This is a genomic window from Rhizobacter sp. SG703 (assembly GCF_012275445.1).
In the GTDB taxonomy this organism is placed as follows: domain Bacteria; phylum Pseudomonadota; class Gammaproteobacteria; order Burkholderiales; family Burkholderiaceae_C; genus Rhizobacter.
Map to the genome: position 1 here is coordinate 1 of NZ_JAAZQK010000009.1, position 228,812 is coordinate 228,812.

The following is a 228,812-nucleotide window of genomic DNA, read 5'->3' on the forward strand; positions in this document are numbered from 1 at the left end:
CGATTTGACCCGCAACTTGCAGGGTGCGCCCTGACTTCCAGACGACTGCTTTGCGGCAGTCAATCCAGTGCACTGAAGGACTGCAACGGGTCGATTGTGTGAGTTCGCGGACGCGCGGAGCGGACGTTCGGCCGAGCTTGGTCGACGCGGAACGCGAGCTGCTGCTTAGCCGGCTTTGCCGACGACACCTCACATCGTCTGCTTCATCGCAGCGAGCGGACATTCGAAGCTTCCGGCCGACCGGCAGCAACCGCTGCAAAGCGACCCTTCGGCCGGTCTCCTCGCATGCCGTCCGCGGTCAGCCGGTGCCTGTCGCTGACTTCGCCGCCTCAAGAATCAACCCCGCAATCTCCCGCGGATGGCTGATCAGCGACACGTGGCTCGACGCGATCTCGATCGTCTTCGCCTTCATCCGCGCCGCGACGAAGCGCTGCAACTCGGGCGACGTGGTGCGGTCCTGCGTCGACACCGCGTACCAGCTCGGCTTGCTGCGCCACGCGGCCGCCGTGGTGCGTGACGCGAAGAGCGTCTCCGAGATGCGCCCCTGCAGCGCGTACAGCACACGCGCCTTGTCGGCCGGCAAGTCCCCGGCGAAGTCGCGCACGAAGGCCTCTTCGCTCAGCTGCGCAAACCCGCCCGACTTGACGAGCCCGGCGCTGGCCGGCGGTGTCGGGAACCTGGCGGCCAGCGCGCCGTAGTCCTCGCCGGCATCGGGCGCCCGCGCGGCCACGTAGACCAGGCCGGCAACCTTCGGGTCGACGCCGGCCTCGCTGATCACCGTGCCGGCCCACGAATGGCCGACCAGCAGCGTCGGGCCGTCTTGCAGCGCGAGGATGCGCTGAGTCGCCGCGACGTCGTCGGCCAGCGAAGTCAATGGGTTCTGGACCGCGGTGGCGCGCAGCCCGGCGTGCTGCAGCAGCGCGATCACGTCGGACCAGCACGACCCGTCGGCATACGCGCCGTGCACGAGCACGACGTTGCGCACGGCCGGTGCGGCGGCGGGCGCGGTGTCGGCGACGGCAAGGCGGGCGGCGGCAGCAAGGCCGATGGTGGCGGCAACACGGGTGGAGAACTGGCGGCGGGTGAACATGCGGCGTCCCTGGAGTTGAATCCTGGTGCGTCGCAGGCAGGCTTCCGGTTCTTACACCGCTCGCACGCGCTCAGCCTTCGTCGAGGTCGGTGAACTTGTCGGGGTCGACCAGGTCGCGCAGCGGCACGCGCAGAGCGTCGGCGAGGCGGCCCATGTTGTCGATCGACACGTTGGTGGCCCCGCGCTCGAGGCTGCCCACATAAGGCCGACTGACCCCGGCCTCGAGACTCAACGCCTCCTGCGTCGTCTCCCGCAGCCGCCGCGCGCGACGCAGGTTCCGCGCGAACACTTCGCGTGCGGACAACTTGGCGGGCTGTTTTTTCATGCCCGCGAGCATCCGTGTTTGGACAACTTCTCTCCACACTCTATGCACAGTTAAAAGATAAGTTTGATATCCATTGTGAACGTCATCGTTTCTATATGGGTGACGATTCGCAACGAATGGAGATCCTTCCGATACCGAGCGTCGCTCAAGGAGCCGAGATGAGAGTCCTGGAAATCAACTGCATCACCATGTCGACCCCCCCTCCCAGCCACGACCTGATCACCCACATCGGCCACAGCCAGCGGAAATGGCGCTTCGACGTCGCGCAGGCGGTCCGCTGCATCGAGCGGGGCATCGAGCGCTACTACGTGGCCGACGCGTGGGGCCAGCCTTGGCTGTACCTCGACGTCGTTCGCGAGCCCGGTCAGCAGTCCCATCTGCGGGCTCGCACCGCGCGCGGCCTGTGGGTCGACCAGCTGCTGGCCTTGCCGCGCTGCGGGCTCGACTGCGGCGCCCCACCGGGCCGACCTCATCGAGATCAGCAAGCTCACGCGCCGTGCTCCCGCTGTCCCTGTCGCCTCGGCCGTTGACGCTTTTCGCCTACAGTCGGTCGCATGACCCTGCGCACCCACTACCCGCCCATCGAGCCGCTGGAATCGGGCTTCATGCCCGCCGGCAACCTGCACTCGCTCCATTGGGAACGCTGCGGCAATCCCGAGGGGATCCCGGTCATCTTCGTGCACGGCGGTCCCGGTGCCGGCACCTCGCCGAACGACCGGCGCTTCTTCGACCCCGCGCGCTACCACATCGTGCTGCTCGACCAGCGCGGCGCCGGCCAATCCACACCGTCCGGCGAATGCCGCGAGAACACCACGCCGCTGCTGATCGCCGACCTGGAGCGCCTGCGCGAGCGGCTCGGCATCGACCAGTGGCTGGTGTTCGGCGGCTCGTGGGGTTCGACGCTGTCGCTCGCCTACGCGCAAGCCCATCCCGAACGCTGCCTCGGCCTGATCCTGCGCGGCATCTGGCTCGCCAGCACCGAAGAACAGCAGTGGTGGCTGCACGGCATGCGGCAGTTCTTTCCGAAGGAGTGGGAGGCCTTCGCGCATGCCATCCCGCCGGCCGAGCGCGACGACCTGCTGGGCGCCTACCACCGCCGGCTCACCGATGCCGATCCGGTCGTCAGCGCCGCCGCGGCGCGGGCCTGGAGCCACTACGAAGGCGCCTGCCTGCGGCTGATCCCGTTGCCGGTCGAACCGCTGCGGCCCGACGATACGGTCTTCGAACTGAACCTCGCGCGGCTCGAAGCGCACTACTTCGTCAATGGCGCCTTCCTGACGCCGAACCAGCTGATCGCCGGCGTGCCGCGCATCGCGCACCTGCCGTGCACCATCGTGCACGGCCGCTACGACGTGATCTGCCCGGTGCGCTATGCCTTCGCGCTGGCCGATGCGTGGCCGTCGGCGAAACTCGTCGTCGTGCCCGATGCCGGGCATTCGTCGATGGAGCCGGGCATCACGTCGGCGCTGGTCGCCGCGACCGATGCCTTCGCCGACAGCCATGGCCGCCGATGAGCTGATCTGCGGCGACGAAGCCGTGCTGGCCATGCTCGACGGCTGGTTCGCCGGGCGCTCGGACGACTGGTGGGAAGGCTTCTATGCCGACCGCGACAAGCCGGTGCCGTTCTTCGGCGATGCGCCGGACGAATGCCTGGCGCAATGGGTCGACGAGCACGCCGCGGCCAGTGGGCGGGCCCTCGACATCGGCTGCGGCAACGGCCGCAACGCACGCTTTCTTGCCGCGCGAGGCTTCGACGTCGACGGCGTCGACTATGCGCAAGCCGCGATCGACTGGGCCACGCAGCGCGCGGCGGAGCTCGGCGTGGCGGTGCGCTGGCACTGCCGTTCGGTGTTCGACCTCGACCTGCCGGTGGGCGGCTTCGATCTCGCCTACGACTCCGGCTGCTTCCATCACCTGGCTCCGCACCGGCGGCACACGTACGTGAAGCGGGTCCGCGAGGCCCTTCGCCCCGGCGGCTGGTTCGGGCTGGTCTGCTTCCGCCCCGAGGGCGGCAGCGGGCTGACCGACGAGCAGGTCTACGAGCGCCGCTCGGTCGGCGGCGGCCTCGGCTACACCGAGGCGCAGTTGCGCGCGATCTGGTCTACCGGGCTGGAGGTGCACAGCACGCGACGCATGCTGAAGCCGCCGCCGGGCGCCGACGTCTTCGGCGAGGAGTTCCTGTCGGTGTTGTGGGCGCGCAAGCCGGTGGACGCCGCCGGCCGTTGATCAGGCCCGCGCCGGCTTGCCGGCCGCGCGCTGCTTGCGCGCCAGCGCCAGGTTCGACGTGACCAGCGCCGCCGCCAGCGTGACCAGCCACGAGAAGTACACCCACAGCAGGAACACCGGGAACGCCGCGAAGCTGCCGTACACCGTCTTGTAGGTCGGCAACTTCAGCACGTAGGCCGCGAAGCCGCGCTTGCCGAGCTCGAACGCGATGCCGGCGATCAGCCCGCCGATGGCCGCATCGCGCTTGCGCACGCGGGTGTTCGGCATGGTGTGGAAGAGGGCGGCCATCGCGATCGAGCCAATCAGTGCCGGCCCGAGCGTCAGGCCGAACTTGGCCCACGGCGGCAGCGTCTCGATCAGGCCGGCCGACGCGCTCACTGCATACGACGTGGCCCACAGGCTCACGCCGAGCAGCGGCGGGCCGGCCGCGATCACCAACAGGTACAGGCCGACGCGCTTCAGGAACGGGCGGTTCTTCTTGACCTTCCAGATCTGGTTCAGCGCGTTCTCCACCGTCAGCAGCAGCGCGACCGCGGTGACGACGAGGAACAGCGAGCCGACCAGCGTCAGCCCGCCGGCATTGGTCGCGAACTGCGCGAGGTAGCGCAACACAGTGCGCGAGATCTCGTCGGGCAGCAGGCTGCGCAGCAGGTGCTCCTCGATCGCGTCCTCGAGGCGCTTGAACATCGGGAAGCGGGTGAACAGCGCGAAGCACACCGCGAGGAAGGGCACGACCGACAGCACGGTCGTGAAGGTCAGGCTGCCGGCGATCTGCGGGATGCGCTCTGCGCGGGCGCGCTGGATCGTGAGGCGGGTGAGGGTGATCATCGGGCAGGCATTTTGCCTGCAGGACGGCACTCGGCCTCCGTTCGCACCGAGCCTGTCGAAGTGCTGCTCGCAGGCTTCGACAGGCTCAGCCCGAACGGAGCATGGGCGTCAGGCCGCCACCGGCGTGCGGATCAGGTGATCGAACGCCGACAACGCCGCCTTCGCGCCATCGCCCGCGGCGATGATGATCTGCTTGAACGGCACCGTCGTCGCGTCGCCGGCCGCGAACACGCCCGGCTGGTTGGTCGCGCCGCGTGCGTCGACGATGATCTCGCCGTGCTTGCTCAGCTCCAGCGTGCCCCTCAGGAACTCGGTGTTGGGCACCAGGCCGATCTGAACGAACACGCCGGCCAGTTCCACGCGGTGCTCGGTGCCGGTCGCGCGGTCCTTGTAGACGAGGCCGTTCACCTTCTGCCCGTCGCCGGTGATCTCGGTGGTCTGCGCGTTGGTGTGCACCGTCACGTTCGGCAGGCTGTGCAGCTTCTTCACCAGCACCGCATCGGCCTTCAGCGCGTCGGCGAACTCGACCACGGTGACGTGGGCCACCAGGCCGGCCAGGTCGATCGCCGCTTCGACGCCCGAGTTGCCGCCGCCGATCACCGCCACCGGCTTGCCCTTGAACAGCGGGCCGTCGCAGTGCGGGCAGTAGGCCACGCCCTTGTTCTTGTACTCGGCCTCGCCGGGCACGTTGACGTTGCGCCAGCGCGCGCCGGTCGACAGGATCACGCTGCGGCTCTTCAGCGCGGCGCCGTTCTCCAGCGTCACGGTGATCTCGCCGCCCGGTTGCGCGGCCGGCTCCAGCGCCGCGACGCGCTGGCCGTTCATGATGTCGACCTCGTAGACGCGGGCATGCGCTTCCAGAGCGGCCGCGAACTTCGGGCCTTGCGTCTCGAGGATCGACACGTAGTTCTCGATGCCCAGCGTGTCCAGCGTCTGGCCGCCGAAGCGCTCGGCGACGATGCCGGTGCGGATGCCCTTGCGCGCCGCATACACGGCCGCCGCCGCGCCGGCCGGGCCGCCGCCGACGATCAGCACGTCGAACGCATCCTTCTGGCCCAGCTTGGCCGCCACGCGCGCCGACGCGCCGGTGTCGACCTTGGTCAGGATCTCCGAGACCTCCATGCGGCCCGAGCCGAACACCTCGCCGTTCAGGTAGACGGTCGGCACGGCCATGATCTGGCGGCCTTCGACTTCGTCCTGGAACAGGCCACCGTCGATCGCGACGTGCTTGATGCGCGGGTTCAGCACCGCCATCAGGTTCAGCGCCTGCACCACGTCGGGGCAGTTGTGGCAGGTCAGCGACATGTAGGTCTCGAACACGAAATCGCCGCCGTCTTCGCGGGTCAGCGACTTGATCTGCTCGATCACCTCGGCCTCGACCTTCGGCGGATGGCCGCCGGCCTGCAGCAGCGCCAGCACCAGCGAGGTGAACTCGTGGCCCATCGGGATCGCGGCGAAGCGAACGCCCATGCCGGCACCGGCACGGCTGACGTTGAACGACGGACGGCGCGCATCGCTGCCGTCGAAGCGCACGCTGACCAGCTCGCTCAGGCCGGCGATCTCCTGCAGCAGCTCGCGCATCTCGGCCGAGGCCGGGCGGTCATCGAGCGACGCCACCAGTTCGACCGGCTGCGTCAGGCGTTGCAGGTAGCCCTTGAGCTGGGCCTGGAGGGTGGCGTCCAACATGTGATGGTCCTTCGCGTTGTTCGTGTTCGGGAAAAGCTCCGCCCGGGCGGCCCCGCCCGAAGGCGAGGCCGCAGGGCGGCCTGACAGGAGAAAGAGAGAAGTCTTAGATCTTGCCGACGAGGTCGAGCGACGGCGTCAGCGTGGCGGCGCCTTCGTTCCACTTGGCCGGGCAGACCTGGCCGGGGTTCTTCGCGACGTACTGCGCGGCCTTCAGCTTGCGCAGCGTTTCCTTCACGTCACGCGCGATCGCGTTGTCGTGCACTTCGACGGTCTTGATGATGCCATCGGGGTTGATGACGAAGGTGCCGCGCAGTGCCAGGCCTTCTTCCTCGATGTGCACGCCGAACGCGCGCGTCAGCTTGTGCGTCGGGTCGCCGATCAGCGGGAACTTGGCCTTGCCGACGGCCGGCGAGGTTTCGTGCCACACCTTGTGTGCGAAGTGGGTGTCGGTCGTGACGATGTAGACCTCGGTGCCCAGCTTCTGGAATTCGGCGTAGTTGTCGGCCGCGTCCTCGACTTCGGTCGGGCAGTTGAAGGTGAAGGCGGCCGGCATGAAGATCAGCGTCGACCACTTGCCCTTCAGGCTGGCTTCGGTGACCTCGATGAACTTGCCGTTGTGGAAAGCTTCAACCTTGAACGGCTGGACTTGGGTGTTGATCAGCGACATCGTGTGATTTCCTTGTGCTTGGTTGGAAGAAAAACGAACTGGCGAAACGCATTTTGGCCGCAGTGCAGCATTTGTGGGATTAATTGGATAGATCAAGTCGATGGTAAAAAACTATCGATCGACAAGGGTCGTTGAAGCTCAGAGTCGCATCGGGCTGACGACGTACTTGAAGCCGTCGCGCTGCGCAAAGGTGAACAGCACGGCGGACGCGGCGTCCTGCAGCGCGATCGTCACCATCTCGGCGTCGGTCTCGGCCAGCATCTCGGTCAGGTAGGTCACGTTGAAGCCGATCTCGATCGGCGCGCCGGCATAGTCGACGTCGAGGTCTTCGTCGGCTTCCTCGCGCTCGGCATTGGTCGACACGATGCGCATCGCGCCCGGCGCCACGCTGAGGCGGATGCCGCGGAACTTGTCGCTGGTCATCAGCGAGGCGCGCTGCAGGCTGTCGAGCAGCGCCGCGCGGCCGAGCGTGACGGCATGCGGGTTGGCCTTCGGGATCGTGCGCTCGAAGTCGGGGAAGCGGGCCTCGATCAGCTTCGTGACGAAGCGGATGCCGTTCAGGTCGAAGCTCGCCTGCGCCGGTGCGAGGCGGATTCCCACGGTCGATGCCTCATCGCCGTCGGCTTCGCGTTCCCGCAGGTGGCGCTGCAGCTCGTGCACCGCCTTGCGCGGCACGATCGCCTGCTGCGTCGGCAGGTCGGCGTCGACCGAGGCCTCGGCCAGCGCGAGCCGGTTGCCGTCGGTCGCGACGAGCCGGATGCGCCGCCCGTCGGTCGCGAGCAGCATGCCGTTGAAGAAGTAGCGGATGTCGTGCGTGGCCATCGCGAAGGCCACCTGGTCGACCAGCGACTTCAGCACCGCCTGCGGCAGGCGCAGCGTCGCGGTGGTGTGCGTGGCGCGCGCGACCAGCGGGAACTGCTCGGCCGGCAGCGTGTGCAGCATGAAGCGGCTGCGGCCGCCGTGCAGCCGCAGCCGGCCGGGTTCGGCGCTCATCGTGACGACCTGGTCCGCCGGCATCGCCCGCAGGATGTCGACCAGCTTGCGCGCCGACACCGTCGTCGCGAAGTCGCCGGCATCGCCTCCCAGCTCGACCTGGTGGCCGACCTCGATGTCGAGGTCCGACGTGGTGAGCGCGATCGACGTGCCGGTCTTGCGTATCAGCACGTTGGCGAGGATGGGCAGCGTGTGGCGCCGCTCGACGATGCCGCACACGGCCTGCAGCGCGGCCAGCAGCTTCGCCTGGGTGGCCTTCAGCACGATCATCGGCCGCCCCTCACGGCTGCGCCGGCTTGGCTTGGCCGAACAGCTGCGCCTGTTCGGCGGAGTGCTTGGCGGCGAAGCTGCGCATGAAGTCGCGCAGCACTTCCGAGGCGGCCAGCCCCTGCGACTGGCAGGCCTGCACGAAGGCATCGCGCAGCTCGCGCTCGATGCGGATCCGCATCCCGGCGTCTTTGGTGTTCATCGGCATCTCCGGATTTGGATACACATATGTGTATCCATCGTCCGGAAACTATACCGTGGATCAGAACGGCGCGGTTTCGGCCTCGCCCGCGCCGGCCCGCAACTGGGCCTGCAGGTCGGCGACCTGCAGCCGCAAGGCCGCGTTCTCGGCGGTCAGCGCGGCCACGCGCTGGCGCAGTGCATCGGGCGTGTCGTCGTCGCCGGCCGGCGCGGGAAGCGCCGCCGGCTGCGGCGCGGCCGGCGCGTCGTCGGCCGGAGCCCTGCGGCGCGCATCGCGCGCCCGCTTGGCAGCCTGCTTCAGCTCGTCCTTGCCGGCGGCTGCGGCCGCCACCTGCTCTTCGGCCGGAAGGCTGGCCACCGCCGCCGCGGCGTTGATCGAGATCGTGCCGGCCTTGATCGCCTCGACCAGCTCGGGCGCCGCCTGCTTGCGGATCTTCTCGATCAGCACGACCTGGTTGCTGCTGATGCGCGCCGCCTTCGCGAGCGCCTCGCGGGTGTCGAGTGCCGCGGCGTTGCCCGCCGGCGCGGGCGACGCGGTCTCGGCCGGTTCGGCCAGGCGGCGCGCGCGCTGCCCGGCGACGATCTCGCGCTTGCGCAGCGCGAGCACGCCGCGCTGGTAGTCCGACAGGCTGCGCCGGCCGAGGTGCTGGTCGATCATCCACAGGTGCACGTCTTCCAGCGACTGGAAGCGCGTGCTCTGCACCGTCTGGAACGGCAGCCCGTGCTTGCGGCAGATGCCGTAGCGGTTGTGCCCGTCGACCAGCATGTCGCCCCACAGCACCAGCGCATCGCGGCAGCCTTCGGCGAGGATGCTGCGTTCCAGCGCGTCGTGTTCGTCGGGCGTCAACGGGTCGATGTAGGCTTTGAGTTCTTCGTTGACGACGAGGTCCATGGGCGCGGGTTCGATCTGCTGCAAAAGGGGGCGCATTGTAGAGAGCCGCGACAATCGCCCGATGCTGCTCCGCATCCACCACGCCGCCATCATCTGCGCCGACTACCCGGTCTCGAAGCGCTTCTACACCGAGACGCTCGGGCTCGCGGTGATCGCCGAACACTTCCGCGCACAGCGCAACTCGTACAAGCTCGACCTGGCGCTGCCCGACGGCTCGCAGGTCGAGCTGTTCTCGTTCGACGGCGCGCCGCCGCGCCCGTCGTACCCCGAGGCGCGCGGGCTGCGCCACCTGGCGTTCGAGGTCGGCGACGTCGCTCAGTGCAAGGCGGTGCTCGAAGCCAGGGGCGTGGCGGTGGAAGACATCCGCGTCGACGAGTACACCGGCCGGCGCTTCGTGTTCTTCGCCGATCCGGACGGGCTGCCGCTGGAGCTGTACGAAGCCGCCGCCTGAGCTGCCCGCGGGTCGCCGCGAGTTGTGCGGCCCGGCCATTTCAGCGACAGTCCCGGATTACCCCATTTCCTATCGGAAGCCACTACCCGTGTCCACCTCCGCCACCCACGAGCGCGCCGCCAACGACCGCGCCTCACACGACCGCGCCTTCTTCGGCCACCCCGCCGGCCTCGGCTGGCTTGCCTTCTGCGAGCTCTGGGAACGTTTCTCGTACTACGGCATGCAGGCCCTGCTGGTGCTGTACCTCACCAACTACCTGTTCCTGCCGGAGAACATCGGCAACGTGGCCGGCATCGATGCGGTGCGCCACGCCATCGAAGGCGTCACCGGCCCGCGCTCGCCGCAGCAGCTCGCGTCGGCGGTATTCGGGCTCTACGCCGGCTTCGTCTACCTGACACCGCTGTTCGGCGGCCTGCTCGCCGACCGCGTACTCGGCCGCACGAAAACCGTCGTGACCGGCGCGGTGCTGATGGCCACCGGCCACTTCCTGATGGCCTTCGAGGCCAGCTTCTTCATCGCGCTGCTGTGCCTGCTGGTCGGCGTCGGCTGCTTCAAGGGCAACATCGCGGCGCAGGTCGGCGACCTGTACGCACCGGGCGACAAGCGGCGTGCGAGCGCGTTCCAGATCTTCATGCTGGCGGTGCAGATCGCGGTGATCCTCGCGCCGATCGTCTGCGGCACGCTCGGCGAGAAGGTGGCCTGGCACTGGGGCTTCGGCGCCGCCGGCGTCGGCATGGTGATCGGCCTGTTCGTCTACCTGGCGGGACGGCGCTACCTGCCGCCCGAGCCGCTGCGCGAGCGCCGTGCCGACAAGGCGGCTGCCGCGCCGCGCACCCCGATGACCGGTGCCGAGAAGGGGCGCCTCGTGCTGCTGATCGCGCTGATCCCGGTGCTGATGGGCACGGTGGTCGGCAACCAGCAGTACAACAACGCGTTCCCGCTGTGGTCGCAGAAGTACATGGACCTGGTGCTGTTCGGCTGGCAGGTGCCGGTGACCTGGCTGCAGGCGGTCGATGCGATCGCGAGCACCGCGACGATGATCGCGTCGATCGCGTTCTGGCGCTGGTGGGCGACGCGCCGCCGCGAGCCGGACGAGATCACGAAGATGGCTTTCGGCTCGCTGATCGCCGCGGCCGCGCCGGCGCTGCTGGTGATCGCCTCCGGCATCGTCGACCACTCGCACGAGAAGATCGGCTTCGGCTGGGCGATCGGCTACACGCTGCTGAACGACATCGGCTTCGCCAACGTGATGCCGGTCGGCCTGGCGCTGTACTCGCGCACGGCCCCGCACAAGTTCGAGGGGCTGATGATGGGCACCTACTACCTGCACCTGTTCCTCGCGAACATCTTCGTCGGCTGGCTGGCGGGCTTCCTCGAGACGATGCCGGGCCAGCAGTTCTGGGGCCTGCATGCGGCGCTCGTCGGCGGCGCCGGCGCGCTGCTGCTGGTCGTGAAGCTGGTGTTCGGCAAGCTGCTGGCGCCGACGGCCGCCGACAACGGGCAGGGCGCGTCGCCGGCCTCGAGCGGCGCGGTGCCGGCTCACTGAGCCGGCGGTTCCATCTCGAAGGCCGGCACCTGCCGGCCATCGATGTCGGTGAAGCCGTACTCCTGCGCCAGGTCGCCGACCCGCAGCACCTGGCCGCTGCGCCGCATCACCTGCGGGTCGCCTGCCAGCGCCGCGATCGCGCGGCCCAGGTAGCGCGGCGATTCGGTGCGCGCGAGGGCCGGCCGCTCGTGCCAGTGCGCCTCGTCGGTGTGGTGGCCGGCCAGCACGAACTCGGTGCGCATCCAGCCGGGCGACACCGCGACCGAGGCGACGCCATGCGGCCTCAGCTCCTCGGCGATGCCGAAGGCCAGCCGCGTCATGCCGGCCTTCGCGAGGTCGTAGAACAGGTTGCCGCGCAGGTAGCGGCCGCGGTCCCAGTAGGTGGTCGTGACGATCAGGCCGCGGCCTTGCCGCACCATCAGCGGCGCGGCATGCCGGCTCGACAGCAGGTGGTTGCGCACGCCGCGGTCGATCATCGAATCCCAGTGCGCGAGCGGGTGCGCCCAGAACGGCGCGTCGAACACGCCGTCGAAGCTCTCGTGGCCGCCCCAGGCGTTGTTGACCAGCAGGTCGATGCGGCCCTGCTCCTGCTGCACGCGGGCGAACAGCGCGGCCACCTCGCCGTCCTGCGTGTGGTCGCAGCGCATGGCAATGCCATGGCCGCCGAGCCGCGTCACCTCGTCGGCGGTGTCGTCGATGGAGCCGGGCAGCGCGCCCAGGTCCGACAGCCCGAGCAGCTGGCCGTAGGACTGCGCGGGTTGCGCGCGCGTGCTGCGCCCGGTCACGTAGACGGTGGCACCGGCGGCGCCCAGCTCGACCGCGCAGCCGCGCCCCGCACCGCGGCTCGCGCCGGTCACCACCGCCACGCGACCCTGCAGCGGGCGCGGGTTGCTGTCGTTCGTCATCGGGGTCTCCTGGTTGCGATGGCGCCGATCTTCGGCGGCGATCACGCGGCGGTCTTGGAAGATTCCGAAACGGCAAGCCGTCGGTACTCGGCCGGCGTGCAGCCGCACAGCGCACGGAACTCGTTGGCCAGGTGCGACTGGTCGAAGAAGCCGCCGTCGAGCGCCACCTCGGCCCAGCTGCGCTGCGGCTGCGCACGCAGCTCGCGCAGGCAGCGGTGCAGGCGCGCGAGCCGGCTCCAGCGGCGCGGCGAGAGCCCGAACTGCGCGTCGAAGAGCTGCTGCAGCCGGCGCTCGCCGAGCCCCACCCCGGCGGCGAGCGCCGGCACCGGCAGCCGCCCGCCGGCCTGCATCAACCGCTGCAGCGCGTGCACCGCCTGGCGCGGTGCGGCGGCGCCGGCCTCGCGCAGCCGCTGCAGCAGCGCCTGCTGCACGAGGCGCACGCGGCTCGCGTCGTCTTCCAGGTCGGCGAGGGCGGCCAAGGCCTCGCCACCGGCGCGCGGCCACAGCGCTTGAAGCGGCAGCGCCAGCCCGGCGATCTCGCCGACCGGCAGCCCGAGCAGCGCGGCCGCCGCCCCGTGGCGCAGCGTGACCGCGAGCCCGGCCATGCGGCCCGACAGGCGCAGCACCGCCGGCGCCGTCGACGGGCCGATCGCGAGCAGCGTCCGGCGCGCATCGGGGCCGGCCGCCGGTGCATCGCCCCACTGCACGACGAGGCGCACCGCACCGTCGGGAATCACGCGTTCGACGACCTCGGTGCCCGGCGCGAAGTGCTCGCGGTACAGCAGCATCTGGGCGACGAAGGGCCGCAGCGCGGGGGGCAGCGGCAGCGTGCGCAGGCTGGCCGCGGGCGTGCCGGATTCCGGGCCCTGGACGGGGTCTTCGTCGAGTCGAAGGAACAGGCGCTGGGCCAACGGTCGCCTCCATCACGGTGCGCAGCGTGCAGCATAGGGGCAACAGGGCCTACGATTCGCCGCATGGACCGCATCCCCCCGTCCCACCTGCAGGCACTCGCCGCCGCGCTGCTGCTCGCGCTCGGCAGCCCGGCGCGGTCGGCCGACGCGCTGCAGAACTGGTTCGACGACCCGTTCTTCCAGGTCAGCGCCGCGCTGCCCGACTGCCCGTTGCCGGCCGGCCCGTTCACCGACGAGGCCGACCGCCGGGTGCAGGCGCACCGCCGGCTCGAGAAGGGCACGACCTGCTGGCTCGCGAAGGAATGCGACCGGCCGAACGCCTACGCATACGACGCCGACATCGCCGCGGCGATCCGCGCGGCGTTCCAGCCGCCGGCCGGCGAACGCCCGCCGTTCCCCGACACGACGCTGTGGGTCACCGTGCAGGGGCGCGTCGTCTACCTCGAAGGCTGCGCGCGCGACGACGCCGACGCCGTCCGCCTCGAGACCTTCGTGCGCGCGCTGCCGCACGTGCAGCAGGCGACCGCGATCCTGCGCACCGATCCGGCGGCCCGCCCGCCGTACAAGACCCGGCCTGCGACACTCCCGCGTTGACACCATGAGCGCCGACGCCCCCACCTACACCATCGCCGTGCGCGAGCTGTGCGAGTTCACCGCCAAGCAGGGCGACCTCGACCTGCGCTTCACGCCCGGCCCGTCGGCGCAGGAGGGCATCGCCGGGCATGCGATGGTGGCGTCGCGCCGCGGCGGGCGCTACCAGTCAGAGGTCAGCCTGAGCGGCACGCACGGTGCGCTGCGGGTGCGCGGCCGTGCCGACGGCTACGACCCCGACAAAGGCCTGGTCGAAGAGATCAAGACGCACCGCGGCGACCTGGCGCGTCAACCGGCCAACCACCGCCACCTGCACTGGGCGCAGGCGAAGATCTACGGTGCCTTGCTGTGCCAGCGCTTCGAGCTGCAGAAGCTGCGCGTCGCGCTCGTCTATTACGACGTCGCCACGCAGCAGGAAACGGTGTTCAGCGAAGCCTGCAGCGCGGCCGAGCTGCAGCAGTTCTTCGAGCAGCAGTGCGAGCGCTTCCTGGCCTGGGCCGCGCAGCAGCTGGCGCACCGCGGCGCGCGCGATGCGGCGCTGCAGACCCTGCGCTTCCCGCATGCCGATTTCCGCCTCGGCCAGCGCCCGCTGGCCGAGGCGGTGTACCGCGCGGCCAGCAGCGGCCGCTGCCTGCTCGCGCAGGCGCCGACCGGCATCGGCAAGACCATCGGCACGGTGTTCCCGCTGCTGAAGGCCAGCCCGGCGCAGCGGCTGGACAAGCTGTTCTTCCTCGCTGCCAAGACGCCCGGCCGCGGCCTGGCGCTGGAGGCGCTGCGGCGCCTCACCGGCGCCGCCGACGCACCGCCGCTGCGGGTGGTGGAACTGGTCGCACGCGACAAGGCCTGCGAGCACCCCGACAAGGCCTGCCACGGCGATTCGTGCCCGCTGGCGCGCGGTTTCTACGACCGGCTGCCGGCGGCGCGCAGCGCGGCGCTCGACACGACAGGCCTGCTCGACCAATCCCGCGTGCGCGAGGTCGCACTGGCCCACCAGGTCTGCCCCTACTACCTGAGCCAGGAGCTGGTGCGCTGGGCCGACGTGGTGGTCGGCGACTACAACTACTGGTTCGACCTCGGCGCGATGCTGCACGGCCTGACGCTCGCGAACGAATGGCGGGTCGGCGTGCTGGTCGACGAGGCGCACAACCTGCTGGAGCGCGGCCGCAAGATGTATTCGGCCGAGCTGCAGCAGGCCGACGTGGCCGCGCTGCGCAGCAAGGCGCCGCCCGCGGTGAAGCCGGCGCTCGATCGCCTGTACCGCGCATGGAGCGCGCTCAACAAGGCGCAGGAGGCCGATTTCGCGGTGCACGAGAAACCGCCCGCGGCCTGGCGCGACGCGCTGCAGAACGCGATCGCGGCGCTGGGCGAGCACTTCGCCGACGGCCAGTCGCCGAACGACACGCCGCTGCTGCGCTTCTACTTCGACGCGCTGCACGTGATGCGCGTGCTGGAGCTGCTGGACGACCACTCGCAAGTCGACCTGGCGATCACCGAACGCCGCGCCACCCGCACCCGCTCGACGCTGTGCGTGCGCAACCTGATCCCGGCGCCGCACTTGCGCGGGCGCTTCGCGGCGGCGCACACCACGACGCTGTTCTCGGCCACGCTGACGCCGCCCGGTTTCCATGAAGACACGCTGGGGCTGCCGGAGCGCACCGCGTGGATCGATGTCGAATCGCCATTCGAGGCGCGGCAGTTGTCGGTGCGCATCGCGCGCCACATCTCGACGCGCTGGCAGCAGCGGGCGCAGTCGCTCGCGCCCATCGTCGCGCTGATCGCGCGGCAGTACGCGCAGGCGCCGGGCAACTACATGGCGTTCTTCAGCAGCTTCGACTACCTGCAGCAGGTGGCCGAGCTGCTGCACGCGACGCACCCCGGCGTGCCGCAGTGGTCGCAGTCGCGCGCGATGGACGAGGCGTCGCGCCAACAGTTCCTCGCGCGCTTCACCGAGCACGGGCAGGGCATCGGCTTCGCGGTGCTGGGCGGTGCGTTCGCCGAAGGCATCGACCTGCCGGGGCGCCGCCTGATCGGCGCCTTCGTCGCGACGCTCGGGCTGCCGCAGGTGAACCCGGTGAACGAATGCCTGCGAGAGCGGATGGAGCAGCGCTTCGGGGCCGGCTACGACTACGCGTACCTGTACCCGGGGCTGCAGAAGGTCGTGCAGGCGGCCGGGCGGGTGATCCGGACCACCAGCGACGAAGGCGTGGTGATCCTGATCGACGACCGTTTCGCCAGGCCGCAGGTGCGCGGCCTGCTGCCGGCGTGGTGGCACGTCGGCGTCGATGCGGCTGCCCCGCCGCAGCGCGACGAGGCCGAGGTCTGCTGAACCGCTCTTACTGAACCGTTTCCTTCGCCGCGGCCTTGGCCTTCTTGCCGTGGCTCTTCGCCTTGGCCTTGTGCACCTTCGCCTTGGTCTTGTGCACCGTGCTCGACGGCTCGTCGGTCACGGCGCCCTTGACGTTCTCGGTGCCTTGCTTGGCGGTCTCGGCGGTCGCCTTGGCGCCTTCCTTGACGGCGGTGCCGGCCTGCGCGAACGCGGTGCCGGCAGCGAACAGCATCGCGAGGATGGATATGAGTTTCTTCATCGGTGGCCTCCAGAGGTGGATGCGTATCATCGGCGCCCGCCGGCGACGGCCCTGTCGGACGCGTTCGCCTTGCGCTGTAGGACCACCGGCGTCCGGGATCACCCGGAACGCCAGGCCTGTAAGTTGCTTTACAGTCCGCGAAGTTTTCTGAAACCCAGTTTTCATGACCGTGACGCCCCCCGCCGCCCGTTCCGATGCCCCTGCCTGGGCGGGCCGATTCGCCAGCCTGCCGGTGCTGCAGCAGGTCGCCGCCGGCCTGCCGGCGATGCCGGCCGCGATGCAACGCATGGGCCAGGCCGTGCTGGCGCACCCTTTCAGGGCGGCCACGCTCAACATCGATGAATTCGCCGGCGAGGTCGCGGTGTCGATCGCGACCGCCAACCGCTTCGCCCGGGCGCTGAACTTCGCCGGCTACCCGCAATTCCGCGCCGAGCTGGCGCGCGGCTTCGAGGCCATCCTCGCGCCGGTCGAGAGCCTGCGCAGCAACCTGCGGCAGGCCACCGGCACGCAGCAGGCGATGGTGGCGTCGCTGCGCGAAACGCTGGCGAACCTCGAACACACGCTGCAGGCCTTGCAGCACCAGCCGTGCGAGCAGGCGGTGTCGCTGATCGCCGAGGCCGACCAGGTGCTGACGCTCGGCTGGGGCAGCAGCGCCTACCTGGCCGGCGTGCTGCAGCACGAGCTGGAGCCGCTGTGCTCGCGCGTCGGCAGCCTCGCGCAGGCCGGCGGGCCTTCGCATGCGGCGCGCCAGCTGGTCAAGCGCGGGCCGCGCGACCTGCTGATCGCGTTGGCCTTCCCGCGCTACGTCGAAGACACCATCGCGTTGACGCGGCTGGCGCGCGAGCGCGGCGTCAAGGTGCTCGCGCTGACCGACGAGCCGAGTTCGCCGCTGGTGCCGCTGGCCGACGTGACGCTGTATGCGCACGTCGACCGGCAGGTCGCGCCGACGTCCAATGCGACGGTGCTGGCATTGCTCGAAGCGCTGGTGGCCGCGCTCGCGCACCGCACCGAAGGCGCGGTGCAGCGCGCCGAGGAGATGGCTCGCGGCGTGCTGCCGTGGCTGCAGGTCGACCCGGGGAGGGTGCGATGAGTTTCTCCGTGACATCGCCGGTGATCGCGATCCATGGCGGCGCCGGCACCTTGTCGCGCGCGTCGATCTCCACCGAGCAGCATGCGGCCTACCGCGCCGCGCTCGACGAGATCCTGCGCAGCGCCCAGGCGATGCTCGCCGGTGGTGCGCCGGCGATCGACGTCGTCACCGAAGCGGTGCGGCAGCTCGAGGAATGCCCGCTGTTCAACGCCGGCCGCGGCGCGGTCTACACCGCCGACGGCCGCCACGAGCTCGACGCCTGCGTGATGCGCGGCAGCGACCTGGCCGCCGGCGCGGTGGCCGGCGTGCGCACGCTGCGCAACCCGATCCTCGCGGCGCGTGCGGTGATGGAGGCCGGCGGCCCGGTGCTGCTGATCGGCCCCGGGGCCGAGCAGTTCGCCGCCGAGCGCGGCTGCGAGACCGTCGCGCCCGAGTGGTTCGACACGCCGCACCGGCTGGCGCAGCTGCACGCGATGCAGGCCAGCGACCGCATCGCGCTGGACCACGACGTGCCAGGTCATGACGCACCCACCGTGCCCGCGCCGCTCGACGAACGCGACAAGTTCGGCACCGTCGGCGCTGTCGCGCTCGATGCGCACGGCCACCTGGCCGCGGCCACCTCGACCGGCGGCATGACCAACAAGCGCCCCGGCCGCGTCGGCGATTCGCCGCTGGTCGGCGCCGGCTGCTATGCCAACGACCGCACCGTCGCGGTGTCGTGCACCGGCGTCGGCGAGGCCTTCATGCGCGGGCTCGCGGCCTACGACGTGTCGGCGCTGGTCGAGTACGTCGGGCTGCCGCTGCGCTTTGCCGCACGCCGCGTCGTGATGGACAAGATGCCGCCGCTCGGCGGCCGCGGCGGGCTGATCGCCGTCGATGCGCGCGGCAACGTCGCGCTGCCGTTCAACACCGAAGGCATGTACCGCGGCTGGGCCCGGGTCGGCGAAGCGCCGGTGTCTGCCATCTATGCCGACGAAGCCGGCCCCGACCAATGACGACGACTCTTCCGCGCCGCGTGCTTGACGTGCGCAATCTCAGCGTCAGCTTCGCGATCGAAGGCGGGCGGCTGCAGGCGGTGCGCGCGCTCGATTTCCACGTCGATGCCGGCGAGACGCTGGCGATCGTCGGCGAATCGGGCTCCGGCAAATCGGTGTCGTCGCTCGCGCTGATGCGCCTGGTCGAGCACGGCGGCGGCCGCATCGACAGCGGCGAGATGTGGCTGACGCGGCGCGACGGCGAACGCGTCGACCTGGCGCAGGCCAATGCGCGCCGCATGCGCAGCCTGCGCGGCGCCGACCTCGCGATGGTGTTCCAGGAGCCGATGACCTCGCTGAACCCGGTGTTCACCGTCGGCCAGCAGGTGGCCGAGTCGATCCGCCTGCACCAGGGCCGCTCGCAGCGCGAGGCGATGGCCGAGGCGCTGCGCCTGTTCGACCTGGTGCGCATCCCCGAGGCGCGCGAGGTGCTGGGCCGGCATCCGCACCAGCTGTCGGGTGGCATGCGCCAGCGCGTGATGATCGCGATGGCGCTGGCGTGCCGGCCGACGCTGCTGATCGCCGACGAGCCGACCACCGCGCTCGACGTGACGATCCAGGCGCAGATCCTCGCGCTGATCCAGCAACTGCAGCACGAGCTGTCGATGGGCGTGATCTTCATCACCCACGACATGGGCGTGGTGGCCGAGATCGCCGACCGCGTGCTGGTGATGCGCCGCGGCGACAAGATCGAAGAAGGCGACTGCCGCGCGCTGTTCGCGCAGCCGCGGCAGCCGTACACGAAGGCGCTGCTGGCCGCGGTGCCGCAGCTCGGCGCGATGCAGGGGCAGGACCGGCCGGCGCGCTTCGCGTTGCCGGGCGACGAGGTGGTCGCCGCGACCCACCAGGTGACGATGCCCGACAGCGTGCGCACCGACCTGCCGCCGGTGCTGACGGTGCAGGGCCTGGTCACGCGCTTCCCGCTGCGCAGCGGCATCCTCGGCCGCGTGAAGCGCCAGGTGCATGCGGTCGAGCAGATCAGCTTCGAGCTGAAGGCCGGCGAGACGCTGGCGCTGGTCGGCGAATCGGGCTGCGGCAAGTCGACCACCGGCCGCTCGCTGGCGCGGCTGGTCGCGCCGCTGGCCGGCCGCGTCGAGGTGGCCGGGCGCGACATCGCGCCGCTCGAAGGCGCGGCCTTGCAGGCGCTGCGCCGCGACATCCAGTTCGTGTTCCAGGACCCGTACGCGTCGCTCGATCCGCGGTTGACCGTCGGCTACAGCGTGATGGAGCCGCTGCTGCTGCACAAGCTGATGCCGCGGGCCGATGCCGAGGCGCGCGTGCGCTGGCTGCTCGAGAAGGTCGGCCTGCCGGCCGAGGCGGCGAACCGCTACCCGCACGAATTCTCCGGCGGCCAGCGGCAGCGCATCGCGATCGCCCGCGCGCTGGCGCTGAACCCGAAGGTGGTGATCGCCGACGAGGCGGTGTCGGCGCTCGACGTCTCGATCCGCGCGCAGATCGTCAACCTGATGCTCGACCTGCAGCAGGAGTTCGGCATGGCCTACCTGTTCATCTCGCACGACATGGCGGTGGTGGAGCGCATCAGCCACCGCGTCGCGGTGATGTACCTCGGGCAGATCGTCGAGATCGGCCCGCGCCGCGAGGTGTTCGAGAATCCGCAGCATGCCTACACCCGCCGGCTGATGGCCGCGGTGCCGGTGGCCGACCCGACGCGGCGCCGCCGCCGCGAGCTGCTGTCCGACGAGATCGCGAGCCCGGTGCGCGCGCTCGGCGACGCGCCGCAGGTCGCGCCGCTGCACCAGGTCGGCCCCGGCCACTTCGTCGCCCGCCATGCGGTCGGCGGTGCCTTTTGAACTGCCTTTGAATCCCCCGTCGTACCAGCCAGGAGAACTCCGATGACATCGCACCACCGTTCCGCTCTCTCGAGAATCGCCGTCGCGCTCGCCGTCAGCGGCACCGCGCTGGCCGCGCATGCCGCGAAGGACATCACCGTCGCGGTCGCGTCGACCTTCACGACGACCGACCCGTACGACGCCAACGACACGCTGTCGCAAGCGGTCGCGAAGTCGTTCTACCAGGGCCTGTACGGCTTCGACAAGGACATGAAGATGGTGCCGGTGCTGGCCGACAGCTACACCGCCAGCAAGGACGGCCTCGTCTACACCGTCAAGCTGAAGAGCGGCATCAAGTTCCATGACAACACGCCGTTCAACGCCGAGGCGGTCAAGGCCACCTTCGACCGCGTGACGAATCCCGACAACAAGCTCAAGCGCTACAACCTCTACAAGAACATCGCGAAGACCGAGGCGGTCGATGCCACCACGGTGCGCTTCACGCTGAAGGAGCCGTTCTCGCCGTTCATCAACACGCTGGCGCACCCGTCGGGCGTGATCATCTCGCCGGCGGCGCTGGCGCAATACGGCAGCAAGGGCATCGCGCAGCATCCGGTAGGCACCGGCCCGTTCAAGTTCGTCGAGTGGAAAGCCACCGACTACCTGAAGGTCGAGAAGTTCGACGGCTACTGGAAGAAGGGCTGGCCGAAGGTCGACAGCATCACCTGGCGGCCGGTGGTCGACAACAACACGCGCGCCGCGGTGATGCAGACCAACGAGGCGCACTTCGCGTTCCCGGTGCCGCCGGAAGCGGTCGAGACGCTGTCGAAGAAGCCGAGCCTGGAGATCACCGCGTCGCCGTCGATCATCCAGCGCTACCTGTCGATGAACACGCAGCAGAAGCCGTTCGACAACCCGAAGGTGCGCGAGGCGATCAACTACGCGATCAACAAGGACGCTCTGATCAAGGTGGCGTTCTCCGGCTATGCGATTCCCGCGGAGGGCGTGCTGCCGCACGGCGTGGAATACGCCGCCAAGCTCGGCCCGTGGCCCTACGACCCGGCCAAGGCGCGCGCGCTGCTGAAGGAAGCCGGCTACCCGAACGGCTTCGAGACGACGCTGTGGTCGGCCTACAACCACACGACCGCGCAGAAGGTGATCCAGTTCGTGCAGCAGCAGCTGGCACAGGTGGGCATCAAGCTGCAGGTGCAGGCACTCGAAGCCGGCCAGCGCGTCGAGCGCGTCGAGAGCGCGCAGGACCCGGCGACCGCGCCGGTGCGCATGTACTACGTCGGCTGGTCGTCGTCGACCGGCGAGGCCGATTGGGCGATGCGCCCGCTGCTGGCGTCGGAGTCGTTCCCGCCGAAGCTGTTCAACACCGCGTACTACAAGAACGAGGTGGTCGACAGCGCGATCGCGAAGTCGCTGGTGACGACCGACAAGGCCGAGAAGGCGCGGCTGTACACCGACGCGCAGAAGCAGATCTGGAAGGACGCGCCCTGGGCCTTCCTGGTGACCGAGCGGCTGGTGTCGGTGCGGGCGAAGAACCTGTCGGGCTTCTACGTCATTCCCGATGGCAGCTTCAACTTCGACGATGTGGAACTGAAGTGAATCGTCCGGAAGAATCCCGGATCGGCATCCGGGCTACCTGAATGGCCGTCTACCTGCTCAAGCGGTTGCTGGGGCTGCTGCCGACGCTGCTGATCGTCGCGGTGCTGGTGTTCGCGTTCGTCCACCTGCTGCCCGGCGATCCGGCGCGGCTGGCGGCGGGCGTCGATGCCGGGCCCGAGACGGTCGAGCTGGTGCGGCGCGACCTCGGGCTCGACCTGCCGCTGCCGCAACAGTTCGTGCGCTTCTTCAGCCATGCGCTGCAGGGCGACTTCGGGCTGTCGATCCGCAGCAAGCGGCCGGTGTCGACCGAGATCGCCGAGCGCTTCGGCCCGACCTTCTTCCTGACGATCGCGGCGATGGGCTGGTCGGTGCTGCTCGGCCTGGTGCTGGGCGTGGCGTCGGCCGTCTGGCGCAACCGCTGGCCCGACCGGCTGGGCATGACGTTCGCGATCTCGGGCATCTCGTTCCCGTCGTTCGCGCTCGGCATGGTGCTGATGCAGCTGTTCTCGGTGCAGCTCGGCTGGCTGCCCACCGTCGGCGCCGACACCTGGAAGCACTACATCCTGCCGTCGCTGACGCTCGGCGCCGGCGTGGCCGCGGTGATGGCGCGCTTCACGCGCAGCTCGTTCATCGACATCCTGAAGGAAGACTACGTGCGCACCGCGCGGGCCAAGGGCCTGGGCGAGCTGCCGGTGGTGTTCAAGCACGGGCTGCGCAACGCACTGATCCCGGTCGTCACGATGATGGGCCTGCAGTTCGGCTTCCTGCTGGGCGGATCGATCGTCGTCGAGGTCGTCTTCAACTGGCCCGGCATGGGCCGGCTGCTGGTCGACGCGGTCGAGATGCGCGACTACCCGCTGATCCAGGCGCTGGTGCTGCTGTTCTCGCTCGAGTTCATCCTGATCAACCTGCTGGTCGACGTGCTCTACGCCGTGATCAACCCGACCATCCGCTTCCAGTGAACACACGCCAGTGAACACACCCGCCCCCGTCACTCCCGCGCCCACCGCCGATGCCGTGCGCACGCCGGCCTCCGAGTTCTGGCGCAAGTTCAAGCGCCAGAAGGTCGCGCTGGTGGCCGGCGTGTTCGTGCTGCTGCTGGTGCTGGTCGCGGCGCTCGCGCCGTGGATCGTGCCCTTCGATGCCGAGAACTTCTTCGACTACGACGCGCTGAACACGCCGCCGTCGGCGAAGCACTGGTTCGGCGTCGACTCGCTCGGGCGCGACATCTTCAGCCGCATCCTGATAGGAGCGCGCATCTCGCTGGCCGCCGGCTTCATCTCGGTGGCCGCCGGCGCGGTGATCGGCACGCTGCTCGGGCTGCTGGCCGGCTACTACCAGGGCTGGTGGGACCGCATCGTGATGCGCATGGCCGACGTGCTGTTCGCATTCCCCGGCATCCTGCTGGCCATCGGCATCGTCGCGATCCTCGGCAACGGCATGGTCAACGTGATCCTCGCGGTCGCGGTGTTCAGCGTGCCGGCCTTCGCGCGGCTGGTGCGCGGCAACGTGCTGTCGCTGAAGCACCAGACCTACATCGAGGCGGTGCGCTCCATCGGCGCATCGGACACCGTGATCATGGTGCGCCACCTGCTGCCCGGCACCGTGGCGTCGGTGGTGGTGTACCTGACGATGCGCATCGGCACGTCGATCATCACCGCGGCGAGCCTGTCCTTCCTCGGTCTCGGCGCGCAGCCGCCGACGCCGGAGTGGGGCGCGATGCTGAACGAAGCGCGCGCCGACATGCTGAACGCGCCGCACGTCGCGCTGTTCCCGAGCCTCGCGATCTTCGTCACCGTGCTGGCGTTCAACCTGCTGGGCGACGGCCTGCGCGACGCGCTGGACCCGAAACTGGACAAGTTCTGATGCGGCTGTCAGCGCTCGGCGCACCGCGCGTCGGCACGCTGCCTGCCGGGGCGCTCGATGCGATCACCGACGTGGCCGGCGTCGCGCTCGGCCATTGCACGCTGGACGGCGGCGCGACGCAGACCGGCGCCACCGTGCTGCTGCCGCAACCGGGCAACCTGTTCCTGCACAAGCTGCCGGCGGGGCTGGCGGTGATCAACGGCTTCGGCAAGAGCATCGGGCTGATGCAGGTGCAGGAGCTCGGCACGCTCGAATCGCCGATCGCGCTGGTCAGCACGCTGGCGGTCGGCACCGCGGCGACGGCGCTGGTGCGCGATGCGCTGGCGCGCAACGCCGAACTGGCGCGCAGCCTGCCGACGCTGAACCCGCTGGTGTTCGAATGCAACGACGGCTGGCTGAACGATGCGCGCACGCTGGCGCTGCAGGAGTCGCATGTGGCGCAGGCGCTGGCAGCGGCGCACGCGGCGCAGCAGGCCGGGCAGGGGAGCTTCGAACAAGGCAGTGTCGGCGCCGGGCGCGGCATGTCGTGCCATGGGTTGAAGGGCGGCATCGGCAGCGCGTCGCGCCGGGTGGCGTGGCAAGGGCGCGAGTCGACGGTGGGCGCGCTGGTGCTCGCGAACCACGGGCGGCCCGAGGCGCTGACGATCGCCGGCCGCCGCATCGGCGCGCCGTTGCAGGCGCGAATGGTTGCCGAAGCCGACGCCGGACCGGAGCGCGGCTCGATCATCGTGCTGCTCGCGACCGACGCACCGTTGGATGCGCGGCAACTGGGCCGCGTCGCGCGCCGCGCAGCGGCTGGCCTCGCGCGCACCGGCTCCGACTACGGGCATGGCAGCGGCGACATCGCGCTCGCGTTCAGCACCGCGTGGCGCGTGCCGCAACAAGCCGACGAGCCGATGCCGGCCGTCGCGATGCTGCACGAAGCGGCGCTCGACGGCGTGTTCCAGGCCGCGGCCGAAGCCACCGAGCAGGCCATCGTGCATGCGCTGTTCGCGGCCACCACGGTGCGCGGCCGCGATGGCCGCACGCGCCACGCATTGACCGAACTCGCGCCGGACTGGCCGGCGCTGATGGAGCAGACATGAAGACCCCGACGATCCTGGTGGCCGTGGACATCGAAGGCGTGGCCGGCGTGTGGCGGCCCGAGCAGACGCAGGCCGGCAACGGCGACTACGAACGCGCCCGGCGCTGGATGACGCAGGAGGCCGACGCGGCGGTGCGCGGCGCCTTCGCCGGCGGTGCCGGCACGGTGCTGGTGAACGATTCGCATGGCCATTTCGGCAACCTGCTGGCCGACGAGATCGACCCGCGGGCGCAGCTGATCCAGGGCAAGCCGCGCCAGCTCGGCATGATGGCCGGCGTCGACCAGGGCGTCGACGGCGTGCTGATGATCGGCTGGCATTCGCGCGCGAAGAGCCGCGGCGTGCTGGCCCACACGACGAGCAGCTTCGCGTTCGCGCGGGTCTGGCTGGGAGGATTGGAGCTTGGCGAGATCGGGCTGTATGCAGCCCTGGCCGGCGAGTTCGGCGTGCCGGTGCTGATGGCCAGCGGTTGCGACGTGATGGCGGCCGAGGCCGCCGCGCTGCTGCCCGGCACCGCCGCCACCGTCGTCAAGTGGTCCGAGGGTGCGCGCAGCGGCCGTTCGCTGTCGCCGGCGCAGTCGCGCGCGGCGATCGAAGCGGCTTCGCGCGAGGCGGTGCAGTCGCTGGCCACGAAGCCGCCTGCGCCGTGGCGGCTGCCGGGCGCGCCGACCTTGCGCGTGCAATGCCAGACGCCGGCGCTGGCCGATGCCTTCGCGCTGTGGCCCGCGGTGCGGCGCGAGGATGCCGAGACGATCTCGGTGGCCTGCGGCACGGTGCACGAGGCGGTGCGCAGCCTCAACGCGTTGTCGGTGATGGGGAACGCGCTGCGCTGAGCACGCCGGGGCCCGGCCGGTGCCGGGTTGACAGGCGGCGGACTGGTCTTTATATTTCCATTCGGTTATATAAAGACAAGGCTATGCGATGGGTTCTTCGACGGGTTCGGCGGCGGTTTCCGATTCGCTCGACCTGACCTTTGCCGCGCTGGCCGACCCGACGCGCCGCGCGATGCTGGCGCGGCTGGCGTCGGGCGAGGCAACCGTCAACGAACTGGCCGAGCCGTTCGCGCTGTCGCAGCCGGCGATCTCGAAGCACCTGAAGGTGCTGGAGCGCGCCGGGCTGATCAGCCGCAGCCGTGCCGCGCAGACACGGCCATGCCGGCTCGAAGCGGCACGGCTGCATGACGTCGCGCAGTGGGTCGCCAGCTACCGCTCGCTGTGGGAGGCAAGCTTCGACCGGCTCGATGCCTTGCTGCAGGCCACTGCAACACGTACCTCCACCCCGACACCCTCACCGAAAGGAAAACGCCATGTCCGCAAACCCTGACACGAGGAGCTTCGTGATCACCCGCGAGTTCCGCCAGCCGCGCGCCGCCGTCTGGAAGGCCTGGAGCGAGCAGGCGCAACTGCAGCAGTGGTGGGGTCCCGCCGGCTGCAGGATCGAGGTGTTCCGCTTCGAATTCAGGCCGGGCGGCTTCTTCCACTACGCGATGAATTTCGACGGCGCGCCGACGATGTGGGGCCGCTTCAACTACCGCGAGATCGTCGCCGGCGAGCGCCTGGTGTGGCTCAACTCGTTTGCGAACGCGCACGGCGGCATTGCGCGCGCACCGTTCAGCGCGGACTGTCCGATGGAGATCGAGAACGCGGTGACGTTCTCGGAGCAGGACGGCACCACGACCGTGCGCCTGCGGGCCACGCCATTCGGCGAGGAAGCGGCGGAGCGCCGGTTCTTCGACGAGCTGCGGCCATCGATGGAACAGGGCTATGGCGGCACGTTCGACCAGTTGGCGGCGCACCTGGGCTGATCGGAGAGCGTGGCGCGGGGCACGATTCCCCTCCCGTTCGGGCTGAGCCTGTCGAAGCCGGCGAGCCGCACGGCGTCTCGACAGGCTCAACGCGAACGGAAAGGGGGTGCATCGCACCAAGCCCTTGCTCGCGCCGATCCCCCGATCTCCCGATGCGGCATCATGCCAACCCAGCATGAACCCCACCGCCCCCACCCCCCAGCTCGCCACCCTGCCCAACGGCCTGCGCGCCATCGCGATCCCGATGCCGTGGCGGCAGACGGTCAGCCTGAGCGTCTTCATCCGCACCGGCAGCCTGCACGAATCGCGGCAGCTCAACGGCATCAGCCACGTCGTCGAGCACATGGCTTTCAAGGGCACGCAGTCGCGCGACTGCCAGCGCATCAACCTCGACGCCGAACGCCTCGGGGCCGAGGTCAATGCCCACACCGACAAGGACCACACCGCCTTCCACATCGAAGGCCTGCCGCGCGACGTGCCGGCCTTCGTCGGCCTGCTCGCCGACATCGTGCTGCACAGCACCTTCCCGGCCGACGAGCTGGAGCGCGAGCGCCAGGTCATCGAGCACGAGTTCACCGAGTTCGAGGAAGACCCGGCCGCGATGGCTTTCCAGCTGTTCGACCGCGCCTGCTACGGCATGCACCCGGCCGGCCAGCCGGTGATCGGCAACCGTGCCAACCTGAAGCGCTTCAGCCGCGACGACCTGCTGTCCTATGTGCAGCGCCAGTACACCGCGGCCAACGTGATCGTCGCCGCGGCCGGGCCGGTCGACGTCGATGCCTTCGTGCGCGCGGTCGATGCCGCATTTGCCGCGATGCCCGCCGGCGAGCCGAACGCGGTGCCGCATCCGGACTGGCACGGCGGCCTGAAGCTGCGCCGCATGTCGGGCAGCGCCCAGTGCCACACGGTGCTCGGCTTCGAGGCCCCGGCGCTCGCCGACGACAGCCATGTCGACAGCGTGCTGGCCGCCGCGCTGCTCGGCGAGGGCATGAGCTCGCCGCTGCTCGACGAGATCCGCGAGCGTCGCAGCCTGGCGTACTTCGCGTCCTGCTCGGCCGACATCCTGCCGTCGTCCGGCCAGTTCGTCATCGAGGCCGCGACCGCGCCGGCCCAGGCCGACGAGTTCCTCGAGGCCGTCGCCGACCTGCTGCGCCGCCAGGCCGACGGCACCGATGCGGTCGGCCTGGAGCGCGCCCGCAACCAGATCGCGGTGCGCACGCTGCGCGCGCTCGACCAGCCGACGCGCCGCATCGAATCGGCGGTGCAGGACGTCTTCACGTTCGGCCGGCTGCGCGACAGCGGCGAGTGGCTCGCCCGGCTGCAGGCCGCGTCGGCGCACGACGTGCGCGAGGTGTTCGCCCGCCTGCTGCGCGGCACCGCCGCCATCGCACTCGCCGGCAGCGTGCCGGTGCGCGCGCGCGAGCGGGCCAGCGCGCTGTTCAACCGCGAGACCGCGCACTGACGACGGTCGCGACCGGCTCGAAGCCGACCTCCAGCACGCGGCAGCCGTTCCACGCGCACAGGTCCCCGCTGCGGGCAGACTGCAACGCGAGCTTCTGCCCGGTGTCGTCGGCCACCAGGTGCCGGCCCTCGCGCGTGAAGCCGCTCGCGTTCGCCCAGCTGTAGAAGCCGATGCAGGCATCGGCACTGACCGCCATGTAGCGCGGGATGTCGCTCGCAGGCCGAGGGGCCCCGCACCAGCTCGTCGCCCGGTAATAGACGGCGCCGTTGTACGGGCAGGCCTGCAGCAGCAAGGCGCGCCGGATGTCGGGCACCAGCATGGCCCATTCGGAGGCGCTTTCGCCCAGCCATCCGACGTGCGCGCCGTCGCACCACAGCGACAGCCGGAACACCGTCGCGGTGGTCGGCACGGGCGCGGGCGGGTGCGTGTCGTGGGACATGTCGAGCACTGTGGTCGATTCGCCGGGGGGTGCGCTGAATTTGCGGCTGAATTGTCCTGAAACGCTCTGAAACGGCCTCAGGCCTGCCAATGCAGTGCCGATAACCGGGACGCAATTCACACGAATTGCGCCGCAAACGTTTCAACACCATTGAGACATCCACTCAATGATCAGGGAGTAAAAATGAATCTGTCGAACCTCCGCATCGGTTCGCGTCTCGCGCTGGCTTTCTCGGTCGTCATCGCGCTGCTGCTGGTCATCCTCGCGGTGGCCACCTCGGTCCTCAACGGGCTGAGTTCGGTGATGGACAGCGTGGTCGACGACCGCTACGCGCAGATCGCCCTCGCCAACAAGATCAAGACGGTGGGCGACCACGGCGCCGTGACGATCGGCCGCATCCTGCTGGCCGGCAATCCCGACCAATTGAAGAAGTACATGGACGAGTACGCCTCGATCCGTGCGGCGAACACGCAGAACCTCGCCGACTTCGAGAAGCTGCTGCACACCGACGAGGACAAGGCGCAATTCGAGGAGCAATCGAAGGCGCGCAAGGAGTACGGCGTGGTCGTGCGCAAGGTCTTCGATCTGATGGCTGCCGGCAAGCGCGACGACGCGATGGCCGTCTACCAGGACGAGATGGCCGCCCCGCAGGCGCGCTATTACGCGCTGATCGACAAGATGGTGGCCCGCCAGTCGCAGAGCATGCTCGACGACGTGGCGACCGCCAAGGGCAGCTCGCGCACCGCGAAGCTGCAGATGATCGGCGCCTCGATCCTGGCCGTGCTGCTCGGCCTGGGCACCGCCTGGACCATCACCCGCTCCATCACCCACCCTATCCAGAGGGCGATCGACCTCGCCGAATCGGTCGCCGCGGGCAACCTGACCTACCAGGTCGGGGTCCAGAGCAAGGATGAGGTGGGTCGGCTGATCACCGCGCTGCAGCACATGGTCGACAGCCTGCACCGCATCGTCTCCGAAGTGCGCACCGGCGCCGACACCATCTCGACCGCGGCGCACGAGGTGTCGCAGGGCAACACCGACCTGTCGGCCCGCACCGAGCAGCAGGCGAGCGCGCTGGAGCAGACGGCGTCGGCGATGGAGCAGCTCACGTCCGCCGTGAAGCTGAGCGCCGACAACGCGAGCCAGGCCAACCAGTCGGCGGTGTCGGCGTCGAGCGTCGCGACGCAGGGCGGCCAGGTGGTCGGCCAGGTCATCGACACGATGAGCACGATCTCGACCTCGTCGAAGAAGATCGCCGACATCATCGGCGTGATCGACGGCATCGCGTTCCAGACCAACATCCTCGCGCTGAACGCCGCGGTGGAAGCGGCGCGGGCCGGCGAGCAGGGCCGCGGCTTCGCGGTGGTGGCCAGCGAGGTGCGCAGCCTCGCGCAGCGCAGCGCGACGGCCGCCAAGGAGATCAAGTCGCTGATCGACGCGTCGGTGAGCCAGGTCGACGAAGGCAGCAAGATGGTCGAGCAGGCCGGCGTCACGATGAAGCAGGTCGTCAGCAGCATCAAGCGCGTCAGCGAGATCGTGGCCGAGATCAGTGCGTCGGCCCGCGAGCAGAGCATGGGCATCGAGCAGGTCAACAGCGCGATCCTGCAGATGGACGATTCCACGCAGCGCAATGCCGCGATGGTCGAGCAGGGCACGGCATCGGCCCGCGCGCTGCAGGACCAGGCGAAGCAACTGACGGACGTGGTCCGCTCGTTCGCCCTCTGACGGTCCGACGTTCCGGGATGTGCGAGACCGTGCCGCACGCGGCACGGGGGTGAGAGGAGACAGTCGATCGGACGGCAGGCGCCACCAGAGCGCCAACCCGTCCGCGTTCGCGCAGTTCACTCCATGGATCACTTCACCGCAGTTTCTGTCAGGGAGGACGGAATGTTGACCACTTCGCTTCACGAGGACGCACGCCTGCGTCCGGCCCGGCTCACGCCGGACATCCACCGCTTCGTCGAGGCGCACCGCGCGCACGGGCACCGCCATGCGGCGCTCGACCCGCTCGGCGTGTCGCGGCCGCTCGACGCGCGGGGCCTGTCGCTGCAGCGCTTCGGGCTGTCGCCGGCCGACGCGTTGACGCCCGATGGCACGCCGTGGCTGGGCGCGCGCGATGCACGCGAGCTCGACCAGCGCCTGAAGGCCGCGTACTGCGGGCCGCTCGCGCTCGACGCTTCGGCGGTGCGCGACGACGCGCGCCGCGCGTGGCTGCAGGCGCAGATGGAGGCCGTGCCGGTGCCTGTGCCGCCTGGCACCGGGCTGCTCGACCGGCTGATCCGGGTGCAGGCCTGGGAACACCACCTCGCGCGGCGCTTTCCGCATGCCAAGCGCTTCTCGCTCGAAGGCTGCGAGGCGCTGCTGCCGCTGCTCGACGCGCTGCTCGAACGCGCCGCGTCGCACGGCGTCGGCGAGGTGTTCATGGGCATGCCGCATCGCGGCCGCGTCAACGTGCTGGTCAACCTGCTGGGCTTGCCGGCCGCCGAGGCGATGGGCTACCTCGATCCGCAGGCGCGCGATCCGGAGCAGCACCTGGACCTGGTCTACCACCTGGGCGGCCGCCGCCGCATCGCGACGCGGCACGGCGAGATCGGGCTGACGCTCGCGCACAACCCGTCGCACCTGCAGAGCGTGTACCCGGTGGTGGCCGGCATGGCGCGCGCGAGCCAGGCGCGCCATGGCGACCGCCACGCGATGGCGATCGTGATGCACGGCGATGCCGCGTTCGCGGGGCAGGGCGTCGTGATGGAGACGCTGGCGCTGACGCAGAAGCACGGCTATTCGACCGGCGGGCTGGTGCACGTGATCATCAACAACCAGCTCGGCTTCACCGAACCGAACGCGATGGATGCGCAGGCCGCGCGCTACTGCACCGACGTGACGCGCATGGTCGATGCGCCGGTGCTGCGCGTGAATGCCGAGGCGCCGGAGCAGCTGCTGCGGGCTGCGCAGATCGCACTCGCGTACCGCGCTCAGTTCGGCGCCGACATCGTGATCGACCTGATCGGCTACCGCCGGCTCGGCCATTCGGAGCACGACGTGCCGGCGCTGACCAGCCCGGGCGTGTACCCGCTCGCCGAGCTGAAGCCGTCGGTCGTCGAGGTGCACGCTGCCGCGCTGGTGGCGGCCGGCATCGCGAGCGAGGCGGAGCTCGCGTCGCACATCGCCGCCGGGCGTGCCGTGGCGATCGAGGCGTTCTCCGGCAAGGCGCCTTCGGGCAGCACGCCCGCGGACCCGGCCCTGCGGGCTGCCGCAGCGCCGTCGCGCGCAGCCTGGTCGCGCGAGCGCCTGCAGGCCGCCGTGACCGCGATGACGACGCTCCCGGCGGGCTTCCAGCTGCATCCGGTGATCCACACGCTGGTGCAGAAGTGGTCGCATGCGGCGCTCGACGACGCGGCCCGCGTCGACTGGTGCTTCGCCGAGAACATGGCCTATGCCTCGCTGCTGGACGCCGGCACCGACGTGCGCGTGTCGGGCCTGGACGTGCGCCGCGGCACCTTCATGCACCGCCAGGCCGTCTGGCACAACCAGGCGGCGACCGGCCCCGGCACCTTCACGCCGCTGCAGCAGATCGATGCCGGTGGAGCGCGCTTCGATGTCGTCAACTCGGTGCTGTCGGAAGAGGCCGTGCTCGGCTTCGAGTACGGCTACAGCGTTCAGGATGCGGGCCGCGGGCTGACGATCTGGGAGGCGCAGTTCGGCGACTTCGTCAACGGCGCGCAGGTATACGTCGACCAATACATCAGCGCCGGCGAAGCGAAGTGGGGCTGCCGTTCGGCACTCGCGCTGCTGCTGCCGCACGGCTACGAAGGCGTCGGGCCGGAGCATTCGAACGCCTTCCTCGGCCGCTTCCTGCAGCTGTGCGGCGGCGACAACCTGCGGGTGGCCTGCCCGTCGACCTCGGCGCAATGGTTCCACCTGCTGCGCCGGCAGGCACTCGACGAACAGCCCAAGCCGCTGGTCGCGATGACGCCGAAGGCGGTGCTGTACGGCGAATCGGCGTCGCACTCGACGGTCGGCGAGCTGCTGTCCGGCGGCTTCGAGCCGGTGCTCGACGATGCGGAATGCGTCGATGCATCGCGGGTGACGCGGGTGCTGGTCTGCAGCGGCAAGCTGTACTACGACCTGCATTGCGCGCGCGTGGCGCAAGGCCTGGCCGACGTGGCGATCGTGCGGCTCGAGCAGCTGTACCCGTTCCCGCAGGCCGGGCTGCGCGCCGTGCTGCAGCGCTACCCGCAGCTGCGCGACCTCGTATGGGCGCAGGAAGAGACGCGCAACCAGGGCGCCTGGGCCTTCGTGCGCGACGACCTGGCCGAGGCCTGCCCGCCGGGCGTGGCCTTGCGCGAGGTGTCGCGCGCGGTGACGGCGGCGGGCGCGGTGTCGTCGCAGGCGGTGCACCATCGGCAGCAGCAGGCGCTGGTGGAGCGCGCGCTGGGGTAGCGGCACGCGTTACCCTGGGGGCTCCTCCACGAGCCCTGCGTCCCATGACCCCCTCGCTGCCGTACGCCGATCGACACTTCGCCGCCTTCCTGTTCGACATGGACGGCACGATCCTCAGTTCGATCGCGGCGGCCGAACGGGTCTGGGCCGCGTGGGCGGCACGGCACGGGCTCGATGTCGCCGCGTTCCTGCCGACCATCCATGGCCGGCGCGCGGTCGAGACGATCCGCCAGCTCGCGCTGCCCGGCGTCGACGTGCAGGCCGAGGCCGACGAGATCACGCGCCGGGAGATCGACGACGTGGCCGGCATCGAGGCGATCGCCGGCGCTGCCCGGTTCCTGGGCCGGCTGCCGCCCGACCGCTGGGCCATCGTCACGTCGGCCCCCCGCGCGCTCGCGCGGCGCCGCATCGAGGCCGCCGGCCTGCCGCTGCCGGCGGTGCTGGTCGCTTCCGAAGACGTGGCGAACGGCAAGCCGGCGCCCGATGCCTTCCGGCTCGCGGCCCAACGGCTGGGCGTGGCAGCCGTTGACTGCCTCGTCTTCGAGGACGCCCCCGCCGGCATCGCCGCGGCCGAGGCGGCGGGCGCCGCCATCGTCGTGATCACGGCCACGCACTCGCATCCAATCGAAACACCGCATCCGCGGCTTGCGGACTACGACGCGGTCACCACGACGCCCGGAGCAAGCGGCGCGATGCGTCTGGCGGCGCGCTGACGCCACGCCGACCCGCCGTTGCAGGCGGTGACAACCCCGGCGCCCGATCCAGGGTTTACCCGCAAATGACGCGCGCCGCATACCCCAAGAATCACGGACTGGAACCGTTTCCACTTCTACACCCCAGTCCGACCATGAAACTCCTTTCACGCTTTGCCCTGCTGCCGCTCGCGGCCCTCGTGCTGGCCGGCACTGCCGCCGCCCACAGCAGTTTCCTGAAGGTCGACGGCCGCCTGGTGCGCAACCAGAACGGCACCGGCGACCCGGTCTACCTGCGCGGCGTGAACCTCGGCGGCTGGCAGGTGCACGAGACCTGGATGTCGCCGCTGGCCGGCGCGAGCGACGACTACACGATGCGCAAGACGCTGAGCCAGCGCTTCGGCGATGCGGGCCGCGACGCGTTGATCAACGCCTACCAGGACAGCTACCTGCAGGAGAAGGACTTCAAGCTGCTGGGCGAGCTCGGCATGAGCGCGGTGCGCCTGCCGATCTACTACCTGAACCACATGAACGAGGACGGCAGCTGGAAGCGCGATGCCGCCGGCAAGATCGATTTCCGCCGCATCGAATGGGTGGTCGCGATGGCGAAGAAGTACCGTCTGTACGTGATCCTCGACCTGCACGGCGCGCCGGGCTCGCAGAACGGGGCCGACCACAGCGGACGCATCGGCGGCTCGGGCCAGCTGTGGAACAACACCAGCTTCCAGAACCAGTCGCTGGCGTTCTGGCGCGAGCTGGCCACGCGCTTTCGCAACGAGCCGACGGTGGCCGGCTACGACCTGCTGAACGAGCCGTCGCTGAACTACCCGAGCCCGGCGACGCGCCCGGTGCTCGACATGTACAACCGCTTCTACAACGAGATCCGCGCGGTCGACCCGAACCACATCGTGATCATGGAGGGCATCTGGGACTGGACCGCGATCACCCGGCCGTCGGACTACGGCTGGACCAACGTGATCTACGAGTTCCACTACTACAACTGGGGCAACGATTCGAACTACCAGGCGCAGGCGAGCTTCACCGACGGCAAGGTCGCGCAGGAGAAGCAGTACCTGTCGTACAACGTGCCGCACTACGTCGGCGAGTTCATGCTGTTCAACCTGCAGAGCAGCTGGGAGTACGCGCTGGGCAAGTACAACGCGGCCGGCTGGCACTGGACGAGCTGGACCTACAAGGGCACCAACGTCGGCAACTGGGCGCTCTACAACAGCACCGATGCCGGCGCCAACACGCCGAACGTCGCGACCGATTCGTACGCGACGATCGAATCGAAGTGGCGCAGCTGGGACGTCGAGAAGAACATGGCGCCCAACACGATGCTGACCGGCGTGTTCAAGGCCGCGCTGACCGGCAGGAACAGCCTGATCCGCAACCTGCCGTACGAAGGCAACTGGCGCGCGATCGACAAGCTCGAAGCCGAGCATTTCTATGCGCAGAGCGGCGTCAGCTTCGACGCGGCCGGCGTCGGCAGCTTCGATGCCGGCGACTGGCTGCGCTACATCGACGTCGACTTCGGCAGCGGCGTCGACCGGCTGAAGCTGCGGCTGGCGGTGGACGCGGCCTATGCCGGCAAGCAGATCGAGCTGCACCTCGACAGCCCGACCGGCGCGCAGGTCGGCACCGTCACGGTGCCGAACACCGGCGGCTGGACCACGTTCCAGGAGCTCACGACGCCGATCCAGCGCAGCAGCGGCGTGCACGACGTCTACCTGGTGGCGAAGGGCGGCGCCGGCGTCGCGAACCTCGACTGGCTGCAGTTCGAGGATTCGACGGGCACGAACACGCCCACCAACCCGCCGACGAATCCGCCAACGAACCCCCCGACCAACCCCACGACGGGCCCGGTCTCCGGCCAGACCTATGCGATCGTCGCGAAGCACAGCGGCCGCGCGCTCGATGTGCGCGACCGCGCAACCACCGATGGCGCGTTGCTGCAGCAGTGGAGCTACGGCGGCGGCAGCAACCAGCAGTGGGTCGTACAGAACAACGGCAATGGGCTGTGGCAGCTGCGCTCGGTGGCGAGCGGCAAGTGCGTCGACATCACCGGCGTCAGCACCGCGAACGGCGCGGCGGTGCAGCAATGGGCCTGCACGGGCGGTGCGAACCAGCTGTTCAAGCTCGAAGACCAGGGCGGCGGCTACTTCTACCTGCGCGCATCGCACAGCAACAAGTGCCTGGACGTGACGAACGTGTCGACGCTGGACGGCGCCGCGATCCAGCAGTGGGATTGCGGCGGGGACAACGCCCGCTGGACGTTCCGCCAGCCCTGAACCGGCTTTGCCGGGCCGCTGGGAGGCGCCCCTTGGGGGCGAAGCGACTGGGGGCCCTATTTCACCTGCTGCTTGCCGAGCTTGCGCGCCAGGGTCCGCCGGTGCATGCCCAGCCGCCGCGCGGTCTCGGAGATGTTGAAGCCGGTCTCCGCCAGCGTCTCGTGGATGCGTTCCCACTCCAGCGTCTTGATCGAGCTGGAGCGGTTCGTCAGCTCGACCTCGGTGGTGCCGGCCGCGCGGCCGAACGCGGCTTCGATGTCGTCGGTGTTCGACGGCTTCGCGAGGTAGTGGCACGCCCCGAGCTTGATCGCCTCGACCGCGGTGCCGATGCTCGCGAAACCGGTCAGCACGACGATCAGCATCTTCGGGTCGTGCGCATGCAGCGCCTGCACGCAGGCCAGGCCCGAGGCCTCGCCGTTGAGCTTCAGGTCGACGATCGCGAAGCCGGGCGATTCGGTCTGCAGCACGGTGCTCACGTCGGCCAGGCTCGCGGCGAGCGTGACGCGGTAGTCGCGCCGCTCGAACGAGCGGCCGAGCGTGCGCGCGAACGAGGCGTCGTCCTCGACGATCAGCAGTCGGCGTTCAGCGTTGTCCATGGCGTTCGGTCGGGTCCTCGTCATCTTGCGCATCGTCGTCGGTGGCGTCGGTCTCTTCTTCCGGCTCCAGCACGATCGCCGACAACGGCAGCGTGATCTTCACCATCGCGCCGCCTTCCGGCCGATTCGCCGCCTCCACCGTGCCGCCGATCGTGCGCGCGACGTTGACCACCAGGAACAGCCCGAGCCCGCTGCCGGGCCGCCCCTTGGTCGAGCGGTAGGGCTGGCCCAGCGTCTCCAGCAAGCCCGGCGCGAAGCCCTTGCCGGCATCGGTGACCGTCAGGCTCAGCGCGTCGCCGGCGCGCTCGACGTCGAGCCGCAGCCACTGCGGCGAGGCTTCGAGCGCGTTGTCGAGCACGTTGCAGATCATCTGCTGGATCGCCGAGTCGGACACCATCGGCAGGTCGTCGCCGAAGCGGTTCTCGTACGCGAAGGCCTTGACCGGCCGGGTGCGGCGCCAGTCGTCCACCAGCTCGTCGAGGAAGGTCGCGAGCGTCGTCGCTTCGGACGATTCGCCGCGCGCCTCGCCGGCCGTCAGCAGGATGCCGCTGACGATCGCCTTGCAGCGCTCCAACTGGGTCTGCATCTCGACCACCTCTTCGAGCAGCTCCGGGTCGGAACTGAAGTGCGGCAGCCGGCGCCAGTCGCCGAGGATCACCGCCAGCGTCGCGAGCGGCGTGCCCAGCTCATGCGCCGCGCCCGACGCGAGCAGGCCCATGCGCACGATGTGCTCCTCTTCGGCGGCGCGCTGGCGCAGGTCGGCCAGCCGCGCATCGCGGGCGCGCAGGTTGCGCTGGATGCGGGTGATGAAGGTGACCAGCAGCGCGGCGTTCAGCGCGAAGCACAGCAGCAGCCCCAGCACGAACGGGCTCGACAGGCCGCTCACATGGTCGAGCGGGATGTCCAGCGGCCGGTAGTACAGCCCGAGCCCGGCGAAGCACAGGCAGGTGACGACCACCAGCACCCAGGTGTAACGCGGCTTCAGCAGCACCGCGCCGAGGATCACCTGCAGCAGGTACAGGAAGGCGAACGGGTTGGTCGCGCCGCCGCTCAGGTACAGCTGCGAGGTCAGCATGCCGACGTCGACCAGCAGCGCCACCAGCAGCTCCACATGCAGCACCGGCCGCCGGTTGCGCAGCCGCAGCACGCTGACCAGGTTGAACGCGACCAGGCAGTACAGCACCGCGAGCATGTGCTCCAGCGGCAGCCGGATGCCAAAGCCGAAATGGACGATCGCGACGGTGACGACCTGCCCGACCACCGCGATCCAGCGCAGCTGGATCAGCTGCTGCATGTTCTTCAGCCCGGCGTCGGCGACGCCCACGGTGCCGGCCCAGGTGGTGGGCGGACCGATGGTCGTGTGCTGCAGCGGCAGGGTGTCAGCCGTGGGGGGCATCGGGGCGGATTGCACAGGCGGGGGTCGGGGAGGGCGCATTCTCCCTCGACCAGCGACCGCCCGGTCGCAGCATCCACGCCACCCCTGCCACCATTGCGGCCAGGCCGAACCAGGTGAGGGCGTAGACGAGGTGGTTGTTGTGGAAGCTGACCACCGTGAGGCCGGCGACGGGCCAGGGGTCGGCGGAGGCATCGGCGTCGACGAAATAGGGCGCAACATCCGCCAGCCCGCGCGCCGCGGCGATGGCCTGCACGTCGCGCGAGAACCAGCGGTTGGCGGCGGGATCGTTGCGGCGCAGGAAGCCGCCATGCGGCTCGCTCAGGCGCAGCAGGCCGGTGACGGCGAGCTCTCCGTCGGGGCGCGCGGCCAGCGCCTTGGAGCCGGTGGTGACGAAGCCGCGGTTCACCAGCACGCTGCGCCCGTCGGCCTGCTGCAGCGGGGTCACCAGCCACCAGCCGGGACCCTGCTCGGTGACGGCCTGCACCAGCGTCTCGTGCGCATGCAGGAAGCGGCCGCGCAGCACGACGTGACGGTATTCGTCGGTCGCTGCGGCGACGGGGCCGGTGGGCGCCTCGACCGGAGCGGCACGGACCCGCTGCTCGACCCGTTCGATCAAATCGAGCTTCCAGAACAGCCGCTGCACCTGCCAGCAGCCGAGCGCGACGAAGCCCGCCAACAGCAACGCCGCCGACGCGACCAGCGCGAGGCGGGTCGCCGTCGAGCGGCGTGGCAGCGGGGTGTTCACCGTCCGCTGGTCAGGGCCGAACCTTCATCTCGTGCATCGTCGGCATCATGTTGCTGTTCATGTGGAACATCACCCACAACGAACCGCTCAGCGTGATCACCACCAGCACCAGCGTGAAGATCAGCGCCAGCATCGTCCAGCCGCCTTCGGAGCGGGCGTTCATGTGCAGGAAGTACACCATGTGCACGACGATCTGCACCGCGGCGAAGCCGAGGATCACCAGCGCGGTGGTGCTGGAGTTGTTGAAGGCCTTGCCCATCACCAGCCAGAACGGGATCGCCGTCAGGATCACCGACAGGATGAAGCCGGTGGCGTAGCCCTTCAGCGTGCTCGGCGCGTGGCCGCCGTCGTGGTGATCGTGGTCGTCATGGCCGTGGCCATGGTCGTCGTGGTTCATCTCATGCGCGCTCACGGCAGCACTCCCATCAGGTACACGAACGTGAAGACGCCGATCCAGACGACGTCCAGGAAGTGCCAGAACATCGACAGGCACATCACGCGGCGGCGGTTCGGCGCGGTCAACCCGTGCCTGCCGAGCTGGAACATCAGCGTGACCAGCCAGACGATGCCGAAGGTGACGTGCAGCCCGTGCGTGCCGACCAGCGTGAAGAACGACGACAGGAACGCGCTGCGCTGCGGGCCGGCGCCTTCGTGGATCAGGTGCGCGAACTCGTACAGCTCCAGACTCAGGAAGCCCAGCCCGAACAGGCCGGTGACGCCCAGCCACACCAGCGTCGCGCGCAGGTGCTTGCGCTGCATCTCGAGCACCGCGAAGCCGTAGGTGATCGACGACAGCAGCAGCAGCGAGGTGTTCACCGCGACCAGCGGCAGGTCGAACAGGTCGGCGCCCGACGGGCCGGCCGCATAGCTGCGGCCCAGCACGCCGTACACCGCGAACAGGCAGGCGAAGACCAGGCAGTCGCTCATCAGGTAGAGCCAGAACCCGAGCAGGGTGCCGTTCTCCGGATGGTGTTCGTCGCGCAGGTAGTAGCGCGGCGCGTCAGCGCCGGCCGTGGGGTTCAGGGTCAGTTCAGGAGGCATGGACATGGGGGGCGGCCAGCAGCTGGGTGCGTGCGTTCTCGGTGCGGACGACTTCGTCGGCGCCGATGTGGAAGTCACGCTTGTAGTTGAAGGTGTGGACGATGATCGCGGCCATCATCGCGACGAAGCCGAGGACGGCCGGCAGCCACATCTGCCAGATCATCGCGAAGCCCATCGCCGCCGCGAGGCCGGCGATGATGAAGCCGGCGCCGGTGTTCTTCGGCATGTGGATCGGGATGAAGCCGTCGGTCGGGCGCTCGAACTTGTTGGCCTTCATGTCGTACCAGGCGTCGTTGTCGTGCACCACCGGCGTGAACGCGAAGTTGTAGGCCGGCGGCGGCGACGCGGTCGACCATTCGAGCGTGCGGCCGTCCCATGGGTCGCCGGTCACGTCGCGCAGCTGCTCGCGGCGCATGAAGCTGACCACCAGCTGGATCAGGAAACTGCCGATGCCCAGCGCGATCAGGAACGCACCGAACGCGGCGATCACGAACCAGACCTGCAGCGACGGGTCCTCGAAGTGGCTCAGCCGGCGCGTGACGCCCATCAGGCCCAGCACGTACAGCGGCATGAACGCGAAGAAGAAGCCGATCTGCCAGAACCAGAACGAGCACTTGCCCCAGAACGGATCGAGCTTGTAGCCGAAGGCCTTCGGGAACCAGTAGGTGATGCCGGCCATCAGCCCGAACAGCACGCCGCCGATGATCACGTTGTGGAAGTGCGCGATCAGGAACAGGCTGTTGTGCAGCACGAAGTCGGCCGGCGGCACCGCCAGCAGCACGCCGGTCATGCCGCCGATCACGAAGGTGATCATGAAGCCGACCGTCCACAGCATCGGCACCTCGAAGCGGATGCGGCCGCGGTACATCGTGAAGAGCCAGTTGAAGATCTTCGCGCCGGTCGGGATCGAGATGATCATCGTCGTGATGCCGAAGAACGAGTTGACGCTCGCCCCGGACCCCATCGTGAAGAAGTGGTGGAGCCACACCAGGTACGACAGGATGGTGATCACGACCGTGGCGTACACCATCGACGCGTAGCCGAACAGGCGCTTGCCGCTGAAGGTGGAGACCACCTCGGAGAAGATGCCGAAGGCCGGCAGCACCAGGATGTAGACCTCGGGGTGGCCCCAGATCCAGATCAGGTTCACGTACATCATCGCGTTGCCGCCGAGGTCGTTCGTGAAGAAGTTGGTGCCGGCGTAGCGGTCGAGCGAGAGCAGCACCAGCACCGCCGTCAGCACCGGGAAGGCGGCGACGATCAGGATGTTGGTGCACAGCGAGGTCCACGTGAAGACCGGCATCTTCATCATCGACATGCCGGGCGCGCGCATCTTGACGATGGTGGCGATCAGGTTCACGCCCGACAGCAGCGTGCCGACCCCCGCGATCTGCAAGGACCAGATGTAGTAGTCGACCCCCACGTCGGGGCTGTACGCGATGCCCGACAGCGGCGGGTAGGCGAGCCATCCGGTGCGCGCGAATTCGCCGACGAACAGCGAGGCCATCACCAGCCCGGCGCCGAAGGTGGTCATCCAGAAGCTGAAGTTGTTCAGGAACGGGAAGGCCACGTCGCGCGCGCCGATCTGCAGCGGCACGACGAAGTTCATCAGCCCGGTGACCAGCGGCATCGCGACGAAGAAGATCATGATCACGCCGTGGGCGGTGAAGATCTGGTCGTAATGGTGCGGCGGCAGGTAGCCGAGGTTCTCGCCGAACGACACGGCCTGCTGGGCCCGCATCATCACCGCGTCGGCGAAGCCGCGCAGCAGCATCACCAGGCCGAGGATCACGTACATGATCCCGATCTTCTTGTGGTCGATGCTGGTGAACCATTCGCGCCACAGGTAGCCCCACAGGCGGTAGCGGGTCAGCAGCGCCACCATGCCGAGGCCGCCGAGGCAGACGGCGACGAAGGTGACGAGCAGGATGGGCTCATGGAGCGGGATCGCGTTCCATGACAGGCGGCCGAAGACGAGCTTCGTCAAATCGAGGTGATCGAGCATCGGTGCGACTCAGTTCTGCGCGGTGGCGTTTTGCGCGGTGTTTTGCATGTCGTTCTGCGCGGCGCGCAGCACGGGCTGCGTGCCGGTGGGATCGGCGACGGTGCACAGCGCCGCGGCGACGTAGTACGTGCGCGGCGTGGCGCCGTTGGCGTCGGAGGTGTGGCCGTCCTTCTCCTTGACGCCGTCGATGCCCTGGCGGCCCAAGCCGCCGCCGGCGTCGATCGCCATCATTTCCGACATGCACATCTTCGAGCTGTCGACGCAGCGGTTCAGGATGGCGTCGTACAGGCCGGGCGCGAAGCTCGCGTAGCGGCGCACCGGTTCGCGCTCGCTGGGCTTCTCGAGCTGCAGGTAGTCGGCGCGGGTCAGCTCCTTCGCATCGGCCTTGGCCGCCTGCACCCACTGGTCGAAGCCGGCACGGTCCAGGCCGTGGAAGCGGAAGCGCATGTGCGAGAAGCCGGCGCCGCTGTAGTTGGACGAGAAGCCCTCGTAGTCGCCCGGCTTGTTGATGACCGCGTGCAGCTGGGTCTGCATGCCCGGCATCGCGTAGATCATGCCGGCCAGCTCGGGGATGTAGAACGCGTTCATCACCGACGACGCGGTGATCTTGAACTGGATCGGCCGGTCGACCGGCGCGGCCAGCTCGTTGACGACGGCGATGCCTTGTTCCGGGTAGATGAAGAGCCACTTCCAGTCGAGTGCCACCACCTCGACGACCAGCGGCTTCACGTCGGCGGTGACCGGGCGCTTGTCGTCGATGCGGCTCAGCGGGCGGTACGGGTCCAGCGTGTGGGTGCTGATCCAGGTGATCGCGCCGAGCGCGATGATGATCAGCAGCGGCGCCGCCCAGATCACCAGCTCGAGCTGCGTGGAGTGGTCCCAGTCGGGTTCGTAGCGGGCCGCGCGGTTGGAGGCGCGGTACTTCCATGCGAAGGTCAGCGTCAGCGCGATCACCGGCACGATGATCAGCAGCATCAGCCAGGTGCTGACGACGATCAGCTTGCCTTGCTGCGCGGCGATGTCGCCCGACGGGTTCAGCAGCACGGTGTTGCAGCCGGCCAGCAGCCCCGAGAGGAGCAGCGCGGGGGCCAGCAGGAGCGGTCGGCTCAGGGGCTTGTGAAGGGGTGGCATGCCAGGTCTGTGTAGGAGGGGCGCGCAAAATGCTTCCAACCGGCGCCCGATGGGCAGAGAATCTACGTTCAACGGCCCGGTTCGGGGATTGGACGTTTTGTCCTATCGCCTCCAGCGCCGGCCCGTGGGAACCTCCAAATTGCTCACGACAGCAGACTGAAGCTTCATGCCGACCTCCTCCCTGGACCCGAAACACCCGCATCCGACGACCGAAGACATCGGTCGCGACACCCGCAGGCTGCATGCCGCCCACGACGCGAAGGTCGCGCCCGGCGAGATCGCCATCGGCGTGATCATCGGGCGGTCATCCGAGTATTTTGACTTCTTCGTGTTCGGCATCGCGGCAGTGCTCGTGTTCCCGGCAGTGTTTTTCCCGTTCGAAAAAGGCCTCGAAGGCACGCTGTGGGCCTTCACGATCTTCTCGTTCGCGTTCATCGCGCGCCCGATCGGCAGCATCATCTTCATGGCGATCCAGAAGCGCTACGGCCGCGAGGCCAAGCTGACGATCGCGCTGTTCCTGCTCGGCTCGTCGACCGCCGGCATGGCCTTCGTGCCGGGCTTCCAGAGCATCGGCTTCACGTCGATCGTGCTGCTGTCGATCTTCCGCGTCGGCCAGGGGCTGGCGCTCGGCGGCGCCTGGGACGGCCTGCCGTCGCTGCTGGCGTTGAACGCGCCGAGCAACCGCCGCGGCTGGTACGCGATGCTCGGCCAGCTGGGCGCGCCGATCGGCTTCACGCTCGCGAGCGGGCTGTTCGCATTCCTGTACGCAAGCCTGAGCTCCGAAGACTTCCTGTCGTGGGGCTGGCGCTACCCGTTCTACGTGGCCTTCGCGATCAACGTGGTCGCGCTGTTCGCGCGGCTGCGCCTGGTGGCCACCAACGAATACGCGAAGCTGCTCGACGCGCACGAGCTCGAGCCGACCCCGGTCGGCGAACTGGCCCGCACGCAGGGCTCGACGGTGGTGATCGGCGCGTTCGCGGCGCTCGCGAGCTATGCGCTGTTCCACATCGTCACGGTGTTCCCGCTGTCGTGGATCAAGCTGTATTCCACGCAGTCGATCAGCGAGTTCCTCGCGGTGCAGATGGTCGGTGCCGGCATTGCCGCGCTGGGCATCATCGCGTCGGGCCGCATCGCCGACACCTTCGGGCGCCGCACCACGCTCGGCACGCTGGCCGCCGCGATCGGGGTGTTCAGCGGCTTCGCGCCGACGCTGCTGGGCGGCGGGCCGCTCGGGCAGGACGTGTTCATCCTGGTCGGCTTCGCGCTGCTCGGCTTGTCGTACGGCCAGGCGTCCGGCGCGGTGACGTCGAACTTCGAGACGCAGCACCGCTACACCGGTGCCGCGCTGACCTCCGACCTGGCCTGGCTGGTCGGCGCGGCCTTCGCACCGCTGGTGGCGCTGGGGCTGTCGGCCCACTTCGGGCTGGCCTACGTCAGCGTCTACCTGCTGTCGGGCGCGGCGGCCACGCTGATCGCGCTCAGCGTGAACAAGGCGATGGAGATCAAGGACTCCGCGGCAGGCTGAGGCCCCCAAGTCGCTTCGCTCCTGCCTTGCAGGCCGCGCTGGGCCAGGGGCCCAGCTCCTCGCCAGGCATAAACAGTCCTCAGGACTGTTTATGTCCGGGCTCGGCCCCCAAGGGGCGCCACCCAGGGGCCCGGCAAAGCCGGATCCCCGGGCGTTGCTTGAAGGAGCCGCTACGGGTGGGCTGCCGCCGCGCGCTGCTTCGCCAGCGCCGCCAACGTCTCGCGCATCCGCTCGCCCACCGCGATCTGCGGGTTCGAGTAGCCGTCGGTCTTGCCGGCTTCCTTCTCGCGCTGCTCGATCACCTTTCGCGCGGCGGCATGCGCTTCCTCGAACGACCAGGTCGTGCGCATGCCTTCGTCGTACATCGCGCGGCCGAAGAAGGTCAGCGGCGAACGGCGGCCGCAGCCGTACGAGGTGTGGTCGGCATCGGCCGCGGTCATCACGAGCGTGTCGGGGTCGGACAGCGGCGCGATCCAGCTGCCCGAGTAGCAGGCCGACACCGAGATCACGCGGTGGCGGATGCCGGCGGCGTCGAGCCAGCCCTTCAGCATCGCCGGCGTGACCGATTCGACCTCCAGCGGCCAGAACGACGACGCGAGCTGCCCGTCGCGCGCGCCGTGCGACGTGAGGTGCAGGAACAGCACGTCTTCGTCGCGGTCCATCAGCGCGGCCATGCGCGCGATGGCACGCTGCAGGTTGACCGGCGTGGCCCACGCGAACGAGGCCGGGTCGTCATGGTGGCTGACCAGCTGCAGCGCGCGGCCGGCGCCGTCGAAGCGGGTCGTCATCACGTCGGCCACCATCGCGCTCTCGCGGCGGAACACCTCTTCTTCGGCGTTCGGCGCGAAGGTCAGCGTGTAGACGTCGATCGTGCCCTTGCGCTGCGGCGCGAGCGCCTGCAGCCGGGTCCGCAGCAGCTGTGATTGCTGCTCGACGAGTTCCTGCGTCAGCTTGAAGCGCGGCGCGGCATCGTCGTCGCCCTCGGCCGTCTCGCCACGTGCGGGGTACCAGTGCGCGCCGCGGTTCAGCCACTGGTTGGTCAGCAGCGTCGCCGCAACCAGCAGCAGTGCGCCCAGCCTCGGCACGAAGCGCGTTCCGGCGCGCCACAGCAGCGCGGCCTGCGCGAGGAACAACCAGCCCATCGCGATCCACCAGGTGCCCCAGGCCGCCCAGCCTCCTTCGCCACCGCTGCCGTACAGCCCGTTGCGGGCCATCGGCACGAACAGCAGCGACAGCATCACCAGCGTCGGCAGGCCTTGCGCGCACAGCATCGCGAACAGCGCTGCCGCATCGGGCACGCTCTTGTCGCCATCGCCGCGGCCGTGCCCCGGCGCGCGAACCAGCAGCCAGCAGGCCCAGATCAGCAGCACCAGTCCCATCCAGCGCGAGGTCAGCAGCGTTGGCCAGTAGAAGGTCGCGGCGCCGACGATGAAGAGCCGCTCGATCCCCACGCCGATGGCAAGCGGCACCAGGAACAGGCAGGCGGTGAGGGCCGGCGTGGCCTGCAGGCCGGTCCAGTCGGCGCGCATCAGCAGCGCGGTGCGAAAGCCTTGCAGCCACCAGGCGCCGAGCGCGCCGCGCGGCAGTTGCCGGGGCAGCGGGTCGGATGAGGGCGGCGTGGTGGCGGCCGTCGCCTCAGGGACGGCGGAAATCGGTTGAAGCGGGTCGATCGAGTCGTTCGGTCCGTTGTCGGTCATGTGATGGTGTTCTCCCAGGCGGGCGAATCTACCAAACCATCACGACGGATCCGCCAGCGCTGCCGCGATGAACTCGCCCAAGGCGCGGGCCGACGGCTTCGCGGCCCGGCCGGCCGGGAACACCGCATGCAGTTCGGTCGCACCCAGGTCCCACGCCGGCAGCACCTGCTGCAGCCGACCGGCGTCGAGCTCGGCGCGACAGCCCCAGTGGCCGCTCATCGCGATGCCGAGACCGGCCACCGCGGCGGCGGTCGCGCCTTCGTTGACGGTCACCGTCAGCCGGCTCTGCACGCGCACGACGAGCGTGCGGTCGTCGTGCGTCATCGCGATGCCGCGCGGCCCCGGCCCGATCGGCCCGGCGATGAAGCGGTGGTCGGCCAGGTCGGCCGGCTGCTGCGGCACGCCGGCGCGCGCCAGGTAGTCGGGCGACGCGACCAGCAGCCGCCGCGTCGCGCCGAGCCGGCGCGCGGTCGCGACCGAATCGGCCAACTCGCCGAAGCGCAGCGCCACGTCGACGCCGTCGTGCACCAGGTCCTGCCGCTGGTCGCTCATCAGCAGTTCGATGCGCAGTGCCGGGTGACGGTCGGCGAAGGCCGGCAGGCGGGGGATCACCTCTCGCACGCCGAAGCTGGCCGCCAGGCCGACCCGCAGCACGCCGCGCAGCTCGCCGCTGCCGCGCGCCGCATGGTCGGCCTCGTCGAGCGCGTCGAGGATGGCCTCGGTGCGTGCCAGGTAGTCCGCACCGGCCTCGGTGAGCGTCACGGCGCGGGTGGTGCGCATCAGCAGCGCGGCGCCGACCTCGCGCTCGAGTTCGCTGACGATGCGCGAGGCCGACGGCTGCGAGAACCCCAGCTCGCGCCCGGCACGCGAGAAGCTGCCGCTGCGGGCGACGCGGACGAACAAGCGCAGGGCGACGAGGCGGTCGGTCATTTGGCTGGCGAATATAACTTAGCCGATGGCGACGGCTACCGCGCGCCAAGCGAATCAAACACCATTCGTTCCGACGCCAAGCAGGCGCCAGCAACCACAGGACATTTCCATGAGCAAGCTGAACAACAAGGTGGCCGTCGTGACCGGCGGCTCCAAGGGCATCGGGGCCGGCATCGCGCTCGCACTGGCCGGCGCCGGTGCCGCGGTGGTCGTCAACTACGCGAGCAGCAAGGCCGGCGCCGAGGCGGTGGTCGCGCAGATCGTCAAGCAGGGTGGCCGCGCGATCGTCGCGCAGGGCGACATGTCGAAGCCGGCCGACGTGAAGCGGGTGTTCGCCGATGCGAAGCGCGTGTTCGGCGGCGTCGACGTGCTGGTCAACAACGCCGGCGTGTACCGCTTCGGCCCGCTCGACGCGGTGACGGAAGACGACTACCGCGCGCAGTTCGACACCAACGTGCTGGGCACGCTGCTGGCGTCGCAGGAGGCGGCGCGGCATTTCGGTGCGGGTGGCGGCAGCATCGTCAACATCGGCTCGATCGCGAGCACCGCGCGCATGCCGAATGCGTCGGTCTACTCGGCGACCAAGGGCGCGGTCGACGCGATCACGCGGGCACTGGCGATCGAGCTGGCGGGTCGCAACATCCGCGTCAACACCATCGCTCCGGGCGCGACCGCGACCGAAGGCCTGCAGGCGATGGGCGTGACCGACGGCTCCGACATGCACAAGGCGATGCTCGCCGCAATCCCCGCCGGGCGCTTCGGCCGGCCCGACGACATCGGCGACCTCGCGGTGTTCCTCGCGAGCGATGACGCACGCTGGATCAACGGCGACCGCATCACCGCGTCGGGCGGGCAGTACTGATCGGCGGCACGCCGGTGCCGCGCGGGGGACAATGCGGGCCCTTTCCGCCGTGTCCCCTGCCCATGCCTGCCATCGCCCCCGCTTCGAATGTCGTGATCGTCGGTGGAGGACCGGCCGGCCTGATGGCGGCCGAACGGCTGGCCGCCGGCGGCGTGCAGGTCGACCTGTACGACGCGATGCCGTCGGTCGGCCGCAAGTTCCTGCTGGCCGGCAAGGGCGGGCTGAACCTGACGCACAGCGAGCCGCTGCCGGCCTTCGTCGGCCGCTACGGCGCGCAGCGCGAGCAGGTGGCCGGCTGGCTCGACGCATTCGGCCCGCAACAGCTGCGCGAATGGGTCGGTGCGCTCGGCATCGACACCTTCGTCGGCAGCTCCGGCCGCGTGTTCCCGACCGACATGAAGGCCGCGCCGCTGCTGCGCGCGTGGCTGCAGCGGCTGCGTGCGGCCGGCGTGCGCTTCCACATGCGGCAGCGCTGGCTCGGCTGGGCCGACGACGGCACGCTGCGCTTCGCGTCGCCCACCGGCGAGCATGGCGTGCGTGCCGATGCGGTGCTGCTGGCGCTGGGCGGCGCGAGCTGGTCGCGGCTCGGCTCCGATGGCGCGTGGGTGCCGTGGCTCGCGCAGCGCGCGGTCGACGTGGCGCCGCTGCGGCCGTCGAACTGCGGCTTCGACGTGACGCCGGGCTGGAGCGCGCATTTCAGCAGCCGCTTCGCCGGCGAGCCGCTGAAGTCGGTCGCGATCGCGCTCGACGACGGCTGGCGGCAGGCGGGCGAGTTCGTCGTCACGCAGACCGGTGTCGAAGGCAGCCTGGTGTATGCCGCGTCGGCGCGGCTGCGCGACGGCATCGAGGCGGCGGGCCAGGCGAGCTTCGCGCTCGACCTGCTGCCGGCGCGCACGCTGGACTGGGTGGCCGCCGAGCTCGCGCACCCGCGCGGGCCGCGCTCGCTGTCGACGCACCTGAAGTCGCGCCTCGGGCTGCATGGCGTCAAGGCGAGCCTGCTGCACGAGCTGGTGCCGAAGCCCGACCTGGCGGACCCGCAGCGCCTGGCCGCACACATCAAGGGGCTGCGCATCGCCGTGGGCGCGACGCGGCCGATCGACGAGGCGATCAGCAGCGCCGGCGGCGTGCGCGCTGCGGCGCTGGATGGCGCGCTGATGCTGCGGGCCGTGCCCGGCGTGTTCGTCGCCGGCGAGATGCTCGACTGGGAAGCGCCGACCGGCGGCTACCTGCTGACGGCCACGCTGGCGAGCGCGCGCGTGGCGGCGCAGGGCGCGCTCGACTGGCTGGCGAACGCGCGCCCGGCCTCGGCCGGCGTCTGACGACAGCCGATCAGCCGATCAGCGAAGCGCGGCCGGCACGCCGGCGGCGCCCGCCAGGCGCGCCTGCGCCTCCCAGCGCCGGGCCGCGTCCAGCACCGCCGCGAAGGCCTCGCCATCTTCCAGCAGCGCCCGCTTGGTCGTCGCGTCCAGCGGGTTCTCGATGCCGGTCTCGTCGCGCGGCATGCGGTCTTCGCGCACCGCCTTCAGCAGCCGCTCGATCTCGCCGGCGGCATGCGCGGGCGTCTGCAGCAGCACCAGGCGCTTGCTCTTGTCCGGGTTGCTCGGCACGTGGCACGAATCGCACTCGCCCTGGCGCAGGCGCAGCGCGAGCTGCTTGTATGCGCCTTCGAGCCGGCCCAGCCACGGGTTGTCGCGGCGGTACAGGCCGTCGAAGAGCGACGCCTTCGGCTGCGTCTGCCCCTGCGCATCGGTCCACATCCACTGCCCGCCGAAGCCCGCCGGTGCGGGCACCTGGCCGACCACGGCAATCGGCGGCTGCGTGCCATGCACCGTGAACTGCGCGACCTTCACGCGCCCGCGCATCGGCTCCCACCACAGCAGCACCTCGGTCGCGCCCTGGTACATCGCCCACTTCTCGGCGTCGTGCCAGAACGGGTACGGGAACTGCCCCGGCGCGAGCCGGTTGCGGAAGGCGGTCGCGAAGCGCAGCTGGAACAGCCCTTCGGACGCGACGTAGCGCACGCTGTGCTGCCCGTCGAACATGAACAGCGGCAGGTAGAGCCCGGTCAGTACGTCCGGCGCGAACTGCGTCAGCGAGCTCGCCTGCAGCGACAGCGCCGGGTCGCGCTGGCGGCCCCACAGCACGACGGCGTCCAGCGCATCGCGCACGGCCGCGTCGCCGAACAGCCCGCGCTTGCACTGCTCGAAGGCCGGCTGGTCGCCGGGGCCGGCCACCGGGCAGTGACGCGCCAGCGCGGCGGCGATGTCGGCGGCCGTGGCGCGCGCCTCGGCCCACTGCGGCGGGCTCGGCTCGCTGCCGGCCGCCCATGCCGGCAGGCCGGCGAACCACAACGCGAGCCAGGCCAGCCCGCGCGTCCAGGATGCAGCCATGAGGTCCTCCCTCGGTGTTCAGCCGACGATGCGGCCGTAGCGGTCGATCACCACCGTTTCCACGTACTGCGAGCCATGCGGGTTGTCGGGCGCATAGGCGACGCGGTAGCCGCCCAGGTCGGTGCGCAGCGTCGCCAGCGCGTCGCGCATCCGGCTGCGCGTCGCGCCGCCGCCCTTGACGGCGGTGCGCACCGCCTCGACCGCGACGCGGCCGGCGATGTAGCCTTCCAGCGTCGTGACGCCGAGCGCGGCAGTACCGCCGAGTGCGGCCAGGTCGCCCTTGCATTGGCCGACCACGCCGACGCCCAGCGCCGATGGCCGCGGCACCACCAGGCTCATCACCACGCTGCGCCGCGTCGCGACCACGCCGTCGATCAGGTCCTGGCCGGCGAACGACGACGAGAAGTGCATGCCCGGGTAGGCGCCGGTGTGCATGTGCTCGATGATCGACAGCACCGGCGCGGCGTTGGTGGTGAACATCACGCAATCGAGACGCAGGTCGAGCAGCTGCTGCGCCACCGGCAGCAGCGAGCCGGCGTTGCGGTCGATCGGCACCACCGCGACGGGTTGCACCCCGAGCCGGCTCAGCGCGTCCTCCATCGCCAGCAGGTTGGCCTTCGAGGTGTCCTTCAGGTGCACGTAGCCGACGCGCTTGAACCCGAACTCCTTCGCGTAGCCGACCATGCGCCGGTACTCCACGTCGTAGCCGGCGCGCACGTGCACCGCGCCGGACGAGGCCGCGCTGCGGATGCCCATGTTGCCGCTGGCGGTGCCGATCAGCGCGATCTGGTTCTTCTCGACCAGCGGCATGCAGGCCTCTGCCGCCGCGCCGCTGGTCAGGCCGACCAGCGCCGCGGCGCCGTCGCCGATCAGCTGCTGCACGTTGGCGATGCAGCGGTCCTTGTTGCCGCCGTCGTCGTACACCTGCAGCTCGAAGCGCGGGCCCTTGGGGTCGGCCCGGTTGGCGGCAGCGAACGCGGCGAGGATGCCGTCGCGCACGTCGGCGCCATAGCGTGCCTGGGCGCCGGTCAGCGAGGCGCTCTGGCCCAGCGTGACGACGGTGTTGGAAGCGAATGCAAGGCGCGGGAAGCCCGCGCAGGCGACAGCGCCGCCCAGCAGAAGGTCGCGGCGTTTCATGCGCTGCCCGTTCAGCCGACGAGACGGCCGTAGCGGTCGATCGCGATCAGGTCGACATAGCGCGAGCCGTGCGGGGTGCCGGCGAACTCGACCTTGTAGCCGCCCAGGTCGCTGCGCAGCCCGGCCAGCGAATCCTTCATGCGCGCGCGGTTCAGCGTGCCGGCCTTCGCGGCGGCCAGCGCCGCCTCGACCGCGATGCGCCCGCTGATGTAGCCCTCGAGCGTCGTGATGCCCAGCCGGGCGCCGTTGTTCAGCAGCGCCAGGTCGCGCTGGCATTGGGCGACCACGTTGACGCCCATCTGCGTCGGGCGCGGCACCACCATGCTCATCACGCAGCTCTGCTTGCGCGAGGTCAGCGTGTCGATCAGGTCCTGCCCGGCGAACGACGACGCGTAGAACAGCCCGGCGTACTTGCCGCGCACCAGGTGGTCGATGATCTTGCCGACCGGCCCGGCGTTGGCGGTGAACAGCACGCAGTCGAGGCGCGCGGCCAGCAGCTCGTTGGCGATGCCGTCGAACGACGCGGCGTTGCGGTCGATGCCGATCGACACCTTGGGCTGGATCGACAGCGCCGACAGCGCGGCGTTCATCGCCTCCATGTTGGCCTTCGAGGTGTCGTTCAGGTAGACGACGCCGATGCGCTGCATGCCGAAGTCCTTCACGTAGCCGACCATGCGCTTGTATTCGGCGTCGTAGCCGGCACGCACGTGGAAGGCCCCGCTGACGTTGCTGCCGCGGATGCCCATGTTGCCGCTGGCGGTGCCGAGCATCGCGATCTGCGCGTCCTCGATCACCGGCACGCAGGCTTCGGCGCCGGCGCCGCTGGTCAGGCCGATCAGCGCGGTCGAGCCGTTCTCGACCAGCTGCATCACGTTCTTCATGCAGCGGCTGCGCACGCCGCCGTCGTCGAGCGTCTGCAGGTCGAAGTGAAGGCCGCTGGCGGCTTCGTTGGCGTTCGCCGCGGCGAAGGCGGCGGCGATGCCGTTCTGCACGTCGCGGCCGTAGCTGGCCTGGCCACCGGTCAGCGAGGCCGACTGGCCGAAGCTGATGGTGCGGGCGCCGGCGGCGCGCGACGGCGCCAGCGGCAGGAGGCTCACGCCGGCAGCCCCGGAGGCGGCCAGCAACAGGTTTCTGCGCTTCATCTTCATCTCTCCCTGAGACCACGTCATGGCGACGTGATCGGGTTTCGACAAGCTGAAGCGGTGGCTGAAGCGGGCGTTGCCGGGGCTTACGTCGGTAGCACTTGGTTTCGCGCCGCTAGGTGAAAGCGAGCTTGAAAGTTCGCAAGGAGCTGACGTGAGCGCCTCTGCGTGGCACGTTCAACCGCCGGTGGCAATCGGTGCCTTCGTTTCGCGATCCGGTTCGGCGCGCTTCGGGCTGCGCTCGGCGGTGCGGGTGCTGGCGGAGGCCGGCGCGTCGTGGCGCATCGTGCCGGCGAACTCGCCGCCCATCGGCAGCGTGCCCTGGGCGCGGGCCTCGATCAGTTCGGCGCGGACTTGTGCGCGGGTCTTCGGCGCGGCGGCGTCCTGGGCCATCGCGGCGGCGCTGCCGACGGCGAGGGCGACGGTGACGAAATAGGTGAGGGCGGTGCGGTTCATGGTTCACTCCATCGGGTCGGTTCGACGGCGACCTGTCGTCGATGGGGTGGACTGTGGCGATGCGCCGGCGCCAGCGACACCACGATGCGACGAAGGGATCGCCGCGGTCGCGAAGCGTCGCCGGCACGACGCGAACGGTGGGCCTCAGCCACCCATCAAGGCACCAGCGGCCCCAGCTGCTTCGCGAACGGGTAGCCCTGCAGCGCGTCGTTGTTGATCTGCCAGTCGAAGGCTCCGCGCACCTTCGGGTAGCGTGCCTTGATCTGTGTCCACACGCTGACCGCCGTCTCGATGGTTTCGTAGTTGTAGGCCTGCGGGTCGACGCCGAAGCCGATCACCACGTGCTCCGGGCCGAGCAGCGTCATCCACAGGTCCACGTTCGGCAGGATCCAGTTCGGGTCCGCGAGGTTCGGGCCGTCGTAGTACTGCGGCGCGCAGTAGTCCAGCGCGCCGGCGTCCAGCATGGCCTTGCAGAAGGCCTGGTCGACCTGGTTCCACGGGGCCGGCGGCGCCGAGATGATGAAGCCCGGGTGGCGGCGCTTCAGTTCCTTCGCGATCCAGATCATCTCGCCGGTGTCGGGCGACTGCGAACCCTCGAAGGTGTTGAAGTCCAGCCCGTCGAAGCCCTGCCACTGCGTGTACAGCGCATCGATGCTGTCGACGAAGGTGGTCGACTTGGCGCGGTCGGGGAAGGACATGCCGAAGCCGGCCCCGCCGACCGACAGGATGATCTTGCGCTTCTGCACGCTGCGCGCGTACTGCATGTCCTCGACCCAGTGCGTCCACGCACCGTTGCCGTCGGCCGGAGCCTGCCAGCGCACGTTGCCCGAGGTGTCGCCACCCGGCGGCGTCGCGGCGAACAGGTAGACGAGGTTGAAGTGCGGATCGATGTCGCGCAGCCGGATCGGCGAGCCGACCCACCACGGGTAGTAGCCGCCGACGATGGCGTTCGCTGCGGGCGCAGGTGCGGGGGCCGGTGCCGGAGAGGGCGCCGGAGCCGGTGCGGGGGCCGGCGCAGGCGCAGGGGCAGGCGCGGGTGCAGGCGAAGGCGCCGGTGCGTTGCCGCACGGCCCGTCGGTCACCCACGGCTGCCCGCTGCCCGGCGGCCCGCTGTGCGGGTTCGGGTTCTCGTCGATCGTGCGGTAGGCCGCTGTGTAGTTGGTCAGGTTCTGGCTGGCGTGGCTGCCGCCGGCGTACGAGGTGCTGCGGTCCCACGCGGGCGCGCACACCGGGTTCGCGGCCGCCGCGGCGCCGGCGGCGAAGATCGCGCTGGCCGCGAGCACCAGGTCGAACACGCGCGAACGTTGGAGGGAAGTCGAACTCATCGTTTTTCCTTTCAAACTGCAAAAGCGGTTGTCGGAAAAGCACGAGTCACGACATCGACTGCAGCAGCGCCATGACCCGTGCTCAGGGCCGAGAAAGCAGACTGCCTTTCGATCGGAAAATCGATCGTATAACCATTTAAATACCAATAAGTTCCAATTGGCTACCACGTGCAACGGCATCGTGGCGGACGCAGCAGGGAGACACGCTGCGTCCGCCACCGCTCACGAGGCGCTCAGAAGCTGACGCGCACGCCCGTCTTGATCGACCGCCCCGGCAGCGGCGACAGGTCCCGCACCGTCTGCACCGTCGATGCGCTGTAGGCCAGCTTGTCGCCCAGGTTGCCGAGCTTCAGGAACCACAGCGCATCGCTGGTGCCGATCGCGAAATGCCGCGCGAGCGAGGCGTTGACCAGCGTGTAGCCGCCGGTCGGCACGTCGGTCGACGGCACGCGGTCCTGCTTCGCGGCGCCGTCCACCTCCAGGCGCGCGCTCCACGGCCCGCTGTCGATGTCCAGCCCGACCAGCGCCCGCAGTGGCGCCACGCGCGGCAGCGCCTCGCCGGTGTCGAGGTTGGTCGCCCGCGTGTAGTCGAGCTTGCCGTCCAGGCCCAGCGTCCAGCCGTCCTGCCGCAGCAGGCGGTGCTTGCCGTTGATCTCGATGCCGTTCAGCCGTGCGCGCACCGCGCGGAACGCGTATTCGGGGAACGACTCGGGGCCGTCGTCGCCGTCGGCCTCGATCTGCTGCCCGGTCGCCTCCAGCGAAATGAAGCGCGAGAAGCGCGTGCTGAAGGCGCCCAGGCGCAGCTCGTTGCCGTCGTCCTTCCACGCGAGCGCGACGTCGATGTTGTTGCCGCGCTCGACGCCCAGGTTCGCGTCGCCGCGCTCGAACGCGCCGGTCGCCGCATGCACGCCGTTCGCATACAGCTCGAACGAGGTCGGCGCGCGTTCGGTGTAGCTCAGCGATCCGCTCAGCGACCAGGTCGGCGTCAGCTTGTAGACGTTCGCGAGCGACGCGCTGCGCACCGGAAAACTCCGCGCATCGGCCGCCCCGAACTTCGGCTCGGCCGCATCGGCGGCGTCGCCGTCCGATGTGATGCGCGCATGCTCCACGCGCAACCCTGCGGTCAGCGTGCCGCCGCTCCAGCTCAGGTCCTCGAGCGCGAACAGTGCCTGCCGCTTGGTGCGCGTGCTCGGCACGAAGGCCTCGTCGCCGAGGGCCGAGAAATCGAAGTCCTCGACCTGCACACCGACCACGCCTTGCACCGGGCCGATCGCCGCGTGCGTGGCTTCCACCCGCAGCTCGTCGCCCGAGGTCTTGAAGGTCGTGCCCACCGCGCCGGTGCCGGTGTCGACCTCCTGGTGCTGGTAGCGGGTGTGGTTGAAGCTCGCGCGCAGGCCGGTGAACGGGCCGTCCAGCCGCTTCACTTCGCCGGCCAGGCCGACGTGGTCGCGCTTCATGTCGATGTCGACGTCCGGCTCGGCGACCGCGCCGTAGGTGCTGCGGTAGGTGTCGACCGACAGGCCGACGTAGCCCTGGTCGAAGAACAGCGAGCCGCCGACCGCGCCGCCATGCGTGTCGCTCGCCGACGCGCGCACGCGCTTCGTCTCCGGCTGGTCCTCGCCGTCGGCGCGCGGCGTGAAGCGCGGCACGTGCAGGTCCGAGGTCTTGCGGCCGAAGGCATCGACATGCAGCCCGAACTGGCCGTTGCCGGTCTCCAGCAGCGCCGCGCCGCCGCGCTCGGCATCGGCGCCGCCGACCCGCACTTCGGCCGAGCCGCCCAGCGCGGTCAGCGGGCTCGACGGAATGCGGTTGTCCAGCGTGTTGACGACGCCGCCGACGGCGCTGCCGCCATACAGCAGCGCGCCGGGGCCGCGCAGCACCTCGATGCGGTCGGCGATCAGCGGATCGATCGGCACCGCATGGTCGAAGCTCAGGCTCGACGCGTCGAGCGAACCGCCGGCATTGCTGAGCATGCGCACGCGGTCGCCATCCAGACCGCGGATCACCGGCCGGTTGGCGTTCGGGCCGAAGTAGGTGGACGACACGCCGGGCGTGCCGTTCAGCGTCTCGCCGATCGAGCTGCCGCGGCGCAGCGTCAGTTCATCGCCGGTCAGCACCGAGACCGGCACGGCGACCTCGCTGCGGCCGAGCGGGTTGCCGGTGATCACCACCTTGTCGAGCCGGGTGGGGGCGCTGGCCGCGGCGGCGGGCGCGACAGCCGCCGCCGCGGTCGATGCGGCGGGTGCGGCATCGGCATCGGAGGAGGTGGACTGCGCGAACGCGACGGACGAGAAGGCGAGGGAGATGGCCACGGACACGGCGTGGCGCTTCGAGACGAGCGAATTCATGGGGAAACTTCCGGCAAAGCTGATGAAGCCGGGGCCGGCGCGCGCACGATGCGCAGCCGGGCCCGGTGACGAACCTCGAAAGGCGGATCAGCTCAGGGAAGGGGGCCCGCGGGCAAGAAAGCCCGAGGATTGCGTGGCGATGTGCCAGCCGCGGTGCAGCGCCACCGGCGCCTGCGCGAACTCGACGGCCGCGAACACCGGTGCCATCGCGTGCAGCGCATCGCCATGGGTCAACTGGTCGTAGACGTCGCAGTCGCCGCCGTGCTGGTGGCCGGCGAACAGCTTGGCCACCCAGCCGGCATCGGCCGCCTTCGCCAGCGTGGCGGTCGACGCCGTGCCCGGTGCATGCCGCATGTGCGCGATGCCGTGCATCAGACCCAGCGCCTGCGCGAGCACGAGCGACACGAGCAGCACGGCCGCGAAGGCGATGCGGCGCGAGGCACGGGTGAGGGCGAAGGCGGGGTGGGACATCAGGGACGGATGGCGCGAAGGCCGCGAGCATAGCAAACGGTGACAAATCCGCCCGGTGGCCGGCCGATGACCGTGTGGCAAACTCCGCCGCTTTCGTGCCCTACAGGCCTGTTGCGGGCCCCCTCGTTTTGGACAAGATTCTTCTGCAGATCGCCGCCGAGCTGAAGGTTCGGCCGGTGCAAGTGAACGCCGCGGTGCAACTGCTGGACGGCGGGGCCACGGTGCCCTTCATCGCCCGCTACCGCAAGGAAGCCACCGACAACCTCGACGACATCCAGCTGCGCGAGCTCGAATCCCGCTTGGCCTACCTGCGCGAACTCGAAGACCGTCGCGAGGCCGTGCTGAAGAGCATCGACGAGCAGGGCAAGCTGACACCCGCGCTGCGCGCCGCGATCGACGCCGCGCCGACCAAGCAGGAGCTCGAAGACCTCTACCTGCCGTTCAAGCCGCGCCGCCGCACCAAGGGCATGATCGCCCGCGAGGCCGGGCTGGAGCCGCTGGCCGACAAGCTGTTCGCCGACCCGTCGCTCGACCCGGCCACCGAGGCGGTGGCCTTCATCAATGCCGACGGCGGTTTCGCCGATGCGCATGCGGTGCTCGACGGCGTGCGCGACCTGCTCAGCGAGCGCTGGGCCGAAGACGCCGCGCTGGTCGGCAAGCTGCGCAGCTGGCTGTGGGACGAAGGCCTGCTGCGTTCGAAGCTGATGGACGGCAAGGACGTCAACCACCCGGACGTCTCCAAGTTCCGCGACTACTTCGAGTACGACGAGCCGATCAACCGCGTGCCGTCGCACCGCGCGCTCGCGGTGTTCCGCGGCCGCACGCTCGAGTTCCTCGATGCGAAGCTGGTGCTCGACGAAGAGGTGGTGCCCGGCCAGCCGACCCTCGCCGAAGGCCGCATCGCGGTGCACCTCGGCTGGAGCCACAAGAAGCGCCCGGCCGACGACCTGATCCGCAAGACCATCGGCTGGACCTGGAAGGTCAAGCTCAGCCTGAGCCTGGAGCGCGACCTGTTCAGCCGGCTGCGCGAAGAGGCGGAGAAGGTCGCGATCAAGGTGTTCGCCGAGAACCTGCGCGACCTGCTGCTGGCCGCGCCGGCCGGCCCGCGCGTCGTGATGGGGTTGGATCCCGGCATCCGCACCGGCGTGAAGGTCGCGGTGGTCGACGCGACCGGCAAGGTGCTGGACACCCACACCGTCTACCCGCACGAGCCGCGCAACGACTGGGAAGGCTCGCTGCACACGCTGGGCCGGCTGTGCGCGACGCACGGCGTCAACCTGATCGCGATCGGCAACGGCACCGCGAGCCGCGAGACCGACAAGCTGGCGTCCGACCTGATCAAGCGCATTCAGCAGCTCGCGCCTGGCACGCACATCGAGAAGGTGGTGGTCAGCGAGGCCGGCGCGTCGGTCTACTCGGCCAGCGAGTACGCGAGCAAGGAGCTGCCCGACCTGGACGTGAGCCTGCGCGGCGCGGTCAGCATCGCACGGCGCCTGCAGGATCCGCTGGCCGAGCTGGTGAAGATCGAGCCGAAGAGCATCGGCGTCGGCCAGTACCAGCACGACGTGAACCAGAGCGAGCTGGCGCGCAGCCTCGACACGGTGATCGAGGATTGCGTGAACTCGGTGGGGGTCGACCTGAACACCGCGTCGGCGCCGCTGCTGTCGCGCGTGTCGGGCCTGAGCAGCGCGGTGGCCGCGAGCATCGTGCGCTGGCGCGATGCGAACGGCGCGTTCCGCAACCGCCAGCAGCTGCTGGACGTCAGCGGCCTGGGTGCGAAGACCTTCGAGCAGAGCGCCGGCTTCCTGCGCATCCGCGGCGGCGACAACCCGCTCGACCAGTCGGGCGTGCACCCGGAAACGTATCCGGTGGTCGAGAAGATCATGGCTGCCGTCAACAAGCCGGCCGCCGAGGTGATGGGCCGCAGCGACGTGATCCGCGCGCTGAAGCCCGAGGCCTTCGCCAGCGACAAGTTCGGCGCGATCACGGTGAAGGACATCTTCGCCGAGCTGGAGAAGCCGGGCCGCGACCCGCGCCCCGACTTCAAGGTGGCGCGCTTCAACGACGGCGTCGAGGACCTGAAGGACCTGCAGCCGGGCATGACGCTCGAAGGCACCGTCAGCAACGTCGCGCAGTTCGGCGCCTTCATCGACCTGGGCGTGCACCAGGACGGGCTGGTGCATGTGAGCCAGCTGAGCAACAAGTTCGTCAACGATGCGCGCGAGGTCGTGAAGACCGGCGACATCGTCAAGGTCAAGGTGCTCGAGGTCGACCTGGCGCGCAAGCGCATCTCGCTGACGATGAAGCTCGATGCGGTGGTCGCGCCGCGCGGCGAGCGCCAGGGCGACAACAGTTTCCGGCCGGCAGGGCGGGGCGAGCGCGCCGGCGGCGGGGGCGGTCACCGCGCACCGCAGCAGCAACATCAATCGCCCCAGCAATCCGCCATGGCGGCTGCCTTCGCGAAGCTGCAAGGCAAGGGCTGAGCCGCGGCCGGCGAATCAAGGCACCATGCGGTCCGACACTCCACTGAGGAACCCAGCGATGAACACACGTCTTCGACCCCTCGCGCTCGCCCTGATGCTCGGCAGCGCCGCGCTGCTCGGCGCCTGCGCCCATGCGCCCGGCCCGAGCGCCACGGCGACCCTGCTGCCCACCACCGGCAATGCCGCGGTCGGCGTCGTCACCTTCCAGATGGTCGACGACCGGGTGCTCGTCAAGGGCAAGGTGCGCGGCCTGAAGCCGAACCAGGACCACGGCTTCCATGCGCACGAGAAGGGCGATTGCTCCAGCGGCGACGGCATGAGCACCGGCGGCCACTTCAACCCGACCGGCAAGCCGCACGGCTCGCCGCTGGGTGACCACCATGCCGGCGACATGCCGGCGATCACCGCCGACGCGAACGGCGTCGCCGACTTCGAGTTCATGCTGAGCGGCGTGACCATCGGCTCCGGCCCGACCGACCTGGTCGGCCATGGCTTGATCGTGCATGCCAGCCAGGACGACTACGCGACGCAGCCGACCGGCAACTCCGGCGCCCGCATCGCCTGCGGCGTCATCAAACAAGACCCGCACTGACCGTAGCCCGGACGCCAATCCGGGTTTCGCGGCTGAACGACGCCCGATGAAAGCCCTGCTCGTCGCTGCCGGCCCGAAAGCGCGCGAACACCTGCGCCGCGACGGGCTGCGCCCGCAAGACGTGCGCGCGATCCCGGCGGCGGCCGGCGGCCCCAAGGGCCTGGCGCTGAACCACCTCGACCGCTTCCTGTTCGGCGACTGGCTGCCGCGCAGCGACCACACGGTGCACCTGCTCGGCGCGTCGATCGGCGCGTGGCGCATGGCGACCGGCTGCCTCGACGACCCGGCGCGCGAACTGGCGCAGATGGCGGCCGACTACATCGGCCAGCAGTACGAACACGCACCCGGCAAGCAGCCGACCGCCACACACGTGAGCCAGGTGTTCGCCGACAACCTGGTGCGCCAGTTCGGCGCGCGCGAGGCGCAGGTGCTGCAGCATCGGCGCTTCCGGCTGCATGTGTTCACCAGCCGCGGCCGGCATGTGCTGGGCCGGCAGGGACGGCTGCGCACGCCCGTCGGCTACCTGGGCGCGTTCGCGGCCAATGCGCTGAGCCGCCGTGCGATGGGGGGCTGGCTGGAGCGCGTGGTGTTTTCCGACCCGCGCGATGCGTTGCCGCTGTCGCTCACCGACTATCGCACGCACACCGCCGCGCTCGATGCGTCGAACCTGCGCGCGAGCATCCTCGCGAGCTGCTCGATCCCGTTCTGGCTCGACGCGGTGAACGACATCCCCGGCGGCCCGGCCGGCGCCTACTGGGACGGCGGCATCACCGACTACCACCTGCACCTCGACTACGCGTCGATGCACGACGGGCTGGCGCTGTACCCGCACTTCCAGAAGACGGTGGTGCCGGGCTGGCTCGACAAGGGCTTCAAGCGCCGCCACCGCGCCAGCGCGAAGCTCGACAACCTGATCGTGCTGTACCCGAACCCGGCCTGGATCGCGACGCTGCCGAACGGCAAGCTGCCCGACCGGGCCGACTTCAAGGCCTGGGGCGACGACGTGGCCGGGCGGCAGGCGGCCTGGACCCGTGCGGTGCACGAAAGCGAACGCCTGCGTGACGATTTCGAGAAATGGCTGGACCGCCCCGAGGCCGACCCGCTGTAGGACGTTGTACCGGGCGGGAAACCCGGCCCGGAAACGCCACTGCGCTCCCCTAAAATTCGGCCGATGCGCGACCTGTCGTTGTCCTCTCCGCCGCTTCCCCTGTCGTCCCCGCTGCAGTTCCGTCGCGCCTTCGAACCGACCGACACGGCGCCGGCGCTCGACCGCCGCATCCACACCGCCGACGAGCCGCGCGACATCGCGTCGCCCGCGTTGCTGTACCCCGCGGGACCCGTCACCGAGACCTGGAGCGTGCCCGGCAGGCTGCACGAGCAGCGCCGCGGCATCGCGCGTTTCGCGAGCGACGGCCACTGGCTGATGGGCACGCTGTGCATCGACGACGCGACGCTGCCGGGCGGCATCGGCGCCGCGGCGCGGCAGGTCTACGACGCGCTGTTCCAGCTACTGCAAGACGAAGGCTTCCCGCACCTGCTGCGGCTGTGGAACTACGTGGCCGACATCAACGGCGCCGATGCCGGCGGCGACCCGCTGGAGCGCTACCGGCAGTTCAACATCGGCCGCCAGGATGCCTTCCTGGCCGCACGGCGCAGCGCTTTCGACGGCGCGCCGGCCGCCTGCGCGCTGGGCACCACGCGCGGTCCGCTGACGGTGCACTTCCTCGCGGGGCGCGAGGCGCCGCGGGCAGTCGAGAACCCGCGCCAGGTCAGCGCCTACCGCTACCCGTCGCAGTACGGCCCGCGCGCGCCGACCTTCTCGCGCGGTGCGCTGGCATCGATCGGCGGCGGGCGCGAGGCGCTGTTCCTGTCGGGCACCGCCAGCATCGTCGGGCACCAGACGCTGCACCCGGGCGACGTGGCCCGGCAGACCGAGGAGACGCTCGCCAACGTGGCCGCGGTGGTCGATGCGGCCAATGCGCTGAGCACGATCGGGCCGCGCGCGCACCGCGTCGACACGCTCGAGTGCACCGTCTACGTCCGCCATGCGCAGGACCTGCCGACGGTGCGCGAGGTGCTGGCGCGGCGGCTCGGTGCCGATGCGCCGGCGCTGCGCAACGCGATCTACCTGCGCGCCGACGTGTGCCGCGCCGACCTGCTGGTCGAGATCGAGGCGCATGGCATCGCGTCGGCTGCCACGCTGTCGCCCACATGATCCGGCGCGCCTGGCAGCTCGCGTGTTTCTACCTGCTGCTGCTCGGGTTGGGCCTGGCATCGCTCGCCTGGAACCTGGTCGCCGCGCTGATGCTGCCGGTGGTGCCGCGCCGGCGCGCGCAGGCCATCGGCCGGCATGTGGTCGCGAGTTCGTACCGCGCGTTCTGGAACCTCGCGGCCGGCTTCGGGCTGATGGAGGTCGACAGCCAGGCGCTCGACCGGCTCAATGACGGCGCGACCGGGCTGGTCGTGGTGGCCAACCACCCGAGCATGGTCGATGCGCTGCTGATCGTCGCGCGGTTGCGGCGCGGCGTGTGCATCATGAAGGGCGACCTGATGCGCAACGTGTTCCTCGGCGCCGGCGCGCGGATCGCGCGCTACATCCCGAACGATTCGCCGCGCACGATGCTGCGGCATGCGATCGCGACCCTGCGCGAAGGTGCGCAGCTGGTGATGTTTCCCGAGGGCACGCGCACCGAGGCCGGCGCGATGCTGAACCGCTTCCGCCCCGGCGTGACGGCGATCGCGCACAAGGCCGGCGTGCCGATCCAGACGGTGTTCATCGAGACCGATTCGCCGTACCTGCGCAAGGGCTGGCCGATCTGGCGCGTGCCGCCGTTCCCGATGGCGTTCACGCTGCGGCTGGGCGAGCGCTTCGAGCCGCGCGAGGGCGCTGCGCTGCCGCTGGACGAACTGGAGGCGTATTTTCGCAATGAGCTGTGCAAGAAGGAACTGGCCTTGAAAGAGCGGACGTGAGCGCGATCCGCCAGGCGGTGCTGATCCCGAGCTACGACACCGGCGCAACGGTGTACGACACCGTGCGTGCCGCACGCGCGCAGTGGTCGCCGGTGTGGGTGGTGGTCGACGGCAGCACCGACGGCACGGCCGAGGGGCTGCAGCGGATGGCCGAGGCCGATGCGCAACTGCACGTGATCGTGCTGCCGCACAACCAGGGCAAGGGCGCGGCGGTGCTGACCGGGCTGCAGGCGGCGCAGGCGGCGGGCTTCACGCACGTGCTGACGATGGATTCGGACGGGCAGCACCCGGCCGGGCTGATCCCGCAGTTCATGGCGACCTCGCAGCAGCACCCTGATGCGATGGTGCTGGGCAAGCCGGTGTTCGACGCATCGGCGCCGCTGCTGCGCGTGCGCGGGCGGCGCATCTCGAACGGCTGGACCGACCTGGAGACGCTGGGTGCCGGCATCGGCGATTCGCTGTACGGCTTTCGCGTGTACCCGGTCGGGCCGCTGATCGCGGTGATGCGCCGCCAGCCGTGGATGCGGCGCTTCGATTTCGACACCGAAGCGGTGGTGCGGCTCGCGTGGCGCGGCATCGCACCGATCAACCTGCCGGCACCGGTGAAGTACCTGACGGCGGAGGAGGGCGGCGTCTCGCACTTCCGCTACGGGCGCGACAACGTGCTGCTGACGTGGATGCACGCGCGCTTGATGGTGGAGTTTCTGCTGCGGCTGCCGGTGCTGGCGTGGCGGCGCCTGTTGAAGAAACCGCCGTTCCAATACAAGTAGCCCGGATTGGCATCCGGGCGACGGCTCAGCACTCGACGATGTTCACCGCCAACCCGCCCCGCGCTGTTTCCTTGTACTTCGTCATCATGTCCGCGCCGGTGTCGCGCATCGTCTTGATGACCTTGTCGAGGCTCACGTGGTGCGTGCCGTCGCCGCGCATCGCCATGCGGGCCGCGTTGATCGCCTTCACCGACGCGATCGCGTTGCGCTCGATGCACGGGATCTGCACCAGCCCGCCGACCGGGTCGCAGGTAAGCCCCAGGTGGTGCTCCATGCCGATCTCGGCGGCGTTCTCCACCTGCTCCGGCGTGCCGCCCAGCACCGCGCACAGCGCGCCGGCGGCCATCGAGCAGGCGACGCCGACCTCGCCCTGGCAGCCGACCTCGGCGCCGCTGATCGACGCGTTCTCCTTGTAGAGGATGCCGATCGCCGCGGCCGTCAGCAGGAAGTCGACGATGCCGGCCGGCGTCGCACCTGCGACGAAGCGAGCGTAGTAGTGCAGCACCGCCGGCACGATGCCGGCCGCGCCATTGGTCGGCGCCGTCACGACGCGCCCGCCGGCGGCGTTCTCTTCATTGACGGCCAGCGCGTACAGGTTCACCCAGTCCAGCACCTGCAGCGGATCGCGCAGCGCCGCTTCGGGGTTCGACGACAGCTGCCGGTGCAGGTCGGCGGCGCGCCGGCGCACCTTGAAGCCGCCGGGCAGGACGCCGTCGGTGCGCGAGCCGCGCGCGACGCAGTCCTGCATCACCTGCCAGATGTGCAGCAGCCCGGCATCGATCTCGTCGTCGCTGCGCCAGTGGCGCTCGTTGCGCCGCATGATCTGCGCGATGCTGCAGCGTTCGCGCGCGGCGATCGCCAGCAGGTCGGCGCCCGAATGGAAGGGCAGCGGCAGCACCGTGGTGTCGGGCGCCAGCACCTTCTGCTTGCTGCCGTCGGCGGCCAGTTCTTCGCTGACGACGAAGCCGCCGCCGACCGAATACCAGGTGCGCGCGCACAGCTCGGCCCCGTCGCCGTCGAACGCGATGAAGCGCATGCCGTTGGCATGGAAGGGCAGCGTCTGCCGGCGGTAGAAGACGAGGTCGGTCTTCTCGTTGAAGGCCACCGCGTGCTCGCCGAGCAGCTTCAGTTGCCTGCCGCCGCGGATCGCGTCGAGGTGGGCCGGGATGGCATCGGGGTCGACGCGATCGGGCTCATGCCCGGCTAACCCGAGCAGGACCGCCTTGTCGGTGCCGTGGCCCTTGCCGGTGGCGCCGAGCGAGCCGTACAGCTCGGCCTGCACGCGCTGCGTGCGGCCGAGCAGCCCATCGTGCTGCAGCCGCAGCGCGAAGAGCCGCGCGGCGCGCATCGGCCCGACCGTGTGCGAGCTCGACGGGCCGATGCCGATCTTGAACAGGTCGAAGACCGACACGGCCATCAGGCGCTCCCGGTGGGTGGATCAGTTCAGCTGTAGTCGGCCAGCGGCGGACAGCTGCAGAACAGGTTGCGGTCGCCGTAGACGTTGTCGACGCGCCCAACCGGCGACCAGTACTTCTGCCGCTTCAGGCTCTTGACCGGGAACGCCGCTTCCTCGCGCGAATATGCATGCGGCCAGTCGGCCTTCATCAGCGCGCCGGTGGTGTGCGGCGCGGCCTTCAGCGGGTTGTCGTCCTGCGGCCACTGCCCTTGCTCGACCTTGCGGATCTCGTCGCGGATCGCGATCATCGCGTCGCAGAAGCGGTCCAGCTCGACCAGCGGCTCGCTCTCGGTCGGCTCGACCATCAGCGTGCCGGCCACCGGGAAGCTCAGCGTCGGCGCATGGAAGCCGTAGTCGATCAGCCGCTTGGCCACGTCTTCGGCGCTGACGCCCGAGCTGTCCTTCAGCGGGCGCAGGTCGAGGATGCACTCGTGCGCGACCCCGCCGCCCTTCACGCCGGCGATGTTGCCGCTGTAGTGGATGTCGTAGTGGTCGGCCAGCCGCGCGGCCACGTAGTTCGCGCTCAGGATGGCGGTCTCGGTCGCGGCCAGCAGGCCCTGCGAGCCCATCATCCGCACGTACATCCAGCTGATCGGCAGCACCGCCGCATTGCCCAGCGGCGCGGCCGAGACGGCGCCCACCTGCTGCTCGGTGCCGATGCCGGCCGCGCGGTGCGCCGGCAGGAACGGCACCAGGTCGGCCGCGACGCACACCGGGCCGACGCCCGGCCCGCCGCCTCCGTGCGGAATGCAGAAGGTCTTGTGCAGGTTCAGGTGGCTGACGTCGCCGCCGAACTCGCCCGGCGCGGCGATGCCGACCAGCGCATTCATGTTGGCGCCGTCCACGTACACCCGGCCGCCGTGCTGGTGCACCAGCGCGCACAGCTCCTTCACACGGGTCTCGAACACGCCGTAGGTCGACGGGTAGGTGATCATCACGCACGCCAGGTTCGCGCTGTGCTGCTCGCAGCGGGCCTTCAGGTCGGCGAGGTCGACGTTGCCGTCGGCATCGCACTTGGTGACGACCACCTGCAGGCCGACCATCTGCGCGCTGGCCGGGTTGGTGCCGTGCGCCGATTCGGGGATCAGGCAGATGTTGCGATGGCCTTCGCCACGCGACTTGTGGAAGGCCTTGATCACCAGCAATCCGGCGTACTCGCCCTGCGAGCCGGCGTTGGGCTGCAGGCTGATGCCGGCATAGCCGGTGGCCTGGCACAGCCAGTCGCGCAGCTGCTGGTCCAGCAGCGCGTAGCCGGCCAGCTGGTCGCGCGGCGCGAACGGGTGGATGTTGGCGAACTCCGGCCAGGTGATCGGGATCATCTCGCTGGTCGCGTTCAGCTTCATCGTGCAGGAGCCGAGCGGGATCATGCTGCGGTCGAGCGCGAGGTCCTTGTCCGACAGGCTGCGGATGTAGCGCAGCATCTCGGTCTCGCTGTGGTGGGTGTTGAACACCGGGTGCGACAGGAACGCGCTGCGGCGCGCCAGCTCGGCCGGCACCAGCGCGGCCACGCCCTTCTCGCTGCGCGACCACAGCGCGGCGGTGTCGAGGGGCTTGGCCGGCACGATGCGCAGCAGCGCGTCGATGTCGCCCCGGGTGGTGGTCTCGTCCAGCGAAATGCCGACGCTCGTCGCCGATGCGCGGCGCAAGTTGAAGCCCGATTCGCGCGCGGCCTGCAGCACGGCATCGGTGCGGGCGGCGGTCTGCACCTCGAGCGTGTCGAACGCACTCTCGTGCGCCAGCGTGCAGCCGGCTTCCTTCAGCCCGGCCGCCAGCACCGCGGTGTAGCTGGCAACGCGCCCGGCAATGCGCTTCAGGCCTTGCGGGCCGTGGTACACGGCGTACATGCTGGCGATCACCGCCGGCAGCACCTGGGCGGTGCAGATGTTCGACGTGGCCTTCTCGCGGCGGATGTGCTGCTCGCGCGTCTGCAGCGCGAGGCGGTAGGCCGGGTTGCCGTGCACGTCGACGCTGACGCCGACCAGCCGGCCCGGCATCGAGCGCTTGAACTCGTCCTTCGTCGCCATGTAGGCGGCGTGCGGGCCGCCATTGCCCATCGGCATGCCGAAGCGCTGGGTGTTGCCGACCGCGATGTCGGCGCCCATCTCGCCGGGCGGCGTGATCAGCGTCAGCGCCAGCAGGTCGGCGGCGACGATGGCCAGCCCACCGGCCGCATGCAGCGCGGCGATCACCGGGGCCAGGTCCTGCACGACACCGTTGACGCCGGGGTACTGGAACAGCGCGGCGAAGGCCTGCGCCTTCGCGGCTTCCGCGGCCGGGCCGGTGACGACCGTCAGCCCGAGCGGCTCGGCGCGCGTGCGCACCACTTCGAGCGTCTGCGGGAGCACGTCGTCGGCGACGAAGAAGGTGGTGCTCTTGCTCTTGCCGACGCGCAGCGCGAGCGTCATCGCCTCGGCCGCGGCAGTGGCTTCGTCGAGCATCGACGAGCCGGCGATGGCCAGCCCGGTCAGCTCGCAGACCATGGTCTGGAAGTTGACGAGTGCTTCCATGCGGCCCTGCGAGATCTCGGCCTGGTAGGGCGTGTACGCGGTGTACCAGGCCGGGTTCTCGAGGATGTTGCGCAGGATGACGCCCGGCGTGAGGGTGCCGTGGTAGCCCTGGCCGATGAAGCTCTTCAGCACCTGGTTGCGCGCGGCGATGCCCTTCAGCTCGGCCAGCGCCTGCGCCTCGGTCAGCGCGGCCGGCAACTGCATCGGCACCGGGCGGGCGATCGCGCGCGGCACGATCGCGTCGATCAGCGCGCGACGCGACGCGGCACCGATCGCCGACAGCATCAGCTTTTCGTCCTCGGCCTCGATGCCGATGTGGCGGGCGACGAATTCGGTGGGGTTCTCGAGGGCGCCCAAAGGCGTGGCGGCGGACATCAGCATGGCAGTTCCGAATGAAGAGAGGTTGGGCAAGTCGTCGCCCGGATGTCGATCCGGGACCGCGGCAAGCCTCAGGCGTTTTTCACGAGCTCGTCGTAGGCCGGCTGGTCCATCAGCTGGTCGAACTCGCCCATGTCGGTGACGTGCACCTTGAAGAACCAGCCGTTGCCCAGCGGGTCGCTGTTGGCGAGCGACGGGTCGGCGCGCAGCGCTTCATTGACCTCGACGATCTCGCCGGCCACCGGCATGTACAGGTCGGCTGCGGCCTTCACCGATTCGACGACCCCGGCGACTTCGCCCTTCTTGAAGCTGCGGCCGACTTCCGGCAGGTCGACGAAGACCACGTCGCCCAGCGCGTCCTGCGCATGGACCGTGATGCCGACGGTGGCGGCCTCGTGGTCTTCGATGTTGATCCACTCGTGGTCGGGGGTGTACATGGTCGTCATCTGGGGCTCCTTGGGACGAAGTCGAAAAAAAAGGAAGGGACGCTGACCGGCAGCGCGATCGACGGCGGCGATCAGCCGCGGAAATACCGGTGCGGCGAGAACGGCATCGGCGCGACGCGCATCGGCTGCCGCTTGCCGCGCACCTCGGCGAACACCTCGTGGTGCGGCAGTGCATGGTTGCCGGCGAGGTAGGCCATCGCGATCGGCTGGTCGACGCTGGGCGACAGCGTGCCGCTGGTCACGTGGCCGAGCTTGTGGCCCTGGCCGTCGACGATGGTGGCGCCTTCGCGCACCGGCACGCGCTCGAGGCCGAGCAGGCCGACGCGCTTGTTGGTCGGGCCGTGGGCGAGCTGGCCGTCGATCACGCCGGCACCGGGGTAGCCGCCGTGGCGCGCGCCGCCGGCGCGCCGCACTTTCTGGATCGCCCAGGTCAGGCCGGCCTCGACCGGCGTGGTCTTCTCGTCGATGTCGTGGCCGTACAGGCACAGCCCGGCTTCCAGGCGCAGCGTGTCGCGCGCACCGAGGCCGCAGGGCTTGACCTCGGGCTGCGCGAGCAGCGCGCGGGCGAGCGCCTCGGCCTGGTCGGCGGCGACCGAGATCTCGAAGCCGTCTTCGCCGGTGTAGCCGGAGCGGGTCACGAAGCAGTCGGCGCCGGCGAGCGTCAGCGCGCGGCCGGTCATGAAGGTGAGGGAAGCAGCATCGGCGTTCAGACGCGCGAGCGCCTTGACGGCCTGCGGGCCCTGCAGCGCGAGCAACGCACGGTCGGGCAGCGGCTGCACGGTGCACTTGTGGCCGATGTGGGTCACCATGTGCCGGATGTCGGCGTCCTTGCAGGCGGCGTTGACGATGACCAGCAGGTCCGTCTCGCGGCGCGTGATCATCAGGTCGTCGAGGATGCCGCCGCTGGCGTTGGTGAAGAAGCCGTAGCGCTGCTTGCCGACCGCGAGGTCGACGATGTCGACCGGCACCAGCGATTCGAGGGCCTTCGCGGCGTCGGGGCCGACCAGGCGGACCTGGCCCATGTGGGAGACGTCGAACAGCGAAGCGGCGCTGCGGCAGTGCCGGTGCTCGGCGATGATGCCGCCGGGGTAGTTCACCGGCATCTCGTAACCGGCGAAGGGCACCATCTTGGCGCCGAGTTCGAGATGCAGTGCGTAGAGCGGGGTCTTCAGCAGTTCGGCAGCGGACATGTTCTTCTCCGAGGGCATTCACCGATCCAACGTGTCGCCATGACGGCCGACGCGTTGGGGATGCCCTCTCTGTCCGCTTTACCTGAGAGATTGGCGGCCTCCGGATCCCGGTCGACCGCTTGCCCCTTCGGTGGACCCACTCGAGGTGAGCCTCTCTCCAGCGAGGAACGCCCCTTGCGGGGCGCTTGCCAGTCCTTTTGCCTGAGCGTTCGAGCCGGCATCGCTGCCGGTCCTGCGCCTTCGGCGGCTTCGCGTGGAAGCTCTCTCCTGGCGGCGCGAGTTTAGCCCGGAAAGAGCCCGGCTACGTCAGCGGCCGTTCGCGCCCACCGGCGTCATCATGCGGCTGGTGCCGTCGCGAATGCGCTCGGCATCGGCGCGGGCCGCATCGATCTCTTCCGGCGTCATCGGCCGGCAGGTGCCGCGGCGGGCGATGTTGCTGCCGAGGCCGGCTTCGGCGGGGCACTTGGCGGGAGCCGCCGCGGCCTGCTGGCCGGTGGGCTTCGGTGCGGGGTCGGAGGCACAGGCGGCCAGCAGCGCGCACAGGGCTGCCAGGGGAATCAGTCGCGTCATGGTGAGGTGGAAGGGAGGAAGTTGTCGACAACGAATCGCGCGGGCGCGATGCAGGGTTCGAGAGGATAGCGGGTCGGGCTGCGCACGGGCAACGTTCATCGAAGCACTGCATCACGATGGCGGACTGCGAGTCTGCGTCCTGGATGATGCAGCGGAGGCGATGCCCGGGCCTGTCGAGCGTGGACTCTATGTCGGCGCTGCGTCATCCCGACGCCGCATGGCTCCCCGCCACGATCTCGCTCGACGCCGGCCGATCGCCCGCATCCTTCGCCGCCATCGCCCGCAACGCCGCGAGCGCCGGCCCGAGGTGCACCTCGACCTGCTCGATCAGCCTGTCCAGGTCGTCTCCCGGTGCCGGCTCCGACACCGCCTGCTCCAGCGCCGCTGCCGCGTCGGACAAGGCCATGGCACCGAGCGTTCCCGCCACGCTCTTCAGGTCATGGGCGATGCGGGCCATGCCGGCGTCGTCCGCTGCGGCTCGCGCTGCGGCGAAGCGCTCGCCGAAGCGCGCCTCGCTCTCGACGAACAGGCGGGCCACCCGTGCGTACAGCGTGCGATCGCCACCCAGCGCCTCCAGCGCGTCCTGCAGCGCCAGCGCCGTCCCGCCGGCGGGTTTCGCGTCCGGGGTCGGCGTCGTCGCCAGCTCCGGCGCCGGCCGGCCGATCCAGCGCGCCAAGGTGGCGAACAGTTCCTCCACCCGGATCGGCTTCGCGATGTGGTCGTTCATGCCGGCGGCCAGCACCTTCTCGCGGTCGCCCACCATCGCGTTCGCCGTCATCGCGATCACCGGCAGGTCGCGCCAGCGCGGCTCCTCGCGCAGCGCGCGCGTGGCTGCATAGCCGTCCATCACCGGCATCTGGCAATCCATCAGCACGAGGTCGAAGCGCCCGTGCGCCAGCCGCTCCAGCGCCTCCCGTCCGTTGTCGGCCGTGGTGAGCTGCACGCCGGCACGGCGCAGCAGGTCGCAGGCCAGCTCCTGGTTGATCGGGTTGTCCTCGACCAGCAGGATGCGCGCCCCGACCAGCGCGGCCCGCTGGTTCACGAGCGCCTCGTCGCGCCGCTGCGAACGCAGCGCGTGCCGCCCCGGCAGGTGCAGCACGGCCAGGCAGGTGTCGAGCAGCGTCGACGGCGTCACCGGCTTGCTCAGCGTCGCCGCCGCCGACAGGCGCTCGGCCGTCAGCCGGCGCGTCACCTCGTCGCGGCTGAACGCGGTCAGCATCAGCACCGTCGGCGGCGCATGGCGCAGGCCCATCTCCGCCAGCCGCACGAGGCAGTCGACGCCGTCCAGCCCCGGCATCTTCCAGTCCAGCAGCAGCAGCTCGATGGGGGCGTCGCTGCGGTCCGCCTCCGCGATGGCCTGCAACGCCGCTTTGCCGTCGCCCACCGTCGACGGCCGCATGCCGAACGCGGCCGTCATCTGCGCCAGCAGGTCGCGGGCCACGTCGTTGTCGTCGGCCACCAGCACGCGCAGCCCGCGCACGCGCTCGACCCGGCCGGGGTCGTCGTCGGCCACCGGCTGCGGCGGCAGCCGGAAGCGCGCGCTGAAGTGGAAGCAGCTGCCGCGGCCGGGCTCGCTGTCCAGCCCGATCTGCCCGCCCATCATGCGCACCAGGTTGCGGGAGATCACCAGCCCGAGCCCGGTGCCGCCATAGCGCCGGCTGGTCGAGCTGTCGGCCTGCGAGAACGGCTGGAACAGCCGCGCCTGCTGCTCGGCGGTGATGCCGATGCCGCTGTCGCGCACTTCGAAGCGCAGCAGCACCTGGTCGGCCGAGCGTTCGATCGCCTCGACCTTGACGACGACCTCGCCGCGCTCGGTGAACTTGACGGCGTTGTTGCCCAGGTTGAGCAGCACCTGCCCGAGCCGGAACGGGTCGCCCTCCAGCGTGGCCGGCAGGTCGGGCGGCAGCGCGAAGACCAGCTCCAGTCCCTTCTCCTCGGCATGCATCCCCACCTGCGTCGCCAGGTCGTCGAGCACCGCACCGAGCTCGAACGGCACCTGCTCCATGTCCAGGTGCCCCGCCTCGATCTTCGAGAAATCGAGGATGTCGTTGATGATCCCCAGCAGCGACTCGGCGGCCCGGTGCACCTTCTGCACGTAGTTGAACTGCTGGGGGTCCAGCCCGCTTTGCAGCGCCAGGTGCGACATGCCGAGGATCGCGTTCATCGGCGTGCGGATCTCGTGGCTCATGTTGGCCAGGAACTCGCTCTTCGCCTGGTTGGCCTCCTCGGCCGCGTCGCGCGCGTGCCGGGCCTCGGCGAACACGCGCTCCAGGTGCGCGATGGTGTCGGCCAGCCGCTGCGTCATCGTGTTGAAGCTCGTCGCCAGCACGCCGATCTCGTCCTGCGATTCCGGCTCGGCCCGCGCCAGCAGGTCGCCGGCCGCCACGCGCTCGGCCACGCCGGTCAGGCGGTGCACCGGCCCGACGATGTTGCGGCGAAAGCCCCAGGCGAGCGCGATCGCCGCCAGCACCGCGATCAGCCCGACCGCACCGGCCACCGCCCGCGCACGCGCGATGCCGTCGACCAGGCCGGTCAGCGCGCCGTCCAGCTGGCCCTCCTGCGTGCGCGTCAGCTCGGCCAGGCGCTGCAGCATCGCGGCGGCCTGCGGCGCGACCTCGGTGCGGTAGAGGTACAGGTCCTCGTAGGCATGCTCGCCGTTGACGATGGCGCCGATCTGCAGCGCGAGCTGGGCGATCTCGGAGCGCAGGCGGGCGATGTCGTCGAGCAGCCGGCCCTGCTGGGCATCGAGCAGCCCGCGTCGCGCCGACACGGCGGTCCAGGCCGATGCATTGGTGGACAGCTGCGGCCCGTACGCGAGCTTGAAGTTCAGCTCGCCCGACGCGCCGAACGCGATCAGGTTGGTGACCATCGCGTCGAACGAGGTCTGGAAGCGCAGCAGGTCCTCGACCAGCGCGCGGTGCTCGGCGCTGGCCGCGCGCGCCTGCTGCGCCTCGACGATGCGGCCGAGCGCATCCAGCGCCTGCACGCGCCGCGATTGCACCTCCAGGCGCGACAACCGCAGCGCCGCCCGGTTCTTCAGCGGGTCGTCGTGCAACGCGAACAGGCGCTGCGGCAACTGCACCCAGCCGTCGTATTCGGCGGTCAGCGCCTCGACCGAGCGGGCCGCCTCGGCCTCCGGCCAGCGGTTCGACATCGCCTGCAGCGCGGCCAGGCTGTTCTCGAAGCTGCGGCGTGCCGCGTGGTACTGCAGCACGTCCTGCGGGTCGCTCAGCACCAGGTAGCCGCGCACGTGCAGCTGCATGCTCAGCAGGCTGGCCTGCGCCTGGGTCGATGCGAGCAGCGCGGGGCGGCGCAGGTTCTCGGCCAGCGCGATGTCGTCGGCCAGGCGCTGCCCGCCGATCCAGCCCAGCCCGATCACCAGCAAGGTGACGCCGGCCAGCGCACCGAAGCCCATCGTCAGCTTGTCGCCGACGCCCGGGCTGATGACGCGCCGGCGCCAGTCCATCACCGCGGCAGGCCGAGCGAGGCCCGGTAGACGCGCCGCTGGGCCTCGCGCCCGAGGCGGATCGTGATCTCCTCGAAGTCGACCGCCGTCGCCTTCAGCGCCGCCTGCGGGCTCAGCTGGCCGGCCGCGGCTTCGGCCAGGTGCACGTCGAGCGCCTGCCAGTAGCTGAAGGCCCCGGGGATGCGCAGGTACGGGAACTGCAACGGGTTGCTGAAGTTCTCGAAGTACGCATGCAGGTAGTCGCGGACATCGGCCTCGTTCCAGCCGGCATCGAGGTAGGTCTCGATGCGCGCGGTGCCGTCGGGCGGCAGGAAATGGAAGCTGCGCCCGGGGTCGATGCCGTCCCAGCCGCGCACCGCATACACCTTCGACTTCTCCTTCGTCGCCATCAGTGCGAACAGGTAATAGGCGGCCTCCGGGGACTTGGCGTATTTCGAGATCACCCCGGCCCACGAGCCGCCTGTGGTGTTGCCGACCAGGTTGGGCTTCGCGGTCTTGATCCACCGGCCGGCCGGGATGCTGTAGTACGACAGCGTGCCGGGCATCGGCGCCGAGCCGATCCGCCCGCGCACCCTGCTGCCTTCGTCCTGCGCCAGCGCGCCCAGGTCGCCCCAGGTGAAGGCGAGCGCCGCGCGGCCGGACAGGAACAGGTCCCAGCTCTTGCCGAGGTCCCAGCTGAGCATGTCCTTCGGGCCGAACTGCACCAGGTCGACCAGCGCCTCGAGCGCGCGCACGTGGCCCGGGCTCTCGATCAGCGGCTTCATGGTCTTCGGGTCGAACCAGTACAGCCCGGGGTTGTCCGGCCCGATCACGAACGGCGCCGAGAAGGACATGAAATGGAACATGCCCTGGGCGCCGACCTTCAGGTGCAGCGTCAGCCCGTGGTCCGGCACGCCGTCGCCGTTCAGGTCCTGGCCGTTGAAGTACTCGGCCACGTCGCGGAACTGGGCCCAGGTGGCCGGCACGCCCAGCGCGTAGCCGTAGCGGGCGGCGAACGCGGCGCGGTGCCGCGGGTCGGCCAGCAGGTCGCGGCGGTAGTACATGACCTGGCCGTCGTGGTCGTTGGCGATCATGTACTTCCTGCCCGCATAGCTCAGCAGGCGCCGCGGTGCCGGCAGCACCTCGTCGATGTCCCAGGACGGGAAGCGCGGGTCCCTGTAGAGCTTGTCGTACGGGACGATGTGCTCGCCCGCCGCCAGCTCGCCCAGCCACCAGGCGCCGGCATACGCGGCGTCGTACCGGCCGGTGCCGTTGGTCAGGTCGGCCATGAAGTGCGGGAACAGCTCCTGGTGGGTGACCTGCGCGAAGCTCAGCGTGGCGCCGGTGGCGGCCTCGAACTCGGCCTTCAGCTCGCCCAGCGAGCCGGCGTCGCGTTCCTTCACCATCAGCACCGTCACGCGCTGGCCGGCGAACGGGCACGCCCCCGGCTTGCACGGCGGCACGACCCGCGGCGGGACGATGGCGCCGGCTTTCACCACCGAGGTCTTGTACTCCTCCGACGCCGGCGGCCTGGCGTCCTGTGCCGAGGCCGCGAATGCAAACGCCGCTGCGGCCGCTGCGGCGAACCAGCCCACGATCGTGTCCATGCCTGTCCTCCTGCTGCCGGCTGCAGCCCGGTCACAGTCCCGACGACGAGCGGTATGCACGCCGTTGCCTGTCGCGCCCGAGCCGGATGGTGATCTCTTCGAAGTCCACCGCCGCGGCCTTCAGCGCCGCTTCGGGACTCAGCTGCCCCGACGTCGCCTCCGCGAGGTGGAGGTCCAGCGCCAGCCAGTAGCTGTAGGCCCCGGGGATGCGCAGGTAGGGCAGCTGCAGCGGGTTGGTGTAGGTGTCGTGGTAGGCCTGCAGGAAGTCGCGCACGTCGGCCGTGTCCCAGCCGGCGCGCACATAGGTCTCGATCTTCGCGGTGCCCATCGGCGGCAGGAAGTGATAGCGCCGGCCCGGGTCGACGCCGTCCCACCCGCGTGCGGCATAGACCTCGGACTTGGCCTGCGTGGCCATCAGCGCGAGCAGGTAGTAGGCGGCCTCCGGCGACTTCGAGAAGCGCGAGATCACGCCGGCCCACGAGCCGCCGGTGGTGTTGCCCACGCGGTTCGGCGTGGCGCTGCGCAGCCATTGCCGCTGCGCGATGCCGTAGTACTCCGGCACACCCGGCAGCTGGGCCGAGCCGACCTTGCCGCGCACCTGGCTGCCGGCCTGCTGCGCCAGTGCGCCGAGGTCGCCCCAGGTGACTGCCAGCGCGGCACGGCCGGCCAGGAAGTGGTCCCAGCCGCGGCCCAGGTCCCAGCGCAGCATCTCCTTCGGGCCGAACTCGACCAGGCCGACCAGCACCGTCAGCGCACGCACGTGGCCGGGGCTGTCGATCAGCGGCTTCATCGTCTGCGGGTCGAACCAGTAGAGGCCGGGATTGGCCGGCCCGATGACGAAGGGCGCCGACAGCGACATGAACTGGAACATGCCCTGCACGCCGGCCATCAGCGGCAGCACCACGCCGTGGTCGGGCTGGCCGTCGCCGTTGAGGTCCTTGCCGTTGAAATAGGCCGCGACGTCGTGGAACTCGTCCCAGGTGGCCGGCACGCCCAGCGGCCGGCCGTAGGCCTTCTGGAAGGCGGCCCGGTGCACAGGGTCTTCGAGCAGGTCGCGGCGGTAGTACATCACCTGCCCGTCATGGTCGTTGGCCACCATGTACTTGTGCCCGCCGTACTGCAGCAGGCTGCGCGGCGCCGGCAGCACCTGGTCGATGTCCCAGGCCGGGAAGCGCCGGTCCTTGTAGAAGCGGTCGTAGGGCAGCAGGTAGTTGCCTTCGACCAGCTCGCCCAGCCACCAGGCGCCGGCGATGCAGGCGTCGTAGGTGCCGCTGCCGGCGGTCAGGTCGGCGGTCAGGGTGCTGAAGACTTCTTCGGTCGGGCGCCGCACGATCGTCAGCGTCGCGCCGGTGGCGGCCTCGAATTCGGCCTTGACCTCGTCGATCGGCGCGCCGATCGGCTGGCCGTCGGTCACCAGCAGGCTGACGTTCTGGCCGGCGAACGGGCAACGGCCCGGCGTGCAGGGCGGTGCGACGCGCGGCGGCACCAGTTCGCCGGGCCTGACCACGGCCGAGTCGGACCCTTTCAGCTTGCCGGGTGGACCGCCTGCCTGCGCGGCGAAGCCAAAGGCCCAGAGGCTCGCGGCCAGCGGCCACAAGTTCCGGCACCGAAGCCATCGACGCATGATCAAGAAGATCTCCAGCGCCCGCCGCACCGTCAGGCTGTGTTGCGTGCTCCCTGCGGCGATCTTGCTCCGAAGTTCGGCAAATGCAATCCCCGGACTATCCCCCGGCCATTCCGGCAATGCCGGCCGGACGTCAGGAGCGCGGCGGCATCCAGCTCGAATGCCAGCCGCCGCCCATCGCCTGGATCAACCCGATCGCCGCGAGCTGCTGGTCGACCTGCAACTGCACCAGCGCGCGCCGCGCGCTCAGCGCCGACGATTGGGCGCTCGCCACTTCGAGGTAGCTGACCTGCCCCGCGCGGTAGCGGTTCAGCGTCTGCACCTCGGTGTCGTCGGCCGCCTTCGACGCCTGCGCGCGCAGCGTCGACTGCTCGGCCAGCATGCGTACCAGCGACAGCTGATCCTCGACCGCCTGCAGCGCGGCCAACGTCGTCTGGCGGTAGCGGGCCACAGCCGCATCCCTGCTCGCCTCGGCGCCTTCGACGCGGGCGCGCGTCGCGCCGGCATCGAAGATCGTCTGCGCCACCGAAACGCCCAGCGACCACAGGTTCTGGCTCGCATTGAACAACTGGCTGGCCGCGCTGCTCTGCTGCCCGACCGAGCCGCTCAGCGACAGGCTCGGGAAGTACGCGCTGCGCGCAATGCCGATCTGCGCATTGGCCGATGCGACGCTGCGCTCGGCGCCGGCGATGTCGGGCCGGCGCTGCAGCAGCTCCGACGGCACCGCCAGCGGCACCGCCGGCACCGTCATCTGCCAGGCGGCCGGCGGCAGCGAGAACTGCGCCGGCGCCTGGCCGACCAGCACCGCGATCGCATGCTCCAGCACCGCGCGCTGGCGGCGCAGCGTCGCCAGGTCGGCCTGCGCATTCGCGAGCTGCGTCTGCGCCTGCAGCAGGTCGCTCTTCGGCGCGACACCGGCGTCGTAGCGGTTCTGCGTGATCGTCTGCGAGCGGGTGAAGCTCTCGACGGTGCGCGTCACCACGTCGATCTCGGCATCGGCCTCGCGCAGCGAGAAGTAGTTGGTCGCCAACGCCGCCTGTGCCGACAGCCGTGCCGATGCGAGGTCGGCCTCGCTCGCCTGCGCGGTCGCGGTCGCGGTGTCGACGCCGGCCTGCAGCTTGCCCCACAGCGGCGCCTCCCAGCTCGCGCCCAGCGCCGCCTGGTAGGTGGTGACTGTCGACGTTCGCGCGTTGCCGCCGGAGCGCGTCGCGCCGCCGCTCAGGCTCACGTTCGGGAAGAACGACGCACGCGCCTCCTTCACCAGCGATCGAGATTGCGCATAGCCGGCCACCGCGGCCGCGACGTTCTGGTTCGACACCTCGACCTGCGCGGCCAGCTGGTTCAGCGTCTCGTCGCCGAACAGCGTCCACCACGGCCCGCGGTCGAGCGCGTCGGCCGGTGCGGCCGGAAGCCAGCCGTCGGCGGCCGCCGGCACTTCCTTGTAGCCGGCGGGCAACGCGGTGTCGGGCACCTGGTAGCGCGGGGCCACCGAGCAGCCGGCGAGCAAGGCCGCGAGCAGGGCGGCAACGGGAGTGAGGCGTGAAGTCATGCGTGCAAGGCCGTGTCGGTGCCGCGGCTCAGGTGGCGCTCGTCGGCGCCGCGGCGGCGCAGCTTGTCGAGCAGGAGGTAGACGACCGGCGTGGTCAGCAGCGTCAGCAACTGGCTGGCGACCAGCCCGCCGATGATGGCCACGCCCAGCGGCTGGCGCAGCTCGGAGCCTTCGCCGAAGCCGATCGCCAGCGGCAGCGCGCCGAGGCCCGCGGCCAGCGTCGTCATCAGGATCGGGCGGAAGCGCAGCAGGCAGGCCTCGCGCACCGCGTCCAGCGGCGACAACCCGCGCGAGCGCTCGGCCTCGAGCGCGAAGTCGATGATCAGGATCGCGTTCTTCTTGACGATGCCGATCAGCAGGAACACGCCGATCAGCGCGATGATCGAGAACTCCATGCGGAACATCAGCAGCGCGAGCACCGCACCGACCCCGGCCGACGGCAAGGTCGACAGCACCGTCACCGGGTGCACCAGGCTTTCGTACAGCACGCCGAGCACGATGTAGATCACGACGATCGCCGCCAGGATCAAGAGCGGCTGCTGCGCCTGCGAATCCTGGAAGCCACGCGCGGTGCCGGCGAAGCTGCCGCGCACGTTGGCCGGCATCGCGATGTCGGCCTCCGACTGCTTCACCGCCGCCTGCGCGTCCGACAGGCTGACGCCGTCGGGCAGGTTGAACGACACCGTGGTCGCGAGCTCGCCGTCCTGGTGGTTGATCGAGGTCGGCGTCGCGCTCTCGGTGAAGCGGGCGAGCGCCTGCAGCGGCACCATCGTGTTCGCGGTATTGCTCAGCGCCGAGCCGCCCGACGCGTCGCGCAGCGCCGGGTTCACCGACAGCGTCGCGGTCGCCGCGGCACCGGTGCCGGCCTTGCGCGGGATGTACACGTCGTTCAGCGAGGTCGGGCTGCGCGTCAGGCTGCGCGCCGCTTCCATCACCACGTGGTACTGGTTCAACTCGCCGTAGATGGTGGCCACCTGGCGCTGTCCGAAGCTGTCGTACAGCGCGTTGTCGACATCGCGCGTCGTGATGCCCAGCCGCGCCGCGGTCGCCTTGTCGATGTCGACGAAGCTCTGCACGCCGTTGTCCTGCTGGTTGGTGTCGACGTCGGCCAGTTCTTCCTTGGTGCGCATCTGGTCGGCCAGCTTCAGCGCCCAGCTGCGCAGGTCGGCGATGTTGTCGCTCTTCAGCGTGTACTGGTAGGTCGAGTTGCTCGACCGGCCGCCGGCCCGCAGGTCCTGCACCGGGTTCAGGAACAGCTGCACGCCGGTCACGGTGGCCAGCTGCGGCCGCAGCCGCGCGATCACCGCCTGCCCGCCGTCCTTGCGCTGGCCGACCGGCTTCAGGTTGATGAACATGAAGCCGCCGCCGGCGCGGCCGCCGCCGGTGAAGCCGACCACCGTGTCGACCGCCGGGTCGGCGTGGATGATGTCGACCAGCTGCTTCAGCTTGCCCTGCAGCGCCTCGAACGAGATGCTCTGGTCGGCCGACAGCCCGCCGTTCAGCTGGCCGTTGTCCTGCTGCGGGAAGAAGCCCTTCGGCGCCGCCTTGAAGAGGTAGACGTTCAGGCCGATCACCGCCAGCAGGATCAGCATCACCAGCGCCTTGCTGTGCAGCGCCCAGTCCAGGCTGTGCTCGTAGCCGCGCAGCACGCCGGCAAACACGCGTTCGGAGAAGCGCGCGAGGCGGCCGGGCGGCTTCTCCGCATGCCCCCCTCTCTTCAGCAGCCAGGCGCACATCATCGGCGTGGTGGTCAGCGAGATCACCAGCGAGATCAGCACCGCGACCGACAGCGTCACCGCGAACTCGCGGAACAGCCGGCCGATCTGCCCGCTCATGAACAGCAGCGGGATGAACACCGCCACCAGCGACAGGCTGATCGACAGCACCGTGAAGCCGACCTCGCGCGCGCCGAGCAGCGCGGCCTCGAAGCGGTCCATGCCGGCCTCGATGTGGCGGCTGGTGTTCTCCAGCACGACGATCGCGTCGTCGACGACGAAGCCGGTGGCCACCGTCAACGCCATCAGGCTCAGGTTGTTCAGGCTGTAGCCGAGCAGGTACATCACGCCGAAGGTGCCGAGCAGCGACACCACGGTGGCGACCGCCGGCACGATGGTCGCGCGCAGGCTGCGCAGGAACACGCTGACGACCACGACGACCAGCAGCACCGAAATGACCAGCGTGCCTTCGATCTCGCGCAGCGATGCACGGATGGAGTTGGTGCTGTCGGAGGCCACCTGCAGCTCGATGTCGCTCGGCAGCTGCGCCCGCAGCTCGGGCAGCAGCGCCCGCACGCCGTCGACCGTCTCGATCACGTTGGCGCCGGGCTGGCGCGTCAGCAGCACGATGACGGCCGGCTGGCCGTTGAAGAGCCCCAGCGTGCGCACGTTCTCGACGCCGTCGCTGACCCTGGCCACGTCGGACAGGCGCACCGCCGCGTTGTTGCGCCAGGCCACCACCAGCCCGCGGTAGTCGGCCGCCGTTCGCCCCGGCGGCGGCGTGTAGATCTGCATGCGGCGCTCGCCGTCCTCGATCGCGCCCTTCGGCCGGTTCGCGTTCGACGCCTGGATCGCCGCGCGCACGTCTTCGGAACTGACGCCGAAGCGGTTCAGCGCGAACGGCAGCAGCTCGACGCGCACCGCCGGCAGCGAGCCGCCGCCGAGCTCGACGTCGCCGACGCCGTCGACCTGCGCCAGCTTCTGCTGCACGATGTTCGACACGGCATCGTAGATCTGCCCCGGCGTGCGGGTCTTCGAGGTTAGTGCGAGGATGATGATCGGCGCGTCCGACGGGTTCGCCTTGCGGTAGGTCGGGTTGCTGCGCAGCGTCGACGGCAGGTCGGCGCGCGACGCATTGATGGCCGCCTGCACCTCGCGCGCCGCGCCGTCGATGTTGCGGCTCAGGTCGAACTGCAGCGTCACGCGGGCCGAGCCGGACGAGCTCGACGAGGTCATCTCGTTGACGCCGGCGATGGTGCCGAGGTGGCGCTCCAGCGGCGTGGCCACGCTGCTGGCCATCGTGTCGGGGCTCGCGCCGGGCAGCGACGCGCTGACCGAGATGGTCGGGAAATCGACCTGCGGCAGCGGCGCCACCGGCAGCACGAAGAACGCGCCGATGCCGGCCAGCGCGATGCCGATGGTCAGCAGCACCGTCGCGATCGGCCGCGTGACGAAGGGCTTCGACAGGTTCATCCGGCCGCTCCATCGGTGGACGGACCCGGCACGGCAGCGGCCCGGCGCACGCGCCGGCCCAGCCGGTCGAAGCCGAGGTAGATCACCGGCGTCGTGAACAGCGTCAGCACCTGGCTGACGATCAGCCCGCCGAAGATCGACAGGCCGAGCGGCATGCGCAGCTCGGCGCCTTCGCCGCCGCCGAACATCAGCGGCAGCGCGGCGAACAGCGCCGCCAGCGTCGTCATCAGGATCGGCCGGAAGCGCAGCAGCGCGGCCTGGTGGATCGCCTCGCGCGGCGACTTGCCCTGGTGGCGTTCGGCGTCGATCGCGAAGTCGATCATCATGATCGCGTTCTTCTTGACGATGCCGATCAGCAGGATGATGCCGATGATGCCGATCACGCCGAGGTCATTGCCCGACAGCATCAGCGCCAGCAGCGCGCCGACGCCGGCCGACGGCAGCGTCGACAGGATCGTCAGCGGGTGGATGTAGCTTTCGTACAGCACGCCGAGCACGATGTAGACGCAGACCAGCGCGGCGAGGATCAGCCACAGCTCGTTGGCGAGCGAGGCCTGGTAGGCGCCTGCCGCTCCGAGGAAGGTCATCGTCACCGATGCCGGCAGGTTGATCGCCTTGGCCGCCTGCTTGATTGCATCGACCGCATGGCCCAGCGATTCGCCGCCGGCGGTGTCGAAGCCGAGCGTGGTGGCCGGGTACTGCGCGACGTGCGTCACCTGCAGCGGCGCCGCCTTCTCGCGGATCGTGGCGATCGCCGACAGCGGCGTCGCCTCGCCGGAACTGGTGCGCAGGTTCAGCAGGCCCAGCGTCTGCGCGCTGTTCACCAGGCCGGGCTGCGCCTCGAGGATCACGCGGTACTGGTTGGTCTCGGTGAAGATGGTCGAGACGATGCGCTGGCCGAACGCGCTGTACAGCGCGTCGTCGATCGCGCTCGCGGTGATGCCCAGCCGCGAGGCGGTGTCGCGGTCGATGTCGATGTAGGCCGACATGCCCTGCGCGCCGGCGTCGGTCACGATGTTGCGCACCTGCGGCACGGTGCGCAGCTGGTCGGCCAGCTTGTGCGCCCAGTCGGCGACCACCTGGCTGCTGACGCCTTCGAGCGACACGCGGTATTCGGTCGGGCCGGATTCGGCATCGATCGTCAGGTCCTGCGTCGGCTGCAGGTACAGCGTGACGCCGGCCACCTGCTGCACGCGCTCGCGTAGCCGGTCCATGACCTGCGCCTGCGTGCCGCTGCGCCGGCTGCGCAGGTTGATCAGCATGCTGCCGGTGTTCAGCATCGTGTTGTTGGCCGCGTCGACGCCGGTGAACGAGCTCAGGCTCGCGACGTCGGGGTCGGCCAACACGGCCTGCGCGGCCTTCTGCTGCAGCGATGCCATCCGGCTGTACGAGACGTCTTGTGCCGCTTCGAGCCGGGCCTTCAGCTGGCCGGTGTCCTGCGTCGGGAACAGGCCCTTCGGGATCACCATGTACAGCACGATGGTCAGCACGAGCGTCGCGGCGGCCACCAGCAGCGTCAGCACCTGGCGGTCGAGCACCCAGCCGAGCCAGACGTCGTAGCGCGCGATGAAGCGGTCGAACAGGCGCTGGAACGCGGCGCCGAAGCCCTTCGCGTGCCGCGGATCGCCGTGCGCGGTGTCCTGCGGCTCCAGCCAGCGTCCCGACATCATCGGCACCAGCGTCAGCGACACCACCGCCGAGATCAGGATCGTGATCGCGAGCGTCACCGCGAACTCGCGGAACAGCCGGCCGACCACGTCGCCCATGAACAGCAGCGGGATCAGCACCGCGATCAGCGAGACGGTCAGCGAGATGATCGTGAACCCGATCTGCGTCGCGCCCTTCAGCGCGGCCTGCATCGGCGGCTCGCCTTCCTCGATGTAGCGGGCGATGTTCTCGATCATCACGATCGCGTCGTCGACGACGAAGCCGGTCGCGATGGTCAGCGCCATCAGGCTCAGGTTGTTCAGGCTGTAGCCGAGCAGGTACATCACGCCGAAGGTACCGATCAGCGAGATCGGCACCGCCAGGCTCGCGATCACGGTGGCGCGCACGCTGTGCAGGAACGCGAAGATCACGATCACCACCAGCAGCACCGCCAGCAGCAGTTCGAACTCGACGTGCTTGACCGACGCGCGGATGCCGGTGGTGCGGTCGCTCAGGATGCTGACGCTGACGCTCGGCGGCAGCCCGGCCTGCAGCTCGGGCAGGCGCTGCTTGATGCCGTCGACGGTGGCGATCACGTTTGCGCCGGGCTGGCGCTGCACGTTCAGGATGATGGCCGGCACCAGCGGGCGCGCGTCGGGGCGGGCGGCGCAGTCGGTGCAGTCGATGCCGGCCCACGCGCCGAGCCGCACGTTCTCGGCGCTGTTGACGACCTGGGCCACGTCGGCGATGCGCACCGGCGCGTTGTTGCGCCACGCGACCACCAGCGACTTGTAGTCGTCGACCGTCAGCAGCTGGTCGTTGGCGTTGATGCTGTAGGTGCGGGTCGGGCCGTCGAAGCTGCCCTTCGCGCTGTTCGCGTTGGCGCCGGTGATGGCGCTGCGCAGCGTGTCGATGCCGATGCCGTACGACGCGAGGGCCTGGGTGTCGGCCTGGATCCGCACCGCAGGGCGCTGGCCGCCGCTGAGCGTCACCAGGCCGACGCCGCTGACCTGCGACATCTTCTGCGCGAGCCGGGTGTTGACGAGGTTCTGCACCTCGGTCAGCGGCAGCGAATCGGAGGTGATCGCGAGCGTCAGCACCGGTGCATCGGCCGGGTTGACCTTGGCGTAGACCGGCGGCGCCGGCAGGTCGGCCGGCAGCAGCGAGCCGCCGGCGTTGATGGCCGCCTGCACCTCCTGCTCGGCGACGTCGAGCGTCTGGCCGAGCGAGAACTGCAGCGTGACGATCGACACGCCGGCGGCGCTCGACGAGCTCATGCGCTGCAGCCCGGGCATCTGGCCGAACTGCTTTTCCAGCGGCGCGGTGACGGTGTTCGTCATCACCTCGGGGCTCGCGCCGGGGTACAGCGTCTGCACCTGGATGGTCGGGTAGTCGACCTGCGGCAGCGCCGCGAGCGGCAGGAACTTGAAGCCCACCAGGCCGGCGAGCACGATGGCGAGCATCAGCAGCGAGGTCGCTACCGGCCGCTCGATGAAGGGACGCGACGGACTCATGGGTGGTCCGGCTTATTGCTGTTCGGCCTGTTCGCGGCGTTGGCGGCGGCGCTCGCCCCAGGCGCCGGAGGCGCCCGACGCGAAGCCGGCCGGTGCCGACGCGCCATCGGCGGCGGCACGCGGGCCCCGCTCGCCGCGCGGACCCGATGCGCGGCGGCCGGGCGGGAACGCACCGGCCGGGCCGGAGGCGCCTTGCGCACCCGATGCGGCGCGGTCGGCCGATAGCGTCACGCGCGCGCCGTCTTTCAACCGGTCGGCGCCTTCGGTGATGACCTGCTCGCCGGCCTCGAGCCCGGCGGTGATCGAGACCTTGTCGACCGTCGCCTGGCCGCGCGTGACGGTGCGCTGCTGCACCGTGCGGTCGGGCTGCAGCACGTAGACGTAGTCGCCGTCGCGGCCGTTGCGCAACGCGGTGATCGGCACGACGACGGCGCCCTTCACGGTGTCGAGCAGCAGGCGCACGTTGACGAACTGGTTCGGGAACAGCGCGCCGCCGGCGTTCTGGAAGCGGGCCTTCGCGCGCACCGTGCCGGTGGTGGTGTCGACCAGGTTGTCGAAGGTGGAGAAGGTGCCGCTGTCGAGCTTGTTGGTGCGGGTGCGGTCGTAGGCGGCGACCGGCAGCTGCGCGCCGCTGGCCACGCGGGCCTGGATGGCAGGCAGGCGGTCCTGCGGGATCGAGAACGCGATGTCGATCGGCTCGGTCTGCGTGATCACCGCGATGCCGGTGGCGTCGCCGGACGACACCAGGTTGCCTTCGTCGACGCTGCGCAGCCCGATGCGCCCGCCCACCGGCGCGGCGATGCGGGTGTACGCGAGGTTCAGCCGCGCGGTGCCTTCGGCGGCCTTGTCGGTCATCGCGGTGCCTTCGAGCTGCTTGACGAGGGCGGCCTGCGTGTCGACGTCCTGGCGGGCGATCGAGTCCTGCGCCAGCAGCGTCTGGTAGCGCTTCAGCGTGACGCGCGCGGCATCGAGCTGGGCTTCGTCGCGCAGCCGCTGGCCGCTGGCCTGCAGCAGCGCCATCTCGAACGGGCGGGCGTCGATGGTGGCGAGCAGCTCGCCCTTCTTGACGACCTGGCCTTCCTTGAACGCCACCTTGGTCAGCACGCCGGAGACCTGCGGGCGCACCGTGACGGTGGCAGCCGGCGTGACGGTGCCGAGGGCTTCGATCAGCACCGGCAGCTCGGCCTGCGCTGCGGTGGCGACGCCGACGGTGGTGGCGCCGGCACCGCGGCGGCCGGCGGCGCCGCCGGGGCCCCCCGGTCCGCCGGGCCCGCCGGGTCCGCCCGGGCCTGCCATCGCGCCGGCCGGTGCCGCCGCGGGCCGGTGGGTCAGGTACCACGCGACGCCGCCCAGCAGCGCCAGCCCGATCAGCGCGATCAGCGTGCCCGGCCAGCGTCGACGAGGCTTGGCGGAAAGCGAGGGCGTGGCGGCGTCTTTCGGCGTGTGGTCCATGGGCATGGGCGAGGGCAGTGAGGGGGCGCGTCGGCGATGGGCGACTGTGCCACGCGCCGGGGCGCTGCGGTCAGTCGCGGCTGGGTGCGTTGGCACTTGGCGTGCCCGCATTCCAACCTGTCAACGTTGCCGGCTTGTTGCTGCCAAGCGAATGCCGTTCGCATGCCCACGCGCGCGAAGCGCCGCGACCATCAAGCCACTCCCCAGGATCCGGCTTTGCCGGGCCGAGGGGAGGCGCCCCGTGGGGGCAGGAGCGAAGCGACTGGGGGGCCGTTTACATGCTTGCGTAGTTCGGGCCGCCACCGCCTTCGGGCGCGACCCACACGATGTTCTGCGTCGGGTCCTTGATGTCGCAGGTCTTGCAGTGCACGCAGTTCTGCGCGTTGATCTGCAGGCGGTCCTGGCCGGCCTCGGTCTTCACGAACTCGTAGACGCCGGCCGGGCAGTAGCGGGCTTCGGGACCGGCGTACTTCGCGAGGTTGATGCCCACCGGCACGGCCGCGTCCTTCAGCGTCAGGTGCGCCGGCTGGTTCTCGCCATGGTTGGTGTTGCTGATGAACACGCTGGAGAGCTTGTCGAAGGTCAGCTTGCCGTCGGGCTTCGGGTAGTCGATCTTCGGGCAGTCGGCAGCCGGCTTCAGCCGCAGGTTGTCGGGCACGGTGCTGTGGATGGTCCACGGCGGCGCCTTGAAGCCGAGCTTGGGCAGCAGCCACAGCTCGATGCCGTTCATGATCGACGACAGGAACAGCCCCTTCTTCATCCACTGCTTGGTGTTGCGCGAGGCCTGCAGCTCTTCGTGCAGCCAGCTCTTCTCGAAGGCCTGCGGGTAGGCGACCAGCTCGTCGTGCTGGCGGCCGGCGGTGACGGCAGCGAATGCCGCCTCGGCGGCCAGCATGCCGGTCTTGATCGCGGCGTGGCTGCCCTTGATGCGCGAGAAGTTCAGGAAGCCGGCCTCGCAGCCGACCAGCGCGCCGCCGGGGAACACGAACTTCGGCAGGCTCATCAGCCCGCCGCAGGTGATCGCGCGCGCGCCGTAGCCGATGCGCTTGCCGCCTTCGAGGCAGGCGCGGATCGCGGGGTGCGTCTTCCAGCGCTGCATCTCCTCGAACGGGCTCAGCCACGGGTTGCTGTACTCGAGCCCGGTGATGAAGCCGAGCGTGACCTTGTTGTCTTCCGCGTGGTACAGGAAACCGCCGCCGTAGGTGCTGTTGTCCATCGGCCAGCCGAGCGAATGGATCACGTGGCCGGGCCTGGCCTTCGCGGGGTCGATCTCCCACAGCTCCTTGATGCCGAGCGCATAGGTCTGCGGATCGCGGCCGTCGTCGAGCTTGAAGCGCGCGATCAGCTGCCGGCCGAGCTGGCCGCGCGCGCCTTCGGCGAACACCGTGTACTTCGCGTGCAGTTCCATGCCGAGCTGGAACTCGCCGGTCGGCTCGCCGTCCTTGCCGACGCCCAGGTTGCCGGTGGCGATGCCCTTGACCGAGCCGTCGGCGTTGTAGAGCACTTCGGTGGCCGCGAAGCCGGGGAAGATCTCGACGCCGAGCGCCTCGGCCTGCTGGCCGAGCCAGCGCACGACGTTGCCGAGGCTGACGATGTAGTTGCCGGCGTTGTGCAGGCTGCCCGGGATCAGGAACTGCGGCGTGCGCAGCGTGCCGGCCTGGCTGAGGAACAGCATCTCGTCATGGGCGACCGGCTGGTTCAGCGGCGCGCCGAGTTCCTTCCAGTTCGGGAACAGCTCGGTGAGGGCACGTGGGTCCATGATGGCGCCGCTGAGGATGTGGGCGCCGGGCTCGGAGCCCTTCTCGAGCACGACGACCGAGATCTCCTTGCCCTGGGCCGCAGCCAACTGCTTCAGCTTGATGGCCGTCGCGAGGCCGCCGGGGCCGCCGCCGACGACCACGACGTCGTACTCCATGGATTCGCGCGGGCCGTGTTGCTCGAGGATGGCTTCGGGGGTCATGTCGTTCCTTGTGTCCTGGGCGCTGCGCGGCGCTTGTCTCGGTGCGCGGCATTGTATCGACGCCGAGGGCTAAAAAGAACGATCGTTCTTTTTCAGCATGGCCGGGTTTCGCTTCGGGTGGCATTGCCGGGTCTCGCCCCGGCGGGCGAGTCACTTTCATTTGCTGGCTCAAATGAAAGTAACCAAAGCAAAGCGCCTCAACACACACCCTACGGTTCGTTCTGGCTCGCTGCGGACAACACGGCCACGCCGCTGCACTCCCACCTTGCTTGGGATTGTTGCCCTTCCTTTTTCCTCACACGCCCCGCTTCGGGTTGCGTAGCCCGAATGCCACTTCGGGCCCAGGCGATGCGCAGCGAGCTGGATGGGAAGAACGCACAACAATCCCAACCAAGGTGGGGTTCTAGCGGCGTGGCCGTGTTGTCCGCAGCGTGCAGAACGAGCCGTATGGTGTTCGGGTTCAGGCGCCTTTGCTTTGGTTACTTTCATTTGGCAAGACAAATGAAAGTGACTCGCCCGCCGGGGCGAGACCCGGCAGCAGCCTCACGCAGTGAACCGCCCCCCCCCCGCGCAGGCAAAAGCGCCTACCGTCCGCCAAACGGTACCCCCGCGAGGACGTCCGCATGCCCCCGCGGCGCAGCCCTCCCGTACTGCGGCGGCGGCGCCACCTGCGCCCCCAGCGCCGCTGCCGCATGCCACACCCAACGCGGGTTCCACAGCATCCCCCGGGCCAGCGCCACCATGTCCGCATCGCCGTCGACGAGGATCTGCTCGGCCTGCGCCGGCTCGGTGATCAGCCCGACCGCCATCGTCGGCAGGCCGGCCGCTTCCTTGATGGCCCGCGCGAAAGGCACTTGGTAGCCTGCGCCCAGCTTGATCTGCTGCTGCGACGTGATCCCGCCCGACGACACGTCGATGAAATCGCAACCGTGCGTCTTCAAGGCCTTCGCGAACTCCACCGTCTGCGGCAACGTCCAACTTGGCGCGTCGACGTGCTCCATCCAGTCGGTGGCCGACACCCGCACGCCCAGCGGCTTGTGCGCCGGCCACACCGCGCGCACCGCATCGAACACCGCCAGCGGCAGGCGCATCCGGTTCTCCAGGCTGCCGCCCCACGCATCGGTACGCTGGTTGCTGATCGGCGACAGGAACTGGTGCATCAGGTAGCCGTGCGCGCAGTGCAGCTCGATCGCGTCCAGCCCCAGCCGCTGCGCGCGCTCGGCCGCCCGCACGAACTGCGCGATCACGGTGCGGATGTCGTCCTCGCTCATCGCATGCGGCGGCGCCTCTTCAGGCCGCTGGCGCACCGCCGACGGGGCCCACGGCATCCAGCCGCCGTCCTGCGGACCGATCAGCTGCCCGCCCTTCCAAGGCGGCGCGCTCGAGGCCTTGCGGCCGGCATGCGCCAGCTGGATGCCGATGGCGCCTTTCGCATGCGGGCGGATCGCCGCCAGCACCCGGGCCAGCGCGGCTTCGTTGGCATCGCTCCACAAGCCGAGGCAGTCGGGGGTGATGCGCCCCTCGGCGCTGACGCCGGTCGCCTCGATCAGCGTCAGCGCGGCGCCTCCCTGCGTCATCGCGCCGAGGTGCATCACGTGCCAGTCGGTGGCCGATCCGTCGACGGCCGAGTACTGGCACATCGGCGCGACGATCACGCGGTTCGGGAGTTGAAGTTCGCGCAGTGCGAGCGGGCGGAACAAGGTCGGGTTCATCGGACTCCTGGCGGCAGTTCGGCAAAGGGTTCGTGCTATCTTGCCCGACACCTCCGGCCGCCGCAGACCCCGGGTCTTTGGTGGCCTCATGCCACACCAAACAAATCCAGGAGCCAGGAACATGAGCTACAGCATCGATCTCGCCGGCCGCGTCGCGCTGGTCACCGGTGCCTCCAGCGGGCTGGGCACCCAGTTCGCGAAGACCCTCGCGAAGGCCGGTGCCGCCGTCGTGCTGGCCGGTCGCCGCGTCGAACGCCTGAAGGCGCTGCGCGCCGAAATCGAGGCCGATGGCGGCGATGCCCACGTCGTCAAGCTCGATGTCACCGACCACGGCAGCATCAAGGCGGCCGTCGCGCATGCCGAGACCGAGATGGGCAGCCTCGACATCCTCGTCAACAACTCCGGCGTCAGCACCACGCAGCGGCTCACCGACGTGACGCCCGACGACTACGACTACGTGATGGACACCAACACCAAGGGCGCGTTCTTCGTCGCGCAAGAGGTGGCCAAGCGCATGCTGGCGCGCGCCCAGGGCTCGGCGCCCGGCACCTTCACCGGCGGGCGCATCGTCAACATCGCATCGATGGCCGGGCTCAAGGTGCTCGGGCAGATCGGCGTGTACTGCATGAGCAAGTCGGCCGTCATCCACATGACGCGTGCGATGGCGCTCGAATGGGGCCGCTACGGCATCAACGTCAACGCGATCTGCCCCGGCTACATCGACACCGAGATCAACCACCACCACTGGAAGACCGAGCAGGGGAAGAAGCTGATCGAGATGATGCCGCGCAAGCGCATCGGCCAGCCGCAGGACCTCGACGCCGTGCTGATGATGCTGTGCGCGAACGAGAGCCACTTCGTCAACGGTGCGGTGGTGCAGGCCGACGACGGGTTCGCGGTGTGAGTTTGCGTCCGTTGACCTTGCTGGAGGCGCGGGCCCTGGGCGTGCTGGTCGAGAAGGCCGCCACCGTGCCCGACAGCTACCCGCTGTCGCTGAATTCGCTGGTGGCCGGCTGCAACCAGAAGACCGCGCGCGATCCGGTGATGAACGCGACCGACGCCGAGGTGCAGGCCGCGGCCGACGCGCTGAAGGCGCTGAGCCTCGCGTTCGAATCCAGCGGCTCGCGCGTCAGCCGCTACGAGCACAACCTCGGCCGCGCGCTCGCGCTGCCGTCGCAATCGGTCGCGCTGCTCGCGGTGCTGATGCTGCGCGGGCCGCAGACGGCGTCCGAGCTGCGCGCCAACTGCGAGCGGCTGCACCGTTTTGCCGACACCTCGTCGGTCGAGGCCTTCCTCGACGAACTGGCGACGCGCGCCGACGAGAAGGGTGGCCCGCTGGTGGTGAAGCTGCCTCGCGCGCCGGGTGCGCGCGAGGCGCGCTGGACGCACCTGCTGAGCGGCGCGGTCGACACCTCGGCGATGCCGGTGGCCGCGAGCGACGACGACTTCGTCGCCACCAGCGAGCTGGCGGCCTTGAAGGCGCAGCAGCTGAGCCTGAAGCGCGAGGTCGACGAATTGCGGGCGCTGGTGGCGCGGCTGTACCAGGAATTGGGCGTGAGCCGGCAGGACTGACACGACGGACCTGCGCCGGCGATACGGCGGCGGCGAACTGATCGACGAACTGAGCGGAGTCTCATGAGCGGAGCGAGGACCTGGTGCCACCGGTTGGCGGCCGTGATCGGCCTGGCCGCTGCGTTCAGCCTGCCGGCCGCGGCCCAGCCGCAGTCGCAGCCGCCAGCCGTCACGCTGCGGCTGACCGACGTCGAGCGGGCCTGGATCGCCGAGCACCCTGTTGTGCGCATCGGCACCTCGCCCGGGTTGCCGCCGTATTTCACGTTCGATGCGAACGCCGCGCGGCCGCAGGGCTACGTGATCGAGCTGATGGACCTGCTGGCCGAGCGCACCGGGCTGCGCTTCGACTACCAGCGCTCGCCGAGCCAGGCCGTGCTGATGGAGACGCTGGCACGCGGCGAGCTCGATGCGGTGGCCTTCGTGCCGGCGCCGGCCGATGGCGCCGGCGTCTTGCTGCACACCCGGCCGATGCTCGGCGCGAACATGGTGCTGGCAGTGCGCCGCGACATCTCCGACGTGTCGCCGGCCACCGAGTTCGGCGGCTACCGCGTCGCGGTCGAAGCGGCGTCGGCGGCCGACGGGCTGCTGGCGTCGCGCTTTCCCGGCGCGCAGGTGCAGCGCCACGACAGCGCCGAGGCCGCGCTGCGGGCCGTCGCGTCGGGCGATGCGGATGTCTACATCGGCTACCGCCACGTCGCGGTGCACTACATCGAGAAGAACCTGCTGGCCAACGTGCAGGTGCGCGGCGGCTTCGGGCCGGGGCTCACGGCGCTGGGCCCGGCGGTGCGGCGCGACCTGCCGCTGCTGCATGCGGTGCTCGACAAGGCGATGGCCTCGGTGACGCAGAGCGAGCAGGCGCAGCTGGCGCGGCGCTGGCTGCCCGACGATGCCGACGGCGTGCCGGGCAGCGCGGTGCTGACCGATGCCGAGCGCCGCTGGGTCGATGCGCACGGGCGCATCCGGGTCGGCTACGACGCGGCCTTCGCGCCGATCACGCTGCGCAACGACCTGACGCAGCTGCGCGGGCTGGGCGCCGACTTCATCCGCCTGGCCGCCGGCAAGGTCGGCGTGACGATCGAGAGCGAGACCGGCGGCAGCTTCGCCGAGATGTACCAGCGCGGCGTCAACGGCGAGATCGACGTGCTGGTCGGGGCCGCCCGCACCGCGCAGCGGCGCGAGGATTTCGATTTCGTCGGCCCGTTCCTGCGCGTGCCCACCGGCATCGTCACGCGCAGCCCGGACGGGCCGCTGGTGACCCGGCTGGGCGAGGTCGGCCCGATGCGCCTGGCGCTGCTGCAGGACCACTTCCTGATCCCGCAGCTGAGCACCCGCTATCCGGCGATCCGGCTGTTGACCTTCCCGACGCAGGAAGGCGCGCTGAAGGCGGTGGCCGACGGCCGGGCCGATCTCGCGATCGGCAACCTGAAGGTGGTGAACCAGCTGATCAACGACGGCCTGACCGGCCGCGTGCGCGTGACCGGCACGCTGGGCGACGCCGACAGCGAGCTGTATTTCGCGGTGCGGCGCGACCTGCCGGAGCTGTCGCACCTGCTGCGCAAGGGACTCGATGCGGTGAGCGCGAGCGAGGCCGACGATATCGAGCGCCGCTGGCTGCTGGGCAGCGGCACGCTGAGCATGAGCCGCGAGCAGGCGGTGCGCCTGGGCGCGCTGCTGCTGGCGACGCTGCTGGTGCTGCTGACCTGGTTGCTGCTGCTGCGGCGCGGCAACCGGCGGCTGCGGCAGGCACGACAGATCGAGCGCGATGCGCGGCGCCTGGCCGAAGAGAGCACCGCCGCACGCGGCCGCTTCATCAGCTATTTGACGCACGAGCTGCGCGGCACGATCGGCGCGATCGGCACCGGCGCGCAGATGTTGAAAGAGAGCCTGCCGCCCGAGCGCCGGCAGCGGTTGGCGGACGCGATCAGCGAATCGGCCGAGGGGTTTCGCAGCCTGCTGGAGACGACGCTGCAGTACGAGCAGCAGCTGGAGCGCAAGGTGGAGCTGCAGCTGGCGCCGACCGAGTTCGCGGTGCTGTGGCTGCAGATGATCGCGCCGCTGGAACTGAGCGCACAGGGCAAGGGCCTGGGCTTCCGGGCCACGCTGGAGGCCGACGGCGCGGCGCGCGTGCTGATCGACGCGCAGCGGTTGCGCCAGGTCGTCAACAACCTGGTGGGCAATGCGATCAAGTTCACGCGCGAGGGCGAGGTGACGGTGCAGGGCCGGCTGAAGGGCGAGGGCACGGCCGTGCAGCTGGAGCTCGACGTGTACGACACCGGACCGGGGCTGAGCGACGAGGATCGGCAGCGCCTGTTCCAGCCGTATGCGCAGGGCGTGCAGGGGCAGAAGCTGCGGCAGGGCGCAGGCCTCGGGCTGGCGATCACGCGGCAGATCGTCGACGCGATGGGCGGGCGGATCAGCGCCGAGGCGGCGCCCGGGGGTGGGGCGGTGTTCCGGGTCCGCGCGACGGTGGCGGTGGCGTAGCTCGGACGTGTTCTGGGGCGCGCGATGGCGAAAGTCACCTCACGGACCGGCCTGGCCTTCGTATGATCCAGCGCCACAGGCGGCCATGCAGGCCATTGAGGAACGTCGATGACCGGAGCCCGAGTCCCTGCCACAGGACACATCGTCAGCACGCAGCGCCATGCAGGCGCGCCGATCGGTCAGGTGATGTACGTGAACAAGGTGGCGAGCGACGGCTGGCTGCAGGTCAAGCCCGAGAGCCGGACGGGCCTCGTGCCGCTGTGCAAGTACACGAAGCTGGCCATGACGCACTTCGCCGATGGGCGAACCTACTTCAAGGTGCTGGATGGCCACCACAAGGGCCAGGTGATGAGCCTCGGCGATGCGAACGCCAAGGAGTATCTCGGCATCCGTGCGCCCGTCCAGTCTGCGGCACAGATCGTGGTCACCTATGGGCGCTTTGAAGCAGCGTGGCATTCGTCGGTTCGAAAACTGAACATCGATCAGCAGATGGCAACGATGTCCATCGGCAGCATCCAGGTGCAGGTGACGATGAACTCCGACTGGCGCGGGCTCTTCTACCCCTTGCCCCCTGGAAGTTACGCGGTGCTGCTGCCGGATGCACCGCACGACAAGAACATGACGCAGTACTACCGAGAAGGTGCGCCCGGCATGAAGTTCGACCAGGTCTGGTTCCCGATCCGCTTCGGCGACAACAGCCGGTACGTGCACGTCGGCAATGTGTCCGATGGCTGCGTGACGGTGCTCGACCTTGCTCGCTGGAATGACGTGCACGAGGCGCTGATCAGCCACCGCGGAAGCGATGGAGCCAGCGTTGCACAGTTGACGGTCAAGGGCACGCCGGAGCGGGCGCGATGAAGGCCCCAACCGGATGGCGCACGATGCGTCTGGCAGCGCTCGTCGGGGTGCTCGTGTCGGCACTGACGACGGCGCATGCGGACGGCACGGCGACCTCTCCCGACGCTGCGCGGGTACTCGCCGATCTTCAGGCTGCGCGCAGCAAGCAGACGGCAGAAGGTCGCAACGCTGCCAAGCGCTTGAATGCGCTCGGCGACAGTGCCTACAGGCGCCAGGATTACGAAGTGGCGTACAAGGCCTATTCCAACTCGTATCCCAACTTCCCGACCTCCTACGCTTACCTGATGTCGGCAGACGCGCAGTGGCGTTCCCTGGTGCAGTTCCAGCGGAAGAGGGCGGTGCAGGAATCCTCGGCCACTGCGGCCTGTCTCGAAGCCAGCGGCCGGTTCATTCATGGCATGAAGATGGACCTCGCGCAGCACTACGAAGTGGGACTTGCACTGGCCAGCGAAGAGCGCGACAAGCAGTTGCTGAAGTCGCCGATGTTCTCGCGAGCGCGCGAGTCGTTCACCTGCCTGCAGACCGTGGCGAAAGAGCTGGAAGCCTTGCCGGCGAACTCATGCGTCGACATCGGTCGGGTGCAGCAATGCCTGGGCGAACCCCTGTTGAAGTAGTTCGACGTGCGACGCAGGCAGGCATGCCGGGGGTTCGCAGGCTGGTGCCGTCGAGCCTCCACCGCTCAGGCCGCCAGCAGCTTGTAGATCAGCTCCGGCGTCGTCGCCGCGCCGTACTTGCGCATCAGCCGCGCGCGGTAGACGTCGACGGTGCGCGGGCTGATGCCCAGCCGCTTGCCGATCAGCTTGCTGGTGAGGCCTTCGATCAGCAGCGCCGCGATCTCGCGTTCGCGGGCGGTCAGCTCGGCCTTCAGCTTGCGGCGCGACGACAGGTCTTCGAAGCTCCAGATGCCGGCCGCGTGCGGTTGCGCCGGGTCGAGCGCGCGGCCCGACACGTGGCACCAGAACAGCTCGCCGCGCTGCGGGCCGTCGACGCGCTTCATCACGCGTTCGTCGGCATACCAGCCGTCGGCATCGAGCGCGGCGACGATGCGCTCGCCGGTGCGCTCGAACTCCTCGTGCGTCGGGTACAGCATCTCGAACGACTGGCCGACGAGCTGCTCGCGCGCCGCGCCGAACATCGCGAGCACCTGCTGGTTGCAATCGACCATCAACCGGTTGCGCGACAGCACCAGTCCGACGGGGGCGAGGTCGAAGGCGGTGCGGTAGTCGAGGGTGGGCATGGGAGCATGGTACGGGGTGGAAGCCGCTGGGCAGATCTCGTTGCGATCTGCTTGACCGCCGTGCTTGCGGCCGGCTGCCACGCAAGGGGGACCGAAGAGCCTGCCCTGCAGAAGATGTCCCCGGCCGTCGCACAGCAGTTCGACCTGTCCCAACTTCCCGAATGCGCACGCGTACATCATGACGGGCGACGCCCACTGGAGAGGCGCCGTGCAGTTTCAGGAGCAGTCTTCTCCAGAGGGCACGTGCTGGTCGACCCCGGGTTTCGCAAGGGCGCTGGCCCTCGATCTCGAGCAGCACTGCAACATGGGCTTCGCGTTGGCAGAGCGCGACCGGGACCGCGACGCGCTGGGGTCGCCGTTGTTCAAACGGGCTCGTGAGTCGGCGGCATGCCTCGATGAGATGGCACGGGATCGTCGCGCGTTGCTTCCCACTGGCGCAGCAGGCGTCTGCACGTCCGTTGCAGATGGCAAGCCTTGCCGCATCCCGTCCGTCCGGCTGTTTCCGAAGCCGGCATCGGCCTGCGTCGACGTGACACGGATCCAGTCTTGCCTCGGCGAGCCGCTGCTCAAGTGAGCGGGGTGTCTCAGGCGGCAGACACCTCGGTCGTCGCCGCACCCCGGCGCCGAACGCGCCAGCCCACCCAGCCGGCACCCAACACCAGCATCAGTGCCGTCGCCGGCTCGGGCACCGCCGCCATCGGATTGCTGAACGCGACAATCTCGAACGCGGCGAAGAGCGGCAGCGCGCTGTGGTTGTGCACCGTCAGCGACAGCGCGCCGAAGGAATCGGCGCTGTACGTGAAGTCGTCCGGGCTGGCGACGCGGCCCTGCGAGCCGGCCCCGTAGTCGAACGGATCGCGGTTCAGCATCCATGCGCGCAGCGAAACCTCGTGCCGCGAGGCCTGCTCGTCGCGCAGGCTCGCGGTCGCGACGTGGTAGTACTCGTCGTTGACGGTCTCGGTTTCGTAGTGCGTCGACAGCGGATGGGCATCGCTGCGATCGAGCGTTGCGATGCCGGACAGCGTCAGCGACGCATACGGATCGAGCTTGAACGCGCGGTACCAGCTGATCTCGGCATCGGCGGTGTCGGTGGGCAGGTCGGTTCGCCAGCTCACCCCCAGGTGGTTCGGGCCCGAATGCGCCTCGGTCGACAGCGCCGAGCCGGGCAGCGGCGGCTGCTGGCGGGCCCCCACGCCGAACGGGGGACTGAAATCCAGGCCGTTCTGCATCGGGTACTGGAGGTCATGGCGCACGTTGTCGCCGTTCGCATGCCCGCTCGACAAGCTCGACCGGACGGTATTGCCGGTCCACCAGGTGCCCGCGCTGCCGGGCAGGCGCGGCGCGTCGGGCGTCGGTGCCAGTGTGACGATCGGGTCCAGCGTGAACGACGCACTGCCATGCGCTTCGGCATGGACGAGACCGGAGGTGCCCAACCCGGCGAGCAGCAGCGGCGCCAGGCGGGCGGTGCCGCGCCGGCGCAGCCGCCATGCCACCAGCCCGACACCGAGCGCCATCATCAGCACGGTGGCCGGCTCCGGGATCGCCTGCACCGAACTGAAGGCGAACACGCCCAGGCTCGCGAACAGCGGCGTGCTGGAATCGTTGTGCAGCGTCAACGACAGCGCGCCGAAGGAGTCGGCACTGTAGGTGAAGACGTCCGGGCCGCTGGCGTGGGCCTGCGACGGGTCGTTCCACACGGTCGGGTCGTCGTCCAGGATCCAGGCCTGCAGGCTGACGGCGTGCTGGTAGACGCTGTCGTCGCTCAGCGTCAGCGTCGCGAGGTTGTAGTTGCCGCCCGGCGCGAACTGGTAGTGCGTCGACAGCGGGTGCGGGTTGCTCCGGTCCAGCGTCGCCAGCCCCGACAGCGTGATCGACCCATGTGGATCCACCTTCACGAAGCGTTGCCACTCGATGCTCGCACTGGCGTTGTCGGTCGGCACATCGGTCGCCCAGCTCACGCCCAGGCTGTTCGTCGTGCTGTAGGCGCGTGTCGACAGCTGCGATCCGCCGAGTGCCGGGAACAGCCGGTTCGACTCGCCGAACGGTGCGCTGAACTCCAGACCGTTCGGGCCGACGACGTTCTCGTAGCGCTGCGTCGTGCCGCTCTGGTCCGGCGCCGTGTACATCTGACTGCTGATGTAGTTGCCGGTCAGCCAGTTGCCGACATCGCCCGGCTCGCGCGGCGCATCGCGGCTCGCCGCGATGGTGGTGATCGGGTCCAGCGTGAACCCGGCCGAGCCGTGCTCTGCCGCCGGGGCGGTGGCCTGAAGCCCCAGTCCGGCCAGCATGATGACGAGTGCGTGGATCTTCATCGCGTCGATCTCCTGAAGCTGCTGAGGGGCGCCCGGGGGCAACGGGCAGCAGGGCAAACGGCGTGCCCGGCGGGTGGCGGCGCGCCGCCTCTTCGCGCTTGACCCTAGTCATTTCTACGTACCGCCGTCGCGGCCTACGTAACGCGTTACGTAGTACGCTTCGCGGCTGATTTCCACTGCGCAGGAGACGCTCCATGAACAAGGTGTACGCCAGTGCCGCCGATGCCCTGAAAGGCATCGTGCGCGACGGCCAGTTGCTGGCCGTCGGCGGCTTCGGGCTGTGCGGCATCCCCGAGGCCCTGATCGGCGCGCTGCGCGACAGCGGCGCGAAGAACCTCACGGTGATCTCGAACAACGCCGGCGTCGACGGCTTCGGCCTCGGCCAGCTGCTCGAGACGCGGCAGATCAGGAAGATGATCTCCAGCTACGTCGGCGAGAACAAGGAGTTCGAGCGCCAGTACCTGGCCGGCGAGCTGGAGCTCGAGTTCACGCCGCAGGGCACGCTGGCCGAGAAGCTGCGCGCCGGCGGCGCCGGCATCCCGGCCTTCTTCACGAAGACCGGCGTCGGCACGCTGGTGGCCGAAGGCAAGGAAACCCGCGAGTTCGACGGCGCCGTCTACGTGATGGAGCGCGCGCTGCTGCCCGAGGTGAGCCTGGTGAAGGCGCACAAGGCCGACCGCAGCGGCAACCTGGTGTTCCGCCGCACCGCGCGCAACTTCAACCCGGCCGTCGCGATGGCCGGCAAGGTCACCGTCGTCGAGGTCGAAGAGATCGTCGAGACCGGCTCGATCGATCCCGATGCGGTCCACCTGCCGGGCATCTACGTGCACCGGCTGGTGCTGAACGCGCACCCGGAGAAGCGCATCGAGAAACGCACCATCACCGAAAAAGCGACCGAGAAAGCAGGAGCCTGACCATGGCCTGGACCCACGACCAAATGGCCGCCAAGGCCGCCGCCGAGCTGCAGGACGGCTTCTACGTCAACCTCGGCATCGGGCTGCCGACGCTGGTGGCCAACCACGTGCGCAGCGACATCGAGGTGTGGCTGCAAAGCGAGAACGGCATGCTCGGCATCGGCCCGTTCCCGACCGCCGACCAGGTCGATGCCGACCTGATCAACGCCGGCAAGCAGACCGTCACCACCATCCCCGGGTCGTCGATCTTCGGTTCGCACGACAGCTTCGCGATGATCCGCGGCGGCAAGATCAACCTGAGCATCCTCGGCGCGATGCAGGTCAGCGACAAGGGCGACCTGGCCAACTGGATGATCCCCGGCAAGATGGTCAAGGGCATGGGCGGCGCGATGGACCTGGTGGCCGGTGTCGCGCGGGTGCTGGTGCTGATGGAGCACGTCGCGCGCAAGAAGGACGGCACCGAAGACCTGAAGATCCTGCCGGCCTGCACGCTGCCGCTGACCGGCGTCGGCGTCGTCAACCGCATCATCACCGACCTCGCGGTGATGGACGTGACGCCGCAGGGGCTGAAGCTGGTCGAGATCGCGCCGGGGGTCACCCGCGAAGAGCTGCAGGCGAAGACCGGCGTGCCCTTGATCTGACGCCTACTTCTTCAAGGCCCGTGCGGCCTCGGTGACGAGCGCCGGGCCCTTGTAGATGAACCCGGTGTAGAGCTGCACCAGGTCGGCGCCGGCCGCGATCTTCGATTGCGCGTCGGCACCGCTCAGCACGCCGCCGACGCCGATGATCGGGTAGCCCGCGCCGAGCGCCGCGCGCAGTTGCGCGATCACGCGGTTCGACGCCTGCAGCACCGGCGCGCCGCTCAGGCCGCCGGCCTCTTCGCCATGCGGCAGGTGCTTCACCGCGTCGCGCGCGATCGTCGTGTTGGTCGCGATCACGCCGTCGATCGCGTTCTTCTTCAACGTGGCGGCGATCACGCCGACCTGTGCCTCGTCGAGGTCGGGTGCGATCTTCACGAACACCGGCACGCTGCGCCCGTGCTGCTGCGCCAGCTGCTGCTTGCGCGCCTGCACCGCCGACAGCAGCGCATCGAGCGCCTCGTCGCTTTGCAGCGCGCGCAGGTTCTTCGTGTTCGGCGACGAGATGTTGACCGTCACGTAGTCGGCATGCGGGTACACGCCGTCCAGGCACAGCAGGTAGTCGTCGACCGCGCGCTCGATCGGCGTCGCGGCGTTCTTGCCGATGTTCAGCCCCAGCACGCCGCCCTGCGAGCGAAAGCGCGCCTGCTTCACGTTGGCGATGAAGGCGTCGAGCCCGTGGTTGTTGAAACCCAGCCGGTTGATCAGCGCGTTCGCCTGCGGCAGCCGGAACATGCGCGGCTTCGGGTTGCCCGGCTGGCCGAGCGGCGTCACCGTGCCGACCTCGATGAAGCCGAACCCCATCGCGGCCAGGCCGTCGATGCAGCGCCCGTTCTTGTCGAGTCCGGCCGCCAGCCCGATGCGGTTCGGGAAGCGGATGCCCGCCAGCGTGACCGGATCGTCGACCCGCGGCTGCGCGACCGCGCAGATCAGCGGCGTGCGCTGCAGGCGCGCCAGTGCGCCGAGCGTCAGGTCGTGCGCCTGCTCGGGGTCGAGGCCGAACAGGAACGGGCGGGTGAGGGCGTACGGAACCAGGGCCATGGAGATCGGGGGATGGGTGGGGAAGGAGCAGCGTCTTGGATAATCGCGGATTGTCTCAAACGCGTGCCCGCCCACGATCCGCCCATGACTGCGCCCATGACCCAGGATGAATTGAAGGCCCTCGTCGGCCAGGCCGCGCTGGCCTACGTGCAACCCGGCAGCGTCGTCGGCGTCGGCACCGGCTCCACGGTGAACTGCTTCATCGACGCGCTGGCCGGCATCAAGGACAGCATCGTCGGCGCGGTCTCCAGCAGCGAGCGAAGCTCCGAGCGGCTGCGCGCGCACGGCATCGCGGTGCTCGACAGCAATGCGGTCGACAGCATCCCGGTCTACGTCGACGGCGCCGACGAGATCGACCACCACGGCTTCATGATCAAGGGCGGCGGCGCGGCCCTCACGCGCGAGAAGATCGTCGCCGACATCGCGAAGACCTTCGTCTGCATCGCCGACGAATCGAAGCTGGTCGACACGCTGGGCCGCTTCCCGGTGCCGGTGGAGGTGATTCCGATGGCGGCCGCGCAGATCGCGCGGCGGCTGCGCGGCCTGGGCGGCGACGCGCAACTGCGTGCCGGCGTGGTCACCGACAACGGCTGCAGCATCCTCGACGTGCGCGGCATGGCGCTGATCGATCCGCTGGCGATGGAGCGCGAGATCAACCAGTGGCCCGGCGTCGTCACCGTCGGCATCTTCGCGCGCCACCGGGCCGGCGTGTGCCTGCTGGGCACCTCGCAGGGCGTGAAGACGCTGACGTTCTGATCCACTCCCGGGTGTCTGGCGCCCCCAAAAAGGGCGTAACCTCGGGCCTGTTCCGAATCCGCTGAAAAGGACGGCCCATGGCCAAACCCAACTACTCGTTCGAAAAGCGCCAGCGCGAGCTGGCCAAGAAAAAGAAGAAGGAAGAGAAGCTGAAGGAGAAGGAGCTTCGCAAGACCAGCCCGGGTTCGGGCGACGCCGGGCAGGGCGACGAGCCGGCCGACGGCGAGCCGCAGGAAGCCGGCGCCGGGGACCAGCCGGCGCCCTGAGCGCCGCTCCCGCGATGGCTCGCCACAGCAAGCCGCCGGCGCCGGGTGCCTGGGCGGCTGCGGCGAGGGCCGGCTTCGAGGCCACCTCCACTCAGGTGCAGCAGATGCACCAGGCGATCGCGGACCAGGCATTCGCGGCGGTGCAGCAGGTGCCCGTCGTCGCCGCGCCGGCCCGCTGGGTGCAGCGGGTGCACGACACCATCAGCACCGCGGTCCACGCGACGGTGCGCCAAACCGGCGCCACCGTCCTCACGCTGGCCGGCCATGCCGAGCAGCGCTTCACCGATCCGACACGGCCGCCCGGCACGCGCGAGCTGGCGCTGCGCAGCGTGCTGAACGGCGTGGCCGGCGATGCGCTGCAAGCCGCCGGCAACCCGCTGGCGGTGCGCATGGCCTTGCTGCCCGAAGGCGTGGCGCCGGGCGAGCGGGTCTGCCTGTTCGTCCACGGGCTGGCCTGCGACGACAGCAGCTGGACGGTCGCACGCCGTGCTTCCGAAGGCGATTCCTACCCGGCGATGGTCGCGCGTGAGTTCGGCGCGACGCCGCTTTTCCTGCGCTACAACAGCGGGCTGTCGATCGCCGACAACGGCCGCGCGCTGTCGGCGCTGCTGACGACGTTCATCGCGTCGGTGCCGGGGCGCGTCGGCAGCCTCGTGCTGGTCGGCCACAGCATGGGTGGGCTGGTCGCGCGCGTGGCCTGCGAGCAGGCGGCGGCCGATGGCAGCCCGTGGCTCGAACGAATTCGCATGCTGGTGTGCCTGGGCACGCCGCACCGAGGCGCGCCGCTGGAGCGAGCCGGGCAGGTGCTGTCGTCGGTGCTGGACGCGTCGGCGATGACGCGGCCGCTGAGCCGGCTGGCCGATGCGCGCAGCCGCGGCATCCGCGACCTGCGCGATGGCGCGCCGCCGAACACGGTGGCGGTGCCGATGCGGCTGGTCGCGGGGCTCGGCGACGGGCTGGTGCGGCCTGGCAGCGCGGGCGACCCGGCGCTGGCCGGCGATGTCGAGCGCGTCGAGATCGACGGCATCGGCCACATGGCCTTGCTGAACCACCCACGGGTCGCGGCCGCGCTGCGGCGCTGGCTGCGCTCGACCTGGCCCTGATCAGCGGGCGTCGCGCCGCGCCTGGCGTGCAACCTGGCGGACGACGAAACGGCCCGGGTCGATCGCGTCGAGCAGGCTGCTTTCCAGCGGTGCCGGCGCGCCGGTGATCGCCGACGCCAGCACGCCGGCTCCGAGCGCCGACCAGGTGATGCCGCGCGACCCCAGCGCGGTGAACACGAACAGGCCCGGCACGCGCGGCACGAAGCGAACCTGGTCGATCGGCCGCGCGATGGTGGCCTGCAGGTCGGGCACCGCGCCGACGACCGGCAAGCGGTCGCCCGCGACCCAGCGCCACGCGGTGCGGCCCTGCAGCTCGTTCGCCGCGATCGGCGCGGCCTGGCCGGTCAGCCGCTGGTACTGCGCGAGGTTGAGCGCATGGTCGGTCTCTCGCACGTCGGGCGCCATGTCGCCGACGGCGCTGGTGGCGCCGAACACCGCATGGCCGCCGACCGACGGCAGCAGGTAGCCCGCGCCGGCCACCGGGAGGCGCGGCAGCGCCCAGCCTGCGTCGGCGGGTGCGAAGCTCAGCTGCCCGCGCACCGCGTCGACGGTCCACTCGGGGTGGCCGAGCAGCCGCAGCGCGTCGCCGGCGTTGGCGAGCACGAGGACCGGCGCACGGGCGATCGTGGCGCCTTGCGCATCGCGCAACTGCCAGTCGCCCTCGCCGTCGTCGTCTGCCTCCGCGCGGTGGATCGACTCGACCCGCAGCCCGCCGCGCCATTGCACCCGCTCGCCGCCCTGGGCGATGAACCAGCGCACCAGCGCGTCGGGCCGCACCCAACCGCCCTGCGGGTAGAACCAGGCCGGCTGGTGCAACGCCAGGCCGGCGAGGCGTGCAGCCGCATCGGCATCGAGCGCCTGCACGTAGTCGGCCGGCAAGCCGACCCGATCGATCACCGCCTGCATCGCGGCCGCGTCGGGCAGCGTGGTCTCGAGCCGCAGCAGGCCGTCGAGCGCGCCGGGCACGCCGTCGCGTAGCGCGCCGGCGAGCACGCGGGCGATCTCCAGCGCCGCCGCGCGGTTGAAGCGCGCGTGCGTGCCGTCCTGTGCATTGACGATGCCGTGGAACAGCCCGGCCGGGTTGCCGGACGCCTCTTGCGCCGGTTGCGCGTGCCGGTCGAGCAGCTCGCACTGCCAGCCCTGCGCGGCGAGCGCGGCGGCAGTGGCGCTGCCGGCCAGCCCGGCGCCGACGACGATCGCGCGGCGCTGCGTCGACGCAAGAGCGGCGCGGGCCGGCGCACGGCGCGGCACGAAGGCCGGCGCGTAGCGGGTGATCGTGATGTCGCGCTTGCCGCCGCGTCCCGGCACCCGTTCGACCTCGAAGCCGGCCGTCACCAGTCCGTCGCGCACCGCGCGCGCGGCGCTCCAGGTGGCCGCCGTCGCGCCCGGCGCGGCAAGCCGTCCGAGGGTCTTCAGCAGCCGGCTGTCCCAGGCGTCGGGGTTGCGCGCGGGCGCGAAGCCGTCGAGGTAGAACGCATCGACCTCGGCCACCAGCTCGGGCAGCCACGCGCGCGCGTCGCCCAGCGCCAGCAGCAGCTGCACCCGGCCGCCGTCGAACGACAGGCGGTGCAGGTTCGGCGTCAGCGGGGGCCAGGCGGCTTCGAGCTCGCGCGCGAGCGCGGCCCATTGCGGCTCGCGCGGGACATGCGGCAGGTCGTCGCGCCGCAGCGGGTTCAGTTCGGTCGAGATGAACTGCAGCGTGTCGCAGCGCTGCGGATCGCGCTGCCAGGCATCCCAGGTGGCGAGGAAGTTGTTGCCGAGGCCGAACCCGGTCTCCAGCACGACGAAGCGCGGGCGCCGCTGCCAGCGTTGCGGCAGCTGGTTGCCGCCGAGGAACACATGCAGGGCCTGTTGCGCAGCGCCGGCGAGCGGGTGGTAGACGTCGCCATGGCGCGGCGAGAACGGCAGCCCCTGCGGCGACCAGCCGAGCTCCGCCGGCACGATCGGGCGCGTGTTCATGCGGCGCGGCGCGACAGCCAGTCGAGCAGGCGCTCGCGCGCGTCGGTCAGGCCGCGGTAGGCCAGCACTGCCGGGCTCATCGTCGACAGCGCGTCGTGCACCTGGCGGGCCTGCGCCGGGTCGGCCAGCGCCCGGGCCAGCGGTGCCACGCCGACGCGGATCGTGAACACCGCCTGGTGCGCGCCGGCCACCGGAATGAAGGTCTGGTGCTCGGTGCGGAAGAAGGCGCTCGCCGCGAGCTCGTCGGCCGTCGCGGTCGGCGACCACGGCGCCGGGTCGACGCGGTCCGGATGGGCGTGCAGCCGCGGATGCCGCGTGATCGTCCAGACGAAACGTTCCCAGCGGTCGGCCTGCGTGACGAGCCGCGCGAGGTGGTCGCTGGCGTTGACGAGCAACTGGTTGTCGGCGACCGGCGCGTGCACCTCGGCGAAATGCCGGCCGACCTTGTCCTCGGGCGCCCAGTTCGATGGCAGGCAGACCGCGAGCCACGGGATGCGGGCGCTGCCGCCGTCGATGACCGCGAAGTCTTCGGCGAAGGCCAGGCTCAGCAGCGCCGGCAGCCGCCACGGGCCGGGCAGGGCCTGCAGGCAGGGGCCGATCCCGGCCACCGGGTCGGCTTCAGGCACCGGTTCATCGCCCCGCAGCGACCACCCGAGCCATCGCGCATGCCAACGGCCATCGCCGCCGCGTTGCCAGGCCGCCGGATGCTCCGCCGCCGCGTGCTCGCACAGGGCCCGCAAGGCCGCGACGGCATCGAAGCCGGGCGCGGCGAGCAGAGCCTGCCTGGGGAAATCCCGCAGCACCTCCAGCTTTTCGCGCAGCGTCGGATCGCCGGGCCGCGATGGCGTCAACTGCGGCGCGCCCGGTGCGAGCCGGCGCAGGCCGGGTTGCATCCGGAACGGCGCGGTGACGGCGATGAAGTCGAAGCCGGCGGCAGGGCTCATGGTCACGGACGGTAGCAAAAAGGGCACCCGAGGGTGCCCTTTGCGGCGGGGAGTGCCGGCGGCGCGATCAGACGCGCTTGCGGTACTCGTGCGTGCGGGTGTCGATCTCGATCTTGTCGCCGGTTTCGACGAACAGCGGCACCGAGATCTCGAAGCCGGTGGCCAGCTTCGCCGGCTTCAGCACCTTGCCCGAGGTGTCGCCCTTGACGGCCGGCTCGGTGTAGGTGATCTCGCGCACCAGGCTGGTCGGCAGTTCGACCGAGATGGCCTTGCCGTCGTAGAACACCACTTCGACCGGCATCGCGTCTTCGAGGTACTGCACCGCGTCGCCCATGTTCTCGGCCTCGACCTCGAACTGGTTGTACTCGGCGTCCATGAACGCGTACATCGGGTCGGCGAAGTAGGAGTAGGTGCACTCCTTCTTGTCGAGGATGATCTGGTCCATCTTGTCGTCGGCCTTGAAGACGACTTCGGTGCCCGAGTTGTTCAAGAGGCTCTTCAGCTTCATGCGCACGGTGGCGGCATTGCGGCCACCGCGGCTGTATTCGGTTTTCAGCACGACCATCGGGTTCTTGTCGTGCATGATCACGTTGCCTGCGCGAATTTCCTGTGCGATTTTCATAACGGTTTCCGTGGGGCGGTGTCGATCGGGCGTGTTCAGCGGTATCAGCGCGCGCCGGAATCTCGATCACCCAGAACGCGCAAAGCCGGCGATTTTATAGCGATTCGGCGACGAAAGACAGCAACTGGCTGGCGAGGTCGGTCTGGGCGAGCAGCGCTTTGCGCCAAATCAGGCACTGCGCCTGCCAGGACGTGCGGTCCGGACCGGCGACCGGCGCTGCCTGCAGGCCGTTCCAGGCGCGCCATGCGGCGCGGATGTCGGGCGACGCGTCGAAGCGATCGAGGAAGGCCTGCAGCTTCAGTTCGTGCACGCCGTCGTGCTGCGGGTAGATCTGCCAGATGAACGGCCGGCCGGCCCAAAGCGCGCGGACCAGCGAATCCTCGCCGCGCACGAAATTCAGGTCGCAGGCCCACAGCAGCCGGTCGAAGTCGGGCTGCGTGAGATAGGGCAGAGACTGCACCCGCACCGACGGCGGCAGCGCCGGCAGCGGCGGGGCGGTGCCGGGCACCAGCAGCAACGTGCGCTCGTGGCCTGCGTGGTCCAGGCAACCCAACAAGGCCTCGACCGACGGCACCTGGTAGCAGAACAGGCTGGCCAGTTGCTCGCCCGGCTGCGGCGCGATCCGGTGGGCCGCGAGCCAGGCGTCGCGGTCGAAAGCCTCGCGCTGCGCCATCAGCTCCGGCTCGCGCAGCAGCCCGCCGGTGGCGGCCGTGAAGCCAGGGTAGAAAAACCACTTGCTGAAGCCGCGGGCCGGCCCGTGCATCTGCGGCGAGCGCAGGCGGTGGCTGCGCTCGACATAGCCTTCGGCGCTCAGGTATTCGAGGTTGATCCATACCGGCTTGCGCGGCGCTTCGGCCGCTTTCTCGGCGATGCGCACCAGCACCGCTGGCGGCAGCTCGCAGCCGAAGGCCTCGACCACCACGTCGCCGACCGGCCGGGTGTCGTCTTCCGCGTCGGGCCATGCCTGCAGCTCGACGCCGGCCGCGCCGCCCGGCGCCATCCATGCGAGCGCGCGCGCATCGTCGACCCACAGCCGCACCCGTTCGCCGCGCGCGGCCAGGTCGGCGGCGAGGCGCCAGCACACGCCGACGTCACCGAAGTTGTCGACGACGCGGCAGAAGAGATCCCATTGCAGCTGCGGCATGCGCGGCATTATCGGCAGCGGCACAATCCCGGGCGATGAACGAGACAACGTCGTTGCCCGAAGAAGAACCTGCAGCGCCCGCGGATTCCGGCCTGCCCGCCGATCCCGGTCGCGAGCGCCTGCTCGCCGAGGTGCTGGCGCTGCCCGGCCTGCCGGGCGTCTACCGCTACTTCGACGCGCAGGACGCGGTGCTGTACGTCGGCAAGGCGCGCGACCTGAAGAAGCGCGTCTCGAGCTACTTCCAGAAGAACCATGGCGGCACGCGCATCGGCCACATGGTCGGCAAGATCGTGCGGATGGAGACCACGGTCGTGCGCTCGGAAGCCGAGGCGCTGCTGCTCGAGAACAACCTGATCAAGACGCTCAACCCGCGCTACAACATCCTGTTCCGCGACGACAAGAGCTACCCCTACCTGAAGATCGTCTCGCACGAATTCCCGCGCATGGCGTACTTCCGCGGCGCGGTGGACCGCCGGCACCGCTACTTCGGGCCGTACCCGAGCGCGTGGGCGGTGAAGGAATCGATCCAGCTGCTGCAGAAGGTGTTCCACCTGCGCACCTGCGAAGACACCGTCTTCAACAACCGCACGCGGCCCTGCCTGCTGTACCAGATCAAGCGCTGCTCCGGCCCCTGCGTCGACTACATCGCCGCCGACGACTATGCGCGCGACGTGGCGAACGCCGAGCGCTTCCTGCTGGGCCAGCAGCAGGAGGTGATGGAGGGGCTGCAGGCGCAGATGATGGCGCACGCCGAGGCGCTGCAGTTCGAGCAGGCCGCCGAGATCCGCAACCAGCTCGGCGCGTTGTCGAAGGTGCTGCACCAGCAGTCGGTCGAGGACAACACCGGCGTGTCGACGAAGGACGCCGACATCCTCGCGGTGAAAGTGCAGGGCGGGCGTGCCTGCGTGAACCTCGCGATGGTGCGCGGCGGGCGGCACCTGGGCGACCGGCCGTACTTCCCGGCGCACGTCGAGGACGCCACCGAGATCGCAGCCGATGCCGCGCAGAGTGAGGCGACCGAGGCCGCCGACGCTGCCGCGCGCGCATCGCCCGAGGTACAGGTGCTGGAGGCCTTCATCGCACAGCACTACCTCGACAGCGAGGTGCCGCCGCTGCTGGTGCTGAGCCACCCGGTCGGCAAGGCGCTGATCGATGCGCTGACCGAGCACAGCGGCACCCGGGTGACCGCGCAGCACCAGCCGCGCGACGCGCGCCGGGCGTGGCTGGACATGTGCATCCAGGGCGCGCAGCTGAAGCTCGCGCGGCTGCTGTCGGAGGAGGGCTCGCAGCAGGCGCGCACGCGCGCGCTGGTCGAGGCGCTGGACCTGTCGCCGGAGAACCTGGACACATTCCGCATCGAATGTTTCGACATCAGCCACACCGCCGGCGAGTCGACGCAGGCCTCGTGCGTGGTGTTCGAGACCCACAAGATGCAGAACGCGCAGTACCGCCGCTACAACATCGAGGGTGTGACCGGCGGCGACGACTACGCCGCGATGCGCCAGGTGCTGACGCGGCGCTACAGCAAGATCGCCGCGGTGCTGGCCGAAGCTTCGGAAGGGCCGGCCACGGTGCGCATGCCCGACCTGGTGCTGGTCGACGGCGGGCGCGGCCAGGTCAGCATGGCGCGCGAGGTCTTCGAGGAGCTCGGCCTCGACCTGTCGCTGATCGTCGGCGTCGAGAAGGGCGAGGGCCGCAAGGTCGGCCTGGAGGAGCTGGTGTTCGCCGACGGCCGCCAGAAGGTCTACCTCGGCAAGGATTCGGCGGCGCTGATGCTGGTGGCGCAGATCCGCGACGAAGCGCACCGCTTCGCGATCACCGGCATGCGCGCGCGGCGTGCCAGCGTGCGCACCGGCGGCAGCCGGCTCGAAGACATACCTGGCGTGGGGCCGAAGAAACGTGCGAAACTTTTGCAGCGCTTCGGAGGCGTGCGTGGCGTGGGCCATGCGAGCGTGGAAGATCTCGTCACCGTCGAGGGGATCTCCAGAGAACTGGCGGAGGAGATCTATCGTGCCCTGCATTGACCACCCCCGAGGCGCCTGCGGCGCCTCCCCCTCGAGGGGGCGCCGCCAGCGGCCCGGCAAAGCCGGTTCCGCGGCGTCCGCTTGGTTGTCGCTTGCCTGCGGCTTTGCTCTCTTGCTTGCCGGCTGCGGAACGCCTCCACCCGCACCGACTCCCGCGCCCGCACCTGCTTCGCGGCCTGCGCCGGCCCCTGCACCGGCTGCTGCTGCGCCTGCGCCATCGGCCGGCGGCTCCGTCAAGCTGACCGCGCCGGGCCCGGTGCGCAACTGGAACGAAGTGCGCCTGCAGGCCGCGCGCCGCATGGTCGCGTCGAACCCGAACGGCACCTACATGAGCCGCCCGCCCGACATCCTGCTGGCGATCCCGGTGCTCGAGGTCGAGCTGAACTCCGACGGCAGCGTGCGCCGCATCGACGTGCTGCGCTACCCGGGCCAGGCGCCCGAGACCACGCAGATCGCGATCGACGCGATCAAGCGCGCCGCGCCGTTCGGCGATGTGTCGAAGCTGCCGAAGCCCTGGAAGTTCGTCGAAACCTTCCTGTTCGACGACGACAAGCGCTTCAAGCCGCGCACGCTGGATCCCTGAAGAACTTGGGCACAATGCCGCCCATGTTCTTCAATCTCCCGACGCTGCTGACCTGGGCGCGCATCGTTTCGATTCCGCTGGTCGTCGGGGTGTTCTACCTCGACGTCAAGGAGCCGCACCAGAACCTGATCGCGACGGTGCTGTTCATCGTCGTCGCGCTGACCGACTGGGCCGACGGCTACCTGGCGCGCCGCCTCAACATGACGTCGTCGTTCGGCGCCTTCCTCGATCCGGTGGCCGACAAGTTCCTCGTCTGCGCCGCGCTGCTGGTGCTGGTGCACCTGGGCCGGCTGCATGCGCTGATCGCGCTGGTGATCATCGGCCGCGAGATCGCGATCTCGGCGCTGCGCGAATGGATGGCGCAGATCGGCGCCTCGCGCAGCGTCGCGGTGCACATGCTCGGCAAGGTGAAGACCACCGTGCAGATGATCGCGATCCCCTTCCTGCTGTACCACGGCACGCTGTTCGGCCTGATCGACACGCAGCTGTGGGGCACCTGGCTGATCTATGCATCGGCGGTGCTGACGATCTGGTCGATGGTGTACTACCTGCAGAAGGCGCTGCCGGAGATCCGAGCCAAGGTGCGATGAACTCCACCAGCGCGCGCGACCGCCTGCTGCAGGCGATGCCGCCGGTGTTCGTGCTGATCTGGAGCACCGGTTTCATCGTCGCGCGCTACGGCATGCCGCATGCGCCGCCGATCTCGTTCCTGTCGATGCGCTACGCGCTGTCGGTGCTGTGCTTCGGCGCGTGGATCGCGATCTCGCGAGCGGCCTGGCCGAGCGGCCGCGCGCAGTGGCTGCACCTCGCGGTCTCGGGCGTGCTGATGCATGCCGGCTACCTGGGCGGCGTGTGGGCCGCGGTCAAGTCGGGCATGGGCGCCGGCACGATCGCGCTGCTGGTCGGCCTGCAGCCGGTGCTGACGGCGGTGTGGCTCAGCGTCATGTCGACCGCGGGCGACGGCGAATCGCGCGTCTCGTCGCGCCAGTGGCTCGGGCTGGTGCTCGGCCTGTCGGGCCTGCTGCTGGTCGTGTGGCGCAAGCTCGGTGCCGGCGAGCTGACCGCCTGGAACCTGTCGCTTGCCGCCTTCGCGCTGCTGTGCATCACGGTCGGCACGCTGTACCAGAAGCGCTTCGTCGCGCCCTGCGACGTGCGCACCGCCAACACCGTGCAGCTGCTGGCCGCGCTGGCGGTCAGCCTGCCGGTCGCGCTGTGGGAGGCACTGGTCGAGCACGAGGCGATCGTGTTCCATCCGCACCTGATCGGCGCGATGGCCTGGTCGGTGATCGGCCTCACGCTGGGCGGCAGCTCGCTGCTGTACCTGCTGATCCAGCGCGGCGCCGCCACGCGCGTCACCAGCCTGCTCTACCTGGTGCCGCCGACCACCGCGCTGATGGCCTGGCTGTTGTTCGGCGAGTCGATCACGCCGACGATGGTGCTGGGCATGGCGCTCACCGCCGTCGGCGTGGCGCTGGTGGTGCGCTCGCCGGCCCCGGCTGCTGGTGCGGCGGTGCCAGCCACGGCGGCGTCGCCAAGGCCTGAATGAGCTGCTGCTGAAGCAGGCGCACTCGGCGCGGCACGCTGCTGTTCGGCGCGCGCGGCGGCAGCACCCAGTGCACGTCGGCATCGAGCATCGCGTAGCGCGGCAGCACCTGTTGCAGGCGGCCGCTGCGCAGGTGCTCGTGCACGTCCCACAGCGAGCGCAGCATCAGCCCGTGGCCGGCCAGCGCCCAGTCGCGCACGACCTCGCCGCTGTTGCTCGCGAGCGGGCCGTTCACCCGCATCGTCACCGCGGCACCGCGAGGCGACAGGTCCTGCAGGCGCCAGGTGGCGGGCTGGTCGTCGTTCTCGCTGACGACCAGGCAGGCATGCTGCGCGAGCTCGTCGAGCGCCTGCGGCACGCCGGCACGCTGCAGGTAGGCCGGCGCGCCGACGATGATCCGCCGGTTCGATGCCAGCCGGCGCGTGACGACGTTCGGATCGCGCGGCGCCCACAGCCACACCGCGGCGTCGAAGCCGGCGGCCCGCAGGTCGGGCAGCTGCTCGCGCAGGTGGAGCTGCACCTGCACCTGCGGGTACGCCGCATGGAACTGCGCCAGCAGCGGCCCGAGCCACGCATGGCCGAAGCCGAACGAGCTGCACAGCCGGATCAGGCCGCGCGGCTCGTCGTGGCGCTCGGTCAGCTGCGCCTGCAGCTGCTCGAAGCCCTGCAGCAGCGACCGCGCCTGCGCCAGGAAAGCCTCGCCATGCGGCGTGAGCTGCAGCCGGCGCGTGCTGCGGTGGAACAGCCGCAGCCCGAGCCGCGACTCCAGCGCCGCCAGCCGCTTCGACACCGCCGGCGGTGCCAGGTCGAGCTGGCGCGCCGCGGCGGCCAGGCTCCCCAGCTCGGCCGCGCTGCTCACCAGCAGCAGGTCGGAGCGCTCGATCATTGATGCCTCCAGGGAACGAATGGGTTTCCAGATTATTGCTTGATGACCCCGGGCGACCGCACCAGAATGCGCCGCATGTTCGAAGCATTCGAGAGCCGGCGCTTCGCCGTCGATGGGGCCGAAATCCATGCGCGGGTGGGCGGGCAGGGCGCGCCGCTGCTGCTGCTGCACGGCCATCCGCAGACGCATGCGATGTGGCACCGCGTGGTGCCGCAGCTCGCGCAGCGGTTTCGCATCGTCGCGATGGACTTGCGCGGGTATGGCGATTCGTCGCGGCCCGCGCCGGACGACGCGCATGCGATGCACGGCAAGCGCGCGATGGCGCGCGATGCGGTCGACGTGATGGCGCAACTCGGCCACCCGCGCTTCGCGGTGTGCGCGCACGACCGCGGCGCACGCGTGGCGCACCGGCTTGCGCTCGATCATCCGCAAGCGGTGTCGCGGCTGCTGCTGCTCGACATCGCGCCGACGCTTGCGATGTACGAAGGCACGACCGATGCCTTCGCACGCGCCTACTGGCACTGGTTCACGCTGATCCAGCCGGCGCCGCTGCCGGAGCGGATGATCGGCCACGACCCGGTGTTCTACCTGCGCAGCGTGATGGGCCGGCGCCATGCCGGGCTGGCCGCGTTCGATGCGGCGGCACTCGCCGAATACGAGCGCTGCATCGCGCTGCCGGGCAGCGTGGCGTCGATCTGCGAAGACTACCGGGCCTCCGCCACCATCGACCTCGACCATGACCGCGCCGACCGCGCGGCCAGGCGCGGCATCGAGGCACCGCTGCGCGTGCTGTGGGCCGAGCACGGCGCCGTCGGGCGCTGCTTCGACGTGCTCGCGCTGTGGCGCGCCGTCGCACGCGACGTGAGCGGTCGGGCCGTGCCCTGCGGCCATTACATCGCCGAGGAATTGCCCGAGCTGCTGCTCGCCGAGATGAACGATTTCCTGAAGGACTGAACGATGAATTCGCCGAAGAAGACCCACCGCATCGCCGTCATCGCCGGCGACGGCATCGGCAAGGAAACCATGCCCGAGGGGCTGCGCGTGCTCGAGGCGGTGGCCGGCCGCTTCGGCATCGGGCTGCAGTTCGACCATTTCGATTTCGCGAGCTGGGACTGGTACGAGCGCCACGGCCAGATGCTGCCGGACGACTGGAAGGACCGGATCGGCGGCCACGATGCGATCTTCTTCGGCGCGGTCGGCTGGCCCGAGAAGATCCCCGACCACGTCTCGCTGTGGGGCTCGCTGCTGAAGTTCCGCCGCGAGTTCGACCAGTACGTGAACCTGCGGCCGGCGCGGCTGATGCCCGGCATCCGTTCGCCGCTGGTGGGCCGCGACGGCCGGCCGCGCGCGCCCGGCGAGATCGACATGATGATCGTGCGCGAGAACACCGAGGGCGAGTACTCCAGCATCGGCGGGCGCATGTACGAAGGCAGCGAGCGCGAGATCGTGATCCAGGAGACGGTGATGTCGCGCGTCGGCGTCGACCGGGTGCTGAAGTTCGCGTTCGACCTGGCGCAGTCGCGGCCGCGCCGCAAGCTGACCTCGGCCACCAAGTCGAACGGCATCTCGATCACGATGCCCTACTGGGACGAGCGCGTCGAGGCGATGGCCCGCACCTATCCCGGCGTGGCGGTCGATCGCTTCCACATCGACATCCTGACCGCGCATTTCGTGCAGCGCCCCGAGGTGTTCGACGTGGTGGTCGCGAGCAACCTGTTCGGCGACATCCTGTCCGACCTCGGGCCGGCCTGCACCGGCACCATCGGCATCGCGCCATCGGCCAACCTGAACCCGGCGGGCACGCACCCGTCGCTGTTCGAGCCGGTGCACGGCTCGGCGCCCGACATCGCCGGGCGCGGCATCGCGAACCCGATCGGGCAGATCTGGTCGGGCGCGATGATGCTCGACCACCTGGGCCACCGCGACGCGCACGATGCGGTGCTGCGCGCGATCGAGACGGTGCTCGAGCCGTCGTCCGGTGCGCCTCGCACCCCCGACCTGGGTGGTGCGGCCCGCACCGCCGACCTGGGCCGCGCGATCGCCGAAAGCATGTGACGCCACATGACAGGCGGGGTGGCCGACACGGCTGCAACCCGCGCCGAATATGACGCGGACAGCCTATTGTCAAGCGAGGAAGCACGCTCGCGGACGCTGCCTTCGGATGCAGCTGATTACGCATAGAATCCGCTTCCGCGCTTGACACTGTGGGTGCCTGAGGCTGTAATCGTTCGAGCCGATGGCCCCATACCGCGCGGCCCGGATCCAGGCTCCACACCCATCCAGATTCTTTTCAAGACACCTTTTTTTGAGGGGGTACCTTCGTGAACAAATCCGAACTGATTGAGCACATCGCCAAGCAGGCCGACATCTCCAAAGCAGCAGCGACGCGCGCGCTCGAAGCTCTGATCGGCGGCGTGAAATCCACGCTGAAGAAAAACAACAGCGTGTCGCTCGTTGGCTTCGGCACCTTCAGCGTCAGCAAGCGCGCCGCACGTGCCGGCCGCAACCCGCGCACCGGCGCCACCATCAAGATCAAGGCCGCCAAGGTGCCGAAGTTCCGTCCGGGCAAGGCCCTGAAAGACGCGGTCAACTGAAGACCGCGGGCGACCGGAAGCATCCGGGTGCTTAGCTCAGTTGGTAGAGCGGCGCCCTTACAAGGCGTAGGTCGGGGGTTCGAGCCCCTCAGCACCCACCACGGGACACCGTTGCGCAAACGCTAGAATCCGCGCCGTGTCCACCCCCCAAAGGCGAACCCAGGTTCGCCTTTGTTGCATTTGAAGCAGCGCCGTCCGGCTGCACAGCGATCACCGTTCGAGGCCATCGATGTTTGAATTTGTTCGCACGCACAACCGCCTGTTCCAGTTCCTGTTGCTGATACTGGTCGTTCCCGCCTTCGTGCTGACCGGGGCTTACCAAGGCTATCGCTCGATGGCCGGCAGCGGTGGCGTCGCGAGCGTCGATGGTCACAAGATCACACAAGTCGAGTGGGATGCCGCCCAGCGCGACCAGGTCGATCGCATCCGCCGCCAGGCCCCGAACGTCGACATCCGCATGTTCGACACGCCTGCGATGCGTCGGCAGACGCTGGACAACCTGGTGCGCGAACGCGTGCTGCAGACCGCGGCCGCGAAGGCGAACTTCATCGCCACGCCCGATCGCGTGCTGAACGTCTACATGAACGATCCGCAGTTCGCGCAGTTCCGCGGCGCCGGTGGTGGCTTCGACAAGGAGGCGCTGACGGTCGCACTGTCGGCGCAGGGCATGACGGTGGCCGGCTTCGAGCAGACGCTGCGCCAGCAACTTGAGATGCGCCAGGTGATGTTCGGCATCGGCGGCACCGTGTTCGCGCCGGCCGCGGCGGCGTCGAGCGCGATCGACGCGATGTTCCAGCAGCGCGAGTTCCAGCAGCAGCGCTTCGACACCAAGGACTACCTCGCGAAGGTGTCGCCGACCGATGCCGAGATCCAGGCCTACTACAAGGACCCGGCGAACGCCTCGCAGTTCATGTCGCCGGAGCAGGCCAACATCGAGTACGTGGTGCTCGACGTCGACGCGATCAAGAAGACGCTGACGGTGCCCGAAGACAAGCTGCGCGAGTACTACAAGGAAAACGAGAAGCGCTTTGCCGTCGCCGAAGAGCGCCGCGCGAGCCACATCCTGATCAAGGCCGACAAGTCGGCGCCGGCCGCCGAGCGCGCGCAGGCCAAGGCGAAGGCCGAAGCCCTGCTGGCCGAGGTCAAGAAGAACCCGGCGAGCTTCGCCGACGTGGCCCGCAAGAATTCGCAGGACACCGGTTCGGCGGTGAATGGCGGCGACCTCGACTTCTTCGGCCGCGGCGCGATGGTCAAGCCCTTCGAGGATGCGGCGTTCGCGCTGAAGCCTGGCGGCATCAGCGGTGTGGTCGAAAGCGATTTCGGCTACCACATCATCCAGGTGACGCAGGCCCGCGGCGGCGAGACGAAGAGCTTCGAGCAGGTGCGCCCGGAGATCGAGGACGAGGTCAAGAAGCAACTCGCGCAGGCCAAGTTCTCCGAGGCGGCGGTCGAGTTCACCAACACGGTCTACGAGCAGCCGGACAGCCTGAAGCCGGTGGCCGACAAGCTGAAGCTGACGGTGCAGACCGCGCAGGGCGTGACCCGCACGGCCGGCCCGGCGGCCAAGGGCCCGCTCGCATCGCCGAAGTTCCTCGAAGCGCTGTTCGGCAACGACGCGCTGCGCAACAAGAAGAACACCGAAGCGGTCGATGCCGGTTCGAGCCAGTTGATCTCGGGCCGCATCGTGACCTACAGCCCGGCCGCGATGAAGCCGCTGGCCGACGTCACTGCCAGCGTGAAGGAAAAGCTGGTGGCCCGGCAGGCGGCGGCACTGGCGCGCAAGGAAGGCGAGGCCCGGCTGGCCGAACTGCGCAAGGCGCCTGAGACGGCGCTGGCCGATCCGGCGCAGCTGGTGTCGCGCGCACAGTCGCGCGACCTGCCGAAGCCGCTCGTCGATGCCGTGCTGAAGGCCCCGGCCGCCAAGCTGCCGGCGGTCGAAGGTGTCGACCTGGGCGACCAGGGCTACGTGGTCGTGAAGGTCACCAAAGTGCTGGGTCGCGACCCGGTGGCGGCCGACCCGGCGCGCTCGCAAAGCCAGTACGCGCAGGCGTGGGCCGCGGCCGAGGCACAGGCCTACTACGTTGCGTTGAAGAGCCGCTTCAAGGTCGACGTGCACCCGGCGGCCGGTGCGGCCGAAGAAGCCGCAGCGAGCAACGCCGCCAACTGATCGAATGGCCTGCGGATGAGGCTATACTCCGAAGTTCGGCGGTGGCTGTAGCTCAGTTGGTAGAGTCCAGGATTGTGATTCCTGTCGTCGTGGGTTCGAGTCCCATCAGCCACCCCACCCAATAGCTGGAAACAACGGGCACTTCGGTGCCCGTCGTCGTTTCCAGGGCCGCTTCAACACGTTGTGAAAAGCAAGTTGCCAAGCTTCACCGATGGCTGGCAAGGCGCAGGCTGCGCGTCTCGATAATTCGAGCATCCCCAGCCAATGGCAAGCGCCGTCCACTCGATGAGAATCAGAAAGAATGTCCGGAGGCTGATGGCCTTGGTGGCGCTGTGCGCCAACAGCGCGTTCGTCGCGGGCTGCGGTGGTGGCACGGATGACGCCCCGCAACAGGGCGGTCCTGCTCCTGCACCGGCAGCGACGCCCTCTCCCGCGCCTGCACCTGCACCTGCACCTGCACCTGCACCTGCGCCTGCGCCTGCGCCTGCGCCTGCGCCTGCGCCGTCACCCGCACCCGCACCCGCACCCGCACCCGCACCCGCGCCGACGGTGTCCGCGCAATTCACCGCGACCACCGCCGAGATCCCGAACCCCGAGCGCGGCTTCTACCGCTGGGCCTGGTCGGACCTGGACCAGTTCAGCAAGGCCGACGGTGCCGACGCGTACACGAACGGTTTCCGCGTGCTCTACGCGATGGTCCGGCTCGACGCCTACAAGGACGCGGCGCTGCCTGCCAGCCTGCTGGACGGGCTGCGCGCCGGCTTCGCCAACGCCAGGCAATCGGGCGTGAAGCTCATCCCGCGCTTCGTCTACAACTACCCGGACGGCGAGACCGAGTACCGCAATGCCACCGACGCATCGCTCAGCCGCGTGCTCGCCCACATCGCCCAGCTCAAGCCGGTGCTGCAGGAGAACGCCGACGTCATCGCCTACCTGCAGGCGGGCTTCATCGGGGCCTGGGGCGAGTGGCACACCTCGTCGAACGGGCTGACCAATGCGAGCAGCCGCACGAGCATCCGCGATGCCTTGCTCGATGCGCTGCCTCGGGAGCAGTTCGTCCAGTTCCGCTACCCGCCGTACGTGATGGAATGGTTCGCGACGCCGCCGACGGAATCGACCGCCTTCGACGGATCGGCCGGATCACGCTCGGGTGTGCACAACGACTGCTTCCTCGCCAGCGCGACCGACGTCGGCACCTACAGCGACAACGCCACGACGAGGCAGCAGCAGCGCAGCTACACGATGGCCCTCGCCAGGGTGACGCCGTTCGGCGGCGAGACCTGCAACCCGGCCGACGACGCCGGCGCTCAGCCGCGGACCAGCTGCGCGGACATCCTCGCCGAAGGCAGGCAGTTCTCGCTGACCTACCTGAACAACGACTACTACACCGAAGCCTTCCATGCCCGCTGGAAGCAGGACGGATGCTACGACGAGGTCAAGCGCCTGATGGGCTACCGGCTCGAGTTCGTCTCGGCCGAACACGCCGCCAGCGCGACGGTCGGTGCCGCGTGGGCGATGCGATTCACCGTGCGCAACGTCGGCTGGGCCAGGCCGTTCAAGGCCCGCCCGGTCAGCCTGCTGCTGAAGCACCGAAGCACCGGCAACGTCGTGAAGCTCGCGACGTCCGTCGATCCCCGGACCTGGACGGCGGGCAACACCTTCACCCACGAGCTGTCGCTGACCGTCCCGGCGGGCACGCCAGCCGGCGAGCACGACGTCTACATCGCGCTGCCCGATGGCGCGGGGCAGCTCGGCAACGACGCACGTTATGCAGTGCGTCCGGCCAATGCAGACAATGCAGCCAGCCGGCAGGCCTGGGACGCGTCATTGGGGGCTTTCCGCCTCGGCACCGCGCTGACGGTGAAGTAGGGTGCAGGGTGGGCGTCTCGGTGTTGCGATGCCTTTCAACGCCAGGCGCGCTCAACGTCCCACCAGGTTCGCCACCGTCAGCACCAGCTCGGTCACGTCGAACGGCTTGGCCAGGTGGGCCTGGTAGCCGGCGAGGAGCGATTTCTTGCGGTCGTCGGCGCGCGCGAACGCCGTCAGCGCGAGTGCCGGAATGCGGTCGTTGCGCGTTTCGCCGGCACGCAGCGAGCGCATGAACTGGTAACCGTCCATCGTCGGCATGCCGATGTCGCTGACGATGACGGCCGGGCGGCTCTGCTGCAGCGCCGCCAGCGCGTCGTGTGCCGACGCGAAGACCGTCACCTGGGCGCCCTGGTCCTCGAAGACGCGCCGCAGCAGCTCGCGTGCATCGGCCTCGTCGTCGAGGATGAAGGCATGCACGCCACCGAGCCGGGGCAGCGCCTGCGAATCGGCCGGCGCCGGCTGCACGGCCGGTGGCTCGCACTGCGCCGCTTCGGCCTCCAGCTGCACATGGTCCATCGGCAGGTCGACGACGAAGCTCGCCCCTTGGCCGTCGCCGGCGCTGGCGGCCCTGATCGTGCCGCCGTGCAGTTCCACCAGCTGCCTGCAGATCGCGAGCCCGAGGCCCAGGCCACCGAAGGCTCGCGTGGTCGAGCTGTCGTTCTGCGAGAAGCGGTCGAACACCTGCGGCAGGAAGCTCGCCGGAATGCCGATGCCGGTGTCGCTGACGGTCAGCTCCACCCGCGGCCCGACCCGCTGGACGTCGACCTGCACCTGGCCGCCGTCCGGCGTGAACTTGATGGCGTTGGTAAGCAGGTTCCACACCACCTGCTGCAGGCGCCCGCTGTCGCCGAGCACGGTCGACGCGGCCGGGTCGAGCCGCGCAGCGAGGCGCAGGTTCTTGGCCTCCGCCGCCGGCCGGGCCGAATCGACGGCGGCCTGCACCACGTCCAGCAGCGGGATCGGTTGCGCATCGATGCGTACCTTGCCCGCCATGATCCGGCTCAGGTCGAGCAGGTCGTCGATCAGCTTGACCTGCGCGCGCGCATTGCGCTCGATCACGTCGACGGCCCGTTCCAGATCGACCGGCCTGCCGCCGCCGCCGGCCCGCCGCAGCACCTGCGTCCAGCCGAGGATGGCGCTCAGCGGCGTGCGCAGTTCGTGCGACAAGGTCGCGAGGAACTCGTCCTTCATGCGGGTCGCACGCTGCGCTTCCATGCGGGCGCCGCGTTCTGCCTGCAGCAGTTCGTCGCGTTGCCTGCCGGCCGCTTCGGCGGCCTCGGCCTGCCGGCGCTCGGTCAGGTCGCGCGTCAGCTTCGCGAAGCCGAGCAAGCGGCCGTCGTCGTCGCGCAGCGCGGTGATCGTGACGTTGGCCCAGAACATCGAGCCGTCGCGACGCACTCGCCATCCCTCGTCGACGAAGCTTCCCTTCTCGCTGGCCACCTGCAGTTCGTGGTCGGGCCAGCCGCTCGCGCGCGCCTCGTCGGGGTAGAAGACCGAGAAGTGCTTGCCGACGATCTGCGCGGCGGTGTAGCCCTTGATGCGTTCGGCGCCGACGTTCCACGTGGCGACCACGCCGTTGGCATCGAGCATGAAGATGGCGTAGTCGGCCACGCCCTCGACCAGCAGGCGAAACCGCTCCTCGCTGCGGCGCAAGGCTTCCTCGTGGCCGCGGCGCTGCGTGAGGTCGCGCGTGACCTTGGCGAAGCCGATCAGCCGGCCGTCGGGCGTGCGCATCGCGGTGATGACGACGTTGGCCCAGAATTGCGAGCCGTCCTTGCGGACGCGCCAGCCCTCGTCCTCGAACGAGCCGTCGCTGGCGGCCACCTCGAGCTCGTGGGCGGGCAGGCCGCGCGCGAGGGCCTCTGCCGGATAGAAGCGCGAGAAGTGTTCGCCGATGATCTCGTGCGCGCGGTACCCCTTGAAGCGCTCGGCGCCGGCGTTCCAGGTGACGACCCGGCCCTCGGGACTCAGCATGAAGATGGCGTAGTCCCGGACGCTCTCGACGAGCAACCGGAAACGTTCTTCGCTGTGATGTTCAGGGTCCGCGGGCGGGTCGGCGGTCATCCCGTAACCCTAGCACAGCGATAGCGGTGAACTTGGGGAACTCGCCACCGGCCGACGGGCCGGCGTCGCCCTCCGTCATCGCCCGCTGCCCGAGTTGCGCATACGCGCACGGATGCCGTCGAACGACGTCAATGCCTTTCCGACAGCTGGCGGATCGTCACCCGGCACCGGATCCCGAGCGCGCCGGCTTCCTTCCACTCGACTTCGCCGCCCAGTTGCTTCACCCGTTTGCGCACGCCGCCCAGCCCGAGGCCGTGGGCCCAGGCCTGCGGGTTGCGACCGATGCCGTTGTCGGTGATGGTCAGCTCCAGCCGGTCCTGCAGCAGGTGGAACTCGATGTCGACGCGGCGTGCCTTCGCGTGCGCGATCGCGTTGCTCACCAGCTCGCGCATCACGCGCGTCAGCGCCGACCACTGCACCACCGTCAGCGAGATGTCGCGGTCGAAGCTCAGGTTCCAGCCGAGTTCGATGTGGGCCGCGGTCAGGCGCTGCGTCAGGTCGGCCTTCCATTCGGCCGACGCATGCGACAGCGGATGGTTCGGCGCGGCGAGTCCGCGCGTCAGCGTCTTCAGGTCCTGCAGCGTGTGCCGCACGTACTCTTCCATCTCGGGCGACTGCGCCTTGTACATCAGCGTCAGCAGCCGGGCGCCGATGTCGTCGTGCAGGTCTTGCGCCAGGCGCAGCCGCTCCTCGCTGCGGCCCTGTTCGACGGCCTTGTCGAACGCGATCGCCCGACGCAATTGCTCGAGGATGCGCTCGGCCAGCCGCGCGTCTTCCGACGTGAAGAGCCGCCGCCCGCGGTGCGCGAAACGCAGCACCACCGAGCACGGCAGGCCGTCGCCGACGCCGGGCAGCTGCGGCACCGGCACCACCAGCGTCGAGCCGTCGCCGGCGACGCGCGCGCTGCGCGTCGCCTTCTCGACCACCACCGCTTCCATCGGCTCGAACAGCTCGCGCAGCAGCTGCATCAGCATGTCGGAGGCGCGCTCGGGATGCGTCTCGACCTCGCGCGCCATGCGGTAGAGCTTCTCGAACATGCGCTCGGTGGTCAGCACGTTGCTGCCGAGCAGCTGGTTCAGGATCCACTGCCGCGCGCCGGAGTAGATGCCCAGCGACAGGAACAGTGCCAGCGTCACCGAGGCGAACTGCCCGAGCGAGAACACCGCGACGAACAGCAGGTCGAGCGAGGTCGCGATGGTGCTCACCGCCGCCAGCAGCGAGAACTCGCGCATCACCTGCTGCGATTTCGACAGGAAGGGCACCAGCAGCAGCAGCGACGCGAAGAACACGTACCAGACCGCCGGGCCGATGCTGGCCACCTGCTGCTGCACCGCCGGCATCCGGTGGCCGGCGGCGATCGCGATCGTCAGCAGCAGCCAGGTGCTGATCGCCATCACGCCGAAGCGGCGCATCACGACCGCGAACGGGTGCGGCTCGCGCCGGTACGACCAGCTCAGCAGGCCGAGCGCGGCGAGCCCCAGCAGGAGCACGCCGCCCTGTGCCCACCACCACGCGCCGCGCAGCGACCCGCCGGCGCACAGCACCGCGAGCAGCGGCGCGATGCTCCAGCCGGCCCACGCGATGTGCCGCCCGCCGGCCGGCCGCTGTGGCGCGGGGCAGGCGGCGTGCACCAGCGCGGCCGCGGTGAGCAGGTCGAAGGCCAGGCGCAGCGGCAGGTCCCAGCGCAGGAAGCCGAGCGGCAGCCCGAGCTGCAGCGTCGACTCGACGGCCATGAACGCGAGGCTGCCGGCCTGGCACAGCGAGGCCACGGCATACAGCAGGTTGCGCATCGACGGCTTGGCCAGCAGCACCACCATCGCCACCAGGTACAGCGTCAGGCTCAGCGCCGACAGCACCCAGAACATCGTGCCGAGCCGCGCCAGCCCGCGCGGCTGCAGCGCCAGCTCGACCTGCCGGCCGCCGATGAAGAACACCCGCACCGTGCTGCCGCCCATCACCGCGGCGACCTGCTGGTGCTGGTCGACCTGTCGCTCGCGCTGCGCGTCGCTGGCGATCCAGCGCGGCGAGCGCTGCAGCGCCAGGCCATCGACGATCGCGACCTGCCCGTTGTCGTTCAGCAGCCCGACCAGCGCGCGGCCTTCGAGCGGCTTCAGTGCCGCGTCGTCGGTGCGCACCAGTTCGATCTCGCCCTGCGCGCCGACGCGCCAGTCGGCCGGCAGGTGCGGCTGCGCGGCCAGCCAGCGGGCCGTCATCACGAGCGCGACGCAGCCGAGCAGCGCGGCCACCACCAGCAGGCGCAGCCGCCAGCCCATCCAGCGCGACAGGCGCTGGTCGTCGCCGAGCGCGTGGTCGATCAGCCCGGAATCGAGCGCCGAATCGGCGTGCAGGCTCGCCGGCCGTGACGCGGAGTTGTCCATGCGTGGTCAGCCCCGGAGGGCCATGGACCTAGACCAGGCCCTGCTTGCTGGCCAGCACGGCGGCTTCGGCGCGGCTGGACACGTTGAGCTTCTTGTAGATCGACTTGATGTGGTCGTTGACGGTGAACCACTTGATGCCCATCAGGTTCGCGATCTCCTTGATCGTGAAGCCCTTGCTGAGGTAGGTCAGCACCTCGCTCTCGCGCGGCGTCAGGCGCTCGTGGTCGAGCGGCGCGCCGCGGCCGAGCGGCATCGGCCGGCTGCTCTGGAAGCCCGACGGTGCCGGCTCGGACAGCCCGCCCATGCCGCCCGGGCCCTGGCGGAAGTGGCCGAGCAGGCGCCGCGCGATGGCCGGCGACAGTGGCGGCTGGCCGCGCACGATCTTCTGCAGTTCTTCGACGAGCACCTCGAAACGGTCTTCCTTCAGCAAGTAGCCGTCGGCACCGCACTGCAGCGCGGGGAACAGGTGGTCGTCGTCGGAGTAGAGCGTGGTGACGATCTTGGTGGCCGGATAGCGGGCCAGCTCGGCCAGCAGTTCCATGCCGTTGCCGTCGGGCAGTTCGAGGTCGACCAGGATCAGCTTGAAGGGGTCGGTCGCCGCGTCGACCTTCTGGTGGTCGGGCAGGCCGATGTGGCGGCGCGCACTCTCGAGGTCGCCGGCTTCGGTGATCGCGATCGTGTCGCTGAAACTTTCGCGCACCACCCGGCACAGGAAGCTGCGGGCGACCGGGTTGTCTTCAACGATCAGGACCTTGATTGCCATGCCATGTGCCGAGGAGCGTGCGCGACCTGCGATCGTAGCGCACTCCCCCTGCAACAAGCTGTGTCGAGCCGTGTATCGCACGGCCTGGGGCCCCCTGGATTGGGGGGCGTTCGCAGGCGCGCCGGGCCGCCCCAAGCCGGCCCGCGCAGGCGGGCTTGGAGCCGCGGCCATCGTTCCCCTCGACCGAGGGTCGTCAATTCTCCAGGACGATCTTGCCCTGCACCTGCCGGCTGCCCATGCGGGCGAAGGCATCCGACAGTCCGCTCATCGGCAGCCTGCAGTCGATGGCCGGCTTGATCCGGCCCTGCGCATACCAGCCGGCCAGCTCGGCCAGCGCGCGGGCGTTGTGCTTCGGCTCGCGGCGGGCGAACTCGCCCCAGAACACGCCGACGATGGATGCGCCCTTCAGCAGCGCCAGGTTCAGCGGCAGCGCCGGGATGCCGCCTTGCGCGAAGCCGATCACCAAGTAGCGGCCCCGCCAGGCGATCGAGCGGAACACCGGCTCGGCGAGGTCGCCGCCGACCGGGTCGTAGACCACGTCGGGGCCCTGGCCCTTCGTCAGCGCCTTCAGTTCCTCGCGCAGTTGGCCGCGGCTGTAGTTGATGGTCTCGTCGGCACCGAGCTGCTTGCAGAAGCTGCATTTCTCGTCGGTGGATGCGGCGGCGATCACCCGCGCGCCGGCCGCCTTCGCGATCTGGATCGCCGCGCTGCCGACGCCGCCGGCCGCGCCCAGCACCAGCACCGTCTCGCCGGACTGCAGCGCCGCGCGGTCCATCAGCGCATGGTGGGTGGTGCCGTAGGTGCACAGGAACGCGGCCGCATCGTCGAACGCGAAGCCCTGCGGCAGCGGCATCAGCAGCGCGGCGTTCACGCAGGCATGCGTCGCGAAACCGCCGGTGCCGGCGAACGCGGCGACCGCATCGCCGACCTTCAGGTGCGTGACGCCTTCGCCGACCGCATCGACCACGCCGGCGTATTCGGCGCCCGGCACGAAGGGCAGCGGCGGCTTGATCTGGTATTTGTTCTGGACGATCAGCAGGTCCGGGAAGTTCAGGCTCGCGGCGCGGATCGCGACGCGCACCTCGCCGGCGGCCGGCTGCGGTGTCGGCAGCTCGGTCCAGGTCAGCGCTTCGGGGCCGATGGGGTTCTCGCACAACCAGGCTTGCATCGTGTCGTCTCCTTGGGTGACGCGGGGTGGGCGCCGGATGATAGGCAGGCAGCTCGCCTGCATGCGTCGCGCAGGTGACGCGCCCCTACATCCCTACAATCGCCCGATGCGCATTCTCATCGCCAACGACGACGGCTACCTCGCCCCCGGCCTGGCGGCCCTGGTGAAAGCCTGCGAAGGGCTGGGCGAGATCGATGTGGTGGCCCCGGAGCAGAACGCGAGCGGCACTTCGAACTCGCTGACGCTGCACCGGCCGCTGTCGGCCTTCACCGCGGCCAACGGCTTCCGCTACATCAACGGCACGCCATCCGATTGCGTCCACGTCGCGCTGACCGGGCTGCTGCCACGCAAGCCCGACCTGGTGCTGTCGGGCATCAACAACGGCGCCAACATGGGCGACGACACGCTGTATTCGGGCACCGTCGCGGCCGCGATGGAGGGCTTCCTGTTCGGCATCCCGTCGATCGCGTTCTCGCAGGTCGACAAGGGCTGGGCGCAGGTGGATGCCGCCGCGCGGCTCGCACGCTCGCTGGTCGAGCAGATCCTCGCGAACCCGCCGGCGCCTGGAGCCTGGCTGCTCAACGTCAACATCCCGAACCGGCCCGATGCCGCCGAGCTGCCGCGCCGCATCACGCGGCTGGGCCGCCGCCATGCGAGCGAGCCGGTGATCTGCCAGCAGAACCCGCGCGGCGAACCCATCTACTGGATCGGCCCGGCCGGCGATGTCCGCGAAGCGGGCGAGGGCACCGATTTCCATGCCACCGCGAACGGCTGCGTGTCGATCACGCCGCTGCAGGTCGACCTGACCGACCATGCCCGGCTGCCCGCGTGGCGGCAGTGGTCGCAAGCGGTGGGCGCATGAGACACCCTGTGTCAACCCCCCGCCGTTTGAAGCAGAGCCCTGGCAGCACGAAGGTCATCCAGTGAGCGAAGCCCCGAAGCGACCGAAGTTCCCGCTGCAACTCGATCGGCTCGCGCCACCCGCCAAGGGCCGCGAGCCGTTGCGGCCGCAGCGGCCGGTGCAGCAGGCGGCCGCTGCCGTTGCGGCTTCGGCGCGCAGAGTGGGTCCGACCGGCCTGGGACTCGATTCGGCCGGCGTGCGCCAGCGCATGGTCGACCGGCTGCGCAGCGGCGGCGTGCGCGATGAACTGGTGCTCGGCGCGATGAGCCGCGTGCCGCGCCATGCGTTCGTCGACGCCGCGCTGGTCAACCAGGCCTATGAAGACACCAGCCTGCCGATCGGCCTCGGGCAGACCATCTCGAAACCGTCGGTGGTGGCCCGCATGATCGAGCTGCTGATGGCCAGCCCCGCCGCGCGCACCCGTCGCACGCTGGGCCGCACGCTCGAGATCGGCACCGGCTGCGGCTACCAGGCGGCGGTGCTCGCGCAGTTGTCGCGGCAGGTGCTGTCGGTCGAGCGGCTCAAGCCGCTGCACGACAAGGCGCGCGAGTTGCTCGCGCCGCTGCGTCTGACGGACATCAGGCTGGTGTATGGTGACGGGATGCGGGGACACCCGCCGAACGCGCCGTACGACAGCATCATCTCGGCCGCCGGCGGCGACAATCTGCCGCAGGCCTGGCTCGATCAACTGGCCGTCGGCGGCCGCCTGGTGGCCCCGGTGCAGCGGACCGCAGGGCAGGGCCAGGTGCTGGTGGTGGTCGACAGAACAGAGGGTGGCTACGAGCGCACGGTCCATGAGGCGGTGTTGTTCGTCCCCCTAAAATCAGGAACGGATTGATGACAGTGGCAGTGATGGCAAGCATCTCGACTCCTGCGGCAACGCGTCGCCGCCCGGCCCGCCCCCGATCGATCGCCATCGTGCTGGCGGCGCTCGTCCTCGCGGCCTGTTCGTCGCCGAAGATCAAGGCGCCGGTCGAGGACCGCGGCGGTCCGCGCGCGCCGGTCGCGACGGCCGGTGGAACGCCCGGTGCGCAAGGCACGCCGGGCGCAACGCCCGCACCGCTCGGCGTGCCGGAAGGCGTGAAGCCGCTGCCGGGTGCCGAGAACGCCGGCAAGCCGGGCTTCTACACGGTGAAGCCGGGCGACACGATGATCCGCGTCGGGCTCGAGACCGGCCAGAACTGGAAAGACCTGATCAAGTGGAACAACCTCGACAACCCGAACGTCATCGAGGTCGGCCAGGTGCTGCGCGTCGTGCCGCCGGGTGCGGACCCGAACGCCGTGGCCACGCGCGGCGTGACCGCCGCGAAGGTCGACGTGAAGCCGCTCGATGCGCCGCGTGCCGCGTCGGGCGCATCGGGTGTGTCGGTCGCGTCGGCAGCCTCGACGCCGGTCGCGCTGCCGCCCGCGGCAGCGGCCACGCCGCGCGATGACGACGACGTCAATTGGCAGTGGCCCGCCACCGGTGCGGTGGTGGCCGGCTTCGACGACGTGCGCAGCAAGGGCCTGTCGATCTCCGGCAAGGCCGGCGACCCGGTGCTGGCGGCGGCCGACGGGCGGGTCGTGTACGCCGGCTCCGGCCTGCGCGGCTACGGCAACCTGGTGATCCTGAAGCACAACAGCACCTTCCTGACGGCCTACGCGCACAACCAGGCGCTGCTGGTCAAGGAAGACCAGACCGTGCGCCGTGGCCAGAAGATCGCCGAGATGGGCTCTTCCGATTCCGACAGGGTGCTGCTGCATTTCGAGATCCGCAAGCTCGGCAGGCCGATCGATCCGGCCAAACTGCTGCCGCCGCGCTGAGGCGCGGCCCACCTTCCTCCCGCCCGGACAACAGCATGGCCAAGAAGCGCAGCACACTGAACGGGCATGCGCTGGGGCAGGAGGCCGCGGTGAGGCCGCCACTGCCGGCGCTGAGGATGGACAGCACACCGCCGGTGGGGGCTGCCGAGGCCGCCGAACCCACCGAACCCCCACCCGACGGCGACCCGCACGAGCAGGCCGAGGCCTCGTCCGATGACGCGCGCCCGGCGATCGAGATCGCCGCCGGCGATGGCGAGGTCGGCAACACGCTGCAGACCTACCTGCGCGACATCCGGCGCGCGCCGCTGCTGACGCCCCAGGAAGAATTCGACACCGCCACCAAGGCGCGTGCCGGCGACTTCGGCGCGCGCCAGCTGATGATCGAGCGCAACCTGCGGCTGGTGGTCAGCATCGCGAAGAACTACCTGGGCCGCGGCCTGCCGATGACCGACCTGATCGAGGAGGGCAACCTCGGGCTGATGCACGCCATCGGCAAGTTCGAGCCGGAGCGCGGCTTCCGCTTCTCGACCTACTCGTCGTGGTGGATCCGCCAGAGCATCGAGCGCGCGATCATGCACCAGGCCCGGCTGGTGCGGCTGCCGGTGCACGTGGTGCGCGAGCTGAACCACGTGGTGAAGGCGCGCCGCGCGCTCGAGGCCGACGGCCTGCATGGCGACGGCACCGACAAGCCGGTGCGGGTCGAGGACATCGCGCTGCGCGTCGGCCGGCCGGTGCAGGAGGTCAGCGACCTGCTGAAGTTCGCCGAGCTGCCGGCCTCGCTCGACGCGCCGATCGACCGCGAGAACTCCGAATCGATGATCGACAGCGTGGCCGACGAGGGCGCGAGCGATCCGCTGTCGACGACGCTGAACCACGAGATCGACGTGCTGCTGCAGCACGGGCTCGACGAGCTGAACGACCGCGAGCGCGAGGTGCTGTCGGGCCGCTACGGCCTGCGCGACCGCGAGCCCGAGACGCTGGAGGTGCTGGCTGAGCGGCTTGGCCTCACGCGCGAGCGCATCCGCCAGATCCAGCAGGAGGCGCTGGTCAAGCTGAAGCGCCGCATGGCGCGCAGCGGGGTCGATCGCGATTCGATCTTCTGACCGGGGAGCCGAAAACCGCACTTGCGGCCTGAGACAATCGCCGGATGACAGCAAGCGATGAATGGCTGACGGTCGAATCCCTCGACCTCGAAGCGCAAGGCGTGGCGCACAACGCCGAAGGCAAGGTGGTGTTCATCGAGGGCGCGTTGCCCGGTGAGCAGGTCCAGGTCAGCGTGGGGCGCCGCAAGAACAACTGGGAGCAGGCGACGATGACGGCGCTGCGCCGCGAGAGCTCGCAGCGCGTGACGCCGGGCTGCCGGCATTTCGGCACCTGTGGCGGCTGCAAGATGCAGCACTTCCACGTCGGCGCGCAGGTCGCGACCAAGCAGCGGGCGCTCGAAGACGCGCTGTGGCACCTCGGCAAGACCAAGGCCGAGCGCGTGCTGCGGCCGATCGAGGGGCCCGCATGGGGCTACCGCTACCGGGCGCGGCTGTCGGTGCGGCATGTCGTCAAGAAGGGTACGGTGCTGGTGGGCTTCCACGAGCGCAAGTCCAGCTACGTGGCCGACATGGACAGCTGCGAAGTGCTGCCGCGCCACCTGAGCGACCTGCTTCTGCCGCTTCGGGCGCTGATCGGTGCGATGGACCAGCGCGACCGGCTGCCGCAGATCGAGGTGGCGATCGGCAGCGAGGTCACGGCGCTGGTGCTGCGGCACCTCGAGCCGCTGAGCGACGGCGACCTGCAGCGGTTGCGCGAGTTCGCGGCGGCGAACGCCATCCAGTGGTGGCTGCAGCCCAAGGGGCCGGACACGGTGCACCTGCTCGACGAAGGCGGCCCGCCGCTCGCCTACGGGCTGCCGGAGTTCGGCATCACGATGCCGTTCAAGCCGACCGACTTCACGCAGGTCAACCACCAGATCAACCAGGTGCTGGTGTCGCGGGCGCTGAAGCTGCTCGCGGCCGGGCCGGACGAGCGGGTGATCGACTGGTTCTGCGGGCTCGGCAATTTCACGCTGCCGATCGCGACGCAGGCGCGCGAGGTGCTCGGCATCGAAGGCAGCGAGTCGCTGGTCGCGCGCTCGCGCGAGAACGCGCAGGTCAACGGGTTGGCGCACAAGACCTCGTTCGTCGCGCGCAACCTGTTCGAGATCACGCCGGCCGAGCTGGCCGGGTATGGCAATGCGCAGAAGTGGCTGGTCGATCCGCCGCGCGAAGGGGCGTTCGCACTCGCGAAGGCGCTGGCCGACCTGCACGAGAATCCGTCGGCGGCACCGGGCTATGTGCCGCCGAAGCGCATCGTCTACGTGAGTTGCAACCCGGCGACGCTCGCACGCGATGCCGGGCTGCTGGTGCACCAGGCGGGCTACCGCTGCACGGCGGCCGGGGCGGTGAACATGTTCCCGCACACGGCGCATGTGGAGAGCATGGCGGTGTTTGAACGCGCTTGATCGCGGAGCTCAAAAAGAGAAAGGGGCCCGAGGGCCCCTTTCTTCATGGTCAGCGGATCCGCTTACTCGCGGTCGCCGCCGAAGATGCCGAGCAGGTTCAGCAGATTCACGAACACGTTCAGCACGTCGAGGTAGATCGCGAGCGTTGCCGACACGTAGTTCGTCTCGCCGCCATCGATCACGCGCTTCATGTCGTACAGCATGTACGCCGAGAAGATCACGACCGCGAGGGTCGAGACCACCATCGAGAGCGCGGTCATCTGGAAATAGATGTTGGCCAGGCTCGCGATGATCAGCCCGATCACGCCGACGAACAGCCACTTGCCCCAGCTGGCGATGTCGCGCTTGATCGTGGTGGCCAGCGTGGCCATGCCGAAGAACACGAGGCCGGTGCCGCCGAAGGCCAGCACGATGAGCTGGGCGCCGTTGCGATAGCTGCCGAGCACGCGCCCGATCGTCAGCGACAGGATCAGGCCCATGAAGAACGTGAAGCCCAGCAGGACCACGACGCCGAGGGCCGAGTTCTGCGTGTGCTTGATCGCGAAGATGAAGCCGAAGGCGACGGCCAGGACCGCGATGAAACCGAGCAGCGGGCTGCCGACCAGCAGGGCGCCGAAATTCATCGTGACGCCGAGCCATGCGCCGAGGACGGTGGGCACCATCGACAGTGCGAGCAGCCAGTAGGTGTTGCGAAGGACCCGGTTGCGCTGTTCAGCGCTCGGAACCGAGCCGATGTAGCCGCCGTAGGCAGCTTGCAGGTGGTCGTTCATGAATCCTCCAGAGAGTCGAACCACGGGTGTGGACCCGGACGGCGCATTGTAGTTCCCGGTAACAACTGACATGGGCGGACATGGATCCCGGCACCGGATTGGTTTGCGCCGGCGCAGGGGTGTCCTGCGCCGGCGGGCCTTGGCCGGGTCGCCGCGCTCGCACTACAGTGCGGCTTTCCCAACTCCTGCCCTGCGCATGAACAGCAAACCCGTGTTGACCCTCGACGACGTGAAGCGCATCGCCGCCGCCGCCGAGGCCGAGGCCTTGAAGAACCAGTGGGCCGTGACGATCGCGATCGTCGACGACGGCGGGCACCTGTTGTGGCTGCAGCGGCTGGACGGCGCGGCGCCGATTTCGTCGCACATCGCTCCCGGCAAGGCGCGCACCGCGGCGGTCGGCCGGCGCGAGAGCAAGGTCTACGAAGACATGATCAACCAGGGCCGCAGCGCGTTCCTGAGCGCGCCGACGCTCGAAGGCATGCTCGAAGGCGGCGTGCCGATCCTGGCGCAGGGCCAGTGCGTCGGTGCGGTCGGGGTCAGCGGGGTGAAGTCGAGCGAGGACGTGCAGATCGCGAAAGCGGGGATCGCGGCGCTCTGAGTCGTTGCCGGGTCGCCGTGCGGCGCTGGCAATCGTCAGGCGGTCAGGCGGTCAGGCGGCGATCTTCAGCGGGATGATGGTCCCGCCTTGCGTGGCACTGGAGGTTTCGAACACCTCGCGCGCGCAGTCTTCGCAGCGCCCGCAGCAGGTGGCGACGCCGGTTTCCAGCTGCAGCGAATCGAAGCTGTCGCAGCCGCCCTGGACATGCCGTTCGATGTCCCGGTCGGAAACGCGTTCGCAGACACACACGATCATCAGATGCACTCCCGGCCGCCGAGCGAGGGCCGACGAGGGCATCTTAAACAAGAACGATTCGCACTTCAAGCCTGGGGACATCCCCGCACCGCGGGGGTGCGAGGAATCGGTCACGCAGGCTTATGCCTCGACTTCACCCATTTGTGACTGGAGGTAGTTCTGCAGGCCGACCTTGTCGACCAGGTCGAGCTGCGTCTCCAGAAAGTCGATGTGCTCCTCGGTGTCGTCGAGGATTTCCTGCAGCAGGTCGCGCGAGACGTAGTCGCGCACCGTCTCGCAGTGGGCGATGCCGTCCTTGATGGTGGCCTGGGCGCCTTGCTCCGACTTCAGGTCGCACTGCAGGATCTCGACGGTGTCTTCGCCGACCATCAGCTTGCCCAGGTCCTGCAGGTTCGGCAGCCCGTCGAGCGTGAAGATGCGCGTCATCAGCTTGTCGGCATGCTTCATCTCGCCGATCGACTCGGCGTATTCCTTGGCGGCCAGCTTGTCGAGGCCCCAGTGCTTGAGCATCCGGTAGTGCAGGAAGTATTGGTTGATCGCGGTGAGCTCGTTCTTCAGCTGCGCGTTCAGGTGTTCGATGACTTTCGGGTCGCCCTTCATGTGTGGCTCCTTCTTGTTGGGTGAGGGGTCGGATCAGCGCGCATTATCCGAGCCGATCGGCGCGCAATGAAACGCAAATCCGACTGCAGCGCTCGCGTTGCAAGCGGCAATCGCTCGCATTCGTGTGACCCACGCCGTGCTCAGGGTCAACCCTCGAAGCTCGTCTATAATCCCGCGGTTTACCTGCAACCCGCCCGCCCCAGCGAAACCCTCGCCGTTTCCTGTCGAAAACTCCCCCAGTTTTCTCCCCGGTCCGACGCTCGAGATGAGCAGAGCTGGGCGCGCACAAACCGCAAAAAACGGAGATACGCGTGCCGCCCCAACTGCTGACAAACCCAGGACAGGCTCTGCTGGCACTCGCGGACGGAACGGTCTTTCGGGGCGTCTCGATCGGCGCGCCCGGCGAGACCATCGGCGAGGTGGTGTTCAACACCGCGCTGACCGGCTACCAGGAAATCCTGACCGACCCGAGCTACTGCCGCCAGATCGTCACGCTGACCTATCCGCACATCGGCAACTACGGTGTCAACGATGAAGACGTGGAGGCCAGTCGCGTGTTCGCGGCCGGCCTGATCATCAAGGACCTGCCGCTGCTCGCGTCGAACTTCCGCCAGACGATGACGCTGTCGCAGTACCTGCAACGCGAGGGCACCGTCGCCATCGCGAACATCGACACCCGCCGCCTGACGCGCGTGCTGCGCACCCATGGCGCGCAGAACGGCTGCATCGTCACGCTGGCCGCCGGCCAGGCCGTCACCGACGAGATCCGCAACGACGCCATCGCGAAGGCCAAGGCCGCCCCCAGCATGGCCGGCCTCGACCTGGCCAAGGTGGTCAGCGAGACCCGTCCCTACGACTGGACCGAGACCGAGTGGACGCTGGGCGAAGGCTACGGCGCGCTGAAGGATCCGCGCTTCCACGTCGTCGCGTACGACTACGGCGTCAAGCGCAACATCCTGCGCATGCTCGCGAGCCGCGGCTGCAAGGTGACGGTGGTGCCGGCGCAGACGCCGGCCGCCGACGTGCTGGCCTACAAGCCCGACGGCATCTTCCTGAGCAACGGCCCCGGCGACCCCGAGCCCTGCGACTACGCGGTCGCCGCGACGCGCACGCTGATCGACACCGGCATCCCGACCTTCGGCATCTGCCTGGGCCACCAGATCCTCGCGCTGGCCTCCGGCGCGAAGACCTTCAAGATGAAATTCGGCCACCACGGCGCGAACCATCCGGTGAAAGACCTCGACAACGGCCGCGTCAGCATCACCAGCCAGAACCACGGCTTCGCGGTCGACGAGAAGACCCTGCCCGCCAACCTGCGCCCGACGCACGTCAGCCTGTTCGACGGCACGCTGCAGGGCCTGGCACGCACCGACAAACCCGCTTTCTGCTTCCAGGGCCATCCAGAGGCCTCCCCGGGACCCCATGACATCGGCTACCTGTTCGACCGCTTCACGGCCATGATGGAGAAGAACAATGCCTAAGCGCGCCGACCTCAAATCCATCCTCATCATCGGGGCCGGTCCGATCATCATCGGCCAGGCCTGCGAGTTCGACTACTCCGGCGCACAGGCCTGCAAGGCGCTGCGCGAAGAGGGCTACAAGGTCATCCTCGTCAACAGCAATCCGGCGACGATCATGACCGACCCGGAGATGGCCGACGTCACCTACATCGAGCCGATCACCTGGCAGGTGGTCGAGAAGATCATCGCGAAGGAGCGCCCCGATGCGGTGCTGCCGACGATGGGCGGCCAGACCGCGCTGAACTGCGCGCTCGACCTGCACAAGCACGGCGTGCTCGCGAAGTACGGCGTCGAGATGATCGGCGCGAACGAGAAGGCCATCGAGAAGGCGGAAGACCGCCTGAAGTTCAAGGATGCGATGACCGGCATCGGCCTGCATTCGGCGCGTTCGGGCATTGCCCACTCGATGGAAGAAGCGCTCGCGGTGCAGAAGCGCATCACCACCGAGATCGGCGGCACGGGCTTCCCGATGGTGATCCGCCCGAGCTTCACGCTCGGCGGCACCGGCGGCGGCATCGCCTACAACCCGGAAGAGTTCGAAGAGATCTGCAAGCGCGGCCTCGACCTGTCGCCCACCAAGGAACTGCTGATCGAGGAAAGCCTGATCGGCTGGAAAGAGTACGAGATGGAAGTCGTGCGCGACCGCGCCGACAACTGCATCATCGTCTGCTCGATCGAGAACCTCGACCCGATGGGCATCCACACCGGCGACTCGATCACCGTCGCGCCGGCGCAGACGCTCTCCGACAAGGAATACCAGCTGCTGCGCAACGCCAGCATCCAGATCCTGCGCGAGATCGGCGTCGACACCGGCGGCTCGAACGTGCAGTTCTCGATCAACCCGACCAACGGCCGCATGGTCGTGATCGAGATGAACCCGCGCGTCAGCCGGTCGTCGGCGCTCGCCTCGAAGGCCACCGGCTTCCCGATCGCGAAGGTCGCGGCCAAGCTGGCGATCGGCTACACGCTCGACGAGCTGCGCAACGACATCACCGGCGGTGCGACGCCGGCGTCGTTCGAGCCGAGCATCGACTACGTCGTCACGAAGATCCCGCGCTTCGCATTCGAGAAATTCCCGGCCGCCGATTCGCGGCTGACGACGCAGATGAAGTCGGTCGGCGAGGTGATGGCGATGGGCCGCACCTTCCAGGAGAGTTTCCAGAAGGCGCTGCGCGGACTCGAGACCGGCATCGACGGGCTGACCGAGCGCACCTCGTGCAAGCAGGAAGACCGCGACGAGATCATTGCCGAGATCGGCGAGGCCGGCCCGGAGCGCATCCTGTTCGTCGGCGACGCGTTCCGCATCGGCATGAGCCTGCAGGAGGTGTTCGAAGAAACCGCGATCGACCCGTGGTTCCTCGCGCAGATCCAGCAGCTGGTCAAGCTCGAGCAGGCGCTCGCCGGCCGCACGGTCGCGAGCCTGTCGGCCGAGGAGCTGCGCTTCCTGAAGCAGAAGGGCTTCTCCGACAAGCGCCTGGCCAAGCTGCTCGGCACGCACCAGCACGAGGTGCGCGAGGCCCGCTGGGCGCAGAACGTGCGCCCGGTCTACAAGCGCGTCGACACCTGCGCGGCCGAGTTCTCGACGCAGACCGCGTACATGTACTCGACCTACGACGAAGAGTGCGAAGCCGAGCCGACCGACCGCAAGAAGATCATGGTGCTGGGCGGTGGCCCGAACCGCATCGGCCAGGGCATCGAGTTCGACTACTGCTGCGTGCATGCCGCGCTCGCGATGCGCGAGGACGGCTACGAGACCATCATGGTCAACTGCAACCCCGAGACCGTGTCGACCGACTACGACACCTCCGACCGCCTGTACTTCGAGCCGGTGACGCTGGAAGACGTGCTGGAGATCGTCGCGAAGGAAAAGCCGGTCGGCGTGATCGTGCAGTACGGCGGCCAGACGCCGTTGAAGCTCGCGCTCGACCTCGAGCGCGCCGGCGTGCCGATCGTCGGCACCTCGCCCGACAGCATCGACATCGCCGAAGACCGCGAGCGCTTCCAGAAGCTGCTGCACGAGCTCGGCCTGAAGCAGCCGCCGAACCGCACCGCGCGCACCGAAGAGGCCGCGAAGGCGCTGGCGGCCGAGATCGGCTACCCGCTGGTGGTGCGCCCGAGCTACGTGCTGGGCGGCCGGGCGATGGAGATCGTGCACGGCGAGAAGGACCTGGAGCGCTACATGCGCGAGGCGGTGAAGGTGTCGGAGAAGTCGCCGGTGCTGCTCGACCGCTTCCTCGACGATGCGATCGAGGTCGACGTCGACTGCATCAGCGACGGCGACGAGGTGATGATCGGCGGCATCATGGAGCACGTCGAACAGGCAGGCATCCACTCCGGCGACTCGGCCTGCTCGCTGCCGCCGTATTCGCTGCCCAAGGCGCTGCAGGACGAGCTGCGCCGCCAGACGGTGCTGATGGCCAAGGCCTTGAAGGTCAAGGGCCTGATGAACACGCAGTTCGCGATCCAGGGCGAGGGCGCCGATGCGGTCGTCTACGTGCTCGAAGTCAACCCGCGTGCATCGCGCACGGTGCCGTTCGTCTCGAAGGCCACCGGCCAGGCGCTTGCGAAGATCGCCGCGCGCTGCATGGTCGGCCAGAAGCTGTCGAGCCAGAAGGACCGCCACGGCAAGCTGCCGCGCGAGGTGATCCCGCCGTACTTCTCGGTGAAGGAAGCGGTGTTTCCGTTCAACAAGTTCCCCGGCGTCGATCCGATCCTCGGCCCGGAGATGCGCTCTACCGGCGAGGTGATGGGCGCGGGCCGCACCTTCGGCGAAGCGATGCTGAAGAGCCAGCTCGGCGCGGGCTCGCGGCTGCCCGAGCGCGGCACCGTCTGCATCACCGTGAAGAACGGCGACAAGGCGCGCGCGGTGGTGGTGGCGCGCGACCTGCACGCGCTCGGCTTCCAGGTCGTCGCGACCAAGGGCACGGCCGCGGCCATCGCCGAGGGCGGCGTGCCGGTGAAGGCGGTCAACAAGGTGAAGGACGGCCGCCCCCACATCGTCGACATGGTGAAGGCCGGCGAGATCCAGCTGGTGTTCACGACGGTCGACGAGACGCGCACGGCGATCGCCGATTCGCGCCACATCCGCCAGGCGGCGCTGGCCAACCGGGTGACCTACTACACCAGCATGGCGGGCTGCGAAGCGGCGGTCGAAGGCATGAAGCACCAGGACGATCTGGTCGTGCTTTCCCTGCAAGAGCTGCACCGCGAACTGCACTAAACTTTCTGCAACACATCGGCCGCCGCCGGGCCTCCCGCAAGGGAGAGGGCGGCGGCTTCATTTTTGCCTCCAGGGTTTCACCATGACGACCATTCCCATCACCGTGCGCGGTGCCGAAAAACTCAAGGAAGAGCTGCATCGGCTGAAGACGGTGGAACGCCATTCGGTCATCCAGGCGATTGCCGAGGCGCGCGCGCAGGGCGACCTGTCGGAGAACGCCGAATACGAGGCGGCGAAGGACAAGCAGGGCTTCATCGAAGGCCGCATCCTCGAGATCGAAGGCAAGCTGGCTGCCGCGCAGATCATCGATCCGGTGTCGTTGAACGCCGAGGGCCGCGTGGTGTTCGGTGCCACCGTCGAGCTCGAAGACGAGAAGACCGGCAACCCGGTCACGTACCAGATCGTCGGCGAGGACGAGGCCGACCTGAAGGAAGGCCGCATCTCGATCGGCTCGCCGATCGCCCGCGCGTTGATCGGCAAGGTGGCCGGCGACGTCGCCGAAGTGCAGGCGCCGGGTGGCGTCAAGAGCTACGAGATCATCGAAGTCCGCTATGTCTAGGCCCAACCCCGGAGCGCCTTCGGCGCTCCCCCTCGAGGGGGCACCGCTGGCGGCCCCGCGGAGCCGGATCCGCGGCGGTCGCCGGATCGGAAGAGCGCTGCTGCAATGACCCCATCGACGTTGCAGCGGACCGCGGGCTACCTCGCTGGGTTGTGGGCCGGCGTCCTGCTGGGCGTTGGCTTCATCGGCGCACCGGCCGGTTTCGCGAGCACGTTTCCGGAGACCGCGGGCCGCATCGCCGGACGCATGTTCATGCAGGAGGCGTACCTCAGCCTCGGGCTGTCGGTGCTGCTGTTGATGATGCTGCGCCGCATCTGGCAGATGACCGAAACGCGCCGCAGCGTGCTGGGCGCCGATGCGCTGATGCTGCTGGGCGTGGCCTTCGTCACCGTGCTCGGCTACTTCGGCCTGCAGCCGGTGATGGCGGCGGCGCGCGCGGGGCAGGGCGGCGGCCTGTCGTTCGCTGCCTTGCATGGCATCTCGATGAGCCTGTTTGCCCTCAAGACGCTGTTGCTGCTGGTGCTGGCCTGGCGGCTGAACGGGTCCAAAGCCGCCTGAGTCTTCAGTCGGCGGCGGTCTTCTTCAGGCTGGTGATGCGCTTCCTGGCGCGCTTGATCTCGCCGCCGGCGGCGACGCGCTGGTTGCCCAGCACCTTGAGCTTCTTGACCTGCGGGCGGTGGTTGCCGCTCTTCGAGAACTTCAGGATCTTGACGGTGCGCGGACCCGGCATGCGGTCTTCGCGCTCGGCCTTTTCCTTCGGCGGCATCGGGCGCCACAGCACCAGCAGCTTGCCGATGTGCTGGATCGGGGCGGCGTTCAACTGGTCGCTCAGCTGGGCGAGGATGGCCTCGCGGGTGGCGCGTTCGTCGGAGAAGACGCGGATCTTGATCAGGCCGTGGGCATTCAACGCGGCATCGGCCTCCTTGGTCACGGCAGGGGTCAGGCCGTCACCGCCGATCAGGACGACCGGGTTCAGGTGGTGGGCTTCGGCGCGCTTGTCCTTGCGCTGGGCGGGAGTCAGTTCGATGGCAGGCATCCCGGTATTATCGTTTGCAGTGAGCGTAAGCCAATGAAAATCAAGACAAAAAGCAAGAAGGTCAACAAGGCGTGGTTGCACGACCACCTGAACGACACGTATGTCAAGCTGGCCCAGAAAGAAGGTTATCGCGCGCGCGCAGCCTACAAGCTGAAGGAAATCGACGAGGAACTGCAGCTGATCCGCCCGGGCCAGCTGGTCGTCGACCTCGGGGCCGCGCCCGGGGCCTGGAGCCAGTATGTGCGGCGCAAGTTCGCACCGAAGGACGTCGCCGGCGGCGGCGCCGCGGCCGGGGCATTGAACGGCACCATCATCGCGCTCGACATCCTGCCGATGGAGCCGATCGAGGGTGTGGTCTTTTTCCAGGGCGATTTCCGCGAGGAGGCGGTGCTGGCGCAGCTGCACGAACTGGTGAATGGCCGCCCGGTCGACGTGGTGATTTCCGACATGGCGCCCAACCTGTCGGGCATCGAGAGTTCCGACGCCGCCCGCATGGAGCACCTGGTGGAACTCGCGGTCGAATTCGCGCAGAACCATCTGACGCCGAATGGGGCATTGGTCAGCAAGGTTTTCCATGGCAGCGGCCACAGCCAATTGGTCGAGATGTTCAGGAAAACATTCCGCGTCGTGAAGCCGATCAAGCCGAAGGCATCTCGCGACAAATCGGCCGAAACCTTCCTGGTGGGGATCGGTCTCAAGAACCCTGGCGTTCAGGTCGATAAGCGTTCGTGAAGTCTCATGGGTTGCGTGGACTAGAATCGCCCCCAGATGCCGTGGATGCTGGGCACGTCCTGTGCTCGCGCTGAGGATTTATCGCAAGAAGGAGCCGCGGTGAACAATCAATGGTTCTCCAAAGTCGCTGTCTGGCTGGTGATCGCACTCGTGCTGTTCACCGTGTTCAAGCAGTTCGACAAGGGTGCAATGCAAGGCAACCAGATCGGCTACTCCGACTTCCTCGAGGAAGTTCGCAGCAAGCGGATCAAGAGCGTCCAGCTCCAGGAAGGGCCTTCCGGAACCGAGATCAAGGCCAAGACCACCGACGACAAGGACCTGCGCACCACCGCAACCTTCCTCGATCGCGGGCTGGTTGGCGACCTGATCAACAACAACGTCAAGTTCGACGTGAAGCCGCGCGAAGAGCCGTCGATCCTGTTGAGCATCCTCGGCTCATGGGGCCCGATGCTGCTGCTGATCGGCGTGTGGATCTACTTCATGCGCCAGATGCAGGGCGGCGGCAAGGGCGGCGCGTTCAGCTTCGGCAAGTCGAAGGCGCGCATGCTCGATGAAGCGAACAACACCACCACCTTCGCCGATGTCGCCGGTTGCGACGAGGCGAAGGAAGAGGTCAAGGAGTTGGTCGACTTCCTGAAAGACCCGCAGAAGTTCCAGAAGCTCGGCGGGCGCATTCCGCGCGGCGTGCTGCTGGTCGGCCCTCCGGGCACCGGCAAGACGCTGCTGGCCAAGGCGATCGCCGGCGAGGCGAAGGTGCCGTTCTTCAGCATCTCCGGCTCCGACTTCGTCGAGATGTTCGTCGGTGTCGGCGCGGCGCGCGTGCGCGACATGTTCGAGCAGGCGAAGAAGAGCGCGCCCTGCATCATCTTCGTCGACGAAATCGACGCGGTCGGCCGCCACCGCGGTGCCGGCCTCGGCGGCGGCAACGACGAGCGCGAACAGACGCTGAACCAGATGCTGGTCGAGATGGACGGCTTCGAGACCAATCTCGGCGTCATCGTGATGGCGGCCACCAACCGGCCCGACATCCTCGATCCGGCGCTGCTGCGCCCGGGCCGTTTCGACCGCCAGGTCTACGTGACGCTGCCGGACATCCGTGGCCGCGAGCAGATCATCAACGTGCACATGCGCAAGGTGCCGGTCGGCGCCGACATCCGGGCCGACATCCTCGCGCGCGGCACCCCGGGCTTCTCGGGTGCCGATCTTGCCAACCTGGTGAACGAAGCCGCGCTGTTCGCCGCGCGCCGCAACGGCCGGGTCGTCGAGATGATCGACTTCGAGCGGGCCAAGGACAAGATCATGATGGGCGCCGAGCGCAAATCGATGGTCATGGACGAGGAAGAGCGCCGCAACACCGCGTACCACGAGGCCGGCCACGCGCTGATCGGCCGCATGCTGCCGAAGCTCGATCCGGTGCACAAGGTCACCATCATCCCGCGCGGCCGCGCGCTGGGCGTCACGCTGTCGCTGCCCGAGAAGGACCGCTACAGCTACGACCGCCAGTACATGCTGAACAGCATCAGCATGCTGTTCGGCGGCCGCATCGCCGAAGAAGTGTTCATGCACCAGATGACCACCGGCGCGTCGAACGACTTCGAGCGCGCCACCTCGATGGCACGCGACATGGTCACCCGCTACGGCATGACCGACGAACTGGGGCCGATGGTGTACGCCGAGAACGAGAGCGAGGTCTTCCTCGGCCGCTCGGTGACCAAGCAGGTCAACGTGTCCGAGCAGACGATGCAGAAGGTCGACGACGTGATCCGCCGCATCATCGACGAGCAGTACGCGATTGCGCGCAAGCTGATCGAGGACAACCAGGACAAGATGCATGCGATGGCGAAGGCGCTGCTCGAATGGGAAACCATCGACGCCGACCAGATCGACGACATCATGAACAACCGACCGCCGCGTCCGCCAAAGGACTGGAACTCGACCGCCGGCAAGCCGAGCGGCCCGACGCCGCCGGTCAAGCCGGACGGCGCACCGGCCGCGGCCTGAGCGAACTGGTCGAGAAACGGGGCTTCGGCCCCGTTTTCAATGGCTGGACGACATGCTTGAACCGACGCCCGCAAGCCCTGCACTGCACTGGCAGACCACCCGATTCCGGATCGACCTGACACGCCCGCGCGTGATGGGCATCGTCAACCTGACGCCCGATTCGTTCTCCGACGGCGGCCAGCTGGCGACGACGCGCGCCGCGCTGGCGCATTGCGAGCAGTTGCTGAAGGACGGCGCCGACATCCTCGACCTCGGTGCCGAATCCAGCCGCCCCGGAGCCGATGCGGTGCCGCTGGCCGATGAACTGGCGCGGTTGCTGCCGGTGCTGCGCGAGGCGTTGCGGCTGCAGGTGCCGTTGTCGATCGACACCTACAAGGCCGAGGTGATGCGCGCCGCGCTCGACCTGGGTGCAGACATCGTCAATGACATCTTCGCGCTGCAGGCGCCGGGCGCCGAAGCGGTCATCGCCGGCCATCCGGGCTGCGGCGTCTGCCTGATGCATGCGCAGGGCGAGCCGAAGTCGATGCAGGCGGCGCCGCACTACGACGACGTGGTGGCCGAGGTGCGCGACTTCCTTGCCGCGCGTTGCGCCGTGCTCGCGCGGCGCGGGGTCGCCGCCGAACGCATCGTGATCGACCCGGGCATCGGCTTCGGCAAGACGGTCGCGCACAACTTCGTGCTGCTGGCACGCCAGCGCGAGCTGCTGCCGCTGGGATTCCCGCTGTTGGCAGGGTGGTCGCGCAAGAGCAGCCTCGGCGCCGTCACCGGGCGGCCGGTGGCGGAGCGGCTGGCGGGCAGCCTGGCCGCGGCGCTGGCGGCGGTCTGCAACGGGGCCCGTGTGTTGCGGGTCCACGACGTCGCCCCCACGGTGGACGCCCTCAAGGTGTGGGGTGCCGCCGGCCTGATCGACGGCGACGGCCGATAGTTGCCGCAAAATCCCACCCCTGACGATCCTGGGCGTGGAGACAAGCGAATGAGCAGAACCTATTTCGGCACCGACGGCATTCGCGGAACCGTCGGCCAATCGCCGATCACCCCCGATTTCATGCTGCGCCTGGGCCATGCCGTCGGCCGGGTGCTGAAGGCGGGCATCGCGAAGCCGACGGTGCTGATCGGCAAGGACACGCGGATTTCCGGCTACATGATCGAATCGGCCCTCGAAGCCGGCTTCGCGTCGGCCGGCGTCGACGTGCTGCTGACCGGTCCGCTGCCGACGCCGGGCGTGGCCTATCTCACCCGCGCGCTGCGGCTCGACCTGGGCGTCGTGATCAGCGCCTCGCACAACGCCTACCCGGACAACGGCATCAAGTTCTTCTCGGCACGCGGCGAGAAGCTGCCCGACGAATGGGAGCAGCGTGTCGAAGCGACGCTGCTGGAGCCGGCGCAATGGGTCGATTCGGCCCAGCTCGGCAAGGCGCGCCGGCTCGAGGCCGCGCGCGGCCGCTACGTCGAGTTCTGCAAGAGCACCTTCAGCAACGACCTGTCGCTGAAGGGGCTGAAGATCGTCGTCGATGCGGCACACGGTGCGGCCTACCAGGCCGGGCCGGACGTCTTCCACGAGCTGGGGGCCGAGGTCGTCGCGATCGGCTGCAACCCCGATGGCGTCAACATCAATGCCGGCTTCGGCGCCACTGCGCCGGCCGCGCTGGTCCAGGCGGTGCGCGATCACAAGGCGGACTACGGGGTCGCGCTCGATGGCGATGCCGATCGCCTGCAGCTGGTCGATGCCGACGGCCGCCTCTACAACGGCGACGAACTGCTCTACGTGATGGTGGCCGACCGGCTGGCGCAAGGCCAGCGCGTGCCGGGCGCGGTCGGCACGCTGATGACCAACATGGCGGTCGAGGTCGCGCTGAAGGCGCAGGACATCGAGTTCGTGCGCGCCAAGGTCGGCGACCGCTACGTGCTGGAAGAGCTGGCCGCGCGCGGCTGGCTGCTCGGCGGCGAGGGCTCGGGCCACCTGCTGGCGCTCGACAAGCACACCACCGGCGACGGCATCGTCAGCGCGCTGCAGGTGCTGCAGGCGGTGAGCCGCAGCGGCAAGTCGCTGGCCCAGCTGGTCGAGGCGGTGACGCTGTTCCCGCAGGTGCTGGTGAATGTGCGATTGAAGCCGGGGCAGGACTGGAAGTCCGCACCGAAGCTGGCCGAGACGCAGGCTGCCGTGCAGCGCGAGCTGGGCGGCAACGGCCGCCTGCTGATCCGGCCGTCGGGCACCGAACCGCTGGTGCGCGTGATGGTCGAGGCGAGAGACGCCGCGCAGGCCAAGGCCTGCGCCGAGCGCCTGGCCGACATCCTGCGCGGCTGAGGGGCTTACTTTGTTGCCGGAATGAAGACGCGGTCGACGATCTGAACGACGCCGTTGGTGGCCTTCAGGTCGGCCTGTGTCACGACGGCGTCTTCGACGGTCACGAAAGTACCCGACTTCGACAGCGCGAGGTTGCCGCCCTGCAGTGTCTTGGCCGGGCCGTTCTTGATGTCGGCCGAGGTCAGCTGGCCGGGTACCACGTGGTAGTTCAGCACCGCGACGAGCATCGCCTTGTCCTTGGACAGCGCTTCCATCGTCTTCGCCGGCACCGACTTGAAGGCGTCGTTGCTGGGCGCGAACACGGTGTACGGGCCGGGGCCGCTCAGCGTGGCGGTCAGGCCTGCATCGCCGATCAGCTTGTTCAGCGTCGACAGCTCGGGCGTCGTCGCGGCGACTTCGGCGATGGTCTTCGGGGCCGGCGTGGTGGCGCAGCCGGCGGCCAGCAGCGTCAGGGCGGAGGTGGCGGCGATCAGCCAGTTTCTCTTGTTCATCGAAGGATCCTTCAGGGGGTTGGGATGGCTGGCCGGCAGCATATGGACTGCATGTGACAGGGCCATGAATCCTTCATGACAACCCGATCTGCCGGGCGTCAGCATGGTTTTCAGGAGCGCCATCGGGACTTGATGACAGCAGTGTCACCGCCCTGTCACACAGCACTTTTACAGTTCCGGGCATTCCTCCAGCCAGTACCTGAAAGGTGCGCCCAATGAATCTCAAGTCGTTCCGGTCCGTTGCCACCGTGGTGGCCATCAGCGCGGTCTCTTCGATGGCGTTCGCCCAAGACATCACCGGCGCCGGCGCCACGTTCCCGGCCCCGCTGTATGCCAAGTGGGCCGAGGCCTACAACAAGGCCAGCGGCGCTCGCATCAATTACCAATCGGTCGGCTCGGGCGCAGGCCTGAAGCAGATCCGCTCGAAGACGGTCGACTTCGGCGCATCCGACATGCCGCTGAAGGACGACGAACTCGCCAAGGACGGCCTGGTGCAGTTCCCCACCGTGATCGGCGGCGTCGTGCCGGTCGTCAACATCAAGGGCATCCAGCCCGGCCAGATCAAGCTGACCGGCCAGGCGCTCGGCGACATCTACCTCGGCAAGGTCACCAAGTGGAACGACCCGTCGCTCACCGCGCTGAACCCCGGCGTGCCGCTGCCGGACGCCGCGATCTCGGTGGTGCGCCGCGCCGACGGCTCGGGTACCAGCTTCATCTTCACGAACTACCTGTCGAAGGTGAACACCGAGTGGAAGGACAAGGTCGGTGAAGGCACCGCCGTCAACTGGCCGACCGGCGCGGGCGGCAAGGGCAACGAAGGCGTCTCGTCGTACGTGCAGCGCCTGCCGAACTCGATCGGCTACGTCGAATACGCGTACGCGAAGCAGAACAAGATGTCGTACGTGCAGCTGAAGAACAAGGACGGCAACTTCGTGTCGCCGGACGATGCCAACTTCAAGGCCGCCGCGGCCGGCGCCGACTGGAGCAAGAGCTTTTACCAGGTGCTGACCGAGCAGGCCGGCAAGGAATCGTGGCCGCTGACCGGCGCGACCTTCATCATGATGCAGAAGTCGCAGGACAAGCCGGTGCAGGCGAGCAACTCGCTGAAGTTCTTCGACTGGGCCTACGCCAACGGCGACAAGATGGCCGCCGAACTGGAATACGTCGCGCTGCCCGATGCCGTGAAGGCGCTGGTCCGCAAGCAGTGGGGCGAGATCAAGGACGCTTCGGGCAAGGCCGTCGCGGTCAAGTGATTCGCTGAAGCAACCACCGGCGGCGAGTGCCTTCGGGCCTCGCCGCCCTCGCCTGGATGGAGGAAACGTGGCCGCTACACTCCCCGCATCGCACTACAACAAAGACGAGATGCAACGCTCCGACCCCCTGGGGCAGCCGCCCTCGGTCCGCCGTGCCAAGCCGTGGGCCGACACGGTCTTCTCGCTGCTGGCGCATGGCGCCGCCATCCTCACGCTGCTGCTGCTGGCCGGCATCATCGTCTCGCTGGTGATCGGCGCCGCGCCGGCCATCCGCGAGTACGGCCTGAGCTTCCTGTGGCGCAGCGAATGGGATCCGGTCAAGGACCAGTACGGCGGCCTGGTGATGATCTACGGCACGCTCGCCACCTCGGTGATCGCGCTGCTGATCGCGGTGCCGGTGAGCTTCGGCATCGCGCTGTTCCTGACCGAGCTGTCGCCCAACTGGCTGCGCCGCCCGCTCGGCATCGCGATCGAGCTGCTGGCCGCGGTGCCGTCCATCGTCTACGGCATGTGGGGGCTGCTGGTGTTCAGCCCGGTGCTGTCCGAATACGTGCAGCAGCCGCTGCAGCGCGCGCTCGGCGACGTGCCGTTCTTCAAGGGCCTGGTCTCCGGCGCGCCGGTGGGCATCGGCATCCTGTCGGCCGGCATCATCCTCGCGATCATGATCATCCCGTTCATCGCCGCGGTGATGCGCGACGTGTTCGAGGTCACGCCGGCGATGCTGAAGGAGTCGGCCTACGGGCTCGGCTCCACCACCTGGGAGGTGGTGTTCCGGGTCGTGCTGCCGTACACCAAGACCGGCGTCATCGGCGGCATCATGCTCGGCCTCGGCCGCGCGCTCGGCGAGACGATGGCGGTCACCTTCGTGATCGGCAACGCGAACCAGCTGAACGGCCCGTCGCTGTTCGAAGCGGCCAACAGCATCACCTCGGTGCTGGCCAACGAATTCGCCGAGGCGAGCGAAGGCCTGCACCAGGCCTCGCTGCTGTACCTCGCGCTGGTGCTGTTCTTCATCACCTTCGTGGTGCTGTCGATGTCCAAGCTGCTGCTCGCGCAGCTCAAGAAGGGTGAGGGGGGCCGGTCATGAGCACCGCAATCGATGCCGGCCGCCTGGCCAAGGCGCGCAGCCGCCGCCGCGTCAACGCAGTCGCGCTGACGCTGTCGATGGCCGCGATGGCCTTCGGGCTGTTCTGGCTGATCTGGATCCTGGTCGAAACCTTCCGGCTCGGCGTCGGCGGCCTCACCTGGACGGTGCTGACCGAGATGACGCCGGCCCCGCAGGCCGAGGTCGGCGGCCTCGCCAACGCGCTGTACGGCTCGCTGCTGATGGTGTCGCTGGCCACGCTGGTCGGCACGCCGGTCGGGGTGCTGGCCGGCATCTACCTGGCCGAGTACGGCCAGAAGACCTGGCTGGGCAGCGTCACCCGCTTCATCAACGACATCCTGCTGTCGGCGCCGTCGATCGTGATCGGCCTGTTCATCTACGCGGTGATCGTCGCGCGCTTCAAGACCTACTCCGGCTATGCCGGCGTGCTGGCCCTCGCGCTGATCGTGATCCCGGTGGTGATCCGCACCACCGAGAACATGCTGTCGCTGATCCCGCATGCGCTGCGCGAGGCGGCCTACGCACTCGGCACGCCGAAGTGGAAGGTGATTTCCAGCGTCACGCTGAAGGCCGCCCGCGCCGGCGTGATGACCGGCGTGCTGCTCGCGTTCGCCCGCATCGCCGGCGAGACCGCGCCGCTGCTGTTCACCGCGCTGTCGAACCAGTTCTGGTCGAGCAACCTGTCGGGGCCGATGGCCAACCTGCCGGTCACGATCTTCAAGTTCGCGATGAGCCCGTACGAGAACTGGCAGAAGCTCGCCTGGGCCGGCGTGTTCCTGATCACCCTCGGCGTGCTCGCGCTGAACATCTTCGCGCGCGTGGTCTTCCGCAACAAGCACTAGAAAACCAGAAAGCACGACATGGACGTCAAAGTCGAACTCCCGGTGACCGAGAAGGCCAAGATCTCGGTGCGCAACCTGAACTTCTACTACGGCAGCTTCCACGCGCTGAAGCGCATCAACCTCGACATCCCCGAGAAGAAGGTCACCGCCTTCATCGGGCCGTCGGGTTGCGGCAAATCGACGCTGCTGCGCACCTTCAACCGCATGTTCGAGCTCTACCCCGAGCAGCGCGCCGAAGGCGAGATCCTGGTCGACGGCGAGAACGTGCTGAAGAGCAAGCAGGACGTCTCGCTGGTGCGCGCGAAGATCGGCATGGTGTTCCAGAAGCCGACGCCGTTCCCGATGTCGATCTACGACAACATCGCGTTCGGCGTGAAGCTGTTCGAGACGCTGCCGCGCGTCGAGATGGACGAGCGCGTCGAGTGGGCGCTCAAGAAGGCCGCGCTGTGGAACGAGGTCAAGGACAAGCTGACGCAAAGCGGCTCCGGCCTGTCCGGCGGCCAGCAGCAGCGGCTGTGCATTGCCCGCGGCATCGCGATCAAGCCCGAGGTGCTGCTGCTCGACGAGCCATGCTCCGCGCTCGACCCGATCTCGACTGGCAAGATCGAGGAGCTGATCCACGAACTGAAGACCGACTACACCGTCGTGATCGTCACCCACAACATGCAGCAGGCGGCACGGTGCTCCGACTACACCGCCTACATGTACCTCGGCGACCTGATCGAGTTCGGCGTCACGTCGGACCTGTTCATGAAGCCGAAGAAGAAAGACACTGAAGACTACATCACCGGGCGTTTCGGCTGAACGGCCTGTCGAACAGGGGAACCACATGACGGACAAGCACCTTTCCACGCAGTTCGACACCGAACTCAGCGGCATCTCGACGCGCGTGCTCGAAATGGGCGGGCTGGTCGAGTCGCAGGTCGCGCAGGCGGTCTATGCGCTGACGAACTTCAGCGGCGACATCGCGAGCGACGTGCTGCGCAACGAAGAGCGCGTCAACGCGATGGAGATGGAGATCGACCGCGACCTCTCCAGCATCATCGCGCGGCGCCAGCCGACCGCGCGCGACCTGCGCCTGCTGATCGCGATCTCGAAGACCATCGCCAACCTGGAGCGCGTCGGCGACGAAGCGGCCCGCATCGCGCGCACCGTGCAGCGGCTGATCAACACCGGCGTGTCGAGCCGGCTGCGCCTGCCGGTCAACGACCTGGCCTTCGAGGCCGAGCTGGCGGTGGCCCAGCTGCGCAAGGCGCTCGATGCGTTCGCGCGGCTCGACACCGCGAAGGCCCTCGAGGTGCTCAAGCAGGACGACCAGATCGACCAGGAGTTCGACGGCCTGATGCGCAAGCTGATCACCTACATGATGGAAGACCCGCGCACCATCTCGTCGAGCATCGACCTGGTGTTCGTCGCGAAGGCGATCGAGCGCGTGGGCGACCATGCGAAGAACCTCGCCGAAGTCATCATCTACGTGGTGATGGGCACCGACGTGCGTCACAACTCGCTCGAGAACGTCGAGTCGATGGTGCGATGACGCGTACTGAAGCAGCCGGAAAAGGAAAGCCGCAATGAGCCAGGTGCTGGTGGTCGAAGACGAATCGGCGATTGCCGAACTGATGTCCATCAACCTGCGCCATGCCGGCTACGAGGTGGTGGTGGCGGCCACGGCCGACGAGGCGCTGTTGCAGGTCGACCGCGTGCTGCCCGACCTGGTGGTGCTCGACTGGATGCTGCCCGGCGAATCGGGCATCACGCTGGCGAAGCGCTGGCGTTCGCAGCCGCGCACCCGTGAGTTGCCGATCATCATGCTGACCGCGCGCGCGGCCGAATCCGACAAGATCTCGGGCCTGGATGCCGGCGCCGACGACTACCTGACGAAGCCGTTCTCGACGCACGAGCTGATGGCGCGCATCCGCGCGGTGCTGCGCCGCAAGGCGCCCGAGGCGCTCGATTCGGCGGTCGAGGTCGGCCCGCTGAAGCTCGACCCGGCGACGCGCCGCGTGTCGCGCGAAGGCCAGGAAGTGCGGGTCGGCCCGACCGAATTCCGCCTGCTGCATTTCTTCATGACGCACCCGGAGCGCGTGCACAGCCGCTCGCAGCTGCTCGACCGGGTGTGGGGCGACCACGTCTTCATCGAGGAACGCACGGTCGACGTGCACGTCAAGCGCCTGCGCGAGGCGCTGAGCCCGGTCAACTGCTCGCAGATGATCGAGACGGTCCGTGGCGCCGGTTACCGGTTGACGCAGCAGGTGCAGTCGCAGTCGCTGTCGGCCTGAACCTGCCTTCCCGCGATTGACACGGACCTGATGCGATGAACTGGCTGCTGCCGCGCTTCCTGGCCGGCGCCGTCGCGATGGCGGTCGGCGGCGGCCTCGGCCATGTGCTGGGCGAGATGGCGCATGCGCCGTTGGTCGGGCTGTGGCTCGGCACGCTGGTCGGCGCGAGCGCCGTCGCGCTGGTCGACGCGGTGCGCGGCTACCGGCTGATGCGCTGGCTCAGCGGCGCGCTCGAAGGCTCGGCGCCGCGCGACACCGGCTTCTGGGGCGAGATGGGCTACCGCATCGAACGCGCCGTGGTGGCGCGCGACCGCACGCTGAGCCGCGAGCAGGGACGCCTCGCCCATTTCCTGTCGGCCATCGAAGCCTCGCCGAACGGCGTGCTGCTGCTCGACGAGAACGACCAGATCGAATGGTGCAACTCGGTGGCCGCCGACCACTTCGGGCTCGACCCGGTGCGCGACAAGCGCCAGCGCGTGACCAACCTGGTGCGCGCGCCGGCCTTCGTCAGCTACCTGCAGGCGGGCGCCTTCGAGCAGGCCGTGACGATCCCCGACCTGCGCAACCGCGGCACGCTGTCGGTCTACATCCGCCCGTATGGCGACGGACTGAAGCTGGTGCTGTCGCTCGACATCACCGAGCGCGAGCGCTCCGAAGGCATGCGGCGCGATTTCGTCGCCAACGTCTCGCACGAGATCCGCACGCCGCTGACGGTGCTGTCGGGCTTCATCGAGACGATGAGCAACCTGCCGCTGACCGAAGTCGAGCGCCGCCGAGTGCTGACGCTGATGGGCCAGCAGACGCAGCGCATGCAGACGCTGGTGGCCGACTTGCTGACGCTGGCGCAGCTCGAAGGCAGCCCGCGACCGCCGAGCGACCGCTGGGTGGCCGTCAGCAAGCTGTTCGGCCAGGCGCAGGCCGATGCGACCGCGCTGTCGATGGGCCGCCACCAGCTGAGCTTTGCCGGCGCCGACGCGGCCCAGCTGGCCGGCAGCGAGAGCGAGCTGATGAGCGCGGTCGGCAACCTGGTGACGAACGCGGTGCGCTACACGCCCGAAGGCGGGCGCATCGCGGTGAACTGGCGCATCCGCGACGACGGCGCCGGCGAGGTGTCGGTCAGCGACACCGGCCCCGGCATCGCACGCGAGCACCTGCCGCGGCTGACGGAGCGCTTCTACCGTGTCGACGGCAGCCGCTCGCGCGACACCGGCGGCACCGGGCTCGGGCTGTCGATCGTCAAGCACGTGGTGCAACGGCACGGCGGCGAGCTCGACATCCACAGCGAGATCGGCAAGGGTTCGCGCTTCTGCCTGGTGCTGCCGGCGGCGCGTGTGCGCTTTCTGGAGCCGGCGCCGGATCCGCGCCGCGCGGCACCGCTGCTCAACGATCAAACAATGTCGTCGAACTAAGGCTTCGTGGGTGGCGTGATGCGGCGGTAGACCGCGGCCACCTCATCGCTGTCGGACGGCCGAAGTTCTCGCGTGATCAGCTGCCAGCCTTGCGGGGCAGGAGCCTGGCGGCGCAAGGTCTCCATCACCACCAGGAACTCGCACAGCGTGCGGTCCGGCATCTGCGTCGCATCGACGCGGTAGCCACCGAAATACTCCAGCGCCACCAGCTGCGCGCGGCTCAGGCCGGGTGCCGCGATGCAGACGTCGCTCGGCACGTTGCGCGCGATGCGGGTCACCAGCGGACGGTAGCTGCGCGCGTAGTCGAACAGCGGCAGGCCGAGCGTCATCAGCAGCGACCAGCACAGCGCAACGCCGCTGGCCGGCAGCACCAGGCTCTTCCACAGCGGATGGCGATGCCGCCCGGTGCGCCATTTCACCAGCCACAGCCAGCCCAGCGTCGCGGCGATCGCGGTCAGCAGCGCCAGCAGCGAGAAGTTCGGGATGAAGCCCGGCGCCAGCCGTGCGACGTTGGCCGCCGGCTTGGCCGGCACGCCGGTGTACACCGACGCGTAGACGACCCAGATCGCCAGCGCCCAGACGCTGAAGAAGAACACCGAGAACCAGTCCATCGCGGCCGAGGTGCCGCGGTGCAAGGTCGGCAGCGCGAAGGCTGCCAGCACCGCGAGCGGCGGCAGGCCGAGCATCAGCGCGCGGTCGGAGCCGCCCATCGCGAGGCAGGCGCCGACGCTGACCAGCACGCAGCCGAGCGGCGCGGTGATGTGGCGGTTCAGCCACTGCGCGCGCCAGCGCCAGAGCGTCCAGAACGCGAGCAGCCAGCCCGGCCACATGAACCAGACGAAGAGCTTGCCGAGGCTGACGAAATCGCTCGCCTCGACGTACCCGTCGAGTCGCCAGCCCCACGCGCCGAGCAGCGTCGCGACGAGCAGCCCCAGCACGCCGCCGGCGGCGATCCACAGCGTGAAGCGCCGCGCCGGCTCGTAGCTCGAGCGGCCGCAGACGATGCCGCCGGTGACGGCCAGCAGGGCACCGATCATCGGCGCGCCGCTGGCCGCGAGCGCCGGCAGCGCGACCATCACCGCCGCCTTGCTCTGCCAGCCGCGGAACGGGCAGGCCGCGAGCGCATAGAGGAACAGCGACACGCTGGCCAGCTGGGCGAGCTCGGGCGTGGTCTCGTGGCCGAGCTGCAGCAGGCCGAGGCTCGCGATCAGCGCGAGCAGCGCGCCATCGGCCACCGCGCGCGCGTAGTCGATCGGACTGGCCTCGCCGCCGAATGCGAACGGCACCGGCTGGGCGGCCTCGGTGCGTGCGAAGTGGTAGGTGCTGTACCAGGTCAGCAGCAGCGTGACGCCCAGCAGCAGCGTGAACGGGATGCGGGCCGCGAGCGGCGGGCCGAGCAGGCCGCCGAGCAGCTTGATGAAGACGGCGCCCAGCCAGTACGGCAGCAGCGCCGAATCGCTCGGGATGCCCGCGACGGTCGGCGACCACCAGCTGGTGCTGCCCTGCGCGATGTCGACCATGTAGCCGAAGGCCGTCATGTCGGCGGCCTTCCACGGGTCGCGGCCGAACAGGCCGGGCAGCAGGTAGGCCGCGCAGAACAGCAGCAGCGCCAGGCGCGGCAGGCGCTGGGCCGCACGCTGGGTGACGAGGGCAGGGGTGGGCGAGTTCAAGGACGGTGGCGCAGGCTGCAGGCTGTTCTTGGGACGGCGACGATGATGCAGCAACTTGCGCACGAAGTTCGTGCGCGCCCATGAAAAAGGCAGCCCGTGGGCTGCCTTCGTGTCGCATCACGCCAGGGCGTGACCGTGCGGCTTACTTCGACTTGAGGTGTGCAAACTTGTTGCGGAACTTCTCGACGCGGCCGCCCAGCGAGTCGATGCTCTTCTGGGTGCCGGTGTAGAACGGGTGCGATTCGCTGGTGGTTTCCAGCTTGATCAGCGGCAGCTCACGGCCATCTTCCATCTTGATGGTTTCACGCGTCTGCGCGCACGAGCGCGTGACGAACTTGAAACCGTTGGACAGGTCCACGAAGCAGATGTCGCGGTAGTTCGGGTGGATGCCTTCTTTGGCCATGAGAAACCTCTTCAGCGCTGTGATACCGGGAGCCACGCCAAACCACTTGGCGCACTTTCCGGAATGCGGAAAACGGCGGATTATAGCGTGGGCTGCGCAGGCCTCAACCGCCGCGACGCATCATGTCGAAGAAATCGTGGTTGTTCTTCGTGGATTTCATCTTGTCGAGGATGAATTCCATCGCCTCGATCTCGTCCATCGGGTACAGCAGTTTTCGCAGGATCCAGGTCTTCTGCAGGATCTCGGGCTGCAGCAGCAGCTCTTCGCGGCGCGTGCCGCTCTTGTTGATCAGGATCGACGGGTAGACGCGCTTCTCGGCCATGCGGCGATCCAGGTGGATCTCGCAGTTGCCGGTGCCCTTGAACTCTTCGTAGATCAGGTCGTCCATGCGGCTGCCGGTGTCGATCAGCGCGGTGCCGATGATGGTCAGCGAGCCGCCTTCTTCGACATTGCGGGCCGCGCCGAAGAAGCGCTTCGGGCGCTGCAGCGCGTTCGAGTCCATGCCGCCGGTCAGCACCTTGCCGGACGACGGCAGTACGTTGTTGTAGGCGCGGGCGAGACGGGTGATCGAGTCGAGCAGGATCACGACGTCCTTCTTCATCTCGACCAGGCGCTTGGCGCGCTCGATCACCATTTCGGCGACCTGCACGTGGCGCGCGGCCGGCTCGTCGAAGGTGGAGCTGATGACCTCGCCGCGCACCGTGCGGACCATTTCGGTCACTTCCTCGGGGCGCTCGTCGACCAGCAGCACGATCAGGTAGATCTCGGGGTGGTTCGCGACCAGCGCATGCGCCAGCTGCTGCATCATCACCGTCTTGCCGGTCTTCGGCTGTGCAACGAGCAGCGCGCGCTGGCCTTTGCCGATCGGCGCGATCAGGTCGATGATGCGGCTGGTGACGTTCTCTTCGCTCTTGATCTCGCGTTCGAGCTTGAACTGTTCCTTCGGGAACAGCGGCGTCAAGTTCTCGAACATGATCTTGTGCTTGCTCTCCTCGGGTGTCAGGCCGTTGACACGGTCGACCTTGACGAGCGCGAAGTAGCGTTCGCCGTCCTTCGGGACCCGCACTTCGCCTTCGACGGCGTCGCCGGTGTGCAGGTTGAAGCGGCGGATCTGGCTCGGCGACAGGTAGATGTCGTCGGTCGAGGCCATGTAGCTGGCATCGGGCGCGCGCAGGAAGCCGAAGCCGTCGGGCAGCACTTCGAGCACGCCGTCGCCGAACACCTGCTCGCCGCCTTTCGCGCGCTTCTTCATGATCGCGAACATCAGCTCCTGCTTGCGCATGCGGGCGACGTTCTCGATCTCCAGCGCCTCGCCCATCGTGATGAGCTCGGAAACGTGGAGCGCTTTCAGTTCAGACAAATGCATGGGCAGTGCCCCTGGAAAGAGTGCAAGCAGGGTCCCTGAAGACGGACCGAAATCGATCGCTGCGACAAGTTTCGCGAGCAGCCCGACATCAGGCTGCAAGACCACTTGGCACCGCTTTCGCGACGACAAATACGCTGGGGTTTTGGGCCGGACCTGCGCGCCGCAGCCTTGGCGGCTTTGGGTGAGGTGGCAATCTTCAGGTGGTGGCTTCAGTCCGTCCGGGGAGAACGGGGCCCGAGGCCACCACGATTCGGCGGATTATAGATGACCGTCGAGGAAGGCCGTCAACTGGGCCTTCGAAAGTGCGCCGACCTTGGTGGCGGCGAGCTGGCCGCCCTTGAACAGCATCAGGGTCGGGATGCCGCGGATGCCGAACTTGGCGGGCACGTCGCGGTTGTCGTCGACGTTCAGCTTGGCGATCTGCAGGCGGCCGCTGTAGTCCTTCGACACTTCGTCGAGGATCGGGGCGATCATCTTGCAGGGGCCGCACCACTCGGCCCAGTAATCGACCAGGACGGGCTTGTCGGCCTGCAGGACGTCGCTGTCGAACGACGCGTCGGTGGTGTGCTTGATCAGTTCGCTGCTCATGGGATTTGTCCTTGGACATGTGCCACCCGTTGCGAGTGGCAAGGCACAATGATTCTGACACAAAGCCCCTGTTCGCGCGGCGCCCCTCGACCTCACCACCGCTATGGCTTCGATAGCCGCAACGCCCTCGCAAAGCCACCTTGAGCGACCTTGAAACCCCGGTGATCGACACCATGCCGGCCGCTGCGCTCGACGGGCCGGGCCTGGTCGCGCAGGTGCGCGCGTGGATGGCGCGCGCCGGCATCGAGGCGCGCGGCTGCGTGGTGCTGGTGCCGTTCGCGCAGCAGCTCGGCCCGGCGCGGGCCGCCTGGGCGCAGGCCGGCGGCTGGATGCCCGAGATCGAGACGACGCAGACGCTCGCGCAGCGCCTCGGGCCTCCGCCCGTCGCGCAAGAAGGTCAGATCACGTTCGACGTCCACCTCGACCGGCTCGCGGCTGCGCGCATCCTGCGCAGCCAGGCGCGGCTGCAGGCCTGGGGCCGCAGCGATCCGCGGGCGTTCGACGATGCGGTGGCCGGCTTCGTCCGGCTTGCGCACGGGCTGGCGCGGGCCGCGGCGGCCATCGAGCCCTCCGGCCGCGAGGCGCATTGGCGGCAGGCGCGCGCCCTGCTGGCGGCCGGCGACGGGCCGGGTCTCACCGAACGTCAGATCGCGGCGATCGCGGTCGAATGGGCTGCGGCCGCCGCGCCGCCGCACACCGATGCGCTGTTCGCGCTGCAGCCCGCGGCCTGGATCGCGGTCCGCGTCGGCGGCAGCGATCCGCTGACCGACGCGCTGCTGCGCGCCGCGCGCGTGCCCGTGGCTGTCATCGACACCGATGCGGCCGCGCTGCAATTGCCGTCGCGCCCGCCGGCCGTCGCGCTGTGCGAAGGCTTCGAGGACGAGGCCCAGTGCACCGCCGCGCAGGTGCTGGCGCACGTGCAGCGCGGCGACTTGCCGGTGGCGCTGGTCGCGCAGGACCGGCTGCTGGTGCGCCGCGTGCATGCGCTGCTGGCACGGCAGTCGGTCGCGGTGCTCGACGAAACCGGCTGGAAGCTGTCGACCACCCGCGCCGCGGCGCAACTGATGGGCCTGCTGCGCGCGGTCGGCGCGTCGAGCGCCGATGCGACGCTCGACGCGCTGAAATCGCTGACCGGTCCGTGGCCGGGCCTCGGGCCGGTGGCCGCGCTGACCCAGTCGCTCGAAGCCACCTGCCGCCGCCAGGGCTGGCGCCGCACTTCGCAGATCGATGCCGAACGGCTGCACCCCGGCGAGGCCCGGCTGTGGGCCGCGTTGAGCGACGCGCTGGCGCCGCTCGCCGAGCCTGGCCGTCGCCCGCTGCGCGACTGGTGCGCTGCGCTGCAAGGCCTGCTCGGCGCGGCCGGCCTGGCCGATGCACTGGCCGACGACGCGGCCGGCGCGCAGGTGCTGGCCGCGCTGTGGCTGTCCGAAGGCCGCGGCTGGCCGGCGCAGGCGGGCCAGACCTCGATGACGCTCGATCAGTTTCGCCAGTGGGTCGACGGCGTGCTCGAAGAATCGTCGTTCGTGCCGCCGGCGCCGCCGCAGCCGGCGGTCGTGATCACGCCGCTTGCGCATGCCACGCTGCGGCCCTTCGCCGCGCTGGTGCTGCCCGGGGCCGACGAGCGCCACCTCGGCGCCGGCGTCGACCCGCTGCCGTTCATCAGCGACACGCAGGCGGTGGCGCTCGGCCTGCCCAGCGCGGCCAGCCGCCGCGAGCGCGAGGCCTTGTCGTTCGCGCATGCGATGCATGCCGCGCAGGTCACGCTGCTGCGCCGCCATGTCGACGGCAGCGAGCCGCTGTCGGCCAGTCCGCTGGTCGAGCGGCTGTCGCTCGCGCTGCAGAAGGTGTCGCGCGGCCTCGCCGCGTGGACCGACCCGCGCGCGTCGCAGGCGGTCGAGCCGCAGCCGGTCTTCATGCCGGCGCCGTCGGCCGGTGCGTTGCTGCCGGACCGGCTGTCGGCCAGCGCCTGCGAAGCGCTGCGCGCCTGCCCGTACCGCTTCCATGCGCTGCACATGCTGAAGCTGCGCGAGCCGGGCGAGCTCGACGAAGAAGTCGAGAAGCGCGACTACGGCAACTGGCTGCATGCGGTGCTGCAGGCCTTCCACGAAACGCGCAGCGAGGCCGGCACGCCGGCCGACGAGACCGCCCGCCTGCTGCACCTGGGCCGCACGATGCAGGACCGCGCCGGCCTGGCCGATGAGGAGTTCCTGCCGTACGACGCCAGCTTCGAGCAGCTCGCGCCGCGCTACATCGCTTGGCTGCACGAGCGCGATGCGCGGGGCATCGCCTGGGCCGAAGGCGAGCAGGCGCACGAGATCGAGCTGCCGGCGCCGGCGGCCGTCACGCTGCACGGCCGCATCGACCGCGCCGACAAGCGCCGCGACGACGGCGCCGAGGTGCTGGAGCTGATCGACTACAAGACCGGCAGCGAAGCCGCGCTGCGACAGCAGGTGCGCCAGCCGCTCGAAGACACGCAGCTCGCGTTCTACGCCGCGCTGATGCGCCCGCACACCGATGCCGGCCTGCAGGCCGTCTACCTGCTGCTCGATGCCGGCCACGAGATCCGCCAGGTGCCGCATCCCGAGGTCGAGGCGAGCGCGCAGGCGCTGGTCGAGGGCCTGTCCGGCGAGCTCGCCCGCATCCGTGCCGGCGCGGGCTTGCCGGCCATCGGCGAGGGCCGCGTCTGCGACTTCTGCGAGGCGCGCGGGCTGTGCCGCAAAGACCAATGGAGTTCGCGATGAGGTCGGTTGAATGAATACGCCGGCTTACCAGGCGGACGGCGCACCGGTCTCGCGCGAGGCGTTCTACACCATCGCCTGCGACCCGCAGCGCAGCGTCGTCGTCGAAGCCTGCGCCGGCGCCGGCAAGACCTGGATGCTGGTGTCGCGCATCGTGCGCGCGCTGCTCGACGGTGCGCGCCCGCAGGAGATCCTCGCGATCACCTTCACCCGCAAGGCGGCCGGCGAGATGCGCGAGCGGCTCAACCAGTGGCTGGCCGATTTCGCGTCGCCAACGGTCGACGATGCGAAGCGCGCCGCCGAATTGGCCGCGCGCGGCGTGCCGCCGGCGCAGGCGGCCGGGCTCGCGGCCCGGCTGGCGGGCCTGCACGAGCAGGTGCTGGCCAGCGGCCGGCCGGTCGAGATCCGCACCTTCCACGCCTGGTTCTCGCAGCTGCTGAAGACCGCGCCGCTCGACCTGCTGGCGGCGCTGGGGTTGCAGCCCGGCATGAGCCTGATCGAGGACATCGACGAGCACCTCGGCGAGATCTTCCGGCGCTTCCATGCGGCCTTGCTCGACGACGCGGCGCTGCATGCCGACTACCGCGCGCTGGTCGAGCGGCGCGGCCGTTCGCAGACCGCGAAGTGGCTCGCGACGGTGCTCGACAAGCGCGTCGAGATCGAGCTGGCCGACGAGGCCGGCGTGCTCGACGACAGCGTGCCGTCGGCCGCGCAGCTGTGGCCGGCGCTGGCCGCATTGCCGCACCCGGCGCACCGGCTGCATGACGCCGAGGCGCGCGGCCTGCTGCTGCGCGTGGCCGCCGCGCTCGGTGCGCAGGCGAAGGCGACGCCGCGCAAGCAGGGCGGCCTGCTCGAGCAGGCGCTGGCGCACGACGACGCCGAAGCCGCGCTGCAGGCCGCGCGCGGCGCGCTGCTGAACGCCGGCGGCCAGTTGCGTGCGCACCTGGCCGCGCCCGAGCTGGACGACGCGGTCGCCCTGCTCGACGCCATCCACCACGCCGCGCGCCAGCAGGCCGCGCACGACGAGCACCTGCGCATGGCGCGGCTGTCGCGCGTGCTGCTCGCGCAGTTCGCAGCCTTCAAGCGCCAGCGCGGGCTGGCCGACATGGCCGACCTCGAACGTTGCGCGCTCGCGCTGCTGCGCGATGCCGACCTGTCCGGCTGGGTCCAGGAGCGGCTCGATTCGCGGGTGCGCCATGTGCTGATCGACGAGTTCCAGGACACCAGCCCGCTGCAGTGGCATGCGCTGCACAGCTGGCTGTCGGCCTATGCCGGCGCCGGGGGCGGCGCGAGCGGTCAGCGGCCGCCGTCGGTCTTCATCGTCGGCGACCCGAAGCAGAGCATCTACCGCTTCCGCCGCGCCGAGCCGCGGGTGTTCGCCGCCGCGAGCGACTTCGTCGCCGACGGGCTGGGCGGCCATGTGCTGGCCTGCGACCACACGCGGCGCAATGCGCCCGAGGTGATCGCCGCGCTGAACCAGGTGTTCGAGGCGGCGCAGCGCGACGGCGACTACAGCGACTACCGCGCGCACAGCACCGAGATCGCGCCGATGGCCGGCGCCGGCGTGCGCGCGCTGCCGCCGGTGCAGCGCCCGCCGCGCGAATCGGCCGCGCGCGACGAAGGCCGGCTGCTGTGGCGCGACAGCCTGGTCACGCCGCGCCACGAGCCCGAAGAAGTGCTGCGCGAACAGGAGGCGCGCTGGGTCGCGCAGGCGGCCGGCGAGCTGGTCGCGAGCGGCAGCGTCGCGCCGGGCGAGATCTTCGTGCTGTGCCGCAAGCGCGCATCGCTGCGGCTGGTCGCGCAGGCGCTGCAGGCGCGGCACCTGCCGGCCGCCGCGGTCGAAGACCAGTCGCTGATGGATGCGCCCGAGGTGCGCGACCTGATCGCGATGCTCGATGCGCTGGCGTCGCCGCAGCACCGGCTGTCGCTCGCGCAGGCGCTGCGCAGCCCGCTGTTCGGCGCGGCCGACGACGAGCTGATCGCGCTGGCGCAGGCGGCCGACGGTGGCGACTGGTTCGGCGCGCTGCTGCGCGGGCCTCACGACGGCCACCCGGCGCTGCAGCGGGCGCAGCGGCTGCTGCCGGCGTGGCTGCAGGCCGCGCGTGCGCTGCCGCCGCACGACCTGCTGGACCGCATCGTCGCCGAGGGCGGCTACCGCGAGCGCGTCGCGGCCACCGTGCCGCCGGAGCAGCGTGCCGCGGCACTGAACGCGATCGACGCGCTGCTCGGCCAAGCGCTGACGCTCGACGGCGCGCGCTACGCAACGCCGTACAACTTCGTCCGCGCGCTGAAGCGCCGCGCGCTGAAGGTGGCGCCGCCGGCGCAGCGCAACGCGGTGCAGCTGCTGACTGTGCACGGCGCCAAGGGCCTGGAGGCGCGCGTCGTCTTCATCATGGACAGCGCGCCCGAGCGGGCCGGCACCGACACCGCGACCGTGCTGGTCGACTGGCCGGTCGAGCTGGACCGGCCGGCGCGCTGTGCCTTCGTCTATTCCGAAGGCGACGTGCCGCCGTCGCTCGCGCCGGCGATGCTCGCCGAGCTGGCGGCGCGGCAGCGCGAAGAGCTGAACGGGCTGTACGTCGCGATGACGCGCGCCCGCGAGCAGGTGGTGTTCAGCCGCACCGAACCGCACATCGCGGCACCCGGTGCGTCGTGGTGGCAGCGGGTCGACGCGCTCGCGCAGCCGTGGCTGCCGGCCGACGTGGCCTCGGCGGCGGCGGGGCAGGGCGCGTTCGCGTTGCCGGGCCTGCCGGCGCTGCCGCCGGCCGCGGCGGCCGATCCGGCGCCGGCCGCGTTCGCGGCCCGCGACGACCGCGCGTCGCGCCTGGGCCAGGCGGTTCACCGCACGCTGGAATGGGCGACGGCCGAACGGGGGACCGGCGAGGCCGACCTCGAGGCGCTCGCCGCCGCCGCCGCGAGCGCGTTCGACAGTCCGCCGCGCGAGGTGCTGCGCATCGCGTCGACGATGCTGCAGCATGCCAGCGGCCGTCGCTTCTTCGACCGCGCCGGGCTGCTGTGGGCCGGCAACGAGGTGGCGGTGGCGCAGGGCACGCAGGCGCTGCGCATCGACCGTCTGGTCGCGTTGGACGAAGGTGGCCGGCGCGTCTGGTGGGTGCTCGACTACAAGCTGGCCCACAAGCCGCAGGCGCAGCAGGAGTATCGGCGGCAAATGCAGCGCTACCGCGACGCGGTGCAGGCGCTGCAGCCCGGCGAAAGCGTGCGCTGCGCGCTGATCGCCGGCACCGGCGAGGTCGTCGAGCTGGACATCTGACGGCCGGGAACCCGCCCCGCCGGACCAAATTGGCACGGCTTTTCCGGGTTCATCTGCGCACCAGAACGCAGCATTCGGTCGTCCAATAAGGCAACTTCGTCACATCGCGCTCGCTGCCCATGCCCGTTCCGGAGACTCCTGCCGCCAAGACCGCGCCGACGCGTGCGTTCGGGCGCTACCAGCTGCGCCAGCTGCTGGGCAAGAGCGACCGCAGCATGGTCTGGCTGGCCTTCGATCCGCGCGCCTCGCAGGAGGTGATGCTGACGCTGCCGCGCGTGCAGCCGGCCGATGCGGCCGGCCTGGAGGCCTGGACGCGCGATGCGAAGCTCGCTGCCCGGCTCGACCACCCGAACCTGGCCCATGTGATCGAGGTCGGCGTGCAGGACCACTGGCCGTATGTCGCGGTCGACCGCGCGCTCGGCAGCACGCTGGCCGAGCGGCTCGCGGCCACGCCCGGGTTGACCGCGAACGAAGCGGTCGGCTGGATGATCCAGGCGCTCGAAGGCCTGGCCTTCGCGCACGAAGCCGGCGTGGCGCACCGCGACCTGCAACTGCACCACGTGCTGCTCAGCGAGCAGGGCACGGTGCGCGTGATGGCGCTGGCCGTCGCGTCGACGGTGGCCGCGGCGGCCGGCGAACCGGCGCTTGCCGACCGCGCCCATGACCGGGCCCACGACCGCGCGATGCCGATGGACCCGAACCAGCTGCGCGCCGCCCGCGTCGCGGCCGAACGCGACGTGCTGTGTGCCGGCCTGGTGCTGCACCAGCTGCTGTCGGGCCAGCCGGCGCTCGACGAACCCGACACCGCCCGCGTCATCGACCGCCTGCCGCCGAGCGGCCGCGACATCATCCGCCTGCCCTGGGGCACGCCGAAGCCGATTCCCGATGCGCTGCGCGCCATCGCCAACCGCGCGACCGACCGCCAGGAGCGCCAGCGCTACCACAGCGCCCGCACGATGCTGCGCGCGATGTCGGGCTGGCGCGAGACCGATGCGCAAGACAGCGGCGGCGCGATCGCGCTGCTGATCGACCGCTTGCGCAGCATCGGCCACCTGCCGGCCGCGCCCGGCGTGGCACAGCGTGTCGGCCGTCTCGCGATGGCCGAGGGGCAGCGCACCGACGAGATCGCGCAGCAGATCCTGCAGGACATGGCGCTCAGCTTCGAGCTGCTGCGCACAGTCAATTCGGCGCAGGTGCAGGGCACGCAGATTTCGGGCAACGGCCCGGTGCTGACGATCCGTCGCGCGGTCGCGCTGGTCGGGCTGAAGGGCGTGCGCAGTGCCGCCGCGGTGCTGCGGCCATGGCCCGGGCCGCTGGCGCCGGTGCATGCCGACGCCTTGCAGAAGCTGATGGACCGGGTGCGCCTGGCCGGCCACGCCGCGCAGGTGCTGCGCCCGGCCGGCTACGACCCCGAGGTGGTCTACCTGATCGCGACGCTGCAGAACCTGGGCCGGCTGATGGTGCAGTACCACTTCCCCGATGAAGCCGAACAGATCCGCCAGCTGATGCAGCCGATCCCGCCCGCCGAGCCGGGCGAGGCCGAGCAGCCGGGCATGACCGAAGAGGGCGCGTCGCTGGCGGTGCTCGGCGTCGACAGCGAACTGCTGGGCGCGGCCGTGGCGCGCCACTGGGGCCTGAACGACGAGGTGCTGCACATGGCGCGCCGGTTGCCGGTCGGCCGGCCGGTGCGCACCGCCGACAGCGACGGCGACGTGCTGCGCATTGCCGCGAGCGCCGCCAACGAGGCGGTCGACGTGGCGACCCAGTCGCCGCCGACGCGCGTGGCCGCCGGCCTGGCCGTGGTGGCGCAGCGCTACGCACGGCCGCTCGAGGTGACCGCGCGCGACATCGGCGAAGCGCTGCAGAGCGCGCGCCAGGCGATGAGCACCGGCGGCGTGGCGGCATCGTCGCGCCACGTGGCCACCGACGATGCGACGCCGACGCCTGCGGGTGGGCTGCGCGGCCTGGCCGCGGCGCGTTCGCGTCCGCAGTAAGCCCGATCCGGATCGATGCCCGCTGCCGCCATGGCCACGCGCCCCGCCACCCTGGGCCGCTTCGAATTGCGGCGGATGCTCGGCAAGGGCGCGCAGGCCACCGTGTGGCTGGCCCACGACCCGCGGCTGGAGCGGGAGGTCGCCGTCAAGCTGATGCGCCCCGGGGCCGACACCGCGGAGGTCGGCCATTGGCTGCAGGAAGCGCGCAGCGTCAGCCGGCTGACGCATCCGCACATCGTGCCGGTGTTCGAAGCCGACGTGCACGAGCAGCAGCCGTACCTGGTCTTCGAATACGTGGCCGGCCCGACGCTGGCCGAGCAACTGCGCGCGAAGGGCGCGATGCCGGCGCGCGATGCGGTCGAGATGATGCTGGGCGTGCTGGACGCGCTGACCGCCGCCCATGCCGCCGGCGTGATCCACCGCGACCTGAAGCCGTCGAACATCCTGGTCGATGCCGAGGGCCGGGCGCGCGTGATGGACTTCGGCATCGCCGCGAGCGTCGACGCGCAGCATGTGCAGCAGGTGGTCGGCACGCCCGGCTACATGTCGCCCGAGGCGACGCACGGGCTGAAGCCGGCGCCGGCGATGGATTTGTTCTCGGCCGCGCTGGTGCTGGCCGAGATGCTGTGCGGCCGGCAGCTGCTGGTCGAGAAGGATCCGTTCCGCGCGATGTACCGCGTGGCGCATGAAGACCTGGCGTGGCCGAAGGATGGCGCGGGCGATGCGGACGATGCGCTGCGTGCGATCGTGATGCGCAGCCTGGCCCGCGACCCAGGGCAGCGGCATGCCGATGTGGCGGCGTTCCGCAAGGCCTTGCAGGCATGGCTGGTGCCGGCCGCGGCCGATGCGCCGGCGGGGCAGGCGCAGGCGGCCCAGTCGGGCAGCGGCACGCTGGAGTTCCTGCTGCGCCGCATGCGCCACAAGAGCGACTTTCCGGCGATGTCGGATTCGGTGGTGCGCATCCAGCGCGTGGCGAATTCGGAGACCGAGAGCCTGGCCAGCCTGTCGAGCGAGATCCTGAAGGACGTCGCGCTGACCAACAAGCTGTTGCGGCTGGTGAACACCGCGCACTACACGCAATCGGGCGGCGGCAGCATCAGCACCGTGTCGCGCGCGGTCGCGTTGATCGGGTTTGCCGGCATTCGCAACATCGCGCTGAGCCTGGTGCTGCTGGAGCACATGCACGACAAGGGGCATGCGAACCAGCTGAAGGAGGAGTTCCTGCGCTCGCTGATGGCCGGCTCGCTCGCCAACGAGCTGCTGCCGGCGTCGAAGGAGGGCGAGGAGGCCTTCATCGGCGCGATGTTCCAGAACCTCGGCCGGCTGCTGACGGAGTTCTACTTTCCGGACGAAGCGCGCCAGGTGCGCAAGCTGACCGGCACCAAGGGCGTCGGCGGCTCGACGATGGGCGAGCATGCGGCGTCGATCAGCGTGCTCGGCCTGAGCTTCGAGGACCTGGGGCTGGGCATCGCGAAGGCCTGGGGATTCCCCGAGAGCCTGCAGCGTTGCATGCGCCGGCCGGTGGGCGATTTCCCGACGCGGCCGTGCGACAAGGCCGACCGGATGCGCTGGATCGCGCTGGCCGCCAACGATGTGACCGATGCGATGCTGCAGGCCGAGCCGGGCCGCGCGAGCAGCGCGATCGCCGCGGTGGCGCAGCGCTATGCGCGCGTGCTGGAGATCAGCCCGCGCGACATGCAGGCCGCGGCGCTGCTGGCGCAGCAGCGGCTGGCGGGGCTGGCCCAGGCGATGAGCCTGAGCGTGCAGCCCGGTTCGCCGGTGCGGCGGCTGCTGGAGCAGCCGGGCGGCAACGGCACCGCGAAGACGATCGTCGATGACGCCGACAGCCTGGCGGGGCATGAGCTGCAGGCGACGATCGCGATCGACATGACCATTCCGCTCGAGAGGCCGGCCGTGAAGCCGTTCGACCAGGACGCCGCGGCCGCGATGCTCGGCGCGGGGATCCAGGACATCACGAACACGATGGTCGAGGATTTCAAGCTCAACGACGTGCTGCGGATGATCCTGGAGACGATGCTGCGCGCGCTGGGGTTCCGGCGCATCGTGTTCTGCCTGCGCGACCCGAAGACCGAGATGCTGACCGGCCGCTTCGGCATGGGCGAAGACGTCGACAGCGCGAGCAAGCAGTTCAAGGTGGCGCTGAAGCCGGCGCCGGGCACCGCGCCCGATCTGTTCAGCGCGGTGTGCCTGAAGGGGGCGGACACGCTGATTTCGGACGCGACGGTGCCGAACATCGCGGCGCGCTTGCCGGCGTGGTACCGGCAGCAGGTGAATGCGCCGGCGTTCTTGCTGCTGCCCTTGCTGATGAAGGGCGCGCCGTTCGCGCTGATCTATGCCGACAAGGCACAGCCGGGCGGCATCGAGCTGGGAGAGCGGGAGCTCTCGCTGCTGCGCACGCTGCGGAACCAGGCGGTGATGGCGTTCAAGCAGTCGCGGTGACGGCGGCTTGAGCGGCGTGGCCGGTGCGACGTCGCATCGGCCGCATGCGTACCTGCCTCGGTCCCTATGTGGCAGCGCTCGTCGTACTGCTGGCGCTGGATGGCCTGTGGCTCGGGCTGATCGCGATGGATTGGTACGGGGCGGGGATCGGGCACCTGACGGCGGAGAAGGTCAGCGTCGTCGCGGCGGTGGTGTTCTACCTACTGTTTCCGGTCGGCGTGGTGGTGTTTGCCGCAAGGCCGGCGTGGGATGCGTGGCATGCGGCGCGGCTGGGCGGCTTGCTGGGGTTGCTTCGCTATGCGACGTATGACCTGACGAATCTGGCGACGCTGCAGGGGTGGCCGGTCGGGATCACCGCGGTAGACATGGGGTGGGGAGCGCTGGTTGGAGCGTTATCGGCGAGCGTGGCCCGTCTGTGTTGTTCCATACGGCCCGGGTGAGGATACCCAGCACCGCAACGTGGTACAAAAATCTGAGCGCGAGAAGGAACGGAGCTTCGTCAACTGTCACTCAAGCACAGGAATTCAATCGTTGTTCAGAGGTTAAAAGTGCAGCCCGACGCATTACATCTCAAGCTTGTTCAGATCAACGACAGGCAGAGGGCAGGGCAAAGTCGAACGCTTTTCGATTGTGCACTTCTCAAGCGGCAATGCGCCGGCGAGGGAATCTCACGGGCTGCACTTGCAGAGTCTGTTGACCTTCTCCTGCGTCAGCGAAAGCCGAACCAGAAGTTGGATGTAATGCAGGTGCGGATCGCTGATAATAAGTATATAAAAGTCTTATACCTCGTTGATCGTCAAAGTAACCCGATCGAGCGAAGGATATTCAGGTCGGGATCAATTCATAAGCTAGCCACTTCCAGGGCGAAGGAATACTTGAGGGATATAATAAGTATCTATTCAGATGCTAATAATATTGCTGATCAAGTTGCTGAAATTTCTGAGCAGGCAGCGCCAATAATTCGTGAGGCGAAAAGAATCCAAGCTCAGCAGCATGCGGCTCTGGTCGATCCTCCAAGATATCGATATATTCGTCGTAAAAAAGTCACGTTCACGAACAATGGAATAAAATTTGGATCAACAGAGTTTTTCTTCAGCGAGGCCGGAGGTGATGGATTCTCCGCTGCTTCCAACGAACTGAAGTTGATTGTCGATTCAATCGGGGGGAAATATGTCCTGAAAAAGATGCCGGATGGAACACGTGCGCGGAATGAGATTGCATTGATTCGGCGTCTACACAAAAAAAGAAAGACCGGCAACCATGTCGTGGATTTCAAGGAGGTTGGGATCAGCGGCAAGGACCTGTACGTTGTCATGCCGTACATGGATGGCCCCGATTGTTCCAAGCTCATTGAGAAACTGCAGCGGCAGGAAGTGAAAGAGCTTTCCCGGGTCGGCGGCCGCGGGCTTCTGATGTCACTCGGAACGCACCGACTGCTGGAAAAGCGCACGAACGAGATCAAGCGGGCGTACTTGGAAGACAAAATCCTCTTATGTCAGATGGCCGTGCGGTCGGTTAGTTGTCTGAGCGATCAGGGCGTCGTTCATAACGACATGAAATGGGAAAACATTCTCTACGGCGACGGTGAGACTTGCGTCACGGATCTGGAGCTTGCCAAATTGACGACGGAGAATTTGATTAAAGGACATAGACTCCGTGATAATCCGCGACTCAAGGCGCCTGAAATCTTGCTGGCCGAGAAAGGTAAAGTGGATTGGAAGAACCCGCAGAAATTCACCATCACCCCCGCCGTCGATGTGTGGTCGCTGGGGATCATGTTCTGCGAACTTCTGCTTGGGAAGAATCCATTTGATCGGAACGAGACACCGTTTGGTGCAGAGATTGAAGCTGAAGTTGAGCGGCATAGCGCTGGCGCCTTGGATTCGGCCTTGTTCGATTGCTTGCCTCGTGACGTGAGGGATGAAGCAAAGACGCTGATAAATGCCATGTTGAATCCTGATCCGAAGGAGAGGATCACAATCAAGAAGGTGCTTGAGAGTCCCTTGTTTTCTCTGGGGGCCGAAAAAGAGAAGGAAGGGAAGGCTCGTCTTTCCCGCATATCCACTGGCAAAATTTGGTCTCCTGAAGCGCAACAGAGGAGGCCTCAGCGAAAGCCCAAGACGATAATTGGGCAACGATCAAAGCTCAAGCAGGTTTCCGATAAATCCAATTGATGGTTGCCAAATGTTGCGCTGAATCCATGGGCACCATGGGTCAGAGGTGTCCTACTGCATGGCGCGGGATCTGACGACGGAAGATTGCGCAAGGCACCGAGGTGTCATGCAGTCCTGCACGGCTACCTTTGATTCACGTTGACGAAGGAGCCTTCCATGAGCAAGCAGCAGAAGCCGGTACAAGCGAGCAAGCCGTCACCCCAAGCCGACCTGACCCAAGTCCAAGGCGAAGGCGACTACGAAGCCGGACGCCACTACGACGAGAAGACCCGCCAGTTCGTCAAATCGGGCAAGGTCGAGGAGGCGGCGCGCAACGCCCACCCGAAGTCACCGCGCGAGCAGCAGGAGATGCAGAAGGCCGAGGAGATCGGCAAGTCGCGCTCGAAGGGGGAAGACCCGCACGGCTGACCGGCGCGCGCGACACCGTCAGCTCCCGTCGACCAGCTTCGCGAACTCCGCCGCCCGGAACCGCTCGGTCACGAAGTCGACGAACGCCCGCGTCTTCGCGGGCAGTTGGCTGCGGCTCGGGAAGTACAGCGACAGTGGCCCAGCATCGCTGTACCACCCCGGCAGCAGCCGCACGAGTTCTCCGCTGGCGATCGGCGCAAAAGCAAACGGCATCGGCAGCAGCGCAACGCCGAGCCCCAATTTGGCGGCCTCCGCAATCGCCTCCGGGTCGCTGAAGATCAGCCTCGGCTTGCAAGGCACCGCCTGCTCCGCATGGCGTTTCGACCGCAGCGTCCACGGTCGCACCCGGCCGGTCGGTGACGAGCGCCGCATGATGCCGTCGAACGCGGCCAGGTCCTCCGGCGTGCGTGGCGCCTGCCGCCCGCCCAGGTAGGCCGGCGACGCGACCGCGACGATGTGCACCGGCGCCAGTTCGCGCGCCACCACGCCGGGCGCCAGTTCGAAGCCGCCACCGATCGCCGCATCGAATCCCTCGCCGACGATGTCGACCTGCCGGTTGTCGAAATGCCAGTCCGGCAGCACCGCCGGATATCGAGCGAGGAAATCGCCCAGCAACGGCACCAGGAAGTGCCGCCCGAACGCCTGCCCCATGCTGACCTTCAGCGTGCCGGCCGGCGCTTCGTCACCGCGCTGAACGCTGGAGATGGCCGCCTGCAACGACGTCAGCGGGTCGTTCACCTGCTGCAGGAAGCGCTCGCCGCTTTCGGTCAGCGCCAGCCGGCGCGTGCTGCGGTGGAAGAGCCGCGCGCCGAGATCGGCCTCGAGCTTTGCGACGTTCTTGCTGACGCCCGCCGGCGTCAGCCCCAGCACCCGTGCCGCGGCCGAGAAGCTGCCGTGCTCCGCCGTGTGAACGAACGACACCAGGTGCTGCAGGTAGGTCATGCCCGATCTTAAACCGATGGTTGAAGCTGATTGCGTCCGTTTCCGGCTAGTCGGTTCAAGCCGGTTTCAAGACACTGGCGACAGCTGTTCCTCATTCACCCCACGGAGATCACCATGCGAACCTTGCTTTCCCTTGCCCTGGCATCCCTCACGCTGATGGCCGCGCCGGTCTCGGCGTCGGCCCAGGCGGCCCTCACGTTCCCGGCCACGTTCTCGACCCGCGATGTCACGACCAACGGCGCCACCATCCACGTCCGCTCCGGCGGCAAGGGCCCTGCGGTCGTGCTGCTGCACGGCTACGGCGAGACCGGCGACATGTGGGCGCCGCTCGCGGCCGACCTGGCGCGCGATCACACGGTGGTCGTCCCCGACCTGCGCGGGCTCGGCCTGTCGTCGAAGCCGGCGAGCGGCTTCGACAAGAAGACCCAGGCCGGCGACGTGAGCGGCGTGCTCGATGCGCTGGGCGTGCAGCAGGCCGACGTGGTCGCGCACGACATCGGCAACATGGTCGCCTTCCAGTTCGCGGCACAGCACCCGGAGCGTGTCCGCCGACTGGTGTTGATCGACGCACCGGTGCCCGGTGTCGGCCCGTGGGAGGACATCCTGAAGAACCCGCTGCTGTGGCACTTCCGCTTCGGCGGGCCGGACATGGAACGCCTGGTGGCCGGCCGCGAGCGCATCTACCTCGACCGCTTCTGGAACGAGTTCTCGGCCACGCCCGCGCGCTTCAGCGAAACCGCCCGCCAGCACTACGCGCAGCTCTACGCCCGCCCGGGTGCGATGCATTCCGGCTTTGCGCAGTTCGCCGCGTTCGACCAGGACGCGGTCGACAACCGCGCGTTCCTCGCGACGGGCGCCCGCCTGAAGATGCCGCTGCTGGCACTCGGCGGCGAGAAATCCTTCGGGCCGATGATGGCGACCGTGATGCGCGCCGCTGCCGACGATGTCACCGAAGGCATCGTTCCCGGCTCGGGCCACTGGATCATGGAAGAGAACCCGGCGGCCACCGGCAAGCTGGTGCGCGACTTCATCAGCCGTTGAACGCCGGTCGCCGCTGCCGGCACGCAGGTCCCAGGCAACCTGCGTGCCCGCCGCAGTGAGTAGTTAACCTAGTGAAATATTTCGACAAGATCTCCTAGAGTCCGCGCAGCATCGGAGTGGAAACGGTTCCATACGCTGCGCCATAACGACGACTCAAGGAGACGACAGGATGAAACGGTGGCTCACGCTGGGGCTGGCGGCGCTCGCGCTCGGCCTGAACGGTTGCGGTGGTGGCGATGACGACGATCCGGCGACGCCACCGTCGCCGCCTGTCGACAACAAGCCGCTGGAGGACTGGCCCGCCGTGAAGAGCGCGATTCCGCAGGAGGCCTCGCAAGAGGCGCAGATCCAGGGCCTGGTGGCCGGCATGACGCTGGCGCAGAAGGTCGGCCAGATGACGCAGCCCGACATCCGCAGCATCACGCCCGAGCAGGTGAAGCAGTACTACATCGGCTCGGTGTTGAACGGCGGCGGCGCTTGGCCGGGCAACGACAAGAACGCGAGCGTCGCCGACTGGCTGGCGCTGGCCGATGCCTACTGGCAGGCGTCGATGGACACCGACATGGCGGTGAAGATCCCGGTGATCTGGGGTACCGACGCCGTGCACGGCCACGGCAACGTCCATGGCGCCACGCTGTTCCCGCACAACATCGGCCTCGGTGCCGCGAACGACCCCGAGCTGATCGAGCGCATCGGCGCGGCGGTGGCGATGCAGGTGCACTCGACCGGCATCGACTGGACCTTCGCGCCGACGCTGGCGGTGGTGCGCGACGACCGCTGGGGCCGCACCTACGAAGGCTTCTCCGAAGATCCGGAGATCGTCAGCAGCTACGGCGGCCGCTACACCACCGGCCTGCAGGGGCGTTTTGCGGCATCGGGCCGGCCCACCGTGGTGGCCACCGCGAAGCACTTCATGGGCGATGGCGGCACCGACCAGGGCAAGGACCAGGGCGAGACCAAGGCCACGCTGCAGGAGATGATGAACATCCACGGCGCGGGCTACTACACCGCGCTGGCGGCGGGTGCACAGACGGTCATGGCGTCGTTCAACAGCTGGACTTTCCAGGGCAGCACGAAGGACGGCGTCGCGCTGGACTTCGCGAACGTCAAGATGCACGGCAACAAGTACCTGCTGACCGACGTGCTGAAGACCAAGATGGGCTTCGACGGGCTGGTGGTGTCCGACTGGAACGGCATCGGCCAGGTGAAGTACACCGATTCGACCGGTGCGCTCAAGGCCTGCACCAACGCGTCGTGCCCGCCGGCCATCAATGCCGGCATCGACCTGGTGATGGTGCCGGACGACTGGCAGGCCTTCATCGCCAACACCATCGCGTCGGTCACCGCGGGCGAAATCCCGATGGCGCGCATCGACGACGCGGTGACGCGCATCCTGCGCGTGAAGCTGCGCTCCGGGCTGCTGAAGCTCGAAGGCGGCGCGGCGGTGTCGACGAAGCCGTCGCTGCGCGCCGGTGCCGGCGACCCGGCGGCGTTGCAACACCGCGAACTGGCGCGCGAGGCGGTCCGCAAATCGCTGGTGCTGCTGAAGAACGATGGCGGCGTGCTGCCGCTGCAGCGCGGCGAGAAGCTGCTGGTGGTCGGCCGCAGCGCCGACAGCATGTCGAACCAGACGGGCGGCTGGTCGCTGACCTGGCAGGGCACGTCGAACACGAACGCCGATTTCCCGAACGGCGACACCGTGCTGGCGGGCATTCGCGAGGCGGCGGGCGAGGGCAACGTCACGTACTCCGTCGATGCCGCCACGGTGAACGTCGCCGACTACAAGGCGGTGATCGCGGTGATCGGCGAGACGCCGTATGCCGAAGGCGCCGGCGACATCGGCAAGACCGGCACGCTGGAGCATGCCAGGCGCTATCCGGCCGACCTGGCGGTGCTCGATGCGGTGAAGGGCAAGGGCGTGCCGGTGGTGACGGTGCTGATGAGCGGCCGGCCGCTGTGGGTCAACAAGGAACTGAACCGCAGCGATGCGTTCGTCGCTGCCTGGCTGCCGGGCACCGAAGGCAAGGGCGTGGCCGACGTGCTGTTTCGCAAGGCCGATGGTTCGGTGAACTTCGACTTCCAGGGACGCTTGTCGTTCTCGTGGCCGAAGAGCGCTTGCCAGGCGGTATTGAACCGCGGCGATGCGAGCTATGACCCGCTGTTTGCGTACGGCCATGGCCTGGGCTATGCAGCCGCCGGCACACCGCTGGGCAACACGCTGGACGAGACCACGCCGACGCTCGGCTGCGGCCAGAGCGCCAACACCGGCCCGGCGGCGACCGAGCCGCTGGAGGTGTTCAACCTCGTCGAGAACCCGAGCTTCCCGCTGTTCATCGGCTCGTCGCCGAACTGGATGATCCCGGTCGGCGCCGACCTGAACGCGACCGTGGTGACGCAGGACGGCACGCTGACGCTGCAGACGGCGCAGGTCAACGTGCAGCAGGACGGCAAGAAGCTGACCTGGACCGGCCTCGGGGAGTTCAAGGCGATCGCGTCGGACCCGGCCAGCACCAGCGTGCGCAACCCGCAGGACCTGGAGAGCTACGTGCACCCGGACGCGAAGGCCGTGCTGGCGTTCGACATCGTGGTCGAACAGGCACCGCAGGGCAGCGTGAAGATCCGCATCGATTGCGGCTACCCGTGCCGCGGCGAGCTCGACGGCACCGCGGTGCTGGCGGCGCTGCCGCTGGGGACCAAGGCCACGGTGAAGATCCCGCTGTCGTGCTTTGCGGATGCCGGTGCGGATTTCTCGGCAATCGACACCGCGTTCCTGGTGCAGACCGACAAGCCGTTCAGCGCGAGCTTTGCGAACATCCGCTGGCTGGTGAATGCGAGCGGCGATGCCGACACGCACGCCTGCGCCGAGCTGGCACCGCCGCCGCCGCCGACCATCGAGCCGCTGCCGGGCCCGAGTGCGACGCTGCTGGGCACGGACGGGCTGCGCGACGGCCTGGCGACCGGCCTGTACACGTCGACGCCGACGCACGTGGTGGCGAGCGTGGCGAACGGCGAGGCCGACCTGCAGTTCGCGGCCGACGGCGGCAACGGCACGTTCTACTTCACCGGCAGCGGGCTGAACCTGAGCGGGTATGCCGGCGGTACGCTGCAGTTCGAGCTGGCGGTGAGCAGCTGGGGCAGCAACACCAAGGGGTTGGCGATCAAGATGGAGAGCCCGGGCGACGGCTGCCGCAACGTCGACTACGTGATTCCCGACGCGATGAAGCCGCCGGCCGATGGGGCCTTCCACGCGATCACGCTGAACGTCGCCGACGTGGTCGCGGTGAAGAACGCACCGTGCTTCACGCTGGACAACATCACCGTGCCGTTCGGGATCTTCCCGGTGTGGGACGACCAGCAGGGCGTGAGCTTCAAGGTGAGGAACGTGCAGCTGGCGCAGTGAGCGTTGCCGCCTCAGGCCGCCAGGTCGTCGATCAAGGCCTGGGCGGTGCGCAATGCCACCGCGGCGATGGTGAGCGTCGGGTTGGCGGTCGCCACCGTCGGGAACGAGCCGCTGCCGACCAGGAACAGGTTCTGGTGGTCCCAGGACCGCTGGTCGGCATTCACCACCGAGCTGGCCGCATCGCGGCCCATGCGGTGCGTGCCCACGATGTGCCCGGCGCCGTAGTACTTCAGCCGGGTCGGCGTGCCGTCGATGTCGACCTCGAAGGCCGCCGGATCGTTCGCCTCGGGCTCCTGCGTGTACTGCGTGGCGCCCATCATGTCGAAGATCGCATCGGCGGTCTTCTTGGCCGCCGCGAAGCCGGCGCGGGTGTACGGCGAGAGGTCGTAGCGGATCTGCGGCCGCGGCAGGCCCAGGTGGTCGACCTGGGTCGTCGACAACTCGACGCAGTTGCCGGCATCGGGCGATTGTTCGACCAGGAAGCCGAGCCGGAACTGACGCGACAGGTTCCGGTTGAGCGCGTTGACCAGGTCGCTGCCCCACAGCGCCGACAGCGACGGATTGAGCTGGCTCAGGTTCATGCCGTTCACGAAGTCCACCGTCGTGGTCCACGGGTCGCCGGCCGAGAAGTTCCAGCCCTCGTTGCCGATCTCGATGCGGAAGGCCGCGCGCTGCGCGCGGAAGTCGCCGTCGCGCAGGCTCTCGATGCCCGAGGTGGCCAGCGGTCCGCGGTAGCCGTACACCGGGTTCGGCGCCAGGGCCCAGGCCAGGTAGAGCGGGTGGTCCATCAGGTACTTGCCGAGCAGGCCGTTCTTGTTGGCCACGCCGTTCGCCGTCTCGCCGTTGTTCTTCGACATCAGGCACAGCCGCGGCGTCTCGACCGCATGCGCGGCCAGCACGTAGCGCTTGCCGGTGCAGGTGCCCTGGCCGGTGGCCGGCCCGTTGATGTCGTCGTAGCGCAGGTACTTGATGCCGCTGACCCGGCCGTCGTCGCCGACCAGGATCTCGCTGGCCACGGTCTGCGCCATCAGCGTGACCTGGCCGGTGTTCAGCGCCGCGTTGAGCGTGATGCTCGGGTCGTACTTGGCCTGGATCGGGCAGATCGGAATGCAGTTGGTGTTGCCGGCGCAGACCCTGCGGCCCTGGAAGGGCTGCGAGTTGCGGCCGGCCGGCGTCTCGGTCACCACCAGCGGCAGGCCGTCGATGCGTTGGCCGCTCACCGCCTCGGTCACCGCCTGGTCGACCAGCGAGGCCGGGATCGGCTTCATCGGGTACTGGTAGGTGGGCGGGAAACTGATGCCCAGGTAGGCCTGCGTGGCCTTGTCGGCCGAGACGCCGATCTCGAACTCGGCCTTCTCGTACCAGGGTTCGAGGTCGGCGTAGCTCAGCGGCCAGTCGGCGAAATTGTTCTGGTTGCCTTGCGGGTCCGGCTTCAGGCCATAGGCGCTGGCCATCCGGAAATCGTTCGGCACGTTGCGCAGGCTGGTGCCCAGCCAATGGCGCATGGTGCCGCCGGCGATGCGTTCGTAGGTGCTGCTGAAGGGCAGCGGGCCTTGCTGGTCCATGTAGGCCATCGCCGGGTTCTGCCACGCGCCCTGGCTCAGCATCATCGTGGTCGGGCGGCCGGCGTTCAGCGTGCCCGGGTTCGTCAGCGTGCCGCTGCCGGGCGGCGTGAAGACCTCGGGCGTGTACGGCGACTCCGGCACCTTGGCCACCGTGGTGTAGAAGCGCTGCATGAACTCGTTGTTGTTGGGCGGGAGGCCGGCGCCGGCCTCCAGCATCAGCACCTTCTTGCCGGCCAGGCCGAGCTGCTTGGCGATCATCGCGCCGCTGACGCCGGCGCCGACGATGACGACGTCGTACTCCGCCGGGGTGGGGATGGGGGTGCCGGTGCTCATTGTTCGCCTCCGATGAAATCGTCGAGGGTCGGCGGCTGGTTCGCCCAGTAGCCGAACTGCAGGTCGCTGTAGCCCATCGGGTGCGCCTGCGCCAGGTTCCAGGCCCAGCCTTGCGTGTAGGCCTCGGCCGAGATCACCACGCTGTCGGGCGGTTGCCCGGCGGCGTTGGCCTTCTGCAGGTCGCCGGGTGCGTACCAGCTGCCCAGCAGCCACATCAGCATCACGCTGCGTGCGAGCAGGCGGACCGCCGGATCCGATTGCGTGAGGATGAGGTCGGCGATGGTGGCCGGCGGTTGCTGAGCGTTCGCCGCATAGACGGCCAGCAGCTGGTTGAAGGTGTCGGGCTGCTCCCGCTGCACGTAGTCGAAGTAGGCCTGCTTGATGTCCTTCGGGTCGAGCGGCGGCGCCAGTGCCGACGCGGCGATGCCGGTGAGCAGGGCGGACAGGTCGACGAAGGTTTGCAGCGGTGTGCTGCTCGCTGTGGTGTTCATTGGGCGCGCTCCAGCACGAAGGTGAAGTCCGACGGCCGACCGGTGGTGTCGGTGGCGTTGTTGTGGCAGGCCATGCAGCTCGACGAGGCCTGCGGCACGGTGCCCTGCGTGTAGGTCTCGAGCGTGGTGTTGGCCAGGAAGGTCGGCGCGGGCACGCCGGTGGGGTCGGTCTTGCTCTTGGCGTTGGTCGGCCACTGCGTGCTCACCAGCTCGTAGTTCTGCCACACCGTGCCGCGCAGGATCGCCTGGAAGCTGCTGTTCAGCGCCACGGTGGGGGCGGTGAGCGGCGTGACGCGGGTGACCTGGCTGGTGAAGCCGTTCGGGAAGGGCTGCAGGTTGGGGTTCCACGGGCGCGGCGGCGGCTGGTTGACCGCGCACGACTTGCAGGACGGGTCGTGGAAGTTGTAGTGCGCCTTCAGCGTGCCGGCCTTCACCTGCGCACTGGTGGGCACGTTGTCCACCTGCTCGAAGGTGGACCAGTTCCACTGCGGCTCGTTCACGTTCTTGTGCGCGGCGTGCCAGCCCACCAGCCCGAGCGACACCTTGCGGCAGCTCTCCGCGACCTTCGGGTTCTGCGACGGCGGGTTGTAGGCCAGCGCGTCGACGGTGTGGAAGCGGCCCGGGTCGTCGCCCGGCCCCATCACCTTCCACGCGGCCTTGACCATCACGGCGCCCATCGTGCCGGTGCTGCCGCCGGTGACGTTGCCGGCCGGGAATGCCACCGGGCCGTTGAAGGCCTGCTGCCCCTGCTTGCTGTACAGCCGGTTCTGCACGATGAACTGGAACATCGGCTCGTTCACGAGGATCTCGTAGCGCACGTAGTTGCCGTTGAGGTCGATCAGCGGGCCGCTGTCGAACGGCTGGTTCACCTCGCTGGTCACCTCGGCCGGCACGGTGCCGCCCTTGTTCAGCTCGGCGCGCCGCACGACGCGCAGCGAGGCCGCACCGGGGATGAGCCTGCAGGCCTCGGGCGTGACGCGCGGCGCGTTCCACCCGCCCGGTGCCGCGCCGCCCGGCAGCATCACGTCGGAGACCTCGCGCCAGGCCTGCCACTGCGTGGGCGCGTTGCTGCCCGGCAGCGGCGCGGCGCCTTCGCGCGGGGCGTTCAGCCCGACGAAGGTGAGCCACGAGAACATGTCGAACCCGTGCTGCAGGTTGACGATGTCGTCGAACGGCGGCACGAGTTGCGGTGCGCACGGCGTGCCCGAGGTGAGCAGCGCGGGCGCGATCGCCACGTCGGGCGGGGTGATGTTGCAGGTGGCGATCACCGGGTCGATCGGCGGCGGTGCGGCGGCGTCGCCGCGCAGCGAAGGCGGGGTGGCCGGCGAGGAGCAGCTCGCGAGCATCGCCATCGACAGCAGCAGGGGCAGGGCGGCCGGCGTGAAGCGGGTGCACATGGGGCGTCTCCCTGTCACTTGGTGGGCAGCGGGTTGATCGGGAACAGGTGGCTGGTGCCGGTGCTGGTGGTCGACGAATGGCAGCCGAAGCAGCCCATCGACGCCGACTTGTTCGGGATCACCACCTGGTGATAGGTCTCCATCGTGGTGTTGGCCAGCAGCAGCGAGCCGCGCAGTGCCGGCGAGGTCGGGCCGGAGGGGATCGAGCCGTCGCTGGTCCACACCGCGCCCACCTGCGTGTAGTTGCCGCGCACGTCGCCCACCAGGCCGAGCATCACGTCGATGTCGAGGTTCAGCGAGATCAGCTGGCTGTTGTTGCCGGCCGAGGCCGCGGTGGGCGCATTGCCCCACGGGTTGACGCGGTAGACGTTGTTCTGGCGGATCGAGTTGCCGTTGGTCGCGACGACGTTGCCGGTGGCCGGATCGATCGTCATCTGCGGCACCAGCGCGCCGCTCTGCGACCCGCCGCTGGCCATGAAGGACCAGGTGCCGGTCGAGTTGTACGGCACCTGCACCGTGCTGCCGAAGAGAGTGTTGAAGTAGAACGAATTGTCCGGCGCGTTGTTGCGGTGCTCGAAGGTGGCCCAGACCATCTCGGGGTGGCCCTGCACCGCGCCGACGATGTGGATGCCGACCAGCGCCAGCGTCTTCGCGACCGTGGGCGACTGCTTGTTGATCGTCCACAGCGTGCTGCTCGTCTTCACGTAGTTGGGCACGGTGGCGTCGATGGTGACGTAGTCGGCCGCGTTGGGCACGGTGGCGGCATCGACCCAGGCGGTCTTCAGTTCCAGCCCGAGGGCGTTGGCATCGGGCAGCGATGTGCCCTGGCTCGATGCGTAGCTCACCACCGAGGCGAGCCCGGCTTGCGTGTTGGGGAAGGGCGCGGTCGCGGGAATCGCCTTGTTCGACACCGCGGTGTTGAACCAGGCGTAGACGTCGTTCGCGTGCACGCCGAAGTAGACCAGCGAGCCGTTCATCGACAGCACGGTGTCGCCGCCGCCGGCCTGGCCGCCGGGCTGGATGCTTTGCGGCTTGGTGCCGCGCACCGCGAAGCTGTGGCGCACGACGCCTGCCGCGTTGGGAATGTAGTGACCGCCCGAGTTGTCGAAGTTGATGTCGAAGAAGGTGGGTGACTCCAGCACGATGCCGCCGGCGGCCGGCGACGAGATCCACAGGAACATCTGGTGCGCCCACTTGTAGAAGTCGCAGGTGGTGTTCTGCTGCGGGAAGGCGACGCTGTTGGCGAAGGTGACGAGCCCGCCCTTGGCGATGCTGCCGGAGGCGAACCAGTGGCTCAGCTCCTTCGGCGAGAGCGAGCAGGCGCCGTTGGGGTATTGCAGGTTGGCCGGGAAGGCACGGACCTGGGCCTGGGCGGGGGCCAGCGTGAATGCCGCGATGGCGGCGGCGAGCAGTCGGTGGGTGATTCGCATGGGGGCTCCCTGGTGGTGGGTGCCGCCCTTGGCGGTACTGCTGGCTGTTGGGCTGGCGTGATGGGGATCAGACCAGCGAAGGGAGCTTGGGGGAATCAGCGCTGGGCTGATTTGCGATGGGTGAAAAGCCTAGGGATTCGCTGCCGCCCTGTGCCGTTGCCCCGTGCCCGCCCCGTGGAGACTGGCCGTCTTGCCGCGTCAGCCGACGAGCTGTGCGTTGGTCAGCGCGACGCCGCCGATTCCCCAGGCGCCGTCCACGGCGTGAACCACGTTGACCCAGATGCGCTCCCTGGGGTGACGCCCGCCGGACATCGAATGAATGATGTCGGTTGCCTCTTCGATGTACCCCGACTGAATCTCGCGGCTGTTGAATGCGAACGCCGGGACTTTCCATTCGACAAATGCGACGGAGGCCTCCTTCGATCCGGAGAACGTGTACTCCTGCGGCACGACGTTGATCGAACCAACGATGTTCGGCGTGACGGCCGTGTTTCCCGTCAATCCGTGCCACTTGATCATGGCGTCCGAAAGCCGGGCGAATGCCAGTCGTTCTTGGCCCTTTGGCAGAACGCCTTCGGTGAGGGTGAGGGTGAGAGGCATGGATGCTCCAAGGTGGATGGATTTGGCGGCGCATTGCACAGGTCCGCCAACCGACCGTCGAGTAACGACCGTGATTTGAACTCTACATAACGATCGTTCTTTGGTCAACTACAATCCGGTCTGCGCAATCGACGGGAATCTCGATGTCAAGGTCCGAACAGAAGGCGCAGACGCGCCAGCGCATCCTTGAGGGCGCCGGCCGCGCGTTTCGCAAAGGGGGGTACGCCGGCACCGGCGTGGATGGCCTGGCCAAGGAGGCTGGTGTCACGTCGGGCGCCTTCTACGTGCACTTCGATTCGAAGGGCGCTGCCTTCCGCGAATCGCTCAAGCATGGCATGGACGAACTGCGCGGCGGAATCCTCTACTTCCAGGCGGAGCATGGACGCCGCTGGTGGCCGGAGTTCGTGAGGTTCTACCTGAGCGTGAAGCGCCGCTGCGATTTGTCGGAGGGATGCACGCTGCAGTCGATGCCCACCGAAGTGGCACGTTCCGATCCAGAGTCGCGAACGGCCTTCGAGGTGGCATTGCGCGAAGTTGCAGAAGCCGTTGTCGACGGGCCAGCGTCGCCGCGTGCACCGAAGGACGTCGATGCGGCGTGCGCGGCCCTGGCTTCACTGGTCGGTGCCGTCACCCTCGCTCGGGCAGTCGGAAGCTCGACCTTCGCCGACCAGATTGCAGCTGCCACCGAGCTGGCATTGCTGGGGCCCGTTCGGTCAACGTAGGCTCCGCTGAGACAGCAGACATGCAGTCGCAACCGCTGAGCAGGCAATGCGCAGGCTTCTATGCGATCGATCTCGGGGCGCTCACGGGCGGCCCGCTTCGCGATGCCGTCTCCTTGGGTCGAAGCTCCCTTCCCGACGCGCGGCTGGAATGCGAGCAACACCCAGCCGGAATCCCCACCCTGGGCCTTGCCCGTCGCCACGAACTCTTCGCGTCAGCGAGCGACGCTCCCGAAGTTCGCGTCGAGCGCCAGGGCCATCGCCGGCGTCATCGCGTTGCCGTCGCCGCCGAGGCAGCCGAAGTACAACTCGCGCAGCAGCATCGAGTTGGCTGCGGCGAGTTCCTCGCGCTGAGGCCGTTGACCTGGCAACGGCTGCTCTTGAATTCGTGAATCCATGTTGATTCCTCAGACGGTGGCGAAGATGGCGGCATGCGCCAGGCGGCAGGCCAGGCCGGCGATGCCTGAACCCAGCACGACCGGAATGACGTCCAGCTTGAAGCGGAACAGCGCCACTGCCGCAGCGAGGCCGATGAGTGCCGAAGGCCACTCGAAGGGCCCGGCAAGTCCGTGGGGCCACAGCACGTGGTACGCGAAGAACACCGCCAGGTTCACGATGACGCCGACGACGGCGGCGGTGATGCCGGTCAACGGCGCCGTGAACTTCAGGTTGCCGTGTGTCGACTCGATGAACGGCGCCCCCAGCAGGATGAAGAAGAACGACGGCAAGAAGGTGAAGAAGGTCACCACGACCGCAGCCACCGCTCCCGAAAGCAGCAGCGAGTCGCCGCCGAAGATGGCACCGGTCCAGCCGCCGACAAAGCCGACGAAGGACACCACCATGATGAGCGGCCCGGGGGTCGTCTCGCCCAGCGCCAACCCGTCGATCATCTGCGTCGGCGTGAGCCAGTGGAAGGTGTCGACCGCGCCCTGGTAGACATACGGCAGCACCGCGTACGCACCCCCGAACGTCAGCAGTGCTGCCTTGGTGAAGAACCAGGCCATCTGCGTGAGCACCGCGTCCCACCCATAGGCAACGGTGAGGGCGCCGATCGCCGCGGCCCACAGTGCCACGAAGCCGACCAGCACTTTGCGAAACCGCGCCCAGGTGAACAGCGCGTGCTGGGGCGTGGGCGTGTCGTCGTCGATGAGCGCCGGGCCGAACCCCTCGGCGGCCTTGCCATGGCCACCGCCGACCTTGAACTTGTCGGGCGCGTACCTGCCGCCGACGTAGCCGACGAGACCCGCGGCCAGGACGATGACCGGAAACGGAACCCTCGCGGCAAAGATCGCAATGAACGCTGCCGCCGCGATGCCCCACAGCCAGCGATTCTTCAGCGCACGCAATCCCACCCGGTACGCGGCATGGACGACCAGCGCCGTGACGGCAGGCTTGATGCCATAGAAGAGGCCAGCGATGACCGGCACGTTGCCGAAGGCCATGTAGACCCACGACAGCGCGATGAGAATGAACAGGGACGGCAACACGAAGAGGCCGCCCGCCACGATGCCGCCCGCGGTGCGGTGCATCAACCATCCGAGGTAGGTCGCCAGCTGCTGCGCTTCGGGGCCGGGCAACAGCATGCAGTAGTTCAGCGCGTGGAGGAATCGGCTTTCCGATATCCAACGCCGTCGCTCGACGAGTTCCTCGTGCATCAGGGCGATCTGTCCGGCGGGCCCGCCGAAACTGATGAGGCCCAGCTTGAACCAGTAGGAGAAGGCCTCGGCGCGAGTCGGTGGCTCGGGCGCCTGCAGCGTGGTGGCTTCAGCGGTCATGGGGCTCCTGCATTGCTGCATGAAGGGAGTCGAACAGCGGAATCGCTGCGGCCAGCAGCGCGTCGTCGGTGTCGTGCGTGGCCTGCAGGCCCCTGACGAGCATCTCGACGCCCGCGGCCTCATCGACGGCGGTGCCGCCGATGTCGATGCAGTGGACGAGCCCGGCGAAGCGCCGAACGGCTGGATCTGCCATCAGCCCGAAACTCTCGGCGACCACCTCGAAGGTCACTTTGTCGCCCACGTGGGTGAATGTCGCACCGTCGAAGTCGTACCCGAGGGCGGTCTTCGGGCACTTCTTCGTGTTGGCCAGCCAGGTGAACGTGGGCGATCGGTCAATGAAGCGCTGCACGAGCCAGGCCGTCGCGAGGCGGTCGACCCATGGCCGCTTGCGGGTCGCCCAGGTGCGCCCCTGGTAGTCGGCGATGGAACGCGATGCAACAGCGGCCTGCGCCGACGCGGGTTCGTCGGGCGACAAGTGCAGTTCGACCTCGCGCCGCAGTGCAGTGAGGGCGTCGGTGGCCTTCTGGCTGCCGTTGCCGGCAAAGAAATCACCGGCCTGGATGGCCTGCAGCTGCTGTTCCAGCATCCGCAGGCCCCTGTGCAGCTCTGCCTCAGATGCCCTCTTGATGCTGCCGCGACCCTCCTTGATCGACTGGAGCAGCCCGGCGTAGAGGTCCGACCGGTCGAACAAGCCGCGGAACGCCTTGTCTTGTGCCTCGTCGCGGGCCGGCACCACCAGCATGTGGGCCTCGGCGCCTGCCCCGGAGATGGTCCGTTCCAGGTCCCACAGCGCCTGCGCGGTCGGCGCGTGTTCCGGAAGGATGTAGACGCCTTCGCGCAGCGTGCCGGCGCCCGTGGCCTTCAGCGCGCGCCAGACCCTGACGCGCAAAGCGCTGGGCTTGGTCGGAAGCGTCGCGGTCAGTATCAGCCAATTGATCATGAAGCAAATATCACACATGGCAATGATTGCTACAAGGGATATTTCGATGGACGTCCTGGCCCTCGCAGATGTGCTCCACTGATGCCCATGTCCATCCGCTCCGCTTTGCCCGCGCTGGCCGCAGCCCTGCTGTTCGGCGCCAGCACGCCGTTCGCCAAGGTCCTGGTCGGGGACATGCCGCCGTTGCTGCTGGCCGGACTTCTCTACCTGGGCAGCGGACTGGGGCTGGGCGTGCTCCTGCTTCTGCGGCGGGCCCGAGACGCTCATGCTGCGCAGGCGCTGCGCATCTCACGCGGGGATATGCCGTGGCTGCTGGGGGCCATCGTCTTCGGTGGCGTCGTGGGACCCACCCTGCTGATGTGGGGCCTGGGCCAGACCTCCGGCGCCACGGCGTCGCTGCTTCTGAACGTTGAAGGTGTCCTGACGGCCGTCATCGCCTGGATCGTGTTCAAGGAAAACGCCGATCGCCAGATCGTCATCGGCATGGTGGCCATCGTTGCTGGCGGTGTCTTGCTCTCATGGGCGCCGGGGGGCGGGATGCTTTCGCCTGGCGCTTTGCTCATCGTCGGCGCCTGCCTCAGCTGGGCCATCGACAACAACCTGACCCGGAAAGTGTCGACGAACGACGCGATGGTCGTGGCTTGCATCAAGGGCTTGCTAGCAGGCGCCTGCAATACCGGCCTGGCATGGGTGTCCGGGGCGACGCTGCCGGCGTGGTCGACGGTCGGCGCCAGCCTGGCGATCGGGATGCTGGGCTACGGCCTGAGTCTGACGCTGTTCGTCGTCGGACTCCGAACGCTCGGCACCGCGCGTACCGGGGCCTACTTCTCGGTAGCGCCACTGTTCGGCGTCGTCATTTCGCTGGTGCTGTGGCCGGAGCTCCCGTCCGCATCGTTCTGGGCAGCGTCAGCGCTGATGGCCGTCGGCGTCTGGCTGCATGTTCGAGAACGGCACGAGCACGAGCACACGCATGAGCCGCTCGAGCACGCGCATCCGCATCGACACGACGCGCATCACCAGCACGAGCATGACTTTCCGTGGGACGGGAGCGAGCCGCATGTGCACCCTCATCGGCATGGCGTTCTGTCGCACCGGCACGCGCACTTTCCTGACATCCACCACCGGCACGGGCATTCGCACTGAGCTCCGTGCGACGCCGGGAAGCAGCGATGCATCGGGGTTCGCACCGGACGGGGTTCACACCGAGTTGGCGGTACTGATGCGGGTGAGGACGGCCCTGCAGGCGTTCAGGTAGTGCAAGCTGGCGCGCAGGTTTGCGCCGATGCGCGCATGGTTGCTCCACATGATCCGACCGACGGGATCGAATCCGGCAACGGCCTGCGCCTGGCCCGTGCGCAGCGGGGCGGCCAGCGTCTCCACGTAGTCGGCGCGGGCACCCGCCGCGGCGGCGAGATCGGCCTCGGGCACGAAGCGCCTGAGGCGCCGTTCTGCGCGTGTCACGGCGGCTTGGGCGCTGGTCACACGGGCGGCGGTGATCCCGGCCTGCTTCGGGCTCCTGGCCGCGGCCTGTCGTCTGAGCGCCGTGGCGAGCATGCTGCGCTTGCGGTCGAGATCCTGCTGCAATCGGTCGACCTGCGTCTGTTCGTTCAGGGCGTCCGCATAGGCTTGCGTCTCGGCCTGGAAGAAGATGACCTGGTACCGCAGCACGGCCGACTCCTCAGGGGTCATGCCGATCAGCTCCGCGAAGGGACTGTCGGCCCTGGGCGTACCGTTCGCATTCATGTTCTGGTGGCCGCCATAGTGCTGGCTGAAATAGACCTGATGGGTCGTGGCGTTGACCACCAGCCGCGTGCCACCGCCGCCCTCCATGCCCATCTCGTAATAGACCTGCCCGCCGGGCAGGTTGCCCTCCTGGTTGTCGTGCGTCGGCGTGGCAGGGCGGATGTGCACGCTCGACGTCAGGTCGATCAATCGCGCCTTGAGTTCGGGGTGTACCGCGTTGGCATTCGCCAGGTCCAGTTGCTTGATCACGCGCGGATCGTGGTGGACGTTGATGACGGTGATCGCGGACAGGTTGGAGTAGCTCGACAGGGCGTAGTGGTCGGTTTCGAGTTCGTCGAGGAACGCTGCGTTGTCGTGCATCCAGGCGTGATAAGGCGCCACGCGCTGCGCCACGTCGTGGCGTTCGAGTTGCGCGGGGGGCTGCATCGCGCGACCGAACGAGGCCGCCATCGAGCGAAGCTGGGCCTGCATGCGCGGTGACCTGTCGATGAGCGCTTGCAGCCCCTGAGGGCGAGCGGTCGCCGCCGTCGGCGCTGCATCGGCCGCCGGCTTCAGTGTCTTTTCTGCACGCTGCATGCCGCGTTGTAGCGCGCCCGGCTTTGCACGGCACTCGGTAAATTGCTGATTCGTGGGGGCGGAAATGCTGAACCGGCCTCAATGACGCCATGAGGCATCAACAGGGAGGAGGTGGGACAGGTGACGAGCCTTACCCCCGGCACTGGTCGCGACAGTTAGGGCTGCTTCGTTCCCGACCTGACCCGGTTGGCCGTGCTTCCATGCGGGGAGGCCCGTCGCGGCGGATTGTAGGCGACGGGTGATGCCCTTCTCAGCGCAGCTGCAAAGAATCGTCGCCGAATTCGATGTTCAGCGGCTCGATCAGCAGCCGCTTCGGGCCGGCTTCCACCGCGCCCGCCACCATCGCCTTCACGCCTGCGGCCTCGGCCACCTCCACCGTGCGCTGCGCATCTTCCGCCTTCACGAAGATCGCAAAGCCCGCGCCCATGTTCAGCGTGCTGTAGGCCTCTTGATCGTCCTGCTTCGCATGCTGCTGGATGAACTTCAGCACCGGCGTCACCTCGGGCACGCTGTGGATGCGGTACGTGTGCGCCGCCGGGTGACGCAGCAGCTTGCGCCAGCCGTGGCCGGTGATGTTGGCGCAGTAGTGCGGCTGGATGCCGGCCTTGTACAGCGCCTCGGTCACCGGCGAATACAGCACCGTCGGCGCCAGCAGCGCCTCGCCGTAGCTCAGCCCCGGCGACACCTCGGTCAGGTAGCCCTTCGGCAGCCGCTCCACCAGCTTGCGCGCCAGGCTCAGCCCGTTCGCATGGATGCCGCTCGACGCCAGCAGCACGATCGCATCGCCCGGCGCCAGCTTGTCGCCCACCGACAGCCGCTCCTTCGGGTTGATCAGCCCGGTGCAGCTCGCCGCCAGGTCGATGCGGCCTTCGGCCACGATGCCGGCCAGCGCCGGCGTCTCGCCGCCGCCCCAGGCCACCTGGCAGGTGTCGCACGCGGCCTTCCAGCCGGCCACCAGCGCCTGCGCGCGCTGCGCGTCGGAAAACCAGTCGGAACCGCCGGCGGCCCAGTAGGCCTGCACCACCAGCGGCGTCGCGCCGACGGTGATCAGGTCGTTGATCGCCATCGCGATCGTGTCCTGCGCAATGCCGGCGTAGTAGCTCTTGCCGGTCAGTGCCTTCATCTCGTCGGCCACCAGCGCCTTCGAGCCCAGGCATTCGACGATCGATGCCAGATAGAACGGGCCGACGTCGACCACGTAGGCCGATTCGCCGCGCGAAGCCTCGACCTCGCTGAATCCGTGGGCTCCCAGGTGCGCGCCGGTCGCCTTTGCGGCGCGCTGGGCGGCCACCTTCAGCGGGTCGATCAGGTCGTAGTTGACGCCGGCCTGTTCGTAGCTGAGCGTGTCGGGGGATGCGGGGGTGGATTTCATCGGGGCGGGGGAGGTCGGTCGCGGGTCGGCAGCAAGCCGAAACCGCGATTATCGGATACCGCAGGCCCCCGTAGAATGCCCCGATGTCTTACCTCGTCCTGGCCCGCAAATACCGCCCGCGTGACTTCGAAGGCCTCGTCGGCCAGGAGCACGTCGTGCAGGCGCTGGCCAACGCGCTGACGCAGCAACGCCTGCACCACGCCTACCTGTTCACCGGCACGCGCGGTGTCGGCAAGACCACCGTCTCGCGCATCCTCGCGAAATCGCTCAACTGCACCGGCGCCGACGGGCAGGGCACCATCACCGCGCACCCCTGCGGCGTGTGCGATGCCTGCCGCGACATCGACAGCGGCCGCTTCGTCGACTACGTCGAGCTGGACGCAGCCTCCAACCGCGGCGTCGAAGAGATCTCGCAGCTGCTCGACCAGGCCGTCTACAAGCCGGTGGTCGGCCGCTTCAAGGTCTACATGATCGACGAAGTCCACATGCTGTCGAACACCGCGTTCAACGCGATGCTGAAGACGCTCGAGGAACCGCCCGACTACCTGAAGTTCGTCCTCGCGACGACCGATCCGCAGAAGGTGCCGCCGACCGTGCTGTCGCGCTGCCTGCAGTTCAACCTGCGGCCGATGGCGCCGCAGACGGTGCAGGAGCACCTCGCGACGGTGCTGAACGCCGAGCAGATCGAGGCCGAGCCCGGCGCGCTGCGCCTGCTGGCGCGCGCCGCCCGCGGCTCGATGCGCGATGCGCTGTCGCTCACCGACCAGGCCATCGCGTTCGGTGCCGGCGCGCTGCTCGAAGCCGGCGTGCGCCAGATGCTCGGCGCGGTCGATCGCAGCCATGCGGTGCGGCTGGTCGAGGCGCTGGCCGCCGGCGACGGCGCCGAGGTGGTCGCCACGGTCGACGGGCTGCGTTCGCTCGGCCTGTCGTGCAGCGGCACGCTCGAAGAGATCGCGACGCTGCTGCAGCAGATGGCGGTGCTGCAGGCGGTGCCGGGCGCCGCCGACGAGAGCGATCCCGACACGCCGGCCGTGCAGCGCCTGGCCGGGCTGCTGGCGCCCGACGAGACGCAGCTGCTGTACAGCATCGTGCTGCATGGCCGCGCCGAGCTGGGCCTGGCGCCCGACGAATACAGCGGCCTCGTGATGGTGCTGCTGCGCCTGCTGGCCTTCAAGCCGGGCGGCACGCCGGCCCCGCGCCGCGAAGCGCCGGCGATGGTCAGCGGCCGCAGCAGCGCGGCCGCGGTGCCGACGGCTGCTGCCGCGGCGCCTGTGCGGCGTCCGCCGCCGGTTGTTGCCGCGCCGCCCGCGCAGCCCGTGGCTGCACCGGCGGTCCCGTCTGCCGTTGCAAGGCCGCCTGCCGCGGCAGCGCCGGTGCAGGCACGCCCGGCAGCGCGTCCCGAGGTTCGAGACAGCGAGCCGCCGCCGTGGCTCGACGTGCCCTTCGACGACGAACCCGCCGGTTCGTCGGCCCCGATGCCCGAGCCCGACGACGAGCCGCGTGCGCGCAGCGCGCCGTCCGCGCCCGTTCCGGTGCCGATGGCCGCGTCGCCGGTACCGAGCTTCGACCGCACGCCGCTCGGCGACCGCTGGAACGACACCGTCGTGCAGATGGTGCAGGCCAACGCCATCGGCGCGCTGGTTCGCGAACTCGCGCTGCAAGGCCAGTGCATCGCGGTCGACGAGCAGGGCGCCGAGCAGGTCTGGCGCCTGCGCGTCGAGCGCGAGACGCTGCGCGCCGACGTGCAGCGCAACAAGCTGCAGGCCGCGTTGGCCACGCAGCTCGGCCGGCCGGTGCGCATCGAGGTCGAACCCGGCGTGCCGACCGATTCGCCGGCCCTGCGCGCCGCCGCCGAGCGCGCGCGCCGCCAGGCCGAGGCCGAACAGATCATCCACAACGACCCGCTGGTGCAGGCCCTGATGCAGCAGTTCAAGACGGCGCGCATCGTGCCCGGCTCGGTCAAACCCCACTGAAACACGAGGACCCCACACCATGATGAAGAACCAACTCGCCGGTCTGATGAAGCAGGCCCAGGCGATGCAGGACAACCTGAAGAAGGCGCAGGACGAGCTCGCGCACATCGAGGTCGAAGGCCAGTCCGGCGCCGGCCTGGTGAAGGTCACGATGACCTGCAAGCACGACGTGAAGCGCGTCGCGATCGACCCGAGCCTGCTGGCCGACGACAAGGACATGCTCGAAGACCTGGTCGCCGCCGCCTTCAACGACGGCATCCGCCGCGCCGAAGAGGTGTCGGCCGAGAAGATGGGCAAGCTGACCGCCGGCATGCCGCTGCCGCCGGGCATGAAGTTCCCGTTCTGACCCGTGGCCGAACCTGCACTCGACGGACTGATCGAAGCGCTGCGCCGGTTGCCCGGCGTCGGGCAGAAGTCCGCGCAGCGCATGGCCTTCCACCTGCTGCAGCACGACCGCGATGGCGCGGCGCGCATCGCGGCATCGCTGCAACGGGCGATGGCGAACGTGCGTCACTGCGAGCGCTGCCACACCTTCACCGAAGGCCCGATCTGCAGCACCTGCGCCGATGAGCGGCGCGACGCGCGGCTGCTGTGCGTGGTCGAGACGCCGGCCGACCAGGCGGCGCTCGAGCGCACCGGCAGCTACAAGGGGCTGTACTTCGTGCTGATGGGGCGGCTGAGCCCGCTCGACGGCGTCGGTGCGCGCGACATCGGCCTCGCGCAGTTGATCGAGCGCGCGGGCGATGGGTCGGTCGAGGAAGTGATCGTCGCGACCAACTTCACCGCCGAAGGCGAAGCCACCGCGCACGTGATCGGCGAGACGCTCAAGTCACGCGGATTGCGCGTGACGCGGCTGGCACGAGGCGTGCCGATCGGCAGCGAACTCGAATACGTCGACCTGGGCACGATCGCGCATGCGCTGAGCGATCGGCGATAAGGGCTGCGGGTCAGCGCTTCGCGACCCGCGAGCTCCGCTTCGCCGCCGGCCGGTGCGCCTTCGACGCGGTGCGCACCCCCGGCTTGCGCGCCGTCGTCGACTTGCTCGCGACGAACACGTACACCGTCTGCCCCGGCTTGAAGTTCGCGCCGACGGTCGTCTTGTTCCACAGCGCGACCTGCGCCGCGCTCACGCGGTAGCGCTGCGCGACCGTCGCCACGCTCTCGCGCTTGCCGGCCTTCAGCGCCATGCGGCGCAACGGCGGCGATTCGGACACCAGCGACATCATCGCGTTGTCGGCCAGGTGCTCCGACACATCGGTCAGCCGGCTTTCGGCGCGCGGCACCAGCAGCGTCGACCCGGCCCGCACCAGCATGCGCGGCGGGATGTTGTTGACCTCGCGCAGCTGCGCCTCGGTCATGCCGACCTGCCTGGCCGCATCGGCCGGACGCAGCGTGCGCGGCGCGACCCAGGCCGTCCAGGTGGCCAGCGGGCCGCGGTGCTCGCCGATGCTGCGCACGAACTGCGCCGCGTTGTCGTACGGCAGCAGCAGCTGCGGCGTGCCGGCCGCCAGGATCACCGGGCGGTTCATCTGCGGGTTCAGCGTCTGGAACTCGTCGTGCGACACGCCGGCCAGCCGCACCGCCAGCGCGACGTCGATGTCGCGCTCGATCGGCACGCTGAGGAAGTACGGGTGGTTGTCCAGCGACGGCAGCGTCAGCAGGTACTCCTCGGGGTGCAGCACGATGTTCTTCACCGCCTGCAGCTTGGGCACGTAGTACGCCGTCTCGTTCGGCATCTTCAGGCTGAGGTAGTCGGTCGGCTTGCCGGCGCGCCGGTTGCGCGCAATGGCGCGCTGCACGTTGCCCTCGCCCCAGTTGTACGCGGCGAGCGCGAGGTGCCAGTCGCCGAACATGTCGTGCAGCCGGGCCAGGTAGTCGAGCGCGGCGCGCGTCGAATCGAGCACCGAGCGGCGGTCGTCGCGGAACACGTTCTGCTTCAGCGAGAAGGTGTTGCCGGTGGCCGGCATGAACTGCCACATGCCCGAGGCCTTGGCCGATGACACCGCCTGCGGGTTGAACGCGCTCTCGACGAAAGGCAGCAGCGCCAGCTCGGTCGGCATGCCGCGGCGCTCGACCTCTTCGACGATGTGGAACAGGTAGCGGCTGCCGCGCTCGGTCATGCGCTGCACGTAGTCGGGCCGCGACGCATACCAGCGCTCGGCGGTGCGCACCTGGTCGGTGTCGAGGTCGGGCATCGCGTAGCCGTGGCGCAGCCGCGCCCACAGGTCGATGGTCGCGGTGGGCGCGTCCAGGTCGACCTTCTCTTCGGGGCGCAGCGGATCGATCGGCGGCGCGACGGCCGGGCCTTCGGCAACCGCGCTGTCCGGGGCCGAGGCGGCCGATGCCGCGGCGGCCGGCGCGCTGGCCGCGGCCGCGGCCGACGCCTCGGGGGCCGAAGCCGCCGAGGCCGCGCCGGCCACGCCGCCATCGGTGGTGGTCGCGCAGGCAGCCAGCAGGGTCAGCACGGCGAACAGGCCGAGGCCGCAGCCTCGTCGCACGGTGTGGGTCAAGGACAAGGACAGCGTCGAACTCAGGTCAATCATCAGAAGTTGTTTTTCCAGTGGCGCAGCGCAGCCAGCACGTCGACTTCGTCGTCGGGCCGGGCGCCGTGGGTGGCGGCGGCAGCGGCCACCTCGGGTTGCGCACAGCGCATGAAGGGATTGATGCGGCGCTCCTGCGCGATCGAACTCGGCAGCGTGGCGCGGCCGTCGGCGCGCATCGATTCGCAGCGCGCGGTGTAGTCGAGCAGGTCGGCGTTGTGCGGCTCGACGGCCCGCGCGAACTTCAGGTTCGACAGCGTGTACTCGTGCGCGCAGCACACCCGCGTGTCGCCGGGCAGCGCGGCCAGGCGCGACAGCGAACGGTGCATCTGCGCCGGCGTGCCCTCGAAGAGCCGCCCGCAGCCGCCGGAGAAGAGGGTGTCGCCGCAGAACAGGATCGGCGCATCGCCGTCGCGTGCCGGGCCGAAGTATGCGATGTGGCCGGCGGTGTGGCCCGGCACGTCGATCACGTCGAAGCGCTGGCCGAGCCAGTCGACGGCATCGCCATCGTGCAACGGGGTGAACGGGGTCGGGATCTTCTCGCGCGCCGGTCCGTAGACGGGACCTTGCAGCCGGGGCCGCAGCGCATCGACGCCGCCGACGTGGTCGCCATGGTGATGGGTCACTAGAATCGCCGACAGCTTCAGGCCCTGTGCGTCCAGCGCTCGCTCCACCGGTGCCGATTCCCCCGGATCGACGACGAGAGCCTGCCGGCCGTCGTGAAGCATCCAGATGTAGTTATCGGCGAAGGCTGGCAGGGCAAGCAGTTTCATGACACAAGTCGGCGGGATTATAGGTTTGGCACAGTGGCTGGAGAGCCCCCCGGGGCGCTACCTGCTGGCCTGGGAACAGGCCCAGACGGATCGAAGCGTGGCCGATGTGTTCGGATTTCACGCTTTGCAGCTCGGCATGACCGAACTCGACGGCCTGCGTGCCAACCGCATGCCGCACCGCTGGCTCGCCCTCGACGCGTACGGCGTGGACGCGCCAAGGCCGGTGGTGGAGGGCGATCCGGCCGCAGAAGTTCCCGCCGATCGCGTGGCCGTGGTGCTGCGCTGCGATTTCGATGCGCTGCCGTTCGATTCGCAAAGCCTCGACCTGGTCGTGCTGCCGCACACGCTGGAACTCGCCCGCGATCCGCACCTGGCGCTCGGCGAGGTCGAGCGCGTGCTGCGGCCCGAAGGGCGCATCGTGATCCTCGGCTTCAACCCGACCAGCCTGTGGGGGCTGCGCCAGCGGCTCGGCCGCCTGCTTCGCTACATCGGCTTCTCGCGCAACAAGCCGCTTTTCCTGCCGAGCGCCGGCGAGTTCCTCGGGTACTGGCGGCTGCGCGACTGGCTGCGGCTGTTGAGCTTCGAGGTGCAGGGCGGACGCTTCGGCTGTTATCGTCCGCCCCTCAAGACCGATGCGTGGCTGGCGCGCTATGGCTGGATCGAACGCATCGGCGAACGCTGGTGGCCGGTGCTCGGCAGCGTCTACCTGCTGGTGGCGGTGAAGCGCGTGCGCGGCATGCGGCTGGTCGGCCTGATCCGGCAGCAGCGCACCGCGGGCCAGCGCGCCGCGACGGTCGCGAGCCACCGTGCGCACCAGCAAGCCCAGCAGGGCGCCCATTCTTCTTCCGAGACCCCATGACCGACGCCTCTCCCGCCGCACCCGCCGACTCACCGCAGATCAAGCGCCCGCAGGTCCTCATCTACACCGACGGTGCCTGCAAGGGCAACCCCGGCCCCGGCGGCTGGGGCGCGTGGCTGCGCACCGGCGAGCACGAGAAGGAGATGTTCGGCGGCGAGCGCCAGACCACCAACAACCGCATGGAGCTGACGGCGGTGATCGAGGCGCTGGCGTCGTTGAAGCGCACCTGCGACGTGATCCTCTACACCGACAGCGAGTACGTGCGCAAAGGCATCACCGAGTGGATCCACGGCTGGAAGACGCGCGGCTGGAAGACCGCCGACAAGAAGCCGGTGAAGAACGCCGAGCTGTGGCAACGGCTCGACGGGCTGCGCAACCTGCACCACGTCGACTGGCGCTGGGTGAAGGGCCACGCGGGCGACCCGGGCAACGAGCGGGCGGATCAGCTCGCGAACAAGGGCGTCGAGAGCGTGAGGTGAGGTCCCGGATGCCAATCCGGGGGGCGTTCACACCAATCCGTCGAACGGCATGATCTCGACGACGCTGCCCGCCGGCACATCCCCTTGCTCGTGCGCCAGCACCACCAGCCCGTTCGCCTCGCTCATGCTGCGCAGCACGCCCGAGCCCTGCGAACCGGTGATCGCGACCTGCCACGTGCCGTCGGCCGCGCGCGACACGATGCCGCGCTGGTACTCGGTGCGCCCCGGCCGCTTGCGGATCGCCGCCGTGCAGCGCGCCTGCAGCATCGGCAGCGGCCGGACGGTGGCGCCCGACATCGCGAGCAGCGCGTCGCGCACGAAGGCGTAGAAGCCGATCATCACCGCGACCGGGTTGCCCGGCAGCCCGAACAGCACCGCCTCGCGGCCCTGGCTCGCGATGCGGCCCACCGCCATCGGCCGGCCCGGCCGCATCGCGATGCGCCAGAACAGCACCTCCCCGAGCCGCGCCATCACCGCGCGCGTGTGGTCGGCCTCGCCGACGCTGACGCCGCCGGAGGTGATCACCACGTCGGCGTTCTCGACCGCATGCCGCAACGCGGCCTCGAGCGCCGCAGGCTCGTCGCGCACGATGCCCAGGTCGAGCACCTCGACGCCGAGCCGCTGCAGCATGCCCCACAGCGTGTAGCGGTTGCTGTCGTAGACGCAGCCTTCGTCGAGCGCCTCGCCGACCGAGCGCAGCTCGTTGCCGGTGGAGAAGAAGGCCACGCGCGGGCGGCGCCGCACCGGCAGCTCGCCGCGGCCGAGCGACGCGACCAGGCCCAGGTCGGCCGGCCGCAGCGCGCGGCCGGCGTGCAGCGCGATGCTGCCGCGCGCCAGGTCTTCGCCGGCCAGCCGCCGGTTCGCGCCCGGCTTCACCGCGTCGGCCGGAACGGTGATGCGGTTGCCGTCGCGCTGCACCAGTTCTTGCGGCACGACGGTGTCGAGCCCGGGCGGCATCACCGCGCCGGTCATGATGCGGGCGCAGTGGCCGGCGTTGATGTCGTGCCCGACGAGCTGGCCCGCCAGGCCGATGCCGGCCACCGTCAGCACGGTGGCTTCGCCGGGCCGCAACTCGTCGCCGCGGAACGCATAGCCGTCCATCGCCGCGTTGTCCTGCGGCGGCACGGCGATCGTCGAGACGATGTCCTGCGCCAGCACGCGGCCCAGGCTCGAGCGCAGCGACAGGTGCTCCACCGCCTGCACGTGCGGCAGCATGCGCGCGATGAAGTCGCGCGCGACGTCGACCGGCAGGTCGTCGGCGTCGTAGCCTGGCAGCCCGAGGGCGAGGTCGTTCAGGGTCGGCATGGGGAGGGTCGTCAGCGCGGCGCCGTCGAGGTCGGCAGCGTCAGCGCCAGCGACATCAGGTCCTTGTCGTGGTAGACGCCGTCGACCTTGATGGCGCGCTTCAGTGTGCCGTAGCGCTCGAAGCCGGCGCCTTCGTAGAGCCGCACCGCGCGCCGGTTGCTCGACGTGACCGACAGCGTCAGCAGCTCGATGCCGTCGGCCGCCTGCGCCTGCTCGATGCACGCTGCCAGCAGCGCGCGGCCGATGCCGCGGCCGGCGGCCTGCGCCTGCACCATCATCCCGACGACGTGGCCGATGTGGCGCACCTTGCTGCGGCTCTCGCGCTCGCAGGTGAGGGCGCCCAGCAGCTCGCCGTCGTCCCAGGCGCCGAGCGTGAACTGCCCGCCGCCGACGTGGCCCAGCCCGAGTCGCGGCAGGTAGACCTCGGCCGGCTTGCGCGATTCGGTGAGCGCGTCGGACGTGAAGGCGTCGGGGAAGGCGTGCAGCATGCCGTCGCGCAAGGCCTTGTAGGCAGGCAGGTCGGCGACGCCGAGCGCACGGATCACCAGCAGCTCAGGGGCCGCGCGGCGTGCGGAGTCGGTCAAGGTCATCGAGGGTGTTGGCATTGGCGAAGGCCCCGGGTTCATCGAACACCGCCTCCGCGAGGCGGTGCTGTGCAGCCCAGGTGTGCACCCGGCGTTGGCCGGACTGCATGAACTCCCGCAGGCTGTTGGCAAGGCCGACCCGGATCAGGCAGAAGGTCGGCTCGGGCTGAAGGCTATCACCGTCGCGGCTCACCGCCATCGCGATCTCGGCATCGGCGGCGGTCATCGCGTCGGACAGGCGCACCACCAGGTCGAGCGGGAAGTGCGGGGTGTCGCACGGCACGCTGACCAGCAGCGGTGTCTCGCAATGCTGCAGGCCGGCCAGCATGCCGGCCAGCGGCCCGGCGTACTCGGGCAGCGCAGCGGGCAGGGCATCGGGCCAGACCGGCACGCCGAGCTGGCGATAGTCGTCGAGGTGGCGGTTCGCGCTGAGCATCGTGCGGCCGACCTGCGGCGCGAGCCGCTGCAGTGCATGCTGCGCGAGCGTGGCGCCGGCGAAGGCCTGCAGGCCCTTGTCCACCCCCCCCATGCGGCGACCTTGCCCGCCGGCCAGCACCAGCCCGGTGATCAGCGCCGGGTTCATCCGCCGATGTAGTGCATCTCGACGCGGCGCCCGGCCGGCGCGGACGACGGCTGCGCGCCGGCTTCGCTGCGCAGTTCGGAATAGCGGTCGGCGCGGCGGTTCCACACGCCGCCGATCGCCGCCGAGATCTCGGCATCGCTGCGGCCCTCGCGCAGCAGTGCGCGCAGGTCGTGGCCGCGGTTCGCGAACAGGCACAGGTAGAGCTTGCCCTCGGTCGACAGCCGCGCGCGGTTGCAGTCGCTGCAGAAGGCCTGCGTCACGCTCGAGATCACGCCGATCTCGCCGCCGCCGTCGGCATAGCGCCAGCGTTGCGCGGTCTCGCCCGTCTGCTGCGCATCGAGCGGCTGCAGCGGGAAGGCCGCGCCGACGCGCGCGACGACCTCGGCCGACGGCAGCACCTCGTCCATGCGCCAGCCGTTGGTGGCGCCGACGTCCATGTACTCGATGAAGCGCAGCACCACGCCGGTGTGCCGGAAGTGCCGCGCCATCGCGACGATCTGGTCGTCGTTGGTGCCGCGCTTGACCACCATGTTGACCTTGATCGGGCCGAGCCCGACGCGCTGCGCGGCATCGATGCCGGCCAGCACGTCGGCGACCGGGAAATCGGCGTCGTTCATGCGGCGGAACACCGAGTCGTCGAGCGCGTCGAGGCTGACGGTGATGCGCTGCAGCCCGGCATCCTTCAGCGCCTGCGCCTTGCGGGCGAGCACCGAGCCGTTGGTGGTCAGCGTCAGGTCGAGCGGGGTGCCGTCGACGGTGCGCAACGCGGCCAGCATCCCGACCAGGCGCTCCAGGTTCTTGCGCAGCAGCGGCTCGCCGCCGGTCAGGCGGATCTTGTGCGTGCCGTGCGCGACGAACACGCCGGCCAGCCGCGCGATCTCCTCGAAGCTCAGCAGCGAGCTGTGCGGCAGGAACTCGTAGTGCTTGTCGAAGACTTCCTTCGGCATGCAGTAGCTGCAGCGGAAGTTGCAGCGGTCGGTCACCGAGATGCGCAGGTCGCGCAGCGGTCGGCCGAGCGTGTCGGCCAGCAGGCCGGTCGGGGCCGTCGAATGCTGGGGCACCACCGGTACGCTGGACGCGTAGCGGAGGTCTGCCAGCGGGATCACTTTGTCGGCCATGGGCGGATTGTGCCCGGCCGGTATTTGTCGGATGGGCGTGGGGCGATTCGACCGCGCGTTCTGTTGATTCAGGCCTTGACGGCTTTCGCAGCGGGCTTGCGGCGGGTCTTGTGCGCGGCCTTGCGCGTCGCCGGCGGGCTGGCCGGCTTCATCACCTCGGGCACCGCGGCGGCGAGCGGTGCTGCCGCGGTGGTGGCGGCCGTCGCGACGTTGTCGACGACGGCGGTCACCGCGCGGCCGTCGGACAGCGATTCGACGGCGGTCGCTGCCGCGTCGACGGAAGCGGCCGCCGGTGCCTCGGCCTGCTCGGCCCGGCGGGCGCCGGTGAAGCGCTTGGCCCAGTAGGCGAAGCGCATGTCCTCGACCCGCACCTCGCCGCCGGGCTTCGGCGCATGGATGAACTTGCCTTCGCCGATGTAGATGCCGACGTGCGAGAAGGTGCGGCGCAGCGTGTTGAAGAACACCAGGTCGCCGGGCTTCAGATCATCGCGCTTGACGGCGAGCAGGCCCTTGGCCCGCGCCTGCTCGTCGGCTCGGCGCGGGAGCACCAGGCCCAGGCTGCTCTCGAAGATGTGGCGGGTGAAGCCGCTGCAGTCGAAGCCGGAATCGGCATCGTTGCCGCCGCGGCGGTAGCGCACGCCCAGGAAGTTCATCGCGGTCAGCACCATGTCGGACGCCTTCTGGCGGACGTGCTGCGTGAAGCTTTCGGGGGCGGCTGCGGGGGGAGTCGCGACGGGCGCTGCGGTGGCCGCAGCCGTCGGTTCGGCGGGCGGCGCTGCGGCTGGCGTGCTGGCGGCACCGCCCGGGGCGATCAGGCCCTTGTCGCTCAGCAGGCGGGTGATCTGGTCGGTGTCGGCCCAGGCGCTGCCGCTCGCGGCGGCCAGGGCCACCAGCGAAGCGCGCACGAAAAAGGAGACGGCCAACCGCAACATGGCGCGCAGCATAAAAGAGTCACCGGGCAGCGTCAACGCCAAAAGTCCTTTCAAAACCGGCACTTAGCACGTTCTTTTCAGGCTTTTCCTGGGTTGTTGCGGAGGTGTTTCTGTGGTGTAACCGAGGTATGGCTTCCTACCGAGATTTTCATGCGCGCTCGCTGGCCGACCGCGACGGCTTCTGGTCCGATCAGGCGGCCTTGATCGACTGGGAGCGGCCGTTCGAGCAGGTCTGCGATGCCAGTCACCCGCCGTTCGCGCGCTGGTTCGTCGGCGGACGGACCAACCTGTGCCACAACGCGGTCGACCGCCACCTGGCCGCGCGCGCCGACGAGCACGCGCTGATCTACGTCTCGAGCGAGACCGGCGACGAGCGGCGCTACAGCTTCCGCGAACTGCATGCCGAGGTGCAGCGCATGGCGGCGATCCTGCTGTCGCTCGGCGTGAAGCAGGGCGACCGCGTGCTGGTCTACCTGCCGATGATTCCGGAGGCGGCGTTCGCGATGCTGGCCTGCGCCCGCATCGGCGCGATCCATTCGGTGGTGTTCGGCGGCTTTGCCAGCGCGAGCCTGGCCAGCCGCATCGACGATGCGCAGCCGGCCTTGATCGTCAGCGCCGATGCCGGCAGCCGCGGCGGCAAGGTCATCGCGTACAAGCCGTTGCTCGACGAGGCGATGCGGCTGGCCGATCACAAGACGCCGCGCACGCTGATGATCGACCGCGGGCTCGCGCCGATGCAACTCGACACGCAGCGCGATGCGTCGTACGAAGCGCTGCGGGCCGAGCATTTCGACGCGGCCGTGCCCTGCACCTGGGTCGAGTCCACGCAGCCGAGCTATACGCTGTACACCAGCGGCACCACCGGCCGGCCCAAGGGCGTGCAGCGCGACACCGGCGGCTACGCGGTGGCCTTGGCCGCGAGCATGAAGCACATCTTCGAGGGGCGCGCCGGCGAGACCTTCTTCTGCACCAGCGACATCGGCTGGGTGGTCGGCCACAGCTACATCGTCTACGGGCCGTTGATCGCCGGGATGGCGACGCTGATGTACGAGGGGCTGCCGGTGCGACCGGACGCGGCGGTGTGGTGGCGCCTGGTCGAGACCTGCCGCGTCAGCGTGATGTTCAGTTCGCCGACCGCGGTGCGGGTGCTGAAGAAGCACGATGCCGCATTGCTGAAGCGGCACGACCTGTCGAGCCTGCGCGCGCTGTTCCTGGCCGGCGAGCCGCTCGACGAGCCGACCGCGCACTGGATCGCCGACGGCATCGGCAAGCCGGTCATCGACAACTACTGGCAGACGGAGACCGGCTGGCCGATCCTGACGATCGCGAACGGCGTGGAGCGGGCGTCGGGGCGCTTCGGCAGCCCGGGCGTCGCGATGTACGGCTACGACGTGCGGCTGGTCGACGAGCTGAGCGGGGAAGAGCTGACGCAGCCGAACCGGAAGGGCGTGCTGGTCATCGAGGGGCCGCTGCCGCCCGGCTGCATGCAGACGGTGTGGCGCGACGATGCGCGCTTCGTCGAGACCTACTGGAAGACGATTCCCGGGCGCATGGTCTACAGCACCTTCGACTGGGGCGTGCGCGACGAGGACGGCTACTACTTCATCCTCGGCCGGACCGACGACGTGATCAACGTGGCCGGGCACCGGCTGGGCACGCGCGAGATCGAGGAGAGCATCAGCAGCCACCCGGCGGTGGCCGAGGTGGCGGTGGTGGGCGTGGCCGACGCGCTGAAGGGCCAGGCGGCCATGGCCTTCGTCGTGCTGCGCGATGCGGGCTTGGCGGGCGACGAAGCCGGGCGGCTGCGGCTCGAGGGCGAGGTGATGAAGACGGTCGAGCAGGGGCTCGGCGCGATCGCGCGGCCGTCGCGCGTGCACGTCGTCAACGCGCTGCCGAAGACACGCTCCGGCAAGCTGCTGCGCCGCGCGATCCAGGCCGTCTGCGAGCACCGCGACCCGGGCGACCTGACGACGATCGAGGACCCGACCGCGCTGCAGCAGATCCGCGAGCGCGTGGATGTCCGTTCGCACTGAGCCTGTCGAAGGGCCCGCTCCCAGGGAGCCAGGGCTTCGACAGGCTCAGCCCGAACGGAGCGTCAGAGCACTTCCGACGCGAAATCGGCCAGCCGCGAACGTTCCCCGCGCGCCAGCGTCACGTGTCCCGAATGCGGCCAGCCCTTGAACCGGTCGACCGCGAAGGTGAGCCCGGAGCTGCCTTCGGTCAGGTACGGCGTGTCGATCTGCGCCAGGTTGCCCAGGCACACGATCTTCGTGCCGGGGCCGGCGCGGGTGATCAGCGTCTTCATCTGCTTGGGCGTCAGGTTCTGCGCCTCGTCGATGATGACGAACTTGTTCAGGAAGGTGCGCCCGCGCATGAAGTTCAGGCTCTTGATCTTGATCTTGCTGCGCACCAGGTCGTTGGTGGCCGCACGGCCCCATTCGCCGGCCGCACCGTCGGTCTTCGACAGCACCTCGAGGTTGTCGTCGAGCGCGCCCATCCACGGCGACATCTTTTCTTCCTCGGTGCCCGGCAGGAAGCCGATGTCCTCGCCCACCGGCACCGTCACGCGGGTCACGATGATCTCGGTGTAGCGGCGGTCGTCCATCACCTGCGACAGCCCGGCCGCCAGCGTCATCAGCGTCTTGCCGGTGCCGGCCGTGCCGGTCAGCGTGATGAAGTCGCAGTCGGGGTCCATCAGCAGGTTCAGCGCGAAGTTCTGCTCGCGGTTGCGCGCGGTGACGCCCCACACCGCATTCTTCTGGTGGGTGTATTCGCGCAGCGTGCGCAGTACCGCGGTCTTGCCGGTGATCTCGGTGACCTTGGCGTACAGCGGCGCGGCACCCGGGGCTTCGAGGTAGACGAACTGGTTGACGAGCAGCGCCGGCACCATCGGCCCGCTGATGCGGTAGTAGGTGAGGCCGCCCTGGTTCCAGCTCTCCATGGTCTTGCCATGGCGGTCCCAGAAATCGGCCGGCAGCGCCAGCACGCCGGTGTAGAGCAGGTCGCCGTCTTCGAGCGTCTTGTCGTTGGTGTAGTCCTCGGCGGCCAGGCCCAGCGCACGCGCCTTGATGCGCATGTTGATGTCCTTGGACACCAGCACCACCTCGCGGCCTTGCTGCTGGTCGCGCAGCGCCTGCACGACGCCCAGGATCTGGTTGTCGGCCTTGCCCTGCGGCAGCCCCTGCGGCAGCGTCACGTTGACCAGCGTGGTCTGGAAGAACAGCTTGCCGCCGGCCTCGCGGTGGCCGGTGCCCGCCAGCGGCAGGCCTTCGGCCATGTCGCGGCCGGGCTGGTCGGACAGGCCGCCGGCCAGCGCGTCGAGGTCGCGGCTCACCTGGCGTGCGTTGCGGGCGACTTCGGACATGCCTTTCTTGTGATCGTCGAGCTCTTCGAGCGTGATCATCGGCAGGTAGACGTCGTGTTCCTCGAAGCGGAACAGGCATGTCGGGTCGTGCATCAGCACGTTGGTATCGAGCACGAACAGCTTGGCCGGGCCGGTGCCGCGCGGCTTGCGCAGCTTCGGCTCGGGGGTCGGGCGGCGTGCCGCGGTGGCGACCGGTGCCGGGGCCGACGGCGGCATCACCGGCGCGATGGGCTTGGCCTTGGCCGTGACCACCGGCGCGGCTTCGCGCGGGGCATCGAACAGGTCGAGGACCGCCGGTGAAGCGGGGTCCTCGCTGCGTTTGTTCTGCGTGCGTTTGCCGGGTTTGGGAGCGGCCTGCGATTCGAAATCGGCGGGGGTGAGGAGGGCGGCGCGTTTGGCAGGCGGCTTGGGCAGTGGCATGGGTGTGTGTCAGGTGGGCTTGGAGGTCAGGTGGGGGAGGCGAGGGCAACAAAAAAGCCGCGCGGTTGCCCGAGCGGCTTGATGATGACTGGCTGTCTGAATTCACAACTCACAGGCATGACTCATTATGCACATCCACGACGACACCTCAACAAAACTCCCGCCGTCGTGGATTTCGCGGATCAGCCCGACTTCTTCAGGCCCTTGACCGCTTTCAGCACTTCGTCGACGTGGCCGGCGACCTTGAGGCCGCGCCATTCGACCCGCAGCACGCCTTCGGCGTCGATCAGGAAGGTGCTGCGCTCGATGCCCTTGACCTTCTTGCCGTACATGATCTTGTTCTTGACGACGCCGAACATGTGGCACAACTTCTCTTCGGTGTCGGCGATCAGCTCGAACGGCAGTTCGAGGTTCTGCTTGAACTTGTCGTGCGAACTCATGTTGTCGCGCGAGACGCCAAAAACCACCGCACCGGCCTTGACGAAATCCTTGTGCCGATCGCGAAACTGCATGGCCTCGGTGGTACAACCGGGCGTATTGTCCTTCGGGTAGAAGTAGAGAACGACGATCTGCCCCGCGAAGGCGGCGGGCGTGAACTTCACGCCACCGGTTGCGAGCGCTTCAAATTCCGGGAGGGGTTTGTTGAGGGCTGGCGTCATGAAGAATTCTGGGGAGTTGCGCCGCGGGAGGCGTAGCCGTTGATTATAAGGCCACGGCCATTGCGGTCCGGCGCGCCATCAACCGCCCAGCAGCAGGCCGACCACCGCGCGGCGCCCTTCCGAGACCAGCACGTTGTAGGTGCGACAGGCCGCCGCGGTGTCCATCGTTTCGATGCCGATGCGCTGGTCGATCAACGGGCGCAGCAGCGCCGGCGACGGGAAGCGGATGCGGTCCCCGCTGCCGAAGATCACCAACTCGGGCGACAGCGCCGCGATCGCACTGAAATGCTCGGCCGTCAGGTCTTCGAAGCGCTCGACACGCCATGGCACGACCTCGCCCTGCCACGGCACGACGATGCTCTGGCGATGCACGATGCCGTTGATCGAGACGGCGCCGGGGATCAGTCCGGAAACGGCGTTGACGCCTTCGATGCGGTCGGGCTGGAGTTTCATGGGTGCTGGAGGTGTCGGATGCGGGCGGCAGGACCGGTGAATTCTTCCATACCGCGCCCCCACCATCTGAAAACGAGATGTCGGCATATCCAACATAGATGGTGCAACCCCGGGCTTTTCGTTACCAACGGATCGTCACTCACGAATCGCCAGTGGAAGGGTTTCACATGTCGTCGAGCCTGCATGACGGGTTTGCAAGCCTGGTGCGCGCGGTGCACCGGCACCTCGACCTGACGATGCCGGTCGGCTGGACGGTCGAGGAAGGAAGGGCTGCACGCTCCGACATCGAAGTCGAAGGCGTCGCTTTTTCATTGCGCTACGACCCGCTGGTCGACCCGCGCCGCATGCGGATGCAGTGCGACCTCGGGCCGGTCGAAGCACCGCCCGTTCCCAGGCTGGAGGACCTGCTCAGGCGGATGCTGGAACTCAACTTCGTGCTGATGCTGCAGCAGCGCGGCACGACCCTCGGGATCGATCCGGATTCCGGTCGTGCCGTGTGCGTCATCGATGGCGATCTGGGAGCCGTCAAGGCCGACGCGCTCGTGTGCTCCCTGAGAGCCGCCGCCGAACTCGCGCTGCATTGGCGGCGCCACGGGTTGCTGGACGACAGTGTCCGGGACGGCGTCGGAACGCAGGAGGCGACGCATGCCGGTCTGCATTGTCACCAGCGCATCTGAGCGACGAAGGCCGCCATGCAGACACCAAGCGGAACTGCCCCTCGGGGGGGCCGGGCAGTCTCTCCTCTCGCGTCCTTCGGCTCTGCATTCAAGGAGCGGGCGGTCGACAACGCCAACTTGTCCGGCCGCTTGGAGAAAGAGGCCGAGCATTGGGGCCGCCTCCTCACCTTGATGGAAGGGCGGCGTGGATGCGATTCGACGCGTAGCGGCACGAAAGAAGCCGCCAAGGCCCGTGGCGTGCCCGAACCCTCGCAGACGCCGGGAGAGGCGCTGGTGCAGCGCCTGACGGATCTCTCGGGCAGCGGCATCAACTTCTCGAAAGGCTCGGGCAGAAGAAGCGTCAAGCGTGCCGTGTGCGAGGTGCTGGCGGCCGTTGCGGGACGCGACCAGAAAGAAGTGCTTGCCGAATTGCACCTGGCGGTGAAGGCCGTGCTCAAGGGCCAGCGCGATCTGAAGCTTCGTGGCGCGTTGGATTTTGCAAAAGAACATCTCGACGCGCTGGGCGTGCGCGACATGATGCCGGCGGGCTGCAGCACGAATCGTGCGCATGTGCTCAGCCAGGTCCGGTCGGAGCGATCGTACGGCGAGGGCAGGCGGCTCGGCCTCGGCCTGCTGACCCACGCGGCCTGCTGCGCGATGGAAGGACGCGGCGAGGAGTTGCGCACGGCGCTGAAGGCGCTCGCCGGGCTGTTCGATGAAAACAGGATGCCGACGGAATCGCTGGGCATGCTGTCGATCCAACTGCTGGTGCAGTGCCAGGTCGTGTCCCTCGCAAGCGGCAACGAGCTGTCGCCGGCCATCGTCCGGTCCGTGGCGTCTCTGCTGAAGCAATTCCGGGAACCGCTTCTTTCCCGCGTCGAAAGCGACATCGGTGCGATGCCGTTGGTCGACGCGGACGGCCTTCGCGAGGAGCCTTCCACCGAAGCTGCGTTGACGGTGCCATGGTTCGAGCGCCTGCCGTGGCTGCTGCGGTCTGCCCCGAACGGCCTGCGCGAGGGGGCTTCTCACCTGATTGCGCTGCTGATCGCGGGGTGGGCCATGAAATGTGCCTACGATGCCTTCGACTCTGCGGTCGATGGACAGGCTTGGCCGCAGGCGACGATCCTGGGCTTGACGGTCGGGCTGGCGTTCATCGGATTCGACCGGCTGTTCCAGAAATGCATCGTCGACCGGCAGGCTTTCCGCCTGCACACAGACCCGCAGCTCGGCCGCTACGCCGAGTCGAAATGCTTCAACCTGATGCGATGGACCTCGTTGATCCTGCCGTGGGTCCTGCCGATCAGCTTCTTCATGTTCGGCCTGGCGTCCTTCGATTCCGAGGCGATTTCGCAGGGCCATCCGGAACTCAACGACAGCGCGGCCTTCGAGCCCGAATCGCTGCACGCCGGTTCGTCGAACGCAAGCGAATGCGAGATCGCAGCGGCGATGGCGATGTCCGCCGAGCGCATCGAGCATGCATGGCGCTGCGCGCTGATACCGGTGCAGGCGCAGCTCACCGGCCTGGTCGCGCGCCCGTTGCGCGACCTGCTGCAGTCCGCCACGCGCAGCCGATGGACTTCCGGGCTCTCGTTGTGCCGCCGCATCATCAACGCGCAGGGCCGGGAGGAGTTCATCAAGCTGACGGACGACGAGCAATGGCGGGTGTGGCTGTTGCGCGATGTGCTCTATGCCGTCTCGTCGGTGGCCACGCTGGGGGTCGGACAGGTCTGGGGCAAGGACCTGATCTCGCTGATCCAGCTGAGGACATGCCTGGTTCACGAGGCGATCGGCATCGAGTTCAAGAGCGTCTATGGGCCGATGAACGAGACCTTCGACGGTTTCTGGCCCGACCTCGCGTGCAGGCTGGTGGCCTGGTGTCCTGCGCTGGTCGGGCTCGAGTCGCCATCGGACAGCCCGCTGGTCTGCACCGTGGACCGCCAGCCCTGCGTGCTGGAGGACGGGGGCTTGCAGAAGTTCCAGCGGCACTTCGTGCGAAACGCGTCGGCCCGGATCGCGACGGCGGCGGCCGGCAACGACGCCTTCGGTTCGCTGGCAACGCTGTGCAGCCGGCTGGGCCATCCCCGGCTCGAGGGGTTCTTCCTCGTCGTTGGGTCCCTGTTCAATGCCGCCACCGGCGGCGCTCGCGCACGCAGTGCCAACTACCTCGCCAATCCCGACGACTGCGCCCATCCGGACACGGTCACCCGGTTGGCCGAGGTGATCGCGACCGGGACGTCGTCGGCGAGCCTGACCCCGTTGACGCCGCGGGAGCGGGAGATTCGCGAGAACATGGAGAGGCGGCACGCGATCGTGAACACCTTCAAGAGCGGCGGCGACGACGATGGCGACGGCACGGGCATCGGCTTCACGCAAACGAGTGCGATCGACGAAGACTCCTGGCGCCAGGGGGACCATGCGGATGAAAGCTCGCAATGACCGGTCGCAACGCGGTGCTGTGCCAAAATTCCGCCCTCCTGACCCCTCGCCGGAGCCCCCGTTGAAACCCATTGCCAAGTCCAGCAAGCTTGCCAGCGTCTGCTACGACATCCGCGGGCCCGTGCTCGAGAAGGCCCGGCAGATGGAGGAAGAGGGCCAGAAGATCATCAAGCTGAACATCGGCAACCTCGCGGTGTTCGGCCTCGAGCCGCCGGACGAGATCGTGCAGGACATGATCCGCAACCTGCCGCATTCGGCCGGCTACACCGATTCGAAGGGCCTGTTCGCCCCGCGCAAGGCGGTGGTGCACTACTCGCAGGAAAAGAACATCGCCGGCGTCACCGTCGACGACGTCTACCTCGGCAACGGCGCGTCCGAGCTGATCGCGATGAGCATGAACGCGCTGCTCAACGATGGCGACGAGGTGCTGGTGCCTGCGCCCGACTACCCGCTGTGGACCGCGTCGGTGGCACTCTCGGGCGGCACCGCGGTGCACTACGTCTGCGACGAGCAGAGCGACTGGTACCCCGACATCGCCGACATCAAGGCGAAGATCACGCCGAACACCAAGGCCATCGTCGTGATCAACCCGAACAACCCGACCGGCGCGCTGTACCCCGACAGCCTGCTGCAGGAGATCGTCGAGGTCGCACGCCAGCACCAGTTGATCGTCTTCGCCGACGAGATCTACGACAAGACGCTGTACGACGGCAACACCCACACCAGCATCGCGTCGCTCGCGACCGACGTGCTGTTCGTCACCTTCAACGGCCTCAGCAAGAACTACCGCTCCTGCGGCTACCGTGCCGGCTGGATGATCGTCTCCGGCGAGAAGCGCCATGCGCGCGACTACATCGAGGGGCTGAACATGCTCGCGTCGATGCGCCTGTGCTCGAACACGCCCGGCCAGCTCGCGATCCAGACCGCGCTCGGCGGCTACCAGAGCATCAAGGACCTGGTCGCGCCTGGCGGCCGGCTGTGCCGCCAGCGCGACCTCGCGCACCAGCTGCTGACGCAGATCCCCGGCGTCAGCTGCGTGAAGCCGAAGGCGGCGCTGTACATGTTCCCGCGCCTCGACCCGAAGCTGTACCCGATCGCCGACGACCAGCAGTTCGCCTACGACCTGCTGGCCGACGAGAAGGTGCTGATCGTGCAGGGCACCGGCTTCAACTGGCTGCACCCCGATCACTTCCGGCTGGTGTTCCTGCCGAATTCCGACGACCTGTCCGACGCGATCGGCCGCATCGCGCGTTTCCTCGACCACTACCGCAAGCGTCATTCGCACTGATCCCTGTCGTTGCACCGATTCCTCAACCAGCCCATCGCGGGCGTTCTCGCACCATGAAGCCAATCCAAGTCGGTCTGCTCGGCCTCGGTACCGTCGGCAGCGGCACGTTCAACGTGCTGCAGCGCAATCAGGAGGAAATTCGGCGTCGCGCCGGCCGCAGCATTCAGATCACGATGGTGGCGGCCCGCAACGTCGAACGTGCGCGCGGCATCGTCGGCGATGCGGCCAGGGTGGTGGCCGATGCGCGCGAGGTCATCGCGAACCCGGCGATCGACATCGTCGTCGAGCTGATCGGCGGCTACGACGTCGCGAAGACGCTGGTGATGGAAGCCATCGCCGCCGGCAAGCACGTGGTCACCGCCAACAAGGCGCTGCTCGCGGTGCACGGCACCGAGATCTTCGCGGCCGCGCATGCGAAGGGCGTGATGGTCGCCTTCGAAGCCGCGGTGGCCGGCGGCATCCCGATCATCAAGTCGCTGCGCGAGGGCCTGTCGGCCAACCGCATCGAATGGATCGCCGGCATCATCAACGGCACCACCAACTTCATCCTGTCGGAGATGCGGGCCAAGGGCCTCGATTTCGACGCGGTGCTGAAGGAAGCGCAGCGCCTGGGCTATGCCGAGGCCGACCCGACGTTCGACATCGAAGGCGTCGACGCCGCGCACAAGCTGACCATCATGAGCGCGATCGCGTTCGGCACGCCGGTGCAATTCGAGCGCGCCCACATCGAGGGCATCACGAAGCTGCAGGCGGCCGACATCACCTATGCCGAGCAGCTCGGCTACCGCATCAAGCTGCTGGGCATCACGAAGCGGCGCGACGACCTCGGCCGCAACGCCGGCATCGAGCTGCGCGTGCACCCGACGCTGGTGCCGACCAAGCGGCTGATCGCCAACGTCGAAGGCGCGATGAACGCCGTCGTCGTGCACGGCGACGCGGTCGGCACGACGCTGTCGTACGGCAAGGGCGCGGGCTCCGAGCCGACCGCGTCGGCGGTCGTCGCCGACCTGGTCGACATCACGCGGCTGCACACCGCCGACCCGGACCACCGCGTGCCGCACCTGGCCTTCCAGCCGGACCAGCTCTCCGACACGCCGATCCTCGACATCGGGCAGGTCGTCACGTCGTTCTACCTGCGGCTTCAGGTGGCCGACCAGGCCGGCGTGCTGGCGCGCATCACCGGCATCCTGGCCGAGCACGCGATCTCGATCGACGCGCTGCTGCAACGTGAGTCTGCCGAAGGCGAAGCCCACACCGACGTGATCATCCTGACCCACGACACCGTCGAGGGCGAGATGAACAAGGCGCTGGCGCAGATGCAGGCGCTGCCGACGGTGCTGGCGCCGATCGTGCGCATCCGCAAGGAAGAGCTGTCGTGAAATACATCAGCACCCGTGGCGATGCTACCCAGCGCGGTTTCAGCGACATCCTGCTCGAAGGCCTCGCGCCCGACGGCGGGCTCTACCTGCCCACGCACTACCCGCAGGTCGATGCGCCGACGCTCGCGCGCTGGCGCGAGCTGCCGTACCACGAGCTGGCGTTCGAGATCCTGTCGCTCTACATCGACGACATTCCGGCCGCCGACCTGCGCCGCCTCGCGGCGAAGACCTACACCCCCGCGGTGTTCGGCAGCACCGAGATCGCGCCGATCACCGCGCTGCGCCCCGGCCTGTACCTGCAGGGCCTGTCGAACGGCCCGACGCTCGCGTTCAAGGACATGGCGATGCAGCTGCTCGGCAACCTGTTCGAGTACGAACTGGGCCGCCGCGGCGAGACGCTGAACATCCTCGGCGCGACCTCGGGCGACACCGGCAGCGCGGCCGAGTACGCGATGCGCGGCAAGCAGGGCATCAACGTCTTCATGCTGAGCCCGCACGGCCGCATGAGTCCGTTCCAGCAGGCGCAGATGTTCAGCCTGCAGGACGCCAACATCCACAACATCGCGATCGAAGGCGTGTTCGACGACTGCCAGGACATCGTCAAGGCGGTGTCCAACGACCTCGCGTTCAAGCGCGCTAACCGCATCGGCACCGTCAACTCGATCAACTGGGCGCGGCTGCTGGCGCAGGTGGTGTACTACTTCGCCGGCTGGCTCCAGGCCACGCGCGACGGCGCGAAGGAAGTCAGCTTCGCGGTGCCGTCGGGCAACTTCGGCAACATCTGCGCCGGCCATGTCGCGCGCAGCATGGGGCTGCCGATCCGGCAGCTGGTGCTGGCCACCAACGAGAACCGGGTGCTCGACGAGTTCTTCCGCAGCGGCACCTACCGGGTGCGCGCCGGCAGCGAGACCTTCGAGACCTCGAGCCCGTCGATGGACATCTCGAAGGCGTCGAACTTCGAGCGCTTCGTGTTCGACCTGCTGGGGCGCGACGGCGAGCGCACCCGCGCGTTGTTCAAGACCGCGCTCGAGCAGCACGGCCGCTTCGAGATCACGCCCGACGAGTTCGCGCGCATCGCCGGCTACGGCTTCGTGTCGGGCCACAGCACGCACGCCGACCGGCTCGCGACGATCCGCCTGGCGTTCGAGCGCTTCGGCGCGATGATCGACACCCACACCGCCGACGGGCTGAAGGTCGCGCTCGAGCACCTGGACCCGGCGGTGCCGATGATCGTGCTCGAGACCGCGCTGCCGGCCAAGTTCGCCGACACCATCGTCGAAGCGCTGAACCGCGAGCCGGCGCGGCCGTACCAGCTGCACGGCATCGAAGACCTGCCGAAGCGCTTCGTCGTGATGCCGGTCGATGCCGACGCGGTCAAGCAGTACATCGTCGCGCACCCGTGAACGTCATCGGCTTCAGCGGGTATTCGGGCGCCGGCAAGACCACGCTGGTCGAGCAGCTGATCCCGCTGCTGCGCGCGGCCGGCCAGCGGGTGTCGGTGGTCAAGCATGCGCACCACGATTTCGACATCGACCAGCCGGGCAAGGATTCGTACCGCCACCGCCAGGCCGGCGCGTTCGAGATCGTGATCGCCTCCGACCGGCGGCTGGCCAAGATCCGCGAGTACGAGCAGCTGGCCGAGCCGACGGTGCACCAGCTGATCGCCGAGCTGGTCGACTGCGACTGGGTGCTGGTCGAAGGCTTCAAGCATGCCGACCTGCCGAAGATCGAGGTCTGGCGCGCGGCCACCGGCAAGCAGGCGAACTACCCGACCGATCCGTTCATCGTCGCGATCGCGACCGACAGCGCCGATCGCCTGCCCGAGCCGACCTCGCGCCCGGTGCTCGACCTGAATGACCCCGCGGCGGCAGCCGCTTTCCTGCTGGCCGATGCTTCGCGCTATGACTACCAGCCTCCCGCTTTCCCCTGAACGTCCGGCGCCTGCGCGTTCGCCGCTGCTGTCGCTCGACGACGCGCTGGCGCGCCTGCTGGCCGCGGTGCAGCCGCTGCCGGCCGCCGAGGCCGAAAGCCTGTCGACCTTCGACGCGCTCGGCCGCGTGCTGGCCGCCGACGTGCACGCGCAGCTCGACGTGCCTCCGCTCGACAACACCGCGATGGACGGCTATGCGCTGCGCAGCGCCGACGTGCCGGCGGCCGGCGCGCTGCTGCCGGTGAGCCAGCGCATTCCGGCCGGCAGCCTGCCGCCCGCGTTGCAGCCGGGCAGCGCGGCGCGCATCTTCACCGGCGCACCGATCCCGCCCGGTGCCGATGCGGTCGTGATGCAGGAGCAGTGCGAGGCCGTCGGCAGCGAGGTGCGCATCAACGAGGTGCCGAAGGCCGGCCAGTGGGTGCGCCGCCGCGGCGAGGACGTGCGGCACGGCAGCGTCGTGCTGACGCAGGGCCAGCGGCTGACTCCGCAGGCGCTCGGCATGGCCGCCTCGGTCGGCGCGGCGACGCTGTCGGTGATGCGCCGGCCGCGCGTCGCGCTGTTCTCCACCGGCGACGAGCTGGTGATGCCGGGCGAGCCGCTGCGCCCCGGCGCGATCTACAACTCCAACCGCTACACGCTGCGGGCGCTGATCCAGGCGCTGGGCGGCGACGTGACCGACCTCGGCATCGTGCCCGACCGGCTCGACGCGACGCGCGATGCGCTGATGCGGGCGGCGCAAGGCCACGACCTGATCGTCACCAGCGGCGGCGTGTCGGTCGGCGAAGAAGACCACCTGCGCCCGGCGGTGCAGGCCGAAGGGCAGCTCGACCTGTGGCAGATCGCGGTCAAGCCGGGCAAGCCGCTGGCGTTCGGCAGCGTGCGCCGCGGCGATGCCACCGCGGCCTGGTTCATCGGGCTGCCGGGCAACCCGGTGTCGAGCTTCATCACCTTCCTGCTGGCGGTGCGCCCGGTGCTGCTGCGGCTGCAGGGCGCCGCGGCCGGGATGCCGCACGGGTTGCCGATGCGGGCCGACTTCGCCTGGCCGAAGCCCGACCGGCGGCGCGAGTTCCTGCGCGTGCGCCGCAATGCGCAGGGCGGGCTGGACCTGTTCGCGAACCAGGGCTCGGGCGTGCTGAGCTCGGCGGTGTGGGGCGACGGCATCGTCGACAACCCGCCCGGCCAGGCCGTCGCGGCCGGCGACACGGTGCGCTACGTGCCGTTCTCGGAGTGGCTCGCATGAAGCTGCGCATCCGCTATTTCGCATCGCTGCGCGAGGCGCTGGGCAGCGGCGAGTCGCTGGAGCTGCCGGCCGGTGCCGACGTGGCGGCGGCGCGCGATGCGCTGATCGCCCGCAGCGAGCGCCACGCCGCGGCGCTGGCACGCACGCGGGCCTTGCGTTGCGCGCTCGACCAGGCGCTGTGCGATGAAGCCGCAGTGCTGCACGACGACGCCGAACTGGCGTTCTTCCCGCCGGTGACCGGAGGCTGACATGGGCGAGTCGCGCGTCTCGATCCAGGTCGACGACTTCGACCTCGGCGCCGAAGTGGCCCGGCTGCGTGCCGGCGATGGCGGCGTCGGCGCGGTGGTCGCGTTCGTCGGCACGGTGCGCGACCGCAGCGAGGGCGCCGACATCAGCCGCATGGAGCTCGAGCACTACCCCGGCATGACCGAGAAGTCGATCGACGCGATGATCGATGCCGCGATGGCGCGCTTCGACATCCGCGCCGCGCGCGTGGTCCACCGCGTCGGCGTGCTCGATGCGCAGGACCAGATCGTGCTGGTCGCCGTCACGTCGGCGCACCGCGGTTCCGCCTTCGAAGCCTGCGAGTTCCTGATGGACTACCTGAAGACGCAAGCCCCGTTCTGGAAGAAGGAGCACACGCCGCAGGGCGCGCGCTGGGTCGATGCGCGCAGCCATGACGATGCGGCGCTGCGGCGCTGGGGCATCGACAGCGGGAACCTCGCGCCATGAGCGGCGGTGTGGCGGCCGGCATCACCGGGCTGCAGGTGCTGGCGGTCGCGACCGGCGCCGCCTGCGGGGCGCTGCTGCGCTGGTGGGCCGGGCTGTGGCTGAACGCGCAGTGGGCCGGTTTTCCGCTCGGCACGCTGCTGGTCAACTGCGCCGGCGGCCTGCTGATCGGTGTCGCGCTGTACTGGTTCCAGCGCAGCCCGAACGAACTGCTGCGCCTGTTGATGGTGACCGGGTTCCTCGGCGGGCTGACGACGTTCTCGTCGTTCTCCGGCGAATCCCTCGCGTTGATCCAGCGCAACGAATGGAGCTTGGCCATCGGCCACACTCTCGCGCATGTGCTGGGCTCGCTGGCCTGCGCAGGCGTCGGATACAAGCTCGCACGCCTGGTGTTGTGACCCGGATTGGCATCCGGACGGCGCTTGAAAAGCGGGGCGCTCCCCTCAAATCCCCTGCAACCGGAGGATTCGTCCCATGCGACTCGACAAGCTCACCACCAAGTTCCAGGAAGCCCTCGGCGAGGCCCAGAGCCTCGCGCTGAACCGCGACAACCCGTACATCGAGCCGGTGCACCTGCTGGCCGCGATGCTGGCCCAGACCGACGGGCCGAAGGCCTTGCTCGACCGCGCCGGCGTCAACACCGGCCGGCTGCAGGCCGCGCTCGATACCGAGCTGCGCAAGCTGCCGCAGGTGCAGGGCGGCGAGCAGGTGCAGGCCAGCCGCGAGCTCGGCGCACTGCTGCAGGCGTCCGAAAAAGAAGCCACCAAGCGCGGCGACCAGTTCATCGCGAGCGAGATGTTCCTGCTGGCCGCGACCGACGCGAAGTCGTCGATCGGCCCGTTCGTCAAGGAGCACGGCCTGACCCGCAAGTCGCTCGAAGCCGCGATCGACGCGGTGCGCGGTGGCCAGAAGGTCGACAACGCCGATGCCGAAGGCCAGCGCGAGGCGCTGAAGAAGTACACCCTCGACCTGACCGAGCGCGCCCGCAACGGCAAGCTCGACCCGGTGATCGGCCGCGACGACGAGATCCGCCGCGCGATCCAGGTGCTGCAGCGCCGCAGCAAGAACAACCCGGTGCTGATCGGCGAGCCGGGCGTCGGCAAGACGGCGATCGTCGAGGGCCTCGCGCAGCGCATCGTCGCCGGCGAGGTGCCCGATTCGCTGAAGAGCAAGCGGGTCCTGGTGCTCGACATGGCGCTGTTGCTGGCCGGTGCCAAGTTCCGCGGCGAGTTCGAGGAACGGCTGAAGTCGGTGCTGAAGGAAGTCGCGCAGGACGAAGGCCAGACCATCGTCTTCATCGACGAGATCCACACGATGGTCGGCGCCGGCAAGGCCGAAGGCGCGATCGACGCCGGCAACATGCTGAAGCCGGCGCTGGCGCGCGGCGAGCTGCACTGCATCGGGGCGACCACGCTGGACGAATACCGCAAGTACATCGAGAAGGACGCCGCGCTGGAGCGCCGCTTCCAGAAGATCCTGGTCGGCGAGCCGACGGTCGAGGCCACCATCGCGATCCTGCGCGGGCTGCAGGAGAAGTACGAGGTGCACCACGGCGTCGAGATCACCGACCCGGCGATCGTCGCCGCGGCCGAACTGAGCCACCGCTACATCACCGACCGCTTCCTGCCCGACAAGGCGATCGACCTGATCGACGAGGCCGCGGCCAAGATCAAGATCGAGATCGACTCCAAGCCGGAGGCGATGGACAAGCTCGACCGCCGGTTGATCCAGCTGCAGATCGAGCGCGAAGCGGTCAAGCGCGAGAAGGACGAAGCCTCGCAGAAGCGCCTCGGGCTGATCCAGGAAGAGATCGAGCGCCTGCAGCGCGAGGCCGCCGACCTCGAGGAGATCTGGAAGGCCGAGAAGGCGGCGGCCCAGGGCTCGGCCCATGTGAAGGAAGAGATCGACCGCATCCGCTTCCAGATCGAGGAGTTCAAGCGCAAGGGCGATTTCAACAAGGTCGCCGAGCTGCAGTACGGGAAGCTTCCGGAGCTGGAGAAGGCGCTGAAGGACGCGCAGGCCACCGAAGTGAAGAAGGGCGCCGACGCGAGCCGGCCGCAGCTGCTGCGCACGATGGTCGGCGCCGAGGAGATCGCCGAGGTGGTCGCGCGCGCCACCGGCATTCCGGTGTCGAAGCTGATGCAAGGCGAGCGCGAGAAGCTGCTGCAGATGGAAGGCAAGCTGCACGAGCGGGTCGTCGGCCAGGACGAGGCGATCAGCGCAGTGGCCGATGCGATCCGCCGCTCGCGCGCCGGCCTGTCGGACCCGAACCGGCCGACCGGCTCGTTCCTGTTCCTCGGCCCGACCGGCGTCGGCAAGACCGAGCTGTGCAAGGCGCTGGCCGGCTTCCTGTTCGACAGCGAAGACCACCTGATCCGCGTCGACATGAGCGAGTTCATGGAGAAGCATTCGGTGAGCCGGCTGATCGGCGCGCCGCCCGGCTACGTCGGCTACGACGAGGGCGGCTACCTGACCGAGGCGGTGCGGCGCAAGCCGTACAGCGTGCTGCTGCTCGACGAGGTCGAGAAGGCGCACCCGGACGTCTTCAACGTGCTGCTGCAGGTGCTCGACGACGGCCGGCTGACCGACGGCCAGGGCCGCACGGTGGACTTCAAGAACACCGTGATCGTGATGACGTCCAACCTGGGCTCGCACCAGATCATGCAGATGGCCGGGCAGGACCCCGAGGCCATCCGCGAGGCGGTGTGGGCCGAGGTGAAGCAGCATTTCCGCCCGGAGTTCCTGAACCGCATCGACGAGACGGTGGTGTTCCACTCGCTGGACGCGAAGAACATCGAGGCGATCGCGCGCATCCAGCTGAAGACGCTGGAGCAGCGGCTGGACAAGCTGGAGATGAAGCTCGACGTGTCGCCGGCCGCGCTGGCCGCACTGGCCCAGGTCGGCTTCGACCTGGTGTTCGGTGCCCGGCCGCTGAAGCGGGCGATCCAGCAGAAGATCGAGAACCCGGTCTCGAAGCTGATCCTCGAAGGCCGGTTCGGGCCGAAGGACGTGATTCCGGTGGATGTGAACGGCAGCGAGTTCAGCTTCTCGCGCGTCGTGCACTGATCGGGCAACGCCCGCGGAACCGGCTCGGGGGAGGCGTCACCCCTCGAGCAGGTTGTCCATCCGCACGACCTGCAGCCTGACCAGCGTCAGGTTCGCGTGCGTCTTGTCGAGCACCGCATGCAGCGCAAGGCCGGGGTGGTTCGGCACTGCGCGCAGCAGCAGGTGGTGGGACCCCAGCGTGATCGCGGCCTCGGGCATCGCATGGCCGAGGCCCATCGTGCGCGCGGTCGCGGTCATCGCACCGAGCAGCGCCGCCCCGTGCTGGGCCAGCACGTCGGCCGAAGGCCGCGCGCCGGCATGCACCAGGTCGCGGCCGCTCGCGATGTCGAACACGCAGCAACTGACCATGCCGGTCAGCTCGATCAGCTGGTTCACGTAGCGTTGCAGCGGCGAATCGGCCTGCGTCGGCGCGACCGGCCGGGTCGGCGGCATCGGCGCGTATGACGTCGGGTAGGCCACCGCCGGCGGCGTGGCCAGCGGCAAGGTCGGCGTCGGCGCGGCCGGCGGCGGCACCGACGGCGAGAACGCCCCGATCGGCCGCGGCGCCATCGGCGGCATCGACGTCGGCCCGGATGGTGGCGCCGGCCGGGCGGGCCGCGCGCCGATCCCTTGCTCGCGCAGCTTGTTCCAGGTGCCGCTGATGAAGCCCCAGGCATCCGCCGGCCGCGTGACCTGCGGCGTCGTGCGCACGTTCACGCCGGTGCCGCGGGCCATGTCGGTGGCGAAGCTCGTCAGCGTGGCGGTCGTTGCGGTCAGCGGCAGCAGCAGCATGTGCCGGTTGAACCACGGGCCGGTGACCATCGCCTCGTGCAGCGGCTTCAGCGTCGATTCGAGCAGGTGGGCCGGCAGCGCGCCGACCATCAGCACCGCGAGCTGGCTGTAGCCCATCAGCACGCGTGCGAGCGCCTGGCGCGCCACGGTGTCGGCATCGGCCTGCGTGGTGTACAGCCGCAGCAGGCTGCCGTCGGCGCCGGGGAAATCGACGAACTCCAGTGTCGCGAGCGGCGTGCCGTAGCCCTGGCGGCGGATCACGAGTTTCTGCAGCGTGCGGTTGCTCGCGGTGGCCACGCCGGCCAGCAGCTTGCGCGACGACACGGTGCCCACGTCGTGCAGCGCGATGTAGTCGGGCTGCAGCAGCTCGAACTGCTGCTGCAGTGCCTCGGCCGGGTCGCACGAGACGAACAGCTCGCGCTGGTCGGCGCCGACCTGGCGGCCGATGTCGCGCTGGTCGTCGGTCGGCCCGTCGTCGGCGTCGGCGAGCAGCTCGGTGGCCACCGAGGTCTGGGCCCGCGTCGCCTGCCAGCCGTCGTCGACGCCTCCACCGTGGGGATCGCTGCCGGTGGAAGAAGGGGGAATGCTCGACATGGGCCTGCTCTGTGTTTCGCCAACGGGCCCGTCGATGTCGACGGGCGTGCGTGGCAGTGTAGGAGCTTGTTTCAGGATGTGACAGGGGCAAACGTCGCGAAAAGCCCGACCGCCCGCCGCCAACTTCGGGGCTTGACGCGCGGCCCGGGCTTTGCCATGGGGCCGACGGGGTGCCTGGTCGCGCCGATAGAATCGCCCACCCCTCACTTTGCGTCCGCCTCATGGCCCCGTCGCGCGCTGAAGCTGTTTCTTCCCTGCCGGTCGTGATCGTCGGCGCGGGCCTCGCGGGGTTGACCGTCGCGCTGCACATCGCGCAGAGCCGGCCGGTCGTGGTGCTCGCCAAGCGCAACCTCGACGAGGCCGCGACCGCCTGGGCCCAGGGCGGCATCGTCGGCGTGCTCGGCACCGACGACAGCATCGAGTCGCACGTGCGCGACACGCAGGACGCCGGCGCCGGGTTGGTCGACGAGCACACCGCGCGCTTCATCGCGCAGCACAGCGCGAAGGCGATCGAATGGCTGGTCGAGCGCGGCGTGCCGTTCTCGCCCGACCCGGAAGGCCCGCTCGGCCTGCACCTGACGCGCGAAGGCGGCCATGCGGTGCGCCGCATCGCGCATGCCGCCGACGCGACCGGCAAGGCCATCCACGACGTGCTGCTCGACGAGGTGAAGCGCCACCCGAACATCCGCCTGCTGGAGCGCTGGATGGCGGTCGACCTGATCACCTCGCGCCACCTGAAGCGCGACGAGCTGCCGCGCTGCTACGGCATCTACGCGCTCGACATCGACAACCAGCGCGTCGAGACGCTGGCGGCGTCGGCGGTCGTGATGGCCACCGGCGGCGCCGGCAAGGTGTACCGCTACACGACCAACCCCGACACCTCCACCGGCGACGGCATCGCGATGGCGTGGCGGGCCGGCTGCCGCGTCGGCAACATGGAGTTCATCCAGTTCCACCCGACCTGCCTGTATCACCCGCAGGAGCGCAGCTTCCTGATCACCGAGGCGCTGCGCGGCGAGGGCGGCCACCTGCTGCTGCCCGACGGCACCCGCTTCATGCAGGCGCACGACCCGCGCGGCGAGCTGGCGCCGCGCGACATCGTGGCCCGCGCGATCGACTTCGAGATGAAGAAGCACGGGGTCGACTACGTGCTGCTGGACGCGACCCACCTGGGTGCCGAGTTCCTGAAGGAGCACTTCCCGACCATCTACGCCCGCTGCCTGAAGCTCGGCATCGACATCACGACCCAGCCGATCCCGGTGGTACCGGCGGCGCACTACACCTGCGGCGGCGTCGTCAGCGACCTGCACGGGCGCAGCGACCTGCCGGGGCTGTATGCGGTCGGCGAAACGACCTACACCGGCCTGCACGGCGCGAACCGGCTGGCCAGCAATTCGCTGCTGGAATGCGTGGTGCTCGGCAGGACCTGCGCCGACCACATCCTGGAGCACGCGCCGAGCGAGCAGCCGGGGCTGCCGGCGTGGGACGAGAGCCAGGTCGAGAACGCCGACGAGCAGGTGGTGATCGCGCACAACTGGGACGAGCTGCGCCTGCTGATGTGGAACTACGTCGGCATCGTGCGCACCACCAAGCGGCTGGAGCGGGCGCTGCACCGCATCGACCTGCTGCGCAGCGAGATCGACGACTACTACGCGAACTTCCGCGTCACCCGAGACCTGCTGGAGTTGCGCAACCTGGTCGATTGCGCCGAGCTGATCGTGCGCTCGGCCCTGATGCGGCACGAAAGCCGCGGGCTGCATTTCAGCCGCGATTTCCCGCGCACGCTGCCCGTGAGTTTTCCGTCGATCCTGGTCAGGCCGGCCACCACCCGAAACTAGCCCGGGCCGAGCGCCGGGCCGCCCCAAGCCGGCCCGGATCCCCACGGGGGATCGGTCGATGTACCCATCGACCGAGGGGCTGTCAGTTCCGGGCCTTCATCGCGGTGCGTGCCAGCACGAACTGGAACGCGAAATCGACCGCTTCGGTGATCGCCACCTCGATCGCGTGGCGCTCCTTCTCGCTCAGGTAGAACGAGAAATCGACCGCGTGCCGGATGTAGCGCGGCGGCAGCCGGTTCAGCGCGACGCAGGCGATGTCGGCGAGCAGCTCGCTGCCGCTCAGGTGCGGATGCTGGGTGGCGGCCGCGGCCACGGCCTCGAAGACGGCGCGCTCGTGGTAGTTGAAGATGGTGTCGAAGTCTGCGCTCATGGGGTCCGCCGTTCGGTCAGGATGTCCCGTCGACTGTAGTCAGTGCGGGGCGCGCCGGCCATCCCGAGAGTGCGGCAAAAGTCCGCGCCGAAGCGGACTCTCACCCGCGTCCGCGTCCGCGACCGCGTTCGCATTCGCGCGTCAGATCCGTTCCAGCACCCGCATCGAGTAGTCGGTGGCCCGCACGTCCTTCGTCAGCCGGCCGATCGAGATGCGGTCGACGCCGGTCTCGGCGATGCGCCGCACTTCGTCGAGCTGCACGTTGCCCGACACCTCGAGCAACGCGCGCCCGGCCGTCACCGACACCGCCTCGCGCATCAGCGCTTCGTCGAAGTTGTCGAGCAGCACGCTGACCGCGCCGGCGTCCAGCGCCTCGCGCAGTTGCGCGATGTCCTCGACCTCGATCTGGATGTCGACGCCGGCCTTCAGCGCCTGTGCATTGCGCAGCGCTGCCGCCACGCCGCCGGCCGCGGCGATGTGGTTCTCCTTGATCAGGATGCCGTGCCACAGCGCGAGCCGCTGGTTCTGGCCGCCGCCGATGCGCACCGCGTACTTCTGCGCGAGCCGCAGCCCGGGCAGCGTCTTGCGGGTGTCGAGGATCGCGCAGCCGCGCGGGTTCGGCGACGCGCCGGCGATCGCGTCGACATGGCGGCGCGTGACCGTGGCGGTGCCCGACAGCAGCTGCAGGAAGTTCAGCGCCGGCCGCTCGGCCGACAGCAGCGCGCGGGCGTCGGCCTCGATGTGGCAGGCCAGCGTGTCCGGCGCCATGCGCGCGCCTTCGTCGACGTGCCAGTCGATCGCGGCCTGCGGGTCGAGCGCACGCACGCAGCCGTCGAACCAGTCGCGGCCGCACAGCACCGCGTCTTCGCGCACCAGCACGCGGGCGCGCACGCGGCGGCCGGCCGGCACGAGCTGCGCGGTCCAGTCGCCGCGGCCGATGTCTTCCTGCAGCGCGTCGTGGATGTTGCGCGCGCGGGCCTGTTCCAGCGTCTCGTCGGTGTCGAAGGAGGTCATGCGGCGCCCACGTTCTTGACCAGGCCGGGCTTCTGCGTGCTCGACGGATGGGCCTTGACGAAATCGAGCATGCGGTCGATGCAGCCCAGCGCCTGGCGGCGCACCGGCTCGTCGACGTGGATCTCGCCGCTGCCTTGCTCCAGGCACGCGACGACGCCCTGCAGCGCGTTCATCGCCATCCACGGGCAGTGCGCGCAGCTCTTGCAGGTGGCGCTGCTGCCGGCGGTCGGCGCTTCGACCAGCACCTTGCCGGGCGCGAGCTGGCGCATGCGGTGCAGGATGCCGTTGTCGGTGGCAACGATGAAGTGCTTCGCGTCCATCTGCAGCACCGCGTTCAGCAGCTGCGAGGTGGAGCCGACCACGTCGGCCTGCTCGACCACCGACTTCGGCGACTCCGGGTGCACCAGCACCTTCGCGCCGGGGTATTCGGCCCTCAGCAGGTCGAGTTCCAGGCCCTTGAACTCGTCGTGCACGATGCAGGCGCCATTCCACATCAGCATGTCGGCGCCGGTCTCTTCCTGGATGTAGCGGCCGAGGTGGCGGTCGGGCGCCCACAGCACCTTCTCGCCGCGGTCCTTCAGGTGGCGCACGATCGCGAGCGCGCAGGAGCTGGTGACCATCCAGTCGGCGCGCGCCTTCACCGCGGCGCTGGTGTTGGCGTAGACGACCACCGTGCGGTCCGGATGGGCGTCGCAGAAGCGGGCGAAGTCGTCGGGCGGGCAGCCCAGGTCGAGCGAGCAGGTCGCGTCGAGGTCGGGCATCAGCACGCGCTTGTCGGGGCTCAGGATCTTCGCGGTCTCGCCCATGAAGCGCACGCCGGCGACCACCAGCGTCTTGCTCGGGTGGTCGCGGCCGAAGCGCGCCATCTCGAGCGAATCGGCGACCAGGCCGCCGGTTTCGAGCGCCAGGTCCTGCAGGTCGCCGTCGACGTAGTAGTGGGCGACCAGCACCGCGTCGTGCTGGGCCAGCAATGCCCTTGCGCGGGCCTTGTAATCGGCGCGGCCGGCGGGTGTCAGCGGCTCGGGCACCTTGGCCCAGGCGTGGGCGGTGCAGGTGGCGCCGGCTGCGTCTTGCAGCGGGTAGTCGAAGAGGACGTCTTGGCTCATCCGGCGATGGTATCGGAGAGGATGACGACCCCTCGCCCGGTGGGTACACCGGGCGGCCCCTCCCGAGGGAACGCGGGCCGGCGAGGTCCACGGCGTGGGCCTCTTCGTGGCGCATGGCGGCCCGGCGCTCGGCCCGGCGCGCTTGCGGGTCCTACGACAGGCTCTGCTCGGCCTCCATCAGCTTGTAGCGCGCCAGCGCCAGGTTGCTGCGCTGCTTGTCGAGCAGCGCGAACAGGAAGAGCCCGGCGTGCCGCGACAGCGAGCGGATCAGGTGGTGGCGCGTCGGCGTGCTGGTCATGATCTCGTGCACCGCATCGGACAGCCCCATGTCGCGCGCGTGGCGGTCGTGCACGCGCAGCACCTGGGTGCAGGCGGCGGCGGCCAGTTCGATGTCGACCGGGTGCTCATCGCGCACCTTGTGCGTGACGACCAGGCCGGTCGCGGTGTCGACGACGGCGCAGCCCATCAGGCCGTCGACGAGCAGCATCGCGTCGAGCGCATGCGCCGCGCGCTGCGGGTCGAGCAGCGGGCGCACCGGCGCCTTCAGCACCGCGTTGCTGCGGGTCGCCTCGCTCGTTCCGGCCGCCGCGGCGGCCGCGTCGAGGTCGGCCACCTTGATCGGGAAGCCGTCCGGCCCCTGCACCGATGCCAGCGCGGCCACCGGCGGCGGGCCCCAGACCGGCTCGGTCTTCACGCGGTTCCACTGGCCCAGCAGCGCGTTCCACACCGCCGACGCGCTCGACAGCGATTCGTTGAGCACCTGCACCTTCAGCCGCTGCGGCCACTGGATCATGCCGATCTTGTTGGCGATCCAGACGCCGTTCGGCGGCAGCATGAAGAGCAGCGTCGGGCAGCGCCAGCCGGGCTGGTTGACCGCGCTGTACAGCGTGTTGAGCATGCCGTCGACCGCATGCGGCTGCATCGCGCCGACGATCACCGCGGTCATGTGGCTGCGCTCCATCAGCGCGATCGGGATCGCCGCGTTGTCGGGGCCGGGCGCGCGCACGTCGGCGTGGTAGATGCGTAGCAGGCCTTCGTCGCGCCGCTCCAGCGTCGTGCGCTCGATCATCGCCAGCGTGCGCAGCGTGGTGTGTTCGCGCAGGTGCAGCCGCTCGATCGGCCGGCCGCTCGCGTCCGACAGCGCCTTCACGACCGCGCTCGCCCAGACGCCGGTCGGGTCGTGCAGCGCGATGTGGCGGGAGGCGGTCTCCAGGTCGGCGCGGGTGGCCGCGAAGTGCTCGCGGATCGCCTGGGCCGACGAGCCGGTGACGACCAGGTCGCGCAGGTGGCGGTCGACCATCTGCCCCTGGTCGTTCACCTCGGTCGCGATGCTCTCCATGATCGACGTGGCGGCGAAGCCGGGGGGCCGGGGCTCGCCGCCGTCGGAGGCCACCACCTGGCCGGGCAGGACGGGTTCGTCCCGGCCGTTGCCCTTGAGGTCTCGCAGGTCTCCGAACAGCGATGACAACATGGGTGCTCCCGGCAGTTGAGTGCCGTGCAGTCTAGGGGGAGGCGCCTTCGCAGCCATCCCCACATTGACTACCCCTTCCGGGGGCAGGTGATTGACAGCCCCTCGATCGATGGGTACATCGACCGATCCCCCGAGGGGATGCGGGCCGGCAAGGTCCACGAAGTGGGCCTCTTCGTGGCCCATGGCGGCCCGGCGCTCGTCCCGCCGCGCTAGGTGAAGAAGCGGCTCGGCGGCGCGCCGACCGAGCGGCGCACCATCGCGCTGAACGCACTCGCGCTCGCATAGCCGAGCTCGGCGGCGATCACGCCCATCGGCTGCTTGCGCGCCGCCATCGACAAGGCCTTGGCCAGCAGCACCTGCTGGCGCCACTGCACGAAGGTGGTGCCCAACTGCTGGCGGAACAGCCGCGCGACGGTGCGCGGGCTGGCGCCGGTGTCGCGCGCCCAGCCGTCTAGCGTGGCATGGCGTGTCGGATCGTCGAGCACCGCCTCGCACAGCGTGCGCAGCCGCTTGTCGGCCGGCAGGTCGACACCCAGCCGAACCGGGCGGGCGCGGCGCAGTTCGTCCAGCACCAGCGCGCTGATCCGCTGCTCGCGCCGCAGCGCGTCGGCCCCCAGCGGCGGGCCGCCGCCGTCGGGCTGCACGTTCATTTCGAGCACCAGCGCGCGCAGCAGCTCCGAGACTTCCAGCACCCGGCATTGCCGCCACGGCGCCTGTTCGGCCGGCGCGACGCCGGGGCCGCTGCGCCCGCGCGGCTGCAGCAGGTACAGCGTGCGCAGGTCGGCATCCTCGACGACGCTGACGGCATGCTCCATGCCGGCCGGGATCCACAGCGCGCGCGACGGCGGCACGAGGTAGGTGCCGTGCTCCATCGTCAGCCGCACGACGCCGGTCGACGACAGCGCGACCTGCGCCCACGGGTGGTCGTGCGGCACGACCCGGGTGTCGGTGCTCAGGTGGTGCTTCTTCGCGCGCAGCGGGCGCTGCGGCGTCGGCGTGTAGAGGTGCGGCGTCAGCGGACCGATCGGCGGCGTGGGGGTGGACATGGCGGAGCGGGGCGGGGCGGCCCGGGTTGGCAGGATCTCGACAGGGATTGACAGGCTATCGTAATCCGGCCGCGCCGCGCCTGCCTACCATCGGGGCTCCTCCTCATCGGCTCCACCTGCATGAACACCCTGGCCGCCCCGGCACCTGCCTTGCGCAAGGACGCCACCGTCATCGGCCTCGTCGGCCTGGCGCACAGCATCAGTCACTTCAGCCAGTTGCTGCTGGCGCCGCTGTTCCCGTGGCTGAAGGACGCCTTCGACGTCGGCTATGCCGAGCTGGGCTTGCTGATGTCGATCTTCTTCGTCGTCTCGTGCATCACGCAGGCGCTGTCGGGCTTCATCGTCGACCGCTTCGGGCCGCGGCCGATCCTGTTCGCCGGGCTGGCGCTGCTGGGACTGGCGGCCTTCGGCTTCTCGATCAGCACCGGCTGGTGGATGCTGGCGATGTTCTCGGTGCTGGCCGGCATCGGCAACGGCGTGTTCCACCCGGTCGACTTCACGCTGCTGAACCGCAAGGTGCACCCGTCGCGGCTCGGCCATGCGTTCAGCGTGCACGGCATCACCGGCAGCCTGGGCTGGGCGCTGGCACCGGCGATGCTGGTGCCGCTGACGCTGGCGTACTCGTGGCGCGTCGCGCTGGCCTGTGCCGGCGTGCTGGCGTTCACCGTGCTGGTGGTGCTGTGGTTCAACCGCGAGAAGCTGGCGCTCGACGCGGTGGCGCCCGCGAAGGCCGCCGCGGCCCAGCCGGTGGGCGGCAGCCTCGATTTCCTGCAGATCCCGGCGGTCTGGATGTGCTTCGCGTTCTTCTTTTTCTATGCGATGGCGCTGAGCGGCGTGCAGGCCTTCGCGCCCGAGGCGGCGCGGCTGCTGCACGAGGTGCCGGCGCAGCTGGCGGCGATCTGCCTGACGGTCTACATGGTGTGCAGTGCCGGCGGCATGGTGGTCGGCGGTTTCCTGGTGACCGACCCGGCACGTTGCGAGCGCATCGTCGGTGCCGGCTTCGGCGTGGCGGCGGCGATCGCGCTGGTGCTGGGCTTCGCGACGATCCCGGCGCTGGCGGTGCCGGTGCTGTTCGGTGCGATGGGCTTCGCGGCCGGCATCGCCGGGCCGTCGCGCGACCTGATCGTCAAGCGCTCGGCGCCCGACAACGCGACCGGCCGCGTCTACGGCGTCGTCTACTCGGGGCTGGACATCGGCCAGGCGATCGCGCCACTGCTGTTCGGTACGCTGATGGACCTGCACCGGCCAGCGCAGGTGTGGCTCGGCATCGCGGTGGTGCAGGGCGTGCTGATCGCCAGTGCGTTCAACGTGCGGCGGGTGCGCCGGACGGTGCTGGTGGCGGCCTGAGCTCATTCGACAGCAGCTGCGAGTGCGCGAGGAAGGCCTGCGCGTCCTGGGATGCCAGGTCGTCCGCCAGCTGTGCCACCTTCGCCTCCAGCTTGGCCAGGGTCTGCGCGAAGGTGTCCAGCGCCGTCCTGCCGTTCGACAGCGTGCGCGTGCGCGCATACGATGGCGGGATCGACAGGTAGGCGTTCAGCGCCTCGGGCAGGTGGGTGATCGCGATGCGTCTTGCGTCGAAGCCGTCGTCGAGCGAGAGGTGGCCGCGTGAGCGTTCCCACTGCCGGCGCAGCGCGTCCAGCGCCTTGCACAGCTCCAGCACGCGCGCCTGCAGGCTGGCGGGCAGGCGGTCATCGGGGTTGTACTGGGTCAGCCCGCGCACACCTTGCAGCGCACGCTCCATCGCCTCGCGCGCGTCGCCGTCGTCGCTGAACTGCAAGGCCTCCCAGCCGGGGCGCGACAGCGTCGGGAAGCCCAGCCACAGCCCGCCGACCACGAAACCGGCTGCATAGCCGAGCAGGGCGAGCGGCAACGAGGCGCTGCCAAGCAGGCCCAGCCCCTTCAGCACCAGCGCGATGCTCGCCAGCGCGAGGCCGATCCAGTTCGGCCATGAGACGAGCACGCCCACCAGGCGGTTGCCGAATCCCTCGTTGCCGGCTTCACTGGTACGCACGGATGTCCTTGAACACGCTGTACAGCGGCGTCTTGCGCGCATCGAACAGGCGGCCGCCGGTCACCTTCACCAGTTCGCGCAGCTGCCGCTCGTTGGCGTCGCCGAACAGCACCATGAAGACCGGGATCGAGCGAGCGTCTTCGGGCAACTGGTCGTAGTCGCGTTTGAACTCGTCGAAGCTGCGTCCCTTGTTGCTCTCGCCGTCGGTGAACGCCACCACCGAGTACTGGTAGCCGGGGTTCTTCTGCTTCTCGTCGGCCATGTTCTTCAGCGACTTCAGCACCGCGTCGAACAGCGCCGTGCCGCCGCGCATGTTCAGGCCGGCCGCGAACGCCCGCACCTGCGCCAGCGCCTTCTGCTTGGCCGCGCTGTCCTCGAGCACCTGCACGCCGCGGGCCGAGGCGGTACCGGCCGGGATCTCGAAGCGCTGCAGGTCGTAAGGGTTGTCCGAGAACGGCTGCATCCACAGCCGCTCGCGGTTCGTCAGCCGCGCGATGCGGCCGGTCAACGAGCGGTCGACGCCGGCGATGTAGTCGAGCGCCTGGATCAGCTGCTGCTGGCGGCCGTCGCGCTCCATGCTGCCACTGGTGTCCAGCACGAAGGTCGACGCGATCGGCCGGCGGAACTCGTTCAGGTAGGCGTCGATCAGGCCATCGGCCAGCGCGCGGTCGGGCGAGAACGGCAGCTCGATGCGCATCGCGTCGCGCGGCAGGATGTCGGCCACCTTCTCGGCCACCTCCGGCACCACCGGCCGGCGCAGCGTCTGGCGCGCGAGCCAAGTCTGCGCCGTCTCGCCCTTCAGGTAGGCGACCACCTTCAGGTAGTCGTCGCGCCTGGCGTCGTTCAGCAGCAGCAGCGGGTAGTCGGCCGTGCTCACGCCTTCGTGCGGGTAGACGAGCACCAGCTTCTCGCGCAGCTTGCCCGACTGGTTCAGGCCCAGCAGCCAGCTCTCGTAGTTGATGAACGCGTTCACATCGACGCCTTGGCGCTCGATGAACTTCTCGGACAGGTAGGTCGAGTTGTCGCCCGGCAGCCGGTAGCCCTTCAGGAACGCCGCGATGGCCGAGCGGTCGACGTCGGCCGCGACCAGCCCGTCGGCCTTCTGGCTGGCGCTCGCCACGACGCCCAGCAAGGCCATGAAGCCCTGGTTCGACGTGGCGGGGTTCGACAGCGCGTAGCTGAGCTTTCCCGCCTTGGCCGCGGCGGCGATGTCTTTCCACGTCACCTTGGCGGCGCGGTCCGGCCGGTCCCAGCCCAGCTCGCGGGCGGTCGATTCGCTGAGGCCGAGCGCGATCGGCGACAGCATGATCTTCTCCTGCAGCTTGACGCGCGACTGCCCCTGCGCATCGGACAGCAGGTACTTGGCATTCGCGAACCAGGCGAGGTCGGCACCCGATTGGCCGTTCAATACCGCCTCGGTGCTTTCCATCGTGCCGCCGAAGCGGAACTGCAGGTTCACGCCGGTGGCCTTCAGCACCATCTGCTGCAGCGGCTCGATGTCGCGCAGGTCGGTGGTGGCCAGCACCTGCAGCGCGTGCGCCGCGGGCGGCGGCGGTGGGGGCGTGGCCGCCTTGTCGACCGCGGGCCGGTCGCAGCCGGCCAGCGCCATGCACACCAGCGCCAGGAGCGAAACACGCAACGCAAGCTTCATTGCCCCATCTCCTTGGTCACCACGTCGATCATCTCCGCCATCAGTTCGAACGACGGTGGATCGACCACCTGCGTGAGCCGGGTCTCGACGGCCAGGCCGGTCGGCTGAACGGCCTTCGCGAATCGCTCGGCATCCGCGATGCGGAAGCCGTGCTGCAGCGCGATGCCCTGCAACTCGGCATCGTTCGACAGCAGCGCACCGAGCGTCTTGGCGCGTTCGCTGGTGGCGACGAACACCAGCTTGTTGGTGATGGTGGGCTGCGGGTACAGCAGCACCATGCCGCCGCCGATGCCACCCTTGGCGAGCGCATGGCCGACGATCTGGTTCTCGTAGATCCACGCGAGCGGCGTCTTGCCGATGCCCTGCGACACGTAGTCCTCGAAATTGCCGTTGACGTAGTTCTCCTGGTAGCCCTGGCGCTTGAAGAGCTCGGCCAGCCGCAGCGCCGTGCGGCGCGCGGTGTCGCGGTCGCTGACGGTCTCGCCGTTCACGGCATTGCTGGCCAGCGCGAGGAACATCGCTGCCGAGTTGCTGCGCCGCACGTCGGTGGTCGACACCAGCACGCTGCGGCTCACGTCGTAGGCCGCGGAGTGCTTCAGGTCCTTCCAGCGCTTGCGTGCCAGCATGAGCTGCGTCAGCTTGTCCATGTCGACGCCGTACACCTGCGGCTGCAGCGGGCGGGCGATGCCGTTGTCGACCA

General features: G+C 69.3%; 195 protein-coding genes, 2 tRNA genes, 1 other RNA gene, 2 pseudogenes and 2 riboswitches (1 of these 202 running past the window's edge). Of the genes and pseudogenes, 104 read left to right on the forward strand and 96 right to left on the reverse strand.

Annotated elements, in window-relative coordinates:
• Positions 1-298 precede the first annotated feature (298 nt).
• On the reverse strand, positions 299-1,090 hold the full coding sequence (locus FHT26_RS19400; protein ID WP_168561762.1) for an alpha/beta fold hydrolase: 792 nt from the start codon (positions 1,088-1,090) through the stop codon (positions 299-301).
• A 70-nt stretch (positions 1,091-1,160) separates the two neighbouring features.
• Positions 1,161-1,415: a helix-turn-helix transcriptional regulator gene (locus FHT26_RS19405; protein ID WP_168561763.1), complete on the reverse strand. Its 255-nt coding sequence runs from the start codon at positions 1,413-1,415 to the stop codon at positions 1,161-1,163.
• Positions 1,416-1,573: 158 nt separating this feature from the next.
• On the opposite strand from FHT26_RS19405, the gene FHT26_RS19410 reads away from it, so the two are divergent.
• From FHT26_RS19410 to FHT26_RS19420, 3 genes are read left to right on the forward strand one after another with little or no spacing between them, the layout of a single operon-like run.
• On the forward strand, positions 1,574-1,945 hold the full coding sequence (locus FHT26_RS19410; protein ID WP_168561764.1) for a DUF3892 domain-containing protein: 372 nt from the start codon (positions 1,574-1,576) through the stop codon (positions 1,943-1,945).
• Positions 1,946-1,969: 24 nt separating this feature from the next.
• A complete protein-coding gene (pip, locus tag FHT26_RS19415) occupies positions 1,970-2,929 on the forward strand; it encodes a prolyl aminopeptidase (protein ID WP_168561765.1) in 960 nt (319 codons plus the stop codon).
• Complete coding sequence (locus FHT26_RS19420; protein WP_168561766.1) at positions 2,916-3,641, forward strand: class I SAM-dependent methyltransferase; 726 nt, start codon at positions 2,916-2,918, stop codon at positions 3,639-3,641. Before pip ends, FHT26_RS19420 begins: the two co-directional genes overlap by 14 nt.
• Here the strand turns inward: FHT26_RS19420 and FHT26_RS19425 are convergent, their stop codons facing one another.
• The 6 genes from FHT26_RS19425 to FHT26_RS19450 all read right to left on the reverse strand — a co-directional run bounded on the left by FHT26_RS19425 (position 3,642) and on the right by FHT26_RS19450 (position 9,175).
• Positions 3,642-4,469, reverse strand: coding sequence for a YihY family inner membrane protein (locus tag FHT26_RS19425; protein ID WP_168561767.1), 828 nt, complete (start codon positions 4,467-4,469; stop codon positions 3,642-3,644). It abuts the gene before it with no gap.
• A 108-nt stretch (positions 4,470-4,577) separates the two neighbouring features.
• Positions 4,578-6,155, reverse strand: a complete 1,578-nt coding sequence (ahpF, locus tag FHT26_RS19430; protein ID WP_168561768.1) for an alkyl hydroperoxide reductase subunit F — start codon at positions 6,153-6,155, stop codon at positions 4,578-4,580.
• A 103-nt stretch (positions 6,156-6,258) separates the two neighbouring features.
• Positions 6,259-6,822, reverse strand: a complete 564-nt coding sequence (gene ahpC / locus FHT26_RS19435) for an alkyl hydroperoxide reductase subunit C (protein WP_168561769.1) — start codon at positions 6,820-6,822, stop codon at positions 6,259-6,261.
• A gap of 138 nt (positions 6,823-6,960) precedes the next feature.
• Positions 6,961-8,085: a DNA polymerase III subunit beta gene (gene dnaN, locus FHT26_RS19440; RefSeq protein ID WP_168561770.1), complete on the reverse strand. Its 1,125-nt coding sequence runs from the start codon at positions 8,083-8,085 to the stop codon at positions 6,961-6,963.
• A gap of 10 nt (positions 8,086-8,095) precedes the next feature.
• Positions 8,096-8,284 carry a plasmid-related protein gene (locus FHT26_RS19445; protein WP_246868008.1) on the reverse strand — a complete coding sequence of 63 codons (189 nt, stop codon included), beginning with the start codon at positions 8,282-8,284 and terminating at the stop codon, positions 8,096-8,098.
• A 60-nt stretch (positions 8,285-8,344) separates the two neighbouring features.
• Positions 8,345-9,175, reverse strand: a complete 831-nt coding sequence (locus FHT26_RS19450) for a ParB N-terminal domain-containing protein (RefSeq protein WP_168561771.1) — start codon at positions 9,173-9,175, stop codon at positions 8,345-8,347.
• Between the two features lie 61 nt (positions 9,176-9,236).
• On the opposite strand from FHT26_RS19450, the gene gloA2 reads away from it, so the two are divergent.
• Together gloA2 and FHT26_RS19460 are read left to right on the forward strand one after the other, a co-directional pair.
• Positions 9,237-9,626: an SMU1112c/YaeR family gloxylase I-like metalloprotein gene (gene gloA2, locus FHT26_RS19455; RefSeq protein ID WP_168561772.1), complete on the forward strand. Its 390-nt coding sequence runs from the start codon at positions 9,237-9,239 to the stop codon at positions 9,624-9,626.
• A gap of 88 nt (positions 9,627-9,714) precedes the next feature.
• Positions 9,715-11,172 (forward strand): oligopeptide:H+ symporter, encoded by a 1,458-nt coding sequence (locus FHT26_RS19460; protein WP_210427495.1) that lies wholly within the window; start codon positions 9,715-9,717, stop codon positions 11,170-11,172.
• Here the strand turns inward: FHT26_RS19460 and FHT26_RS19465 are convergent.
• Positions 11,166-12,077, reverse strand: a complete 912-nt coding sequence (locus FHT26_RS19465; RefSeq protein WP_168561773.1) for an SDR family oxidoreductase — start codon at positions 12,075-12,077, stop codon at positions 11,166-11,168. The genes FHT26_RS19460 and FHT26_RS19465 overlap by 7 nt on opposite strands.
• A gap of 41 nt (positions 12,078-12,118) precedes the next feature.
• A complete protein-coding gene (locus FHT26_RS19470) occupies positions 12,119-12,988 on the reverse strand; it encodes a helix-turn-helix domain-containing protein (protein WP_168561774.1) in 870 nt (289 codons plus the stop codon).
• Positions 12,989-13,051: 63 nt separating this feature from the next.
• On the opposite strand from FHT26_RS19470, the gene FHT26_RS19475 reads away from it, so the two are divergent.
• Both FHT26_RS19475 and FHT26_RS19480 read left to right on the forward strand, forming a co-directional pair.
• A complete protein-coding gene (locus FHT26_RS19475; RefSeq protein ID WP_168561775.1) occupies positions 13,052-13,582 on the forward strand; it encodes a hypothetical protein in 531 nt (176 codons plus the stop codon).
• Between the two features lie 4 nt (positions 13,583-13,586).
• Positions 13,587-15,905, forward strand: a complete 2,319-nt coding sequence (locus FHT26_RS19480; RefSeq protein ID WP_168561776.1) for an ATP-dependent DNA helicase — start codon at positions 13,587-13,589, stop codon at positions 15,903-15,905.
• A gap of 7 nt (positions 15,906-15,912) precedes the next feature.
• Here the strand turns inward: FHT26_RS19480 and FHT26_RS19485 are convergent, their stop codons facing one another.
• Positions 15,913-16,164: a hypothetical protein gene (locus FHT26_RS19485; RefSeq protein ID WP_168561777.1), complete on the reverse strand. Its 252-nt coding sequence runs from the start codon at positions 16,162-16,164 to the stop codon at positions 15,913-15,915.
• A gap of 163 nt (positions 16,165-16,327) precedes the next feature.
• On the opposite strand from FHT26_RS19485, the gene FHT26_RS19490 reads away from it, so the two are divergent.
• The 11 genes from FHT26_RS19490 to FHT26_RS19540 all read left to right on the forward strand — a co-directional run bounded on the left by FHT26_RS19490 (position 16,328) and on the right by FHT26_RS19540 (position 27,903).
• Entirely contained in the window at positions 16,328-17,254 is a 927-nt protein-coding gene (locus FHT26_RS19490) for a MurR/RpiR family transcriptional regulator (RefSeq protein WP_168561778.1), read from the forward strand.
• Complete coding sequence (locus FHT26_RS19495; protein ID WP_210427496.1) at positions 17,251-18,249, forward strand: isoaspartyl peptidase/L-asparaginase family protein; 999 nt, start codon at positions 17,251-17,253, stop codon at positions 18,247-18,249. Before FHT26_RS19490 ends, FHT26_RS19495 begins: the two co-directional genes overlap by 4 nt.
• Complete coding sequence (locus FHT26_RS19500) at positions 18,246-20,099, forward strand: dipeptide ABC transporter ATP-binding protein (protein WP_168561779.1); 1,854 nt, start codon at positions 18,246-18,248, stop codon at positions 20,097-20,099. The genes FHT26_RS19495 and FHT26_RS19500 overlap by 4 nt, the downstream gene beginning before the upstream one ends.
• 42 nt (positions 20,100-20,141) lie before the next feature.
• The gene (gene gsiB, locus FHT26_RS19505) at positions 20,142-21,689 is read left to right on the forward strand and encodes a glutathione ABC transporter substrate-binding protein GsiB (protein ID WP_168561780.1); all 1,548 of its coding nucleotides are present in this window, start codon (positions 20,142-20,144) and stop codon (positions 21,687-21,689) included.
• 41 nt (positions 21,690-21,730) lie between these two features.
• Positions 21,731-22,651 carry a glutathione ABC transporter permease GsiC gene (gsiC, locus tag FHT26_RS19510; protein ID WP_168561781.1) on the forward strand — a complete coding sequence of 307 codons (921 nt, stop codon included), beginning with the start codon at positions 21,731-21,733 and terminating at the stop codon, positions 22,649-22,651.
• Positions 22,652-22,661: 10 nt separating this feature from the next.
• Positions 22,662-23,555 (forward strand): glutathione ABC transporter permease GsiD, encoded by an 894-nt coding sequence (gsiD, locus tag FHT26_RS19515; RefSeq protein ID WP_168561782.1) that lies wholly within the window; start codon positions 22,662-22,664, stop codon positions 23,553-23,555.
• Positions 23,555-24,640 (forward strand): P1 family peptidase, encoded by a 1,086-nt coding sequence (locus tag FHT26_RS19520; RefSeq protein ID WP_168561783.1) that lies wholly within the window; start codon positions 23,555-23,557, stop codon positions 24,638-24,640. The genes gsiD and FHT26_RS19520 overlap by 1 nt, the downstream gene beginning before the upstream one ends.
• On the forward strand, positions 24,637-25,470 hold the full coding sequence (locus tag FHT26_RS19525; protein WP_168561784.1) for a M55 family metallopeptidase: 834 nt from the start codon (positions 24,637-24,639) through the stop codon (positions 25,468-25,470). The genes FHT26_RS19520 and FHT26_RS19525 overlap by 4 nt, the downstream gene beginning before the upstream one ends.
• Before the next feature lie 88 nt (positions 25,471-25,558).
• Positions 25,559-25,960 (forward strand): ArsR/SmtB family transcription factor, encoded by a 402-nt coding sequence (locus tag FHT26_RS19530; RefSeq protein ID WP_168561785.1) that lies wholly within the window; start codon positions 25,559-25,561, stop codon positions 25,958-25,960.
• Positions 25,944-26,441, forward strand: a complete 498-nt coding sequence (locus tag FHT26_RS19535) for an SRPBCC family protein (protein WP_168561786.1) — start codon at positions 25,944-25,946, stop codon at positions 26,439-26,441. The genes FHT26_RS19530 and FHT26_RS19535 overlap by 17 nt, the downstream gene beginning before the upstream one ends.
• A gap of 175 nt (positions 26,442-26,616) precedes the next feature.
• A complete protein-coding gene (locus FHT26_RS19540; protein ID WP_168561787.1) occupies positions 26,617-27,903 on the forward strand; it encodes a M16 family metallopeptidase in 1,287 nt (428 codons plus the stop codon).
• Here FHT26_RS19540 and FHT26_RS19545 read toward each other — a convergent pair.
• Positions 27,881-28,342: a hypothetical protein gene (locus tag FHT26_RS19545; RefSeq protein WP_168561788.1), complete on the reverse strand. Its 462-nt coding sequence runs from the start codon at positions 28,340-28,342 to the stop codon at positions 27,881-27,883. The genes FHT26_RS19540 and FHT26_RS19545 overlap by 23 nt on opposite strands.
• A gap of 183 nt (positions 28,343-28,525) precedes the next feature.
• Between FHT26_RS19545 and FHT26_RS30400 the strand changes: the two genes are divergently transcribed.
• From FHT26_RS30400 to FHT26_RS19565, 4 genes are all read left to right on the forward strand, one after another.
• Positions 28,526-30,067 carry a methyl-accepting chemotaxis protein gene (locus FHT26_RS30400; protein ID WP_168561789.1) on the forward strand — a complete coding sequence of 514 codons (1,542 nt, stop codon included), beginning with the start codon at positions 28,526-28,528 and terminating at the stop codon, positions 30,065-30,067.
• Positions 30,068-30,229: 162 nt separating this feature from the next.
• Entirely contained in the window at positions 30,230-32,782 is a 2,553-nt protein-coding gene (locus tag FHT26_RS19555) for a 2-oxoglutarate dehydrogenase E1 component (RefSeq protein WP_168561790.1), read from the forward strand.
• A 44-nt stretch (positions 32,783-32,826) separates the two neighbouring features.
• Positions 32,827-33,495, forward strand: coding sequence for an HAD-IA family hydrolase (locus tag FHT26_RS19560; protein WP_168561791.1), 669 nt, complete (start codon positions 32,827-32,829; stop codon positions 33,493-33,495).
• 134 nt (positions 33,496-33,629) lie between these two features.
• Complete coding sequence (locus FHT26_RS19565; protein WP_168561792.1) at positions 33,630-35,765, forward strand: RICIN domain-containing protein; 2,136 nt, start codon at positions 33,630-33,632, stop codon at positions 35,763-35,765.
• A gap of 56 nt (positions 35,766-35,821) precedes the next feature.
• Here FHT26_RS19565 and FHT26_RS19570 read toward each other — a convergent pair whose 3' ends face one another.
• The 7 genes from FHT26_RS19570 to cyoA are packed head-to-tail and all read right to left on the reverse strand — an operon-like array spanning position 35,822 to position 42,679.
• Positions 35,822-36,361, reverse strand: coding sequence for a response regulator transcription factor (locus FHT26_RS19570; RefSeq protein ID WP_168561793.1), 540 nt, complete (start codon positions 36,359-36,361; stop codon positions 35,822-35,824).
• Positions 36,348-37,757 (reverse strand): ATP-binding protein, encoded by a 1,410-nt coding sequence (locus FHT26_RS19575; protein ID WP_168561794.1) that lies wholly within the window; start codon positions 37,755-37,757, stop codon positions 36,348-36,350. Before FHT26_RS19575 ends, FHT26_RS19570 begins: the two co-directional genes overlap by 14 nt.
• The gene (locus tag FHT26_RS19580; protein ID WP_168561795.1) at positions 37,741-38,502 is read right to left on the reverse strand and encodes an SURF1 family cytochrome oxidase biogenesis protein; all 762 of its coding nucleotides are present in this window, start codon (positions 38,500-38,502) and stop codon (positions 37,741-37,743) included. Before FHT26_RS19580 ends, FHT26_RS19575 begins: the two co-directional genes overlap by 17 nt.
• A gap of 10 nt (positions 38,503-38,512) precedes the next feature.
• A complete protein-coding gene (cyoD, locus tag FHT26_RS19585) occupies positions 38,513-38,899 on the reverse strand; it encodes a cytochrome o ubiquinol oxidase subunit IV (protein WP_210427509.1) in 387 nt (128 codons plus the stop codon).
• A gap of 11 nt (positions 38,900-38,910) precedes the next feature.
• A complete protein-coding gene (gene cyoC, locus FHT26_RS19590; RefSeq protein WP_168561797.1) occupies positions 38,911-39,549 on the reverse strand; it encodes a cytochrome o ubiquinol oxidase subunit III in 639 nt (212 codons plus the stop codon).
• Entirely contained in the window at positions 39,533-41,548 is a 2,016-nt protein-coding gene (gene cyoB, locus FHT26_RS19595) for a cytochrome o ubiquinol oxidase subunit I (protein ID WP_168561798.1), read from the reverse strand. The genes cyoC and cyoB overlap by 17 nt, the downstream gene beginning before the upstream one ends.
• Positions 41,549-41,557: 9 nt before the next feature.
• A complete protein-coding gene (gene cyoA, locus FHT26_RS19600; RefSeq protein ID WP_168561799.1) occupies positions 41,558-42,679 on the reverse strand; it encodes a ubiquinol oxidase subunit II in 1,122 nt (373 codons plus the stop codon).
• A 166-nt stretch (positions 42,680-42,845) separates the two neighbouring features.
• Between cyoA and FHT26_RS19605 the strand changes: the two genes are divergently transcribed.
• On the forward strand, positions 42,846-44,204 hold the full coding sequence (locus FHT26_RS19605) for an MFS transporter (RefSeq protein WP_168561800.1): 1,359 nt from the start codon (positions 42,846-42,848) through the stop codon (positions 44,202-44,204).
• 170 nt (positions 44,205-44,374) lie between these two features.
• Here the strand turns inward: FHT26_RS19605 and FHT26_RS19610 are convergent, their stop codons facing one another.
• Together FHT26_RS19610 and FHT26_RS19615 are read right to left on the reverse strand one after the other, a co-directional pair.
• Positions 44,375-45,901 carry a C13 family peptidase gene (locus FHT26_RS19610; protein WP_168561801.1) on the reverse strand — a complete coding sequence of 509 codons (1,527 nt, stop codon included), beginning with the start codon at positions 45,899-45,901 and terminating at the stop codon, positions 44,375-44,377.
• A 39-nt stretch (positions 45,902-45,940) separates the two neighbouring features.
• Entirely contained in the window at positions 45,941-46,831 is an 891-nt protein-coding gene (locus tag FHT26_RS19615) for a LysR family transcriptional regulator (protein ID WP_168561802.1), read from the reverse strand.
• A 109-nt stretch (positions 46,832-46,940) separates the two neighbouring features.
• On the opposite strand from FHT26_RS19615, the gene FHT26_RS19620 reads away from it, so the two are divergent.
• Complete coding sequence (locus FHT26_RS19620; RefSeq protein ID WP_168561803.1) at positions 46,941-47,693, forward strand: glucose 1-dehydrogenase; 753 nt, start codon at positions 46,941-46,943, stop codon at positions 47,691-47,693.
• A 62-nt stretch (positions 47,694-47,755) separates the two neighbouring features.
• Positions 47,756-49,012, forward strand: a complete 1,257-nt coding sequence (locus FHT26_RS19625) for a TIGR03862 family flavoprotein (protein WP_168561804.1) — start codon at positions 47,756-47,758, stop codon at positions 49,010-49,012.
• Positions 49,013-49,030: 18 nt separating this feature from the next.
• Here FHT26_RS19625 and FHT26_RS19630 read toward each other — a convergent pair whose 3' ends face one another.
• From FHT26_RS19630 to FHT26_RS19660, 7 genes are all read right to left on the reverse strand, one after another.
• Positions 49,031-50,083 carry a hypothetical protein gene (locus FHT26_RS19630; protein WP_168561805.1) on the reverse strand — a complete coding sequence of 351 codons (1,053 nt, stop codon included), beginning with the start codon at positions 50,081-50,083 and terminating at the stop codon, positions 49,031-49,033.
• An 18-nt stretch (positions 50,084-50,101) separates the two neighbouring features.
• Entirely contained in the window at positions 50,102-51,220 is a 1,119-nt protein-coding gene (locus FHT26_RS19635; RefSeq protein WP_168561806.1) for an ABC transporter substrate-binding protein, read from the reverse strand.
• A gap of 11 nt (positions 51,221-51,231) precedes the next feature.
• A complete protein-coding gene (locus tag FHT26_RS19640) occupies positions 51,232-52,362 on the reverse strand; it encodes an ABC transporter substrate-binding protein (protein ID WP_168561807.1) in 1,131 nt (376 codons plus the stop codon).
• A 177-nt stretch (positions 52,363-52,539) separates the two neighbouring features.
• Positions 52,540-52,818, reverse strand: a complete 279-nt coding sequence (locus FHT26_RS19645; protein WP_168561808.1) for a DUF4148 domain-containing protein — start codon at positions 52,816-52,818, stop codon at positions 52,540-52,542.
• Between the two features lie 155 nt (positions 52,819-52,973).
• Entirely contained in the window at positions 52,974-54,143 is a 1,170-nt protein-coding gene (locus tag FHT26_RS19650; RefSeq protein ID WP_210427497.1) for a glycoside hydrolase family 18 protein, read from the reverse strand.
• A 233-nt stretch (positions 54,144-54,376) separates the two neighbouring features.
• The gene (locus tag FHT26_RS19655) at positions 54,377-56,491 is read right to left on the reverse strand and encodes a TonB-dependent receptor (protein ID WP_168561809.1); all 2,115 of its coding nucleotides are present in this window, start codon (positions 56,489-56,491) and stop codon (positions 54,377-54,379) included.
• 87 nt (positions 56,492-56,578) lie between these two features.
• The gene (locus FHT26_RS19660; protein WP_168561810.1) at positions 56,579-56,962 is read right to left on the reverse strand and encodes a hypothetical protein; all 384 of its coding nucleotides are present in this window, start codon (positions 56,960-56,962) and stop codon (positions 56,579-56,581) included.
• 128 nt (positions 56,963-57,090) lie between these two features.
• Here FHT26_RS19660 and FHT26_RS19665 point away from each other — a divergent pair, with 128 nt between their 5' ends.
• From FHT26_RS19665 to FHT26_RS19690, 6 genes are all read left to right on the forward strand, one after another.
• On the forward strand, positions 57,091-59,445 hold the full coding sequence (locus FHT26_RS19665) for a Tex family protein (protein WP_168561811.1): 2,355 nt from the start codon (positions 57,091-57,093) through the stop codon (positions 59,443-59,445).
• A 58-nt stretch (positions 59,446-59,503) separates the two neighbouring features.
• Positions 59,504-60,037, forward strand: a complete 534-nt coding sequence (locus tag FHT26_RS19670) for a superoxide dismutase family protein (RefSeq protein ID WP_168561812.1) — start codon at positions 59,504-59,506, stop codon at positions 60,035-60,037.
• Positions 60,038-60,083: 46 nt separating this feature from the next.
• Positions 60,084-61,145 carry a patatin-like phospholipase family protein gene (locus FHT26_RS19675; protein WP_168561813.1) on the forward strand — a complete coding sequence of 354 codons (1,062 nt, stop codon included), beginning with the start codon at positions 60,084-60,086 and terminating at the stop codon, positions 61,143-61,145.
• A 63-nt stretch (positions 61,146-61,208) separates the two neighbouring features.
• A complete protein-coding gene (locus FHT26_RS19680; RefSeq protein ID WP_168561814.1) occupies positions 61,209-62,252 on the forward strand; it encodes a chorismate transformation FkbO/Hyg5 family protein in 1,044 nt (347 codons plus the stop codon).
• Positions 62,249-63,007: a lysophospholipid acyltransferase family protein gene (locus FHT26_RS19685; RefSeq protein ID WP_168561815.1), complete on the forward strand. Its 759-nt coding sequence runs from the start codon at positions 62,249-62,251 to the stop codon at positions 63,005-63,007. Before FHT26_RS19680 ends, FHT26_RS19685 begins: the two co-directional genes overlap by 4 nt.
• Positions 63,004-63,777, forward strand: a complete 774-nt coding sequence (locus FHT26_RS19690) for a glycosyltransferase (RefSeq protein ID WP_168561816.1) — start codon at positions 63,004-63,006, stop codon at positions 63,775-63,777. Before FHT26_RS19685 ends, FHT26_RS19690 begins: the two co-directional genes overlap by 4 nt.
• Positions 63,778-63,802: 25 nt before the next feature.
• Here FHT26_RS19690 and FHT26_RS19695 read toward each other — a convergent pair whose 3' ends face one another.
• The 14 genes from FHT26_RS19695 to FHT26_RS19760 all read right to left on the reverse strand — a co-directional run bounded on the left by FHT26_RS19695 (position 63,803) and on the right by FHT26_RS19760 (position 90,022).
• Entirely contained in the window at positions 63,803-65,194 is a 1,392-nt protein-coding gene (locus FHT26_RS19695) for an L-serine ammonia-lyase (protein ID WP_168561817.1), read from the reverse strand.
• Positions 65,195-65,220: 26 nt separating this feature from the next.
• On the reverse strand, positions 65,221-68,121 hold the full coding sequence (gene gcvP, locus FHT26_RS19700) for an aminomethyl-transferring glycine dehydrogenase (RefSeq protein ID WP_168561818.1): 2,901 nt from the start codon (positions 68,119-68,121) through the stop codon (positions 65,221-65,223).
• A gap of 68 nt (positions 68,122-68,189) precedes the next feature.
• The gene (gene gcvH, locus FHT26_RS19705; protein ID WP_168561819.1) at positions 68,190-68,564 is read right to left on the reverse strand and encodes a glycine cleavage system protein GcvH; all 375 of its coding nucleotides are present in this window, start codon (positions 68,562-68,564) and stop codon (positions 68,190-68,192) included.
• A gap of 71 nt (positions 68,565-68,635) precedes the next feature.
• The gene (gene gcvT / locus FHT26_RS19710) at positions 68,636-69,754 is read right to left on the reverse strand and encodes a glycine cleavage system aminomethyltransferase GcvT (RefSeq protein WP_168561820.1); all 1,119 of its coding nucleotides are present in this window, start codon (positions 69,752-69,754) and stop codon (positions 68,636-68,638) included.
• Positions 69,755-69,813: 59 nt separating this feature from the next.
• Positions 69,814-69,925, reverse strand: a riboswitch (glycine riboswitch).
• A 16-nt stretch (positions 69,926-69,941) separates the two neighbouring features.
• Positions 69,942-70,026: riboswitch (glycine riboswitch) on the reverse strand.
• A gap of 34 nt (positions 70,027-70,060) precedes the next feature.
• Positions 70,061-70,324, reverse strand: coding sequence for a hypothetical protein (locus FHT26_RS19715; RefSeq protein ID WP_168561821.1), 264 nt, complete (start codon positions 70,322-70,324; stop codon positions 70,061-70,063).
• Positions 70,325-70,526: 202 nt separating this feature from the next.
• Positions 70,527-73,790, reverse strand: a complete 3,264-nt coding sequence (locus FHT26_RS19720; protein WP_168561822.1) for a hybrid sensor histidine kinase/response regulator — start codon at positions 73,788-73,790, stop codon at positions 70,527-70,529.
• Complete coding sequence (locus tag FHT26_RS19725; protein WP_168561823.1) at positions 73,790-75,376, reverse strand: extracellular solute-binding protein; 1,587 nt, start codon at positions 75,374-75,376, stop codon at positions 73,790-73,792. The genes FHT26_RS19720 and FHT26_RS19725 overlap by 1 nt, the downstream gene beginning before the upstream one ends.
• Positions 75,377-75,407: 31 nt before the next feature.
• Positions 75,408-76,883 carry an extracellular solute-binding protein gene (locus tag FHT26_RS19730; RefSeq protein ID WP_210427498.1) on the reverse strand — a complete coding sequence of 492 codons (1,476 nt, stop codon included), beginning with the start codon at positions 76,881-76,883 and terminating at the stop codon, positions 75,408-75,410.
• A gap of 250 nt (positions 76,884-77,133) precedes the next feature.
• Positions 77,134-78,549 (reverse strand): efflux transporter outer membrane subunit, encoded by a 1,416-nt coding sequence (locus tag FHT26_RS19735; protein ID WP_168561825.1) that lies wholly within the window; start codon positions 78,547-78,549, stop codon positions 77,134-77,136.
• Positions 78,546-81,737, reverse strand: coding sequence for an efflux RND transporter permease subunit (locus FHT26_RS19740; protein WP_168561826.1), 3,192 nt, complete (start codon positions 81,735-81,737; stop codon positions 78,546-78,548). Before FHT26_RS19740 ends, FHT26_RS19735 begins: the two co-directional genes overlap by 4 nt.
• Entirely contained in the window at positions 81,734-84,898 is a 3,165-nt protein-coding gene (locus FHT26_RS19745; protein ID WP_168561827.1) for an efflux RND transporter permease subunit, read from the reverse strand. The genes FHT26_RS19740 and FHT26_RS19745 overlap by 4 nt, the downstream gene beginning before the upstream one ends.
• 12 nt (positions 84,899-84,910) lie before the next feature.
• Positions 84,911-86,356, reverse strand: coding sequence for an efflux RND transporter periplasmic adaptor subunit (locus tag FHT26_RS19750; RefSeq protein ID WP_490362799.1), 1,446 nt, complete (start codon positions 86,354-86,356; stop codon positions 84,911-84,913).
• A 268-nt stretch (positions 86,357-86,624) separates the two neighbouring features.
• Entirely contained in the window at positions 86,625-88,310 is a 1,686-nt protein-coding gene (locus FHT26_RS19755; RefSeq protein WP_168561828.1) for an electron transfer flavoprotein-ubiquinone oxidoreductase, read from the reverse strand.
• Between the two features lie 584 nt (positions 88,311-88,894).
• Positions 88,895-90,022: an NADH:flavin oxidoreductase/NADH oxidase gene (locus FHT26_RS19760; RefSeq protein WP_168561829.1), complete on the reverse strand. Its 1,128-nt coding sequence runs from the start codon at positions 90,020-90,022 to the stop codon at positions 88,895-88,897.
• Between the two features lie 121 nt (positions 90,023-90,143).
• Here FHT26_RS19760 and FHT26_RS19765 point away from each other — a divergent pair, with 121 nt between their 5' ends.
• The 5 genes from FHT26_RS19765 (at position 90,144) to FHT26_RS19785 (ending at position 95,547) form a co-directional block, all read left to right on the forward strand.
• On the forward strand, positions 90,144-90,926 hold the full coding sequence (locus FHT26_RS19765; protein ID WP_056814187.1) for an SDR family oxidoreductase: 783 nt from the start codon (positions 90,144-90,146) through the stop codon (positions 90,924-90,926).
• Entirely contained in the window at positions 90,923-91,594 is a 672-nt protein-coding gene (locus FHT26_RS19770; RefSeq protein ID WP_349238187.1) for a YceH family protein, read from the forward strand. Before FHT26_RS19765 ends, FHT26_RS19770 begins: the two co-directional genes overlap by 4 nt.
• Before the next feature lie 63 nt (positions 91,595-91,657).
• Positions 91,658-94,075, forward strand: a complete 2,418-nt coding sequence (locus tag FHT26_RS19775; protein WP_168561830.1) for a transporter substrate-binding domain-containing protein — start codon at positions 91,658-91,660, stop codon at positions 94,073-94,075.
• Positions 94,076-94,183: 108 nt separating this feature from the next.
• Positions 94,184-94,933 (forward strand): hypothetical protein, encoded by a 750-nt coding sequence (locus FHT26_RS19780; RefSeq protein WP_168561831.1) that lies wholly within the window; start codon positions 94,184-94,186, stop codon positions 94,931-94,933.
• Positions 94,930-95,547 carry a hypothetical protein gene (locus tag FHT26_RS19785; protein WP_168561832.1) on the forward strand — a complete coding sequence of 206 codons (618 nt, stop codon included), beginning with the start codon at positions 94,930-94,932 and terminating at the stop codon, positions 95,545-95,547. The genes FHT26_RS19780 and FHT26_RS19785 overlap by 4 nt, the downstream gene beginning before the upstream one ends.
• A 65-nt stretch (positions 95,548-95,612) precedes the next feature.
• Here the strand turns inward: FHT26_RS19785 and FHT26_RS19790 are convergent, their stop codons facing one another.
• On the reverse strand, positions 95,613-96,170 hold the full coding sequence (locus tag FHT26_RS19790; RefSeq protein ID WP_168561833.1) for a LuxR C-terminal-related transcriptional regulator: 558 nt from the start codon (positions 96,168-96,170) through the stop codon (positions 95,613-95,615).
• A 208-nt stretch (positions 96,171-96,378) separates the two neighbouring features.
• Between FHT26_RS19790 and FHT26_RS19795 the strand changes: the two genes are divergently transcribed.
• Entirely contained in the window at positions 96,379-96,744 is a 366-nt protein-coding gene (locus FHT26_RS19795) for a hypothetical protein (protein WP_168561834.1), read from the forward strand.
• Between the two features lie 10 nt (positions 96,745-96,754).
• Here FHT26_RS19795 and FHT26_RS19800 read toward each other — a convergent pair whose 3' ends face one another.
• A complete protein-coding gene (locus FHT26_RS19800) occupies positions 96,755-98,482 on the reverse strand; it encodes a PEP-CTERM sorting domain-containing protein (RefSeq protein WP_168562004.1) in 1,728 nt (575 codons plus the stop codon).
• Between the two features lie 194 nt (positions 98,483-98,676).
• On the opposite strand from FHT26_RS19800, the gene FHT26_RS19805 reads away from it, so the two are divergent.
• Positions 98,677-99,396, forward strand: a complete 720-nt coding sequence (locus FHT26_RS19805) for a CoA transferase subunit A (RefSeq protein WP_168561835.1) — start codon at positions 98,677-98,679, stop codon at positions 99,394-99,396.
• 2 nt (positions 99,397-99,398) lie between these two features.
• Complete coding sequence (locus FHT26_RS19810) at positions 99,399-100,037, forward strand: 3-oxoacid CoA-transferase subunit B (RefSeq protein WP_168561836.1); 639 nt, start codon at positions 99,399-99,401, stop codon at positions 100,035-100,037.
• 3 nt (positions 100,038-100,040) lie between these two features.
• Here FHT26_RS19810 and FHT26_RS19815 read toward each other — a convergent pair whose 3' ends face one another.
• Positions 100,041-101,075 (reverse strand): quinone-dependent dihydroorotate dehydrogenase, encoded by a 1,035-nt coding sequence (locus FHT26_RS19815; RefSeq protein WP_168561837.1) that lies wholly within the window; start codon positions 101,073-101,075, stop codon positions 100,041-100,043.
• A 96-nt stretch (positions 101,076-101,171) separates the two neighbouring features.
• Here FHT26_RS19815 and rpiA point away from each other — a divergent pair, with 96 nt between their 5' ends.
• The 3 genes from rpiA (at position 101,172) to FHT26_RS19830 (ending at position 103,200) form a co-directional block, all read left to right on the forward strand.
• Positions 101,172-101,831 (forward strand): ribose-5-phosphate isomerase RpiA, encoded by a 660-nt coding sequence (rpiA, locus tag FHT26_RS19820; protein ID WP_210427512.1) that lies wholly within the window; start codon positions 101,172-101,174, stop codon positions 101,829-101,831.
• 77 nt (positions 101,832-101,908) lie between these two features.
• A complete protein-coding gene (locus FHT26_RS19825; protein WP_168561839.1) occupies positions 101,909-102,097 on the forward strand; it encodes a hypothetical protein in 189 nt (62 codons plus the stop codon).
• A 14-nt stretch (positions 102,098-102,111) separates the two neighbouring features.
• The gene (locus FHT26_RS19830) at positions 102,112-103,200 is read left to right on the forward strand and encodes a PGAP1-like alpha/beta domain-containing protein (RefSeq protein ID WP_168561840.1); all 1,089 of its coding nucleotides are present in this window, start codon (positions 102,112-102,114) and stop codon (positions 103,198-103,200) included.
• On the opposite strand, the gene mnmC is transcribed toward FHT26_RS19830, so the two are convergent.
• The 4 genes from mnmC to earP all read right to left on the reverse strand — a co-directional run bounded on the left by mnmC (position 103,201) and on the right by earP (position 107,878).
• A complete protein-coding gene (gene mnmC / locus FHT26_RS19835) occupies positions 103,201-105,159 on the reverse strand; it encodes a bifunctional tRNA (5-methylaminomethyl-2-thiouridine)(34)-methyltransferase MnmC2/FAD-dependent 5-carboxymethylaminomethyl-2-thiouridine(34) oxidoreductase MnmC1 (RefSeq protein WP_168561841.1) in 1,959 nt (652 codons plus the stop codon).
• The gene (locus FHT26_RS19840) at positions 105,156-106,103 is read right to left on the reverse strand and encodes a heme-dependent oxidative N-demethylase subunit alpha family protein (RefSeq protein WP_168561842.1); all 948 of its coding nucleotides are present in this window, start codon (positions 106,101-106,103) and stop codon (positions 105,156-105,158) included. The genes mnmC and FHT26_RS19840 overlap by 4 nt, the downstream gene beginning before the upstream one ends.
• Before the next feature lie 67 nt (positions 106,104-106,170).
• Positions 106,171-106,725 carry an elongation factor P gene (efp, locus tag FHT26_RS19845; RefSeq protein WP_056814225.1) on the reverse strand — a complete coding sequence of 185 codons (555 nt, stop codon included), beginning with the start codon at positions 106,723-106,725 and terminating at the stop codon, positions 106,171-106,173.
• Between the two features lie 94 nt (positions 106,726-106,819).
• Positions 106,820-107,878, reverse strand: coding sequence for an elongation factor P maturation arginine rhamnosyltransferase EarP (gene earP, locus FHT26_RS19850; protein WP_168561843.1), 1,059 nt, complete (start codon positions 107,876-107,878; stop codon positions 106,820-106,822).
• Positions 107,879-107,904: 26 nt separating this feature from the next.
• On the opposite strand from earP, the gene uvrC reads away from it, so the two are divergent.
• The 4 genes from uvrC (at position 107,905) to FHT26_RS19870 (ending at position 112,022) form a co-directional block, all read left to right on the forward strand.
• Positions 107,905-109,893, forward strand: a complete 1,989-nt coding sequence (uvrC, locus tag FHT26_RS19855; RefSeq protein ID WP_168561844.1) for an excinuclease ABC subunit UvrC — start codon at positions 107,905-107,907, stop codon at positions 109,891-109,893.
• A gap of 256 nt (positions 109,894-110,149) precedes the next feature.
• Positions 110,150-110,476: a hypothetical protein gene (locus FHT26_RS19860; protein WP_246868010.1), complete on the forward strand. Its 327-nt coding sequence runs from the start codon at positions 110,150-110,152 to the stop codon at positions 110,474-110,476.
• A 23-nt stretch (positions 110,477-110,499) separates the two neighbouring features.
• Positions 110,500-111,066, forward strand: a complete 567-nt coding sequence (gene pgsA, locus FHT26_RS19865; RefSeq protein ID WP_168561846.1) for a CDP-diacylglycerol--glycerol-3-phosphate 3-phosphatidyltransferase — start codon at positions 110,500-110,502, stop codon at positions 111,064-111,066.
• Complete coding sequence (locus tag FHT26_RS19870; protein WP_168561847.1) at positions 111,063-112,022, forward strand: DMT family transporter; 960 nt, start codon at positions 111,063-111,065, stop codon at positions 112,020-112,022. Before pgsA ends, FHT26_RS19870 begins: the two co-directional genes overlap by 4 nt.
• Here FHT26_RS19870 and FHT26_RS19875 read toward each other — a convergent pair.
• Positions 111,928-112,905, reverse strand: coding sequence for a LysR family transcriptional regulator (locus FHT26_RS19875; RefSeq protein WP_210427499.1), 978 nt, complete (start codon positions 112,903-112,905; stop codon positions 111,928-111,930). The genes FHT26_RS19870 and FHT26_RS19875 overlap by 95 nt on opposite strands.
• Before the next feature lie 75 nt (positions 112,906-112,980).
• Here FHT26_RS19875 and FHT26_RS19880 point away from each other — a divergent pair, with 75 nt between their 5' ends.
• The 7 genes from FHT26_RS19880 (at position 112,981) to FHT26_RS19910 (ending at position 119,535) form a co-directional block, all read left to right on the forward strand.
• Positions 112,981-113,859 carry an alpha/beta fold hydrolase gene (locus tag FHT26_RS19880; RefSeq protein ID WP_168561848.1) on the forward strand — a complete coding sequence of 293 codons (879 nt, stop codon included), beginning with the start codon at positions 112,981-112,983 and terminating at the stop codon, positions 113,857-113,859.
• 3 nt (positions 113,860-113,862) lie between these two features.
• Entirely contained in the window at positions 113,863-114,960 is a 1,098-nt protein-coding gene (locus FHT26_RS19885; protein WP_168561849.1) for a tartrate dehydrogenase, read from the forward strand.
• Between the two features lie 266 nt (positions 114,961-115,226).
• Positions 115,227-115,499 (forward strand): HU family DNA-binding protein, encoded by a 273-nt coding sequence (locus FHT26_RS19890; protein ID WP_047485758.1) that lies wholly within the window; start codon positions 115,227-115,229, stop codon positions 115,497-115,499.
• Between the two features lie 25 nt (positions 115,500-115,524).
• Positions 115,525-115,600, forward strand: a tRNA-Val gene (locus FHT26_RS19895).
• A 128-nt stretch (positions 115,601-115,728) separates the two neighbouring features.
• Positions 115,729-117,666: a SurA N-terminal domain-containing protein gene (locus FHT26_RS19900; RefSeq protein ID WP_168561850.1), complete on the forward strand. Its 1,938-nt coding sequence runs from the start codon at positions 115,729-115,731 to the stop codon at positions 117,664-117,666.
• A gap of 41 nt (positions 117,667-117,707) precedes the next feature.
• Positions 117,708-117,783, forward strand: a tRNA-His gene (locus FHT26_RS19905).
• 432 nt (positions 117,784-118,215) lie between these two features.
• Positions 118,216-119,535 carry a DUF4832 domain-containing protein gene (locus FHT26_RS19910; RefSeq protein ID WP_168561851.1) on the forward strand — a complete coding sequence of 440 codons (1,320 nt, stop codon included), beginning with the start codon at positions 118,216-118,218 and terminating at the stop codon, positions 119,533-119,535.
• Positions 119,536-119,586: 51 nt separating this feature from the next.
• Here FHT26_RS19910 and FHT26_RS30620 read toward each other — a convergent pair whose 3' ends face one another.
• The 5 genes and pseudogenes from FHT26_RS30620 to FHT26_RS19930 all read right to left on the reverse strand — a co-directional run bounded on the left by FHT26_RS30620 (position 119,587) and on the right by FHT26_RS19930 (position 125,908).
• Positions 119,587-120,750: a hybrid sensor histidine kinase/response regulator gene (locus FHT26_RS30620; RefSeq protein ID WP_490362804.1), complete on the reverse strand. Its 1,164-nt coding sequence runs from the start codon at positions 120,748-120,750 to the stop codon at positions 119,587-119,589.
• A 36-nt stretch (positions 120,751-120,786) separates the two neighbouring features.
• Positions 120,787-121,599 (reverse strand): annotated as a pseudogene (locus FHT26_RS30625) (PAS domain-containing protein); the annotation flags it as partial.
• 128 nt (positions 121,600-121,727) lie between these two features.
• Positions 121,728-123,977: a sensor histidine kinase gene (locus FHT26_RS19920; RefSeq protein ID WP_168561853.1), complete on the reverse strand. Its 2,250-nt coding sequence runs from the start codon at positions 123,975-123,977 to the stop codon at positions 121,728-121,730.
• Between the two features lie 28 nt (positions 123,978-124,005).
• Complete coding sequence (locus FHT26_RS19925; RefSeq protein WP_056814276.1) at positions 124,006-124,740, reverse strand: LuxR C-terminal-related transcriptional regulator; 735 nt, start codon at positions 124,738-124,740, stop codon at positions 124,006-124,008.
• A gap of 193 nt (positions 124,741-124,933) precedes the next feature.
• The gene (locus tag FHT26_RS19930; protein WP_168561854.1) at positions 124,934-125,908 is read right to left on the reverse strand and encodes an NADPH:quinone oxidoreductase family protein; all 975 of its coding nucleotides are present in this window, start codon (positions 125,906-125,908) and stop codon (positions 124,934-124,936) included.
• A 106-nt stretch (positions 125,909-126,014) separates the two neighbouring features.
• Between FHT26_RS19930 and surE the strand changes: the two genes are divergently transcribed.
• The 5 genes from surE (at position 126,015) to rlmD (ending at position 131,103) form a co-directional block, all read left to right on the forward strand.
• Positions 126,015-126,770: a 5'/3'-nucleotidase SurE gene (surE, locus tag FHT26_RS19935; protein ID WP_168561855.1), complete on the forward strand. Its 756-nt coding sequence runs from the start codon at positions 126,015-126,017 to the stop codon at positions 126,768-126,770.
• A 61-nt stretch (positions 126,771-126,831) separates the two neighbouring features.
• Positions 126,832-127,647: a protein-L-isoaspartate(D-aspartate) O-methyltransferase gene (locus tag FHT26_RS19940; protein WP_490362800.1), complete on the forward strand. Its 816-nt coding sequence runs from the start codon at positions 126,832-126,834 to the stop codon at positions 127,645-127,647.
• Positions 127,647-128,612, forward strand: coding sequence for a peptidoglycan DD-metalloendopeptidase family protein (locus FHT26_RS19945; protein WP_490362801.1), 966 nt, complete (start codon positions 127,647-127,649; stop codon positions 128,610-128,612). The genes FHT26_RS19940 and FHT26_RS19945 overlap by 1 nt, the downstream gene beginning before the upstream one ends.
• A 35-nt stretch (positions 128,613-128,647) precedes the next feature.
• Positions 128,648-129,715 carry an RNA polymerase sigma factor RpoS gene (rpoS, locus tag FHT26_RS19950; protein ID WP_168561857.1) on the forward strand — a complete coding sequence of 356 codons (1,068 nt, stop codon included), beginning with the start codon at positions 128,648-128,650 and terminating at the stop codon, positions 129,713-129,715.
• A gap of 44 nt (positions 129,716-129,759) precedes the next feature.
• Entirely contained in the window at positions 129,760-131,103 is a 1,344-nt protein-coding gene (gene rlmD, locus FHT26_RS19955) for a 23S rRNA (uracil(1939)-C(5))-methyltransferase RlmD (RefSeq protein ID WP_168561858.1), read from the forward strand.
• A gap of 62 nt (positions 131,104-131,165) precedes the next feature.
• On the opposite strand, the gene FHT26_RS19960 is transcribed toward rlmD, so the two are convergent.
• A complete protein-coding gene (locus FHT26_RS19960) occupies positions 131,166-131,873 on the reverse strand; it encodes a Bax inhibitor-1 family protein (RefSeq protein ID WP_168561859.1) in 708 nt (235 codons plus the stop codon).
• Between the two features lie 196 nt (positions 131,874-132,069).
• Between FHT26_RS19960 and FHT26_RS19965 the strand changes: the two genes are divergently transcribed.
• Positions 132,070-132,471 (forward strand): GlcG/HbpS family heme-binding protein, encoded by a 402-nt coding sequence (locus tag FHT26_RS19965; protein WP_056814298.1) that lies wholly within the window; start codon positions 132,070-132,072, stop codon positions 132,469-132,471.
• Between the two features lie 51 nt (positions 132,472-132,522).
• On the opposite strand, the gene FHT26_RS19970 is transcribed toward FHT26_RS19965, so the two are convergent.
• On the reverse strand, positions 132,523-132,726 hold the full coding sequence (locus FHT26_RS19970) for a (2Fe-2S)-binding protein (RefSeq protein WP_168562007.1): 204 nt from the start codon (positions 132,724-132,726) through the stop codon (positions 132,523-132,525).
• Positions 132,727-132,846: 120 nt separating this feature from the next.
• Complete coding sequence (bfr, locus tag FHT26_RS19975) at positions 132,847-133,326, reverse strand: bacterioferritin (RefSeq protein WP_056814305.1); 480 nt, start codon at positions 133,324-133,326, stop codon at positions 132,847-132,849.
• A gap of 311 nt (positions 133,327-133,637) precedes the next feature.
• Between bfr and carA the strand changes: the two genes are divergently transcribed.
• The 4 genes from carA (at position 133,638) to FHT26_RS19995 (ending at position 139,183) form a co-directional block, all read left to right on the forward strand.
• Complete coding sequence (gene carA / locus FHT26_RS19980) at positions 133,638-134,807, forward strand: glutamine-hydrolyzing carbamoyl-phosphate synthase small subunit (protein ID WP_168561860.1); 1,170 nt, start codon at positions 133,638-133,640, stop codon at positions 134,805-134,807.
• The gene (gene carB, locus FHT26_RS19985; protein ID WP_168561861.1) at positions 134,800-138,066 is read left to right on the forward strand and encodes a carbamoyl-phosphate synthase large subunit; all 3,267 of its coding nucleotides are present in this window, start codon (positions 134,800-134,802) and stop codon (positions 138,064-138,066) included. Before carA ends, carB begins: the two co-directional genes overlap by 8 nt.
• A gap of 82 nt (positions 138,067-138,148) precedes the next feature.
• Positions 138,149-138,625 (forward strand): transcription elongation factor GreA, encoded by a 477-nt coding sequence (gene greA, locus FHT26_RS19990; RefSeq protein WP_168561862.1) that lies wholly within the window; start codon positions 138,149-138,151, stop codon positions 138,623-138,625.
• A gap of 105 nt (positions 138,626-138,730) precedes the next feature.
• On the forward strand, positions 138,731-139,183 hold the full coding sequence (locus FHT26_RS19995; RefSeq protein WP_168561863.1) for a DUF4149 domain-containing protein: 453 nt from the start codon (positions 138,731-138,733) through the stop codon (positions 139,181-139,183).
• Positions 139,184-139,187: 4 nt separating this feature from the next.
• On the opposite strand, the gene FHT26_RS20000 is transcribed toward FHT26_RS19995, so the two are convergent.
• Positions 139,188-139,661 (reverse strand): YhbY family RNA-binding protein, encoded by a 474-nt coding sequence (locus FHT26_RS20000; RefSeq protein WP_056814318.1) that lies wholly within the window; start codon positions 139,659-139,661, stop codon positions 139,188-139,190.
• A 33-nt stretch (positions 139,662-139,694) separates the two neighbouring features.
• On the opposite strand from FHT26_RS20000, the gene FHT26_RS20005 reads away from it, so the two are divergent.
• The 4 genes from FHT26_RS20005 to glmM all read left to right on the forward strand — a co-directional run bounded on the left by FHT26_RS20005 (position 139,695) and on the right by glmM (position 144,699).
• Positions 139,695-140,393 (forward strand): RlmE family RNA methyltransferase, encoded by a 699-nt coding sequence (locus FHT26_RS20005; protein ID WP_168561864.1) that lies wholly within the window; start codon positions 139,695-139,697, stop codon positions 140,391-140,393.
• Between the two features lie 99 nt (positions 140,394-140,492).
• Positions 140,493-142,394, forward strand: a complete 1,902-nt coding sequence (gene ftsH, locus FHT26_RS20010) for an ATP-dependent zinc metalloprotease FtsH (RefSeq protein WP_168561865.1) — start codon at positions 140,493-140,495, stop codon at positions 142,392-142,394.
• Between the two features lie 82 nt (positions 142,395-142,476).
• Positions 142,477-143,319 carry a dihydropteroate synthase gene (gene folP / locus FHT26_RS20015; protein ID WP_168562008.1) on the forward strand — a complete coding sequence of 281 codons (843 nt, stop codon included), beginning with the start codon at positions 142,477-142,479 and terminating at the stop codon, positions 143,317-143,319.
• Positions 143,320-143,367: 48 nt separating this feature from the next.
• Entirely contained in the window at positions 143,368-144,699 is a 1,332-nt protein-coding gene (glmM, locus tag FHT26_RS20020; RefSeq protein ID WP_168561866.1) for a phosphoglucosamine mutase, read from the forward strand.
• Between the two features lie 5 nt (positions 144,700-144,704).
• Here glmM and FHT26_RS20025 read toward each other — a convergent pair whose 3' ends face one another.
• Complete coding sequence (locus FHT26_RS20025) at positions 144,705-145,190, reverse strand: fasciclin domain-containing protein (RefSeq protein WP_168561867.1); 486 nt, start codon at positions 145,188-145,190, stop codon at positions 144,705-144,707.
• A gap of 73 nt (positions 145,191-145,263) precedes the next feature.
• A complete protein-coding gene (locus tag FHT26_RS20030) occupies positions 145,264-145,449 on the reverse strand; it encodes a hypothetical protein (protein ID WP_168561761.1) in 186 nt (61 codons plus the stop codon).
• Between FHT26_RS20030 and pstS the strand changes: the two genes are divergently transcribed.
• The 7 genes from pstS to phoR all read left to right on the forward strand — a co-directional run bounded on the left by pstS (position 145,406) and on the right by phoR (position 152,078).
• Entirely contained in the window at positions 145,406-146,443 is a 1,038-nt protein-coding gene (gene pstS, locus FHT26_RS20035) for a phosphate ABC transporter substrate-binding protein PstS (protein WP_168561868.1), read from the forward strand. The two genes, FHT26_RS20030 and pstS, sit on opposite strands and share 44 nt — an antisense overlap.
• A gap of 109 nt (positions 146,444-146,552) precedes the next feature.
• Positions 146,553-147,530 (forward strand): phosphate ABC transporter permease PstC, encoded by a 978-nt coding sequence (gene pstC / locus FHT26_RS20040; protein WP_168561869.1) that lies wholly within the window; start codon positions 146,553-146,555, stop codon positions 147,528-147,530.
• Complete coding sequence (gene pstA, locus FHT26_RS20045) at positions 147,527-148,390, forward strand: phosphate ABC transporter permease PstA (RefSeq protein ID WP_168561870.1); 864 nt, start codon at positions 147,527-147,529, stop codon at positions 148,388-148,390. The genes pstC and pstA overlap by 4 nt, the downstream gene beginning before the upstream one ends.
• Positions 148,391-148,408: 18 nt before the next feature.
• The gene (gene pstB / locus FHT26_RS20050; RefSeq protein WP_168561871.1) at positions 148,409-149,194 is read left to right on the forward strand and encodes a phosphate ABC transporter ATP-binding protein PstB; all 786 of its coding nucleotides are present in this window, start codon (positions 148,409-148,411) and stop codon (positions 149,192-149,194) included.
• Positions 149,195-149,219: 25 nt separating this feature from the next.
• Positions 149,220-149,927: a phosphate signaling complex protein PhoU gene (gene phoU / locus FHT26_RS20055; RefSeq protein ID WP_047511540.1), complete on the forward strand. Its 708-nt coding sequence runs from the start codon at positions 149,220-149,222 to the stop codon at positions 149,925-149,927.
• Positions 149,928-149,961: 34 nt separating this feature from the next.
• On the forward strand, positions 149,962-150,669 hold the full coding sequence (gene phoB, locus FHT26_RS20060; protein WP_056814344.1) for a phosphate regulon transcriptional regulator PhoB: 708 nt from the start codon (positions 149,962-149,964) through the stop codon (positions 150,667-150,669).
• Positions 150,670-150,704: 35 nt separating this feature from the next.
• Positions 150,705-152,078 carry a phosphate regulon sensor histidine kinase PhoR gene (gene phoR / locus FHT26_RS20065; protein WP_168561872.1) on the forward strand — a complete coding sequence of 458 codons (1,374 nt, stop codon included), beginning with the start codon at positions 150,705-150,707 and terminating at the stop codon, positions 152,076-152,078.
• On the opposite strand, the gene FHT26_RS20070 is transcribed toward phoR, so the two are convergent.
• The 4 genes from FHT26_RS20070 to trxA form a co-directional block, all read right to left on the reverse strand.
• Entirely contained in the window at positions 152,075-153,748 is a 1,674-nt protein-coding gene (locus tag FHT26_RS20070) for a hypothetical protein (protein ID WP_168561873.1), read from the reverse strand. The two genes, phoR and FHT26_RS20070, sit on opposite strands and share 4 nt — an antisense overlap.
• 142 nt (positions 153,749-153,890) lie before the next feature.
• On the reverse strand, positions 153,891-154,151 hold the full coding sequence (locus tag FHT26_RS20075; RefSeq protein WP_056814352.1) for a type B 50S ribosomal protein L31: 261 nt from the start codon (positions 154,149-154,151) through the stop codon (positions 153,891-153,893).
• A gap of 103 nt (positions 154,152-154,254) precedes the next feature.
• Positions 154,255-155,517: a transcription termination factor Rho gene (rho, locus tag FHT26_RS20080; protein WP_168561874.1), complete on the reverse strand. Its 1,263-nt coding sequence runs from the start codon at positions 155,515-155,517 to the stop codon at positions 154,255-154,257.
• Positions 155,518-155,775: 258 nt separating this feature from the next.
• The gene (gene trxA / locus FHT26_RS20085) at positions 155,776-156,105 is read right to left on the reverse strand and encodes a thioredoxin TrxA (RefSeq protein ID WP_047511552.1); all 330 of its coding nucleotides are present in this window, start codon (positions 156,103-156,105) and stop codon (positions 155,776-155,778) included.
• 140 nt (positions 156,106-156,245) lie between these two features.
• Between trxA and FHT26_RS20090 the strand changes: the two genes are divergently transcribed.
• The 7 genes from FHT26_RS20090 (at position 156,246) to FHT26_RS20120 (ending at position 169,150) form a co-directional block, all read left to right on the forward strand.
• Positions 156,246-158,846 (forward strand): PD-(D/E)XK nuclease family protein, encoded by a 2,601-nt coding sequence (locus tag FHT26_RS20090; RefSeq protein WP_168561875.1) that lies wholly within the window; start codon positions 156,246-156,248, stop codon positions 158,844-158,846.
• A 10-nt stretch (positions 158,847-158,856) separates the two neighbouring features.
• The gene (locus tag FHT26_RS20095) at positions 158,857-162,114 is read left to right on the forward strand and encodes a UvrD-helicase domain-containing protein (protein ID WP_168561876.1); all 3,258 of its coding nucleotides are present in this window, start codon (positions 158,857-158,859) and stop codon (positions 162,112-162,114) included.
• 119 nt (positions 162,115-162,233) lie between these two features.
• Positions 162,234-164,108, forward strand: a complete 1,875-nt coding sequence (locus tag FHT26_RS20100) for an HDOD domain-containing protein (RefSeq protein WP_168561877.1) — start codon at positions 162,234-162,236, stop codon at positions 164,106-164,108.
• 15 nt (positions 164,109-164,123) lie between these two features.
• The gene (locus tag FHT26_RS20105; RefSeq protein WP_246868014.1) at positions 164,124-166,568 is read left to right on the forward strand and encodes a serine/threonine protein kinase; all 2,445 of its coding nucleotides are present in this window, start codon (positions 164,124-164,126) and stop codon (positions 166,566-166,568) included.
• 44 nt (positions 166,569-166,612) lie between these two features.
• Positions 166,613-167,008: a DUF2177 family protein gene (locus tag FHT26_RS20110; protein WP_168561878.1), complete on the forward strand. Its 396-nt coding sequence runs from the start codon at positions 166,613-166,615 to the stop codon at positions 167,006-167,008.
• Between the two features lie 108 nt (positions 167,009-167,116).
• Positions 167,117-168,742 (forward strand): protein kinase domain-containing protein, encoded by a 1,626-nt coding sequence (locus FHT26_RS30520; protein WP_168561879.1) that lies wholly within the window; start codon positions 167,117-167,119, stop codon positions 168,740-168,742.
• Between the two features lie 156 nt (positions 168,743-168,898).
• On the forward strand, positions 168,899-169,150 hold the full coding sequence (locus FHT26_RS20120) for a hypothetical protein (protein WP_168561880.1): 252 nt from the start codon (positions 168,899-168,901) through the stop codon (positions 169,148-169,150).
• Between the two features lie 18 nt (positions 169,151-169,168).
• Here FHT26_RS20120 and FHT26_RS20125 read toward each other — a convergent pair whose 3' ends face one another.
• Positions 169,169-170,092, reverse strand: coding sequence for a LysR family transcriptional regulator (locus FHT26_RS20125; protein ID WP_168561881.1), 924 nt, complete (start codon positions 170,090-170,092; stop codon positions 169,169-169,171).
• A 114-nt stretch (positions 170,093-170,206) separates the two neighbouring features.
• On the opposite strand from FHT26_RS20125, the gene FHT26_RS20130 reads away from it, so the two are divergent.
• Both FHT26_RS20130 and FHT26_RS20135 read left to right on the forward strand, forming a co-directional pair.
• Positions 170,207-171,133: an alpha/beta fold hydrolase gene (locus FHT26_RS20130; protein ID WP_168561882.1), complete on the forward strand. Its 927-nt coding sequence runs from the start codon at positions 170,207-170,209 to the stop codon at positions 171,131-171,133.
• Positions 171,134-171,302: 169 nt separating this feature from the next.
• Positions 171,303-174,533: a glycoside hydrolase family 3 N-terminal domain-containing protein gene (locus FHT26_RS20135; RefSeq protein WP_168561883.1), complete on the forward strand. Its 3,231-nt coding sequence runs from the start codon at positions 171,303-171,305 to the stop codon at positions 174,531-174,533.
• 11 nt (positions 174,534-174,544) lie between these two features.
• On the opposite strand, the gene FHT26_RS20140 is transcribed toward FHT26_RS20135, so the two are convergent.
• The 5 genes from FHT26_RS20140 to FHT26_RS20160 form a co-directional block, all read right to left on the reverse strand.
• Positions 174,545-176,431 carry a GMC family oxidoreductase gene (locus FHT26_RS20140; RefSeq protein WP_168561884.1) on the reverse strand — a complete coding sequence of 629 codons (1,887 nt, stop codon included), beginning with the start codon at positions 176,429-176,431 and terminating at the stop codon, positions 174,545-174,547.
• A complete protein-coding gene (locus tag FHT26_RS20145) occupies positions 176,428-176,922 on the reverse strand; it encodes a sorbitol dehydrogenase (protein WP_168561885.1) in 495 nt (164 codons plus the stop codon). The genes FHT26_RS20140 and FHT26_RS20145 overlap by 4 nt, the downstream gene beginning before the upstream one ends.
• Positions 176,919-178,319, reverse strand: coding sequence for a hypothetical protein (locus FHT26_RS20150; RefSeq protein WP_168561886.1), 1,401 nt, complete (start codon positions 178,317-178,319; stop codon positions 176,919-176,921). The genes FHT26_RS20145 and FHT26_RS20150 overlap by 4 nt, the downstream gene beginning before the upstream one ends.
• A gap of 14 nt (positions 178,320-178,333) precedes the next feature.
• Positions 178,334-179,749, reverse strand: a complete 1,416-nt coding sequence (locus FHT26_RS20155; RefSeq protein WP_168561887.1) for a hypothetical protein — start codon at positions 179,747-179,749, stop codon at positions 178,334-178,336.
• A gap of 198 nt (positions 179,750-179,947) precedes the next feature.
• Positions 179,948-180,349, reverse strand: coding sequence for a 4-oxalocrotonate tautomerase (locus FHT26_RS20160; protein ID WP_168561888.1), 402 nt, complete (start codon positions 180,347-180,349; stop codon positions 179,948-179,950).
• Positions 180,350-180,492: 143 nt separating this feature from the next.
• On the opposite strand from FHT26_RS20160, the gene FHT26_RS20165 reads away from it, so the two are divergent.
• Positions 180,493-181,071, forward strand: a complete 579-nt coding sequence (locus FHT26_RS20165) for a TetR/AcrR family transcriptional regulator (RefSeq protein WP_168561889.1) — start codon at positions 180,493-180,495, stop codon at positions 181,069-181,071.
• A 212-nt stretch (positions 181,072-181,283) separates the two neighbouring features.
• Here FHT26_RS20165 and FHT26_RS30090 read toward each other — a convergent pair whose 3' ends face one another.
• From FHT26_RS30090 to FHT26_RS29565, 3 genes are read right to left on the reverse strand one after another with little or no spacing between them, the layout of a single operon-like run.
• Positions 181,284-181,466, reverse strand: a complete 183-nt coding sequence (locus FHT26_RS30090; RefSeq protein ID WP_246868015.1) for a hypothetical protein — start codon at positions 181,464-181,466, stop codon at positions 181,284-181,286.
• A gap of 9 nt (positions 181,467-181,475) precedes the next feature.
• Positions 181,476-182,843, reverse strand: a complete 1,368-nt coding sequence (gene chrA, locus FHT26_RS20175; protein WP_210427500.1) for a chromate efflux transporter — start codon at positions 182,841-182,843, stop codon at positions 181,476-181,478.
• On the reverse strand, positions 182,833-183,783 hold the full coding sequence (locus FHT26_RS29565; RefSeq protein ID WP_210427501.1) for a chromate resistance protein ChrB domain-containing protein: 951 nt from the start codon (positions 183,781-183,783) through the stop codon (positions 182,833-182,835). The genes chrA and FHT26_RS29565 overlap by 11 nt, the downstream gene beginning before the upstream one ends.
• A gap of 87 nt (positions 183,784-183,870) precedes the next feature.
• Here FHT26_RS29565 and FHT26_RS20180 point away from each other — a divergent pair, with 87 nt between their 5' ends.
• Positions 183,871-184,926 (forward strand): DMT family transporter, encoded by a 1,056-nt coding sequence (locus FHT26_RS20180; protein ID WP_168561891.1) that lies wholly within the window; start codon positions 183,871-183,873, stop codon positions 184,924-184,926.
• A 54-nt stretch (positions 184,927-184,980) separates the two neighbouring features.
• Here FHT26_RS20180 and FHT26_RS20185 read toward each other — a convergent pair whose 3' ends face one another.
• The 3 genes from FHT26_RS20185 to FHT26_RS20195 form a co-directional block, all read right to left on the reverse strand.
• Positions 184,981-186,102, reverse strand: coding sequence for a cyclic nucleotide-binding domain-containing protein (locus FHT26_RS20185; RefSeq protein ID WP_168561892.1), 1,122 nt, complete (start codon positions 186,100-186,102; stop codon positions 184,981-184,983).
• Positions 186,103-186,221: 119 nt separating this feature from the next.
• Positions 186,222-186,319: signal recognition particle sRNA small type (gene ffs, locus FHT26_RS20190), an RNA gene on the reverse strand.
• Between the two features lie 33 nt (positions 186,320-186,352).
• Entirely contained in the window at positions 186,353-187,474 is a 1,122-nt protein-coding gene (locus tag FHT26_RS20195) for an AIR synthase-related protein (protein ID WP_168561893.1), read from the reverse strand.
• Between the two features lie 83 nt (positions 187,475-187,557).
• Here FHT26_RS20195 and dnaX point away from each other — a divergent pair, with 83 nt between their 5' ends.
• From dnaX to recR, 3 genes are read left to right on the forward strand one after another with little or no spacing between them, the layout of a single operon-like run.
• A complete protein-coding gene (gene dnaX, locus FHT26_RS20200; protein ID WP_168561894.1) occupies positions 187,558-189,447 on the forward strand; it encodes a DNA polymerase III subunit gamma/tau in 1,890 nt (629 codons plus the stop codon).
• Positions 189,448-189,466: 19 nt separating this feature from the next.
• Positions 189,467-189,793, forward strand: a complete 327-nt coding sequence (locus FHT26_RS20205; protein ID WP_168561895.1) for a YbaB/EbfC family nucleoid-associated protein — start codon at positions 189,467-189,469, stop codon at positions 189,791-189,793.
• Positions 189,794-189,796: 3 nt separating this feature from the next.
• Positions 189,797-190,384: a recombination mediator RecR gene (recR, locus tag FHT26_RS20210; RefSeq protein ID WP_168561896.1), complete on the forward strand. Its 588-nt coding sequence runs from the start codon at positions 189,797-189,799 to the stop codon at positions 190,382-190,384.
• Positions 190,385-190,394: 10 nt separating this feature from the next.
• Here the strand turns inward: recR and FHT26_RS20215 are convergent, their stop codons facing one another.
• On the reverse strand, positions 190,395-191,990 hold the full coding sequence (locus FHT26_RS20215; protein ID WP_168561897.1) for a transglycosylase SLT domain-containing protein: 1,596 nt from the start codon (positions 191,988-191,990) through the stop codon (positions 190,395-190,397).
• Positions 191,990-192,760 carry a hydroxyacylglutathione hydrolase gene (gene gloB, locus FHT26_RS20220; protein WP_168561898.1) on the reverse strand — a complete coding sequence of 257 codons (771 nt, stop codon included), beginning with the start codon at positions 192,758-192,760 and terminating at the stop codon, positions 191,990-191,992. Before gloB ends, FHT26_RS20215 begins: the two co-directional genes overlap by 1 nt.
• Here gloB and FHT26_RS20225 point away from each other — a divergent pair.
• Both FHT26_RS20225 and rnhA read left to right on the forward strand, forming a co-directional pair.
• A complete protein-coding gene (locus FHT26_RS20225) occupies positions 192,759-193,619 on the forward strand; it encodes a class I SAM-dependent methyltransferase (RefSeq protein ID WP_168561899.1) in 861 nt (286 codons plus the stop codon). The two genes, gloB and FHT26_RS20225, sit on opposite strands and share 2 nt — an antisense overlap.
• Positions 193,616-194,098, forward strand: coding sequence for a ribonuclease HI (gene rnhA, locus FHT26_RS20230; RefSeq protein ID WP_168561900.1), 483 nt, complete (start codon positions 193,616-193,618; stop codon positions 194,096-194,098). The genes FHT26_RS20225 and rnhA overlap by 4 nt, the downstream gene beginning before the upstream one ends.
• A 27-nt stretch (positions 194,099-194,125) precedes the next feature.
• Here rnhA and moeA read toward each other — a convergent pair whose 3' ends face one another.
• From moeA to FHT26_RS20255, 5 genes and pseudogenes are all read right to left on the reverse strand, one after another.
• Entirely contained in the window at positions 194,126-195,403 is a 1,278-nt protein-coding gene (gene moeA / locus FHT26_RS20235) for a molybdopterin molybdotransferase MoeA (protein WP_168561901.1), read from the reverse strand.
• Positions 195,404-195,414: 11 nt separating this feature from the next.
• Positions 195,415-195,993 (reverse strand): GNAT family N-acetyltransferase, encoded by a 579-nt coding sequence (locus FHT26_RS20240; protein WP_168561902.1) that lies wholly within the window; start codon positions 195,991-195,993, stop codon positions 195,415-195,417.
• Entirely contained in the window at positions 195,956-196,570 is a 615-nt protein-coding gene (mobA, locus tag FHT26_RS20245; protein ID WP_168561903.1) for a molybdenum cofactor guanylyltransferase MobA, read from the reverse strand. Before mobA ends, FHT26_RS20240 begins: the two co-directional genes overlap by 38 nt.
• On the reverse strand, positions 196,567-197,688 hold the full coding sequence (gene moaA, locus FHT26_RS20250; RefSeq protein WP_168561904.1) for a GTP 3',8-cyclase MoaA: 1,122 nt from the start codon (positions 197,686-197,688) through the stop codon (positions 196,567-196,569). The genes mobA and moaA overlap by 4 nt, the downstream gene beginning before the upstream one ends.
• Positions 197,689-197,966: 278 nt before the next feature.
• Positions 197,967-198,620 (reverse strand): annotated as a pseudogene (locus FHT26_RS20255) (C40 family peptidase); the annotation flags it as partial.
• 128 nt (positions 198,621-198,748) lie between these two features.
• Between FHT26_RS20255 and FHT26_RS20260 the strand changes: the two are divergent.
• Positions 198,749-200,653 (forward strand): propionate--CoA ligase, encoded by a 1,905-nt coding sequence (locus FHT26_RS20260; protein ID WP_168561906.1) that lies wholly within the window; start codon positions 198,749-198,751, stop codon positions 200,651-200,653.
• 62 nt (positions 200,654-200,715) lie between these two features.
• Here FHT26_RS20260 and FHT26_RS20265 read toward each other — a convergent pair whose 3' ends face one another.
• The 3 genes from FHT26_RS20265 to FHT26_RS20275 all read right to left on the reverse strand — a co-directional run bounded on the left by FHT26_RS20265 (position 200,716) and on the right by FHT26_RS20275 (position 203,516).
• Complete coding sequence (locus FHT26_RS20265; RefSeq protein ID WP_168561907.1) at positions 200,716-202,404, reverse strand: PhoH family protein; 1,689 nt, start codon at positions 202,402-202,404, stop codon at positions 200,716-200,718.
• 182 nt (positions 202,405-202,586) lie between these two features.
• Positions 202,587-203,063 carry a peroxiredoxin gene (locus FHT26_RS20270; RefSeq protein ID WP_168561908.1) on the reverse strand — a complete coding sequence of 159 codons (477 nt, stop codon included), beginning with the start codon at positions 203,061-203,063 and terminating at the stop codon, positions 202,587-202,589.
• Between the two features lie 78 nt (positions 203,064-203,141).
• On the reverse strand, positions 203,142-203,516 hold the full coding sequence (locus FHT26_RS20275) for an Mth938-like domain-containing protein (protein WP_168561909.1): 375 nt from the start codon (positions 203,514-203,516) through the stop codon (positions 203,142-203,144).
• 167 nt (positions 203,517-203,683) lie between these two features.
• On the opposite strand from FHT26_RS20275, the gene FHT26_RS20280 reads away from it, so the two are divergent.
• The 11 genes from FHT26_RS20280 (at position 203,684) to clpB (ending at position 216,240) form a co-directional block, all read left to right on the forward strand.
• Positions 203,684-204,193 carry a CesT family type III secretion system chaperone gene (locus FHT26_RS20280; RefSeq protein ID WP_168561910.1) on the forward strand — a complete coding sequence of 170 codons (510 nt, stop codon included), beginning with the start codon at positions 203,684-203,686 and terminating at the stop codon, positions 204,191-204,193.
• A gap of 117 nt (positions 204,194-204,310) precedes the next feature.
• Complete coding sequence (locus FHT26_RS20285; protein ID WP_168561911.1) at positions 204,311-206,608, forward strand: hypothetical protein; 2,298 nt, start codon at positions 204,311-204,313, stop codon at positions 206,606-206,608.
• A gap of 61 nt (positions 206,609-206,669) precedes the next feature.
• Positions 206,670-207,896, forward strand: coding sequence for a pyridoxal phosphate-dependent aminotransferase (locus FHT26_RS20290; RefSeq protein ID WP_168561912.1), 1,227 nt, complete (start codon positions 206,670-206,672; stop codon positions 207,894-207,896).
• Positions 207,897-207,949: 53 nt separating this feature from the next.
• Positions 207,950-209,275, forward strand: coding sequence for a homoserine dehydrogenase (locus tag FHT26_RS20295; protein ID WP_168561913.1), 1,326 nt, complete (start codon positions 207,950-207,952; stop codon positions 209,273-209,275).
• The gene (gene thrC / locus FHT26_RS20300; protein ID WP_168561914.1) at positions 209,272-210,678 is read left to right on the forward strand and encodes a threonine synthase; all 1,407 of its coding nucleotides are present in this window, start codon (positions 209,272-209,274) and stop codon (positions 210,676-210,678) included. Before FHT26_RS20295 ends, thrC begins: the two co-directional genes overlap by 4 nt.
• A complete protein-coding gene (mobB, locus tag FHT26_RS20305) occupies positions 210,675-211,205 on the forward strand; it encodes a molybdopterin-guanine dinucleotide biosynthesis protein B (RefSeq protein WP_056814465.1) in 531 nt (176 codons plus the stop codon). Before thrC ends, mobB begins: the two co-directional genes overlap by 4 nt.
• The gene (locus FHT26_RS20310) at positions 211,177-212,445 is read left to right on the forward strand and encodes a molybdopterin molybdotransferase MoeA (protein ID WP_168561915.1); all 1,269 of its coding nucleotides are present in this window, start codon (positions 211,177-211,179) and stop codon (positions 212,443-212,445) included. Before mobB ends, FHT26_RS20310 begins: the two co-directional genes overlap by 29 nt.
• Positions 212,442-212,693 carry a MoaD/ThiS family protein gene (locus FHT26_RS20315; RefSeq protein WP_168561916.1) on the forward strand — a complete coding sequence of 84 codons (252 nt, stop codon included), beginning with the start codon at positions 212,442-212,444 and terminating at the stop codon, positions 212,691-212,693. The genes FHT26_RS20310 and FHT26_RS20315 overlap by 4 nt, the downstream gene beginning before the upstream one ends.
• Before the next feature lies 1 nt (position 212,694).
• Entirely contained in the window at positions 212,695-213,177 is a 483-nt protein-coding gene (locus tag FHT26_RS20320; RefSeq protein ID WP_168561917.1) for a molybdenum cofactor biosynthesis protein MoaE, read from the forward strand.
• Positions 213,174-213,572, forward strand: a complete 399-nt coding sequence (gene crcB / locus FHT26_RS20325; protein WP_210427502.1) for a fluoride efflux transporter CrcB — start codon at positions 213,174-213,176, stop codon at positions 213,570-213,572. Before FHT26_RS20320 ends, crcB begins: the two co-directional genes overlap by 4 nt.
• Before the next feature lie 76 nt (positions 213,573-213,648).
• Positions 213,649-216,240 (forward strand): ATP-dependent chaperone ClpB, encoded by a 2,592-nt coding sequence (clpB, locus tag FHT26_RS20330; RefSeq protein ID WP_168561918.1) that lies wholly within the window; start codon positions 213,649-213,651, stop codon positions 216,238-216,240.
• 36 nt (positions 216,241-216,276) lie between these two features.
• Here clpB and FHT26_RS20335 read toward each other — a convergent pair whose 3' ends face one another.
• A complete protein-coding gene (locus tag FHT26_RS20335; RefSeq protein WP_168561919.1) occupies positions 216,277-217,605 on the reverse strand; it encodes a hypothetical protein in 1,329 nt (442 codons plus the stop codon).
• 221 nt (positions 217,606-217,826) lie between these two features.
• Between FHT26_RS20335 and nadB the strand changes: the two genes are divergently transcribed.
• A complete protein-coding gene (nadB, locus tag FHT26_RS20340; RefSeq protein ID WP_168561920.1) occupies positions 217,827-219,443 on the forward strand; it encodes an L-aspartate oxidase in 1,617 nt (538 codons plus the stop codon).
• 82 nt (positions 219,444-219,525) lie between these two features.
• Here the strand turns inward: nadB and FHT26_RS20345 are convergent, their stop codons facing one another.
• From FHT26_RS20345 to FHT26_RS20365, 5 genes are all read right to left on the reverse strand, one after another.
• Positions 219,526-219,813 (reverse strand): late competence development ComFB family protein, encoded by a 288-nt coding sequence (locus tag FHT26_RS20345; RefSeq protein ID WP_168561921.1) that lies wholly within the window; start codon positions 219,811-219,813, stop codon positions 219,526-219,528.
• Between the two features lie 141 nt (positions 219,814-219,954).
• Positions 219,955-220,827, reverse strand: coding sequence for a carboxylating nicotinate-nucleotide diphosphorylase (gene nadC, locus FHT26_RS20350; RefSeq protein WP_168561922.1), 873 nt, complete (start codon positions 220,825-220,827; stop codon positions 219,955-219,957).
• Positions 220,824-221,933 (reverse strand): quinolinate synthase NadA, encoded by a 1,110-nt coding sequence (nadA, locus tag FHT26_RS20355; RefSeq protein ID WP_168561923.1) that lies wholly within the window; start codon positions 221,931-221,933, stop codon positions 220,824-220,826. Before nadA ends, nadC begins: the two co-directional genes overlap by 4 nt.
• A gap of 151 nt (positions 221,934-222,084) precedes the next feature.
• Positions 222,085-223,404 carry a roadblock/LC7 domain-containing protein gene (locus FHT26_RS20360; protein WP_168561924.1) on the reverse strand — a complete coding sequence of 440 codons (1,320 nt, stop codon included), beginning with the start codon at positions 223,402-223,404 and terminating at the stop codon, positions 222,085-222,087.
• A 209-nt stretch (positions 223,405-223,613) separates the two neighbouring features.
• Positions 223,614-224,450 (reverse strand): AraC family transcriptional regulator, encoded by an 837-nt coding sequence (locus FHT26_RS20365; RefSeq protein WP_168561925.1) that lies wholly within the window; start codon positions 224,448-224,450, stop codon positions 223,614-223,616.
• Between the two features lie 120 nt (positions 224,451-224,570).
• On the opposite strand from FHT26_RS20365, the gene FHT26_RS20370 reads away from it, so the two are divergent.
• Entirely contained in the window at positions 224,571-225,797 is a 1,227-nt protein-coding gene (locus FHT26_RS20370; RefSeq protein WP_168561926.1) for an MFS transporter, read from the forward strand.
• On the opposite strand, the gene FHT26_RS20375 is transcribed toward FHT26_RS20370, so the two are convergent.
• The 3 genes in view from FHT26_RS20375 to FHT26_RS20385 are tightly spaced (at most 8 nt apart) and all read right to left on the reverse strand, a layout consistent with a single transcriptional unit that may run on beyond the window.
• Positions 225,754-226,461 (reverse strand): hypothetical protein, encoded by a 708-nt coding sequence (locus FHT26_RS20375; protein WP_168561927.1) that lies wholly within the window; start codon positions 226,459-226,461, stop codon positions 225,754-225,756. The two genes, FHT26_RS20370 and FHT26_RS20375, sit on opposite strands and share 44 nt — an antisense overlap.
• Positions 226,448-228,100, reverse strand: a complete 1,653-nt coding sequence (locus FHT26_RS20380) for a vWA domain-containing protein (RefSeq protein ID WP_168561928.1) — start codon at positions 228,098-228,100, stop codon at positions 226,448-226,450. Before FHT26_RS20380 ends, FHT26_RS20375 begins: the two co-directional genes overlap by 14 nt.
• Before the next feature lie 8 nt (positions 228,101-228,108).
• Positions 228,109-228,812: the 3' portion of a substrate-binding domain-containing protein gene (locus FHT26_RS20385; protein WP_168561929.1), read on the reverse strand. 412 nt of this gene lie beyond the right edge of the window; the window shows 704 of its 1,116 coding nt (coding positions 413-1,116); its start codon lies beyond the right edge, outside the window — the gene reads right to left on this strand; it ends in the stop codon at positions 228,109-228,111.

Bases quoted from the DNA above. Each gene is read 5' to 3' on its own strand.
- FHT26_RS19755 (WP_168561828.1), bottom strand. From the start codon at position 88,310: ATGACCCCCGAAGCCATCCTCGAGCAACACGGCCCGCGCGAATCCATG.
- FHT26_RS20075 (WP_056814352.1), bottom strand. From the start codon at position 154,151: ATGGCCAAAGAAGGCATCCACCCGAACTACCGCGACATCTGCTTCGTG.
- FHT26_RS29565 (WP_210427501.1), bottom strand. From the start codon at position 183,783: ATGATCAATTGGCTGATACTGACCGCGACGCTTCCGACCAAGCCCAGC.
- mobA (WP_168561903.1), bottom strand. From the start codon at position 196,570: ATGAACCCGGCGCTGATCACCGGGCTGGTGCTGGCCGGCGGGCAAGGT.
- FHT26_RS19870 (WP_168561847.1), top strand. From the start codon at position 111,063: ATGAACTCCACCAGCGCGCGCGACCGCCTGCTGCAGGCGATGCCGCCG.
- FHT26_RS19735 (WP_168561825.1), bottom strand. From the start codon at position 78,549: ATGACTTCACGCCTCACTCCCGTTGCCGCCCTGCTCGCGGCCTTGCTC.
- FHT26_RS19830 (WP_168561840.1), top strand. From the start codon at position 102,112: ATGGCTCGCCACAGCAAGCCGCCGGCGCCGGGTGCCTGGGCGGCTGCG.
- FHT26_RS20360 (WP_168561924.1), bottom strand. From the start codon at position 223,404: ATGTTGTCATCGCTGTTCGGAGACCTGCGAGACCTCAAGGGCAACGGC.
- FHT26_RS19670 (WP_168561812.1), top strand. From the start codon at position 59,504: ATGAACACACGTCTTCGACCCCTCGCGCTCGCCCTGATGCTCGGCAGC.
- FHT26_RS19760 (WP_168561829.1), bottom strand. From the start codon at position 90,022: ATGAACCCGACCTTGTTCCGCCCGCTCGCACTGCGCGAACTTCAACTC.
- FHT26_RS19635 (WP_168561806.1), bottom strand. From the start codon at position 51,220: ATGAAACGCCGCGACCTTCTGCTGGGCGGCGCTGTCGCCTGCGCGGGC.
- FHT26_RS19695 (WP_168561817.1), bottom strand. From the start codon at position 65,194: ATGGCCGTGTCGGTCTTCGACCTGTTCAAGATCGGCATCGGCCCGTCG.
- FHT26_RS20365 (WP_168561925.1), bottom strand. From the start codon at position 224,450: ATGTCCACCCCCACGCCGCCGATCGGTCCGCTGACGCCGCACCTCTAC.
- FHT26_RS19765 (WP_056814187.1), top strand. From the start codon at position 90,144: ATGAGCTACAGCATCGATCTCGCCGGCCGCGTCGCGCTGGTCACCGGT.
- pstA (WP_168561870.1), top strand. From the start codon at position 147,527: ATGAGCACCGCAATCGATGCCGGCCGCCTGGCCAAGGCGCGCAGCCGC.
- FHT26_RS20165 (WP_168561889.1), top strand. From the start codon at position 180,493: ATGTCAAGGTCCGAACAGAAGGCGCAGACGCGCCAGCGCATCCTTGAG.
- FHT26_RS19815 (WP_168561837.1), bottom strand. From the start codon at position 101,075: ATGGCCCTGGTTCCGTACGCCCTCACCCGCCCGTTCCTGTTCGGCCTC.
- crcB (WP_210427502.1), top strand. From the start codon at position 213,174: ATGAGCGGCGGTGTGGCGGCCGGCATCACCGGGCTGCAGGTGCTGGCG.
- greA (WP_168561862.1), top strand. From the start codon at position 138,149: ATGACGACCATTCCCATCACCGTGCGCGGTGCCGAAAAACTCAAGGAA.
- gloA2 (WP_168561772.1), top strand. From the start codon at position 9,237: ATGCTGCTCCGCATCCACCACGCCGCCATCATCTGCGCCGACTACCCG.
- FHT26_RS19605 (WP_168561800.1), top strand. From the start codon at position 42,846: ATGCCGACCTCCTCCCTGGACCCGAAACACCCGCATCCGACGACCGAA.
- FHT26_RS19925 (WP_056814276.1), bottom strand. From the start codon at position 124,740: ATGGCAATCAAGGTCCTGATCGTTGAAGACAACCCGGTCGCCCGCAGC.
- efp (WP_056814225.1), bottom strand. From the start codon at position 106,725: ATGAAAATCGCACAGGAAATTCGCGCAGGCAACGTGATCATGCACGAC.
- FHT26_RS20260 (WP_168561906.1), top strand. From the start codon at position 198,749: ATGGCTTCCTACCGAGATTTTCATGCGCGCTCGCTGGCCGACCGCGAC.
- FHT26_RS19400 (WP_168561762.1), bottom strand. From the start codon at position 1,090: ATGTTCACCCGCCGCCAGTTCTCCACCCGTGTTGCCGCCACCATCGGC.
- FHT26_RS19680 (WP_168561814.1), top strand. From the start codon at position 61,209: ATGCGCGACCTGTCGTTGTCCTCTCCGCCGCTTCCCCTGTCGTCCCCG.
- FHT26_RS19610 (WP_168561801.1), bottom strand. From the start codon at position 45,901: ATGACCGACAACGGACCGAACGACTCGATCGACCCGCTTCAACCGATT.
- FHT26_RS20240 (WP_168561902.1), bottom strand. From the start codon at position 195,993: ATGACCTTGACCGACTCCGCACGCCGCGCGGCCCCTGAGCTGCTGGTG.
- rpiA (WP_210427512.1), top strand. From the start codon at position 101,172: ATGACCCAGGATGAATTGAAGGCCCTCGTCGGCCAGGCCGCGCTGGCC.
- cyoC (WP_168561797.1), bottom strand. From the start codon at position 39,549: ATGTCCATGCCTCCTGAACTGACCCTGAACCCCACGGCCGGCGCTGAC.
- dnaN (WP_168561770.1), bottom strand. From the start codon at position 8,085: ATGATCGTGCTGAAGGCCACCCAGGCGAAGCTGCTGGCCGCGCTGCAG.
- carB (WP_168561861.1), top strand. From the start codon at position 134,800: ATGCCTAAGCGCGCCGACCTCAAATCCATCCTCATCATCGGGGCCGGT.
- FHT26_RS19500 (WP_168561779.1), top strand. From the start codon at position 18,246: ATGACGACGACTCTTCCGCGCCGCGTGCTTGACGTGCGCAATCTCAGC.
- FHT26_RS19775 (WP_168561830.1), top strand. From the start codon at position 91,658: ATGAGCGGAGCGAGGACCTGGTGCCACCGGTTGGCGGCCGTGATCGGC.
- FHT26_RS19545 (WP_168561788.1), bottom strand. From the start codon at position 28,342: ATGTCCCACGACACGCACCCGCCCGCGCCCGTGCCGACCACCGCGACG.
- FHT26_RS20180 (WP_168561891.1), top strand. From the start codon at position 183,871: ATGTCCATCCGCTCCGCTTTGCCCGCGCTGGCCGCAGCCCTGCTGTTC.
- FHT26_RS20195 (WP_168561893.1), bottom strand. From the start codon at position 187,474: ATGAAATCCACCCCCGCATCCCCCGACACGCTCAGCTACGAACAGGCC.
- earP (WP_168561843.1), bottom strand. From the start codon at position 107,878: ATGCCGCGCATGCCGCAGCTGCAATGGGATCTCTTCTGCCGCGTCGTC.
- FHT26_RS19900 (WP_168561850.1), top strand. From the start codon at position 115,729: ATGTTTGAATTTGTTCGCACGCACAACCGCCTGTTCCAGTTCCTGTTG.
- FHT26_RS30090 (WP_246868015.1), bottom strand. From the start codon at position 181,466: ATGGATTCACGAATTCAAGAGCAGCCGTTGCCAGGTCAACGGCCTCAG.
- FHT26_RS19790 (WP_168561833.1), bottom strand. From the start codon at position 96,170: ATGCCCACCCTCGACTACCGCACCGCCTTCGACCTCGCCCCCGTCGGA.
- FHT26_RS19630 (WP_168561805.1), bottom strand. From the start codon at position 50,083: ATGGCTGCATCCTGGACGCGCGGGCTGGCCTGGCTCGCGTTGTGGTTC.
- FHT26_RS19485 (WP_168561777.1), bottom strand. From the start codon at position 16,164: ATGAAGAAACTCATATCCATCCTCGCGATGCTGTTCGCTGCCGGCACC.
- rho (WP_168561874.1), bottom strand. From the start codon at position 155,517: ATGCATTTGTCTGAACTGAAAGCGCTCCACGTTTCCGAGCTCATCACG.
- ahpC (WP_168561769.1), bottom strand. From the start codon at position 6,822: ATGTCGCTGATCAACACCCAAGTCCAGCCGTTCAAGGTTGAAGCTTTC.
- FHT26_RS19800 (WP_168562004.1), bottom strand. From the start codon at position 98,482: ATGAAGATCCACGCACTCGTCATCATGCTGGCCGGACTGGGGCTTCAG.
- gsiB (WP_168561780.1), top strand. From the start codon at position 20,142: ATGACATCGCACCACCGTTCCGCTCTCTCGAGAATCGCCGTCGCGCTC.
- FHT26_RS19655 (WP_168561809.1), bottom strand. From the start codon at position 56,491: ATGAATTCGCTCGTCTCGAAGCGCCACGCCGTGTCCGTGGCCATCTCC.
- FHT26_RS20370 (WP_168561926.1), top strand. From the start codon at position 224,571: ATGAACACCCTGGCCGCCCCGGCACCTGCCTTGCGCAAGGACGCCACC.
- chrA (WP_210427500.1), bottom strand. From the start codon at position 182,843: ATGACCGCTGAAGCCACCACGCTGCAGGCGCCCGAGCCACCGACTCGC.
- pstS (WP_168561868.1), top strand. From the start codon at position 145,406: ATGAATCTCAAGTCGTTCCGGTCCGTTGCCACCGTGGTGGCCATCAGC.
- FHT26_RS20140 (WP_168561884.1), bottom strand. From the start codon at position 176,431: ATGAGCACCGGCACCCCCATCCCCACCCCGGCGGAGTACGACGTCGTC.
- FHT26_RS19410 (WP_168561764.1), top strand. From the start codon at position 1,574: ATGAGAGTCCTGGAAATCAACTGCATCACCATGTCGACCCCCCCTCCC.
- cyoA (WP_168561799.1), bottom strand. From the start codon at position 42,679: ATGCCACCCCTTCACAAGCCCCTGAGCCGACCGCTCCTGCTGGCCCCC.
- pip (WP_168561765.1), top strand. From the start codon at position 1,970: ATGACCCTGCGCACCCACTACCCGCCCATCGAGCCGCTGGAATCGGGC.
- FHT26_RS20025 (WP_168561867.1), bottom strand. From the start codon at position 145,190: ATGAACAAGAGAAACTGGCTGATCGCCGCCACCTCCGCCCTGACGCTG.
- FHT26_RS19565 (WP_168561792.1), top strand. From the start codon at position 33,630: ATGAAACTCCTTTCACGCTTTGCCCTGCTGCCGCTCGCGGCCCTCGTG.
- FHT26_RS20310 (WP_168561915.1), top strand. From the start codon at position 211,177: ATGACTACCAGCCTCCCGCTTTCCCCTGAACGTCCGGCGCCTGCGCGT.
- FHT26_RS19745 (WP_168561827.1), bottom strand. From the start codon at position 84,898: ATGAGTCCGTCGCGTCCCTTCATCGAGCGGCCGGTAGCGACCTCGCTG.
- pstB (WP_168561871.1), top strand. From the start codon at position 148,409: ATGGACGTCAAAGTCGAACTCCCGGTGACCGAGAAGGCCAAGATCTCG.
- FHT26_RS19615 (WP_168561802.1), bottom strand. From the start codon at position 46,831: ATGACCGACCGCCTCGTCGCCCTGCGCTTGTTCGTCCGCGTCGCCCGC.
- FHT26_RS19620 (WP_168561803.1), top strand. From the start codon at position 46,941: ATGAGCAAGCTGAACAACAAGGTGGCCGTCGTGACCGGCGGCTCCAAG.
- cyoB (WP_168561798.1), bottom strand. From the start codon at position 41,548: ATGCTCGATCACCTCGATTTGACGAAGCTCGTCTTCGGCCGCCTGTCA.
- rnhA (WP_168561900.1), top strand. From the start codon at position 193,616: ATGACCGACGCCTCTCCCGCCGCACCCGCCGACTCACCGCAGATCAAG.
- FHT26_RS19490 (WP_168561778.1), top strand. From the start codon at position 16,328: ATGACCGTGACGCCCCCCGCCGCCCGTTCCGATGCCCCTGCCTGGGCG.
- FHT26_RS30620 (WP_490362804.1), bottom strand. From the start codon at position 120,750: ATGGAAGCGCAGCGTGCGACCCGCATGAAGGACGAGTTCCTCGCGACC.
- FHT26_RS19995 (WP_168561863.1), top strand. From the start codon at position 138,731: ATGACCCCATCGACGTTGCAGCGGACCGCGGGCTACCTCGCTGGGTTG.
- mnmC (WP_168561841.1), bottom strand. From the start codon at position 105,159: ATGAACACGCGCCCGATCGTGCCGGCGGAGCTCGGCTGGTCGCCGCAG.
- FHT26_RS19495 (WP_210427496.1), top strand. From the start codon at position 17,251: ATGAGTTTCTCCGTGACATCGCCGGTGATCGCGATCCATGGCGGCGCC.
- FHT26_RS20095 (WP_168561876.1), top strand. From the start codon at position 158,857: ATGAATACGCCGGCTTACCAGGCGGACGGCGCACCGGTCTCGCGCGAG.
- FHT26_RS19560 (WP_168561791.1), top strand. From the start codon at position 32,827: ATGACCCCCTCGCTGCCGTACGCCGATCGACACTTCGCCGCCTTCCTG.
- FHT26_RS19880 (WP_168561848.1), top strand. From the start codon at position 112,981: ATGTTCGAAGCATTCGAGAGCCGGCGCTTCGCCGTCGATGGGGCCGAA.
- FHT26_RS19625 (WP_168561804.1), top strand. From the start codon at position 47,756: ATGCCTGCCATCGCCCCCGCTTCGAATGTCGTGATCGTCGGTGGAGGA.
- FHT26_RS20150 (WP_168561886.1), bottom strand. From the start codon at position 178,319: ATGTGCACCCGCTTCACGCCGGCCGCCCTGCCCCTGCTGCTGTCGATG.
- FHT26_RS19970 (WP_168562007.1), bottom strand. From the start codon at position 132,726: ATGATCGTGTGTGTCTGCGAACGCGTTTCCGACCGGGACATCGAACGG.
- FHT26_RS19420 (WP_168561766.1), top strand. From the start codon at position 2,916: ATGGCCGCCGATGAGCTGATCTGCGGCGACGAAGCCGTGCTGGCCATG.
- FHT26_RS19640 (WP_168561807.1), bottom strand. From the start codon at position 52,362: ATGAAGCGCAGAAACCTGTTGCTGGCCGCCTCCGGGGCTGCCGGCGTG.
- FHT26_RS19535 (WP_168561786.1), top strand. From the start codon at position 25,944: ATGTCCGCAAACCCTGACACGAGGAGCTTCGTGATCACCCGCGAGTTC.
- FHT26_RS19465 (WP_168561773.1), bottom strand. From the start codon at position 12,077: ATGACGAACGACAGCAACCCGCGCCCGCTGCAGGGTCGCGTGGCGGTG.
- dnaX (WP_168561894.1), top strand. From the start codon at position 187,558: ATGTCTTACCTCGTCCTGGCCCGCAAATACCGCCCGCGTGACTTCGAA.
- FHT26_RS19725 (WP_168561823.1), bottom strand. From the start codon at position 75,376: ATGGACACGATCGTGGGCTGGTTCGCCGCAGCGGCCGCAGCGGCGTTT.
- FHT26_RS19650 (WP_210427497.1), bottom strand. From the start codon at position 54,143: ATGAGTTCGACTTCCCTCCAACGTTCGCGCGTGTTCGACCTGGTGCTC.
- FHT26_RS20160 (WP_168561888.1), bottom strand. From the start codon at position 180,349: ATGCCTCTCACCCTCACCCTCACCGAAGGCGTTCTGCCAAAGGGCCAA.
- gloB (WP_168561898.1), bottom strand. From the start codon at position 192,760: ATGAAACTGCTTGCCCTGCCAGCCTTCGCCGATAACTACATCTGGATG.
- FHT26_RS30400 (WP_168561789.1), top strand. From the start codon at position 28,526: ATGAATCTGTCGAACCTCCGCATCGGTTCGCGTCTCGCGCTGGCTTTC.
- phoR (WP_168561872.1), top strand. From the start codon at position 150,705: ATGAACTGGCTGCTGCCGCGCTTCCTGGCCGGCGCCGTCGCGATGGCG.
- FHT26_RS19840 (WP_168561842.1), bottom strand. From the start codon at position 106,103: ATGAGCCCTGCCGCCGGCTTCGACTTCATCGCCGTCACCGCGCCGTTC.
- cyoD (WP_210427509.1), bottom strand. From the start codon at position 38,899: ATGAACCACGACGACCATGGCCACGGCCATGACGACCACGATCACCAC.
- FHT26_RS19675 (WP_168561813.1), top strand. From the start codon at position 60,084: ATGAAAGCCCTGCTCGTCGCTGCCGGCCCGAAAGCGCGCGAACACCTG.
- rpoS (WP_168561857.1), top strand. From the start codon at position 128,648: ATGGCCAAGAAGCGCAGCACACTGAACGGGCATGCGCTGGGGCAGGAG.
- phoB (WP_056814344.1), top strand. From the start codon at position 149,962: ATGAGCCAGGTGCTGGTGGTCGAAGACGAATCGGCGATTGCCGAACTG.
- trxA (WP_047511552.1), bottom strand. From the start codon at position 156,105: ATGAGCAGCGAACTGATCAAGCACACCACCGACGCGTCGTTCGACAGC.
- FHT26_RS19645 (WP_168561808.1), bottom strand. From the start codon at position 52,818: ATGAACCGCACCGCCCTCACCTATTTCGTCACCGTCGCCCTCGCCGTC.
- FHT26_RS19750 (WP_490362799.1), bottom strand. From the start codon at position 86,356: ATGCCCATGGACCACACGCCGAAAGACGCCGCCACGCCCTCGCTTTCC.
- FHT26_RS20185 (WP_168561892.1), bottom strand. From the start codon at position 186,102: ATGCAGCGTGCAGAAAAGACACTGAAGCCGGCGGCCGATGCAGCGCCG.
- FHT26_RS20120 (WP_168561880.1), top strand. From the start codon at position 168,899: ATGAGCAAGCAGCAGAAGCCGGTACAAGCGAGCAAGCCGTCACCCCAA.
- FHT26_RS19920 (WP_168561853.1), bottom strand. From the start codon at position 123,977: ATGGACAACTCCGCGTCACGGCCGGCGAGCCTGCACGCCGATTCGGCG.
- FHT26_RS19930 (WP_168561854.1), bottom strand. From the start codon at position 125,908: ATGCAAGCCTGGTTGTGCGAGAACCCCATCGGCCCCGAAGCGCTGACC.
- FHT26_RS19810 (WP_168561836.1), top strand. From the start codon at position 99,399: ATGGCCTGGACCCACGACCAAATGGCCGCCAAGGCCGCCGCCGAGCTG.
- FHT26_RS20315 (WP_168561916.1), top strand. From the start codon at position 212,442: ATGAAGCTGCGCATCCGCTATTTCGCATCGCTGCGCGAGGCGCTGGGC.
- FHT26_RS19405 (WP_168561763.1), bottom strand. From the start codon at position 1,415: ATGAAAAAACAGCCCGCCAAGTTGTCCGCACGCGAAGTGTTCGCGCGG.
- FHT26_RS20105 (WP_246868014.1), top strand. From the start codon at position 164,124: ATGCCCGCTGCCGCCATGGCCACGCGCCCCGCCACCCTGGGCCGCTTC.
- FHT26_RS20320 (WP_168561917.1), top strand. From the start codon at position 212,695: ATGGGCGAGTCGCGCGTCTCGATCCAGGTCGACGACTTCGACCTCGGC.
- gcvP (WP_168561818.1), bottom strand. From the start codon at position 68,121: ATGCTGATGTCCGCCGCCACGCCTTTGGGCGCCCTCGAGAACCCCACC.
- FHT26_RS20005 (WP_168561864.1), top strand. From the start codon at position 139,695: ATGAAAATCAAGACAAAAAGCAAGAAGGTCAACAAGGCGTGGTTGCAC.
- FHT26_RS19965 (WP_056814298.1), top strand. From the start codon at position 132,070: ATGAACAGCAAACCCGTGTTGACCCTCGACGACGTGAAGCGCATCGCC.
- FHT26_RS19785 (WP_168561832.1), top strand. From the start codon at position 94,930: ATGAAGGCCCCAACCGGATGGCGCACGATGCGTCTGGCAGCGCTCGTC.
- FHT26_RS19825 (WP_168561839.1), top strand. From the start codon at position 101,909: ATGGCCAAACCCAACTACTCGTTCGAAAAGCGCCAGCGCGAGCTGGCC.
- FHT26_RS20100 (WP_168561877.1), top strand. From the start codon at position 162,234: ATGCCCGTTCCGGAGACTCCTGCCGCCAAGACCGCGCCGACGCGTGCG.
- phoU (WP_047511540.1), top strand. From the start codon at position 149,220: ATGACGGACAAGCACCTTTCCACGCAGTTCGACACCGAACTCAGCGGC.
- FHT26_RS20130 (WP_168561882.1), top strand. From the start codon at position 170,207: ATGCGAACCTTGCTTTCCCTTGCCCTGGCATCCCTCACGCTGATGGCC.
- FHT26_RS19520 (WP_168561783.1), top strand. From the start codon at position 23,555: ATGCGGCTGTCAGCGCTCGGCGCACCGCGCGTCGGCACGCTGCCTGCC.
- clpB (WP_168561918.1), top strand. From the start codon at position 213,649: ATGCGACTCGACAAGCTCACCACCAAGTTCCAGGAAGCCCTCGGCGAG.
- FHT26_RS20030 (WP_168561761.1), bottom strand. From the start codon at position 145,449: ATGGCCACCACGGTGGCAACGGACCGGAACGACTTGAGATTCATTGGG.
- FHT26_RS19575 (WP_168561794.1), bottom strand. From the start codon at position 37,757: ATGCCCCCCACGGCTGACACCCTGCCGCTGCAGCACACGACCATCGGT.
- glmM (WP_168561866.1), top strand. From the start codon at position 143,368: ATGAGCAGAACCTATTTCGGCACCGACGGCATTCGCGGAACCGTCGGC.
- bfr (WP_056814305.1), bottom strand. From the start codon at position 133,326: ATGAAGGGCGACCCGAAAGTCATCGAACACCTGAACGCGCAGCTGAAG.
- FHT26_RS19720 (WP_168561822.1), bottom strand. From the start codon at position 73,790: ATGGACTGGCGCCGGCGCGTCATCAGCCCGGGCGTCGGCGACAAGCTG.
- FHT26_RS20225 (WP_168561899.1), top strand. From the start codon at position 192,759: ATGACACAAGTCGGCGGGATTATAGGTTTGGCACAGTGGCTGGAGAGC.
- rlmD (WP_168561858.1), top strand. From the start codon at position 129,760: ATGACAGCAAGCGATGAATGGCTGACGGTCGAATCCCTCGACCTCGAA.
- FHT26_RS19740 (WP_168561826.1), bottom strand. From the start codon at position 81,737: ATGAACCTGTCGAAGCCCTTCGTCACGCGGCCGATCGCGACGGTGCTG.
- FHT26_RS20110 (WP_168561878.1), top strand. From the start codon at position 166,613: ATGCGTACCTGCCTCGGTCCCTATGTGGCAGCGCTCGTCGTACTGCTG.
- pgsA (WP_168561846.1), top strand. From the start codon at position 110,500: ATGTTCTTCAATCTCCCGACGCTGCTGACCTGGGCGCGCATCGTTTCG.
- FHT26_RS20135 (WP_168561883.1), top strand. From the start codon at position 171,303: ATGAAACGGTGGCTCACGCTGGGGCTGGCGGCGCTCGCGCTCGGCCTG.
- nadC (WP_168561922.1), bottom strand. From the start codon at position 220,827: ATGACCTCCTTCGACACCGACGAGACGCTGGAACAGGCCCGCGCGCGC.
- FHT26_RS19805 (WP_168561835.1), top strand. From the start codon at position 98,677: ATGAACAAGGTGTACGCCAGTGCCGCCGATGCCCTGAAAGGCATCGTG.
- FHT26_RS20275 (WP_168561909.1), bottom strand. From the start codon at position 203,516: ATGAAACTCCAGCCCGACCGCATCGAAGGCGTCAACGCCGTTTCCGGA.
- FHT26_RS19570 (WP_168561793.1), bottom strand. From the start codon at position 36,361: ATGGACAACGCTGAACGCCGACTGCTGATCGTCGAGGACGACGCCTCG.
- gcvH (WP_168561819.1), bottom strand. From the start codon at position 68,564: ATGACGACCATGTACACCCCCGACCACGAGTGGATCAACATCGAAGAC.
- FHT26_RS20295 (WP_168561913.1), top strand. From the start codon at position 207,950: ATGAAGCCAATCCAAGTCGGTCTGCTCGGCCTCGGTACCGTCGGCAGC.
- nadB (WP_168561920.1), top strand. From the start codon at position 217,827: ATGGCCCCGTCGCGCGCTGAAGCTGTTTCTTCCCTGCCGGTCGTGATC.
- moeA (WP_168561901.1), bottom strand. From the start codon at position 195,403: ATGCCGACCCTGAACGACCTCGCCCTCGGGCTGCCAGGCTACGACGCC.
- FHT26_RS20155 (WP_168561887.1), bottom strand. From the start codon at position 179,749: ATGCGAATCACCCACCGACTGCTCGCCGCCGCCATCGCGGCATTCACG.
- FHT26_RS19450 (WP_168561771.1), bottom strand. From the start codon at position 9,175: ATGGACCTCGTCGTCAACGAAGAACTCAAAGCCTACATCGACCCGTTG.
- FHT26_RS19480 (WP_168561776.1), top strand. From the start codon at position 13,587: ATGAGCGCCGACGCCCCCACCTACACCATCGCCGTGCGCGAGCTGTGC.
- FHT26_RS19715 (WP_168561821.1), bottom strand. From the start codon at position 70,324: ATGACGCGACTGATTCCCCTGGCAGCCCTGTGCGCGCTGCTGGCCGCC.
- FHT26_RS19530 (WP_168561785.1), top strand. From the start codon at position 25,559: ATGGGTTCTTCGACGGGTTCGGCGGCGGTTTCCGATTCGCTCGACCTG.
- FHT26_RS19445 (WP_246868008.1), bottom strand. From the start codon at position 8,284: ATGAACACCAAAGACGCCGGGATGCGGATCCGCATCGAGCGCGAGCTG.
- FHT26_RS20345 (WP_168561921.1), bottom strand. From the start codon at position 219,813: ATGAGCGCAGACTTCGACACCATCTTCAACTACCACGAGCGCGCCGTC.
- FHT26_RS19780 (WP_168561831.1), top strand. From the start codon at position 94,184: ATGACCGGAGCCCGAGTCCCTGCCACAGGACACATCGTCAGCACGCAG.
- gsiC (WP_168561781.1), top strand. From the start codon at position 21,731: ATGGCCGTCTACCTGCTCAAGCGGTTGCTGGGGCTGCTGCCGACGCTG.
- FHT26_RS19555 (WP_168561790.1), top strand. From the start codon at position 30,230: ATGTTGACCACTTCGCTTCACGAGGACGCACGCCTGCGTCCGGCCCGG.
- FHT26_RS19685 (WP_168561815.1), top strand. From the start codon at position 62,249: ATGATCCGGCGCGCCTGGCAGCTCGCGTGTTTCTACCTGCTGCTGCTC.
- pstC (WP_168561869.1), top strand. From the start codon at position 146,553: ATGCAACGCTCCGACCCCCTGGGGCAGCCGCCCTCGGTCCGCCGTGCC.
- FHT26_RS20145 (WP_168561885.1), bottom strand. From the start codon at position 176,922: ATGAACACCACAGCGAGCAGCACACCGCTGCAAACCTTCGTCGACCTG.
- FHT26_RS19875 (WP_210427499.1), bottom strand. From the start codon at position 112,905: ATGATCGAGCGCTCCGACCTGCTGCTGGTGAGCAGCGCGGCCGAGCTG.
- uvrC (WP_168561844.1), top strand. From the start codon at position 107,905: ATGAACGAGACAACGTCGTTGCCCGAAGAAGAACCTGCAGCGCCCGCG.
- FHT26_RS20205 (WP_168561895.1), top strand. From the start codon at position 189,467: ATGATGAAGAACCAACTCGCCGGTCTGATGAAGCAGGCCCAGGCGATG.
- FHT26_RS19540 (WP_168561787.1), top strand. From the start codon at position 26,617: ATGAACCCCACCGCCCCCACCCCCCAGCTCGCCACCCTGCCCAACGGC.
- FHT26_RS19525 (WP_168561784.1), top strand. From the start codon at position 24,637: ATGAAGACCCCGACGATCCTGGTGGCCGTGGACATCGAAGGCGTGGCC.
- FHT26_RS19885 (WP_168561849.1), top strand. From the start codon at position 113,863: ATGAATTCGCCGAAGAAGACCCACCGCATCGCCGTCATCGCCGGCGAC.
- nadA (WP_168561923.1), bottom strand. From the start codon at position 221,933: ATGAGCCAAGACGTCCTCTTCGACTACCCGCTGCAAGACGCAGCCGGC.
- FHT26_RS20000 (WP_056814318.1), bottom strand. From the start codon at position 139,661: ATGCCTGCCATCGAACTGACTCCCGCCCAGCGCAAGGACAAGCGCGCC.
- FHT26_RS19660 (WP_168561810.1), bottom strand. From the start codon at position 56,962: ATGTCCCACCCCGCCTTCGCCCTCACCCGTGCCTCGCGCCGCATCGCC.
- gcvT (WP_168561820.1), bottom strand. From the start codon at position 69,754: ATGTCCGCTGCCGAACTGCTGAAGACCCCGCTCTACGCACTGCATCTC.
- FHT26_RS20270 (WP_168561908.1), bottom strand. From the start codon at position 203,063: ATGACGCCAGCCCTCAACAAACCCCTCCCGGAATTTGAAGCGCTCGCA.
- FHT26_RS19475 (WP_168561775.1), top strand. From the start codon at position 13,052: ATGGACCGCATCCCCCCGTCCCACCTGCAGGCACTCGCCGCCGCGCTG.
- FHT26_RS20335 (WP_168561919.1), bottom strand. From the start codon at position 217,605: ATGTCGAGCATTCCCCCTTCTTCCACCGGCAGCGATCCCCACGGTGGA.
- surE (WP_168561855.1), top strand. From the start codon at position 126,015: ATGCGCATTCTCATCGCCAACGACGACGGCTACCTCGCCCCCGGCCTG.
- FHT26_RS20125 (WP_168561881.1), bottom strand. From the start codon at position 170,092: ATGACCTACCTGCAGCACCTGGTGTCGTTCGTTCACACGGCGGAGCAC.
- FHT26_RS19960 (WP_168561859.1), bottom strand. From the start codon at position 131,873: ATGAACGACCACCTGCAAGCTGCCTACGGCGGCTACATCGGCTCGGTT.
- FHT26_RS20265 (WP_168561907.1), bottom strand. From the start codon at position 202,404: ATGCCACTGCCCAAGCCGCCTGCCAAACGCGCCGCCCTCCTCACCCCC.
- FHT26_RS19945 (WP_490362801.1), top strand. From the start codon at position 127,647: ATGACAGTGGCAGTGATGGCAAGCATCTCGACTCCTGCGGCAACGCGT.
- FHT26_RS19425 (WP_168561767.1), bottom strand. From the start codon at position 4,469: ATGATCACCCTCACCCGCCTCACGATCCAGCGCGCCCGCGCAGAGCGC.
- FHT26_RS20280 (WP_168561910.1), top strand. From the start codon at position 203,684: ATGTCGTCGAGCCTGCATGACGGGTTTGCAAGCCTGGTGCGCGCGGTG.
- ahpF (WP_168561768.1), bottom strand. From the start codon at position 6,155: ATGTTGGACGCCACCCTCCAGGCCCAGCTCAAGGGCTACCTGCAACGC.
- moaA (WP_168561904.1), bottom strand. From the start codon at position 197,688: ATGGCCGACAAAGTGATCCCGCTGGCAGACCTCCGCTACGCGTCCAGC.
- FHT26_RS20215 (WP_168561897.1), bottom strand. From the start codon at position 191,990: ATGATTGACCTGAGTTCGACGCTGTCCTTGTCCTTGACCCACACCGTG.